General features: G+C 72.0%; 209 protein-coding genes, 4 tRNA genes and 3 pseudogenes (2 of these 216 cut by a window edge). 151 read left to right on the top strand and 65 right to left on the bottom strand.

Annotation, left to right across the window (positions count from 1 at the left end; translation table 11 throughout):
• From F7Q99_RS10795 to htpX, 3 genes are all read left to right on the top strand, one after another.
• Nucleotides 1-858, top strand: partial view of a complex I subunit 4 family protein gene (locus F7Q99_RS10795; RefSeq protein ID WP_153461042.1) — the 3' portion only. Its footprint begins 699 nt before the window's first position; only the last 858 of its 1557 coding nucleotides appear in the window; the start codon falls outside the window, past its left edge; its stop codon occupies nt 856-858.
• 1 nt (nt 859) lies between these two features.
• Nucleotides 860-2485: an NADH-quinone oxidoreductase subunit N gene (locus tag F7Q99_RS10790; RefSeq protein ID WP_153461041.1), complete on the top strand. Its 1626-nt coding sequence runs from the start codon at nt 860-862 to the stop codon at nt 2483-2485.
• Nucleotides 2486-2614: 129 nt separating this feature from the next.
• A complete protein-coding gene (gene htpX / locus F7Q99_RS10785) occupies nt 2615-3478 on the top strand; it encodes a zinc metalloprotease HtpX (RefSeq protein ID WP_326846520.1) in 864 nt (287 codons plus the stop codon).
• Between the two features lie 71 nt (nt 3479-3549).
• Here the strand turns inward: htpX and F7Q99_RS10780 are convergent, their stop codons facing one another.
• A complete protein-coding gene (locus tag F7Q99_RS10780) occupies nt 3550-3978 on the bottom strand; it encodes a DUF7144 family membrane protein (RefSeq protein ID WP_326846519.1) in 429 nt (142 codons plus the stop codon).
• A 299-nt stretch (nt 3979-4277) separates the two neighbouring features.
• Here F7Q99_RS10780 and F7Q99_RS10775 point away from each other — a divergent pair, with 299 nt between their 5' ends.
• Both F7Q99_RS10775 and F7Q99_RS10770 read left to right on the top strand, forming a co-directional pair.
• Nucleotides 4278-4703 (top strand): BlaI/MecI/CopY family transcriptional regulator, encoded by a 426-nt coding sequence (locus F7Q99_RS10775; protein WP_153461039.1) that lies wholly within the window; start codon nt 4278-4280, stop codon nt 4701-4703.
• A 3-nt stretch (nt 4704-4706) separates the two neighbouring features.
• Nucleotides 4707-5663, top strand: coding sequence for a M56 family metallopeptidase (locus F7Q99_RS10770; protein ID WP_326846518.1), 957 nt, complete (start codon nt 4707-4709; stop codon nt 5661-5663).
• Nucleotides 5664-5700: 37 nt separating this feature from the next.
• Here the strand turns inward: F7Q99_RS10770 and F7Q99_RS10765 are convergent, their stop codons facing one another.
• Nucleotides 5701-6717, bottom strand: coding sequence for an NADP-dependent oxidoreductase (locus F7Q99_RS10765; protein WP_153461038.1), 1017 nt, complete (start codon nt 6715-6717; stop codon nt 5701-5703).
• 135 nt (nt 6718-6852) lie between these two features.
• Here F7Q99_RS10765 and F7Q99_RS10760 point away from each other — a divergent pair, with 135 nt between their 5' ends.
• The gene (locus F7Q99_RS10760; RefSeq protein ID WP_153461037.1) at nt 6853-7752 is read left to right on the top strand and encodes a LysR family transcriptional regulator; all 900 of its coding nucleotides are present in this window, start codon (nt 6853-6855) and stop codon (nt 7750-7752) included.
• A 10-nt stretch (nt 7753-7762) separates the two neighbouring features.
• Here F7Q99_RS10760 and mug read toward each other — a convergent pair whose 3' ends face one another.
• The 5 genes from mug to F7Q99_RS10735 all read right to left on the bottom strand — a co-directional run bounded on the left by mug (nt 7763) and on the right by F7Q99_RS10735 (nt 12384).
• Nucleotides 7763-8329 carry a G/U mismatch-specific DNA glycosylase gene (gene mug / locus F7Q99_RS10755; protein ID WP_326846517.1) on the bottom strand — a complete coding sequence of 189 codons (567 nt, stop codon included), beginning with the start codon at nt 8327-8329 and terminating at the stop codon, nt 7763-7765.
• Nucleotides 8323-9303 carry a phosphatase PAP2 family protein gene (locus F7Q99_RS10750; protein WP_153461036.1) on the bottom strand — a complete coding sequence of 327 codons (981 nt, stop codon included), beginning with the start codon at nt 9301-9303 and terminating at the stop codon, nt 8323-8325. The genes mug and F7Q99_RS10750 overlap by 7 nt, the downstream gene beginning before the upstream one ends.
• Nucleotides 9304-9427: 124 nt before the next feature.
• Complete coding sequence (locus tag F7Q99_RS10745; protein WP_153466041.1) at nt 9428-10507, bottom strand: aminopeptidase P family protein; 1080 nt, start codon at nt 10505-10507, stop codon at nt 9428-9430.
• 97 nt (nt 10508-10604) lie between these two features.
• Entirely contained in the window at nt 10605-11993 is a 1389-nt protein-coding gene (locus F7Q99_RS10740; RefSeq protein ID WP_153461035.1) for a dipeptidase, read from the bottom strand.
• A gap of 223 nt (nt 11994-12216) precedes the next feature.
• On the bottom strand, nt 12217-12384 hold the full coding sequence (locus tag F7Q99_RS10735; RefSeq protein ID WP_153461034.1) for a hypothetical protein: 168 nt from the start codon (nt 12382-12384) through the stop codon (nt 12217-12219).
• Between the two features lie 287 nt (nt 12385-12671).
• On the opposite strand from F7Q99_RS10735, the gene F7Q99_RS10730 reads away from it, so the two are divergent.
• Entirely contained in the window at nt 12672-13163 is a 492-nt protein-coding gene (locus F7Q99_RS10730) for a hypothetical protein (RefSeq protein WP_153461033.1), read from the top strand.
• Between the two features lie 119 nt (nt 13164-13282).
• On the opposite strand, the gene F7Q99_RS10725 is transcribed toward F7Q99_RS10730, so the two are convergent.
• Nucleotides 13283-13771 carry a YajQ family cyclic di-GMP-binding protein gene (locus tag F7Q99_RS10725; RefSeq protein ID WP_153461032.1) on the bottom strand — a complete coding sequence of 163 codons (489 nt, stop codon included), beginning with the start codon at nt 13769-13771 and terminating at the stop codon, nt 13283-13285.
• A gap of 214 nt (nt 13772-13985) precedes the next feature.
• Between F7Q99_RS10725 and F7Q99_RS10720 the strand changes: the two genes are divergently transcribed.
• Together F7Q99_RS10720 and F7Q99_RS41020 are read left to right on the top strand one after the other, a co-directional pair.
• Nucleotides 13986-14066, top strand: a tRNA-Tyr gene (locus F7Q99_RS10720).
• Between the two features lie 354 nt (nt 14067-14420).
• The gene (locus F7Q99_RS41020) at nt 14421-14720 is read left to right on the top strand and encodes a winged helix-turn-helix domain-containing protein (protein WP_407697764.1); all 300 of its coding nucleotides are present in this window, start codon (nt 14421-14423) and stop codon (nt 14718-14720) included.
• 261 nt (nt 14721-14981) lie between these two features.
• Here F7Q99_RS41020 and F7Q99_RS10710 read toward each other — a convergent pair whose 3' ends face one another.
• The gene (locus F7Q99_RS10710) at nt 14982-16244 is read right to left on the bottom strand and encodes an amidohydrolase family protein (protein WP_153461030.1); all 1263 of its coding nucleotides are present in this window, start codon (nt 16242-16244) and stop codon (nt 14982-14984) included.
• 249 nt (nt 16245-16493) lie between these two features.
• Between F7Q99_RS10710 and F7Q99_RS10705 the strand changes: the two genes are divergently transcribed.
• From F7Q99_RS10705 to F7Q99_RS10670, 8 genes are all read left to right on the top strand, one after another.
• A tRNA-Thr gene (locus F7Q99_RS10705) sits at nt 16494-16566 on the top strand.
• A gap of 43 nt (nt 16567-16609) precedes the next feature.
• Nucleotides 16610-16682, top strand: a tRNA-Met gene (locus tag F7Q99_RS10700).
• Nucleotides 16683-16765: 83 nt separating this feature from the next.
• Nucleotides 16766-16930, top strand: a complete 165-nt coding sequence (rpmG, locus tag F7Q99_RS10695; RefSeq protein WP_006604855.1) for a 50S ribosomal protein L33 — start codon at nt 16766-16768, stop codon at nt 16928-16930.
• Between the two features lie 113 nt (nt 16931-17043).
• On the top strand, nt 17044-17502 hold the full coding sequence (locus F7Q99_RS10690) for a MaoC family dehydratase N-terminal domain-containing protein (RefSeq protein WP_153461029.1): 459 nt from the start codon (nt 17044-17046) through the stop codon (nt 17500-17502).
• Between the two features lie 5 nt (nt 17503-17507).
• On the top strand, nt 17508-17930 hold the full coding sequence (locus tag F7Q99_RS10685; protein WP_153461028.1) for a MaoC family dehydratase: 423 nt from the start codon (nt 17508-17510) through the stop codon (nt 17928-17930).
• 93 nt (nt 17931-18023) lie between these two features.
• On the top strand, nt 18024-18587 hold the full coding sequence (locus F7Q99_RS10680; RefSeq protein ID WP_230210185.1) for a TetR/AcrR family transcriptional regulator: 564 nt from the start codon (nt 18024-18026) through the stop codon (nt 18585-18587).
• An 86-nt stretch (nt 18588-18673) separates the two neighbouring features.
• Complete coding sequence (locus F7Q99_RS10675) at nt 18674-20149, top strand: MFS transporter (protein WP_153461027.1); 1476 nt, start codon at nt 18674-18676, stop codon at nt 20147-20149.
• A 31-nt stretch (nt 20150-20180) separates the two neighbouring features.
• Nucleotides 20181-21251 (top strand): UDP-N-acetylmuramate dehydrogenase, encoded by a 1071-nt coding sequence (locus F7Q99_RS10670; RefSeq protein WP_407697849.1) that lies wholly within the window; start codon nt 20181-20183, stop codon nt 21249-21251.
• A 7-nt stretch (nt 21252-21258) separates the two neighbouring features.
• On the opposite strand, the gene F7Q99_RS10665 is transcribed toward F7Q99_RS10670, so the two are convergent.
• The gene (locus F7Q99_RS10665; protein WP_153461025.1) at nt 21259-22338 is read right to left on the bottom strand and encodes an adenosine deaminase; all 1080 of its coding nucleotides are present in this window, start codon (nt 22336-22338) and stop codon (nt 21259-21261) included.
• A gap of 115 nt (nt 22339-22453) precedes the next feature.
• Complete coding sequence (locus F7Q99_RS10660) at nt 22454-23701, bottom strand: pyridoxal phosphate-dependent aminotransferase (RefSeq protein WP_153461024.1); 1248 nt, start codon at nt 23699-23701, stop codon at nt 22454-22456.
• A gap of 286 nt (nt 23702-23987) precedes the next feature.
• Here F7Q99_RS10660 and F7Q99_RS10655 point away from each other — a divergent pair.
• The 16 genes from F7Q99_RS10655 (at nt 23988) to F7Q99_RS10580 (ending at nt 43202) form a co-directional block, all read left to right on the top strand.
• Nucleotides 23988-24060, top strand: a tRNA-Trp gene (locus tag F7Q99_RS10655).
• Between the two features lie 149 nt (nt 24061-24209).
• A complete protein-coding gene (secE, locus tag F7Q99_RS43105; RefSeq protein WP_326846515.1) occupies nt 24210-24557 on the top strand; it encodes a preprotein translocase subunit SecE in 348 nt (115 codons plus the stop codon).
• 208 nt (nt 24558-24765) lie between these two features.
• A complete protein-coding gene (nusG, locus tag F7Q99_RS10645) occupies nt 24766-25641 on the top strand; it encodes a transcription termination/antitermination protein NusG (RefSeq protein ID WP_326846514.1) in 876 nt (291 codons plus the stop codon).
• Nucleotides 25642-25807: 166 nt separating this feature from the next.
• Nucleotides 25808-26242: a 50S ribosomal protein L11 gene (rplK, locus tag F7Q99_RS10640; RefSeq protein ID WP_153461023.1), complete on the top strand. Its 435-nt coding sequence runs from the start codon at nt 25808-25810 to the stop codon at nt 26240-26242.
• A 102-nt stretch (nt 26243-26344) separates the two neighbouring features.
• Nucleotides 26345-27067: a 50S ribosomal protein L1 gene (rplA, locus tag F7Q99_RS10635; RefSeq protein WP_326846513.1), complete on the top strand. Its 723-nt coding sequence runs from the start codon at nt 26345-26347 to the stop codon at nt 27065-27067.
• Between the two features lie 296 nt (nt 27068-27363).
• The gene (locus F7Q99_RS10630; protein ID WP_153461021.1) at nt 27364-28146 is read left to right on the top strand and encodes a hypothetical protein; all 783 of its coding nucleotides are present in this window, start codon (nt 27364-27366) and stop codon (nt 28144-28146) included.
• Between the two features lie 115 nt (nt 28147-28261).
• Nucleotides 28262-29137 carry a hypothetical protein gene (locus F7Q99_RS10625; RefSeq protein WP_153461020.1) on the top strand — a complete coding sequence of 292 codons (876 nt, stop codon included), beginning with the start codon at nt 28262-28264 and terminating at the stop codon, nt 29135-29137.
• A 71-nt stretch (nt 29138-29208) separates the two neighbouring features.
• Entirely contained in the window at nt 29209-30072 is an 864-nt protein-coding gene (locus F7Q99_RS10620; protein WP_153461019.1) for a hypothetical protein, read from the top strand.
• Nucleotides 30073-30423: 351 nt separating this feature from the next.
• Complete coding sequence (gene rplJ, locus F7Q99_RS10615; protein ID WP_153461018.1) at nt 30424-30987, top strand: 50S ribosomal protein L10; 564 nt, start codon at nt 30424-30426, stop codon at nt 30985-30987.
• Nucleotides 30988-31075: 88 nt separating this feature from the next.
• Entirely contained in the window at nt 31076-31459 is a 384-nt protein-coding gene (rplL, locus tag F7Q99_RS10610) for a 50S ribosomal protein L7/L12 (protein ID WP_153461017.1), read from the top strand.
• 709 nt (nt 31460-32168) lie between these two features.
• Entirely contained in the window at nt 32169-35645 is a 3477-nt protein-coding gene (gene rpoB / locus F7Q99_RS10605) for a DNA-directed RNA polymerase subunit beta (protein WP_153461016.1), read from the top strand.
• Nucleotides 35646-35746: 101 nt separating this feature from the next.
• The gene (locus F7Q99_RS10600; RefSeq protein WP_326846512.1) at nt 35747-39640 is read left to right on the top strand and encodes a DNA-directed RNA polymerase subunit beta'; all 3894 of its coding nucleotides are present in this window, start codon (nt 35747-35749) and stop codon (nt 39638-39640) included.
• A 211-nt stretch (nt 39641-39851) separates the two neighbouring features.
• On the top strand, nt 39852-40526 hold the full coding sequence (locus F7Q99_RS10595) for a DUF4097 family beta strand repeat-containing protein (protein ID WP_153461015.1): 675 nt from the start codon (nt 39852-39854) through the stop codon (nt 40524-40526).
• 82 nt (nt 40527-40608) lie between these two features.
• On the top strand, nt 40609-41796 hold the full coding sequence (locus F7Q99_RS41015; RefSeq protein WP_195911032.1) for a sensor histidine kinase: 1188 nt from the start codon (nt 40609-40611) through the stop codon (nt 41794-41796).
• Entirely contained in the window at nt 41793-42470 is a 678-nt protein-coding gene (locus tag F7Q99_RS10585; protein ID WP_153461014.1) for a response regulator, read from the top strand. Before F7Q99_RS41015 ends, F7Q99_RS10585 begins: the two co-directional genes overlap by 4 nt.
• A gap of 120 nt (nt 42471-42590) precedes the next feature.
• The gene (locus F7Q99_RS10580; protein WP_153461013.1) at nt 42591-43202 is read left to right on the top strand and encodes a hypothetical protein; all 612 of its coding nucleotides are present in this window, start codon (nt 42591-42593) and stop codon (nt 43200-43202) included.
• 6 nt (nt 43203-43208) lie between these two features.
• On the opposite strand, the gene F7Q99_RS10575 is transcribed toward F7Q99_RS10580, so the two are convergent.
• Both F7Q99_RS10575 and F7Q99_RS10570 read right to left on the bottom strand, forming a co-directional pair.
• Nucleotides 43209-45005 (bottom strand): vWA domain-containing protein, encoded by a 1797-nt coding sequence (locus F7Q99_RS10575; protein WP_326846511.1) that lies wholly within the window; start codon nt 45003-45005, stop codon nt 43209-43211.
• The gene (locus tag F7Q99_RS10570) at nt 45002-46066 is read right to left on the bottom strand and encodes an ATP-binding protein (RefSeq protein ID WP_326846510.1); all 1065 of its coding nucleotides are present in this window, start codon (nt 46064-46066) and stop codon (nt 45002-45004) included. Before F7Q99_RS10570 ends, F7Q99_RS10575 begins: the two co-directional genes overlap by 4 nt.
• 114 nt (nt 46067-46180) lie before the next feature.
• On the opposite strand from F7Q99_RS10570, the gene F7Q99_RS10565 reads away from it, so the two are divergent.
• The 4 genes from F7Q99_RS10565 to F7Q99_RS10550 all read left to right on the top strand — a co-directional run bounded on the left by F7Q99_RS10565 (nt 46181) and on the right by F7Q99_RS10550 (nt 50593).
• Nucleotides 46181-46921 (top strand): SIR2 family NAD-dependent protein deacylase, encoded by a 741-nt coding sequence (locus F7Q99_RS10565; protein WP_153461012.1) that lies wholly within the window; start codon nt 46181-46183, stop codon nt 46919-46921.
• A 68-nt stretch (nt 46922-46989) separates the two neighbouring features.
• Complete coding sequence (locus F7Q99_RS10560; RefSeq protein WP_153461011.1) at nt 46990-48204, top strand: cytochrome P450; 1215 nt, start codon at nt 46990-46992, stop codon at nt 48202-48204.
• 22 nt (nt 48205-48226) lie between these two features.
• Nucleotides 48227-49225 carry an ADP-ribosylglycohydrolase family protein gene (locus F7Q99_RS10555; protein ID WP_326846509.1) on the top strand — a complete coding sequence of 333 codons (999 nt, stop codon included), beginning with the start codon at nt 48227-48229 and terminating at the stop codon, nt 49223-49225.
• Between the two features lie 45 nt (nt 49226-49270).
• Complete coding sequence (locus F7Q99_RS10550) at nt 49271-50593, top strand: serpin family protein (RefSeq protein WP_153461010.1); 1323 nt, start codon at nt 49271-49273, stop codon at nt 50591-50593.
• Here F7Q99_RS10550 and F7Q99_RS10545 read toward each other — a convergent pair whose 3' ends face one another.
• From F7Q99_RS10545 to F7Q99_RS10530, 4 genes are all read right to left on the bottom strand, one after another.
• Nucleotides 50594-51703: an ADP-ribosylglycohydrolase family protein gene (locus F7Q99_RS10545; RefSeq protein ID WP_326846508.1), complete on the bottom strand. Its 1110-nt coding sequence runs from the start codon at nt 51701-51703 to the stop codon at nt 50594-50596.
• A 78-nt stretch (nt 51704-51781) separates the two neighbouring features.
• Nucleotides 51782-53023 (bottom strand): DUF2786 domain-containing protein, encoded by a 1242-nt coding sequence (locus F7Q99_RS10540; protein WP_153466031.1) that lies wholly within the window; start codon nt 53021-53023, stop codon nt 51782-51784.
• A 109-nt stretch (nt 53024-53132) separates the two neighbouring features.
• Nucleotides 53133-54743: a GumC domain-containing protein gene (locus F7Q99_RS10535; protein WP_326846506.1), complete on the bottom strand. Its 1611-nt coding sequence runs from the start codon at nt 54741-54743 to the stop codon at nt 53133-53135.
• On the bottom strand, nt 54740-55561 hold the full coding sequence (locus F7Q99_RS10530) for an ABC transporter ATP-binding protein (protein WP_153461009.1): 822 nt from the start codon (nt 55559-55561) through the stop codon (nt 54740-54742). Before F7Q99_RS10530 ends, F7Q99_RS10535 begins: the two co-directional genes overlap by 4 nt.
• Before the next feature lie 230 nt (nt 55562-55791).
• On the opposite strand from F7Q99_RS10530, the gene F7Q99_RS10525 reads away from it, so the two are divergent.
• From F7Q99_RS10525 to F7Q99_RS10490, 8 genes are all read left to right on the top strand, one after another.
• On the top strand, nt 55792-56304 hold the full coding sequence (locus tag F7Q99_RS10525; RefSeq protein ID WP_230210184.1) for a DUF1707 and DUF4190 domain-containing protein: 513 nt from the start codon (nt 55792-55794) through the stop codon (nt 56302-56304).
• A gap of 422 nt (nt 56305-56726) precedes the next feature.
• Complete coding sequence (rpsL, locus tag F7Q99_RS10520) at nt 56727-57098, top strand: 30S ribosomal protein S12 (protein ID WP_014144289.1); 372 nt, start codon at nt 56727-56729, stop codon at nt 57096-57098.
• 2 nt (nt 57099-57100) lie between these two features.
• Nucleotides 57101-57571, top strand: coding sequence for a 30S ribosomal protein S7 (gene rpsG, locus F7Q99_RS10515; RefSeq protein WP_030055803.1), 471 nt, complete (start codon nt 57101-57103; stop codon nt 57569-57571).
• A 39-nt stretch (nt 57572-57610) separates the two neighbouring features.
• Nucleotides 57611-59716 carry an elongation factor G gene (fusA, locus tag F7Q99_RS10510; RefSeq protein ID WP_153461008.1) on the top strand — a complete coding sequence of 702 codons (2106 nt, stop codon included), beginning with the start codon at nt 57611-57613 and terminating at the stop codon, nt 59714-59716.
• Between the two features lie 194 nt (nt 59717-59910).
• Nucleotides 59911-61104, top strand: a complete 1194-nt coding sequence (gene tuf / locus F7Q99_RS10505) for an elongation factor Tu (protein WP_326846505.1) — start codon at nt 59911-59913, stop codon at nt 61102-61104.
• Between the two features lie 245 nt (nt 61105-61349).
• Nucleotides 61350-62363 (top strand): glycosyltransferase family 2 protein, encoded by a 1014-nt coding sequence (locus F7Q99_RS10500; RefSeq protein ID WP_153461007.1) that lies wholly within the window; start codon nt 61350-61352, stop codon nt 62361-62363.
• Between the two features lie 57 nt (nt 62364-62420).
• Complete coding sequence (locus F7Q99_RS10495) at nt 62421-64859, top strand: hypothetical protein (protein WP_153461006.1); 2439 nt, start codon at nt 62421-62423, stop codon at nt 64857-64859.
• Entirely contained in the window at nt 64849-65316 is a 468-nt protein-coding gene (locus F7Q99_RS10490) for a GtrA family protein (RefSeq protein WP_153461005.1), read from the top strand. The genes F7Q99_RS10495 and F7Q99_RS10490 overlap by 11 nt, the downstream gene beginning before the upstream one ends.
• On the opposite strand, the gene F7Q99_RS10485 is transcribed toward F7Q99_RS10490, so the two are convergent.
• The 5 genes and pseudogenes from F7Q99_RS10485 to rfbA form a co-directional block, all read right to left on the bottom strand.
• Nucleotides 65306-66577: an acyltransferase family protein gene (locus F7Q99_RS10485; protein WP_153461004.1), complete on the bottom strand. Its 1272-nt coding sequence runs from the start codon at nt 66575-66577 to the stop codon at nt 65306-65308. The two genes, F7Q99_RS10490 and F7Q99_RS10485, sit on opposite strands and share 11 nt — an antisense overlap.
• Before the next feature lie 100 nt (nt 66578-66677).
• Nucleotides 66678-67634, bottom strand: a complete 957-nt coding sequence (locus tag F7Q99_RS10480; RefSeq protein WP_153461003.1) for an NAD-dependent epimerase/dehydratase family protein — start codon at nt 67632-67634, stop codon at nt 66678-66680.
• A 26-nt stretch (nt 67635-67660) separates the two neighbouring features.
• Nucleotides 67661-68563 (bottom strand): glycosyltransferase family 2 protein, encoded by a 903-nt coding sequence (locus F7Q99_RS10475; protein ID WP_153461002.1) that lies wholly within the window; start codon nt 68561-68563, stop codon nt 67661-67663.
• 149 nt (nt 68564-68712) lie between these two features.
• Nucleotides 68713-69312: a dTDP-4-dehydrorhamnose 3,5-epimerase family protein gene (locus tag F7Q99_RS10470; protein ID WP_326846504.1), complete on the bottom strand. Its 600-nt coding sequence runs from the start codon at nt 69310-69312 to the stop codon at nt 68713-68715.
• Nucleotides 69309-70183: pseudogene (gene rfbA, locus F7Q99_RS10465) on the bottom strand (glucose-1-phosphate thymidylyltransferase RfbA). The gene F7Q99_RS10470 and the pseudogene rfbA overlap by 4 nt, the downstream one beginning before the upstream one ends.
• A gap of 82 nt (nt 70184-70265) precedes the next feature.
• On the opposite strand from rfbA, the gene rfbB reads away from it, so the two are divergent.
• From rfbB to F7Q99_RS10445, 4 genes are all read left to right on the top strand, one after another.
• Entirely contained in the window at nt 70266-71240 is a 975-nt protein-coding gene (gene rfbB / locus F7Q99_RS10460; protein ID WP_153461000.1) for a dTDP-glucose 4,6-dehydratase, read from the top strand.
• A complete protein-coding gene (locus F7Q99_RS10455) occupies nt 71237-72553 on the top strand; it encodes an MATE family efflux transporter (RefSeq protein ID WP_153460999.1) in 1317 nt (438 codons plus the stop codon). The genes rfbB and F7Q99_RS10455 overlap by 4 nt, the downstream gene beginning before the upstream one ends.
• A gap of 114 nt (nt 72554-72667) precedes the next feature.
• Entirely contained in the window at nt 72668-73069 is a 402-nt protein-coding gene (locus F7Q99_RS10450; RefSeq protein WP_326846503.1) for a DUF2304 domain-containing protein, read from the top strand.
• Nucleotides 73066-73842 (top strand): glycosyltransferase family 2 protein, encoded by a 777-nt coding sequence (locus tag F7Q99_RS10445; protein ID WP_153460997.1) that lies wholly within the window; start codon nt 73066-73068, stop codon nt 73840-73842. The genes F7Q99_RS10450 and F7Q99_RS10445 overlap by 4 nt, the downstream gene beginning before the upstream one ends.
• A 69-nt stretch (nt 73843-73911) precedes the next feature.
• Here the strand turns inward: F7Q99_RS10445 and F7Q99_RS10440 are convergent, their stop codons facing one another.
• A complete protein-coding gene (locus tag F7Q99_RS10440; RefSeq protein ID WP_195911031.1) occupies nt 73912-75150 on the bottom strand; it encodes an acyltransferase family protein in 1239 nt (412 codons plus the stop codon).
• Between the two features lie 500 nt (nt 75151-75650).
• On the opposite strand from F7Q99_RS10440, the gene F7Q99_RS10435 reads away from it, so the two are divergent.
• From F7Q99_RS10435 to glmM, 37 genes and pseudogenes are all read left to right on the top strand, one after another.
• Complete coding sequence (locus F7Q99_RS10435; RefSeq protein WP_153460995.1) at nt 75651-77369, top strand: hypothetical protein; 1719 nt, start codon at nt 75651-75653, stop codon at nt 77367-77369.
• 402 nt (nt 77370-77771) lie between these two features.
• Nucleotides 77772-78080 carry a 30S ribosomal protein S10 gene (gene rpsJ, locus F7Q99_RS10430; protein WP_012785157.1) on the top strand — a complete coding sequence of 103 codons (309 nt, stop codon included), beginning with the start codon at nt 77772-77774 and terminating at the stop codon, nt 78078-78080.
• Between the two features lie 14 nt (nt 78081-78094).
• Nucleotides 78095-78742, top strand: a complete 648-nt coding sequence (gene rplC / locus F7Q99_RS10425) for a 50S ribosomal protein L3 (protein ID WP_153460994.1) — start codon at nt 78095-78097, stop codon at nt 78740-78742.
• Nucleotides 78743-78746: 4 nt separating this feature from the next.
• The gene (gene rplD / locus F7Q99_RS10420) at nt 78747-79424 is read left to right on the top strand and encodes a 50S ribosomal protein L4 (protein ID WP_153460993.1); all 678 of its coding nucleotides are present in this window, start codon (nt 78747-78749) and stop codon (nt 79422-79424) included.
• Nucleotides 79424-79741 (top strand): 50S ribosomal protein L23, encoded by a 318-nt coding sequence (gene rplW / locus F7Q99_RS10415; protein WP_030280768.1) that lies wholly within the window; start codon nt 79424-79426, stop codon nt 79739-79741. The genes rplD and rplW overlap by 1 nt, the downstream gene beginning before the upstream one ends.
• 46 nt (nt 79742-79787) lie before the next feature.
• Entirely contained in the window at nt 79788-80624 is an 837-nt protein-coding gene (gene rplB / locus F7Q99_RS10410; RefSeq protein ID WP_153460992.1) for a 50S ribosomal protein L2, read from the top strand.
• Between the two features lie 11 nt (nt 80625-80635).
• On the top strand, nt 80636-80917 hold the full coding sequence (gene rpsS, locus F7Q99_RS10405) for a 30S ribosomal protein S19 (protein ID WP_030280772.1): 282 nt from the start codon (nt 80636-80638) through the stop codon (nt 80915-80917).
• Nucleotides 80918-80974: 57 nt separating this feature from the next.
• Complete coding sequence (rplV, locus tag F7Q99_RS10400; protein WP_030280773.1) at nt 80975-81322, top strand: 50S ribosomal protein L22; 348 nt, start codon at nt 80975-80977, stop codon at nt 81320-81322.
• On the top strand, nt 81322-82146 hold the full coding sequence (gene rpsC, locus F7Q99_RS10395) for a 30S ribosomal protein S3 (RefSeq protein WP_097237487.1): 825 nt from the start codon (nt 81322-81324) through the stop codon (nt 82144-82146). The genes rplV and rpsC overlap by 1 nt, the downstream gene beginning before the upstream one ends.
• Nucleotides 82147-82151: 5 nt before the next feature.
• Nucleotides 82152-82571 (top strand): 50S ribosomal protein L16, encoded by a 420-nt coding sequence (rplP, locus tag F7Q99_RS10390; RefSeq protein ID WP_030300385.1) that lies wholly within the window; start codon nt 82152-82154, stop codon nt 82569-82571.
• The gene (gene rpmC, locus F7Q99_RS10385) at nt 82571-82795 is read left to right on the top strand and encodes a 50S ribosomal protein L29 (RefSeq protein ID WP_030232478.1); all 225 of its coding nucleotides are present in this window, start codon (nt 82571-82573) and stop codon (nt 82793-82795) included. The genes rplP and rpmC overlap by 1 nt, the downstream gene beginning before the upstream one ends.
• Entirely contained in the window at nt 82795-83067 is a 273-nt protein-coding gene (gene rpsQ, locus F7Q99_RS10380) for a 30S ribosomal protein S17 (RefSeq protein ID WP_153460991.1), read from the top strand. Before rpmC ends, rpsQ begins: the two co-directional genes overlap by 1 nt.
• Before the next feature lie 102 nt (nt 83068-83169).
• On the top strand, nt 83170-83541 hold the full coding sequence (gene rplN / locus F7Q99_RS10375) for a 50S ribosomal protein L14 (RefSeq protein ID WP_030232481.1): 372 nt from the start codon (nt 83170-83172) through the stop codon (nt 83539-83541).
• A gap of 15 nt (nt 83542-83556) precedes the next feature.
• Nucleotides 83557-83868, top strand: coding sequence for a 50S ribosomal protein L24 (gene rplX / locus F7Q99_RS10370; protein WP_100892787.1), 312 nt, complete (start codon nt 83557-83559; stop codon nt 83866-83868).
• A complete protein-coding gene (gene rplE / locus F7Q99_RS10365) occupies nt 83868-84437 on the top strand; it encodes a 50S ribosomal protein L5 (RefSeq protein ID WP_153460990.1) in 570 nt (189 codons plus the stop codon). The genes rplX and rplE overlap by 1 nt, the downstream gene beginning before the upstream one ends.
• Nucleotides 84438-84441: 4 nt before the next feature.
• A complete protein-coding gene (locus F7Q99_RS10360) occupies nt 84442-84627 on the top strand; it encodes a type Z 30S ribosomal protein S14 (RefSeq protein ID WP_030393303.1) in 186 nt (61 codons plus the stop codon).
• A 267-nt stretch (nt 84628-84894) separates the two neighbouring features.
• Entirely contained in the window at nt 84895-85302 is a 408-nt protein-coding gene (rpsH, locus tag F7Q99_RS10355; protein ID WP_153460989.1) for a 30S ribosomal protein S8, read from the top strand.
• Between the two features lie 22 nt (nt 85303-85324).
• Entirely contained in the window at nt 85325-85864 is a 540-nt protein-coding gene (gene rplF / locus F7Q99_RS10350; RefSeq protein WP_153460988.1) for a 50S ribosomal protein L6, read from the top strand.
• Nucleotides 85865-85867: 3 nt separating this feature from the next.
• Nucleotides 85868-86252 (top strand): annotated as a pseudogene (gene rplR / locus F7Q99_RS10345) (50S ribosomal protein L18).
• A 48-nt stretch (nt 86253-86300) separates the two neighbouring features.
• A complete protein-coding gene (gene rpsE, locus F7Q99_RS10340; protein ID WP_153460986.1) occupies nt 86301-86921 on the top strand; it encodes a 30S ribosomal protein S5 in 621 nt (206 codons plus the stop codon).
• Nucleotides 86921-87103, top strand: coding sequence for a 50S ribosomal protein L30 (gene rpmD, locus F7Q99_RS10335; RefSeq protein WP_030055835.1), 183 nt, complete (start codon nt 86921-86923; stop codon nt 87101-87103). Before rpsE ends, rpmD begins: the two co-directional genes overlap by 1 nt.
• Nucleotides 87104-87105: 2 nt before the next feature.
• A complete protein-coding gene (gene rplO / locus F7Q99_RS10330; RefSeq protein WP_153460985.1) occupies nt 87106-87558 on the top strand; it encodes a 50S ribosomal protein L15 in 453 nt (150 codons plus the stop codon).
• A gap of 325 nt (nt 87559-87883) precedes the next feature.
• A complete protein-coding gene (gene secY, locus F7Q99_RS10325) occupies nt 87884-89194 on the top strand; it encodes a preprotein translocase subunit SecY (RefSeq protein ID WP_326846502.1) in 1311 nt (436 codons plus the stop codon).
• The gene (locus F7Q99_RS10320; protein WP_153460983.1) at nt 89194-89847 is read left to right on the top strand and encodes an adenylate kinase; all 654 of its coding nucleotides are present in this window, start codon (nt 89194-89196) and stop codon (nt 89845-89847) included. The genes secY and F7Q99_RS10320 overlap by 1 nt, the downstream gene beginning before the upstream one ends.
• Nucleotides 89848-89955: 108 nt before the next feature.
• On the top strand, nt 89956-90795 hold the full coding sequence (gene map / locus F7Q99_RS10315; RefSeq protein ID WP_153460982.1) for a type I methionyl aminopeptidase: 840 nt from the start codon (nt 89956-89958) through the stop codon (nt 90793-90795).
• Nucleotides 90796-90939: 144 nt separating this feature from the next.
• On the top strand, nt 90940-91365 hold the full coding sequence (gene mscL, locus F7Q99_RS10310; RefSeq protein WP_326846501.1) for a large conductance mechanosensitive channel protein MscL: 426 nt from the start codon (nt 90940-90942) through the stop codon (nt 91363-91365).
• 179 nt (nt 91366-91544) lie between these two features.
• On the top strand, nt 91545-91766 hold the full coding sequence (infA, locus tag F7Q99_RS10305; RefSeq protein ID WP_003956442.1) for a translation initiation factor IF-1: 222 nt from the start codon (nt 91545-91547) through the stop codon (nt 91764-91766).
• 36 nt (nt 91767-91802) lie between these two features.
• The gene (gene rpmJ, locus F7Q99_RS10300; protein WP_003956441.1) at nt 91803-91916 is read left to right on the top strand and encodes a 50S ribosomal protein L36; all 114 of its coding nucleotides are present in this window, start codon (nt 91803-91805) and stop codon (nt 91914-91916) included.
• A gap of 192 nt (nt 91917-92108) precedes the next feature.
• Entirely contained in the window at nt 92109-92489 is a 381-nt protein-coding gene (gene rpsM, locus F7Q99_RS10295; RefSeq protein WP_097237495.1) for a 30S ribosomal protein S13, read from the top strand.
• A 72-nt stretch (nt 92490-92561) separates the two neighbouring features.
• The gene (gene rpsK, locus F7Q99_RS10290; protein ID WP_030232513.1) at nt 92562-92969 is read left to right on the top strand and encodes a 30S ribosomal protein S11; all 408 of its coding nucleotides are present in this window, start codon (nt 92562-92564) and stop codon (nt 92967-92969) included.
• A gap of 146 nt (nt 92970-93115) precedes the next feature.
• Entirely contained in the window at nt 93116-94138 is a 1023-nt protein-coding gene (locus F7Q99_RS10285) for a DNA-directed RNA polymerase subunit alpha (protein ID WP_030055844.1), read from the top strand.
• Nucleotides 94139-94265: 127 nt separating this feature from the next.
• The gene (gene rplQ, locus F7Q99_RS10280; RefSeq protein ID WP_153460981.1) at nt 94266-94763 is read left to right on the top strand and encodes a 50S ribosomal protein L17; all 498 of its coding nucleotides are present in this window, start codon (nt 94266-94268) and stop codon (nt 94761-94763) included.
• Between the two features lie 90 nt (nt 94764-94853).
• On the top strand, nt 94854-95765 hold the full coding sequence (truA, locus tag F7Q99_RS10275) for a tRNA pseudouridine(38-40) synthase TruA (protein WP_326846500.1): 912 nt from the start codon (nt 94854-94856) through the stop codon (nt 95763-95765).
• Between the two features lie 60 nt (nt 95766-95825).
• Nucleotides 95826-97484, top strand: coding sequence for an ABC-F family ATP-binding cassette domain-containing protein (locus F7Q99_RS10270; RefSeq protein WP_153460979.1), 1659 nt, complete (start codon nt 95826-95828; stop codon nt 97482-97484).
• Between the two features lie 241 nt (nt 97485-97725).
• Nucleotides 97726-98169 (top strand): 50S ribosomal protein L13, encoded by a 444-nt coding sequence (rplM, locus tag F7Q99_RS10265; protein WP_030055846.1) that lies wholly within the window; start codon nt 97726-97728, stop codon nt 98167-98169.
• A 45-nt stretch (nt 98170-98214) separates the two neighbouring features.
• Nucleotides 98215-98715, top strand: coding sequence for a 30S ribosomal protein S9 (rpsI, locus tag F7Q99_RS10260; protein ID WP_326846499.1), 501 nt, complete (start codon nt 98215-98217; stop codon nt 98713-98715).
• A 163-nt stretch (nt 98716-98878) separates the two neighbouring features.
• Nucleotides 98879-100243, top strand: a complete 1365-nt coding sequence (gene glmM, locus F7Q99_RS10255; protein ID WP_326846498.1) for a phosphoglucosamine mutase — start codon at nt 98879-98881, stop codon at nt 100241-100243.
• Between the two features lie 66 nt (nt 100244-100309).
• Here glmM and F7Q99_RS10250 read toward each other — a convergent pair whose 3' ends face one another.
• Both F7Q99_RS10250 and coaA read right to left on the bottom strand, forming a co-directional pair.
• Nucleotides 100310-101452 (bottom strand): IS30 family transposase, encoded by a 1143-nt coding sequence (locus tag F7Q99_RS10250; RefSeq protein ID WP_407697848.1) that lies wholly within the window; start codon nt 101450-101452, stop codon nt 100310-100312.
• A 186-nt stretch (nt 101453-101638) separates the two neighbouring features.
• Nucleotides 101639-102634 (bottom strand): type I pantothenate kinase, encoded by a 996-nt coding sequence (gene coaA, locus F7Q99_RS10245; protein ID WP_153460975.1) that lies wholly within the window; start codon nt 102632-102634, stop codon nt 101639-101641.
• 99 nt (nt 102635-102733) lie between these two features.
• On the opposite strand from coaA, the gene glmS reads away from it, so the two are divergent.
• Complete coding sequence (gene glmS, locus F7Q99_RS10240; protein WP_153460974.1) at nt 102734-104590, top strand: glutamine--fructose-6-phosphate transaminase (isomerizing); 1857 nt, start codon at nt 102734-102736, stop codon at nt 104588-104590.
• Nucleotides 104591-104632: 42 nt separating this feature from the next.
• Here the strand turns inward: glmS and F7Q99_RS10235 are convergent, their stop codons facing one another.
• A complete protein-coding gene (locus F7Q99_RS10235; RefSeq protein WP_230210183.1) occupies nt 104633-105190 on the bottom strand; it encodes a Uma2 family endonuclease in 558 nt (185 codons plus the stop codon).
• A 169-nt stretch (nt 105191-105359) separates the two neighbouring features.
• Between F7Q99_RS10235 and F7Q99_RS10230 the strand changes: the two genes are divergently transcribed.
• The 3 genes from F7Q99_RS10230 to F7Q99_RS10220 all read left to right on the top strand — a co-directional run bounded on the left by F7Q99_RS10230 (nt 105360) and on the right by F7Q99_RS10220 (nt 109371).
• Nucleotides 105360-106835 (top strand): NAD(P)H-hydrate dehydratase, encoded by a 1476-nt coding sequence (locus F7Q99_RS10230; RefSeq protein ID WP_153460973.1) that lies wholly within the window; start codon nt 105360-105362, stop codon nt 106833-106835.
• Between the two features lie 146 nt (nt 106836-106981).
• A complete protein-coding gene (alr, locus tag F7Q99_RS10225; protein ID WP_153460972.1) occupies nt 106982-108190 on the top strand; it encodes an alanine racemase in 1209 nt (402 codons plus the stop codon).
• A complete protein-coding gene (locus F7Q99_RS10220; RefSeq protein ID WP_153460971.1) occupies nt 108187-109371 on the top strand; it encodes an alpha/beta fold hydrolase in 1185 nt (394 codons plus the stop codon). Before alr ends, F7Q99_RS10220 begins: the two co-directional genes overlap by 4 nt.
• Nucleotides 109372-109442: 71 nt before the next feature.
• On the opposite strand, the gene F7Q99_RS10215 is transcribed toward F7Q99_RS10220, so the two are convergent.
• Complete coding sequence (locus tag F7Q99_RS10215; protein ID WP_153460970.1) at nt 109443-110549, bottom strand: LPXTG cell wall anchor domain-containing protein; 1107 nt, start codon at nt 110547-110549, stop codon at nt 109443-109445.
• Between the two features lie 296 nt (nt 110550-110845).
• Between F7Q99_RS10215 and tsaE the strand changes: the two genes are divergently transcribed.
• On the top strand, nt 110846-111340 hold the full coding sequence (gene tsaE, locus F7Q99_RS10210; RefSeq protein WP_153460969.1) for a tRNA (adenosine(37)-N6)-threonylcarbamoyltransferase complex ATPase subunit type 1 TsaE: 495 nt from the start codon (nt 110846-110848) through the stop codon (nt 111338-111340).
• A 109-nt stretch (nt 111341-111449) separates the two neighbouring features.
• Nucleotides 111450-111644: a hypothetical protein gene (locus F7Q99_RS10205; protein WP_153460968.1), complete on the top strand. Its 195-nt coding sequence runs from the start codon at nt 111450-111452 to the stop codon at nt 111642-111644.
• Between the two features lie 23 nt (nt 111645-111667).
• Here F7Q99_RS10205 and F7Q99_RS10200 read toward each other — a convergent pair whose 3' ends face one another.
• Complete coding sequence (locus F7Q99_RS10200) at nt 111668-112207, bottom strand: hypothetical protein (RefSeq protein WP_326846497.1); 540 nt, start codon at nt 112205-112207, stop codon at nt 111668-111670.
• 183 nt (nt 112208-112390) lie between these two features.
• On the opposite strand from F7Q99_RS10200, the gene tsaB reads away from it, so the two are divergent.
• The 5 genes from tsaB (at nt 112391) to F7Q99_RS10175 (ending at nt 115914) form a co-directional block, all read left to right on the top strand.
• The gene (tsaB, locus tag F7Q99_RS10195; RefSeq protein WP_326846496.1) at nt 112391-113065 is read left to right on the top strand and encodes a tRNA (adenosine(37)-N6)-threonylcarbamoyltransferase complex dimerization subunit type 1 TsaB; all 675 of its coding nucleotides are present in this window, start codon (nt 112391-112393) and stop codon (nt 113063-113065) included.
• A 23-nt stretch (nt 113066-113088) separates the two neighbouring features.
• Nucleotides 113089-113568, top strand: coding sequence for a ribosomal protein S18-alanine N-acetyltransferase (rimI, locus tag F7Q99_RS10190; protein ID WP_153466022.1), 480 nt, complete (start codon nt 113089-113091; stop codon nt 113566-113568).
• A complete protein-coding gene (gene tsaD / locus F7Q99_RS10185; RefSeq protein WP_153460967.1) occupies nt 113561-114667 on the top strand; it encodes a tRNA (adenosine(37)-N6)-threonylcarbamoyltransferase complex transferase subunit TsaD in 1107 nt (368 codons plus the stop codon). Before rimI ends, tsaD begins: the two co-directional genes overlap by 8 nt.
• Nucleotides 114664-114924, top strand: coding sequence for a hypothetical protein (locus F7Q99_RS10180; protein ID WP_326846495.1), 261 nt, complete (start codon nt 114664-114666; stop codon nt 114922-114924). Before tsaD ends, F7Q99_RS10180 begins: the two co-directional genes overlap by 4 nt.
• A 96-nt stretch (nt 114925-115020) precedes the next feature.
• Entirely contained in the window at nt 115021-115914 is an 894-nt protein-coding gene (locus tag F7Q99_RS10175) for a polysaccharide deacetylase family protein (RefSeq protein ID WP_407697847.1), read from the top strand.
• 4 nt (nt 115915-115918) lie between these two features.
• Here F7Q99_RS10175 and F7Q99_RS10170 read toward each other — a convergent pair whose 3' ends face one another.
• Entirely contained in the window at nt 115919-117085 is a 1167-nt protein-coding gene (locus F7Q99_RS10170) for a class I SAM-dependent methyltransferase (protein WP_326846493.1), read from the bottom strand.
• Nucleotides 117086-117381: 296 nt separating this feature from the next.
• On the opposite strand from F7Q99_RS10170, the gene groES reads away from it, so the two are divergent.
• From groES to F7Q99_RS10155, 3 genes are all read left to right on the top strand, one after another.
• Nucleotides 117382-117687 carry a co-chaperone GroES gene (gene groES / locus F7Q99_RS10165; protein WP_014136232.1) on the top strand — a complete coding sequence of 102 codons (306 nt, stop codon included), beginning with the start codon at nt 117382-117384 and terminating at the stop codon, nt 117685-117687.
• Nucleotides 117688-117803: 116 nt separating this feature from the next.
• A complete protein-coding gene (groL, locus tag F7Q99_RS10160; protein ID WP_153460965.1) occupies nt 117804-119435 on the top strand; it encodes a chaperonin GroEL in 1632 nt (543 codons plus the stop codon).
• Nucleotides 119436-119576: 141 nt separating this feature from the next.
• Nucleotides 119577-120575, top strand: a complete 999-nt coding sequence (locus tag F7Q99_RS10155) for a LysR family transcriptional regulator (RefSeq protein ID WP_153460964.1) — start codon at nt 119577-119579, stop codon at nt 120573-120575.
• Between the two features lie 120 nt (nt 120576-120695).
• Here the strand turns inward: F7Q99_RS10155 and F7Q99_RS10150 are convergent, their stop codons facing one another.
• Entirely contained in the window at nt 120696-121022 is a 327-nt protein-coding gene (locus tag F7Q99_RS10150) for a WhiB family transcriptional regulator (protein ID WP_153460963.1), read from the bottom strand.
• A gap of 558 nt (nt 121023-121580) precedes the next feature.
• Here F7Q99_RS10150 and F7Q99_RS10145 point away from each other — a divergent pair.
• The 4 genes from F7Q99_RS10145 (at nt 121581) to F7Q99_RS10130 (ending at nt 126284) form a co-directional block, all read left to right on the top strand.
• Complete coding sequence (locus F7Q99_RS10145) at nt 121581-122192, top strand: response regulator transcription factor (protein WP_014136228.1); 612 nt, start codon at nt 121581-121583, stop codon at nt 122190-122192.
• Between the two features lie 338 nt (nt 122193-122530).
• On the top strand, nt 122531-123244 hold the full coding sequence (gene shbA, locus F7Q99_RS10140) for an RNA polymerase sigma factor ShbA (RefSeq protein WP_195911030.1): 714 nt from the start codon (nt 122531-122533) through the stop codon (nt 123242-123244).
• Between the two features lie 248 nt (nt 123245-123492).
• Nucleotides 123493-124995 carry an IMP dehydrogenase gene (guaB, locus tag F7Q99_RS10135; protein ID WP_153460962.1) on the top strand — a complete coding sequence of 501 codons (1503 nt, stop codon included), beginning with the start codon at nt 123493-123495 and terminating at the stop codon, nt 124993-124995.
• Nucleotides 124996-125156: 161 nt separating this feature from the next.
• Nucleotides 125157-126284, top strand: a complete 1128-nt coding sequence (locus tag F7Q99_RS10130) for a GuaB3 family IMP dehydrogenase-related protein (protein WP_326846492.1) — start codon at nt 125157-125159, stop codon at nt 126282-126284.
• Nucleotides 126285-126336: 52 nt separating this feature from the next.
• Here the strand turns inward: F7Q99_RS10130 and F7Q99_RS10125 are convergent, their stop codons facing one another.
• Nucleotides 126337-126903, bottom strand: coding sequence for a hypothetical protein (locus F7Q99_RS10125; protein ID WP_153460960.1), 567 nt, complete (start codon nt 126901-126903; stop codon nt 126337-126339).
• Nucleotides 126904-127156: 253 nt separating this feature from the next.
• Here F7Q99_RS10125 and F7Q99_RS10120 point away from each other — a divergent pair, with 253 nt between their 5' ends.
• Nucleotides 127157-129085 carry a serine/threonine-protein kinase gene (locus tag F7Q99_RS10120; RefSeq protein WP_153460959.1) on the top strand — a complete coding sequence of 643 codons (1929 nt, stop codon included), beginning with the start codon at nt 127157-127159 and terminating at the stop codon, nt 129083-129085.
• Nucleotides 129086-129095: 10 nt separating this feature from the next.
• Here F7Q99_RS10120 and F7Q99_RS10115 read toward each other — a convergent pair whose 3' ends face one another.
• Nucleotides 129096-129659, bottom strand: a complete 564-nt coding sequence (locus F7Q99_RS10115) for an SHOCT domain-containing protein (protein WP_153460958.1) — start codon at nt 129657-129659, stop codon at nt 129096-129098.
• Nucleotides 129660-129714: 55 nt separating this feature from the next.
• Between F7Q99_RS10115 and F7Q99_RS10110 the strand changes: the two genes are divergently transcribed.
• The 8 genes and pseudogenes from F7Q99_RS10110 (at nt 129715) to F7Q99_RS41005 (ending at nt 141949) form a co-directional block, all read left to right on the top strand.
• Nucleotides 129715-130800, top strand: coding sequence for a protein kinase domain-containing protein (locus F7Q99_RS10110; RefSeq protein WP_153460957.1), 1086 nt, complete (start codon nt 129715-129717; stop codon nt 130798-130800).
• A gap of 162 nt (nt 130801-130962) precedes the next feature.
• On the top strand, nt 130963-132714 hold the full coding sequence (locus F7Q99_RS10105) for a serine/threonine-protein kinase (RefSeq protein ID WP_230210182.1): 1752 nt from the start codon (nt 130963-130965) through the stop codon (nt 132712-132714).
• A 66-nt stretch (nt 132715-132780) separates the two neighbouring features.
• Nucleotides 132781-134418, top strand: coding sequence for a succinic semialdehyde dehydrogenase (locus F7Q99_RS10100; protein ID WP_153460956.1), 1638 nt, complete (start codon nt 132781-132783; stop codon nt 134416-134418).
• A gap of 67 nt (nt 134419-134485) precedes the next feature.
• The gene (locus tag F7Q99_RS10095) at nt 134486-136276 is read left to right on the top strand and encodes a GMC oxidoreductase (protein ID WP_153460955.1); all 1791 of its coding nucleotides are present in this window, start codon (nt 134486-134488) and stop codon (nt 136274-136276) included.
• Nucleotides 136277-136397: 121 nt separating this feature from the next.
• Nucleotides 136398-138137 (top strand): hypothetical protein, encoded by a 1740-nt coding sequence (locus F7Q99_RS10090; protein ID WP_153460954.1) that lies wholly within the window; start codon nt 136398-136400, stop codon nt 138135-138137.
• Nucleotides 138138-139126: 989 nt separating this feature from the next.
• Nucleotides 139127-140722, top strand: coding sequence for a glutamine-hydrolyzing GMP synthase (gene guaA, locus F7Q99_RS10085; RefSeq protein ID WP_326846491.1), 1596 nt, complete (start codon nt 139127-139129; stop codon nt 140720-140722).
• A gap of 192 nt (nt 140723-140914) precedes the next feature.
• Nucleotides 140915-141445: pseudogene (locus F7Q99_RS41010) on the top strand (DoxX family protein); the annotation flags it as partial.
• Nucleotides 141446-141487: 42 nt separating this feature from the next.
• The gene (locus F7Q99_RS41005; protein ID WP_407697846.1) at nt 141488-141949 is read left to right on the top strand and encodes a QcrA and Rieske domain-containing protein; all 462 of its coding nucleotides are present in this window, start codon (nt 141488-141490) and stop codon (nt 141947-141949) included.
• Nucleotides 141950-141994: 45 nt separating this feature from the next.
• Here the strand turns inward: F7Q99_RS41005 and F7Q99_RS10075 are convergent, their stop codons facing one another.
• Together F7Q99_RS10075 and F7Q99_RS10070 are read right to left on the bottom strand one after the other, a co-directional pair.
• Nucleotides 141995-142204, bottom strand: coding sequence for a hypothetical protein (locus F7Q99_RS10075; protein ID WP_153460952.1), 210 nt, complete (start codon nt 142202-142204; stop codon nt 141995-141997).
• Nucleotides 142201-143655 (bottom strand): PspC domain-containing protein, encoded by a 1455-nt coding sequence (locus F7Q99_RS10070; protein WP_195911029.1) that lies wholly within the window; start codon nt 143653-143655, stop codon nt 142201-142203. Before F7Q99_RS10070 ends, F7Q99_RS10075 begins: the two co-directional genes overlap by 4 nt.
• A 205-nt stretch (nt 143656-143860) precedes the next feature.
• On the opposite strand from F7Q99_RS10070, the gene F7Q99_RS10065 reads away from it, so the two are divergent.
• The 3 genes from F7Q99_RS10065 to pcrA all read left to right on the top strand — a co-directional run bounded on the left by F7Q99_RS10065 (nt 143861) and on the right by pcrA (nt 148668).
• Nucleotides 143861-145258 (top strand): ATP-binding protein, encoded by a 1398-nt coding sequence (locus F7Q99_RS10065; RefSeq protein WP_326847189.1) that lies wholly within the window; start codon nt 143861-143863, stop codon nt 145256-145258.
• On the top strand, nt 145251-145958 hold the full coding sequence (locus tag F7Q99_RS10060; protein WP_153460950.1) for a LuxR C-terminal-related transcriptional regulator: 708 nt from the start codon (nt 145251-145253) through the stop codon (nt 145956-145958). The genes F7Q99_RS10065 and F7Q99_RS10060 overlap by 8 nt, the downstream gene beginning before the upstream one ends.
• Before the next feature lie 97 nt (nt 145959-146055).
• Entirely contained in the window at nt 146056-148668 is a 2613-nt protein-coding gene (pcrA, locus tag F7Q99_RS10055) for a DNA helicase PcrA (protein WP_153460949.1), read from the top strand.
• Here pcrA and F7Q99_RS10050 read toward each other — a convergent pair.
• Nucleotides 148665-149438 carry a M23 family metallopeptidase gene (locus F7Q99_RS10050; protein WP_153460948.1) on the bottom strand — a complete coding sequence of 258 codons (774 nt, stop codon included), beginning with the start codon at nt 149436-149438 and terminating at the stop codon, nt 148665-148667. The genes pcrA and F7Q99_RS10050 overlap by 4 nt on opposite strands.
• A gap of 319 nt (nt 149439-149757) precedes the next feature.
• Between F7Q99_RS10050 and F7Q99_RS10045 the strand changes: the two genes are divergently transcribed.
• The gene (locus F7Q99_RS10045; protein WP_153460947.1) at nt 149758-150165 is read left to right on the top strand and encodes a cobalamin B12-binding domain-containing protein; all 408 of its coding nucleotides are present in this window, start codon (nt 149758-149760) and stop codon (nt 150163-150165) included.
• 26 nt (nt 150166-150191) lie between these two features.
• On the opposite strand, the gene F7Q99_RS10040 is transcribed toward F7Q99_RS10045, so the two are convergent.
• Nucleotides 150192-151778, bottom strand: coding sequence for a DUF5691 domain-containing protein (locus tag F7Q99_RS10040; RefSeq protein WP_153460946.1), 1587 nt, complete (start codon nt 151776-151778; stop codon nt 150192-150194).
• 16 nt (nt 151779-151794) lie between these two features.
• The gene (locus F7Q99_RS10035) at nt 151795-153102 is read right to left on the bottom strand and encodes an SWIM zinc finger family protein (RefSeq protein ID WP_153460945.1); all 1308 of its coding nucleotides are present in this window, start codon (nt 153100-153102) and stop codon (nt 151795-151797) included.
• A gap of 189 nt (nt 153103-153291) precedes the next feature.
• Between F7Q99_RS10035 and F7Q99_RS10030 the strand changes: the two genes are divergently transcribed.
• The 5 genes from F7Q99_RS10030 (at nt 153292) to sucD (ending at nt 160275) form a co-directional block, all read left to right on the top strand.
• Complete coding sequence (locus tag F7Q99_RS10030; RefSeq protein WP_153460944.1) at nt 153292-154374, top strand: ATP-binding protein; 1083 nt, start codon at nt 153292-153294, stop codon at nt 154372-154374.
• Nucleotides 154371-156647 carry a DUF5682 family protein gene (locus F7Q99_RS10025; protein WP_326846490.1) on the top strand — a complete coding sequence of 759 codons (2277 nt, stop codon included), beginning with the start codon at nt 154371-154373 and terminating at the stop codon, nt 156645-156647. The genes F7Q99_RS10030 and F7Q99_RS10025 overlap by 4 nt, the downstream gene beginning before the upstream one ends.
• 57 nt (nt 156648-156704) lie before the next feature.
• Nucleotides 156705-157883: a VWA domain-containing protein gene (locus F7Q99_RS10020; RefSeq protein ID WP_153460943.1), complete on the top strand. Its 1179-nt coding sequence runs from the start codon at nt 156705-156707 to the stop codon at nt 157881-157883.
• A gap of 315 nt (nt 157884-158198) precedes the next feature.
• The gene (gene sucC, locus F7Q99_RS10015; protein ID WP_326846489.1) at nt 158199-159371 is read left to right on the top strand and encodes an ADP-forming succinate--CoA ligase subunit beta; all 1173 of its coding nucleotides are present in this window, start codon (nt 158199-158201) and stop codon (nt 159369-159371) included.
• A 19-nt stretch (nt 159372-159390) separates the two neighbouring features.
• Nucleotides 159391-160275: a succinate--CoA ligase subunit alpha gene (gene sucD / locus F7Q99_RS10010; RefSeq protein ID WP_153460942.1), complete on the top strand. Its 885-nt coding sequence runs from the start codon at nt 159391-159393 to the stop codon at nt 160273-160275.
• 130 nt (nt 160276-160405) lie between these two features.
• Here the strand turns inward: sucD and F7Q99_RS42510 are convergent, their stop codons facing one another.
• On the bottom strand, nt 160406-162073 hold the full coding sequence (locus F7Q99_RS42510; RefSeq protein ID WP_153460941.1) for a sigma factor-like helix-turn-helix DNA-binding protein: 1668 nt from the start codon (nt 162071-162073) through the stop codon (nt 160406-160408).
• A 132-nt stretch (nt 162074-162205) separates the two neighbouring features.
• On the opposite strand from F7Q99_RS42510, the gene F7Q99_RS10000 reads away from it, so the two are divergent.
• Nucleotides 162206-163591, top strand: a complete 1386-nt coding sequence (locus F7Q99_RS10000; protein WP_153460940.1) for a cell division protein PerM — start codon at nt 162206-162208, stop codon at nt 163589-163591.
• A 9-nt stretch (nt 163592-163600) separates the two neighbouring features.
• On the opposite strand, the gene F7Q99_RS09995 is transcribed toward F7Q99_RS10000, so the two are convergent.
• On the bottom strand, nt 163601-164224 hold the full coding sequence (locus F7Q99_RS09995; protein WP_153460939.1) for a hypothetical protein: 624 nt from the start codon (nt 164222-164224) through the stop codon (nt 163601-163603).
• A 324-nt stretch (nt 164225-164548) separates the two neighbouring features.
• Between F7Q99_RS09995 and purN the strand changes: the two genes are divergently transcribed.
• Both purN and purH read left to right on the top strand, forming a co-directional pair.
• On the top strand, nt 164549-165208 hold the full coding sequence (gene purN, locus F7Q99_RS09990) for a phosphoribosylglycinamide formyltransferase (RefSeq protein ID WP_326846488.1): 660 nt from the start codon (nt 164549-164551) through the stop codon (nt 165206-165208).
• Entirely contained in the window at nt 165205-166782 is a 1578-nt protein-coding gene (purH, locus tag F7Q99_RS09985; RefSeq protein WP_153460938.1) for a bifunctional phosphoribosylaminoimidazolecarboxamide formyltransferase/IMP cyclohydrolase, read from the top strand. Before purN ends, purH begins: the two co-directional genes overlap by 4 nt.
• Before the next feature lie 97 nt (nt 166783-166879).
• Here the strand turns inward: purH and F7Q99_RS09980 are convergent, their stop codons facing one another.
• Nucleotides 166880-167485: a hypothetical protein gene (locus F7Q99_RS09980; RefSeq protein ID WP_153460937.1), complete on the bottom strand. Its 606-nt coding sequence runs from the start codon at nt 167483-167485 to the stop codon at nt 166880-166882.
• 505 nt (nt 167486-167990) lie between these two features.
• Here F7Q99_RS09980 and F7Q99_RS09975 point away from each other — a divergent pair.
• The 6 genes from F7Q99_RS09975 (at nt 167991) to F7Q99_RS09950 (ending at nt 173523) form a co-directional block, all read left to right on the top strand.
• Complete coding sequence (locus tag F7Q99_RS09975; protein WP_153460936.1) at nt 167991-168845, top strand: bifunctional methylenetetrahydrofolate dehydrogenase/methenyltetrahydrofolate cyclohydrolase; 855 nt, start codon at nt 167991-167993, stop codon at nt 168843-168845.
• A gap of 22 nt (nt 168846-168867) precedes the next feature.
• Entirely contained in the window at nt 168868-169293 is a 426-nt protein-coding gene (locus F7Q99_RS09970) for a DUF3017 domain-containing protein (protein WP_153460935.1), read from the top strand.
• A gap of 203 nt (nt 169294-169496) precedes the next feature.
• Nucleotides 169497-170489 (top strand): malate dehydrogenase, encoded by a 993-nt coding sequence (locus F7Q99_RS09965; RefSeq protein WP_153460934.1) that lies wholly within the window; start codon nt 169497-169499, stop codon nt 170487-170489.
• An 86-nt stretch (nt 170490-170575) separates the two neighbouring features.
• Nucleotides 170576-171901 (top strand): hemolysin family protein, encoded by a 1326-nt coding sequence (locus F7Q99_RS43100; RefSeq protein WP_326846487.1) that lies wholly within the window; start codon nt 170576-170578, stop codon nt 171899-171901.
• A 30-nt stretch (nt 171902-171931) separates the two neighbouring features.
• Entirely contained in the window at nt 171932-172972 is a 1041-nt protein-coding gene (gene trpS / locus F7Q99_RS09955) for a tryptophan--tRNA ligase (protein ID WP_153460933.1), read from the top strand.
• 62 nt (nt 172973-173034) lie between these two features.
• Nucleotides 173035-173523: a 2'-5' RNA ligase family protein gene (locus F7Q99_RS09950; RefSeq protein ID WP_326846486.1), complete on the top strand. Its 489-nt coding sequence runs from the start codon at nt 173035-173037 to the stop codon at nt 173521-173523.
• 1 nt (nt 173524) lies between these two features.
• On the opposite strand, the gene F7Q99_RS09945 is transcribed toward F7Q99_RS09950, so the two are convergent.
• Entirely contained in the window at nt 173525-176035 is a 2511-nt protein-coding gene (locus tag F7Q99_RS09945; RefSeq protein WP_153460932.1) for a CDP-glycerol glycerophosphotransferase family protein, read from the bottom strand.
• Nucleotides 176036-176320: 285 nt separating this feature from the next.
• Complete coding sequence (locus F7Q99_RS09940) at nt 176321-179893, bottom strand: bifunctional glycosyltransferase/CDP-glycerol:glycerophosphate glycerophosphotransferase (RefSeq protein WP_153460931.1); 3573 nt, start codon at nt 179891-179893, stop codon at nt 176321-176323.
• 138 nt (nt 179894-180031) lie between these two features.
• Between F7Q99_RS09940 and F7Q99_RS09935 the strand changes: the two genes are divergently transcribed.
• Both F7Q99_RS09935 and F7Q99_RS09930 read left to right on the top strand, forming a co-directional pair.
• Nucleotides 180032-181030 carry a glycosyltransferase family 2 protein gene (locus F7Q99_RS09935; protein WP_326846485.1) on the top strand — a complete coding sequence of 333 codons (999 nt, stop codon included), beginning with the start codon at nt 180032-180034 and terminating at the stop codon, nt 181028-181030.
• A 57-nt stretch (nt 181031-181087) separates the two neighbouring features.
• The gene (locus tag F7Q99_RS09930) at nt 181088-182035 is read left to right on the top strand and encodes a YihY/virulence factor BrkB family protein (protein WP_326846484.1); all 948 of its coding nucleotides are present in this window, start codon (nt 181088-181090) and stop codon (nt 182033-182035) included.
• Nucleotides 182036-182063: 28 nt separating this feature from the next.
• On the opposite strand, the gene F7Q99_RS09925 is transcribed toward F7Q99_RS09930, so the two are convergent.
• On the bottom strand, nt 182064-183272 hold the full coding sequence (locus tag F7Q99_RS09925; protein ID WP_326846483.1) for a D-alanyl-D-alanine carboxypeptidase family protein: 1209 nt from the start codon (nt 183270-183272) through the stop codon (nt 182064-182066).
• Nucleotides 183273-183412: 140 nt separating this feature from the next.
• On the opposite strand from F7Q99_RS09925, the gene F7Q99_RS09920 reads away from it, so the two are divergent.
• Nucleotides 183413-183670 (top strand): SCO4848 family membrane protein, encoded by a 258-nt coding sequence (locus tag F7Q99_RS09920; RefSeq protein ID WP_153460929.1) that lies wholly within the window; start codon nt 183413-183415, stop codon nt 183668-183670.
• Nucleotides 183671-183754: 84 nt separating this feature from the next.
• Nucleotides 183755-185416, top strand: a complete 1662-nt coding sequence (locus F7Q99_RS09915) for a hypothetical protein (protein ID WP_153460928.1) — start codon at nt 183755-183757, stop codon at nt 185414-185416.
• Between the two features lie 61 nt (nt 185417-185477).
• Here F7Q99_RS09915 and F7Q99_RS09910 read toward each other — a convergent pair whose 3' ends face one another.
• The 7 genes from F7Q99_RS09910 to F7Q99_RS09880 all read right to left on the bottom strand — a co-directional run bounded on the left by F7Q99_RS09910 (nt 185478) and on the right by F7Q99_RS09880 (nt 192471).
• Nucleotides 185478-186248, bottom strand: a complete 771-nt coding sequence (locus F7Q99_RS09910; protein WP_153460927.1) for a succinate dehydrogenase iron-sulfur subunit — start codon at nt 186246-186248, stop codon at nt 185478-185480.
• Nucleotides 186248-187990, bottom strand: a complete 1743-nt coding sequence (sdhA, locus tag F7Q99_RS09905; RefSeq protein WP_153460926.1) for a succinate dehydrogenase flavoprotein subunit — start codon at nt 187988-187990, stop codon at nt 186248-186250. Before sdhA ends, F7Q99_RS09910 begins: the two co-directional genes overlap by 1 nt.
• Nucleotides 187991-188040: 50 nt before the next feature.
• On the bottom strand, nt 188041-188532 hold the full coding sequence (gene sdhD / locus F7Q99_RS09900; protein ID WP_153460925.1) for a succinate dehydrogenase, hydrophobic membrane anchor protein: 492 nt from the start codon (nt 188530-188532) through the stop codon (nt 188041-188043).
• A gap of 8 nt (nt 188533-188540) precedes the next feature.
• Nucleotides 188541-188921 carry a succinate dehydrogenase, cytochrome b556 subunit gene (gene sdhC, locus F7Q99_RS09895; RefSeq protein WP_326846482.1) on the bottom strand — a complete coding sequence of 127 codons (381 nt, stop codon included), beginning with the start codon at nt 188919-188921 and terminating at the stop codon, nt 188541-188543.
• Nucleotides 188922-189215: 294 nt separating this feature from the next.
• Nucleotides 189216-189884: a 2-oxo-4-hydroxy-4-carboxy-5-ureidoimidazoline decarboxylase gene (locus F7Q99_RS09890; protein ID WP_407697763.1), complete on the bottom strand. Its 669-nt coding sequence runs from the start codon at nt 189882-189884 to the stop codon at nt 189216-189218.
• Between the two features lie 133 nt (nt 189885-190017).
• Complete coding sequence (locus F7Q99_RS09885; RefSeq protein ID WP_153460924.1) at nt 190018-191664, bottom strand: alpha/beta hydrolase; 1647 nt, start codon at nt 191662-191664, stop codon at nt 190018-190020.
• 66 nt (nt 191665-191730) lie between these two features.
• On the bottom strand, nt 191731-192471 hold the full coding sequence (locus F7Q99_RS09880; RefSeq protein ID WP_153460923.1) for an SDR family oxidoreductase: 741 nt from the start codon (nt 192469-192471) through the stop codon (nt 191731-191733).
• Nucleotides 192472-192615: 144 nt separating this feature from the next.
• Here F7Q99_RS09880 and F7Q99_RS09875 point away from each other — a divergent pair, with 144 nt between their 5' ends.
• The 8 genes from F7Q99_RS09875 to F7Q99_RS09840 all read left to right on the top strand — a co-directional run bounded on the left by F7Q99_RS09875 (nt 192616) and on the right by F7Q99_RS09840 (nt 203020).
• Nucleotides 192616-194205: an acyl-CoA mutase large subunit family protein gene (locus tag F7Q99_RS09875; RefSeq protein ID WP_153460922.1), complete on the top strand. Its 1590-nt coding sequence runs from the start codon at nt 192616-192618 to the stop codon at nt 194203-194205.
• 184 nt (nt 194206-194389) lie between these two features.
• On the top strand, nt 194390-195634 hold the full coding sequence (locus F7Q99_RS09870) for an amidohydrolase (protein ID WP_153460921.1): 1245 nt from the start codon (nt 194390-194392) through the stop codon (nt 195632-195634).
• A gap of 263 nt (nt 195635-195897) precedes the next feature.
• Nucleotides 195898-196959 carry a BMP family lipoprotein gene (locus F7Q99_RS09865; protein ID WP_153460920.1) on the top strand — a complete coding sequence of 354 codons (1062 nt, stop codon included), beginning with the start codon at nt 195898-195900 and terminating at the stop codon, nt 196957-196959.
• 294 nt (nt 196960-197253) lie between these two features.
• A complete protein-coding gene (locus F7Q99_RS09860) occupies nt 197254-198828 on the top strand; it encodes an ABC transporter ATP-binding protein (protein WP_407697762.1) in 1575 nt (524 codons plus the stop codon).
• A gap of 4 nt (nt 198829-198832) precedes the next feature.
• On the top strand, nt 198833-199996 hold the full coding sequence (locus tag F7Q99_RS09855) for an ABC transporter permease (protein WP_153460919.1): 1164 nt from the start codon (nt 198833-198835) through the stop codon (nt 199994-199996).
• The gene (locus F7Q99_RS40995) at nt 199993-201258 is read left to right on the top strand and encodes an ABC transporter permease (protein WP_153460918.1); all 1266 of its coding nucleotides are present in this window, start codon (nt 199993-199995) and stop codon (nt 201256-201258) included. Before F7Q99_RS09855 ends, F7Q99_RS40995 begins: the two co-directional genes overlap by 4 nt.
• Nucleotides 201255-201647 (top strand): cytidine deaminase, encoded by a 393-nt coding sequence (locus F7Q99_RS40990; RefSeq protein ID WP_326846481.1) that lies wholly within the window; start codon nt 201255-201257, stop codon nt 201645-201647. Before F7Q99_RS40995 ends, F7Q99_RS40990 begins: the two co-directional genes overlap by 4 nt.
• Nucleotides 201648-201742: 95 nt before the next feature.
• Nucleotides 201743-203020: a thymidine phosphorylase gene (locus F7Q99_RS09840; RefSeq protein WP_153460916.1), complete on the top strand. Its 1278-nt coding sequence runs from the start codon at nt 201743-201745 to the stop codon at nt 203018-203020.
• Nucleotides 203021-203111: 91 nt separating this feature from the next.
• Here F7Q99_RS09840 and F7Q99_RS09835 read toward each other — a convergent pair whose 3' ends face one another.
• A complete protein-coding gene (locus F7Q99_RS09835) occupies nt 203112-204395 on the bottom strand; it encodes an MFS transporter (RefSeq protein WP_153460915.1) in 1284 nt (427 codons plus the stop codon).
• 91 nt (nt 204396-204486) lie between these two features.
• On the opposite strand from F7Q99_RS09835, the gene F7Q99_RS09830 reads away from it, so the two are divergent.
• The 3 genes from F7Q99_RS09830 (at nt 204487) to F7Q99_RS40355 (ending at nt 207322) form a co-directional block, all read left to right on the top strand.
• A complete protein-coding gene (locus tag F7Q99_RS09830) occupies nt 204487-205458 on the top strand; it encodes a LysR family transcriptional regulator (protein WP_153460914.1) in 972 nt (323 codons plus the stop codon).
• Nucleotides 205459-205583: 125 nt separating this feature from the next.
• A complete protein-coding gene (locus F7Q99_RS09825; RefSeq protein WP_153460913.1) occupies nt 205584-206741 on the top strand; it encodes an adenosine deaminase in 1158 nt (385 codons plus the stop codon).
• A 218-nt stretch (nt 206742-206959) separates the two neighbouring features.
• Nucleotides 206960-207322 (top strand): ATP-binding protein, encoded by a 363-nt coding sequence (locus tag F7Q99_RS40355; RefSeq protein ID WP_195911028.1) that lies wholly within the window; start codon nt 206960-206962, stop codon nt 207320-207322.
• Nucleotides 207323-207388: 66 nt separating this feature from the next.
• On the opposite strand, the gene F7Q99_RS09815 is transcribed toward F7Q99_RS40355, so the two are convergent.
• Complete coding sequence (locus tag F7Q99_RS09815) at nt 207389-207574, bottom strand: PspC domain-containing protein (RefSeq protein WP_153460912.1); 186 nt, start codon at nt 207572-207574, stop codon at nt 207389-207391.
• A 276-nt stretch (nt 207575-207850) separates the two neighbouring features.
• Here F7Q99_RS09815 and F7Q99_RS09810 point away from each other — a divergent pair, with 276 nt between their 5' ends.
• Nucleotides 207851-208525 carry a PhzF family phenazine biosynthesis protein gene (locus tag F7Q99_RS09810; protein ID WP_153460911.1) on the top strand — a complete coding sequence of 225 codons (675 nt, stop codon included), beginning with the start codon at nt 207851-207853 and terminating at the stop codon, nt 208523-208525.
• On the opposite strand, the gene F7Q99_RS09805 is transcribed toward F7Q99_RS09810, so the two are convergent.
• The 4 genes from F7Q99_RS09805 to F7Q99_RS09790 form a co-directional block, all read right to left on the bottom strand.
• On the bottom strand, nt 208495-209082 hold the full coding sequence (locus F7Q99_RS09805; RefSeq protein WP_153460910.1) for a VanZ family protein: 588 nt from the start codon (nt 209080-209082) through the stop codon (nt 208495-208497). The genes F7Q99_RS09810 and F7Q99_RS09805 overlap by 31 nt on opposite strands.
• Nucleotides 209083-209178: 96 nt before the next feature.
• Entirely contained in the window at nt 209179-209508 is a 330-nt protein-coding gene (locus tag F7Q99_RS09800; protein WP_153460909.1) for a hypothetical protein, read from the bottom strand.
• The gene (locus tag F7Q99_RS09795) at nt 209505-211049 is read right to left on the bottom strand and encodes a sensor histidine kinase (RefSeq protein ID WP_326846480.1); all 1545 of its coding nucleotides are present in this window, start codon (nt 211047-211049) and stop codon (nt 209505-209507) included. Before F7Q99_RS09795 ends, F7Q99_RS09800 begins: the two co-directional genes overlap by 4 nt.
• A gap of 58 nt (nt 211050-211107) precedes the next feature.
• A complete protein-coding gene (locus F7Q99_RS09790; protein ID WP_326846479.1) occupies nt 211108-211785 on the bottom strand; it encodes a response regulator transcription factor in 678 nt (225 codons plus the stop codon).
• Nucleotides 211786-212261: 476 nt separating this feature from the next.
• Between F7Q99_RS09790 and F7Q99_RS09785 the strand changes: the two genes are divergently transcribed.
• Entirely contained in the window at nt 212262-213044 is a 783-nt protein-coding gene (locus F7Q99_RS09785; protein WP_153466005.1) for a SigE family RNA polymerase sigma factor, read from the top strand.
• A gap of 175 nt (nt 213045-213219) precedes the next feature.
• Here the strand turns inward: F7Q99_RS09785 and F7Q99_RS09780 are convergent, their stop codons facing one another.
• From F7Q99_RS09780 to deoC, 4 genes are all read right to left on the bottom strand, one after another.
• Complete coding sequence (locus F7Q99_RS09780) at nt 213220-213858, bottom strand: ATP-binding protein (protein WP_326846478.1); 639 nt, start codon at nt 213856-213858, stop codon at nt 213220-213222.
• Between the two features lie 185 nt (nt 213859-214043).
• Complete coding sequence (locus F7Q99_RS09775; protein ID WP_153460908.1) at nt 214044-214973, bottom strand: aldehyde dehydrogenase family protein; 930 nt, start codon at nt 214971-214973, stop codon at nt 214044-214046.
• Entirely contained in the window at nt 214966-216441 is a 1476-nt protein-coding gene (locus F7Q99_RS09770; RefSeq protein ID WP_153460907.1) for an aldehyde dehydrogenase family protein, read from the bottom strand. Before F7Q99_RS09770 ends, F7Q99_RS09775 begins: the two co-directional genes overlap by 8 nt.
• Before the next feature lie 5 nt (nt 216442-216446).
• Nucleotides 216447-217433: a deoxyribose-phosphate aldolase gene (gene deoC / locus F7Q99_RS09765; RefSeq protein WP_153466003.1), complete on the bottom strand. Its 987-nt coding sequence runs from the start codon at nt 217431-217433 to the stop codon at nt 216447-216449.
• 231 nt (nt 217434-217664) lie between these two features.
• Between deoC and F7Q99_RS09760 the strand changes: the two genes are divergently transcribed.
• Nucleotides 217665-218348, top strand: coding sequence for a PH domain-containing protein (locus F7Q99_RS09760; RefSeq protein ID WP_153460906.1), 684 nt, complete (start codon nt 217665-217667; stop codon nt 218346-218348).
• Between the two features lie 75 nt (nt 218349-218423).
• Here F7Q99_RS09760 and F7Q99_RS09755 read toward each other — a convergent pair whose 3' ends face one another.
• From F7Q99_RS09755 to F7Q99_RS09745, 3 genes are all read right to left on the bottom strand, one after another.
• Nucleotides 218424-220142, bottom strand: a complete 1719-nt coding sequence (locus tag F7Q99_RS09755) for a phospho-sugar mutase (protein WP_153460905.1) — start codon at nt 220140-220142, stop codon at nt 218424-218426.
• Nucleotides 220143-220292: 150 nt separating this feature from the next.
• The gene (locus F7Q99_RS09750; RefSeq protein WP_326846477.1) at nt 220293-221114 is read right to left on the bottom strand and encodes a purine-nucleoside phosphorylase; all 822 of its coding nucleotides are present in this window, start codon (nt 221112-221114) and stop codon (nt 220293-220295) included.
• 212 nt (nt 221115-221326) lie between these two features.
• Complete coding sequence (locus F7Q99_RS09745) at nt 221327-221764, bottom strand: gamma-glutamylcyclotransferase (RefSeq protein ID WP_153460904.1); 438 nt, start codon at nt 221762-221764, stop codon at nt 221327-221329.
• Between the two features lie 78 nt (nt 221765-221842).
• Between F7Q99_RS09745 and F7Q99_RS09740 the strand changes: the two genes are divergently transcribed.
• Nucleotides 221843-223297 (top strand): NAD(P)H-quinone dehydrogenase, encoded by a 1455-nt coding sequence (locus F7Q99_RS09740; protein ID WP_153460903.1) that lies wholly within the window; start codon nt 221843-221845, stop codon nt 223295-223297.
• 236 nt (nt 223298-223533) lie between these two features.
• Nucleotides 223534-224481, top strand: a complete 948-nt coding sequence (locus tag F7Q99_RS09735) for a DeoR/GlpR family DNA-binding transcription regulator (RefSeq protein ID WP_153466001.1) — start codon at nt 223534-223536, stop codon at nt 224479-224481.
• 92 nt (nt 224482-224573) lie between these two features.
• On the opposite strand, the gene F7Q99_RS09730 is transcribed toward F7Q99_RS09735, so the two are convergent.
• Entirely contained in the window at nt 224574-226349 is a 1776-nt protein-coding gene (locus tag F7Q99_RS09730; protein WP_326846475.1) for an acetyl/propionyl/methylcrotonyl-CoA carboxylase subunit alpha, read from the bottom strand.
• 221 nt (nt 226350-226570) lie between these two features.
• Nucleotides 226571-226841: the final stretch of a hypothetical protein gene (locus tag F7Q99_RS09725; protein ID WP_153460902.1), read on the bottom strand. It continues 476 nt past the right edge of the window; 271 of the gene's 747 nt are visible here — the last part of the coding sequence; its start codon lies off the right edge, out of view; the stop codon is at nt 226571-226573.

Genomic DNA, 226841 nt, shown 5'->3' with positions numbered 1-226841 from the left:
GCCCCGGCCTGGCCGCTGCACAGCTGGCTCCCCGACGCGCACACCGCCGCCCCGACGGTCGGCTCGGTGCTGCTCGCCGGCGTGCTGCTGAAGATGGGTACGTACGGTCTGGTGCGCGTCCTCCTCCCGGTCGTGCCCGACGGCACCACGACGCTCGCCCCCTACCTGGGCGCGTTCGCCGCCGTCGGCATCGTCTACGGCTCGCTGGCCTGCCTCGCGCTCGCCCGCTCCGGGGCCAAGGGCGACCTCAAGCGTCTGATCGCGTACTCGTCCGTGGGCCACATGGGCTTCGTCCTGCTGGGCATCGCCTCCCTCACCCCGGCAGGCGTCAACGGCGCGCTGTTCGCCAACATCGCGCACGGTCTGATCACCGGCCTGCTGTTCTTCCTCGTCGGCGCGATCAAGGACCGCTACGGCACCGCGGACCTCGACACCCTGTCCGGCAGCATCGGCGCCGCCCTCTACGGCCGGACACCCCGGATCGGCGCGCTGCTCGCCTTCGCCGCCGTCGCCAGCCTCGGCCTGCCCGGGCTGGCCGGCTTCTGGGGCGAGCTGCTCGCGATGTTCGGCGCGTTCGACCCGGCCGCCGGCCTGTCGCGCCCCGCGTTCGTCACCTACATGGTCCTGGCCGGTCTGGGCACCCTCCTCACCGCCGCGTACCTCCTGATCGTGGTCAAGCGCGTCTGCATGGGCGACCCCAGGCAGCCCGCACCGGTGGCCGAACTCGCCGACCTGCGCCCTTACGAGGCCGTCAGCTGGACGCCGCTGGCCGCCCTCACCCTGCTCGCCGGCCTCTGGCCCGCGCTCCTGCTCGGCCTCTCCGATCCCGCCGTCAAGCACCTCCTCGGAGGTGGCTGACATGCTCGGAGCCCAGCTCGCCGCACTCGGACCTCACTCCACGGGGCAGCACACTGTGACCTCCCTCGCCGTAGCCAACCCGGGCAGCCTGATCCAGTCCGTGGACTGGGTGGCGATCGCGCCCCCGCTGATCGCCGCCGTGGCCGCCCTCGTGGTGCTGGTCACCGACCTCTTCCTGCCCGAGCACCACAAGAAGTGGCTCGGCCGGCTCACCGCGGCCGGACTCGCCCTCGCGCTCATCTCGCTCCTCCCCCTCACCGGGGGCTCACCCCGGGCGACGTTCTGTGCGCAGAACGTAGCAGGCGTCACTGACACTCCAGGCATCAGCGGCTCCGCCGCGGGGGGCTGCTCCTACGTCGCCGACCACTTCGCCCTGGTGTTCCAGCTGCTCGCGCTCGGCGGCGCGCTGATCGCCGCGCTGCTGTCCGCGCACACCGTCGAGGACGAGAAGCTGCCCGGCGGGGAGTACTGGTTCCTGCTGCTCTCCAGCGCCTCCGGCGCCGCCCTGCTGCCCGCCTCCCGCGACCTCGCCACCATGGTGATCGCCCTGGAGGTGGCCTCGCTGCCCGCCTTCGCGCTGGTCGCGCTGCGCCGGGACGGCCGGGGCGCCGAGGCCGCGCTGAAGTTCTTCGTCTCCTCCGTCACCGCGACCGCGGTGATGCTGCTCGGCGTCGGCTTCGTCTACGCGGCCAGCGGCAGCCTGCACCTCGGTGCCGTCGCCCAGGGCCTGGAGCACGCCCCCGGGCAGCTCAGGCCGCTGGCCGAGGCGGGCGCCGTCCTCACCCTGGTCGGCTTCGCCTTCAAGGTGGCCGCCGTCCCGTTCCACTTCTGGGTGCCCGACACCTACACCGGCGCGCCGCTCCCGGTGGCCGGCTACCTCTCGGTGGTCGGCAAGGCGGCCGGCCTCTCCGGCCTGGCGCTCGCCACCACTATCGCCTTCCGCCCGTACGCGCACACCTGGGGCCTGGTCCTCGCGGTGCTGGCCGCCGTCACCATGACGGCCGGCAACGTCGGCGCGCTGCGCCAGCGCTTCGACACCCGCTACAGCGCGGTGCGGCTGCTCGCCTGGTCGTCGGTCGGCCAGGCCGGATACCTGCTGGTGCCGCTCGCCGCCGCCGGCTACGCGCCCACCGGCACCGACCCGCTCGGCGCCACCGCCGCGTACGCGCTGATCTACGGCGTGGTGAACCTCGGCGCGTTCGGTGTGGTCGCCGCCGTCGGCCGCCGGGCCGGGACCAGCGTGGATGACTTCCGCGGCCTGTTCGCCCGCCGCCGCTGGACGGCGCTGGCGCTCGCCTTCTTCCTGCTCTGCCTGGCCGGGCTGCCGCCGGGCGTGATCGGGCTGTTCGGCAAGGTCGTGGTGTTCCGCGCGGCCGTCGATGCCGGGCTCGGGTGGCTGGCCGTGGTGATGGCCGTCAACGTGGTCGTCGCGCTGTACTACTACCTCCTCTGGACGGCCCGGCTGTTCGCCCCGGTGGCGGAGGGCGAGCCGGTCGGCGAGGCTGTCGTCGAGCGCCGGCTGCCGGTCAGCCTGACCGCCACGCTGAGCCTCACCGCCTCGGCCGCCGTGGTCCTCTCGGTCGCCCCGCAGCTCGTCCTCCAGGTGGCCGGCGGCAGTCTCTTCTGAGCAGCCGCCGGGCCGCCGGTGCGGTGTCGCGTCGGTCACAAGGGAACAAGCTCCCCGGCCCCGCCCGTTGACCGGGCAAGAGGGACGAGGCAGAAAGGGCTTCCCCACCGCACCACTGGAGGGCCTGACGTGCACCGTCGGCACAACGGACTGAGGACCGCCGTCCTGCTCGGCGGCCTCTCGGCACTCATCCTGGTGATCGGGAGCTTCTTCGGCCGCACCGGCCTCGTGATCGCCCTGCTGGTCGCGGTCGGGACCAACGCCTACGCCTACTGGAACAGCGACAAGCTCGCGCTGCGGGCCATGCGGGCCCGGCCGGTCAGCGAGATCGAGGCGCCGCGGCTCTACCGGATCGTCCGCGAGCTCTCCACCTCGGCCCGCCAGCCGATGCCCCGCCTCTACATCTCACCGACCCCCGCCCCCAACGCCTTCGCCACCGGCCGCAACCCGCGCAACGCGGCCGTCTGCTGCACCGACGGCATCCTGCAGCTGCTCGACGAGCGCGAGCTGCGGGGCGTGCTCGGGCACGAGCTCAGCCACGTCTACAACCGGGACATCCTGATCTCCTCGGTCGCCGGGGCGCTCGCCTCGGTGGTGATGTTCCTGGTGAACTTCGCCTGGCTGATCCCGTTCGGGCGCAGCGAGGACGACGACGGGCCGGGCCTGTTCGGGTTCCTCGCGATCATGATCCTCGGCCCGCTGGCCGCCGGGCTGATCCAGCTCGCGGTCAGCCGCTCGCGCGAGTACCAGGCCGACGCCGACGGCGCGCGGATCACCGGCGACCCGCTCGCCCTGGCCAGCGCCCTGCGCAAGCTGGAGGCGGGGACGCGCCGGTTGCCGCTGCCGCCGGAGCCGCAGCTCCAGACCGCCAGCCACATGATGATCGCCAGCCCGTTCCGCCCGGGCGAGGCCGGCGCGAGGCTGTTCTCGACCCACCCGCCGATGGCCGAGCGCATCGCCCGCCTGGAGCACATGGCCGGGTACCGGCGCTGAGGGCCCGACGGCCGCGGGCCCGACGCCGAGGAGGCGCGCCCGCACCGCGACGGGTACGGGCGCGCGGACGGTCACTCCGTCTCGGGCCGGTAGACGCAGAGCGCCCAGATCACGAACACGTCCAGGGTGATCACGATCAGGGCCCAGAGCGGGTAGTACGGCAGCGACAGGAAGCACTCCGCGGCGCTCACCGAGGCGAGCCCGATGCCGACGTACCGCGCCCAGGCGGAGCCCGTCACCACGAAGTAGCCGGTGGCGGCGAGCAGCAGGCCGATGATCAGGTGGATCCAGCCCCAGCCGGTGAGGTTGAAACGGAAGACGTAGTTCGGGGTGCTGACGAAGACGTCGTCCTTGGCGATGGCCATGATGCCGCGGAAGACGTCGAGCAGGCCGTTGAGCATCATCAGCACGCCCGCGAACACCACGCCGCCGGTCACCCATCCGGAGTTCACCGGCCTGAGCGGGCTGGTCGGCCTGGTCGGGCTACTCGAACTGCTCACGGGGTTCCTCCTCTGCCGAACGGACACGCTCTGCCGAACGGACATGCCGAACGGGCGTGCGGATTCGACCGTCCGTCGGGCCGCCGCGGCGGGCAACCGGGTCGCGCCCGTCCGGGTGACGGGGCCGCGCGCGCCGAGCGCTGGGCCGTGGCCACCCCGCCGGTACGGCCGACCCCCTGAGGGGCAGGACGCCTGCGAACCACCGGTGTCGACCGGTTCGTCGGGCGGGCGCCGCTCGTTAGGATGAACAGCGTGTCCCGGCAGCTCCGGGGCGCGGCATCCGGAGGGAGTGGGCCGTCATGGCAGACGAGAGGCACGCCCCGGCGGCCGGGGACGCCCCCGCCCGGCGACGCGGCCAGGGCGAGCTGGAGGCCCAGGTGCTGGCCGTGCTCCAGCGCGCGCCCGGCCCGGCCACCGCGGGGTGGGTGCAGGAACGTCTGGACGGCGACCTGGCGTACACCACCGTCATGACCATCCTGTCCCGGCTGCACGCCAAGAACGCCGTCTCCCGGACCCGCTCGGGCCGCTCCTACCTGTGGCAGGCGTCCTCCGACGCGGCCGGGCTGGCGGCGCTGCGGATGCGCCGGATGCTCGACGGCGAGGCCGACCGGGACGCCGTCCTGGCGAGCTTCGTGAGCGCCCTGCTCCCGCACGACGAGGGGCTGCTGCGCGCGCTGCTCGACTCCGCGTCCGCCGATCCGGCAGCGGCCGACCGTGAGAGCTGACCCGTGGGCTTCTTCGTCTTCCTCCCGCTGATCCTGCCGCTGACCGCGGTGCCGATCGCGCGTCTCACCGAGCAGCACCTGCATCCGCGCGGGGCGGCCCGGCTGATGACCGTGATCAGCGCGGTGATGGCGGTGTGCAGCGTGCTCTGCCTCGGGCTGATCGGCGTGGTGGGCACCGCGCAGATCCCCGGCAACCCGTTGCCGGACAGCTGGTCCGACCCGGAGGTGCGGGCCGCGCTGCCGTACCACGAGACGGTCGGGACGGCCGCGATGTGGCTGCTGGTCCTGGTCTCGGGGGCCTGCCTGCGGACGGCGCTGCGGCACCTGCGGGTCCGGGCCCGGGCCCGGCGGGCGCTCGACGGCCTGCCCGAGGCCGGCGGACCGGGCAGCGACCTCGCCGTCCTGCCGGACCGCAGCCCGTACGCGTACGCGCTGCCCGGCTCGCCGGGCCGGGTGGTGGTGTCCACCGGGATGCTGGACGGCCTCGCCGAGGACGAGCGCGAGGCGCTGCTCGCGCACGAGCGGGCGCACCTGGTGCACAGGCACCACCGGTACCTGCTGACCACCCAGCTCGCCGCGAACGTCAACCCGTTCCTGCGCCCGCTCCAGCAGGCGGTGGCCTTCAGCGCCGAGCGGTGGGCGGACGAGGAGTCGGCACAGGCGGTGGGCGACCGGCGGATCACCGCGCGGGCGGTGGCCCGGGCGGCACTGGTCTCGCGGGCCGTGCCGGCTCCCGGCTTCGCGGCCTTCGCCGCCCCGACTCCGGCCCCGGGCCCGGTCCCGCGGCGGGTCGCCGCGCTGCTCGGGCCGGTGCCGTCCTCCCGCAACTGGCCGCCGGCGAAGACCCCGGCCGGCCTGGCCGCGATGGTCGCCGCGGTCGGGACGGCGGCGTCGGCGCTGTGCGCGCTCAACGCGGCGGTGGCGCTGCTGGTGGTGTTGAAGGCCGTCACGCCCCTGTAGCCCGGACCTCCGGAGTTCAAGGCTCGGAACAGAAGGCTCAGACGTCTCGGACGTCCGCGAGCTGGACGATCATCTTGCCGGTGTTGGCGCCCCGGAGCATGCCGAGGAACGCGTCCACCACGTGGTCGAAGCCCTCGACGACGGTCTCGTCGGGGACGACGGCGCCGGAGCGCAGGTGCGGGACGAGGAAGTCGTACAGCTCGGGGCGGGCGTCGAGGTGGTCGCGGACCAGGAAGCCCTCCAGACGGAGGCTCTTGCCGACCACGTCGTAGAGGTTGCGCGGTGCGGCGGGCGGGCTCTGGAGGTGGTTGTACTGGGCGACTGCCCCGCACCAGGCGATCCGGCCGCGGTCGCGCAGCGCGCCGATGGCCGCCTCCAGGTGGTCGCCGCCGACGTTGTCCAGGTAGACGTGCAGGCCGTCGGGGGCGGCCTCGCGCAGGCGCTCGACGATGGGGCCGTCGTGGTAGTCGAAGGCGGCGTCGAAGCCGAGGCGGTCGGTGAGGTGCGCGGCCTTGGCGGCCGAGCCGGTGCTGCCGATGATCCTGCCGGCGCCGAGGAGGCGGGCGAGCTGACCGGCCGCCGTGCCGACGCCGCCGGCCGCCGCCGAGACGAAGAGCGTCTCGCCGGGCTGGAGCCGGGCGATCCGGGTCAGGCCGACCCAGGCGGACAGGCCGGTGCCGCCGAGCACGCTCAGGTGGGCTCTGAGCGGGACGCCCGCGAAGTCGGGTAGCGGGGTGGCCTCCTCGGCGGTGACCACCGAGTGGGTGCGCCAGGCCTTGCGGTGGTGGACCAGCGTGCCGGTCGGCAGCGCGCCGCTGCGGGACTCGACGACCCGGCCGAGGGTGCGGCCCTCCAGCGGGGCGTGCAGGTCCCAGCCGCCCTCGTCCATCTCCTCGCGCATGTACGGGTCGACGGACTGGTAGACGTTCTCGACCAGGGCCTGGCCGTCGGCGAGCGCGGGGGCGGTCTCGTCGACGAAGGCGAAGTCGTCGGCGGTCGGGGCGCCGTCGGGGCGGGAGACGAGGTGGACGGCGCGGACGGTGGGGCGGGACATCGGTGGCTCCGGGGTGGGTCGCGGTGGACGGACGTGATCACCGTAGGAAGCGGGGGAGCGGCCGGGCAGGGGCCCGCGTCGATCGAACAGCCGCTTCCATGAACAGATTCGATGGATCCCGGTAGATTCGGCGGCATGACCGATCTCGCCCCGCACGAGCTGCGGATCCTGGTCGCCGTCGAGGAGGAGCGGAGCTTCACCGCGGCGGCCGCACGCCTGGGGACCACCCAGTCCGCCGTATCGCACGCCGTGCGCGCCTGCGAACGGAAGCTCGGCGCGGTGCTCTTCGACCGTGGGCGCCACGGTGCACGCCTCACCGACGCCGGCGCACGGGCGGTGGCGTACGCCCGCCGGATCCTGCGGCTGATGGCGGCGATGGGCCCCGAGGTGCGCGGCGCGGGCGCGGCGGCCGAGGAGGTGACCGGCACGCTGCGGATCGTCGCGTTCCGCAGCGTCGCCGCGCATCTGCTGCCGCCCGTGCTCGCCCGGCTCACCGCCCGCCACCCCGGGCTGACGCCGCGGGTCCGGATCGTCCGGGAACTCGGCCGCGGCACTGCCGGGGAGGTCGCCGACGGCCGCGCCGACCTCGGGCTGGCCACCCTGGACGCCGCCGGCCCACCGCCCGCACCGGGCCTGGTCTCGGCGCGCCTGTTCGAGGAGACGTACGCGCTCGCCCACCCGCAGGGCCACCCGGCGCCGCGCGGGCTGCCGCTGGTCGACTGGGACGAGAACTGCGGCTCCTACACCCGGGACTGGTGGCAGCGGCAGGACTGGATCCCGCCCGCGACCATCGACGTGGAGGACGACACGGTGGCCGTCTCGCTGGTCTCGCAGGGCCTCGGGATGGCGATCATGCCCCGGACCACCCTGCTCGGCGCCCCGCCCGGTCTCGCAGTCACCGACCTCGGACCGCGCCCGCCCAGCCGGTTCGTCGGCTACGTGACCACGCCCGAGCTGGCCGGGACGGCCGCCGTGCGGGCCCTGATCCGCGAACTGCGGGCGGCTCCGCTGCCGGACGGACTACGCGCCGCCTAGGGCCGGGCCGCTACTCGCCCACCGCCTCGCGCAGCCTGCGGAACTCGGCGGCCAGCGCGTCCAGCGTGTAGTGCGCGTTGAGCCCGCTCGGGTTCGGCAGCACCCACACCTCGGTGTCGCCGATGCCCTCCGGCTGCCGCCCGATCACGGCCTTGCGCGCCCCGAAGGCCGTCCGGTAGGCGCCGATGCCGAGGACGGCCAGGGCCCGCGGACGCAGTCGCAGCACGCGCTCGCGGAGCGCGGCGCCGCCCTCGCGCAACTCCTCGGCGGTCAGTTCGTCGGCCTTGGCGGTGGTGCGCGGGGCGACGTTGGTGATGCCGAGGCCCAGGCGGAGCAACTCGCGCTGCTCGTCCGGGCGGTACTGGCGGTCGGTGAAGCCGGAGCGGTGAAGGGCGGGCCAGAAGCGGTTGCCGGGGCGGGCGAAGTGGTGGCCGGTGGCGCCGGACCAGAGGCCCGGGTTGATGCCACAGAAGAGGACCCGCAGCCCGGGCCCGGTGACGTCCGGGATGGTGGAGTCCTTGGCGGCCAGCAGCTGTTCGGCGGTGGGCTTCGTCGGCGGGCGGGGCGGTGTCAGCACGCGGCCAAGTCTGCCCGCCCGTACGCCTGTCGAGTCCGCCGGGCCCACAGCCACCGCAGGCCGAAGACCACCACGGCCGCGTACGTCCAGCCCGCCAGGATGTCGACGATGAAGTGCTCGGCGCCATACACCAGCGTGAACGCCATGGTGAGCGGATAGGCGACGAGCAGGGCGCGCAGCCAGGGGCGGGCGGTCGGCCAGAAGAAGAACAGCAGCATCGCCGGGTAGGCGGAGTGCAGCGAGGGCATCGCCGCGACGTCGTTGGCGAACTGGCTGCCGTTCTCGAAGACGGACTGGGCCTGCGGCAGCCCGCTCTGGGTGAGCACCGAGGACACCACCCGGGGGAGCGCCGGCAGGTGCCCCTCCTGGGCGACCAGCCAGGGCGGGTCTGCCGGGTAGAGCAGGTACGTCGCGAAGCCGGCGAAGGTCAGGGCCAGGTAGCACGCGAGCAGCCGGCGGTAGCGCGCGTGGTGGCGGCGCCAGAGCACCGCGAGGATCACGAAGACCAGGAAGAAGTGCGAGAGGTAGACGGTGACCGCCGCGTAGTCGTACCAGTGCGGTGAGCCGGGCGTGTACAGCGCGTGCTGGAGCCGGACGGTCCACGTCGCGCCGAACCCGAGCACCCGGTCGGCGCTCAGCTGCGGCAGCCAGTGCGGCGCCCACGGGGTGTGCGCGCCGTAGCCGCGCAGCAGCGAGTACGTCCAGACCGCGGCCATCACCGGCACCCAGTCGCGCAGCACCAGGAGGAAGCCGCGGGGGCCGTGCCCGCTGTGCACGGCGGCGGTCAGCAGGGCGCCGATCAGCCAGCAGAACACCACGTCGTTGGCGGACGGCAGTCCGTTGGCGTGCAGGTACCAGCCGAAGGCCGCCAAGTAGAGCGGCCAGGCCAGCAGCCGCAGCCTCGCCAGGCCCGCCGGACGTGGTCGCCCGGCCCGCACGAGTGGTGGTGGGGCCGGGCGGAGCAGGTTGGTCATGCCCGCTGAAACTAGCAAAGCAAGCTGGGAGGACTCTTCACGAACGATGACCGGATCTTGAGAAATCCCTCGTTAGGTGGGGGTTCACGGCGGGTCCAGGACTGGGGGGCAGGCCGGTGGGAGGTCAGGACACGATGCCCAGCTCGTGCGGGGTGTTGTTGAACCGCCGTCCGCCGTTCGCCGTGACGGTGACGATGTCCTCGATCCGCACCCCGAACCGGCCGGGCAGGTAGATCCCGGGCTCGATCGAGAAGCACATGCCGGGCACCAGCGGCTGCTCCTCGCCCTCGACCAGGTACGGCGGTTCGTGCGTGGTGATGCCGATGCCGTGGCCCGTGCGGTGGATGAAGTACTCGCCGTAGCCGGCCTCGGTGATCACCCGGCGGGCGATCCGGTCGATCTCCTGGCAGCCGACCCCGGGGCGGACGGCCTCGAACGCGGTCTGCTGGGCGAGCCGGACGACGTCGTGCACCGTCCGTACCTCGGCCGGTACGTCCGGGCCGACGTGCACGGTCCGGGTGGTGTCCGAGCCGTAGCCGTCCTTGAGGCCGCCGAAGTCCAGCACCACGGTGTCGCCCGGCTCGATGACGCGGTCGCCGGCCTCGTGGTGCGGGTCGGCGCCGTTCGGGCCGGAGCCGACCACGGTGAAGTCGACCTGGCTGTGCCCGTACTGGATGAGCAGCGCGCCGAGGTCGGCGGCGACGTCGGTCTCCCGGCGCCCGGCGAAGGGCACCTCCAGGATGCCCCGGTAGGCGGCGTCCGCGGCGCCGCCGGCGGCGGCGAGGCGGTCCAGCTCGTCGGTGTCCTTGACCGCGCGCAGCATCGGCAGGCCCGCGGTGAGCGCGGTGAAGCCGGCGCCGGGCAGCGCGCCCTGGAGGCCGAGCAGGTGCATCGCCCAGGTGTTGTCGGAGATGCCGTACCGCCCGGCCGGGTCGAGCAGCGGGACGGCGGTGGCGTACGGGTCCTCGCCGTCGGACCAGTCGAGCAGCCGGACGGCCGGCGCGCCGGGCGCCTTCTCGGCGTCCGGGCGCTCCAGCCTGGGGACGATCAGCGCGGGTTCGCGCCCGGCGCCGAGGACGAGGGCGGTGAGCCGCTCGGTGATCGCGGTGGGCCGGTAGCCGCAGAGGTAGGCCAGGTCGGGGCCGGGGGCGACGATTAGGCCGGCCAGTCCGGCGGCGGCCGCGTCGGCGGCGGCGCGGGCCATCCTGGCGCGGTAGTCCTCGGTGGTGAAGGGTCGGAGCACTGGTGTTCCTCCTCGGGGTTCCGGACGGGCTGCTGGGACTCCAGCATGTGGAACTCCGTCACGCCCGTGCGGAGTCGGCGAAGTGCCGCAGGAACAGCGCCTCGACGTGGGCCATGTGCTCGATCTCGCCCGGGTCGACGCTCTCGTTCGGCGCGTGGATCCGGCAGCGCGGCTCCTCGACGCCCATCAGGATGAGTTCCGCGTCGGGGTAGGTGGTGGCGAGGACGTTGCAGAGCGGGATCGAGCCGCCCTGGCCGAGGAAGGACGTCGGCCTGCCGTAGACCTCCCGCATCGCCCTGTCGAGCGCGGCGTACGCGGGGCCGCCGGTGGCAGCGCGGAACGGCGAGCCGGCGCTCTCCCGTTCGACGTCCACCGCGACGCCCCAGGGCGCGGCGGCCTCCAGGTGCGCGATCAGCGCGTCCTGGGCGGCGCGCGCCTCGGTGCCGGGCGGCACCCGCAGGCTCACCCGGGCCCGGGCGGCGGCCGGGACGGCGGCGGCCGAGCCGACCACGGGCGGGCAGTCGATGCCGAGCACGGTGACGGCGGGGCGGGCCCAGAGCCGGTCGGCGACCGTCCCGGAGCCGGTCAGACGGACGCCGTCCAGCACGCCGGCGTCGGCGCGGAACCGCGTCTCGTCGTAGTCGGCGCCGCTCCAGGTGCCGGTGTGGTCCAGGCCGTCGATCCGGGTGCCGCCGTCGGCGTCGCGCAGCGAGTCGAGCATCCGGATCAGCGCGGCGAGCGCGTCCGGGGCGGGGCCGCCGAACATGCCGGAGTGCAGGTCGCCGCGCAGCGCCCGGACGGTGACCACCACGTTGGCGACCCCGCGCAGCGAGGTGGTGGCGGTGGGCACGCCGACGGCGGCGTTGCCGGTGTCGCAGATCAGCAGCGCGTCCGCGTGCAACTCCCCGGCGTGCGGGGGCAGGTACGCCTCCAGGCCGCCGGTGCCCTGCTCCTCGGAGCCCTCGACGACGAGCTTGAGGCCGACCGGGATGTCGTCGCCGAGCGCCCGCAGGGCGGTGAGGTGCATGACGATGTTGCCCTTGCAGTCGGCGGCGCCGCGCCCGTACCAGCGTCCGTCGCGCTCGGTGAGCTCGAACGGCCCAGAGGTCCACGCGGCGTCGTCGAGCGGGGGCTGGACGTCGTAGTGGGAGTAGAGGAGGACGGTCGGGGCGCCGCGCGGCGGCGGGCGGTGGCCGATCACGGCGTGGCTGCCGTCCGGGGTCTCCTCCAGGTGGACGTCGCGCAGGCCGACCTCGGTGAAGGCGGCGGCGACCCACTCGGCGGCCTCCCGGCACTTCTGCGGCGGGTACTGACGGGGGTCGGCGACGGACGGGATGGCCACCAGCTCGGCCAGGTCGGTTTTGGCGCGGGGCATCAACTCGGCTATCCGGCGGGCGAGTTCGTCAGGCGCCTTGCCGGTCGTTCCGTCGGTTGTTCCGTCGGTCATGGGCACTCCCGTGGGCTGTTCGCTGACGGTGTCGCGGAGGTCGAGGTCGTCCGGTCCTGGATGCCGGCGAGCCCGGACGGCAGGGGCCGTCCGTGGAAGTCAGCGCGGGAGCCGGGTGCGCGCGCCCGCCCGAAGGCAGGGGCGCCGGGGCGGCCGTACCCGGCCAGTTCACCCGGTTGGCCCGGATGCCGCATGTGGCGTGCACCCGCACGGGTGATCGCCGTCAGGGCCGGTCGGCCGAGGTCTGCGCGCCCGGCCAGGCGGCGCGGCGCAGCGTCCGGCCCGCGGGGGCGGGCGGCAGGGCCGCGGCGAGCAGGGCGGCGATCACGGTGAGTGCGGCGGTGGGGGAGAGGTGGTCCAGCAGGCCGCTGCCGAGCGTCCCGGCGGGCATGCCGGCGGTGATCAGTCATGCCCACCCCTGGCGTTCTCGGCACCGCAATCGTCCACGTTTGCGTGAATGGTGTCTCAGGCGTGACCACTCACCGCCGAACAGTTCTCCGCCTGATCCGGCTGCGGGCCCAACTCGCCGAGATCTTCGACGAACCGAACGCCGAGGAGCCCAGTCGGGCCGAGGATTCGATGGACGTGACGGTGTCCACGCTGTTGTGCGGACGTCGGTCGAGCACGGAATCATAAATTCCGCGCCGCCTGTCGGTGCGGTGGGCGACGATGTCGGGCATGGCATACGAACTCCAGGCGCTGATCGGCTCGTTGGCGCTGCTCACGGTGGCGGCGGCCGAGGTGCCGGTCGCCCGGGTGGTGCCGCTCGCGCAGGGGCTGGCCCTGATCCCGGCCACTCCCGCCCTGCTGGCCGCCTTCCAAGTCGACGGCGGCGAACGGAAATCCGCGGGCGAAGGCGGCTTCGCCTGGCACTCGGAGGGCTTAGAGCGGCGGCTCGCGGCCTGGTCCAAGGCCGGCCCCATCGCCTGCGTCGAGGCCGCCTACTGGGGCGGCCGCGGCACCCAGCGCGCCGCCGTCTGGGCCGACGGGCGAGTCGACCTCGGCCCGCTCGTCAGCGGCGAGGAGGAGTCCTTCCCGCCGGAGGGCAGCCCGATATCCCAGGCCCTGCGCCGGATCGGTGCCCGTACGGAGGAGGGCCAGGTCGACGAGTTCGCAACGGTCGGCCTCGACGCCCACCGGAGTACCCGGGACTGGGAGGCGGCCGGCTGAGCCACGCCGGGGGCCGGGCCTCCGGTGACCGCCCCCCGCCCCGCCCAAGCCCACCGACCCGAAAGGCCCCGGTCCGTCAGCTTCAGGACCGGGGCCTCGCCGCATTCCGCGTCAGACGGTCAGCGGTAGTTCACGAACTGGATCGCGAAGTCCAGGTCCTTGCCCTTGAGCAGGGCCTGGATGGCCTGGAGGTCGTCGCGGCTCTTCGAGCTGACGCGCAGCTCGTCGCCCTGGACCTGGGCCTTGACGCCCTTGGGGCCCTCGTCGCGGATGATCTTCGCGACCTTCTTGGCATCGTCCGTGGAGATGCCCTCCTTCACGTCCGCGAAGATCTTGTACTCCTTGCCGGACAGCTGCGGGTCGCCGGCGTCCAGGGCCTTCAGCGACAGTCCACGCTTGATGAACTTGCTCTGCAGCACGTCCAGGATGGCCTTCACGCGCTCCTCGCCGTTGGCCTTCATCTCGATCTTCTCGCCGGAGCGGCTGATCTCGGCGCCGACGTTCTTGAAGTCGAAGCGGGTGGCGATCTCACGGGAGGTCTGGTTGATCGCGTTGTCGACCTCCTGCCACTCGACCTTCGAGACGATGTCGAAACTGGAGTCGGCCATGGGTGTTGGTCTCCTTGATGCTCTGGCTTCACTGGCACGGCCCGCCCCACCGGACGCCCGCCGCCCCAGCCTATCCAGCGCCACCCCGCCGCTGCCCCCGACAGCCACGCCGAGCGCCTTGATCATCGCGTGACCAATCGAGTGGCGAAGCACCCCCCGACATCAGGTATCGTTTACGAAGTCGAACGGGGCAGCGCCCCGGGGACGAGATCCTGGCTGGTTGCCCGAGCGGCCAAAGGGAGCAGACTGTAAATCTGTCGCGCAAGCTACGCAGGTTCGAACCCTGCACCAGCCACAGGATAGAGAAGTGCCCGTGACCTGCGGAAACGCAGGTCACGGGCACTTTTTCGTTCAGTTCACTCGCGGACGGCGTTAGGCCCCCATTTGGGTGGCTTGTCGCTTTGTGCCGCCCGAATCCCAGCGCTGACCAGCGCATACGGACCAGCTGCGGACCAGGATCCGGGGCCGGCGCCGCCGGGCGGTTCCGGTTGAGCCGCTTCGAGATCAGCTCGTTCGCGTACTCGACGGTGCCGTGCAGGCACTTCGCGTAGACCCGCAGGTTGGCGGCCAGGTAGCCCTCCTCCACGGCGTAGCCGAAGAGGTGGCCGAGGATGCGGCGCTTGCGCAGGATGACCGAGGGGCGGCCTTCTTGCCGTCGAGCTTCGGCGACCACACCGTGGACCTCGCCGCCACCACCGTCACCGGCCCGGCCGGCCCGGTGCGGCTCACCCCGACGGAGTGGCGCATCCTCGCCCTGCTGCTCGCCAACCCGGGCCGGCTGGTGCCGGGCCGGCAGATCCTGCGCGAGGTCTGGGGGCCGGCCCAGGAAGGGCGCGGCAACCACCTGCGGGTCTACCTGGCGGGGCTGCGCCGCAAGCTGGAGCGCGACCCGGCCCGGCCGCGCCACCTGATCACCGAGCCGGGCATCGGGTACCGGTACGAGCCCTGACCGGTTCACCCGTCAACGGCCCGTCAAGAGCCGCCCGTTCCCCGACAGGAGAGCGTCAAGGCCGGTCGGGGACGGTCCTTCGCGGGCGTAGCGTCAGTGCTGTCCGAGCGGGACCGGCCCCGATGTGGGGGAGGCCGGGGACCGCTCCAGCCGCCGCAGGGCGGCCAGCAGGTGGGGGAGGGGCGCGCGGTTCAGCATCGCGCGCCCCTACGCCTTCCGCCCGCTCACGGTCTCCGCGCCGCCAACGCTGCCTGGCCGGGTTCAGTGCCCGTCGGAGCTCCCCGACTGTCGCGGCAGCGCCAGCGCCACGGTGTCCGCGAACTCCCGTACCGCGCTGGTCCGGCTGACCACCCGGCCGCCGTGCACCACCAGCCGGCTGTGCCCGCCAGCGAGCGCCCCCGCCAGGCTGTCCCCGCGCACCGCCAGCAGCTCCGCCGGGAACCCGGCGTCCACCCGCACCGGTGGCAGCCCGAGCGCCGCGCGCGCCTGGTTCGCCACCGCGTCGTACGCCGATTCCGGGTCCAGCACCCCGCTCGCCGCCAGCAGGAACGCGGCCTCCAGCGGGTCCGCCCGGCCGACCGGATTGGCCTGGTCCCGCAGCGCGCCGCTGGCCGCCGACATCGGCACCCGTGCCTCCGTCAACTCCCTCAGCAGGCCCGGCCGCAGGCCCGTCGACCGGCCCTCCAGCCCGGAGCAGCCGCCGTTCTGCGGCAGGCAGACCACCCGCACCCCGCCGGTGGCCAGCACCGTCGCCCCGCCCCGGGCCAGCGCCCCGCACGGGCCGAGCGTCACCCGCGGCCGCAACGGTGCCAACGCGCCGACCAGCCTGGCGAGTTGGGCCGGATCGCCGGCGGTGGTGTGCAGGTCCACCGGGCAGTCCGCCTCCCGGGCGGCCTCCAGCAGCACCTGGGCGTACCCGGCAGGGTCCGGGTCCAGCTCCGGGCAGCCGCCGGCCGCGGTGGCGCCCAGCTTGAGCGCGTCCCGCAGCTGCGCCCGGCCGTCCGCGCCGGCCCGGCCGGTGAGCAGCCGGGGCATGGCCACCGCCTGGAGCTCGGCCAGCCCGCGCAGCGCCTGCCGGGCGGTGAGCACCGCCTCCAGCCGGCGCAGCCCGTGCACGTCGCCGATCCGGACGTGGGTGCGCTGCGCGGTGGCGCCGTAGCCGAGCGAGGTGAGCGCGGCCTCGGTGACCCGGCGGGTGAGGTCGGCGGGCGTCTCCGGCGGCGGGGTGGGCAGCGCGGCGGAGAACGCGACGTCGTAGTGGGCGTGTGCCTCGGCCGGGGCCGGCAGCAGCAGATAGCCCCTGAGGTCGATCCGGGTGCCGCTGGTGACGGTGGGCGCGCCGGGCGGCGGGCCGAGACTGCCGGCGGTGCCGACGGCCTGGATTCGGCTGCCGCTGATCCGGACGTCCACCGTCCGCCCGTCCGCGAGCCGTGCGCCGGTGAGCAGGAGGACCGGGCCGTGCCCGAGCGGGCCGGCCGCCGGGCCGGGCCCCGGGTGCGGCCCGTCGGCCGCTGCGCTGTCCATGGCCGGCTCCTTCTCGCGCAGGCCCGTCGGGTGCCAGGCCGTCCCGATCGATGGGCGTCGAGCCTATGGCGCGCGGGGACGGGCCGCCGGGAGGCGGGCATTAGTCGTACGGGTCGGGCCGCACGCCTCGCGGGCCGATCGAACGCGAGGCCTTGGATCGCTCGCCCGTACCCGTCGCCGACCTGCGGTCTTCGCGCCGCGATACGGATTTCACCTCTGGGCGCGGAACGTGTAATCTCTTCCTCGTTCGCCCCTATAGCTCAGTCGGTAGAGCGTCTCCATGGTAAGGAGAAGGTCTGCGGTTCGATTCCGCATGGGGGCTCTGGTGAAACGCGGTCAGCTCCGACTGTGTCGCGGATCACTGTGGCGGTGTAGCTCAGTTGGTAGAGCAAGCGGCTCATAATCGCTGTGTCACCGGTTCAAGTCCGGTCACCGCTACCCCGCGTAGTCGGTCGGGAGATCGCACTCCCGGTCGGCTACTCTTGTTGTGTTCTTATTCGTTGTCCAAGGAAGGCACTCCCGTGGCTGCCACCGACGTCCGCCCGAAGATCACGCTGGCCTGCGTGGAGTGCAAGGAGCGGAACTACATCACCAAGAAGAACCGGCGCAACGACCCGGACCGTCTTGAGATGAAGAAGCACTGCCCCCGCTGCAACTCGCACACCGCGCACCGCGAGACCCGCTGACCCTGTCGCAGGGCGCCGGGCCTGTGTGAATTCAGGTCTTCGACTCCGGGCCGCATCCCCTACGGGTGCGGTCCGGAGTTTTTTCGTATCCCCCGCGTCTTCGAGGAGCTGCCATGGCGCTCGATCCCTCCTTCATCGGGCGGACCTATCCGCCGACCGAGCCGTACGAGGTCGGCCGGGAGAAGATCCGCGAGTTCGCCGTCGCCGTCGGTGACCAGAACCCCGCCTACAACGACCCGGAGGCGGCCAAGGCGCTCGGCCACCCGGACGTGATCGCCCCGCCGACCTTCCCGTTCGTGATCACCTACCGGGCGGCGGCCCAGGTGGTCGAGGACCCGGAGCTGGGCCTGGACTTCAGCCGGGTCGTGCACGGCGACCAGAAGTTCGCCTACACCCGCCCGGTGCGGGCCGGCGACCGGCTGTCGGTCACGGTGACCATCGACAACATCAAGTCGCTGGCCGGCAACGACGTGCTGACCGTCCGCGGTGAGGTGACGGACGCGACCGGCGAGCACGTGGTGACGTCGGTCATGACCCTGGTGGCCCGGGCCGCCGACGAGGCGGGGGAGTGAGCGCGATGGCGATCAGCTACGACGAGGTCGAGGTCGGCACCGAGCTGCCGGCGCAGTCCTTCCCGGTGACCCGCGACACCCTGGTGCGGTACGCGGGCGCCTCCGGGGACTTCAACCCGATCCACTGGAACGAGAAGTTCGCCCTGGAGGTCGGGCTGCCGGACGTCATCGCGCACGGCATGTTCACCATGGCCGAGGCGATCCGGGTGGTCACCGACTGGGTCGGCGACCCGGCCGCGGTGGTCGAGTACGGCGTCCGCTTCACCCGTCCGGTCCCGGTGCCCAACGACGGTGTGGGCGCGGTGATCGAGGTCAGCGGCAAGGTCGCCAAGCTGCTGGACGACCGCAAGGTGCAGGTCGACCTGCTGGCCACCACCGGCGGTCAGAAGGTGCTCGGCATGTCTAAGGCCGTCGTCCGGCTCGCCTAGGTCCCGCACGGGTTCCACCCGGCCGCGGTGGGGTTTCCCGCCGCGGTCGGCTCGGGTCTTGCGAAAGTAGTGATTGGCCACTAACTTTGAGGCATGGCGAGGACGAGCATGCGGATGAGTGCGGAGGAGCGGCGCGAGAGCGTCATCCGCGCCGCCATGATCGAGTTCGCCCGGGGCGGGTACCGGGGCACCTCGACCGAGGCGATCGCCCGCAGGGTGGGCGTCTCGCAGCCGTACCTGTTCCGGCTCTTCCCGAGCAAGCAGGCCATCTTCGAGGCCGCGGCCGACCGCTGCATCGAGGAGACCTGGCGGGTCTTCGACGAGGCCTCGGCCGGGCTGACCGGCGAGGCGGCCGCGGAGGCGATGTCCGGGGCCTACATGGGCCTGGTCGAGGACCGTGAGCAGCTCATGATGCAGATGCAGATCTACGTCTCGGTGTTCGCCGCCGGCATGGCCGGCGAGGACGGCATCGGGCAGACCGCCCGGAAGCGGTGGGAGGACCTGTTCGACCGGGTGCGGATCCGGCTCGGTGGCGACGTGAAGGATGCCACGCAGTTCTTCGCCTACGGGATGCTGACCAACACGCTGGTGGCACTGGGCTATCCCCGGGACCACCGGATCTGGGAAGGCCTCGGCGAGCACGAAGGGGGCGAGTAGCGGGCCGCACGGTGGCATCCGTGCGGCCTTTTTTCGGCCCAGCAAAGTTATTGATCGATAACTATCTAGAGGAGACCGGGGGAGTCATGTCCGAGAAACAGCCCCTTGGCAGAGCAGCCATCTGGACCCTGGTGATCGTCAGTGCGGCCGGCTTCATGGCCGCCCTCGACAACCTGGTCGTCACCACCGCACTGCCGTCGATCCGCAAGGAGCTCGGCGGCGGGCTGTCCGACCTCGAATGGACGGTCAGCGCCTACACCCTGAGCTTCGCCGTCCTGCTGATGTTCGGCGCCGCCCTCGGCGACCGTTTCGGCCGCCGCCGCGTCTTCCTGGTCGGCCTGGCGATCTTCACCGCCGGCTCCGCCGCGGCGGCCCTGTCCCCGGGCATCGGCGAACTGATCGCCGCCCGCGCCGTCCAGGGCGTCGGGGCCGCCGTGATGATGCCGCTCACCCTCACCCTGCTCACCGCCGTCGTGCCCGCGGCCAAGCGGGGGATGGCGTTCGGCATCTGGTCCGGCGTCAACGGCCTCGCCATCGCCTCCGGACCGCTGATCGGCGGCTCCCTGGCGGAGCACTTCTCCTGGCAGTGGATCTTCTGGGTGAACGTCCCGGTCGGCCTCGTCCTGCTGCCGCTCGCCTTCCGCCGGCTCGGCGAGAGCCGGGGCGCCGAGCGAGCCCTCGACGGCCCCGGCACGGCGCTGGTCAGCCTGGGGATGTTCGGGGTCGTCCTCGGCCTGATCCGCGGCAACCCGGACGGCTGGACCAGCCCGCTGGTCCTCACCGCCCTGATCGCCGGCGGCGTGCTGCTGGCCGCCTTCGTCGGGTACGAGCGGCGGTACGCCGCCCACCCGATGCTGCCGATGCGGCTGTTCCGCAGCCGGGCCTTCTCGGCCGTCAACGCGGCGAGCCTGCTGATGTACCTCGGGATGTTCGGCTCGATCTTCCTGATCAGCCAGCACCTCCAGGGCGTCGGCGGCTACAGCCCGCAGGAGGCCGGCCTGCGGATGCTCCCGTGGACCGCGATGCCGCTGATCGTCGCCCCGATCGCGGGCATCGTCGCCGACCGGATCGGCGGCCGGCCGATCGTGATCACCGGGCTGACGCTCCAGGCCGTCGGGCTGGCGCTGTACGCGGCGATCACCGACGGCAGCACCGGGTACGACTACCCGGCGGAGATACCCGCCATCGTGATCTGCGGGATCGGCATGTCGCTGTACTTCGCGCCGACCGCCCAGCTGGTGATGGCGAGCGTCCGGCCGCACGAGCAGGGGATCGCCTCCGGCGCCAACAACGCGGTGCGCGAGGTCGGCGGCGCGCTCGGGATCGCCGTCCTCTCGGCGGTGTTCTCGGCGCAGGGGAGCTACCGGTCGGCGCAGGCCTTCACGGACGGGCTGGTGCCCGCGCTCTACGTCGGCGCGGCGGTCGTCGCGGTCGGGGCGGTGTGCGCGGCGTTGATCCCGCGGCGGCGGAAGGAGGCCCCGACGGGCGAGCCCGGCGGGGAGGCGGCCGGCGAGCCCGGCGGGGAGACGGCCGGGAAGACGGCCGTGCCCGCGCGGGTCTGAGAGCAGCGGGTGGCAGGGGTGCCGGAGCGGCATCCCTGCCACCCGTACGCTGGTGGGCGTGCTGGTAGAAAACGACGCCCCCCTCGCCCCGCTGACCACCCTCCGGCTCGGCGGCCCGGCCCGCCGCCTGGTGACCGCGCACACCGACGACGAGGTGATCGCCGCCGTCCGCGAGGCCGACGCCGCGGGCGAGCCGCTGCTGGTCCTCGGCGGCGGCTCGAACCTGGTGATCGGCGACGCCGGCTTCCCCGGCACGGTGCTGCGGATCGCCACCACCGGCTTCGCCCTGGACGGCACCGTCCTGGAGCTGGCGGCCGGCGAGGTGTGGTCGACGGCGGTGACCCGGGCGGTCCGCGAGCACCGGCTGGCCGGCATCGAGTTCCTGGCCGGCATCCCCGGCTCGGCCGGCGCCACCCCGGTGCAGAACGTCGGCGCGTACGGCCAGGAGGTCGCGCAGACGATCACCGAGGTGGTCGCCTACGACCGCACGGCCGACGAGGTCGTCACGCTGACCAGCGCCGAGTGCGCGTTCTCCTACCGGCACAGCCGCTTCAAGGCCGAGCCGGACCGCTACGTCGTGCTGCGGGTGCGGTTCGCCCTGGCGGACCACGACGGGCTCTCCAGCCCGGTCAAGTACGCCGAGGTCGCCAAGCACTTCGGCGTCGAGCAGGGCGAGCGGGTGCCGCTGGAGCGGGCCCACGACGCGGTGGTCGGTCTGCGCTCCGGCAAGGGCATGGTCCTGGACCCGGCGGACCACGACACCTGGTCGGCCGGCTCCTTCTTCACCAACCCGGTGCTCACGGCCGCGCAGTACGAGTCCTTCCGCACCCGCCCGGGCACCGAGAACGCCCCCGCCTACCCGGCGCCGGACGGCTGCACCAAGACCTCGGCCGCCTGGCTGATCGACAAGGCCGGCTTCGGCAAGGGCTACGGCAGCGGCCCGGCGACGCTCTCCACCAAGCACACCCTGGCGCTCACCAACCGCGGCTCCGCCACCGCCGAGGACCTGCTCGCCCTGGCCCGGGAGATCCGGGACGGGGTGCGGGAGGTCTTCGGGGTGGAGCTGGTGAACGAACCGGTGATGGTCGGGGTGAAGCTGTAGGAGGGCGCTACGGCCCGGCGGTGATGGCGGGGGGCGAGCTCTGACCCGCGCTGCCGTGGCCGTCCGCCAGCCAGGCGTCGATGTCCGCCAGCAGTTCCTTGCGGACGGTCTCCGGCGCGCGCGAGCCGCGGACCGACTGCCGTGCCAGCTCGGCGAGTTCGGCGTCGCTGAAGCCCAGCACGTCCCGCGCGAGCTCGTACTGGGCGGCCAGCCGGCTGCCGAACAGCAGCGGGTCGTCCGCGCCGAGTGCCAGCGGCACGCCCGCGTCGAACAGCTTCCGCAGCGGGACGTCCTCGGGGTGCTCGTAGACGCCCAGTGAGACGTTGGAGGACGGGCAGACCTCGCAGGTGACCTGGCGGTCCGCCAGCCGCTCCATCAGCCGCGGGTCCTCGGCCGCCCGCACGCCGTGGCCGATCCGGCCGGCACCCAGGTCGTCCAGGCAGTCCCGGACGGACTCCGGCCCGGCCAGCTCGCCGCCGTGCGGGGCGGCCAGCAGCCCGCCCTTGCGGGCGATCTCGAAGGCCCGGTCGAAGTCCCGGGCAAGGCCGCGGCGCTCGTCGTTGGAGAGGCCGAAGCCGACCACGCCGCGGTCGGTGTAGCGGACGGCGAGCCGGGCCAGCGTGCGGGCGTCCATCGGGGACTTCATCCGGTTGGCCGCGACCAGCACCCGGATGCCCACCCCGGTGGCCCCGGCGGCGTGTTCGACGGCGTCCAGGATCAGTTCCAGCGCGGGGATCAGCCCGCCCAGCCGGGGCGCGTACGAGGTCGGGTCGACCTGGATCTCCAGCCAGCGGGAGCCGTCCCGCCGCTCGTCCTGCGCGGTCTCCAGGACCAGCCGGCGGATGTCGTCCTCGTCCCGGAGCACCGAGCGGGCGGTGTCGTAGAGGCGCTGGAAGCGGAACCAGCCGCGTTCGTCCGTCGCCCGCAGCTTGGGCGGCTCGCCGGAACTGAGCGCCTCCGGCAGCCGGACGCCGTGCTTGTCGGCCAGCTCCAGCAGGGTGGCGGGCCGCATCGAGCCGGTGAAGTGCAGGTGCAGGTGGGCCTTCGGGAGGCCCCTGACGTCTCGCGGATTCAACAGGCGTTCCATTCGCCGATCCTGCCGCATCGGGCCCCGAAACGGGAACCGCCCCCTTCTCCTCCCCCGATGGGGTGAAAAGAGGGCGGTGCGCCGGTGGGACCGGCACGGCGGATCGTGCCGGACGTCAGTCGCGGGCCTCGCCGAGCAGCTTCTGGATCCGGCCGATGCCCTCGACCAGGTCGGCGTCGCCGAGCGCGTAGGAGAACCGCAGGTAGCCGGGGGTGCCGAAGGCCTCACCGGGGACTGCGGCGACCTCGACCTCGTCCAGGATCAGGCTCGCCAGCTCGCTGGAGGTCTGCGGACGCTTGCCGCGGATCTCCTTGCCGAGCAGGCCCTTGACCGACGGGTAGGCGTAGAACGCGCCCTCGGGCTCGGGGCAGACGACGCCCTCGATCTCGTTGAGCATCTTCACGATCGTCCGGCGGCGGCGGTCGAAGGCGGTGCGCATCTCGTGCACGGCCGAGAGGTCGCCGGCGACGGCGGCGATCGCGGCGCGCTGGGCGACGTTGGAGACGTTCGAGGTGGCGTGCGACTGGAGGTTGGTCGCGGCCTTGATGACGTCCTTGGGGCCGATCACCCAGCCCACCCGCCAGCCGGTCATCGCGTAGGTCTTGGCGACACCGTTGACCACGATGCACTTGTCCCGCAGCTCGGGCAGCAGGGCCGGCAGCGAGGTGAAGCTCGCGTCGCCGTAGACGAGGTGCTCGTAGATCTCGTCGGTGAGCACCCAGAGGCCGTGCTCCAGCGCCCAGCGGCCGATCGCCTCGGCCTCGGCCTGGGTGTACACCGCGCCGGTCGGGTTGGACGGCGAGACGAAGAGCACCACCTTGGTGTTCTCGGTGCGGGCGGCCTCCAGCTGCTCGACCGAGACCTTGTAGCCGGTGGTCTCGTCGGCCACGACCTCGACCGGGACACCGCCGGCCAGCTGGATCGACTCCGGGTAGGTGGTCCAGTACGGGGCCGGGACGATGACCTCGTCGCCCGGGTCCAGGATCGCCGCGAAGGCCTCGTAGATCGCCTGCTTGCCGCCGTTGGTCACCAGCACCTCGGAGGCGTCCACCTCGTAGCCGGAGTCGCGCAGCGTCTTGGCGGCGATCGCGGCCTTCAGCTCGGGCAGGCCGCCGGCCGGGGTGTAGCGGTGGTTCTTCGGGTCGCGGCAGGCCTCGACGGCCGCCTCGACGATGTAGTCCGGGGTGGGGAAGTCGGGCTCGCCGGCGCCGAAGCCGATCACCGGACGGCCGGCCGCCTTGAGGGCCTTGGCCTTGGCGTCCACGGCGAGGGTCGCGGACTCGGCGATGGCGCCGATCCGGGCGGAGACCCGGCGGTCGGCGGGGCGGATGGTGGGGTCGGGCTGCGGGGTGGAAGCGCTCATGTCTGCATCGTCGCAGAACCGGGACGGACCGGGCATGGCGGTTCCGTCATCCGTACGGGGCTGTCCGAATCGCGGCGTCCGACGATCCGTCGGTGATCATGCGGGCATGCCGGACATATGCCGGACAACCGGTGGCCGGAGAGAAAAGAGGTTCGACCAAACACCCTCGAACCACGTACACTCACTGCTCGACGGCCCACCGAAAAAGACCGGAGCTTTCACCGCTTGTGCAGACAGCGGCGGGAGATGCGGTAGGTTGGTCGCTACCGGAGCCGCGAGGCACCGTAGGGCAATAGCTCAATTGGTAGAGCACCGGTCTCCAAAACCGGCGGTTGGGGGTTCAAGTCCCTCTTGCCCTGCTGCTTGATCCGTCCTCAGCCCGTTCGCTCCACGGAGCGAGCGGGCTTGATGCGGAGAGGGCACCGAACAGCACCGCTTTAGCCGGCCGCTCGTGCCCCATCGGGCACGCAGGTGATGATCGGCAGAACCCGGATTCAGGTGAGGACGAGTGACGGAGACCACGGGCTCCACCGCAACGCCTGAGAGCGGCAACCACGCCGACGGCGCTGCCGAGACCACGCCTGCCGAGGGCGAGGCGCTCTCGCGCCGCGACCGCAAGCGGGCCAACCGCTCCGGCGACAAGAAGTCCGGCAAGCGGGCCAAGAAGGGCCTGTTCGCCCGGATCGGCCTCTTCTACCGCCAGATCATCGCCGAGCTGCGCAAGGTCGTCTGGCCCACCCGCGGAGAGCTCACCAACTACACGGCGGTCGTGGTCACCTTCGTCGTGGTCATGATGGCCATCGTGGCCGGTCTGGACTACGGCTTCTCCAAGCTCAGCCTCTGGATCTTCGGCTGACCGAGCCGTCCGCCTTCGAAACGCTTCCCGACCCGGGCCGATCCTCGGCCCGGGTCGAGCTGTCTGCGCCGCACGTACACGGCCGCTACCGTTGACTCGGTACTGTTGAAGTCTCCGAGACGTCTCCTGGCGCCCGCGAGAGCGGGGCGCGCCGGGACTCGTCCCGGAGCGCGCCACCTTCACCATCTCCAGGAAAGAAGCAGCCACCGTGTCTGAGTCCCCCCTGTACGACGCCGACGAGACCGTCCGCGAGGCGGATGTCGCCGCCGAGCTGGACGCGGCCGAGCTGGCTGACGACGCCGAGTCCGCCGAGCCGATCGCGGACGCCGCGGACAGCGACGAGGACGAGGCCGAGGCGTACGACGAGGCCGAGGCCGGCGAGCCGGCCGAGGCGGCCGAGCTGCACGTGGAGGCCGTCGAGGACCTCGCCGCCGAGGCGCCCGTCGTCGAGGAGACCGTGGTCGAGGAGGCCGTCGAGGTCGACCCGGTCGCCAAGTTCCGCGAGGACCTGCGCTTCATGCCGGGCGAGTGGTACGTCATCCACACCTACGCCGGCTACGAGAACCGGGTGAAGCAGAACCTCGAGCAGCGTGCCGTCTCGCTGAACGTCGAGGAGTACATCTTCCAGGCCGAGGTGCCGCAGGAGGAGGTCGTCCAGATCAAGAACGGCGACCGCAAGACCATCCGGCAGAACAAGCTCCCCGGCTACGTCCTCGTGCGCATGGACCTCACCCCCGAGTCGTGGGGCGTCGTGCGCAACACCCCCGGCGTCACCGGCTTCGTCGGCAACGCCTACGACCCGTACCCGCTGACCCTGGACGAGGTCGTCAAGATGCTCGCCCCGGACGTCGAGCGCCAGGCGGCCAAGGAGGCCGGCAAGGCCTCGCCGGTCCGCCCGGTCGAGGTCCAGGTGCTGGACTTCGAGGTCGGCGACTCGGTCACCGTCACGGACGGCCCGTTCGCGACCCTGCAGGCGACCATCAACGAGATCAACCCCGACTCGAAGAAGGTCAAGGGCCTGGTCGAGATCTTCGGCCGGGAGACCCCGGTCGAGCTCTCCTTCGACCAGATCCAGAAGAACTAGTTCGTACGGTCTTCGGATTCGGGGCGGGGCCGAGGGCCCTGCCCCGAATCCGTTTTGGTCCAGCGGCGCTGAGACGTTAGCCTGGTCCGATGTGTGTGCTGGCGGCCGGGTGTCGCCCCGGTTCCGCACACACCAGCAATCACCTCTCGGAAGGACCCGGAGAGACATGCCTCCCAAGAAGAAGAAGGTCACGGGGCTTATCAAGCTCCAGATCAACGCCGGCGCGGCCAACCCGGCGCCGCCGGTCGGCCCCGCGCTGGGTCAGCACGGCGTCAACATCATGGAGTTCTGCAAGGCCTACAACGCCGCGACCGAGTCGCAGCGCGGCATGATCGTGCCGGTGGAGATCACGGTCTACGAGGACCGTTCCTTCACCTTCATCACGAAGACGCCGCCGGCCGCGCGCCTCATCCTGAAGGCCGCCGGTGTCGAGAAGGGCTCCAGCGAGCCGCACAAGACCAAGGTCGCCAAGCTCACCAGCGCCCAGGTCCGCGAGATCGCCACCACCAAGATGCCCGACCTGAACGCCAACGACCTGGACGCCGCGGAGAAGATCATCGCCGGCACCGCCCGGTCGATGGGCATCACCGTCGAGGGCTGATCCCCGTCCCGCCAGGGACTGGTGTCACAGTCTCGTCCCCCCGTGGTAGGGCCTGCGCAGGCCCGTAGCTACCACAACTCCAATCACCATTCAGGAGCAGCAGTGAAGCGCAGCAAGGCTCTGAAGGCCGCGGACGCTCAGGTCGACCGCGAGCGCCTTTACGCCCCCCTCGAGGCCATCCGCCTCGCCAAGGCGACCAGCACCACCAAGTTCGACGGCACCGTCGAGGTCGCCATGCGTCTGGGTGTCGACCCGCGCAAGGCCGACCAGATGGTCCGCAGCACCGTGATCCTCCCGCACGGCACCGGTAAGACCGCTCGGGTCCTGGTCTTCGCGACCGGCGAGCGTGCCGAGGCCGCGCGTGCTGCGGGCGCCGACATCGTCGGCTCCGACGAGCTCATCGACGAGGTCGCCAAGGGCCGCCTCGACTTCGACGCCGTCGTCGCCACCCCGGACCTCATGGGCAAGGTCGGCCGCCTCGGCCGCGTGCTCGGCCCCCGTGGTCTGATGCCGAACCCGAAGACCGGCACCGTGACCCCGGACGTCGCCAAGGCTGTCAACGACATCAAGGGCGGCAAGATCGAGTTCCGCGTCGACAAGCACTCGAACCTGCACTTCATCATCGGTAAGGCCTCCTTCACCGACGAGCAGCTGGTCGAGAACTACGCCGCCGCGCTGGACGAGGTGCTCCGCGCCAAGCCGTCCGCCGCGAAGGGTCGCTACATCAAGAAGACGGCGATCACCACCACCATGGGCCCCGGCGTCCCGGTGGACCCGAACCGCACCCGCAACCTCCTCGTCGAGGAGGACCCGGCCGCGGTCTGACGCTGAGCGAGCGCAAGCGAGCGAAGTGAACGATCCCGGCCCGTGATCGCAGCCGCGGTCTGACGCTGAGCGAGCGCAAGCGAGCGAAGCGACGGATTCCGGCCCATGATCGCAGTCGCGGTCTGAGCCTTCCGGCTCTAGAGCAGTCCGTTACGGCGGGCCCGCACTCCCCTCACCGGGAGTGCGGGCCCGCCGTCGTTTCCGGATCGGGACAGGGGGCGGCTGGGACAGCCGGGCCGGAACGTCGTACGCTCGGCCGGTCCGACCATGCGACCGAACCCGCCGGAGTGTGTGCCGTGCCGCCCGCCCTTCGCCCCGCCGCCTCGGCGGCGGTCCTGTTACTGCTCGGCGCCGCCACCGGGTGCAGCCTGCTCGCCGCCCCGGGAGGAGGCACCCCCGGGAGCGCCGCGCCGGTGCCGCCCAGGCAGGTGGTGCTCCAGGCCGGACAGGCGCTGGACGACGCCGGGGGCGCCCGGATCGACGTGGTCGAGGAGGGCCCGGCCGGCCGCCGCACCGCGAGCGGCACGCTGGCCTGGGGCTCCCGGGACGAGGCCGACCTGAGCGTCACCGACGAGCTCGGCACCGGTCGGCTGACCGTCCGGGACGGCGCGCTCGACCTCGCCTACCAGGGCGGCGCCGCCAAGCACACGGACCGGGCGAGCGCCGAGTCGCTGGACCCGCGGGCGGGCGCCGAACCGGGCGGCTACGCGGGTGGCTGGATGACCGGGCTGGTCACCAGCCCCGGCAGCACCGCGTACGCCATGGCCCGGGCCGGGACGCTCGGTTCGCTCGGCGGCGAGCAGCTGGCCGGGACGACGGTCGCGCACTACCGGGGATCGGCTCCGGTGGCCGACTACTTCGGCGCCGACCGGGAGTTGACGCCTGAGCGCCTCGCCGTGGTGCTCGCCTACTACCGCCGGCACGGGGTCACCACGATCGGCGTCGACGTCTGGGTCGGGCCCGGTGGCAAACTGCTGCGGCTGCGCGAGACGGCCTCGGGCAGCGACGGAACCGTGCTTACCACGACGAACGTCTCCGCCCCCGTAGACGGGGACGGAACGCCCGCCCCGACGGGCTGATGGCGGCGGGGACATCCCGTGGGTGCCTGTCGTGGTGATCCGTTAGAGTCCGCGTGACGAAGAAGCCGAAAATCGGCTTTTCCATGGATCGTTCGGATCTCACGAAGGGGCTCCCATGCGCGCTGTGCGCCTCGCTTCGGCCGCTGTCACGGCCGCCGTCCTGCTCGCCGGCCTGACCGCCTGCGGCTCCAGCGCCAAGAGCGGGAACGACGCCGCCAAGAGCGGCGACGCCAAGGCCGGCGACACCAAGACCGGCGACGCCAAGCCCGGCGACGTGGCGGCGGGTGCTCTGGCGGGAGACCCGAAGGCCGCGCTGGCCGCCGCCGTGCTGGTGATGCAGAAGGCCGGCAACGGCAAGGTCGCCATGATCGCCCCGAACGGCACCAAGCGCCCCGAGGGCAAGGGCGACGCCGACTGGAAGAGCCCGACCGCGCCTGCCATCGACCTGGCCAGCGAGGAGGAGGGCAAGAAGTTCCGCGTCCGCGTGCTCGGGACCGACACCTACCTCGGCGGCGGTGACGCCCAGGCGGCGGTGATGGGCGGCAAGCACTGGGTCAAGGTGACCCCCACCAACCAGATGGGCGCCGGCTTCCTGGTGATGGGCCAGATGCTCAACCCGGTGATCCAGCTGACCCTCGCATCGCAGGGGAAGCCGACCAAGGTCGGCGAGGAGACCGTCGACGGCGTGCAGACCACCCACTTCCGGGCGGTCGAGGACGCCTCCGTCATGGTGGCGGGGATGCCGAACCTCTCGCCGGAGCAGCGTCAGGCCGCCCAGAAGGTCCTGGAGGAGGACGGCAAGAACCTCACCGTCGACCTCTGGCTCAACGGCAAGATGGAGCTCGTCCAGTACAAGGAGTTCGGCGACAAGGCCGGCGAGCAGAAGGCCGTCACCGTCAAGTACTCCGGGCTCGGCACCGCCGCGAAGATCGAGGCGCCCGCCGCGACCGACCTCGGCAGCGAGGCCGACATCCTCAAGCTGCTCGGCTGAGCCTGCTGGCTGGCAAGGTGGCCGGACGGTCAAGGCCGTCGACGCGGCGACCGGGTTGAAAGGGGAAGACGATGGCGGGACGGCAGCGGCTGGCGGCCCTGGTGGCCGTCGTGCTGCTGGCGACCGGGCTGACCGGGTGCAGCGCGGACGACGCGTCGTCGTCCGCGCCGTCCGGCAGCCCGACCCCGACCAGCGCCACCCCGACCGGACCGGCCAAGCCGACCGACCGGTCGCCGCACGGCGTCCTGCTCTCCGCCCAGCTGGCCGTGCAGACCGCCCGCCGGGCCAAGGTCAGCTACCGGCTGGGGAACGACGCCGGCGCCGGGCCGCTGTTCTGGCAGCCCAAGACGGCACTCCAGATCAAGCGGTCCAGCCCGGCCGACGCCGAGCAGCTGATCGTCGTGGACACCGTCGGCTACCAGGGCGGCGACGCGGCCACCGCGGCCCGGCAGGGCGGCCGGCACTGGGAGCGGTTCGCCGTCCCGGCCGACCCGGACGGCCGCCGGGAGGTGCCGTACGCGGGGCTGATCGACCTGCTGAACCCGGTCGAGGCGCTGGCCGCGGCGACCGCCGACGGCGTGGACGCCCGGTTCGTCGGCGAGGAGAAGTTCGAGGACTCGACGGTCGAGCACTACCAGGTCACCACCACCGCCGAGAAGTACGCGGCGGCCCAGACCCCGCTGCCCCAGGCCCGGCGGGACGGGCTGCGCGCCGCGCTCGCCCCCGGCGGTTCGACCGCGCTGACCCTGGACCTCTGGCTGAGCGACAAGGACCAGCTGGTCAAGCTCCAGCGCACCGGCAGCGGGGACACCGGCCGGGCGGACGACTCGGTGGTCTACACCGATCTCGGCGGCGCGCTGCTCTCGGTGCAGGCCCCCGCCGAGACGGACACCGTGGACACGGGCACCCGGACGGTCTCCCCGCTGGCCCGCTGAGGCCCGGCGGTTTCCGTCGGCTCGGGGCCGATTTGCCCGGGACGGCGGAGTCCGGCTACTGTGGCCGAAGCCAAAGACCGCTGGTTGTCACCGTGCACTCGCGAGGGAGCCGGGGACCGAAGGATCTGCGATTCGTCGCAGGCAGCCCGCGCAGGTTTGTCTGGAGCTTCGACTTCCGGGTTTCGCGTCCGCGTGACAGCCCGTTGAGGTCGTGTCGAGCCCCGTGCGCCTGCGCACCGGGGCTCATCTGCTTTTCCGCAGGAGCTTTCCTTCCGTCCGGTCGGTCCGCGGCCGAATGGTCGACTTTCGCGGTCGGCCCGACTTCGACATCACGGAAGGAGGCGTACGCCTATGGCTAGGCCCGACAAGGCTGCCGCCGTCGCCGAGATCACGGACATGTTCCGTGGCTCGAACGCGGCCGTGCTGACCGAGTACCGCGGTCTGACGGTGAAGCAGGTCAAGACCCTGCGTCGCTCGCTGGGTGAGAACGCCCAGTACGCCGTGGTGAAGAACACGCTGACCAAGATCGCGGCCAACGAGGCCGGGATCACGTCGCTCGACGACCTGTTCAACGGTCCGACGGCTGTCGCCTTCGTCACCGGTGACCCGGTGGAGTCGGCGAAGGCTCTGCGTGACTTCGCCAAGGAGAACCCCGCTCTCGTCATCAAGGGCGGTGTCCTTGATGGCAAGGCGCTGTCCGCCGACGAGATCAAGAAGCTCGCGGACCTCGAGTCCCGCGAGGTGCTGCTCGCCAAGCTGGCGGGTGCCCTGAAGGCCAAGCAGTCCCAGGCTGCCGCCGTCTTCCAGGCCCTGCCCTCGAAGCTCGTCCGCACGGTCGAGGCCCTTCGGGAGAAGGCCGAGCAGGGCGGTGCCGGTACTCCGGCTCCCGCCGCCGAGGACGCTGCCGCCGAGTAATCGGCAGGCTCACGCCTCGCTGCGGGCCCGTACGCCCGCCAACCCGTACATCCGGCACCACCTGCCGATTTAGTGGAAGGACGCCATCATGGCGAAGCTGACCCAGGACGAGCTGCTCGCGCAGTTCGAGGAGATGACCCTCATCGAGCTCGCCGAGTTCGTGAAGGCCTTCGAGGACAAGTTCGACGTCACCGCCGCCGCCCCGGTTGCCGTGGCCGGCGTTGCCGCCCAGGGCGCCCCGGTCGAGGCCGCTGAGGAGCAGGACGAGTTCGACGTCATCCTCGAGGCCGCTGGCGACAAGAAGATCCAGGTCATCAAGGAGGTCCGCACCCTGACCTCCCTCGGCCTGAAGGAGGCCAAGGACCTGGTGGACACCGCCGGTGCCAAGGTTCTCGAGAAGGTCGCCAAGGACGTTGCCGAGAAGGCCAAGGCTGCCCTCGAGGGCGCCGGCGCCAAGGTCACCGTCAAGTGATCCTGCGCCCCCTCTGAGGGGGCGTGCGGCCGGGCCGATCACCCTTGTGGGTGGTCGGCCCGGCCTTTTTCGGTTTCCGGGCGGCACGGGCCGGACCCGGCCCGGACACACCGGTGTGGCGGACGGCGCACTCGGCACTGTCGGCGCGGACGGGTATGGTGATCACCGTCATCGCAGGCGGCCTCCGCCACGGCTTCTGTAACGCCGGGGGGTTTCCGGCCGATGAAGGAGTCGAGGTCCGCACCGCAGACGGGCCCTTGACGAACCAGGCGAGGCGCGCGATTCTCAAGGCGCGAGTCCGCCCGGTTGGTTTGCGGCTGGATGCATAACCAGCGGCTCCGGCGGGAAATGACTCCTCGTGAGTTGTGAGGCCCGGGTAGCGCCCGGGCCGGTGCAGTACCCAGAGCAGTACCGGTGGGCGTCCGCGTCCGTCGGCTACCGGGAGGAGTCTCCGATTCGGTTTCCGAATCAGAGCTGGACAGCAGTGTGCCCTTTGGCTACACTGTCCCTTTGCGCTGCCTGTTAGCTTCTCCGTGACTCGTCGCCCGGAGTTTGCGTTGCCCTGAAGGGGTCTGGCATCGCCTCCGCAAAGCGGCTCTGACCTGGGGTTTCGGTCCCGGCAGAGGTGGTCACGGAGGCGGGACCAAGCCCAAGCAGGCCCGGCTGGTACGCGCGTAGTGAGCTCCGAGCCCTCGGAAGGACCCCCCTCTTGGCCGCGCCGCGCAACGCCTCGAACAATTCCGCCGCATCCACCGCCCCGCTCCGCGTCTCGTTCGCGAAGATCAAGGAGCCCCTTGAGGTCCCGAACCTCCTGGCCCTGCAGACCGAGAGCTTTGACTGGCTGCTCGGCAACGCGGCCTGGAAGTCCCGGGTCGAGCAGGCGCTGGAGAGTGGTCAGGACGTCCCCACCAAGTCCGGTCTGGAGGAGATCTTCGAGGAGATCTCCCCGATCGAGGACTTCAGCGGGTCGATGTCCCTGACCTTCCGCGACCACCGTTTCGAGCCGCCGAAGAACTCCATTGACGAGTGCAAGGACCGCGACTTCACGTACGCGGCTCCGCTCTTCGTCACGGCCGAGTTCACCAACAACGAGACCGGTGAGATCAAGTCTCAGACGGTCTTCATGGGCGACTTCCCGCTCATGACCCACAAGGGCACGTTCGTGATCAACGGCACCGAGCGTGTCGTCGTGTCGCAGCTGGTCCGCTCCCCGGGTGTGTACTTCGACTCCACCCTGGACAAGGTGTCCGACAAGGACATCTACTCCTGCAAGGTCATCCCCTCGCGTGGTGCCTGGCTGGAGATGGAGATCGACAAGCGCGACATGGTCGGCGTTCGCATCGACCGCAAGCGCAAGCAGTCCGTCACCGTGCTGCTCAAGGCGCTCGGCTGGACCAACGAGATGATTCTCGAGGAGTTCGGCGAGTACGAGTCCATGCGCAACACCCTGGAGAAGGACCACACCCAGGGCCAGGACGACGCGCTGCTGGACATCTACCGCAAGCTGCGCCCGGGCGAGCCGCCGACGCGCGAGGCCGCGCAGACGCTGTTGGAGAACCTGTACTTCAACCCGAAGCGCTACGACCTCGCCAAGGTGGGCCGCTACAAGGTCAACCGCAAGCTGGGCAACGCCGAGTCGCTGGACTCCGGCGTGCTCACCGAGCCCGACATCATCGGTGCGATCAAGTACCTGGTGAAGCTGCACGCCGGTGAGACCGAGTGGAACGACGAGACCGGCCGCGACATCGTGGTCGAGGTCGACGACATCGACCACTTCGGCAACCGCCGCCTGCGCAACGTCGGCGAGCTCATCCAGAACCAGGTCCGTACGGGTCTCGCCCGCATGGAGCGCGTCGTGCGCGAGCGCATGACCACCCAGGACGTCGAGGCGATCACGCCGCAGACCCTGATCAACATCCGGCCGGTCGTCGCCTCCATCAAGGAGTTCTTCGGCACCAGCCAGCTGTCGCAGTTCATGGACCAGACGAACCCGCTGTCGGGCCTGACCCACAAGCGCCGTCTGTCCGCCCTCGGTCCCGGTGGTCTCTCCCGTGAGCGCGCCGGCTTCGAGGTCCGTGACGTGCACCCCTCGCACTACGGCCGCATGTGTCCGATCGAGACCCCGGAAGGCCCGAACATCGGTCTGATCGGGTCGCTGGCCTCGTACGGCCGGGTCAACGCCTTCGGCTTCATCGAGACCCCGTACCGCAAGGTCGTCGACGGTGTCGTCACCGAGCAGGTGGACTACCTCACCGCCGACGAGGAGGACCGCTACGTCATCGCCCAGGCGAACGCGCCGCTGACCGCGGACCTGCGCTTCGCCGAGCCGCGTGTCCTGGTCCGCCGCCGTGGTGGCGAGATCGACTACATCCCCGGCACCGAGATCGACTACATGGACGTCTCGCCGCGCCAGATGGTGTCGGTCGCGACCGCCATGATCCCGTTCCTCGAGCACGACGACGCCAACCGCGCGCTCATGGGCTCGAACATGATGCGCCAGGCGGTGCCGCTGCTGAAGAGCGAGGCTCCGCTGGTCGGTACCGGCATGGAGTACCGCTGCGCCGTCGACGCCGCCGACGTCATCACCGCCGAGAAGGCCGGTGTCGTCCAGGAGGTCTCGGCCGACTACGTCACCGTGGCCAACGACGACGGCACCTACACCACGTACCGCGCCGCCAAGTTCACCCGCTCGAACCAGGGCACCGCCTTCAACCAGAAGGTGCTCGTGGACGAGGGCGCCCGGGTCGAGACCGGCCAGGTCCTGGCCGACGGCCCGTGCACCGACGAGGGCGAGATGGCCCTCGGCAAGAACCTGCTCGTGGCGTTCATGTCGTGGGAGGGTCACAACTACGAGGACGCGATCATCCTGTCGCAGCGCCTCGTGCAGGACGACGTCCTCTCCTCGATCCACATCGAGGAGCACGAGGTCGACGCCCGTGACACCAAGCTCGGCCCCGAGGAGATCACCCGGGACATCCCGAACGTCTCCGAGGAGGTCCTCGCCGACCTCGACGAGCGCGGCATCATCCGCATCGGTGCCGACGTCGTCACCGGCGACATCCTGGTCGGCAAGGTCACCCCGAAGGGTGAGACCGAGCTGACCCCGGAGGAGCGCCTGCTCCGCGCGATCTTCGGTGAGAAGGCCCGTGAGGTCCGCGACACCTCGCTGAAGGTCCCGCACGGTGAGTCCGGCAAGGTCATCGGCGTCCGCGTCTTCGACCGCGAAGAGGGCGACGAGCTCCCGCCGGGCGTCAACCAGCTGGTCCGCGTCTACGTGGCCCAGAAGCGCAAGATCACCAACGGTGACAAGCTCGCCGGCCGTCACGGCAACAAGGGCGTCATCTCCAAGATCCTGCCGGTCGAGGACATGCCGTTCCTGGAGGACGGCACCCCGGTCGACATCATCCTCAACCCGCTGGGCGTCCCGTCCCGAATGAACCCCGGGCAGGTCCTGGAGATCCACCTCGGGTGGCTCGCCAAGCAGGGCTGGGACGTCTCCGGCCTCGCCGACGAGTGGGCCCAGCGCCTGCAGGCGATCGGCGCCGACACGGTCCAGGGCGGCACCAACCTCGCCACCCCGGTCTTCGACGGCGCCCGCGAGGACGAGATCACCGGCCTGCTGGACAACACCACCCTCACCCGTGACGGCGAGCGCCTGGTGAACTCCACCGGCAAGGCCCGGCTGTTCGACGGCCGTTCCGGCGAGCCGTTCCCGATGCCGGTCTCGGTCGGCTACATGTACATCCTCAAGCTGCACCACCTGGTCGACGACAAGCTGCACGCCCGCTCGACCGGCCCGTACTCGATGATCACCCAGCAGCCGCTCGGTGGTAAGGCGCAGTTCGGTGGTCAGCGCTTCGGTGAGATGGAGGTGTGGGCCCTTGAGGCGTACGGCGCGGCCTACGCGCTGCAGGAGCTGCTCACCATCAAGTCCGACGACGTCCTCGGCCGCGTGAAGGTCTACGAGGCCATCGTCAAGGGCGAGAACATCCCCGAGCCCGGCATTCCCGAGTCCTTCAAGGTGCTCATCAAGGAAATGCAGTCGCTCTGCCTCAACGTGGAGGTGCTGTCCTCGGACGGCCAGTCCATCGAGATGCGGGACTCCGACGAGGACGTGTTCCGCGCTGCCGAGGAGCTCGGCATCGACCTGTCCCGGCGCGAGCCGAGCAGCGTCGAAGAGGTCTGACGGAGGTCGGGCCGGCCCCTTGATCCCGGGCCGGCCCGCCCCCAGGCCCCCCTCAGACCACATGAACGACTCTCGACTTACGAAAGAGGGCTTGACGACCAGTGCTTGACGTCAACTTCTTCGACGAGCTCCGCATCGGCCTGGCCACCGCCGACGACATCCGCCAGTGGTCGCACGGCGAGGTCAAGAAGCCGGAGACCATCAACTACCGCACCCTGAAGCCCGAAAAGGACGGCCTCTTCTGCGAGAAGATCTTCGGCCCCACCCGGGACTGGGAGTGCTACTGCGGTAAGTACAAGCGCGTCCGCTTCAAGGGCATCATCTGCGAGCGCTGCGGCGTCGAGGTGACCCGCGCCAAGGTGCGCCGTGAGCGGATGGGCCACATCGAGCTGGCCGCCCCGGTCACCCACATCTGGTACTTCAAGGGTGTGCCGTCCCGCCTCGGCTACCTGCTCGACCTGGCGCCGAAGGACCTCGAGAAGGTCATCTACTTCGCCGCCTACATGATCACCTGGGTCGACGACGAGCGCCGCCAGCGCGACCTGCCGTCCCTGGAGGCGCACGTCTCGGTCGAGCGCCAGCAGATCGAGAACCGTCGCGACGCCGACCTCGAGGCCCGCGCCAAGAAGGCCGAGACCGACCTGGCCGAGCTGGAGGCCGAGGGCGCCAAGGCCGACGTGCGCCGCAAGGTGCGCGAGAGCGCCGAGCGCGAGATGAAGCAGCTGCGCGACCGCGCGCAGCGCGAGCTCGACCGCCTCGACGAGGTGTGGGCCCGCTTCAAGAACCTCAAGGTCCAGGACCTCGAGGGCGACGAGCTGCTCTACCGCGAGCTGCGCGACCGCTTCGGCACCTACTTCTCCGGCTCGATGGGCGCGGCGGCCCTCAAGGACCGCCTCGAGACCTTCGACCTGGCGGAGGAGTCCGAGCGCCTGCGCGAGATCATCCGCACCGGCAAGGGCCAGAAGAAGACCCGTGCGCTCAAGCGCCTCAAGGTCGTCTCCGCGTTCCTGCAGACCACCAACAAGCCCAACGGCATGGTGCTGGACTGCGTCCCGGTCATCCCGCCGGACCTGCGTCCGATGGTGCAGCTGGACGGTGGCCGCTTCGCGACCTCCGACCTGAACGACCTGTACCGCCGCGTCATCAACCGCAACAACCGCCTGAAGCGCCTGCTCGACCTCGGTGCCCCCGAGATCATCGTGAACAACGAGAAGCGCATGCTCCAGGAGGCCGTCGACGCGCTGTTCGACAACGGCCGCCGCGGCCGTCCGGTCACCGGCCCGGGCAACCGCCCGCTGAAGTCCCTCAGCGACATGCTGAAGGGCAAGCAGGGTCGTTTCCGTCAGAACCTGCTCGGCAAGCGAGTCGACTACTCGGCCCGTTCGGTCATCGTCGTCGGCCCGCAGCTCAAGCTGCACCAGTGCGGTCTGCCGAAGGCCATGGCGCTGGAGCTCTTCAAGCCGTTCGTGATGAAGCGCCTGGTCGACCTGAACCACGCGCAGAACATCAAGTCGGCCAAGCGCATGGTCGAGCGTGCCCGCCCGGTCGTGTGGGACGTGCTCGAAGAGGTCATCGCCGAGCACCCGGTCCTGCTGAACCGTGCGCCCACCCTGCACCGCCTCGGCATCCAGGCCTTCGAGCCGCAGCTGGTCGAGGGCAAGGCCATCCAGATCCACCCGCTCGTCTGCACCGCGTTCAACGCGGACTTCGACGGTGACCAGATGGCCGTCCACCTGCCGCTCTCCGCGGAGGCGCAGGCCGAGGCCCGCATCCTGATGCTGTCCTCGAACAACATCCTGAAGCCGGCCGACGGCCGCCCCGTCACCATGCCGACCCAGGACATGGTGCTCGGTCTGTTCTTCCTGACCTCGGACCGCGAGGACGTGAAGGGCGCCGGCCGCACCTTCTCGTCGACCGCCGAAGCGATCATGGCCTTCGACGCCCGCGAGCTGGACGTCCAGGCCCCGATCCAGCTGCGTCTCGGCGCCGGCACCGTCCCGCCGCGCGGCTGGACCGCCCCGCTGGACGAGGACGGCCAGCCGACCTGGTTCGACGGCGAGCCGTTCCGCCTGAACACCACCCTGGGCCGCGCGCTCTTCAACGAGCTGCTGCCCGAGGACTACCCGTTCGTCGACTACGAGGTGGGCAAGAAGCAGCTCTCCGCGATCGTCAACGACCTGGCGGAGCGCTACCCGAAGGTCGTCGTCGCGGCGACCCTGGACAACCTGAAGGCGGCCGGCTTCCACTGGTCGACCCGTTCGGGTGTCACCGTCTCGATCTCGGACGTCATCGTCCCGCCGAGCAAGCCCCAGATCCTTGAGGGCTTCGAGGCGAAGGCGGAGAAGGTCCAGAAGCAGTACGAGCGCGGTCTGATCACCAACGACGAGCGCAAGCAGGAGCTCGTCGGCATCTGGACCCAGGCGACCAACGAGGTCGCGGACGCCATGGCCGCGAACTTCCCGAAGACGAACCCCATCTTCATGATGGTCGACTCGGGTGCTCGTGGAAACATGATGCAGATGCGCCAGATCGCCGGTATGCGTGGTCTGGTGTCGAACGCCAAGAACGAGACCATCCCGCGGCCCATCAAGGCGTCGTTCCGTGAGGGTCTCACCGTGCTGGAGTACTTCATCTCCACCCACGGTGCCCGTAAGGGTCTGGCCGACACCGCCCTCCGTACCGCCGACTCCGGCTACCTCACCCGTCGTCTGGTCGACGTCTCCCAGGACGTCATCATTCGCGAGGAGGACTGCGGCACCGAGCGCGGCCTGAAGCTGGCCATCGGTTCCGTGGGCGCCGACGGCGTGCTGCGCAAGGCCGACGACGTCGAGACCAGCGTGTACGCCCGCATGCTCGCCGAGGACATCACGGTGGACGGCAAGCTCCTTGCCACCGCCAACACCGACCTCGGTGACGTGCTGATCGACGAGCTGATCCGCCACGGCGTGTCCGAGGTCAAGACCCGCTCGATCCTGACCTGTGAGTCGGCCGTCGGCACCTGCGCCATGTGCTACGGGCGCTCGCTGGCCACCGGCAAGCTGGTCGACATCGGTGAGGCGGTCGGCATCATCGCCGCCCAGTCCATCGGTGAGCCCGGTACCCAGCTGACGATGCGTACCTTCCACACCGGTGGTGTGGCCGGTGACGACATCACCCAGGGTCTGCCGCGTGTCGTCGAGCTCTTCGAGGCCCGTACCCCCAAGGGTGTGGCCCCGATCTCGGAGGCCACCGGCCGGGCGCGGATCGAGGACACCGAGAAGACCCGCAAGATCGTCATCACCCCGGACGACGGCAGCGACGAGATCGCCTACCCCGTCTCCAAGCGTGTGAAGCTGCTCGTCAGCGAGGGCGAGGCGGTCGAGGTCGGCCAGAAGCTGACCATGGGTGCCACCAACCCGCACGACGTGCTGCGGATCATGGGCCAGCGTGCCGTCCAGGTCCACCTGGTCGCCGAGGTCCAGAAGGTCTACAACTCGCAGGGTGTGTCGATCCACGACAAGCACATCGAGATCATCATCCGGCAGATGCTCCGCCGCGTGACGATCATCGAGTCGGGCGACGCCGAGCTGCTCCCGGGCGAGCTCGTCGAGCGCGGCCGCTTCGAGCAGGAGAACCGTCGTGTGGTCTCCGAGGGCGGTCACCCCGCCTCCGGCCGTCCGCAGCTGATGGGTATCACCAAGGCCTCGCTGGCCACCGAGTCCTGGCTGTCGGCCGCCTCCTTCCAGGAGACGACCCGGGTGCTCACCGACGCGGCGATCCACGCCAAGTCGGACCCGCTGCTGGGCCTCAAGGAGAACGTCATCCTCGGTAAGCTCATCCCGGCCGGTACGGGTCTGCCCCGCTACCGCAACATCCGGGTCGAGCCGACCGAGGAGGCCAAGGCCGCCATGTACTCGGCCGTCGGCTACGACGACTACGACCTGTCGCCCTTCGGCGCCGGCTCCGGCCAGGCGGTTCCGCTGGACGACTACGACTACGGCCCGTACACAGGCTGAGTCACCCCGTTGCCCGGCGACGGGCACGGATCGCAGGGCGGTCACCCCTCTTGGGGTGGCCGCCCTGCGGCGTTTCCCCGGGGCTCTCCCCCGGGGTTCTCCCCCGCGTGGGGGAGTCCCGGGAACCGGTCGGGAGAGGGAGGTGGGGGAGGGGGCCGGTGCGGGAGGCTTCTCGGCGTCGGGATGACGGGGCTTTCGAAGGGGGCCGGAAATGAAGCGGGTGCTGGGCGCGATGGCGATCACGGGGGCTGTGTTGTTCGGGATGTCGGCCTGCCTTCCCGGGGGCGGGGAGGACGAGCACCGGACAGTCAGCTACGGGGTGACGGACACCGTCCGGGAACTGGTGATCGAGGGGCACACGGGCGGGATCGTCGTCACGGGCGGCGGGAGCGCGGTGCAGGTGACCGAGCGGCAGAACTACAAGGGGGACGCGCCGCGCACCACGCACGAGGTGAAGGACGGCGTGCTGAAGCTGACGTACGACTGCGGATCCTGCGGGGTCGGGTACGACGTGCAGGTGCCGGCCGGGACCAAGGTGCGGGTGAAGGAGGAGACCGGAGGGGTGCGGCTGGTCGGGCTGGCCGCCGACGTGGACGCGGCGGTCGAGACCGGTGGCGTCGAGGCGAGCGGGCTGACCTCGCAGCAGGTGAAGCTGAGCGCCCGCAACGGCGGCGTGCACGCCGACTTCGCGGCGGCCCCGACCAAGGTGGAGGCGAACGCCTCGACCGGCGGGGTGCGGCTGAAGGTGCCGACCGGGGAGGCGTACGCGGTGGACGCGCACGCGGAGGTCGGCGGCGTGGAGGTCGGCATCCCGTCGCAGGCGGGTGCGGCCCGCACCATCACCGCGCGGGCCGAGACCGGCGGTGTGACGGTCACCGGTGCGTGACCGGGCCGTCCCGGACGTTCTGCCGGTAGGGCATGATCTTCTCCGCGGGGGCGGCGCCCCCGGCTACGGGGGAGGGGCGACGGTGGAACGTGCGGCGCGCTGGCGGAGCCGGACGGCGGGGCTGAGCCCGTACGTGCTGGACACCTTTCTGGCGGTCTGTTCGGCGGCGGTGTCGGTCTGGGCGGTCTACAACGACGACACGGACTGGCCCTGGTGGGTCTACCTGCTGGCGGTGTCCACCGCGCTGTTCCTGCCCTGGCGGCGCCGGGCCTCGCTGCTCCTCCTGATCGTGGGCAGCCTGCCCTCGCTGGTGCTGTCGGTGGTTGCGCACTCGGCGAACCCGCAGGTGCCGCTGTACGCCGTGATCGGGATGTACACGGTGGCGGAGCGCTTCTCCGACCGGCAGCGCTGGGCGGTGCTGGCAGTGGTGGTGGTCGCCAATGTGATCGGCACCCACTCGCCGAACGGCGCGCTGTTCAGTGTGCTCACCTCGGTCGGCGGCTTCGTCTGCGGCTCGCTGGTGCGCACTCAACGGCAGTTGGCCCTGGTGCAGGCGGAGCGGGCGCGGGAGGCCGGCGAGCGGACGGCCAGCGAGGCGGCGAGGGCGGTCGCCGAGGAGCGGGCCCGGATCGCGCGGGAGATGCACGACATCCTGGCGCACGCCGTGTCGTTGATGGTCATTCAGGCCGAGGCCGGGCCGCTGGTGGTGCGCAGCAACCCGGACCGGGCGGTCCGCGCGTTCGACACGATCGCCGACGCGGGCCGCGACGCGATGGTCCAACTGCGTCGCGTCCTCGGGGTGTTGAAGGATCCCGAGGCGGGCCGGGAACTGGCGCCGCAGCCCGGGCTGGCCGAACTCGCCGACGTGGCCGAGCGGGTGCGCCGGGCCGGCCTGCGGGTGGAGCTCGAACTCGCCGACGGGCTGGGCGCGGTGCCCGCCGACGTGGAGGCGGCGGCGTACCGGATCGTGCAGGAGGCGCTGACCAACACCGTCAAGCACTCCGGTGCCGACCGGGTCGCGATCCGGGTGCGGCGGGCCGGGGAGGTACTGGAGGTCGTGGTCTCCGACAACGGGCGCGGGGTGCCGCTGGCCGCCGACCGTACGGTGAGCGGCTGGTCCGGCGGGCGTGGGCTGGTCGGCATCCGGGAGCGGGCCGCCGCCTGCGGCGGGCGGGCCGAGGCCGGGCCCGGGCCTGCGGGCGAGGGCTTTCTGGTGAGTGCCCGGCTGCCGTTGGGGGCGGCGGGCGTGGTGGAGAGGGTGGGCGGATGACGATTCGAGTGGTCGTCGCGGACGACCAGGAGCTGGTGCGGGCCGGGTTCGGGATGATCCTGGACGCGCAGCCGGACATCGAGGTGGTGGCCGAGGCGTGCGACGGCGCCGAGGCGGTCGAGGCGGTGCGCGTTCATGGCCCCGACGTGCTGCTGCTGGACGTCCGGATGCCGGTGATGGACGGTCTGGAGGCGGCTCGCCGGGTGTGTGCCGAGTTCCCGGCCACGAAGGTGATCATGCTGACCACCTTCGACATCGACGACTACGTCTTCGACGCGCTGTACGCGGGCGCGAGCGGCTTCCTGCTGAAGGACGTCCGGCGGGACGACCTAACGCACGGGGTGCGGATGGTCGCCTCGGGGGAGGCGCTGCTCGCGCCGTCGGTGACGAAGCGTCTGATCGGCGAGTTCGCCGCGCGCCGGCCGGGTGCGCCGGAGCGGGCGGTGCGTCCGCCGTCCAGGCTGCTGGAGCAGCTGACGGTGCGCGAGCAGGAGACGCTGCGGCTGCTGGCGCGCGGGCTGTCGAACGCGGAGATCGCGGCGGAGCTGGTGGTCAGCGAGCACACCGTGAAGACGCACGTCAGCAATGTGCTGAGCAAGCTCGGGCTGCGCGACCGGGTGCACGCGGTGGTGTTCGCGTACGAGGCCGGAGCGGTGGTGGCGGGGGAGGTCTGAGCGGGGTCCGTCGTACGGGGGAGGCGGGGAGTTCGCCGGTGCGGGCGATCCGTGACGAGGGCCCCGGCGGACAGGATCCGTGGTGTCGGAACGGATCACGGACACCGCAGGAGACCGCAGATGAACGCCACTCGGAACGCCCGCCTCACCTCGTACGCCGTCGTCGGCGCCCCCGCGCTGATGGCGCTGTACGGCGGCATCCGGCTGGTGCCGGGCTCCCGCGAGCCGGGCCCCGGCTGGACGGCCGGCCATGCCGCGATGTTCGCCGGGCTGCTGCTGTTCGCCCCGGTGTTCCTCGCCCTGCGCCGGCTGATCGCCCCGCGCGGCACGGCCGCCGGGCGGCTGGCGGCGGGCGCCGCGCTGGGGACGGCTTTCGCGGGCCTGGCGGCCTCGTTGGTGCAGATCGGGATCGACCTGTACGTGGGCTTGGCGGCCGCGACCAAGGACGAGCAGTCGCGGATGTTCGAGCGCGTCCAGGCCGTCCCGGGTGTGCTCGCGGCGGTCTACAAGGTCGGCCCGCTGCTGTTCTACGTCGGCCTGCTGGCGCTGCTGGTCGCCGCCTCGGTCGGTGCGGCGCGGACGCTGCGCTGGTGGAGCCCGGTGCTGATGGTGGTCGGGACCGTCGCCTCGGCGGCCGATCTGGCGCTGATCCCGCTGGCCGCCGGGTGCTACCTGGTGGCGCTGGCCCCGCTCGCCCGGCCGGCCGTGGCACTCCGCCCGGCGCTCGCGTGACGTGCCTCAGCTCATCCGGAACACCGGTCCGCGCGGGGTGAACGGCAGCCCGGCACCCTTCGGGACGAGGTAGGCGTGCTCGCGGCGCACCCGCAGCACGTCGCACTCGCCGTCGGTGATGACCAGCACGGGCGCCCCGGGCGGGAAGTCCTCGGCTCGCTCCAGCAGGTCGATGCCCGGCTGGAGGACGGTGCCGCCGCGCCCGCGGATCCGGACCCGGCCGGCGATCTCGGTGACCGCGACGTACCCGGCGTCGTGCGGGGCGGCGTCGCAGTGCACCACCCGGGCGGCCGGGACGTCCCGCGCGGTGGCGTACGAGGCGATCGCGCCGAGCGCCTTGCCGAGCAGGACCGGGCTCATCGAGCCGGAGGTGTCCAGCACGACCCCGAAGGTGCAGCGCGGGACGTCCTGCTCCGGGTGGTAGCGCCCGGCCCGGGGGATGTCCGGGGTGGCGGACTGCCGGCGGGCGGGTCGGGAGTAGCTGCGGACCGGTTCCGGGCTCGGCACGAACTCGTCGAACCAGCGGGCCAGTCGGGCGTCCCAGGGCAGCGGCGGGTGGGCGAGGGCGCGGATCTCCTCGACCAGCCCGGCCGGGATCAGGCCGCGTCCGCGCCGGTGCAGCTCGAAGCCCTGCTGGAGGCCGCGCCGGTAGAGGTCGTCGAGGTCCACGTAGTCGCGCGGGCCGCGGTCGAGGGGCTCGCCGAGGATGTCCGGGCGGTTCTTGCCGGCCAGGGTGGCGAGCCGGCGGATGCGGCGCTGGTCGCGGACGATCCGGTCGTACACCTCCTCGGCGGACAGGCCCTTCAACTGCGGGTCGTGCAGCAGTCCCTGGGGCATGTCGCCGACGCCCATCTCCAGCAGCCAGGCGTTGATGACGTAGTCGGCGGCGACGTTGAACAGGAACGGGTCGCGTCCGCCGCGGCGCTCGCCGTGCCGCAGGGCGGCGTGCAGCATCTCGTGGCCGAGGATGAACCGCCACTCCTCGTCGGTGTGGTGGCGCAGCGGGTTGACGTAGATCTCCCCGGCGTCGGCGTTGACGGCGGCGACGTCGATGCCGTGGGCGCGGGCGAGTTCGGCGTCGGCGACCACGGTGAGGCCGGCCGCGATGCCGCCGAGCAGCGGGAAGGAGGAGACGAACCAACCGAGTGCCCTGGTCCACGGGCGCTCGGGCAGGCGCTCACCGGTCTGCTCGTCGATCCGGCCGCCGGCCCGGTCCATCGCGGCGGACATGGTGCGGGTGAGCGCGGCGGCGAAGGCGGCCGACCAGTCCTGTGGGGGACGGCCGCTGCTGGTCCATTCGACCAGCAGCTGGTCGGCGGCGGCGCCCGCGGTGCCGACCGCCGCGGCGGTGCCGGCCGGCGGCAGGCCGTCGCGGCGCCAGCGCTCGGCCAGCTCCTCCTCGTCCCCGCCGGGGTACTCCTGCGGGAGGGCGACCGGGGCGCGGCCGACCGGGAAGGTGGCGAGGAAGCGGTTGACCACCGCGCAGCGGGCGGCCGTCTGGTACGCGTCGGGCTGGACGCGGCTGCCCCGGGCGGCTGGAACGTGGCCGAAGCCGAGGTGCAGCAGGCAGTGCGCCAGCACCCAGGCCCACTCCTCGGGCTCGGCGCGGCGGCGCGGGTTGACGTGGACGGTGCCGCCGGAGTCGACCACCGCCCAGCCTCCGGCGGGCGCGTGCCCGCAGTCGTCGCTGCGGCAGAAGCCGGCCGGCAGGGCGGCGAGGGCCGGATTGCGGCGCAGCAGCTGGACGCCCTCGGCGAAGATCTCCGCGCCCGGGTCGGGCTTCTTCTGCGCGGACGGCCTCACCGGCGGGCCTCGACCAGCCGGGGCATGTCCCGGGCGGCCTCGATCAGGAACCAGGACGGCAGCACCGGGTTTCCGTCCGATCCGTCGGCGATCACCGTCTGGGCGACCTCGACCGAGATCTCGGCGAGCTGCACCAGCAGCGACTTGGCCCGGAAGGCGGTCTGCCGCTGCGCCCCGGAGGCGTGCTCCTTGCTGGCGGGCAGGTCCTTGACCAGCCGGCCGCGGAAGGAGTCGGCGAGGTAGTAGAGCAGGTCGCGGTCCTCCACCCGGTGCGGCCAGCGGGCGTCGCCCTTGAGGATCGCCTCCACGCCGTAGGAGTTGCGGACGATCTTCGCGTAGCCGCAGAAGGCCACCGCGTGCTGCGGGGTGAGCAGGCCGTACGCGAGGACCTTGAGGGTGCCTTCGTCGAGGGTGGGCCCGAAGGAGTGCAGCGCGTCGGAGAGCATGTGCCAGGCGCGCGGCGTGGAGAACGGCTCCTCGGACTTGGGCGGAGCGGACCACAGGTGGTCGGGCCGGTCGGTGAGGTAGTCGACGACCCAGGGGTGGATGCCGGCGCCGGCCGCCCAGCGCAGCCAGTCCTCGGCGCTGGCCCGCAGATGGACGTGGACCATGCGGTTGACCAGCGCGGACGCCATCGGTCGGGCGAGCGCGCCGTCGGTGGCGCGGTTCCCGGCGCCGATCACGATCGAGCCGGGCGGCAGCTCGTACGAGCCGATCCGGCGGTCGAGGATGAGCGAGTAGAAGGCCTTCTGGACGTCCGGGCCGGCCGCGTTGAGCTCGTCCAGGAACAGGCAGTACGGCTCGTCGCGGGCGATCTGCTCGGGCGGGCAGAACCGGGAGCGGCCGTCCGGGGTGAGCTGCGGGACGCCGATCAGGTCCTCCGGGGCGAGCTGGGTGCCGACCAGGCTCACGCACTCCAGACCGAGCGACTCGGCGAACTCCCGGACCAGGGACGACTTGCCGATACCGGGAGCGCCCCAGAGGAACACCGGGCGGACGGTGGCCAGTCCGAGCAGCAGCTCGGGGATCTGGGCGGGTGAGACGCTGACTGCTCCCTGCACGGGGCTCCTTCGCGGTACGGCGGGTGACCGGGCCAGTGTGCGGTGGGAGTTGACGCGGCGCACCCGGATTTTTTTCGGTGGCCGCCGGCGGGCCCGCCGCCGTACCGTCCGGGTATGAACGCGAAGCGCCCGCTGATCGCCGTGCTCACCGGCGCCGGCATCTCGACGGACTCCGGCATCCCCGACTACCGCGGCCCGGCTGGGCTCTGGCAGCGCGACCCTTCGGCGCAGCAGCTGGTCACCATCGGCCCGTACCTGGCCGATCCGGAGGTGCGTCGGCGGGCCTGGCTGATGCGCCGGGAGGCCGGGGCGCTGGCCGCCGAGCCGAACGCCGGGCACCGGGCGCTGGTCGACCTGGAGCGCTCCGGTCCGCCCGTACGGGTGCTCACCCAGAACGTGGACGGCCTGCACCAGCGCGCCGGCCTGCCCGCCCGCAAGGTGCTCGAACTGCACGGCACCGCCCGGGAGGTGCAGTGCGCGCGCTGCCGGGTGGTCGGCGACATGGCCGAGGCGCTGGCGCGGGTCGACGCGGGCGAGCCGGACCCGGCCTGCCGGGAGTGCGGGGGGATCCTGCGCCCGCGCACGGTGATGTTCGGGGAGGCCCTGGACCCGGTGGTGCTCCGGCAGGCCGACGCCATCGCCAAGGCCTGCGACCTGTTCGTCGCGGTGGGCACCAGCCTCCAGGTCCACCCGGCCGCTGTGCTGCCGCAGATCGCGCTGGAGGGCGGCGCCCGCCTGATCGTCATGAACGGCGAGCCGACCCCGTTCGACGAGGCCGCGGACGAGGTGATCCGGGAGCCGATCTCCACGGCTCTCCCGGCGCTGGTGCGGAAGTTGCTCACCGAAGGGGCTTAAATTCGGACGAACCGCGTGCGTACGATGATCCTTCCCGGCTCCCCCTCACGGCCTGGAGTGATCGACCGATGACGACGACGGCGAAGTTCGACCCCTGGTCGGCGGCGTTCGTGGCGCACCCGTACGACGCGTACGCCGAGCTGCGCGAGCACGCGCCGGTGACGTACTACGAGCCGACGAAGCAGTGGCTCGTCTCGTGCCACGAGGACGTCAGCGCCCTGCTGCGCGACCGCCGGCTCGGGCGCACCTACACCCACCGCTACAGCCACGAGGAGTTCGGGCGGCCCGCGCCCGACCCGGCGCACGAGCCGTTCCACACCCTGAACGACAACGGGCTGCTCGACCTGGAGGCGCCCGACCACACCCGGATCCGCCGGCTGGTGTCCAAGGCCTTCACCCCGCGCATGGTCGAGGGCCTGCGGCCGACCGTCCGTCGGCTCGCCGGGGAACTCGTGGACGGGCTGCTCGCGGACGGCGGCGGCGACCTGATCGCCGCCGCCGCCGAGCCGCTGCCCGTCGCCGTGATCGCCGAGATGCTGGGCGTCCCGGAGGCCGACCGGCACCTGCTGCGGCCCTGGTCCGCCGACATCACCGGCATGTTCGAGCTCAACCCCACCGAGGAGGCCGCCCGCCGGGCGGTCACCGCGAGCATCGAGTTCTCCGACTACCTGCGCGCCCTGATCCGCGAGCGCCGCGCCGCCCCCGGCACCGACCTCATCAGCGCGCTCATCCACGCCCAGGAGGGCTCGGACGCGCTCAGCGAGCAGGAGATGATCTCCACCTGCGTGCTGCTGCTCAACGCCGGCCACGAGGCCACCGTCAACACCACCGGCAACGGCTGGTGGGCGCTGTTCCGCAACCCCGGCGAACTCGCCCGGCTGCGCGGCGCGGTGGACGACCTGCTGCCCACCGCCGTCGAGGAGCTGATGCGCTGGGACACCCCGCTGCAGATGTTCGAGCGCTGGGTACTGGAGGACGTCGAGGTGCACGGCGTCACCATCCCGCGCGGCTGCGAGATCGCCCTGCTCTTCGGCTCCGCCAACCGCGACCCGCAGCGCTTCGCCGACCCCGACCGGCTCGACCTCGGCCGCACCGACAACCCGCACGTCACCTTCGGCGCCGGAATCCACTTCTGTCTCGGCGCCCCGCTCGCCAGACTGGAACTCACCGAGTCGTACGGCACGTTGCTGCGCCGGGCGCCGGGCCTGCGGCTCGTCCGCGAGCCCGAGTGGCGCCCGGGCTACGTGATCCGGGGGCTCAAGGAACTGCTGGTCGAAGTGTGACGACGAAGAAGGGGGAGCGGCCGTGGGCAAGGCGACGGGAGCACTGCTGGGGCTGGCGATCGGGGACGCGATCGGCCGGGTGACGGAGTTCAAGTCGGTCGACAGGATCGCCGCCGACCACCCGGACTGGCGGCAACTCCCACTGCCCGACAGGGCGTTGGTCACCGACGACACCCAGATGACGCTCGCCCTCGGCCGCGGCCTGCGCACCGCCCTGGGGCGCGGTCCGCTGACGCCCCTTCGGCTGGAGCGTCCGGTCCGCGAGGAGTTCGTCGACTGGTGGCGCTCCCCGGAGAACAACCGCGCCCCCGGCATGACCTGCCTGCGCGCCTGCGAACGGCTGAGCCACCCCGAGTACCGCTGGCAGCAGGCGAGCGACGTCGGCTCCAAGGGCTGCGGCGCCAACATGCGGGTCGCCCCGATCGGGCTGATCCGCGAGCTCGACGCCCGGCAGCTCTCCGGCGCCGCGCAGCTTCAGTCCGCGCTCACCCACGGACACCCCACCGCGCTCGCCGCCAGCGACCTCACCGCGTACGCCGTCCGCAAGCTCGCCGAAGGCGTCCCGCCGGCCGGCCTGCCCGCCGTGCTGCGGGCGTACGCGCTGGCGAGCCGCAACCGGTACGACGAGTTCTGGCTCGGCGATCTCGCCGGCCGCTGGTACGGCCGCTCGCCGCAGGACGTCATCGCCCGCGGCTGGGACGACTGCCTGGGCGTGCTGGACCAGCTGGACGCCGCGCTCGCCGCGCCCGACGTCGAGGCCGACCCGTGCCTGGCCACCGGCGAGGGCTGGATCGCCGAGGAGGCCTTCGCCACCGGCCTGCTCTGCTTCCTGCTCCTGCCGGACGACCCGGTTGCGGCCGTGCGCCGGGCCGCCTACTCCAGCGGGGACTCCGACTCCATCGCGTGCCTGACCGGCGCCTTCGCCGGAGCCCACCACGGAGAGGCGGTCTGGCCTGAGGAGTGGGTCGAGCGGATCGAGTACCGGGACGAGCTGTTCGCGCTCGGGGCACTCTGGGACTGAGACGCCGAGGGGGAACCGGTGGGCGGGCGGCCACGTCGAAGAGCCATGACGAACCGCAGGACCACCGGAACCCGCCGCAGCCTCCGTCGCCCGGCGGCGCTGCTCCTCGCCGCCGCGCTCTCGGCGCCGCTGCTCACTGGCTGCGGCAGCACCGGAGCCGCCGCCCCCGCGGAGCTCCGGGCCTCCGCGCCGGCGAGCCGGCCCGCGGTCGACCCGGCGCAGGTGGCCGCCACCGCGACCGCCACCAACGCCTTCGGCCTGGACCTCCTGCACACGCTCACCGCGACGCCGGACGGCACCGGCCGCAACCTCGTGCTCTCCCCGTCCGGCCTGGCCACCGTGCTCGCCATGCTGCTGCCCGGCGCTCGCGGCGCCACCGCCGACGAACTCGCCAAGGCCCTGCACACCGACCTCACCCCGCAGCAGTACGCCCTGGCCACCGGCGCGCTCGACCGCCCGATCCCGGCCACCGACCGGCTCACCCTGCGCCAGAGCGACGACCTCTGGACGCAGCAGGGCCTGGCCGTCTCACCCGACTACCTGGCCACCCTCGCCGCCGCCTTCGACACCGGCGTGCACCCCACCGACTTCAAAAAGGACCCGGAGGGCGCCCGCAGGACCATCAACGCGGCCGTGGAGAAGGCCACCGAGGGGCGGATCAAGGACCTCTTCGGCGAGCGGCAGATCACCGGAGGCACCCGGCTCGTCCTCACCGACGCGCTCTACCTCAAGGCGAAGTGGGCCTCGGCCTTCAAGCACGAGCACACCACCGACCGCCCGTTCCACAAGCTCGACGGCTCCGCCCCGAACGTCGCCACGATGAGCCAGACCGGCACCTTCAAGTACGCCGACGGCTCCGGCGGGATCGTCGGCCAGCCCTGGCAGGCCGTCGAACTCCCCTACGCGGAAGGCGGGTTGGTGATGGACCTGATCGTCCCCGCGCAGGGCGGCTTCGCCGCGTTCACCAAGGGACTGGACCAGGCCCAGCTCGACCGGATCCTCGGTGAGCTCGGCGACCGGCCCGTCGACCTGGAGCTGCCGCGCTTCCACTTCGAGACGTCCAACGAGCTCACCCCGGCGCTGCGCTCGCTCGGCGTCAAGGCGATGTTCGACGGCGCCGATCTCAGCGGCATCGCCAAGGACTCGCTCACCGTCAGCACGGTGGTGCAGAAGGCCACCGTCGAGGTGGACGAGGACGGCACGGTGGCGGCGGCCGGCAGCGGCGTCGTCGGGGCGGCCGGAGCGGCGGCGCCGGTCGCCGGCCCCGTCCAGCTGCACATCGACCGGCCGTTCCTGTTCCTGATCCGGGACGCCAACGGCGGGCGGCCGCTCTTCCTCGGCCAGGTCACCGACCCGCTGGCGCGGTAGTCACCAGGCCGGGTAGCGCCCGCCCAGTGCCGGGTGCGACGGGTGCCGGCTGCCGAACAGCACCAGCAGGTCGTCCGCCACCCGCAGCAGCTCCGCCCGGCCCTCGACCGACCCGGCCCACTCCGGGGGCAGGGCCGACGCGCCGTACGCGGCACCGACCAGGTTGCCGCAGACGGCGCCGGTGGAGTCGCTGTCGCCGGAGTGGTTCACCGACAGCGGCAGCGCGGTCCGCACCGGGTCGGGTTCGAGGGTCGTGGCCAGCAGGCAGTACACCGCGATGGCCAGGCACTCCTCGGCGGTCCAGCCGAGCCCGACCCGCTCCACCGCCTCCGCCGACGGCTCCGACTCCTGGGCCACCCGGACCGCCCGGGCCAGCGCCTGCACCGTCTCCTTCGAGCCCGGCAGCTCGCGGATCTGGTCGACGGTCTCGCCGACCGCCGCCCACGGCTCGGTGCCGTTCGCCAGCCGCTCGACCAGCGCCGCGAACGCGCCCGCCGCGAGGTAGCCGGTCGGGTGCCCGTGGGTGAGCTGGGCGCACTGGACGGCCAGCCCGAACGAATGCTCGACGCCCAGCCGGGCCAGCCCGAACGGCGCCGAGCGCATCACCGTGCCGCAGCCCTTGGAACCGGGGTTGATCGGCCCGGGCAGCCCGATCGGGGCCGGCGGCTCGAAAGCCGGATGCTCGGACACCCCGCTCAGGCAGGCGTTGCCCGGCGCCCGCCGCGCGTACAGGAACGGCTGCCGCAGCAGCCAGCCGTCGTACGGGCGGGGAAGCGGCTCGCGGTCCGGCGCGGGCTGGTACTGGGTCAGCAGCCAGCGGCGGTAGGCGCCGTGGACGGCCTCCGGCACCGAGCCGCCGCCGCCCGACCAGCCGCGGACGAAGCCGCGGATCAGGCCCTCGGCGGTGAACAGGGTCATCTGGGTGTCGTCCGTGACCTCGGCGGCCCCTCCGAGGGGCAGCCCGGTCACGCCGTCCGGACCGCGCTGGTCGCGGATCTGGTGCAGCTGCAGGAACTCCACCGGCCAGCCCAGTGCGTCGCCGATCGCTCCGCCGAGCAGCGCACCGCGCACGCGGTCCCGGTACCCCGAATCGGCCGCCGACTCCGTCACGTTGAACCCCCTTGTTCGTGGCGGAGTACGTTCTATCAGGTCACCGTTCACGCCCGGTCGCTGACGGGCGGTCCGAGGTCAGCGGCGGAGCTCGCCGGTCCGACCGTGCAGGGCGGCCCGGTCGGCGGCGGCCCGCCCGGCCGCCCAGCCCTCGCCGTCGCTCACCCGCACCCGCTGCGAGACCAGCTTCGGGAACAGCCGGCCGACCTCCTCGTCCACCGCCTCGGAACGGGCGGCCAGCGCGGGCAGCAGCCGCTCGTCCGGGAGCAGCTGCTCCTCGGTGCCGTCCTCGCGCAGGTGCCGCCCGGCCGCGGCCGCGCTGGTGGCCCGCTCGGTGGCGGTGGTCAGCCGCTCGCGGATCCGCGCCGCGTACGCGACCAGGAAGGACTGCCGGAACGCCTTGGTGCGCGAGTCCCGGCCCGAACCGGCCTTGTTGAGCGCGTGGGTGGCCTGCACCAGCAGCGAGGTGTAGAGCAGCTCGACGCCGTCCAGGTCCCCGTCGAAGCCGACCACGGTGCAGAAGCCGAACTCCTTCGCCCACACCACCCGGCACCGGTTCGCCGCCGCGACGGCGTCCAGCAGCATCGTCTTCGGGCCCTCGTACGGGTTGTCCACGCCGATCCGCAGCGCCGCCGGGGCGTCCCGGTCCGCGCCGGCGGCGGCCAGCAGCGCCTCGTCGATGCTGTGCTGGGCCATCAGCTGCTGGGCCTTGGCGGTCAGCGCCTCGGCCTCCTCCGGGTACTCGGTGGACTCGGCCTTCGCCAGCAGCGCCCGGATCCGCGCCAGCATCCGCGGCTCGCCCGGCACCGGCCCGGCGGACCGCTCGGCGCGCGGCGCGGCCTGCCCGGGCGTCGGGCCGACCGGCGCGATCGGCGGCAGCCGGCCCCAGGTCCGTAGCAGCTCCAGGAGGGTGGTGGCGAGCGCGAAGCGGTCCAGCCGGTGCCGGTGCGCGAAGGCGGCCAGGTAGCCGTCGTCGCCCTGCCACCACACCTCGGTCTCCAGCTCGCGCAGCTGCTCCTGCCAGCGCCGGTCCGGCGCGGCCGCCGGGTGGCGCCGGCCCTCGGCGGCGATCAGGTCCACCGCGAGCGCCAGGTGGACGGGCTTCAGCTCGCGCCGCACCACCCGCACCAGGTCCGCCGGCCGCCACCCGGCGGACCAGCACCGCCCAACGGCGGTGTCCGCGTGGCCGAGCACCGCCCGGCTCACCGCCGGCCACTGCCCGGCGGACGCGGCCAGCAGCGACGCGCCCGTGTCCAGCGCGAGGTCCAGCGTCCCGTCCGGCGCCGTCAGCACCGACCGCACCGCCTGCTCCAGCAGCATCCCGGCGTTCCCGCCGCCCTGCTGCGCCCGCTTGCCCACGGTGTGTCCCTGCTCTCGTCGACGGCCCGATTCCTCCCGCCCATGATGCCGGAGCGCCGACGCCGACCGGTCAGCGCTCGACGGCTTTGGCCAGGATCTCCGGGGTGCGCTCCAGCAGCCGCCCGGCGGCCAGCCGGATGCCGGCGTCCGCGGCCAGGGCGCCGTAGAGCGGGCCGAGGAGCAGCACCGGCCAGGTCGGGTTGTCGGTGGTGAGGGCCCAGCCCAGGTAGCCGCCCACCGGCAGGGCGAGCAGTGCGACGCCGAACATCGAGCCGAACTGGTTGATCAGCACCAGCCCGCTCTGGCCCGGGGCGGCGTTGCGCATCGGGTTGCTGTCGGCCGGCATGGTGTACGGCGCGAGCACGCTGAGCGTCGCCCCGGTCGCGATGCCGCAGCCGAGCAGCGCCAGCGCGAGGCCGAGCGCGGCCGGCAGGTGCGCCCAGTCGCCGGTGACGACGGCCAGCACGAGGCCGAGCACCAGCGTCACCGGAACGGCGTACGAGAGCACCGCGTACGCCCGGCCGCGCAGCTCGTCCCGGGCGTCGGACGGGGTGAGCAGGGTGGCGGCGACCATCCAGAACGCCGAGCCGTCCATGCCGAACAGGTTGAGCATCTGCAGCCCGAGGAACATCCCGGCCGCCGCCAGCAGGTAGACGCTCGCCCAACCCTGGACCAGCGACAGCACACAGACCACCAGCGTCATGCCGATGCCGGTGAACACCGCGGCCTTGGCCCGCGGCTCCCGCCACGCGTACCGCAGGTGGCGCTGCATGACGGCGCCGGTCCGGCCGGCGGGCAGGAAGCCCCAGCCTCGCGAGCTCTGCACGCCGCGGGCCACCTCCAGGGTGGAGGAGTCCGGGGTGACCATCAGCTCCTGGAGGCTGCGCCGCCACCAGCGCAGCAGTGCGGCGAGCAGGGCGCCGGCCGCGGCCAGCTGGAGCAGCGCGAGCCCGTACCGGCCCTCGCCGGCGGTCCGGGCCGCGTCCATCGCGCTGACCGGCGGAATCCAGCGCAGCACGGAGGCGATCGGCTTAAGCGGGCTGAGGTCGAGCTGGGAGCCGGGCCGGCCGAAGATGCTCTGCGAGCCGATGTTGGCGACCTGGATCAGGAGCGCGAAGAGCAGCCCGCCGAAGATCGCGAAGTCCTTGCCGCGCCGGCTGGAGAGCATCCGGGCGTTGCCGGCCGCGACCGCGCGGGAGAGCGTGACCAGGCAGATCACGGTGAGCGGCATGCCGAGCACGGCTGCCGCCGCCGAGCCGGCGCCGTCCGCGCCGGACAGCGCCGCGCCGGTGACCAGCACCAGGCTGACCAGCGGCCCGGGCCCGATCAGGCCGGCCAGCAGGGAGCCGCGCAGCAGCGGTCCGGGCCGCAGCGGCAGCATGGTGAGCCGCGTCGGGTCGGCGCTCTCGTCGCTGGAGAACAGGAACAGCGGGATCGCGGTCCAGCCGAGGGCGAGCACGCCGACCAGCATCACGCCGGCGTCCCCGGAGCCGGCGTAGCGCCCGTTGAGCATCGCCATGGCGAGGGCGATCCCGGCGGCGAAGGCCAGGCCGACGACGGCGCCGAGGACGTACACCGTGGCCCGGCCGGGGCTGCGCCTCAGACCGTTGCGCAGCAGGCGCAGCTTGAGTGCCACGAGGGCGCGGACGACCGTCCGCCCGTCGGGTACCGGGGCGTTCACTGCCCGCTCCCGACGTTCCCGCCCCCGAGCCAGCCGAGCGCCTGCCCGTCGTCCTCGCGGACGCCGATCAGGTCGAGGAAGGCCTGGTGCAGGCTGCGCTCGCCGCGGACGGCGTCCAGCGGGCCGTGGGCGATGATCCGGCCGGCGTTGACGACGGCGACCCAGTCGCAGAGCTGCTCGACCAGCTCCATCACGTGGCTGGAGAACACGACCGTGGAGCCGGCCGCCGCGTACCGCTTGAGCACGCCGCGGATGGTCTGGGCGGAGACCGGGTCGACGCCCTCGAAGGGCTCGTCGAGGAAGAGCACGTCGGGGTTGTGCAGCAGCGCGGCGGCCAGGCCGATCTTCTTGCGCATGCCGGTGGAGTAGTCGGCGACCAGCTTGTCGGCGTCGCGGGCGAGGTCGAGGACGGCCAGCAGCTCCTCGGCGCGGCGGTCCACCTCGGCGCCGGGCAGGCCGCGCAGCCGCCCGTTGTACCGCAGCAGTTCGCGCCCGCTGAGCCGTTCGAACATCCGCAGGCCCTCGGGCAGGATGCCGATCCGCGCCTTGACCGCGACCGGGTCGGCCCAGACGTCGCCGCCGTGGACGAGGACGGTGCCCTGGTCGGGCCGGAGCAGGCCGGTGACCATGGACAGCGTGGTGGTCTTGCCGGCGCCGTTCGGGCCGACCAGCCCGATGAACGCGCCGGCCGGCAGTTCCAGGCTCAGCCCGGCGACGGCGGCCTGGGTGCCGAAGTGCTTCCACAGACCCTGGATGCTGACGGCGGAGGGGGTGGCCGGTCCGGGGACGCCGGACGGCGGAGGCGCTGACACCTGCATGGCGACCTTCTCTGGTCTGTGGGGTCACGGGATCGTTCGGGTTCAGCCTGACACTCGTCGGACGGGCTGTCGTCCGACTTGAGGATCCCCTGAGCGTGCCGCCGAACGGGTGAGGACCGCCGACTTTCCACAGACCTTGCGCGCGACTGGCAACTACTCAGGCGCCCCGTTCGTCCGGCACTATGAGGACCATTGGGCGCGCGGGGCGCGCAGGGGTGTGGAGGTGGCGGATGGCCGTGCAGCCGTGGGGTCAGCCCGGGTCGCAGTCCGCGATGCGGGCGGCGCAGGCGGACCGCGACCGCACCGTCGACGTGCTGAAGGCCGCGTTCGCCGAGGGCCGGCTGTCGATGCAGGAGTACGAGCAGCGCCACGAGGCGGCGAGCGTCGCGCAGACGTACGGCCAGTTGGCCGTACTGGTCGCGGACCTGCCGTCCGGCCCGGCGCCGGCGCCCGCCGCGTACGACCCGCGGCCCGTCCCGCCGACGTTCATGCCGTACCAGCCGGCGCCCCACCTGCCGGTGCGGTCCACCAACGCCCTCGCCATCACCTCGATGGTGCTCGGCCTGTCCGGGATCTCGCTGCCCGCGGTGATCACCGGCCACATCGCCCGGTCGCAGATCCGGCGGCAGAACCAGGAGGGCGACTGGGCGGCGGTCGTCGGCCTGGTCGTCGGCTACCTGGGCAGTGCGTTCTGGTCCCTGCTGATCCTGGCGCCCATCCTGCTCGCCGCGGGCCGCCACTGAACCGGACGGGCGCATCCGCGGGCGCTCCGGTGGCGCCGCGGCGCGGGGTGTGGTAGAGCGGCAGAAGGGCGGCGTGACACCGGGCGGCCGTTCGGGGGACATCCCCGCGACACCCGGCCGACGGCCGCGACCTGCGGCGTTGCATTTGTTTTGACCGCGCCCCATGCGCTAGGTACGCTCTGACCTTGTGCCTGGGGTGTCCCCGGGTCCTTGTGCGTGCATGCACACCGGTCGCCGCGCCGAGCCGGAGCGCCCTCCAGCGCCCCGCGCGTAGAGCGCCGTCGCTGTACATCAGCCATGGGATTCCGTGTCGGAATAAGCCCAACACACCCGACCGCGTGGGTCGACCACGGGGCCGCGTGCGAGGGAAGACACCGCAGGTTAGTTCCACCAAGCCTTGGCACACAGAAAACGGAGAAACGGTGCCTACGATCCAGCAGCTGGTCCGAAAGGGCCGGCAGGACAAGGTCGAGAAGAACAAGACTCCCGCGCTGAAGGGCTCCCCGCAGCGTCGTGGTGTCTGCACGCGTGTGTACACGACCACCCCGAAGAAGCCGAACTCGGCTCTTCGTAAGGTCGCCCGTGTGCGCCTCACCAGCGGGATCGAGGTCACCGCTTACATCCCGGGCGAGGGCCACAACCTGCAGGAGCACTCCATCGTGCTGGTCCGCGGTGGCCGTGTGAAGGACCTTCCTGGTGTCCGCTACAAGATCATCCGCGGCTCGCTCGACACCCAGGGTGTCAAGAACCGCAAGCAGGCCCGCAGCCGCTACGGCGCCAAGAAGGAGAAGTAAGAATGCCTCGTAAGGGCCCCGCCCCGAAGCGCCCGGTCATCATCGACCCGGTTTACGGCTCCCCGGTCGTCACCCAGCTGGTCAACAAGATCCTGCTGCACGGCAAGCGCTCCACCGCCGAGCGGATCGTCTACGGCGCCCTCGAGGGCGTTCGCGAGAAGACCGGCTCGGACCCGGTCGTCACGCTGAAGCGCGCGCTGGAGAACGTCAAGCCGGCCCTCGAGGTCAAGTCCCGCCGTGTCGGTGGCGCGACCTACCAGGTTCCGGTCGAGGTCCGCCCGGGCCGTGCCAGCACCCTGGCGCTGCGCTGGATGGTCGGTTACTCCCGCGCCCGTCGCGAGAAGACCATGACCGAGCGCCTCATGAACGAGATCCTCGACGCCAGCAACGGCCTGGGCGCTTCCGTGAAGCGTCGCGAGGACACCCACAAGATGGCCGAGTCCAACAAGGCCTTCGCGCACTACCGCTGGTAGTCCGTACCCCGTCACTAGACAGAGAGAGAACGAGCCACCATGGCTGCAACCTCCCTTGACCTCGCCAGGGTCCGCAACATCGGGATCATGGCGCACATCGACGCGGGCAAGACCACCACCACCGAGCGGATCCTGTTCTACACCGGTGTCTCGTACAAGATCGGTGAGGTCCACGATGGCGCTGCCACCATGGACTGGATGGAGCAGGAGCAGGAGCGCGGCATCACGATCACGTCGGCCGCGACGACCTGTCACTGGACGGTCGACGGCGTCGACAACACCATCAACATCATCGACACCCCGGGTCACGTCGACTTCACCGTCGAGGTGGAGCGTTCGCTGCGCGTCCTCGACGGTGCCGTGACGGTGTTCGACGGTGTCGCCGGTGTCGAGCCCCAGTCCGAGACCGTGTGGCGGCAGGCTGACCGCTACGGCGTTCCGCGCATCTGCTTCATCAACAAGCTGGACCGCACGGGCGCGAACTTCTTCTTCTGCGTGCAGACCATCGTGGACCGCCTCGGCGCGACCCCGCTGGTCATGCAGCTCCCGATCGGTGCCGAGGCGGACTTCAAGGGCGTCATCGACCTTGTCCGCATGAAGGCGCTGGTCTGGTCGGCCGAGGCCGCCAAGGGCGAGATGTACGACGTCGTCGACATCCCGGCCGAGCTGCAGGAGCAGGCGGACGAGTACCGCGAGCAGCTGATCGACACCGTCTCGAACGTCAGCGACGAGATCATGGAGCTCGCCCTCGAGGGCGAGGAGATCCCGGTCGAGCTGCTGCAGGACGCGATCCGCAAGGGCACCCTGAACTCGGACTTCACCCCGATCTTCTGCGGTACCGCCTTCAAGAACAAGGGCGTTCAGCCCCTGCTCGACGCGGTCGTCAAGTACCTGCCGTCCCCGCTGGACATCGAGTCCATCGAGGGCACCAAGCCGAACGACCCGGACACCAAGATCTCCCGCAAGGCCTCGGACGAAGAGCCGCTGTCCGCGCTGGCGTTCAAGATCATGTCCGACCCGCACCTGGGCAAGCTCACCTTCGTCCGGATCTACTCCGGCCGCCTGGAGTCCGGCACCTCGGTGCTGAACGCCGTGAAGGGCAAGAAGGAGCGCATCGGCAAGATCTACCGCATGCACGCCAACAAGCGTGAGGAGATCGAGTCGGTGGGCGCCGGCGACATCGTCGCCGTCATGGGCCTGAAGCAGACCACCACCGGTGAGACGCTGGCCGACGAGAAGAACCCGGTCATCCTGGAGTCCATGGACTTCCCGGCCCCGGTCATCCGCGTCGCCATCGAGCCCAAGTCCAAGGGTGACCAGGAGAAGCTGGGTGTCGCCATCCAGCGTCTCGCCGAGGAGGACCCGTCCTTCCAGGTCAACACGGACGAGGAGACCGGCCAGACCATCATCGCGGGTATGGGCGAGCTGCACCTCGAGGTGCTGGTCGACCGTATGAAGCGTGAGTTCAAGGTCGAGGCCAACGTCGGCAAGCCGCAGGTCGCGTACCGCGAGACGATCCGCCAGGCCGTCGAGCGCATCGACTACACCCACAAGAAGCAGACCGGTGGTTCCGGTCAGTTCGCCAAGGTGCAGATCGCGATCGAGCCGCTCGAGCAGGCCGAGGGCTACGAGTTCGTCAACCTGGTCACCGGTGGCCGCGTGCCGAGGGAGTACATCCCCTCGGTCGACGCCGGTTGCCAGGAGGCCATGGAGTTCGGTGTTCTCGCCGGCTACCCGCTGCAGGGTGTCCGCGTGAAGCTGCTCGACGGTCAGTCGCACGACGTCGACTCGTCCGAGCTCGCGTTCAAGATCGCCGGTTCGATGGCCTTCAAGGAAGGCGCCAGGAAGGCCAAGCCGGTTCTTCTTGAGCCGATGATGGCCGTCGAGGTCACCACGCCCGAGGACTACATGGGCGACGTGATCGGCGACATCAACTCTCGCCGTGGCCAGATCCGGTCCATGGACGAGCGTCACGGTGCCCGCGTCGTCACGGCGCTGGTGCCGCTCTCCGAGATGTTCGGCTACGTCGGTGATCTGCGCAGCAAGACCTCTGGTCGCGCGAGCTACTCGATGCAGTTCGACTCGTACGCCGAGGTTCCGAAGAACGTGGCGGACGACATCATCGCCAAGGCCAAGGGCGAGTGACGTCCCGACATTCGGGATGATTGCGAACCCTTAGGCTATTAGGAGGCAACCCGGGAGGATCCGGCCGGATTCTCCCGGGGGCCTCCGGCCCCCACCCGCGGGACGGTGCGAGGTGCCACGGCACCCGGACCCAAGCCCGATCAAGACCAACTGACGTCAGCACGGCGTACAGAACTGTCCTCAGGAGGACTGCAGTGGCGAAGGCGAAGTTCGAGCGGACGAAGCCCCACGTCAACATCGGCACCATCGGTCACATCGACCACGGTAAGACGACCCTTACCGCGGCCATCACCAAGGTGCTGCACGACGCGTACCCGGAGATCAACCCCTTCACGCCGTTCGACCAGATCGACAAGGCGCCGGAGGAGCGGCAGCGCGGTATCACCATCTCGATCGCGCACGTCGAGTACCAGACCGAGGCGCGTCACTACGCCCACGTTGACTGCCCGGGTCACGCGGACTACATCAAGAACATGATCACCGGTGCGGCCCAGATGGACGGTGCGATCCTCGTCGTCGCCGCCACCGACGGCCCGATGCCGCAGACCAAGGAGCACGTCCTCCTGGCCCGCCAGGTCGGCGTCCCCTACATCGTCGTCGCCCTGAACAAGGCCGACATGGTGGACGACGAGGAGATCCTGGAGCTCGTCGAGCTCGAGGTCCGTGAGCTCCTCTCCGAGTACGAGTTCCCGGGCGACGACCTGCCGGTCGTCCGCGTCTCCGCGCTGAAGGCGCTGGAGGGCGACAAGGAGTGGGGCGAGAAGCTCCTCGGCCTGATGCACGCCGTCGACGAGGCCATCCCGACCCCGGCCCGCGCCGTGGACCAGCCGTTCCTGATGCCGATCGAGGACGTCTTCACGATCACCGGTCGTGGCACCGTCGTCACCGGTCGTATCGAGCGCGGTATCCTCAAGGTCAACGAGACTGTCGACATCATCGGCATCAAGGAGACCAAGACCACCACCACGGTCACCGGCATCGAGATGTTCCGCAAGCTGCTCGACGAGGGCCAGGCCGGTGAGAACGTCGGTCTGCTGCTCCGTGGCATCAAGCGCGAGGACGTCGAGCGCGGCCAGGTCATCATCAAGCCGGGTTCGGTCACGCCGCACACCGACTTCGAGGCCCAGGCCTACATCCTGTCGAAGGACGAGGGTGGCCGCCACACCCCGTTCTTCAACAACTACCGCCCGCAGTTCTACTTCCGTACCACGGACGTGACCGGCGTCGTGACCCTCCCCGAGGGCACCGAGATGGTCATGCCGGGCGACAACACCGGCATGACGGTCGCGCTGATCCAGCCGATCGCCATGGAGGAGGGCCTGAAGTTCGCCATCCGTGAGGGTGGCCGCACCGTCGGCGCCGGCCAGGTCACCAAGATCATCAAGTAATTTGATGCTCTGACCTGCCTGCATCGCACAGGCGAGTCCGAAGGGCCCCGCACACCCCAGGGTGTGCGGGGCCCTTCGGCCATTTGTCGTTCAATTCCCGCATGACGTTCAGATTTTCGGGCCGTCAACCCCGTGAATCGTTCTGAGATTGCGTTCATAGTGCGCTGCTATTCTGGCGGCCAGGCCAACTTGCGTTGTTTCAACCGGTGGCCAGCTTCGGATACTTGGGACAGGCGGGCACCGTAATGCTCAACGCGTCAGTACCCGGCGAGCCGACCGCCCGGACGGTACCCCTGTTGTCGGTGGTCATCCCCATCTACAACGAGCAGGAAGCGCTGCCGCTCACCGTCGAGCGGCTGCGACCGATCCTCGACGGGCTCGAAGTCGAGTACGAGGTCGTCGGTGTCGACGACGGCAGTACCGACGCCACTCCGGTACTGATGCAGAAGATCCGCCAGGACTGGCCGGAGTTCCGCACCGTCCGCTTCGCCCGCAACTCCGGGCACCAGGCCGCGCTCACCGCCGGAATCCACCGGGCCTTCGGTGACTACGTCGTCTCCATCGACGCGGACCTGCAGGACCCGCCGGAGAAGATCCCCGAGATGCTCTCGCTCGCCCGCGAGCAGAGCCTCGACATCGTCTACGGCGTGCGCGGCGACCGCGGCACCGACACCTTCTTCAAACGGCGTACGGCCGGCACGTACTACTGGCTGATGCGCAAGCTCGTCGGCAAGCGGATGCCCAACCAGGCGGGCGACTACCGGCTGCTCAGCCGGGCCGCGGTGGACGCGCTGAAAGCGATGCCGGAGCACCAGCCGGTCTACCGGCTGCTCGTGCCGTGGCTGGGCTTCCCCAGCGGCGAGGTGGTCTATACCCGCGAGGAACGGGTGGCCGGCAGCACCCACTACCCGCTGTCCAAGATGGTCCGGCTGGCCCTCGACAGCGTGACCAACTTCTCGGCGAGCCCGCTGCGGCTCGCCACCTGGCTCGGGCTGCTGAGCTTCTTCGTCTGCATCGCGATGGCCGTGTACACGACGGTCGCGTACGCGCTCGGCTCCACGGTGCCGGGGTGGTCCTCGCTCTTCATAGGGATGCTGTTCATCGGCGCCGTCCAGCTGATCTGTACCGGACTGCTCGGCGAGTACGTCGGCCGGATCTACTCGGCCGTCCAGGCCCGGCCGGCCTACTTCGTCGGATACGACTCGGCCGAGGACGACGGCTCGGCGGAGCCCCGCCGTGCCGCTTCGCACGTGGGCTGACGAGTCCCGTCGCGCATCGCGACCGGCCGGCGGAGCCCGGACGACAGAACGGACACCATGGGCAGCACCGACAGACCGGCGGCCACGCCGGAGGCTCCCGGCGTGCGGCTGCCGGGTGGTCTTGCTCCGTCCACCGCGGTGACGGCCGCGGCCGAGGAACCGGTGTCTCGCGGGCTGCGGCGATTCGCTCCCGCGGCCGCCGCGTACCTGTTCCTGGTCGCGCTGCTGCTGGCCGCGGACACCTCGGCGGTCGACGTCGCCCGCTACACCGGGTACGCGCTCTGGAGCCTGTTGCTCCCCGGCACGCTCGTGTTCCGGGCGCTGCGCCGCCACCCGTACACGCTGGTCGAGGACCTGGCCTTAGGCGTCGTCACCGGCCTCGTGCTGGAACTCGGTGCCTGGGCCCTGCTGATGACGCTCGGCTGTCAGAAGGCGGCCGTCGCCTGGCCGCTCGTGGTGGTCGTGCCGTTCGTCGCGGTGCCGGGGCTGCGCCGGCACTGGCGGCCGCGCGGCTACCGCCGCCAGTCCGAGGGCTGGTCCTGGGCGGTGGCCGGTGTCGTGGCGCTCACCTCGGCGTACTACTACGAGGTCTTCCTGGCCCGGTTCCCGATCCTGCCGACCAGCGAGACCACCCGGCAGTACGGCGACCTGCCCTATCTGCTGTCGCTCGCGGGCAACGCCAAGCACGACTTCCCGCTGACGCTTCCACAGGTGGCCGGGGAACCGCTGCACTACCACTGGTTCACCTTCGTCCACATGGCGATGGGCGACCTGGTCGGGCACATCGACCTGCCGGTGATCGAGATGCGGCTGATGGTCCCGGCGCTCGCCGCGCTCGGCATCCTGGTCATCGCCGTGGTCGCCCAGCGGTTGAGCGGCCGCGCCTGGGCCGGCCCGGTGGCCGCCGTCCTGGTCTTCGCCGTGGGCGAGTTCACCGCGGCCTACCCGAACAACGTCAGCAGCTGGACCTTCGGCGCGCCGGGCGTGCGCCTGATGTCCTTCGTGAGCCTGTCGCTGACGTACAGCCAGCCGCTGCTGATCGCGCTGATCGGCGTGGTCGGCGACGTCCTGCGGCGCGGTCGGGAGGCCGGGGCCCGGGACGTGCCGCCGCTGGGCCGGGGCGCGTACGTCCTCGCCGCGCTCCTCGCGCTCGCCTCCAGTGCGGCGAAGGCGAGTTCGCTGCCGGTCACGCTGGCCGGGCTGGCCTTCGCCGGGCTGATGGTGCTGGTCGGCACCCGGCGGATCCCGTGGCCGATCGTCGCCCTGGGCGCGGTGGTCGGGGCTGCACAGCTCTTCGCGACGGCGGTCGTCTTCGACTTCGAGAGCTACGGTCTGGAGGTCATGCCGTTCGGCAACGTCCAGCAGTACTGGGCGGATCCGCAGCACAGCAGGACGGCTGCGGTGCAGGCCGTCGTGGTCGCCGCGATCCTCGGCGCCTTCCTGCTGAACCACCAGCTGAAGGTGGTCGGCATGCTGCCGCTGATGTGGCGTCGCCGGTTCAACCTGGAACCGGCGCAGTGGTTCCTGCTCGGTGGGGCGCTGGCCGGGCCGGCCGCCTACCTGGCCGTGAACGGCTTCAACTCCAGCTACTTCACCCTGGCCGGCCTTCCGTTCGGCGTGTTGCTGTCGGCCTGGGGGTACGGCGAAGCCTTCGAGCGGGCCGCCCTTCCGCGCCGCGCTAAGGCGGCGCTCGCCGTCGGCACGCTCGTCCTGGCCGCCGTGCCGACGTACCTGCTCTACCGCTACTCGGCGGACTGGGCGCGGTGGGCGATCGGGCTGTTCGGCGACGGCAGGACGTGGCACTCGTACAGCCCGCTGCTGCCTGCCCTGGCCGCCGGGGGCGTGCTGGCCGCCGTCGCGTCGGCGGGCGCGGCGCTGTGGTGGTCGCTGGCCCGGGTCGTGCCGGCGATGCGCCGCCGCGGCGGCATCGTGCTGCTGACCGCGACCCTCGCCGTCGGGCTGCCCGGCCTCGGTCTGGACGTCCTGCAGGCCCGCCACGTGACGTGGGAGGGCTCGTGGGTGCTGCCCAGGAGCCAGGTCGGCGGCGCCCGCTGGGTGCGCGCGCACAGTGACCCGGCGGACGTCCTCGCCACCAACAGCCACTGCTGGCAGTTCGACGACTACGCGTACGGCCCGTCCTGCGACAACTACCGTTCGCACTGGCTCGGCGCCTACTCCGAGCGCTCAGTCCTGATCGAGGGCTGGGCGTACGCGCCGCGGCTGATGGCCACCTCCGGCGGTGCCGCGTCCACCGCGGCCCCGTTCTGGGACGAGGCGCTGCTCAAGCTCAACGAGGACGCCTTCTACCGCCCCACGGCCGACGTTCTGCGTCGCCTGCACGACGATCACCGCGTCCGCTACCTTGTCGTCCAGCGCAAGGCCGGTGCGGAGTCGCCGCTCCTGCGGGACCTCGCCGAGGACGTGTTCGACAACGGTCGGGTGGCCGTGTACAAGCTCGCCGACCCGACCGATCCGACGATGAAGCATGGGAAATGAGATGGTCTCCACCGACAAGCCGGCCACGACGGCCTCAGACGACCCGCCGGCCGAGCCGCCGGCCGGCGCCACGGCCAAGCGCCAGATCCCGGCCTTCCTGGTCATCGGGGTTCTGAGCACGCTGTTCTACCTCGGGCTGTACGTCGTGGCCCGGATGGTGGTCGACCCGCAGGCGGCCAACCTGATCGCCCTGGCGGTGAGCGCTGTCGCCAACACCGCGGCCAACCGCCGGTTCACCTTCGGCATCACCGGGTCGGAGGGGGCGCTGCGGCACCAGCTCCAGGGGGCGGTGGCCTTCCTGATCGGGCTGGGCCTGAGCAGCGGCGTGCTGGCGCTGCTGGACCACGCGGCGCCGCACGCCTCCAGGGCCGTCGAGGTGGGCGGCCTGATCGTGGCCAACGGCCTGGCCACGGTGGTCCGCTTCCTGCTGATGAAGGTCTGGGTCTTCAGGGACTGACCGACGTGGCCGGGTCCGCGTGTTCGGGTGCCGCTGCGACGTTCCCCGGCTCCGGGCCGTCCGCCGCCCCGCCGGAGCCGCCGCCGCGGCGGGCCTTGAGCCGGCTGATCGGTCCCGGGGTCCAGTCCTTGAGCCTCATCGCCGGCGACTCGATCAGGTGCCAGGACAGTGCGGCCAGCGCGACCGTCCCGGCCAGCGCGCAGCCGAGGAAGCCGAGCTTGCCGTACCTGGCGTAGCCGAGCATCGCCAGCGACTGCTCGACGGTGAAACCGTAGATGTAGATGCCGTACGAGTAGTCCCGCTTGCGGCCGATCTTCCGGAACGGGCCCGGCAGCCGGGTCGCCAGCCAGAGGAGCAGGTAGGCGAAGGCCGGGTAGCCGATCACGAAGACCCCGCCCCAGCGCAGCGTGACCAGGAAGGCCAGCGCCGACAGCAGGGCCAGACCGTCGTGGACCGCGATGCGCTCGCGGTAGAGCTGGAACGTGGCGCCCAGCAGGAAGACGAAGCCCAGGTGGACGATGAAGTGGATGCTCAGCGGGCCCAGGAGCGGCACGCTCAGCGTCGAGTCCATGTCCCCGGGGATGCCGCGCCAACCGGGCGCGTCGATCCAGTCGTTGAGGATCAGGCCCCAGAGCGCGACCGTCACCAGCGGCACGAGGCGCCGGGCCCGCAGCAGCACTCCGCCGGCGGCCAGCAGCCCGACGACGAGGTAGCAGAGGAGCTCGTACTTGAGCGACCACAGCGCGCCGTTGACGCTGCCGTCGAAGTTGGTGCCGCGCCGGACACCCTCGGCGATCACGCCCGACACGTCCCAGCCGCCGGTCAGCGAGGTGTTCCAGGTGCCGGTCAGGTAGGTCTCCGGGCCGTTGGGGTGGCTCCAGAACCCGTCCAGGGTGTGGTGCTGCCACTGGTACAGGAACGGCATGATGACCAGCGTCGAGACCACCAGCGAACCCCAGAGCCCGGGCAGGATGCGCATCGCCCGGTGCCAGGCGTAGCGGCCGACGGTGGTACGCCGTCCGCTTCCCGTGATCATGAACCCGGAGAGCACGAAGAAGCCGATCACGGCCATCTTGCCGAGGTCGGTCTGCTCACCGCTGTGCTTCCACAGCGGGTCGAGGTGGCCCCAGGCGAGCGGGTAGACGTGCGAGACCACCACGGAGGTGGCCAGCAGCAGGCGCAGCAGACCGAAGCTGTTGGTGCGGCCGGAGAGGAGCTCGGCCAGCGTGCCCCGGGAGTGGAACAGGCTACGGGGTCTCATGGGTTCCTCGATTCGAGGACTGGTACGGGGCTGGCCTGTCGGAGGCGCCGGGCCGATCGGCTCGGCCCGGCGCGGGGGAGACCGTAGGGTCCCCGGGGGACTACGCGGCCGGGGTGGCCGTCTGGGCGAGCCAGAGTGCGCGGACGGCCTCGCGGAGGGTGCGGCGGGGGGTCCAGCCGAGGCTCTCGCGGGCGACGGTGACGTCGAGCTGCTGCCACTCGGTCTCCGGGCCGGTGCCGTCGGGCGCCGGGACCTCGGTGATCTCGGTCGGCACGCCGCTCTCCTCGATCAGGAGCTCGACCAGGTGCCGGGCGGTGGAGGCGGAGCCGGTGCCGACGTTGACGATCGCCGGGGCGGAGCGGTCGGCGGCGGCGAGCAGGACCGCGTCGAGGGTGTCGGTGAGGTCGACGAAGTCACGCAGGGCGGTGAGCGGCTGGAGCGAGAGCTGAGCGGTCCCGCCGGCGCGGCGGGCGGCGTCGAGCTTGGCCGCCATCACGCCGAGCAGGCTGTGGCCGGGCTGGCCGGCGCCGACGACGTTGCCGAGCCGCAGGACGGTGCCCTCGATCCGGCCCGCCTCGACGGCGCGGACGACGGCCTCGGTGGCGACCAGCTTGAGCTTGCCGTACTCCATGACCGGGGCGGCCGCGTCGCTCTCGCGCTGGCTGGTGCCGACCGGGGCCATGCCGTACTCGTGGACGGTGCCGAGGTGGACCAGACGGGCCGGGGCGGCCATGGCGGCGACGGCTTCGATCAGCCGCTCGGTGAGGACCACGTTGGCCTGGTACATCTGCTCGTCGTCGAGGCCCCACATGCCGCCGGCGGCGTTGACCACGGTGTCGATCCGCTCCCGGTCGAGCAGCGCGGTGAGCTCGGCCGGGTCGCCGCCGGAGAGGTCGAAGGCGACGAACCGGCCGGGAGCCGGGACGGCCGGGGCCTTGCGGGCGAGGCTGACGACCTCGATGCCCTGCGCCAGCAGGCGGGCGCCGAGCACCCGGCCGATGAAGCCGGTGCCACCGAGGACGGCCACCCGGGCCGGTGCCGTGTGCGGTGCGGTCATTGCGGGGGACTCCAGGGGTGAGAGGGTCAGCGGGGTCGGCGGGCCGTGCTCGTGGCGTTGCGCAGCAGCGTCTTCGCACCGTCCCACTGGCCGGCGCGCATCGCGCCCGGGACGAGGGTGAGGGCGTGGATGCGAGCCGACAGGTGGATCCGGGAGGCGCGCGCCGCCCGCGGCCAGCCCTGCGCGTCGAGGCGGTCGGCGCAGTCCAGGAAATAGCGCCGGGCCTCGGTGAAACGGGTGCCGCTGAAGGCGGACGAGGAGGAGATGCTGACCGCGTGCCGGCGGTACTGGAAGGCCCGGACGTCGTCGACGACCATCTGCTCGCCCGCCTGGAGCAGGTCGATGACCAGCGCGAGGTCCTGGATGATCTCCAGGTTGTCGCGGAAGCCGGTGGTCTTCACGGCCTCGGTGCGCCAGCAGATCGACGGGAAGTACAGCCAGTTGCCCTTGAGCAGGCTGACGGCGAGGTCCTCGCCGCCCATCAGGACACGGCCCTGCTGGCGGGGCGCGTAGATGCGGCGCTTGGACTCGTCGGCGAGCGAGGTGCTGGGCCGGCCGTCGCCGTCGATGACCTGCACGCCGGGCTGGATCATCGCGACGCCCGGGTGCTGGGCCAGGATCGAGCGGATCGTGGCGACGTAGTTGGGCAGCATGATGTCGTCGGTGCCCATGAACACCATGTGCTCGTGCTCGGCCATGCCGAGGCACTTGCGGTAGTTGCCGGTGACGCCGAGGTTCTGCTCGTTGCGGAAGTAGCGCACCCGGGAGTCGCCCAGCTCGGCGAACCACTCCGGGACTCCGGGCTCCTTGCCGTCGTCCACCACGGTGAGCCGCCAGTCCGGGTCGGTCTGGGCCAGCACGCTGCGGACGGCGTCCTGCATCAGTGCGACGTCGCCGTAGTACGGCAGCAGGATTTCCAGAGTGGTCATGGTGAGAGGCACATCCGGTGGTCGGAGTAGGGGCCGTCGGGCGGGCACGGCCCCGCGGCTGGCCCATCATACTGAGCCCCGCGTGCGGCCCCGGGGGCGACGATGCCCGGGGCCGCGCCGGTGGGACGCGGGCCCGGGCATCGGCCGGTTCAGCGGGTGCGCAGGCTCTCGGTGTAGGCCACGCACTTCTCGTAGTCCGGCAGCAGACCGCTGCTGATCGCCTCGGCGAGCGAGGGGGCGGCGGCGTCGCGGGCGGACAGCTGGGGGGTGCCGGTGGGCCACTCGATGCCGAGGTCCGGGTCGAGCGGGTGCACCGCGTGCTCGCCGGTCGGGTTGTAGGTCTCGGAGCAGACGTACGACAGCGTGGCGTCGTCGGTCAGCGCGCAGAAACCGTGGCCCAGGCCCTCGGCGATGTAGACGGACTTGCGCTCGACGTCGTCGAGCCGGACGAACTCCCAGCGCCCGAAGGCGGGGGAGCCGACGCGCAGGTCGACGATCACGTCGAGGACGGCGCCGCGCACGCAGCTGACGTACTTGGCCTGGCCGGGCGGGACGTCGGCGAAGTGGATGCCGCGCACCACGTCCTTGGCGGACACCGACAGGTTGCCCTGGGCGAGCCGCAGCGGGTGGCCGACGACCTCCTCCAGGCGGTCGAAGCGGTACCACTCCATGAACAGGCCGCGCGGGTCGCCGTGCTGCTGCGGGGTGACCTCGAAGGCGCCGGGGATGGAGAGTTCACGGAACTTCACTTGGCCGCCTCCTCGTCGAGCAGCGCGATCAGGTAGTCGCCGTAGCCGCTCTTGCACAGCGGCTCGGCCAGCTCGCGCAGCCGCGCGTCGTCGATCAGGCTGGCCCGCCAGGCGGCCTCCTCGATGCAGCCGATCTTGAAGCCCTGGCGCTCCTCGATGACCCGGACGAACTCGGAGGCCTGGACCATCGAGACGAAGGTGCCGGTGTCCAGCCAGGCGGTGCCGCGGTCGAGGACGGTGACGTGCAGCTCGCCGAGCTTGAGGTACTCCTCGTTGACGGCGGTGATCTCCAGCTCGCCGCGGGCGCTCGGGGTCAGCCCGGAGGCGATCTCCACCACGCGGTTGTCGTAGAAGTACAGACCGGGCACCGCGTAGCGGGACTTCGGCTCGGTCGGCTTCTCCTCGATCGAGATGACCTGGCCGTTGTCGTCGAACTCGACCACGCCGTACGCGGTCGGGTCGGCGACCGGGTAGGCGAACACCATGCCGCCCTTGGGGTCGGTGCGCTGGGCGAGCCGGGTGCCGAGGCCGCTGCCGTGGAAGATGTTGTCGCCCAGGATCAGCGCGACCGGCTCGTCGCCGATGAAGTCGGCGCCGAGGACGAAGGCCTGGGCGATGCCCTCGGGCTTCTCCTGGACGGCGTACTCCAGCTTCAGCCCGAACTGGGAGCCGTCGCCGAGCAGACGCTGGAACTGCTCCTGGTCCTGGGGGTCGTAATGATCAGGATCTCGCTGATACCCGCCATGACCAGGGTGGACAGCGGGTAGTAGATCATCGGCTTGTCGAAGACCGGGAGGAGCTGCTTCGAGACAGCCCGGGTCAGCGGCCAGAGTCGGGAGCCGGTGCCGCCGGCCAAGAGGATTCCACGCATGCCCCGCAGCTTATGTGAGGCCCGGAAGCGCCTGCTGGCCCGGGGCGGAGGCTTCGAAGTGCACGGGTAGACTGCCCGCACTATGCGCATCCTCGTCACCGGCGGCGCCGGCTTCATCGGTTCAGAGTTCGTCCGCCAGCTGCTCGGCGCCGACGCAACGGATCAGATCACCGTCTTCGACAAGCTCACCTACTCGGGTGTCGAGGCCAACCTGGACCCGGTCGCCGGGCACACCGGCTACACCTTCGTGCGCGGCGACATCTGCGACGTCGACGCCGTCGACCAGGTGATGCCCGGACACGACGTGGTCGTGCACTTCGCGGCCGAGTCGCACGTCGACCGCTCCATCGAGGGCGCCGGCCCGTTCGTGGTGACCAACGTCCTGGGCACCCAGGTGCTGCTGGACGCGGCCCGCAAGCACGGCGTCGGCCGCTTCGTCCACGTCTCCACCGACGAGGTGTACGGCTCGATCTCCGAGGGCTCGTGGACCGAGGAGTGGCCGCTGGCCCCCAACTCCCCGTACTCCGCCTCGAAGGCCGGCTCCGACCTGCTGGCGCTCGCCTACCACCGCACCCACGGCATGGACGTGGTGGTCACCCGCTGCTCCAACAACTACGGGCACTACCAGTTCCCGGAGAAGGTCATCCCGCTGTTCACCACGAACCTGCTGGACGGCAAGAAGGTGCCGCTGTACGGCACCGGCGGCAACATCCGCGACTGGCTGCACGTCTCCGACCACTGCCGCGGCATCGACCTCGCGATGCGCAAGGGCCGGGCCGGCCAGGTCTACAACATCGGCGGCGGCACCGAGCTCACCAACAAGGAGCTCACCGAGCTGCTGCTGCAGGCCGCCGGCGCCGACTGGTCGATGGTCGAGCCGGTCGCCGACCGCAAGGGCCACGACCTGCGCTACTCGCTGGACATCACCAAGATCGGCGAGGAGCTCGGCTACGCCCCGCAGGTCCGCTTCGAGGACGGCCTCGCGGCCACCATCGCCTGGTACCGCGACAACCGCGCCTGGTGGGAGCCGCTGAAGGCCAAGGCCGCGCTGCGATGACGAACCCGGTGGCCAGGCTGCTGGGGGCGCTGCCCCCCGGCGTGCGGCTCGTCGCGGGGGGCACCGTGGTCCTCGGTGTCTCCTCGTACATCTTCCTGGCGCTCGCCGGGCACAGCCTGGACACCACCCAGGTCGCCGGCGTCTCAATGCTGTGGACCCTGGTCATGTCCGTCGGGTACGGGCTCTTCTCGCCGGTCGAGCTGGAGCTCACCCGGCTGGTGGCCGCCCGCGACGTGGCCGGCCAGGGCCCCGGCCCGGCCATCCGCCGGGTGCTGCTGGCCACCGCCGCGGTGCTGGCCGTCGTCCTGGCCGCCGTCGCGGCGGCGGCCCGCCCGATCGCGGACCGCTTCTTCTCCGGTGACATCGGCCTGGTGGCCGGCCTGGGCGGCGCCCTGGTCGGACTGGCCGTCAGCTCGGTGGCCCGCGGCGCGCTGGCCGGCCTCGGCCGGTTCGGCGCGTACGGCCTCCAGCTCGGCGTCGACGGCGGCCTGCGGATCGGCCTGGCCGCGCTCATCCCGCTGTTCGGCGCGCACTCGGCCCTGGCGTTCAGTCTGATCCTGGTGGCGGCGCCGCTCGCCGCCTCGGCGATCGGGATGCGCTCGGTGCTCGCGGACCGGCGCGGCGGCCCGGCCCCGGCCTGGCGGGACGTCGTCACCGGGCTCGGCCTGCTGACCGGCTCGACGCTGCTGGCCCAGCTCATGGTCAACGCCGCGGTGGTGAGCGTGGGCGTGCTCTCGCCGTCCTCCAAGGCGCTGATCGCCGCGCTGCTCAACGCGGTGGTGCTGGCCCGCGTGCCGCTCTTCGCGTACGCCGCCATCCAGGCCTCGCTGGTCTCCTCGCTGTCCGGCGCCGCGGCGGCGGGCAACCACGGGGAGTTCCGCAAGGTCCTGCTGCGCACCGGCGGCATCGTCGTGCTGATGTGCACCGCCGCCGGACTGCCGACGGTGATCCTCGGTCCGTGGGCGATCCGACTGTTCTTCAAGGCGCAGGACGTGCTCGGCCCGGTGGACTTCCTGTGGCTGTCGCTCGGCACGCTCTGCTACATGCTCGCGACCGTGTTCGGCCAGGCGCTGCTCTCGCTCGGACGGCACCAGCGGCAGCTGCTCTCCTGGCTGGCGGGTACGACGGCGCTGGTGGCCGTCACCGCGGTGCCCGGCGCCATCGCCACCCGGGTCGAACTTGCCTACCTGGCTGGTGCCGCCGTGAGCGCGGCTGCCATGCTATGGGCGCTGGCCCGCTCCCTGGCCGCTCCGACCGGGGCCGTGACGGAGCAGCAGGCGCCTCTGGCGACACCTCAGTCGTCCGAGGTCTGACGCCTTCTCACGCCGGTCGCAGCACAACCGGCGGTGGCGAGCGCGTCACGCCACGCCTTTTACATCGCCATGACTCTTGGCCACGCCACTGCCGCTGAAAGGGCGCTCCCAGTCGTGCATCTCACCGTCATCACTTCGATCACCGGCGTGCTGGTGCTCGTGTACATCCTGGAGCTGCTGCGCCGACAGCAGCTGCGGGAGAAGTACGCGGCGATCTGGCTCGCGATCGGTGTCGTCGTCGCGCCGCTCGGGTTCTTCCCCACGATCCTCGACTCGACCGCCCGCAAGCTCGGCATCGCCTCCGGCGTGAGCCTGGTCCTGTTCGCGGGCTTCGTCCTCCTGCTGCTGGTCTCGCTGCACCTGAGCTGGGAGGCGTCGCGCCTGGAGGCCGAGACCCGCACGCTGGCCGAGGACGTCGCGATGATGCGCGCCTACCTGGCCGAGCACCACGACTACCCGATCGCGCGCAGCAACAGCGACGCCGCCAAGGCGACCGACCCCGGGGTGACGGCATGATCGACGGCAAGCGGGTACTGATCATCCTTCCGGCCTGGAACGAGGCCGAGGGCCTGCCCAAGATCCTCCGGGAGATCCAGCAGAAGCTCCCCGGCGTGGACACCCTGGTCGTCGACGACGGCTCGACGGACTCCACCGCGGCCGTCGCCGCGGCGCACGGCTCCAAGGTCGCCCAGCTGCCCTACAACCTGGGCGTCGGCGGCGCCATGCGGTTCGGCTACCGCTACGCGCACCTGCACGACTACGACGTCGCGCTGCAGTGCGACGCCGACGGCCAGCACGATCCGTCGTACGTACCGACGCTGATCGCCAAGCTCGACGAGGCGGACCTGGTCATCGGCGCCCGCTTCGCCGGCGAGGGCTCGTACAAGGTGCGCGGCCCGCGCTCCTGGGCGATGAAGCTGCTCTCGGTGGTGCTGTCGCGGGTCGCCCGCACCCGGCTCACCGACACCACGTCGGGCTACAAGGCCTGCAACAAGTCGATGATCGAGTTCTTCTCGCACTGGTACCCGGTCGAGTACCTGGGGGACACCATCGAGAGCATGGTCGGTGCCGCCCGCTGCGGCTTCGTGATCCGGCAGGTGCCGGTCGCGATGCGGGAGCGGACCACCGGCACGCCGAGCGCGTCCCCGATCAAGGCGACGATCTACCTCGCCCGCGCGGGTCTGGTCCTGCTGCTCGCGATGATCCGCCGGATGCCCAAGCACGTGAAGGCCATCCAGCCGGGGACCCGTACCACGGCGGCCCGGAGCCCGCAGCTGATCGGCCGCTGATCACCGTCCGTACACCAATCGGGCCCGGCACGCTAGCGCGTGCCGGGCCCGAGGGCGTTCACGAGGTGTCTACCGTGCGGCGGTCACCTCGGCGACGGGTTCCGCCGCGCCGCCTGCGGAAGCAGCCGGAGGACGGTTCTCCCCCGGGCCGGGGCGCGACGGGCGGGGCAGCCCGAGGTCCTTGAGCCTCATGGACGGCTTCTCCACCAGGTGCCAGGAGAGGAATGCCGCGACCGTGGCGAGGACCACCGACAGCGCGCAGTAGACGGTGTAGCCGTGGCGGTTCACCTGCCACAGGGTCAGGCACTGCTGGATCGGGAACGCGTAGATGTAGATGCCGTACGACAGGTCGGCCTTGGTGCCGACCTTCGTCAACGGGTGGGGCATCCGGGCGGCCAGCCAGAGCAGCCCGTAGGCGAAGGCCGGCAGCCCGACGACGGTGAACGCGCCGTACCGGCAACTGGCGAGGAACACCGCGAGCGCCGCGACGCCGGCGATGTCGTTGATCGGCAGCTTCTTGCGGTACAGCTCGGCGAGCGCGCCGAGGCCGAACATGAAGCCCACCGGGATGAGCTGCTCCGGCGCGATCCAGCCCAGGAAGGGCAAGGTCCAGGCGGACATGCCGGTCTTCGCGTAGATCGGCGCCTGCAGGTGGTGGTAGTCCACCGCCAGGGAGAACATGAACGCGTACAGCCCGGCGACCAGCAGCACCATGGTCCAGCGCGCGCGCCGGAAGACGCCGGCCGCGGCGAACAGGGCGACCACCAGGTAGCACAGGACCTCGTAGGCGAGCGACCAGATCGAGCCGTTGAAGGCGCCGGCGTGCGGGTTGTGGTCGAGCAGGCCGGAGATGCCCCACTGGCCGACGCCGATCGCCCAGTTCTCCTCGATGTACCGGAACGGGTTCTGCGGATGGGACCAGAACCCGTCCAGCCGGCCCTGGTGGTAGGCCACCACCGGGGCGATCACGAACGCGGTGAGCAGCATGCAGACCCAGAGCCCGGGCAGGAGGCGGATCGCCCGGTTCCAGAGGAAGCGGGCCGTCGAGAGGCGCATACCACTGCGCGTGATCAGCAGGCCGGACAACACGAAGAAGCCGGCCACCGCTATCGCGCCGACATCGGTCTGGCCCCGCGACGACAGCTCGCCGAGGCTGGGCTTGCTCATGCCGAGTGGCATCGCGTGCGAGAAGATCACCGAAGAGGCGAGGACCAGGCGGAGCAGCCCGAAGCCGTTCTTCCTCCCGAGGGCCTCCGACAGAGGGGGACTGGCCAGGACGGCGGGCCGCCTGCGCGAGGTACTAGACATATCTGGAAGGCTCCGGGCCGAGGGGTGACGGCAGGCGCCTCGACGCGACGAGGGGCCTGGAAGGGCGTGCGGGCGCACGGTTGGCGCTGCACACCCTATCCAGGCCGTCGAGACCGGTGTGGGCGCGATGGCGGAAGGGCGCCCCGCGGGGAAGGTGCGGGGGAGCCCCCGGGGTCTGGCTACCATGTGCGACGCACAGCGGATCACCCGGGCGTCGGGTGGGGGCCGGGTCGGTTGCGCCAGGGGAGAGGTGTGCGGACTCTGTGTGACTTGTTAGCGTGATTCTCCGCAACTGGTCTGTCCGGACGGCACGGCGGACACTGCCGGGCGGAGCAGGAGCACAGGCCGGACGGCCTGCCGGGTCGATGACAGAGCCGGATTACCAGGGGAAGAGTCGGACTTCAGTGCAGACATCAGCAGAGACCGTCGAGGAGCATCGCGGTGCCCGGGGGAGCAGAAAGCCCGGTGGGGGGGAGCGTGCCACGGGGTTGTCGGGCCGAGTGCTGCAGCGGTTCGACGAGCTCCGGGCCCGCCGCTGGTTCTGGCCGACGGCCGTGCTCGTCGGCTACGTGGTGGAGGTGCTCGTCCGCCTGGTGCTCGTCAGGGGCCTGAACTACCCCTCGGTCCACGCGGACGAGGACTCCTACCTGGTGCTCGCCCGCGTCCTGGCCGGGCGCCCGACCACCGAGATGCCGGTCGGCGTGGTCATCCCCGGGGGCTACCCGCTGCTGGTCTCCCCGGCGCTGCGGATCGCCGACGACCCGGTCACGGCCTACCACCTGATCCTCGGCATCAACGCCGTCATCAACGCGCTGGTCTTCCCGCTGGCCTACCTGGCGCTGCGTCGCCTGGGCCTGAGCCGGCTGCTGGCCTACCTGTTCGCCGGCGCCACCGCGCTGCTGCCGCCGGTGGTCTTCTACTCGCAGTTCGTCATGTCGGACACCGTCATGCCGGTGCTGATCCTCGCGTGGCTGCTGTGCATGCACGGCTGGCTGAGCGACGGCCCGCTGAAGCGGCGGTACTGGTACGCGGCCGGGATGGGCGCGGCCGCCGCGTACGCCATGGCCACGCACGACCGCGGCGGCGTCGTGGTCGCGCTGACCGGCGTGGTCCTGGTCGGTGTCCTGGCGCTGCGCTGGGCGCCCTGGCGGACCACCCTGGTGGGCCTGGGCGCGCTCGGAGCCGGCGCGGTCGCGGCGAAGGCGTTCGCCTCGTGGCTGCAGCGGCAGTTCACCGTCCCGCCGAGCCAGGTCGGCACCTTCCTGCTGGAGGGCCTCAAGAACCCGGACATCCTGCAGCGGACGCTGACCCGTACGGTCGGCCAGGTCTGGTACTTCATCGTCTCCACCTGGGGCGTCGCCGGGCTGGCCGTCGTGGTCTGCCTGTTCGCGGTCTTCAGCAGCCGCTTCCAGCGCCCGGACCGGATCGTCGGCGCCGTGATGGTGGCGCTGCTCTTCGGCACCTCGCTGGCCGCCGCCGCGGCCCTGCCGGACGACGGCCGGATCGACGACTGGGTCTACGCGCGGTACGCGTCCTACCTGGTCCCGGTCGCCTTCGTGACGGGCGTCGCCATCCTCTGCCGGTTCTCCCGCAAGCGCCTCGTCGTCACGGCGGCCGGCGCGGTCGGGCTCACCCTGCTGCTCGCCCAGACGGTCATCTGGTCGGCCGGTTCGAAGCTGCGCACCCAGGTCTTCGTGCTCTGGGGCCTGCCGGACGTCTCGTTCCTCTCCGCGGACTGGAACAAGCTCAACATGATGCGGGCGACCGCCGCCGCGTTCGTGATCCTCGCCGGTCTCGTCCTGCTGCTGGTCGCGGGCGGCCGCAGGGTGCTCTGGGCGCTCGGCGTCTCGCTGTCGCTGTTCGCCTGCCTCGCCACCGTCACGATCACCGAGCAGGTCAGCCACCCGTTCTCGAAGGAGCGCAAGGGCACCGCCACCGGGTTCACCCAGGCCGCCGGGCTCAGGCCCAAGGACAACGTGGTGATCGCCTGGGACATCGAGTGGAGCCTGCGGATGGCCCAGGCGTACGAGGTCTACCAGGGCCGGATCTGGTACCTCGACCCGCGCTGGCAGGACGTCCCGGCGACGGCGACGGCGATCGTCACGCCGATGCCGGGCGAGGACAAGGCGCCGGAGGCCTACTGGCCGAACCGGCCCGGCCAGTGGTACGTCGACCGCAGCAGCAAGCAGGGCAACTGGATCCTCTGGCGCAGGCACTGACCGCCGGGACACGGCGGAGGCGACCCGATCGGGGCCGGTGGGGCGCACCCACCGGCCCCGATTGGCATCCGGGCTGCTCCATGTGGCAGTATGTCCAAGTTGCTCGGTTGAGTGCCGATGCTGCGCGCCTCCCGCCGGGAGGACCGGAAGCGAGTCCCACGTACTCGTCGTTCCCGTGATGGCCGTTAAGCGTGAAGTCGACGCCACGGCAGCTGCGGGGCGAAAGTACGGGAATCTTCCGGGAAGCGTATGCGGGGCCTCGACCCGGCGCCCCCCACCCCAAAGTTCGAAACCGACGAAGTTCTTCGCCGGTTTTTTGCAAGCGCGAGTGCGACACGCCCGAGCGCGGGGGTCGGAGGTCGGCCGTGCAGCAAACTGACGACAAAGGACTACTGAGTAGCCATGGCGGGACAGAAGATCCGCATCCGGCTCAAGGCCTACGACCACGAGGTCATCGACTCCTCGGCGAAGAAGATCGTCGAGACGGTGATCCGTACTGGTGCGCAGGTCGCGGGCCCGGTGCCGCTGCCCACTGAGAAGAACGTGTACTGCGTCATCCGCTCGCCGCACAAGTACAAGGACTCGCGCGAGCACTTCGAGATGCGTACTCACAAGCGTCTGATCGACATCCTCGACCCCACGCCGAAGACGGTTGACTCGCTGATGCGTCTCGACCTGCCGGCGGGCGTCGACATCGAGATCAAGCTCTGAGAGGCGCACCGAAGATGGCTAAGCAGATTAAGGGCATCCTGGGCGAGAAGCTCGGCATGACCCAGGTCTGGGACGAGAACAACCGGGTCGTCCCGGTGACCGTCGTCAAGGCCGGGCCGAATGTCGTGACCCAGGTCCACACCGCCGACAGCCCGGCCGGCTACGACGCCGTCCAGATCGGCTTCGGCGAGATCGACCCCCGCAAGGTGAACAAGCCCCTCGCGGGCCACTTCGCCAAGGCCGGTGTCACCCCGCGCCGCCACCTGGTCGAGCTCCGTACCTCGGACGCGTCCGAGTACACCCTGGGCCAGGAGATCACCGCCGAGCTGTTCGAGGCGGGTGTCAAGGTCGACGTGACCGGCACCTCCAAGGGCAAGGGCTTCGCCGGTGTCATGAAGCGCCACAACTTCCGTGGTCTCGGCGCCGGTCACGGCACCCAGCGCAAGCACCGCTCGCCCGGCTCCATCGGTGGCTGCGCCACCCCGGGCCGTGTGTTCAAGGGCCTGCGCATGGCTGGTCGGATGGGCCACGAGCGTGTGACCACCCAGAACCTGACCGTGCACGCGGTCGACGCGGAGAAGGGTCTGCTGCTCATCAAGGGCGCCGTCCCGGGCCCGAACGGCGGCCTCGTCCTCGTCCGCACCGCGGCGAAGGGGCTGTGAGGAAATGAGCACCATTGACATCCTGTCGCCGGCTGGCGACAAGACCGGCAGCATCGAGCTGCCGGCCGAGATCTTCGACGCGAAGGTCAGCGTTCCGCTGATGCACCAGGTCGTCGTGGCGCAGCTCGCTGCGGCCCGTCAGGGCACCCACAAGACCAAGACTCGTGGCGAGGTCCGCGGTGGCGGCAAGAAGCCGTACCGCCAGAAGGGCACCGGCCGCGCCCGTCAGGGCTCGACCCGTGCGCCGCAGTTCGCCGGCGGTGGCGTCGTGCACGGTCCCGTGCCGCGCGACTACTCGCAGCGGACCCCGAAGAAGATGATCGCCGCCGCCCTGCGCGGTGCGCTCACCGACCGGGCCCGCCACAACCGCATTCACGTCGTGACCGGCGTGACCGCGACCGAGGCGCCGTCGACCAAGGCCGCCAAGAGCCTGTTCGGCAAGATCACCGAGCGCAAGAACGTCCTCCTGGTCGTCGAGCGCGCGGACGAGCTGGGCGTCAAGTCCGCTCGCAACCTGCCGAACGTGCACATCCTGGACGCCGGTCAGCTGAACACCTACGACGTGCTCGTCTCCGACGATGTGGTCTTCACCCAGGCCGCCTTCGAGCGTTTCGTGGCCGGTCCGGCCGCGTCCGCCAAGGCCGTTGCCGCTGAGGGCGAGCTCGAAGGGAGCGCCGCCTGATGAGCGACGTTACGAGCAAGACGTTCACGGACCCCCGTGACGTCCTGGTGAAGCCGGTCATCTCCGAGAAGAGCTACAGCCTTCTCGACGAGAACAAGTACACGTTCATCGTGTCGCCGGGCGCCAACAAGACCCAGATCAAGCAGGCCGTCGAGGCGGTCTTCTCGGTCAAGGTCGAGGCTGTCAACACGATCAACCGTCAGGGCAAGCGCAAGCGGTCCAAGACGGGCTTTGGCAAGCGCAAGGACACCAAGCGCGCCATCGTGACGCTGGCCGAGGGCAACCGCATCGACATCTTCGGTGGTCCGGTCTCCTGAACAGGGAGATCGTGATCGTCGATTAGGACGAGGACGAGAGAGCCAAATGGGCATCCGCAAGTACAAGCCGACTACGCCGGGCCGTCGTGGCTCCAGCGTGGCCGACTTCGTAGAAATCACGCGGTCCACGCCGGAGAAGTCGCTGGTTCGCCCCCTGCACAGCAAGGGCGGCCGTAACAACGCCGGTCGTATCACCGCTCGCCACCAGGGTGGCGGTCACAAGCGCGCCTACCGCGTGATCGACTTCCGTCGTCACGACAAGGACGGCGTGCCGGCCAAGGTCGCACACATCGAGTACGACCCGAACCGCACCGCGCGCATCGCGCTCCTGCACTACGCGGACGGCGAGAAGCGCTACATCATCGCGCCGCGCGGCATCACGCAGGGTGACCGGATCGAGAACGGCGCTGGCGCCGACATCAAGCCGGGCAACAACCTGCCGCTGCGCAACATCCCGGTCGGTACCACCATCCACGCGGTGGAGCTGCGTCCCGGTGGCGGTGCCAAGCTGGCCCGCTCCGCCGGTTCCGGCATCCAGCTGCTCGCCCGTGAGGGTCGCATGGCGCACCTGCGCATGCCCTCCGGTGAGATCCGCCTGGTCGACGCGCGCTGCCGCGCCACCGTCGGCGAGGTCGGCAACGCCGAGCAGTCGAACATCAACTGGGGCAAGGCCGGCCGCATGCGCTGGAAGGGCGTCCGCCCGACCGTGCGTGGTGTCGCCATGAACCCGATCGACCACCCGCACGGTGGTGGTGAGGGTAAGACCTCCGGTGGTCGCCACCCGGTCTCGCCGTGGGGTAAGCCCGAGGGCCGTACCCGTCGCCCGAACAAGGCGTCGGACAAGCTCATCGTGCGCCGCCGCAAGACCAACAAGAAGCGCTAGGAGCAGGTCAGATGCCGCGCAGTCTCAAGAAGGGCCCCTTCATCGACGGCCACCTCATCAAGAAGGTGGACGCTCAGAACGAGGCGGGTACCCAGAACGTCATCAAGACCTGGTCCCGTCGTTCCGTGATCTCCCCGAGCATGCTCGGTCACACGATCGCGGTCCACGATGGCCGCAAGCACGTCCCGGTGTTCGTCACCGAGTCGATGGTCGGCCACAAGCTCGGCGAGTTCGCTCCGACCCGTACCTTCCGTGGTCACGTGAAGGAAGACCGGAAGTCGAAGCGTCGCTAAGCGCCTGAGCTTAAGCGCCAGAACGACTCAATGACTTACTCCATTAAGGGGACAACCATGGAAGCCAGGGCACAGGCGCGGTACATCCGCGTGACGCCCATGAAGGCCCGCCGCGTGGTGGACCTCATCCGTGGCATGAATGCCACGGAGGCCCAGGCCGTCCTGCGTTTCGCTCCGCAGGCCGCCACCGTGCCGGTCGGCAAGGTGCTCGACAGCGCCATCGCCAACGCCGCGCACAACTACAACCACTCCAACGTGGACGACCTCTACATCTCCGAGGCGTACGTTGACGAGGGCCCGACCCTGAAGCGGTTCCGTCCGCGTGCCCAGGGCCGTGCCTACCGGATCCGCAAGCGGACCAGCCACATCACCGTGGTCGTCAGCAGCAAGGAAGGGACCCGGTAATGGGCCAGAAGGTTAACCCGCACGGGTTCCGCCTCGGCATCAGCACGGACTTCAAGTCCCGTTGGTACGCCGACAAGCTGTACAAGGACTACGTCAAGGAAGACGTCGCCATTCGTCGCATGATGACGAAGGGCATGGAGCGCGCCGGCATCTCCAAGGTCGAGATCGAGCGCACCCGCGACCGCGTCCGCGTTGACATCCACACCGCCCGTCCCGGCATCGTCATCGGTCGCCGTGGCACCGAGGCCGACCGCATCCGCGGCGACCTCGAGAAGCTGACCGGCAAGCAGGTCCAGCTGAACATCCTCGAGGTCAAGAACCCCGAGCTGGACGCCCAGCTCGTGGCTCAGGGCGTCGCGGAGCAGCTGTCCTCCCGCGTCTCCTTCCGTCGTGCCATGCGCAAGTCGATGCAGGGCACCATGAAGTCCGGCGCCAAGGGCATCAAGGTCCAGTGCTCCGGTCGTCTCGGCGGCGCCGAGATGAGCCGTTCGGAGTTCTACCGCGAGGGCCGTGTGCCGCTGCACACCCTGCGCGCGAACGTCGACTACGGCTTCTTCGAGGCCAAGACGACCTTCGGCCGCATCGGCGTGAAGGTCTGGATCTACAAGGGCGACGTCAAGAACATCGCCGAGGTCCGCGCTGAGAACGCCGCTGCCCGCTCGGGCAACCGCCCGGCCCGTCCCGAGGGTGGTCGTCCCGCCCGCGGTGGCGAGCGCCGTGGTGGCGAGCGCGGTGGCCGTGGCCGTCGTCCCGCCGCTGCCGAGGCCCCCGCGGCCCCGGCCGTCGAGGCTCCGGCTGCTGAGAACACCGGAACGGAGGCCTGACCCAAATGCTGATCCCCCGTCGGGTCAAGCACCGCAAGCAGCACCACCCGAAGCGCCGTGGCGCTTCCAAGGGTGGCACCGAGCTGGCGTTCGGCCAGTTCGGCATCCAGGCCGTGACCCCGGCCTACGTGACGAACCGTCAGATCGAGTCCGCTCGTATCGCGATCACCCGTCACATCCGTCGTGGTGGCAAGGTCTGGATCAACATCTACCCGGACCGCCCGCTCACCAAGAAGCCGGCCGAGACCCGCATGGGTTCCGGTAAGGGTTCGCCGGAGTGGTGGATCGCGAACGTGCACCCGGGTCGGGTCATGTTCGAGCTGTCGTACCCGAACGAGAAGGTTGCTCGCGAGGCGCTCACCCGCGCCGCGCACAAGCTGCCGATGAAGTGCCGGATCGTCCGGCGCGAGGACGGTGAGAGCTGATGTCGGCCGCTACCAAGGCTGCTGAGCTTCGCTCGCTGGACAACGAGGGTCTCGTTGCCAAGCTGCGCGAGGCCAAGGAGGAGCTGTTCAACCTCCGCTTCCAGGCGGCGACCGGGCAGCTCGACAACCACGGACGGCTCAAGCTCGTCCGCAAGGACATCGCGCGGATCTACACCCTGATGCGCGAGCGCGAGCTGGGCATCGAGACGGTGGAGAACGCCTGATGACTGAGAACACCAACGAGACGCGCGGTTTCCGCAAGACCCGTGAGGGTCTCGTCGTCAGCGACAAGATGGACAAGACCGTCGTCGTCGCCGTCGAGGACCGCGTCAAGCACGCTCTGTACGGCAAGGTCATCCGCCGTACGAACAAGCTGAAGGCGCACGACGAGCAGAACGCGTGCGGCGTGGGCGACCGGGTCCTCCTTGCGGAGACCCGCCCGCTGTCCGCGAGCAAGCGCTGGCGCGTCGTCGAGATCCTCGAGAAGGCCAAGTAACGAAGCCGATGAGGTACGGCCGTATGTGCAACGGGTCCCACAGGGACGCCGATGTGAGCAGCGGCCGGCCCGTCGACTCTCGTTGACGATCAGGAGAAAGCTGTGATCCAGCAGGAGTCGCGACTGCGTGTTGCCGACAACACTGGTGCCAAGGAGATCCTTTGCATCCGTGTTCTCGGTGGCTCCGGTCGCCGCTACGCCGGTATCGGGGACGTCATCGTCGCGACCGTCAAGGACGCGATCCCCGGTGGTTCGGTGAAGAAGGGCGACGTCGTCAAGTGCGTCGTCGTCCGCACCGTCAAGGAGCGCCGTCGTCCGGATGGCTCGTACATCCGCTTCGACGAGAACGCCGCTGTCGTGCTGAAGAACACCGAGGGTGACCCCCGTGGCACCCGCATCTTCGGCCCCGTGGGCCGCGAGCTGCGCGACAAGAAGTTCATGAAGATCATCTCGCTGGCGCCGGAGGTGCTCTAACCCATGGCGAACAGCATGAAGATCAAGAAGGGTGACCTGGTTCAGGTCATCACCGGCAAGGACAAGGGCAAGCAGGGCAAGGTCATCCAGGCCCTCCCCGCCGAGAACAAGGTCCTGGTCGAGGGTGTGAACCGGGTCAAGAAGCACACCAAGCCGGGTCCGGGCACTCAGGGTGGCATCGTCACCGTCGAGGCCCCGGTGCACGTCTCCAACGTCCAGCTGGTCGTGGAGAAGGACGGCAAGAAGGTCGTCACCCGCGTTGGCTACCGCTTCGACGACGAGGGCAACAAGATCCGCGTTGCCAAGCGAACCGGTGAGGACATCTGATGTCTGAGACGACTGTTGAGAAGGTGGCCCCCCGCCTCAAGGAGCGTTACAACTCCGAGATCAAGGGCCAGCTGAACGAGCAGTTCAAGTACGAGAACGTCATGCTGATCCCCGGCCTGGTCAAGGTCGTGGTCAACATGGGTGTCGGCGAGGCTGCCCGTGACAGCAAGCTGATCGAGGGCGCGATCCGCGACCTGACCGCCATCACCGGTCAGAAGCCGGCCGTGACCAAGGCTCGTAAGTCCATCGCGCAGTTCAAGCTGCGCGAGGGCCAGCCGATCGGCACCCACGTCACCCTCCGTGGTGACCGCATGTGGGAGTTCCTGGACCGTCTGGTCTCGCTGGCTCTGCCGCGAATCCGTGACTTCCGTGGTCTCTCCCCGAAGCAGTTCGACGGCCGTGGCAACTACACCTTCGGTCTGACCGAGCAGGTTATGTTCCACGAGATCGACCAGGACAAGGTCGACCGTCAGCGCGGTATGGACATCACCGTCGTGACCACCGCTCAGACCGACGACGAGGGCCGGGCGCTCCTGCGCGCTCTGGGCTTCCCGTTCAAGGAGGCGTGAGCCAATGGCGAAGAAGTCCCTCATCGCGAAGGCCGAGCGCAAGCCGAAGTTCGGCGTCCGGGCCTACACCCGGTGCCAGCGCTGCGGCCGTCCGCACTCGGTGTACCGCAAGTTCGGCCTCTGCCGTGTCTGCCTCCGTGAGATGGCGCACCGCGGCGAGCTGCCGGGCGTGACCAAGAGCTCCTGGTAATCCAGGCGCTTTAGGCACACAGCGAAGCAGAGGTGCCCGATCCCACACCGGCCCGTTTGGGCCTGCCGTACGGCTTCCCGTAAGGTAGTGGGGTCGGGCCCCCTGCCACGGCTTCCCCATGGATGCCCGTGGTCCTCTTCTGGGAGGGCTCGCACCCAGTCTTACTACGTCGTAGGTCCCCTGCGCTTGTGCCCCTGCCGAACTCGGAAGAGTGCGGAAGGGGGACCTGGTGCGGAGAAACCACGGCGAGAGAGGCCTGAGGCCATCATGACCATGACCGACCCCATCGCAGACATGCTCACGCGTCTGCGTAACGCGAACTCGGCGTACCACGACTCTGTCGCGATGCCGTCGAGCAAGATCAAGGCGCACGTCGCCGAGATCCTGCAGCAGGAGGGGTACATCTCCTCCTACAAGGTTGAGGACCCCGCCGAGGGCGAGGTCGGCAAGAAGCTGACCATCGAGCTCAAGTTCGGCCCCAACCGTGAGCGCTCCATCGCCGGCATCAAGCGCATCAGCAAGCCGGGTCTGCGTGTTTACGCAAAGTCCACCAACCTGCCGAAGGTGCTCGGCGGCCTGGGCGTGGCGATCATCTCCACGTCCTCCGGCCTCCTGACCGACAAGCAGGCCGCCAAGAAGGGCGTAGGCGGAGAAGTTCTCGCCTACGTCTGGTAATTCGGGAAACGGAGGTACAGCAATGTCGCGCATTGGACGGCTGCCCATCCAGGTCCCCGCTGGCGTGGACGTCACCATCGATGGCCAGGCGGTCTCGGTGAAGGGCCCGAAGGGCTCCCTCACCCACGTCGTCGCCGAGCCCATCGCAATCGGCAAGGGCGAGGACGGCACCGTGCTCGTCACCCGCCCGAACGACGAGCGTCGCTCGAAGGCCCTGCACGGCCTGACCCGCACGCTGGTGGCGAACATGATCACCGGCGTGACCGCGGGCTACCGCAAGTCGCTGGAGATCAGCGGTGTTGGTTACCGCGTCGCGGCGAAGGGCTCCGACATGGAGTTCTCGCTCGGCTACAGCCACCCGATCCTGGTCGCCGCGCCGGAGGGCATCTCCTTCGTCGTCGAGTCGCCCACCAAGTTCCACGTGGACGGCATCGACAAGCAGAAGGTCGGCGAGGTCGCCGCGAACATCCGCAAGCTGCGCAAGCCCGACCCGTACAAGGCCAAGGGCGTCAAGTACGCGGGCGAGGTCATCCGCCGCAAGGTCGGAAAGAGTGGTAAGTAAGCGATGAGCGTCTCTGTCAAGATCGGCAAGGGCAACGCCTACAAGAGCGCCGCTCGCAAGCGCCGCGCGATCCGCGTTCGCAAGCGCGTCGTCGGCACCGAGGTGCGTCCGCGTCTCGTCGTGACGCGCTCGAACCGTCACATGGTCGCCCAGGTCATCGACGACGCCAAGGGTCACACCCTGGCGTCGGCGTCCACCCTCGACGTGTCCATCAAGGGCGCCGAGGGCGACAAGACCGAGCTGGCCAAGAAGGTCGGGAGCCTGGTCGCCGAGCGCGCCAAGGCCGCCGGCATCGAGTCGGTCGTCTTCGACCGCGCGGGCAACCGGTACGCCGGCCGCATCGCCGCCCTGGCGGACGCGGGCCCGCGAGGCCGGGCTCGACTTCTAAGCCGCTCGTCGACTCTGTCGGCGGACGTAATCGAGAGAGGTAATTCCAATGGCTGGACCCCAGCGCCGCGGTAGCGGCGCCGGCGGCGGCACCGGTGGCGAGCGGCGCGACCGTAAGCGCGACGACCGGGGCAACGCCCCCGCCGTCGAGAAGACCGCTTACGTCGAGCGCGTCGTTGCGATCAACCGTGTCGCCAAGGTTGTCAAGGGTGGTCGTCGTTTCAGCTTCACCGCGCTGGTCGTGGTGGGCGATGGCGACGGCACCGTGGGTGTCGGTTACGGGAAGGCGAAGGAGGTTCCGGCCGCCATCGCCAAGGGCGTTGAGGAGGCCAAGAAGAACTTCTTCAAGGTTCCCCGTATCCAGGGCACCGTCCCGCACCCGATCCAGGGTGAGAAGGCCGCCGGCGTCGTGCTGCTGAAGCCCGCCGCCCCCGGTACCGGTGTTATCGCCGGTGGTCCGGTGCGTGCCGTCCTGGAGTGCGCCGGCATCCACGACATCCTGTCGAAGTCGCTCGGCTCCGACAACGCGATCAACATCGTGCACGCCACCGTGGCTGCTCTGAAGGGCCTCGTCCGCCCCGAGGAGATCGCCGCCCGTCGTGGCCTGCCGCTGGAGGACGTGGCCCCCGCCGCTCTGCTGCGGGCGCGTGCTGCTGGGGTGAGCGCCTGATGGCTCGCCTGAAGATCACGCAGACCAAGTCGTACATCGGCAGCAAGCAGAACCACCGTGACACCCTGCGTTCGCTTGGCCTCAAGCGCATGCACGACGTCGTGGTGAAGGAGGACCGTCCCGAGATCCGCGGGATGGCCCACACGGTCCGTCACCTGGTGACGGTTGAGGAGGTGGACTGATCATGGCCGACCAGCCGATCAAGATCCACAACCTGCGTCCCGCCCCGGGTGCCAAGACCGACAAGATCCGTGTGGGTCGTGGTGAGGGCTCCAAGGGTAAGACCGCCGGTCGTGGTACCAAGGGCACCAAGGCCCGCTACCAGGTTCCGCAGCGCTTCGAGGGTGGCCAGATGCCGCTCCACATGCGTCTGCCGAAGCTGAAGGGCTTCAAGAACCCGTTCAAGATCACGTTCCAGGTCGTCAACCTCGACAAGCTGGCCGAGCTCTACCCGCAGGGTGGCGAGGTCACGGTCGAGGACCTGGTCGCCAAGGGCGCGGTTCGCAAGAACTCCCTCGTCAAGGTGCTCGGCACCGGCGAGATCTCGGTCGCGCTGCAGGTGACGGTCGACGCCGTCTCCGGCTCCGCCGCCGAGAAGATCACCGCCGCCGGCGGTACGGTCACCGAGCTCGTCTGAGCCCGCTGACCTGGTTGCTCCGGGCCCCGCATCTCCTTCGGGAGGTGCGGGGCCCGTGCTTTTCCGGCAGTCGCCCGCGGGCCGAAATCAGGCCGCGCCGGCCGTCGTTCTTTTGTGTGGCAAAACCGGGCATCCCGTACCCCGTGAGTGGGGGAGCGGCCGTACGCGCTTCTTCCGAGTGGCCGCGCACTGTTAGAGTCCGTGGAGTTCCCTTGTAGGCTGCGCGTAGGCTCGCCTGTGCCGTCTGTACGGGAGCCCGAACCGCAAACTCCCCAATCAGGACCGACCCTCCCGCCGACGACGCGCGGGAGGCGCAGGAGGCACCGTGCTCAGTGCGTTCGCGCGGGCGTTCCAGACGCCCGACCTGCGCAAGAAGCTGCTGTTCACGCTGGGCATCATGGTGCTGTTCCGGCTGGGCTCGCACATCCCGCTCCCGGGCGTGAGCTTCACGGCGGTGAACGAGTGTGTGAAGGAGACCAAGAACAGTGGTCTCTTCGGGCTCGTCAACCTGTTCAGCGGTGGAGCGCTGCTCCAGCTGACGATCTTCGCCCTCGGCATCATGCCGTACATCACGGCGAGCATCATCCTCCAGCTCCTCACCGTCGTCATCCCGCGACTCGAGGCGCTGAAGAAGGAGGGCCAGGCCGGTACGGCGAAGATCACCCAGTACACCCGGTACCTGACCATCGCGCTCGCCGTGCTCCAGGGCACCGGCATCGTGGCGACGGCCTCCAGCGGCGCGCTGTTCTCCGGCTGCCCGCTGGCCAACCAGATCGTGCCGGACACCCACGTGTTCCGGATCGCCGTCATGGTGCTGACCATGACCGCCGGCACCACCGTGATCATGTGGCTGGGCGAGCTGATCACCGACCGCGGCATCGGCAACGGCATGTCGCTGCTGATCTTCACCTCGATCGCGGCGCAGTTCCCCTCCAACATGTGGGCGATCAAGCAGTCGGGCACCATCGGCGGCGGCTGGGTCGAGTTCCTGTCCGTGGTCGCGGTCGGCGTCATCGTTGTGATGCTGGTCATCTTCGTCGAGCAGGCCCAGCGCCGGATCCCGGTCCAGTACGCGAAGCGGATGATCGGCCGCCGGGCGTTCGGCGGCACCTCGACCTACATCCCGCTCAAGGTGAACCAGGCCGGTGTCATCCCGGTCATCTTCGCCTCGTCGCTGCTGTACATCCCGGCCCTGGTGGTCCAGCTGACCAACAGCCAGGCGGGTTGGGCGACCTGGATCCGGACGAACTTCGTCAAGGGTGACCACCCGATCTACATGGCCACCTACTTCCTGCTGATCGTCTTCTTCGCCTTCTTCTACGTCGCCATCTCCTTCAACCCCGAAGAAGTTGCCGACAATATGAAGAAGTATGGTGGGTTCATCCCGGGCATCCGGGCCGGCCGGCCGACGGCCGAGTACCTGAACTACGTGCTCACCCGAATCACGTGGCCGGGTTCGCTCTACCTGGGCCTGATCGCGTTGATCCCGATGATCGCCCTGGTCGCCTTCGGACAGCAGACCAACTTCCCGTTCGGCGGCACCAGCGTGCTCATCGTCGTCGGCGTCGGACTCGAAACTGTGAAGCAGATCGAGAGCCAGCTCCAGCAGCGCAATTACGAAGGGTTCCTCCGCTGATGCGTATCGTCCTCGTCGGTCCTCCCGGGGCTGGGAAGGGTACTCAGGCGCACCTGCTCGCCAAGACCCTGTCCATTCCCCACATCTCCACCGGCGACCTGTTCCGTGCCAACATCGGTCAGGGCACCCCGCTGGGGCTCGAGGCCAAGAGCTACATGGACGCGGGTCGCCTGGTGCCGGACGAGGTCACCATCGGGATGGCCAAGGACCGGATGCTGCAGCCGGACGCCGCGAAGGGCTTCCTGCTCGACGGCTTCCCGCGCAACCTCGGCCAGGCCAAGGCGCTGGACGAGTTCCTCGCGGAGCAGGGCATCGTGCTCGACGGCGTGCTGGACCTGGAGGTCCCCGAGGACGAGGTGGTCCGCCGGATCGCCGGCCGCCGCCTGTGCCGCAACGACGGCGGCCACGTCTACCACGTGGACTACAACCCGCCGAAGGTCTCGGGCGTCTGCGACGAGTGCGGCGGCGAGCTGTACCAGCGCTCGGACGACACCGAGGAGAAGGTGCGCACGCGCCTGGAGGTCTACCACACGGAGACCGAGCCGATCATCGACTACTACGTCCAGCAGGGCCTGGTGGCGACGATCTCGGCCCTCGGCAAGGTGGACGAGGTCACCCAGCGCGCGATCGAGGCGCTGAAGCAGGACAACTGAGTTTCCCGGCGTCGTCCGTACGGCCGCGCTCCCCGCTCGGGGCAGCGCGGCCGTACGGCGTCGTACGGTGGTAGGCAGTGGCAAACGGAACGTGGAAGGCGTGACCAGATGGTGGAGATCAAGACCCCCGAGCAGATCGCGAAGATGCGAGCGGCCGGGCTGGTCGTCGCCGAGGCGCTGAAGGCCTGCCGGGAGGCGGTGGCTCCGGGTGTGACCACCCAGGAGCTGAACGACATCGCGGACAAGGTGATCACCGACCACGGCGCCACGTCCAACTTCCGCGCCCACCACGGCGGCCTCTGGTTCCCGGGCGTGATCTGCGCCTCGGTGAACAACGAGGTCGTGCACGGCATCCCCGGCGACCGGGTGCTCCAGGAGGGCGACCTCATCTCGATCGACTGCGGCGCGATCCTGGACGGTTGGCACGGCGACGCGGCGATCACCGTCGCGGTCGGCGAGGTCCGCCCGGAGGTCGAGATGCTGAGCCGGGTCACCGAGGGCTCGATGTGGGCCGGCATCGCCCAGATGAAGAAGAGCAACCGCCTGGTCGACGTCTCCAAGGCGATCGAGAGCTTCATCCGCCGCCAGCCGCTGCCGCCGAAGGGCAAGTGGGGCATCACCGAGGGCTACGGCGGCCACGGCATCGGCACCGCGATGCACATGGAGCCGCACGTGCTGAACTACGTCGAGCGCGGCCGCGGCAAGGGCCCGAAGCTGATCCCCGGCACCGTGCTGGCGATCGAGCCGATGGTCTCGCTGGGCACCCCGCACACCACCGTGCTGGACGACGAGTGGACGGTCGTCACCAACGACGGCACCTGGGCCTCGCACTGGGAGCACTCGGTGGCCGTGACCGAGCAGGGCCCGCTGGTCCTGACCGCGTTCGACGGTGGCAAGGCGGAGCTCGCGAAGCTCGGCATCACCGCGGCTCCGGACCCGCTCGGCTAGTCGCTGGAGCGAGCGCGCAGGGCGGCCGACCGCCGCTACTGACAAGGGATCAGGGCCCCGGGGTTTGGAACCCCGGGGCCTTTGTCCTATTTTTATCGGCCAGTAGTGGCTACCAGTGGCCGTCGAGCGAGCAGGAGAGAGCAAGTGCTCAAGGGATTCCGCGACTTCATGATGCGCGGCAACGTCGTCGACATGGCCGTCGGCGTGGTCATCGGTGCCGCGTTCACCGGGGTGGTGAACGGCTTCGTGTCCGCCTTCCTCACCCCGCTGGTCGGCGTGGTGGTCGGCGCGGCCGGCGACTTCAGCTCGTACAAGGCGACGGCCGCCGGGGTCACCTTCCCGTACGGCCAGTTCCTCAACGTCGTGATCGCGTTCCTCATGACCGCCGCGGTGCTCTACTTCTGCGTCGTCCTGCCGGTCGCCAAGGCCACCGAGCGCTACCTGCCGAAGAAGCTGACGACCCCGAAGCGCCCCTGCCCGGAGTGCCTCACCGAGATCCCCGAGACCGCCCGCCGCTGCTCGGCCTGCACCGCCCCCGTCGAGCCGCTGACGGCCTCCGCCGGAGTGTGACGCCTACCGCCTTCCGGGCCCCGGTTTTGGCCCATCGGACGCGCTGGCGTAGGATGGACCGTCGGCTCACTCGTAGCGTGCTTCAGCACGCCCTCTTCCCTTCGGGGCTGGGGTGAACCCAGGTTCGCACGAGCGTTCCGCATACGGTAGCCGGTCCCGGAAGGTGGATCTCGCAGTTCATGGCTAAGAAGCAAGGCGCCATTGAGATCGAGGGCACCGTGATCGAGTCTCTTCCGAACGCGATGTTCAAGGTCGAGCTGCAGAACGGTCACAAGGTCCTCGCGCACATCAGTGGCAAGATGCGCATGCACTACATCCGCATCCTGCCGGACGACCGGGTCGTCGTGGAGCTCAGCCCCTACGACCTCACGCGTGGCCGGATCGTCTACCGCTACAAGTAAGCAACACGCCAGATCTAGACCCGGAGAACCTGAAGCATGAAGGTCAAGCCGAGCGTCAAGAAGATCTGCGACAAGTGCAAGGTGATCCGCCGTCACGGCCGGGTCATGGTGATCTGCGACAACCTGCGCCACAAGCAGCGCCAGGGCTGATCTCTCTCCCGCATTTCTCGTAGTACTTCGCGCGACGCGAAAACGTCATAAGCGGGCTACCCGATCCGTCCCTGTGCAAGGGCGGACTGCCGCCCCCGGTCAGAGGCCGGGGCTCCTCCTCAACGTCCGTAGGACCGAGAGATGCCGGAGTAGGTAGCACGCAAGACCTCTGAAGAACCACAGGAGCCTTGAATGGCACGCCTCGCCGGCGTTGATCTCCCCCGTGAGAAGCGGATCGAGATCGCCCTCACCTACGTGTACGGCATCGGCCGTACCCGCGCCCAGCAGACCCTCGCCGAGACCGGCGTCAACCCGGATGTCCGCGTTCGCGACATCTCCGAGGAAGACCTGGTCAAGCTGAGCCAGTACATCGACGCCAACTACACGGTCGAGGGTGACCTCCGCCGTGAGGTGGCCGCCGACATCCGCCGCAAGGTCGAGATCGGCTGCTACGAGGGTCTGCGTCACCGCCGTGGCCTGCCGGTCCGTGGCCAGCGCACCCACACCAACGCGCGTACCCGCAAGGGCCCGCGTCGCGCGATCGCCGGCAAGAAGAAGCCGGGCAAGAAGTAGTCCGTCCCGTAACCGGACATCCCTCCGGCCCGCGGGTCAGCGGACCGACCACCTCAGTAGGAGAACAGACTTATGCCCCCCAAGGGTCGTCAGGCTGCCGGCGCGAAGAAGATCCGCCGCAAGGAAAAGAAGAACGTCGCTCACGGCCACGCGCACATCAAGAGCACGTTCAACAACACCATCGTTTCGATCACCGACCCCGCGGGCAACGTGATCTCCTGGGCCTCCGCCGGCCACGTCGGCTTCAAGGGCTCGCGCAAGTCCACCCCGTTCGCCGCGCAGATGGCCGCCGAGGCCGCTGCCCGTCGCGCGCAGGAGCACGGCATGCGCAAGGTTGACGTCTTCGTGAAGGGTCCGGGCTCCGGCCGCGAGACCGCGATCCGTTCGCTCCAGGCCACCGGCCTCGAGGTCGGCTCGATCCAGGACGTCACCCCCACCCCGCACAACGGCTGCCGTCCGCCGAAGCGCCGCCGCGTCTGACGCAGCGCCTTCGGGCAGCTAGGTCCTGGCTCAAAACCTCGTACGGGGTCCCGCACAGTGATTCGTCACTGCCGGCGGGACCCCGTACGCTGGTTCTGTTCGGCATCAAATAGTGGGTGCCGAAGACACTGGAGGATTTGAAAACCATGCTGATCGCTCAGCGTCCCTCGCTGACCGAAGAGGTCGTCGACGAGTTCCGCTCGCGGTTCGTGATCGAGCCGCTGGAGCCGGGCTTCGGCTACACCCTCGGCAACTCCCTGCGCCGCACGCTCCTGTCGTCGATCCCGGGTGCCGCTGTCACCAGCATCCGCATCGACGGCGTCCTGCACGAGTTCACCACCGTGCCGGGCGTCAAGGAGGACGTGACCGACCTCATCCTCAACATCAAGCAGCTGGTCGTCTCCTCGGAGCACGACGAGCCGGTCGTGATGTACCTGCGCAAGCAGGGCCCGGGTGTCGTCACCGCCGCCGACATCGCGCCGCCGGCCGGTGTCGAGGTGCACAACCCCGAGCTGGTCCTCGCCACCCTGAACGGCAAGGGCAAGCTGGAGATGGAGCTGACCGTCGAGCGCGGTCGCGGCTACGTCTCCGCCGTCCAGAACAAGGCCTCCGGCCAGGAGATCGGCCGCATCCCGGTCGACTCGATCTACAGCCCGGTGCTGAAGGTCACCTACAAGGTCGAGGCCACCCGTGTCGAGCAGCGGACCGACTTCGACAAGCTGATCGTCGACGTCGAGACCAAGCCCGCCATGCGTCCGCGTGACGCCATGGCCTCGGCCGGCAAGACCCTGGTGGAGCTGTTCGGCCTCGCCCGCGAGCTGAACATCGACGCCGAGGGCATCGACATGGGCCCGTCCCCGACGGACGCCGCCCTCGCCGCCGACCTGGCGCTGCCGATCGAGGAGCTGGAGCTCACCGTCCGCTCCTACAACTGCCTCAAGCGCGAGGGCATCCACACCGTGGGTGAGCTCGTCGCCCGCTCCGAGGCCGACCTGCTCGACATCCGCAACTTCGGCGCGAAGTCGATCGACGAGGTCAAGGCGAAGCTGGCCGGCATGGGCCTGGCCCTCAAGGACAGCCCGCCCGGGTTCGACCCGACCGCCGCCGCCGACGCCTTCGGCGCCGACGACCTGGACGACGCGGGTTACGCCGAGACCGAGCAGTACTGAGAGACTTGACCGCGGGGGCGGTTCTCCGGAACCGCCCCCGTTGTCGTGAAAGTCGTGCGGGCACAGTGCCCGTACGCCCGCTGCGGTACCTGGTACGGCCGCAGTCGGAGATTCGAGGAGTAATTCCATGCCGCGTCCCACCAAGGGTGCCCGCCTCGGCGGTGGCCCGCACCACGAGCCGCTGCTGCTCGCCGGTCTGGCCCGTGAGCTGTTCCAGTACGGCCGCATCACCACCACCGAGGCCAAGGCCCGCCGCCTGCGCCCGCTGGCGGAGAAGCTGATCACCAAGGCGAAGAAGGGCGACCTGCACAACCGTCGCCTGGTGCGCAAGACCATCACCGACGTTGCGGTGCTGCACACCCTCTTCACCGAGATCGCGCCGCGCTACGAGAACCGCCCGGGTGGCTACACCCGCATCACCAAGATCGGTCCCCGTCGTGGCGACAACGCCCCGATGGCCGTGATCGAGCTGGTCGAGGCGCTGACCGTCGCGCAGACCGCCGTCGGCGAGGCCGAGGCCGCCACCCAGCGTGCCGTCAAGGAGGCCGAGGAGGCCAAGGTCGAGGCCCCCAAGGCCGATGAGGCCAGCAAGGCTGACGAGGCTGCCGAGGCCGAGCAGGCCTGACACCTCCAGGTGTTCCGCGGGCCCGTTTTCCCAGCGATGGGGGAGCGGGCCCGTTCCTTTGTCTTCGAGGTCCCCGGGAGAAGAGAAGCAGTGGTCAACGATTGCGCCGAGCAGCCGCCGGTGAAGGACGGCCCGGCCGACGGGCACGTCCGGGTCCGGCTCGACCTCGCCTACCACGGCGCCGAGTTCTCCGGCTGGGCCCGCCAGAAGGGCGGCCGCCGGACGGTCCAGGAGGAGATCGAGACCGCCCTGCAGATCGTCACCCGCAGCTCCGAGCTGTTCCCGCTGACCGTGGCCGGCCGCACCGACGCCGGGGTGCACGCCCGGGGCCAGGTCGCGCACGTCGACCTGCCGGCCGAGCTGTGGGAGGCGCACCGGGAGAAGCTGCTGCGCCGGCTGGCCGGGCGGCTGCCCGGGGACGTCCGGATCTACCGGGTCGGCGAGGCGCCGGCCGGGTTCGACGCGCGCTTCTCGGCGATCTGGCGCCGGTACGCGTACCGGGTCGCCGACCACCCCGGCGGGGTGGACCCGCTGCTGCGCGGGCACGTGCTCTGGCACGACCGGCCGCTCGACCTGGACCGGATGAACGAGGCCGCGAAGCTGCTGCTCGGCGAGCACGACTTCGCCGCGTACTGCAAGAAGCGCGAGGGCGCCACCACCATCCGCACCCTGCTGGAGCTGCACTGGGACCGCGTCCCGGTGGACACCTACGCCGCGCAGGAGGGCTCGCTCGCGGTCGCCACCGTCCGGGCCGACGCGTTCTGTCACAACATGGTCCGCGCCCTGGTCGGCGCGATGCTGCTGGTCGGCGACGGGCACCGGCCGGTGGAGTTCCCGGGCGAGGTGCTGGCCGGCGGGGTCCGCAACTCCGCGGTCAACGTGATCCGGCCGTACGGGCTCACGCTGGAGGAGGTCGGCTACCCGCCGGACGGCCAGCTCGCCGAGCGCAACCGCCAGGCCCGGCGGATGCGCACGCTGCCCGGGCAGCCGGCTGCCCGGTAGCAGTCGCTTCGGGCGGTAATCCGTTTTGGCCCGGCGCGTCCGCTTGCGAGAATCCCTCCCATGGGACACGTCGAGATTTCGCACCTGGAGTACTACCTGCCGGACGGGCGGGTGCTGTTCGACGACGCGTCCTTCCGGGTCGGCGAGGGCTCCGCGGTCGCCCTGGTCGGCGCCAACGGCGCCGGCAAGACCACCCTGCTGCGCATGATCGCGGGCGACCTCCAGCCGCACGGCGGCTCGGTGACGATCAGCGGCGGGCTCGGCGTGATGCGCCAGTTCGTCGGCACCACCGGCCGCGAGGACCAGCAGGCCACCCCGGGCGCGCTCCCGCCGGACGCCTCGGTCCGCGACCTGCTGGTGTCCGTCGCCCCCGAGCGGATCGCCGTCGCCGCCCGCGCGGTGGACGCCGCCGAGCTGGCGATGATCGCCCAGGACGACGAGAAGACCCAGATGGCCTACGCCCAGGCGCTCGCCGACTGGGCCGACGTCGGCGGCTACGACTACGAGACCGACTGGGACGTCTGCACCATGGCGGCCCTCGGCATGCCCTTCGACAAGGCCCAGTGGCGCGGCCTGAACACCCTCTCCGGCGGCGAGCAGAAGCGGCTCGTGCTGGAGGCGCTGCTGCGCGGCCCGGAGGAGGTGCTGCTGCTCGACGAGCCGGACAACTACCTGGACGTCCCGGGCAAGCGCTGGCTGGAGGAGGCCATCAGGGCCACCCCGAAGACCGTCCTGTACATCTCGCACGACCGCGAGCTGCTCTCCCGCACCGCCGACAAGATCATCAGCGTCGAGGCCGGCGCGGCCGGCAGCAGCGTCTGGGTGCACGGCGGCGGCTTCGACACCTTCCACGAGGCCCGCAAGGCCCGATTCGAGCGCTTCGAGGAGCTGCGCCGCCGCTGGGACGAGGAGCACGCCAAGCTCAAGAAGCTGGTCGTCACCCTGCGCCAGGCCGCGGCCGTCAGCCACGACATGGCCTCCCGCTACGCGGCCGCGCAGACCAGGCTGAAGAGGTTCGAGGACGCCGGCCCGCCGGAGGCGCCGCCGCGCGAGCAGAGCATCACCATGCGGCTCAAGGGCGGGCGCACCGGCGTGCGCGCCTTCACCATGGAGCGGCTGGAGCTCACCGGTCTGATGCAGCCCTTCGACCTGGAGGTCTTCTACGGCGAGCGGGTCGCCGTGCTGGGCGCCAACGGCGCCGGCAAGTCGCACCTCCTGCGGCTGCTGGCCGGCGACACGACGGTCGAGCACACGGGCGACTGGAAGCTCGGCGCCCGGGTCGTCCCCGGCCATTTCCGGCAGACCCACGCCCACCCGGAGCTGTTCGGCCGGACGGTGCGCTCGATCGTCGAGGAGGAGCACGCGCTCAGCCGCGGCGCCGCGATGGGCGCGCTGCGCCGGTACGAGCTGGACCGGCAGGAGGAGCAGAAGTTCGAGTCGCTGTCCGGCGGCCAGCAGGCCCGGCTGATGATCCTCAAGCTCGAACTCTCCGGTGTGACGGCGCTGTTGCTCGACGAGCCGACCGACAACCTGGACCTGGAGAGTGCCGAGGCGCTGCAGGCCGGGCTGGAGGCCTTCGACGGCACCGTGCTGTGCGTCACCCACGACCGCTGGTTCGCCAAGACCTTCGACCGCTTCCTGGTGTTCGGGGCGGACGGTCGGGTGTACGAGTCGCCCGAGCCGGTCTGGGACGTCACCCGGGTGGACCGCGAACGCTGAACCGGCGCGGGCCTCCGGCCGGTGGAAGGGGGGCGTTTTTGACCCCTCCCGGCCCGCCCGGTAACCTGGACGCTTGATGTGCGTATTGGCTCGCTCTATCTCACGTGAGAGGTCGGTACGCCGGAGACATCAGGTCGACGACCAGCGGTCCCCCTTGAATTGCGTCCAAGGTTGGCCAGGCTGCTCTTCCGTCCGGGTGCTCCTGTCAGGACTCACTCACTGAAAAGCGAAGGCTACGACCGTGCGTACGTACAGCCCCAAGCCCGGCGACGTCCAGCGTCAGTGGCACGTCATCGACGCGACCGACGTCGTGCTCGGCCGCCTGGCTTCCCAGGCCGCCAACCTCCTCCGGGGCAAGCACAAGGCGATCTACGCGCCGCACGTTGACACTGGTGACTTCGTCATCATCATCAACGCCGACAAGGTGCACCTGTCCGGTAACAAGAAGACCCAGAAGCTGGCCTACCGCCACTCGGGCTTCCCGGGCGGTCTGCGCTCGGTGCGCTACGACGACCTGCTGGCGAACAACCCGGAGAAGGCCGTCGAGAAGGCCATCAAGGGCATGATCCCCAAGAACAGCCTGGGCCGTCAGATGCTCTCGAAGCTGAAGGTCTACTCGGGCGACCAGCACCCGCACGCTGCCCAGCAGCCGGTGCCGTTCGAGATCACCCAGGTCGCGCAGTAATTCGGCCACCAAGCCCCCCAACACTGAAAAGAGCTGAGGAACACCGTGGCCGAGACCACTGAAACCCTTGAGGTCGACTTCGACGAGAACGTCGAGGGCGAGTACACCTCCGAGGAGAGCTACACCTCCGAGTCGCTGGCCGGCCGCTTCGGCGAGGCCATCCCGGGCGCCGGCCTCGGCCGTCGCAAGGAGGCGATCGCCCGCGTGCGCATCGTCCCCGGCACCGGCCAGTGGAAGATCAACGGTCGCACCCTGGAGAACTACTTCCCCAACAAGGTGCACCAGCAGACCGTGAACGAGCCCTTCAAGCTCCTTGAGCTGGACGGCCGTTACGACGTCGTCGCCCGCATCACCGGCGGTGGCGTGTCCGGCCAGGCCTACGCGCTGCGCCTCGGCGTGGCCCGTGCCCTGAACGAGGCCGACGTGGACAACAACCGCGGCGCGCTGAAGAAGGCCGGCTTCCTGACCCGTGACGCCCGCGCCGTCGAGCGCAAGAAGGCCGGTCTGAAGAAGGCCCGCAAGGCGCCGCAGTACAGCAAGCGCTAATCGCGTCCCAGGGGGTTGCGTACCGCCTGGCGGCGCCGCTCCCCTGGTTGCGCAACCGTCGCCCCGGAGTACCACGTGTACTCCGGGGCGACGTGTTCCCCGGCTACTGTGCGGCGGCCGGGGATCGAGTGGACTTCCGGGACGGTTGATGGAGGACGGGACAGTGGGACGACTCTTCGGTACGGACGGCGTGCGCGGGGTGGCCAACGAGGGCCTGACGGCGGAGCTCGCGCTCGGCCTGTCGGTCGCGGCGGCCCACGTGCTCGGTGAGGCCGGCGCCCACGACGGCCACCGGCCGGTCGCGGTGGTCGGCCGGGACCCGCGCGCGTCGGGCGAGTTCCTGGAGGCCGCGGTCATCGCGGGCCTGGCCAGTGCCGGGGTCGACGTGCTCCGCGTCGGGGTGCTGCCCACCCCGGCCGTGGCCTACCTCACCGGGGCGCTCGGCGCCGACTTCGGCGTGATGCTCTCCGCCAGCCACAACGCGATGCCCGACAACGGCATCAAGTTCCTCGCCCGCGGCGGCCACAAGCTGGACGACACGATCGAGGACGCTATCGAGGCCCACTACCGGACCCACACGCTCGGCGGCGAGAACTGGAACCGTCCGACCGGTGCGGCCGTCGGCCGGGTGCGCGAGTACACCGAGGGCTTCGACCGTTACGTCGCCCACCTGATCGGCGTGCTGCCCAACCGTCTGGACGGCATCAAGGTGGTCATCGACGGCGCCCACGGCGCCGCCGCCTACGTCGCCCCCGAGGCCTTCGCCCGGGCCGGCGCCGAGGTCGTCCACACCCTGGGGACGGAGCCCACCGGCCTCAACATCAACGACGGGGTCGGCTCCACCCACCTGGACCGGCTGCGCGCCGCGATGACGGAGCACCAGGCCGACCTCGGCATCGCCCTCGACGGCGACGCCGACCGCTGCCTGGCCGCCGACGCCGACGGCAACGAGGTGGACGGCGACCAGATCATCGCCATCCTCGCCGTCGCCATGAGGGAGGCCGGCACCCTGCGCCGCAACACCGCGGTCGCCACCGTGATGTCCAACCTCGGCTTCAAGCTGGCGATGGAGCGCGAGGGCATCGACCTGGTGGAGACCGCCGTCGGCGACCGCTACGTGCTGGAGGCGATGAAGGAGCAGGGCTTCGCGCTGGGCGGCGAGCAGTCCGGCCACGTCATCCTGCTCGACCACGCCACCACCGGTGACGGCACCCTGACCGGCCTGATGCTGGGCGCCCGGCTAGCTGCCACCAAGCAGCCGCTGGCCGACCTGGCCACCGTGATGACCCGGCTGCCGCAGCTGCTGATCAATGTCAAGGGCGTCGACAAGAGCCGGGTGAAGAGCTGCGCCGAGCTGGCCGCGGCGGTCGCCGAGGCCGAGGCCGAGCTGGGCTCCACCGGCCGGGTGCTGCTGCGCCCGTCGGGCACCGAGCCGCTGGTGCGCGTCATGGTCGAGGCCGCGGACCAGGTCCAGGCGAAGGCCGTCGCCGAGCGGCTGGCCGAGGCCGTCCGGACGTACCTGGGCTGAGCACAACGGACGAAGGGCCCCGCCTTGGGCGGTTTCTAGTGGTCGTTGCAACACGTGGTCGGTTGTCTAGGCCGCGAGGAGTTTAGCCAGACGCTCGGCTGGGGTTTCCCAGCCGAGCGTTTTGCGTGGGCGGCGGTTGAGCTGGTCGGCGACGGCGGCCAGGTGCTCGGGCGTGTGGACCGACAGGTCGGTGCCCTTGGGGAAGTACTGCCGCAGCAGGCCGTTCGTGTTCTCGTTGGAGCCGCGCTGCCAGGGACTGGCCGGGTCGCAGAAGTAGACCGGGATGTCGGTGGCCAGGCTGAACTCCGCGTGCCTGGCCATCTCGCTGCCCTGGTCCCAGGTCAGGGACCGCTTCAGCTGGACCGGGAGTGTCCGGGCGGTGGCCACTAGGGCGTCGCGGACGGTCTCGGCGGTGTGGTCGCCGGGCAGGTGCAGCAGCATCACGTAGCGGGTCGAACGCTCGACCAGGGTGCCGATCGCGGACTTGTGCTCCTTGCCGAGGATCAGATCGCCCTCCCAGTGGCCGGGGACGGCCCAGTCCTCGGCCTCGGCGGGGCGCTCGCTGATCATGACCATCGGGTCGGTGAAGCGGGAACGCCGGCAGTTGGCCTGCCGCTGGGGCCTGCGGCGGGCCCGGCCTGAGCGCAGGGCACCGGCGAGCTCGCGCCGCAGCTCGCCGCGGCCCTGGACGTAGAGCGCCTGGTAGACGGTCTCGTGGACCACGTGCATCTCCGGCCGGTCGGGGAACTGTCGACGTAGAGCGTGGCAGATCTGCTCCGGGCTCCACTGCTCGTCCAGCATCGCCTGGACGGCGGCGTGCAGCTCGGGGTTCTCGGTGATCTTGCGGGCCTTGGGGCGGGGCCGGCGAGCGTCCGCCCTGGCCTGGGCGGCGTGCGGACGGTAGTGCCACTGCCCGCGAGTGCCCTCGGTGCGGTTGCGGCGGATCTCCCGGCTGATGGTGGACGGACTGCGGCCCAGCTCCGCGGCGATGGCCCGCACGGTGGCCTTCTCCCGCAGCCGGTCGGCGATGTGGATCCGCTCGTCCTCGCTCAGATACCGGGAGACACCGGAAGGCGGCACCACCATGCGAATCGGTGGTGCCGCCTTCTGCCGCTGCTCGGCTCCGCGGCCGTGACGCCACTTCTGGCCGGTCCGGCGGGCGATGCCGACGATCCGGCACGCCTCGGTGTTCGTGTAGCCCTGCTGCATGAGCCGGGAGTATGCCTCCCGTTCCCGGCGCAGCTTCACAGGCCCCTGGGCCGTCCGGTCCTTGCGGATCTCGAAGTCCAATGCATCCCCTGAACTGGGGTGTTGCAACGACTCCTAGAACCCAAGTTGCCGGCGTGGGCCCTTCGGCGTGCTCGGAGTCCTGTCGAGGGCTCCGTTCAGGCCTGTTCAGAGCTTGCGGAGCAGTGCCCGGCGCACCTTGTGGTCCTGGCCCTTCTGCAGGATCAGCGTGGCCCGGCCACGGGTCGGCAGGACGTTCTCCAGCAGGTTCGGCTTGTTGATGGTGCGCCAGACCTGACGGCCGTACTCCATCGCCTCCTCCTCCGGCACCTCGGTGAAGCGGCGGAAGTAGGAGTTCGGGTCCTGGAAGGCGGTCTGACGCAGCTTGCGGAAGCGGTCCAGGTACCAGTGCTCGATGTCGTCGGTGCGCGCGTCGACGTAGATCGAGAAGTCGAAGTAGTCGGCCACCGCGAGGCGGGTCCGGCCGTCGGTGCCGGGCAGGGCCGGCTGGAGCACGTTCAGGCCCTCGACGATCAGGATGTCCGGGCGCTCCACGGTGAGCCGCTCGTCGGGCACGATGTCGTACACCAGGTGCGAGTACACCGGGGCGCTGACGCTCTCCCGGCCCGCCTTCACGTCGGCGACGAAGCGCATCAGCGCCCGGCGGTCGTACGACTCGGGGAAGCCCTTGCGCGCCATCAGGCCGCGACGGCGCAGCTCGGCGTTGGGCAGCAGGAAGCCGTCCGTGGTGACCAGCTCCACCCGCGGGTGCTCGGGCCAGCGGGCCAGCAGGGCCTGGAGCAGACGGGCGGTGGTGGACTTGCCGACCGCGACCGAACCGGCCACGCCGATGATGAACGGGGTGCGGGTGCGCTCGGTGTCCGGCGTGTCCAGGAAGGTGCCCAGGGCGCCGCGCAGCTCGTGCGTGGCGTGGATGTACAGGTTGAGCAGCCGGGACAGCGGCAGGTAGACGTCGCGGACCTCGTCCAGGTCGAGGGCGGTGCCGAGGCCCCGCAGCCGTTCCACCTCCTCCGCGGTCAGCGGCAGCGGCGTACGCTCGCGCAGCGCGCTCCACTCGGCCCGGCTCAGGTCCACGTAGGGGGACGGCGACGGACCGGGCGTGGCGGCGCCCCGCGTACAGAGTTCGGTCAGCACATGGTCCATTGTGAGCCGTGGCGGCGTTCACGGTGGTTGTGGTGTCGGTCACGCGCTGTTGGCGAAAGGGGGGAAGACGGCCTCAGACCCGCCCTTATGCTGGCACGCATGTGCGGAATTGTTGGATACGTGGGCGCGCAGTCCGCCCTCGACGTAGTAATCGCAGGCCTGCAGCGGCTGGAGTACCGGGGTTACGACTCGGCCGGTGTCGCGGTGCAGGTCCAGGACTCCGACGGGCAGTGGAGCCTGTCCACCGACAAGCGGGCCGGCAAGCTCGCCAACCTGCAGAAGTCCCTCGCCGAGACCCCGCTGCCCGACAGCACCACCGGCATCGGCCACACCCGCTGGGCCACCCACGGCGGTCCGACGGACGCCAACGCCCACCCCCACCTGGACGACGACCGCCGGGTGGCCGTCGTGCACAACGGGATCATCGAGAACTTCGCCCAGCTGCGCGCCGAGATCGCCGAGCGCGGCCACACGCTGCGCTCCGAGACCGACACCGAGGTCGTCGCGCACCTGCTCGGCGAGGCGTACGACGGCGACCTCGCGGAGGCCATGCGGGCGGTCTGCCGCCGGCTGGACGGCGCCTTCACCCTCGTCGCCGTGCACGCCGACGCGCCGGACGTCGTCGTCGGCGCCCGCCGCAACTCGCCGCTGGTCGTCGGGCGCGGCGAGGGCGAGAACTTCCTCGCCTCCGACGTCGCCGCGTTCATCGCGCACACGCGCGAGGCCATCGAGCTCGGCCAGGACCAGGTCGTCGAGCTGCGCCGGGACGGCGTCACCGTCACCAACTTCGACGGCACCCCGGCCGAGGTGCGCGAGTACCACGTCGACTGGGACGCCTCCGCCGCCGAGAAGGGCGGCTACGACTACTTCATGCTCAAGGAGATCGCCGAGCAGCCGAAGGCCGTCGCCGACACCCTGCTCGGCCGGATCGGCACCGACGGCCGGCTGACCCTGGACGAGCTGCGCATCTCCGACGCCGACCTGCGTTCCGTCGACAAGGTCGTCATCGTCGCCTGCGGCACCGCGTTCCACGCCGGCATGATCGCCAAGTACGCGATCGAGCACTGGACCCGCATCCCCTGCGAGGTCGAGGTCGCCTCCGAGTTCCGCTACCGCGACCCGATCATGGGCCCGGGCACGCTGGTCATCGCCATCTCGCAGTCCGGCGAGACCATGGACACCCTGATGGCCCTGCGGCACGCCCGCGAGCAGGGCGCCAAGGTGCTCGCGATCTGCAACACCAACGGCTCCACCATCCCGCGCGAGTCGGACGCGGTGCTGTACACCCACGCCGGGCCGGAGGTCGCCGTCGCGTCCACCAAGGCGTTCCTCACCCAGCTGGTCGCGTGCTACCTGGTCGCCCTCTACCTGGGCCAGGTCCGCGGCACCAAGTGGGGCGACGAGATCTTCACCATCATCCGTGAGCTCGGCGACGCGCCCAAGCAGGTCGAGCAGGTGCTGGAGACCATGGAGCCGGTCCGCGAGCTGGCCCGCTCCCTCGCCGACGCCCGCTCGGTGCTGTTCCTCGGCCGGCACGTCGGCTTCCCGGTGGCCCTGGAGGGCGCGCTCAAGCTCAAGGAACTCGCCTACATGCACGCCGAGGGCTTCGCGGCCGGCGAGCTGAAGCACGGCCCGATCGCGCTCATCGAGGAGGGGCTGCCGGTCGTCGTGGTCGTGCCCTCGCCGCGCGGGCGGTCGATCCTGCACGACAAGATCGTGTCGAACATCCAGGAGATCCGGGCCCGCGGCGCCCGCACGATCGTGATCGCGGAGGAGGGCGACGAGGCCGTCGTCCCGTACGCGGACCACCTGATCCGCATCCCGGTGACCCCGACCCTGCTCCAGCCGCTGGTCTCCACCGTCCCGCTGCAGGTCTTCGCCTGCGAGCTGGCCACGGCGAAGGGCCACGAGGTCGACCAGCCGCGCAACCTGGCGAAGTCGGTCACCGTCGAGTAAGTCCGCGCTCGTCGGCGACGGCGCCCCTGCGGTGGCTGCGTCCTACCGCAGGGGCGCCGTGTCGAGCGTGAAGGAGAACGGGGCGGGGAGGTCGATCGGCTTGCCGAATGGGACCGGCTCCTTCTCCGTGTAATCGTCGCCCTCGGGCTTGGTGAACAGGGTGACCTTGCCGTCGCTGCGGTCGACCAACAGGTAGCAGGGGATGCCGGCGGCGGCGTACCCACGGCGCTTCTGCTCACGGTCGCGGCGTGGACTGCTGGACGTGACTTCGAAGACCAGCAACACGCCGGCGGCGTCCGCCCACGAACCGGCATTCAGGAAGTGGTTGACCGGGCTGACGGTGCCATCAGGGATGAACCGCCCAGTCGGTACGATCAACCCCTTGTTGCCGGAGAGGTCGAGGTCGATCGCGGCTTTGCGGAAGAACTGCTTTGCGAGCAGCGAGAACGCGGTCTCGTGTTCTCCGTCCGGCGGTGGTGCCACGACGATCTCCCCTTCGACGAGCTCTGCCTTGTAGCCAGGCGGTGTGTCCAGCTCCAGGAACGCCTGGAGGAGGTTGTCCTGGCCCCGCGGGCCCTCGACAGCTGGCATGGCGACCATGGCCCTTCTCCCTCCTGCTGGTCCGTGCCGAGCCACAAGGTAGGCGTACAGACCGGAGCCGGTGGGGGATCGAAGTGGTTGTCACTCGAAAGTGTGCCGCAGACCGGCCTGCCGTGGGGCGGTGGCGCGGGCTAGCGTCGGGGTAGCCGACTGCTGGAGGAGTCCCCGCATGCGCCACGCCCATCGCGTCGAAATCGTCCGGGCCTCGGAGGCCGAGCTGATGGCACGGCTGCCGGAGGGCACGCTGATGCAGCGGGCGGCCGCCGGGCTGGCGGCGACGTGTGCGCGGCTGCTGACGGGGCGTCGGGGCCGGGTGTACGGCAGCCGGGTGGTGGTGCTGGCGGGCAGTGGGGACAACGGGGGTGACGCCCTGTACGCCGGCGCGGCGCTCGCGCGGCGCGGGGCGCGGGTGACGGCGGTGCTGCTCGCGCCCGAGCGGGTGCACGCGGGCGGGCTGGCCGCGGTGCGGTCGGCGCGCGGGCGCGTGGTGGTGGAGCGGGAGACCGGTCTGGCCGAATTCTCGCGCGCGGACCTGGTGCTGGACGGGATCGTCGGCATCGGCGGCCGGGGCGGGCTGCGGGCCGGGGCCCGGTCGTACGCGGAGGCCGCGCGGCGCGGCGTCGTGGTGGCCGTGGACCTGCCCAGCGGGGTGGACGCCGACACCGGCGAGGTACCGGGGGCGGCGCTGCGCGCGGACGTCACGGTCTGCTTCGGCACGTACAAGCCGGGCCTGCTGGTCGACCCCGGGGCCTCGTACGCGGGCGCCGTCCAGCTCGTCGGCATCGGGCTGGAGCTGCCGCCCCCGGACGTGACGGCCCTGCAGCACGCGGACGTGGCGGCGCTGCTGCCGGTGCCGGACGTGGAGAGCGACAAGTACCGGCGGGGCGTCGTCGGGGTGGCGGCCGGCTCGGCGACGTACCCGGGTGCGGCGGTGCTGGCCGTCGCCGGGGCGCTGCGGGGCGGCGCGGGGGCCGTCCGGTACGTCGGTACGGCGGCCGAGGAGGTGGTGCGGCGCTTCCCCGAGACGCTGGTCACCGAGGGCGGGCCGCACGGCGCCGGGCGGGTGCAGGCCTGGGTGGTCGGCCCCGGCGGCGGCGAGGGCGCGCGGCAGACGCTGGCCGAGGCGCTGGCGAGCGACGTCCCGGTGCTGGTGGACGCGGACGGGCTGACCGAGCTGGGCCGGCTCGGCCCGGGTGCCCTGGCGGGCCGGACGGCGCCCACCCTGCTCACCCCGCACACCGGCGAGGCCGCCCGGCTGCTCGCCGGCGCGGACGGCACCGCGCCGCCGGCGGCCGCCGACCTGGCCGCGGCCCGGCTGGCCACGGCGCGCCGGCTGGCGGCGGCGTACCGGGCGACGGTCCTGCTCAAGGGCTCCACCACGGTGATCGCCGACCCGGGTGGCGCGGTCCGGGTCAACCCGACCGGCACCTCCTGGCTGGCCACCGCCGGCAGCGGCGACGTCCTGGCAGGTCTGGCCGGCTCCCTGCTGGCCGCCGGTCTGCCGGCGCTGGACGCCGCGTCGGTCGCCGCCTACTTGCACGGGCTGGCGGGCCGCCACGCGGCGGGCGAGCCGGGAGCGCCGGTGACGGCGTCGTGGGTGGCCGAGGCACTGCCCGTGGTGTGGCGGGGCGTACGGGAGGGGTAACCGGAACCGGGAGCGCCGAATCGGGCGTCAACACCAGGGGAAGGCGGTCCGGCGAAGGTCGCGGCAGCGCGCGGGCGGCGGCCGCGGGACGCCGCGCCGACGGGCCGTTCGGCGAGGACTCCGAGGCGTCTGGGAGACTGACCCTGATGACAACTGCGAAGACGGCCGGCTCGGCCACCCTCACCGACGGCGTACGGGCCGAGGCGACCATCGATCTGGGCGCCCTGCGCGGCAACCTCGCCGCGCTGCGCGAACGCGTCGGCAGCGCGGCGGTGATGCTCGCGGTCAAGGCGGACGCCTACGGCCACGGCGCGATCGCGTGTGCCCGCGAGGCGGTCGCGAACGGGGTCGGCTGGCTGGGCTGCGCGACGCCCGAGGAGGCGCTGGCCCTGCGCGCCGGGGGCATCCGCCCGGACCAGGCCCGCATCCTGTGCTGGCTGTGGACGCCCGGCGGCCCGTGGCGCGAGGCGCTGCTCTCGGACCTGGACATCTCGGTCAGCGGCCGGTGGGCGCTGGACGAGCTGCTGCCGGCCGTCCGCGAGACCGGCATCCCGGCCCGGGTGCACCTGAAGGCGGACACAGGACTCGGCCGCAACGGCTGCCAGCCGCACGACTGGCCGGAGCTCGTCGCCGCCGCCCGCCGCGCCGAGGCGGAGGGGCTGCTCCGGGTGGTCGGCGTCTGGTCGCACTTCGCCGCCGCGGACGAGCCCGGGCACCCGTCGATCCAGGCCCAGCTGGACTCCTACCGGCGCGCGCTGGCGGACGCCGAGGCGGCCGGGCTGCGCCCGGAGGTCCGTCACCTGGCGAACTCGCCGGCCACGCTGCTGCTGCCGGACTCGCACTTCGACATGGTCCGCACCGGCCTGGCCGCGTACGGGCTGTCGCCGGTGCCCGAGGTGGGCTCGCCGGCCGACTTCGGGCTGCGCCCGGTGATGGCGCTGGCGGCGCGGCTGGCGCTGGTGAAGCAGGTGCCGGGCGGGCACGGCGTCAGCTACGGCCACCACTACGTCACTCCCGGGCCGACCACGCTGGGGCTGGTCCCGGTCGGTTACGGCGACGGCGTTCCGCGGCACGCGAGCGGCACCGGCCCGGTGCAGATCGGCGGCAAGTGGCGCACGGTGGCCGGCCGGGTGGCGATGGACCAGTTCGTCGTGGACCTGGGCGGGGACATCCCGGAGATCGGTGACGAGGTGCTGCTGTTCGGCAACGGCGAGCGCGGCGAGCCGACCGCCGAGGACTGGGGCCGGGCCTGCGGCACCATCGCGTACGAGATCGTGACGCGGATCGGCGCCCGGGTGCCGCGCCGCTACGTCGGCGGTACCGCCATCGGCACCGGCGCGGGTGCGATCGCATGAGTGAGGCGGCCGACGGCCCGGTCGAGGTGGTCGCGAAGGCGGCGTCCGGTGTGAGCCGGGCGGGCGTCATCGGGATCTCGGTCGGTGTGCTGGCGGCCGGGGCGGCGGCAGGTGTGGCGATAGAGCGGCTGACGGTCGGCCGGGCGACCCGCCGCCGGGCCCGGGCCGAGCTGGACGCCGGCGCTCCGTACGGTTCGCTGCGCGGGCGCCCGCTGACGGTGGCCGCGCCGGACGGCAGCGAGCTGTACGTCGAGCTGGACGGCACCGGCTGGGCCGAGCCGGACGGTGACGGCTCCGGGGCCGAGCCGCTGACCGTGGTGTTCTGCCACGGGTACTGCCTGAACCAGGACAGCTGGCACTTCCAGCGGACGGCGCTGCGAGAGGGCATGCGGCTGGTCTTCTGGGACCAGCGCAGCCACGGCCGTTCCGAGCGCTCACGGTCGTACGTGGCGGGCGAGCCGGCCAGCATCGACCAGCTGGGCGGGGACCTCAAGGCGGTGATCGACGCCGTGGCGCCGACCGGGCCGTTGGTGCTGGTCGGCCATTCGATGGGCGGCATGACGCTGATGGCGCTGGCCGACCAGCACCCGGAGCTGTTCCGGGAGCGGGTCGCCGGGGTGGCGCTGGTCGGCACGCTCGCGGGGAACTGGGACCAGGTCAGCCTGGGCCTGCCGTCGGCGGGCGCCAAGCTGTTCCGGAAGGCCGCGCCCGGGGTGATGAGGCTGCTGGGCCGTCAGGTCGAGCTCGTGGAGGCGACCCGGCGGTTCGGCTCGGACGTCACGTCCGTCTTCTACCGGAGGTTCTCCTTCGGCGGAAGGGACGTCGACCCGGGCGTGGTGCGGTTCGCCGAGCAGCTTCTGGACGCCACCCCGATCGACGTGGTCGCCGAGTTCTACCCGGTGTTCGGCGCGCACGAGAAGACCGCCGCGCTGGCTGCCCTGCGCGGCCTGCCCGTGCTGGTGCTGGCCGGCACCAAGGACCTGCTGACCCCGCCCGTGCACAGCGAGGCGATGGCCGAGCAGCTGCCGGGGGCGGAGCTGGTCCTGGTCGAGGGCGCCGGCCACCTGGTGATGCTGGAGCGTCCGGAGCTGGTGGACCGCCGCCTGGTCGACCTGCTGCGCCGGGCCGCCGCCTTCCGCGGCGCCGCGCCGCTGCCGTCGGCGGTGCTCGACCGGATCTGACGTCCGACCCGGACGCCGGTGGCCCGGCACCCCTTGCTCAGGGGTGCCGGGCCACCGTCCGTCCGTGCGGATCAGGCGCTCGCGTCGCCCTTGCGGCGGCGCAGCACGACCAGCGTGCCGACACCGGCGACCAGCACGGCGCCGCCAGCCGCGGCGAGGGCGGCGGTGTGGTCACCGCCACCCGTGGTCGCCAGGTTGGAGCCGCCGGACGGGCGGGCGGCGGCCTTGTCCTTCGCCTTGGCGACGGTGCCGGCGGACGGCTTCGGCGCGTTGACCGTGGCCGGGGTGAGGTGCGAGGCCGGCACCACGGCGGCGCCCGGCGCGGAGGTGGCCGGAGTCGGCGCCGCGGTCGGCGCGCCCGGCGCGGAGGCGGCCGGCGCGGGCTTGGCCGAGGTGGTGGTCGCGCCGGCGGTCGGCGTGGCGGCGTGCGAGGCGGTGGCCGAGGCCGACGCGGTGGCGCTCGCGGTGGCGGTGGCGCTCGCGGAGGCGGACGCGGTGGCGGTCGCGGTGGGCTTGGCCGTGGGGGTGGCCGGGGCCGAAGCGGTCGGGCTCGCCGTGCCGCCACCGGGCGCGACGATGGCGAACTGGGCCACCCCGCTGACACTTGCGACCTCCTGCGACTCGGCCTGGTCCGGGTCGAACGAGGTGATCATGAACTGCATGGCCGCATTGTCGGCGACGGCCTCCTTGGTCAGCGACAGGCGGACCTGGATGGTCAGGCTCTCGCCGCGCGCCAGGAACAGGTAGGCGTCGTCGGACTCGACACCGTTCTCCATCGAACCCAGCAGGGCGACCGGGTAGGCCTCCTTGGGGTCGGTAACGAAGGAGGCGTCGCGCCACTCCTTGGAGTCGACGTCCTGGTACTGGATCTTCTCGCGGCCGGCGTACAGCGGGGAGTGCTCCGCGCCGGTGGCCAGGAAGGGCAGGAAGACGATGTCGTGGCCGACGGTGTTGTCGATCTGGACGGTGAAGGTTGCCGCAGGGCCGCCGGCGACGATCCGGTCCGGAACGTTCTTGATCGAGACCTGCGGACGGACGTCCTTGGCGTCCGCCTGCGCGAGGGTGACGGCCGAGGTGGCGGCGAGCGCGGGGGCGGCGAGCGCGACCGGGGCAGCGGCGAGGACGGAGGCCGAGGCCAGGGTGGCGGCGGATATCGCGAGACCGCGACGGAGCTTCATGTGCGGGGACCTCAGAGGTTGGTCGGGCCCGTGGTGAGACGGCCCCGGGGGGTGGGGAGACGGGCCGGGCGTGGCCTGTGGGTTCCCGCCCGTCCCGGTGATCAGGCGCGAACGGTATCCGCAGGGTGAGAACCACCTGAGAGGGGGGTCCAGTCCGGCGTGGGTGCCGTGGGGCAAAAGGTGATCAAACCGGGGCAGACCGACGCCCGGCGCACGGCCGGGCGGGGATGTGGCACGGTAGCGGGGGCGGCCGGCGGTCGGCGCGCCCGGTACGGACCGAAGGGCAAGACACGCGCATGGGCTCGCACGCCACTCTCACCGTCCCCACCCCGGAGCGGATGGGCCGGCTCGGCCGGGAGCTGGCCGCGCTGCTGCGGCCGGGGGATCTGGTGCTTCTCTCCGGCGAGCTGGGAGCGGGGAAGACGACCCTGACCCGGGGCCTCGGGGAGGGGCTGCAGGTCCGCGGCGCGGTGACCTCGCCGACCTTCGTGATCGCCCGGGTGCACCCGTCGCTGGTGGGCGGCCCGGCGCTGGTGCACGTGGACGCCTACCGGCTGGGCGGGAACCTGGACGAGATGGAGGACCTCGATCTGGACGTCTCGCTGCCAGAGTCGGTGATCGTGGTCGAGTGGGGCGAGGGCAAGGTGGAGCAGCTCTCCGAGGACCGGCTGGAGGTGCGGATCGAGCGGGCCCTCGGCGACACCGCGGGGGAGGACCACGACCCGCGCCGGGTGGTGCTCACCGGCATCGGCCCGCGGTGGACGGGCGTCGAGCTGGAGAAGCTCGCGTAGGAGCCCTCCGTGCGGCTTGCCGACACTCTGTCGGGAAGGTGTTGCGGGCGGGGTGCCGGGCGTGATGGGATGGGTGCTGCGGTTAGGTCTGCCTAACTAGGGAGGCGCCATGTCGAGCACCACCCCCGCCCCGGAGCGCACCGTGCGCGGCACCGGGGCCGGAGAGTCCGCCCGCTGCGCTCCGGGGGAGCCGATGCGGGCCCTGCTGGCCGCGTGTGCCGCCGCCGAGGCGGTGTCCACCCCTCCCGAACCGGAGCCCCGGCAGGCCGACGACGCCGAGACCGGCGCGCCCCGCGCGGCCTAGCGAGCGGCCCTTGGCCGGGTGTCTCAGGCGACCACGATCACCTTGGTGCCGGTCGGCGCGAAGTCCCAGAGCAGCTGGCCGTCCTGGCGGGTGCTGCGGATGCCGCCGGTCTTGGCCTTCGGGTCGGCGGTCGGGCTCGCGCCGTCCACCGGCGCGCTGAAGCCGAACACCACGCCGTTCTGCTGGGCGAAGCGCACCACGTGCTCGATCTGGCGGCCGTCCGTCCCGGTGGTGCTCGCCGTGCGGCTGTACACCGGGTAGCTGCCCGGGGTGGGCTCCACCGAGCCCGGCGTGACCGCGAAAGCGGCCACCACCTGCGGGTTCTTCTTCGGGTCGACCAGCCAGACGTAGTGGCTGCCGACCGAGTAGACCACCCGCGTGCCGGCGCCCGAGGTGGTCGGCAGCGCCGGCACCGTCGGGGTCGGGGACGCGCTCGGCGTCACGGAGGCGGCCGGCCCGCTCGTCGTCGCGGCCACGGTCGGGCGGGGCCCGCCCGCGCGGTCCTGCGCGCCGCTCGCCTGGAAGGCCAGCAGGCTCACCACCGCCAGGGCCCCCAGGGTCAACCCCGTGACCACAACTCCAGGACCCATCTTTGCCACGTGCCGCTCCCGCCGCCGTCCTCTGTACGTACCGCCCATATCGTGCCAGGTCCCTCCGGCCGGTCCGCAGCGGCTCGGACGTGTGTTCCGGACCGGGACGTCCGGGCGATCGGCCGGTCGGCCCAACGTCGGTCTAACCTTGACCCCGTGCTGCTGCTCGCGTTCGACACCGCTACCCCCGCCGTCACCGCCGCCGTCCACGACGGCAAGGCCGTCCTCGCCGAGACCGACCAGGTCGACGCCCGGCGCCACGGCGAACTGCTCCTGCCCGCCATCGACCGGGTGCTGCGGGCGGCCGGGGTCGACAAGCACCAGCTCACCGGCATCGCGGTCGGCGTCGGCCCGGGCCCGTACACCGGCCTGCGGGTCGGCCTGGTGACCGCCGCCGCGCTCGGCCACGCGCTCGGTCTGCCGGTGCACGGCGTCTGCACCCTGGACGCGATCGCCTTCCAGGCCCGCGCCGAGGGCCTGGCCGGGCAGCCGTTCACGGTCGCCACCGACGCGCGCCGCAAGGAGGTCTACTGGGCCTCCTACGACGCCGACGGCCGTCGCACCGAGGGCCCCGGCGTGGACCGCCCCGCCGAGCTGGCGCCGCAGCCGCGCTCGGTCGGCGCCGGCGCGCTGCTCTACCCCGACGCGTTCCCGGGCGCGCACGGCCCCGAGCACGTCTCGGCCGGCGCCCTGGCCGGCTTCGCCGCCGCCGAACTGGCCGCCGGCCGCGAGCTGCTGCCCAACGTGCCGCTCTACCTGCGCCGCCCGGACGCCCAGGTCCCCGCTGGCTACAAGACCGTTCTAGGGGGCAAGGCGGTGCTCCCGGCGTGAACCACGGCACCACCCTGCGCCCGATGCGCTGGTGGGACATCGCGCCGGTGATGGAACTGGAGCTGCGGCTCTTTCCCGAGGACGCCTGGTCGACCGGGATGTACTGGTCCGAGCTGGCCGAGACCCACCCCGGCGGCACCCGCCACTACACCGTCGCCACCGTGCCGGACGGCACGATCGTCGGCTACGCCGGACTGATGGCGATCGCCGGCGAGGGCGACGTCCAGACCATCGCCGTCGACGAGCGCCACCAGGGCGCCGGCCTCGGCGCGGCTCTGCTCACCGACCTGATCCGGGAGGCCGCCCGGCGCGGCTGCGCCGAACTGCTGCTGGAGGTGCGGGTGGACAACCCGCGCGCCCAACGGCTGTACGAGCGCTTCGGCTTCCAGCCGGTGGGCATCCGGCGCGGCTACTACCAGCCCGCCAACGTCGACGCGCTGGTGATGCGCCTCGACCACCCGAGCACTGACCCGAAGGACCTTAAGGACACCCGCCATGGCTGACGAACCGCTCGTCCTCGGCATCGAGACCTCCTGCGACGAGACCGGCGTCGGCATCGTGCGCGGCACCACGCTGCTGGCCGACGCGGTCGCCTCCAGCGTCAACGACCACGCCCGGTTCGGCGGCGTCGTCCCGGAGATCGCCAGCCGCGCCCACCTGGAGGCGATGGTCCCGACCATCCAGCGCGCCCTGGACACCGCCGGGGTCAAGGCGAGCGACCTGGACGGCATCGCGGTCACCGCCGGCCCTGGCCTGGCCGGCGCGCTGCTGGTCGGCGTCAGCGCGGCCAAGGCGTACGCCTGGGCGCTCGACAAGCCGCTCTACGGGGTCAACCACCTCGCCTCGCACATCTGCGTCGACCAGCTGGAGCACGGCCGGCTGCCCTCGCCCACGATGGCGCTGCTGGTCTCCGGCGGGCACTCCTCGCTGCTGCTCAGCGAGGACATCACCAGCGACGTCCGCCCGCTCGGCGCGACCATCGACGACGCGGCCGGCGAGGCCTTCGACAAGGTCGCCCGGGTGCTCGGCCTGGGCTTCCCGGGCGGCCCGGTGGTCGACCGGACGGCCCGCGAGGGCGACCGCAAGGCGATCGCCTTCCCGCGCGGCCTGACCGGGAAGAACGACCCGGAGTACGACTTCTCCTTCTCCGGCCTGAAGACCGCCGTCGCCCGCTGGGTGGAGGCCAGGCGCCGGGCCGGCGAGGAGGTGCCGATCGCCGACGTGGCGGCGTCCTTCCAGGAGGCGGTCACCGACGTGCTCACCCGCAAGGCCGTCAAGGCGTGCAAGGACAACGGCGTCGACCACCTGATGATCGGCGGCGGGGTCGCGGCCAACTCGCGGCTGCGCGAGATGGCCCAGCAGCGCTGCGACCGGGCCGGCATCCGGCTGCGGGTGCCCCGGCCGGGCCTGTGCACCGACAACGGCGCGATGGTGGCCGCACTGGGCGCCGAGATGGTGTGGCGCGACCGCACACCGTCCGCGTTCGACCTGTCCGCCGACTCCTCACTGCCCGTCACGGACGTGCACGTCCCGGCTGCGGAGATCGGGCACGGGGACTTCCACGGCCGGGCGTACGACGCGCTCGGCGGCGGTGGCGAGTGACCGTCGCCGCGATGTGGGAGGCCCGCGCCGCCGACGGCCGCGGGGTCGAACTCGCCGCCTGGGTGCGGGAAGTGGCGCTGCCCGCGCTGCGCGGCTCGGCCGGGCTCGTCCGCACCGAACTGTTCGGCGCCCCCGGTGACCGCGTGCTGCTGATCACCTGGTGGACCGGCGAGCCGCTGCCCGTCGCCGAACCGCCGGCCGACCTGCTCGGCCGCCCGGCGCACCGCTGGTCCTTCATCAGCGAACACGTCGAATAGCGGACACGTCGAGCAGGGCCGGTGGGGGAACCGCGCACCCGGTCGCTACCGTGCATAGCTGTGAACAGGCTTGGACGGGACCGGGAGCGCGGTGCGGTGAAGCAGGACGGGCGGAACAGGACCAGGACGTACGCGGCGGGGGCGCTGGCCCTGCTGGCCTTCGCCACCGGGTGCGGCGACGACGGTGGCGGCGCCGTCGCCGCCCGACCCGCGGCCACGACCCCGGCCGCACCCCAGCCGTCCGGCGACGGCGCCGCGCCGGCCGCCGCCGCGGCCCCCGCGGCCGCGGACGCCGCCTGGGCGAAGTGGAACCTCAAGCCGCTGGCCCCGGCCCCCGCGCCGCCCGCCGACAAGCCCGTCAAGCTCGAACGGACCGGCACCGTACCGGTGTTCAGCGAGGTGAAGACGAACGACAAGGTCGTCTTCATCACCATCGACGACGGCGCCGAGAAGGACCCGAAGTTCGTCGAGATGCTGACCGAACTCAAGGTGCCGGTCTCGATGTTCCTGACCCGGGACATCGTCAAGGACAACTACGGCTACTTCAAGCCGCTCCAGGCGCTCGGCAACCACATCCAGAACCACACCGTGGACCACCCGGTGATGAGCAAGATCCCGGCGGAGAAGCAGAAGTCCGAGATCTGCGACGCGCAGTCCGCGCTCACCCAGCAATACGGCACCGCGCCGCTGCTGTTCCGCCCGCCGTTCGGGGACGGCGCCAACACCCCGACCCTCAACAACTCGGTGCAGCAGTGCGGGCCGCGCGCGATCGTGCTCTGGCGCGAGTCGATGCAGATCCACGACATGCAGTACCAGGCGTCGGACAAGAAGCTGAAGCCCGGCGACATCATCCTCGCCCACTTCCGCGGCCCGAAGGAGCTCAAGGGCGCGACGATGACCGAGATGTTCGGCGAACTGCTGGCCCGGATCCAGGAGCAGGGCTTCTCGGTGGCCCGGCTGGAGGACTACATCCAGGCGCCCGCGTCGTAGCCGGTCAGACCGGCTGACCGAGCATCATGAGCGGGCCGTTGTCGGTGCGGCTGAGGATCACCGTGACGGTGTTCGGGCCGGAGGGCTTGAGCTGACGGCGCAGTTCCTCCGGGGTGATCGCCATCCCGCGCTTCTTGATCACCACCGTGCCGACGCCGCGCTCGCGCAGCAGCGCCTTGAGCTTCTTGATGTTGAACGGCAGGACGTCCGTCAGCTCGAAGGCGTGCGCGTACGGGGTGGGGACGAGCTCGTCCGACGTCAGGTAGGCGATCTTCGGGTCGATCAGCCGGCCGCCGACCTGCTCGGCCACCTCGGCCACCATGTGGGCGCGGATCACGGCGCCGTCCGGCTCGTACAGGTAGCGGCCGACCGGCCCGGCCGCCGGGTCCGGCAGGTCGCCGCCGGTGAGGCTGGCGCCGTGCGGCAGTAGGGTCGCGCGGTGCGGGTGGGCGGCCTTCGTGCCGAACCAGAGCACCGCCTCCTTGACGTCCCCGTGGTCGGAGACCCACTCGGCCTCGGCGTCCGCCGGGACGGCCTCGTGCGGGATGCCCGGCGCCACCTTCAGCGCGCCGATCGGGGTACGGCGGCCGGCCTCGATCGCCCAGGAGAGCGGCGGGGCGTACGCCTCGGGGTCGAACACCCGGCCGCGCGACGTGCGGCGGGCCGGGTCGGTGAACACCGCGTCGTAGCCGGTGGCGTCCACCTCGGCGACGTCCGCGCAGCGCACCTCGACCAGGTCGGAGAGGCCCAGCGCGGCGGCGTTGGCGGCGGTCGCCGCGCAGGCCGCCGGGTCCTTGTCGACGGCCAGCACCTGGATCCCGGCCCGGGCCAGCGCCAGCACGTCCCCGCCGATCCCGCAGCACAGGTCCGCCAGTCGCCGTACCCCCAGCTCGGCGAACCGCTGCGCCCGCCACTCGGCCACGCTGCGCCGGGTGGACTGCTCGACGCCGTTGGGCGTGAAGTACATCAGGTCGGCGTCCGCCCCGAACTTCGCCCGCGCCCGCTGCCGCAGCCGCGCCTGCCCGAACGCCGCCGACACCAGCTCGGCCGGATGCTCCCGCCGCAGCCGGGTGGCCAGTGCCAGCTCCTCCTCGGGTGCGAACTCACGCAACTCGGCGAGCAGGGCCTGGCCCTCGGGGGTCAGCAGCGGCTGGAGGTTCTCGGTGTCCACGGGGCCATTCTCGCGGCTCACCTGCTGCGGCTCAGGACGAACCAGATCGGGAGGACGAACGCCGCGGCCCCGTGGTCGCACATGAGTACGACTACCCATCCGTAGCGCGAGACCCTCGGGCGTGCCGTTGGCACTCTGGTTGACGGAGTGCTAACACAGGCCTATGGTCGTCCTTGGCACTCTCCACCAGGGGAGTGCTAACGCGATGACGCGTGTCTGACCCCCGCGACGGCAGGCCCGCAGGTTCGCCACCTACCCGTTAGAAAACCCCGTAATCTCCGAAGGGGAGCTCGGACGTGACCACCAGCAGCAAGGTTGCCATCAAGCCGCTCGAGGACCGCATCGTGGTCCAGCCGCTCGACGCCGAGACCACCACGGCCTCCGGCCTGGTTATCCCGGACACCGCCAAGGAGAAGCCCCAGGAGGGCGTCGTCCTGGCCGTCGGCCCGGGCCGCTTCGAGGACGGCCAGCGTCTGCCGCTCGACGTCGCCGTCGGTGACATCGTCCTGTACTCGAAGTACGGCGGCACCGAGGTGAAGTACCAGGGCGAGGAGTACCTGGTTCTCTCCGCGCGCGACGTTCTCGCGATCATCGAGAAGTAAGTCGTCCCGACCCGCCCCGGATCCGTGTCCCCCGTGACAGTGGCCCGGGGCGTGGTCGTTGGTTCACGTAGTTCGGCGGCCGGTGGGCCGGCCGCAGCCCCGAGGGAATAGGGAACATGGCGAAGATCCTGCAGTTCGACGAGGACGCCCGCCGCTCGCTCGAGCGCGGTGTCAACAAGCTGGCCGACACCGTCAAGGTGACCATCGGCCCCAAGGGCCGCAACGTCGTCATCGACAAGAAGTTCGGCGCCCCGACCATCACCAACGACGGTGTCACCATCGCCCGTGAGGTCGAGCTGGACGACCCGTACGAGAACCTTGGCGCGCAACTCGTCAAGGAGGTCGCCACCAAGACCAACGACGTCGCGGGTGACGGCACCACCACCGCCACCGTGCTGGCCCAGGCCCTGGTCAACGAGGGTCTGCGCAACGTCGCCGCCGGCGCCGGCCCGGCCGCCCTGAAGAAGGGCATCGACAAGGCCGTCGCCGCCGTCTCCGAGCACCTGCTGTCGGTGGCCCGCGAGATCGAGGGCAAGGACGACGTCGCCGCCGTCGCGTCCCTCTCCGCGCAGGACACCCAGGTCGGCGAGCTGATCGCCGAGGCGATCGACAAGGTCGGCAAGGACGGTGTCATCACCGTCGAGGAGTCGAACACCTTCGGCGTGGAGCTGGACTTCACCGAGGGCATGCAGTTCGACAAGGGCTACCTGTCGCCGTACTTCGTCACCGATGCGGAGCGGCAGGAGGCGGTCCTGGAGGACCCGTACATCCTGATCCACCAGAGCAAGATCTCCTCGATCCAGGAGCTCCTGCCGCTGCTGGAGAAGATCCTGCAGAGCGGTGGCTCCAAGCCGCTGCTGATCATCGCCGAGGACGTCGACGGCGAGGCGCTGTCGACCCTCGTGCTGAACAAGATCCGCGGCATCTTCAACGCCGTCGCCGTCAAGGCCCCGGGCTTCGGTGACCGCCGCAAGGCGATCCTCGGCGACCTGGCTACCCTGACCGGCGCCACGGTGATCTCCGAGGAGGTCGGCCTCAAGCTCGACCAGGCCGGTCTGGACGTGCTGGGCACCGCTCGCCGCGTGACCATCACCAAGGACGAGACCACCATCGTCGAGGGTGCCGGCGACGCCGAGGCCGTGGCCGGCCGCGTCGCCCAGATCAAGGGCGAGATCGCGGGCACCGACTCCGACTGGGACCGCGAGAAGCTGCAGGAGCGCCTGGCCAAGCTGGCCGGCGGCGTCTGCGTCATCAAGGTCGGCGCCGCCACCGAGGTGGAGCTGAAGGAGCGCAAGCACCGCCTGGAGGACGCCATCTCGGCGACCCGTGCCGCGGTCGAGGAGGGCATCGTCGCCGGTGGTGGCGCCTCCCTCGTGCACGCCGCCAAGGTGCTGAACGACGGCCTGGGCCTGTCGGGCGACGAGGCCACCGGTGTCGCCGTGGTCCGCAAGGCGCTGCACGAGCCGCTGCGCTGGATCGCCCAGAACGCCGGCCTGGAGGGCTACGTCATCACCTCCAAGGTCTCCGACCTGGAGATCGGCCAGGGCTTCAACGCGGCCACCGGCGAGTACGGCGACCTGGTGAAGGCCGGCGTCATCGACCCGGTCAAGGTCACCCGCTCCGCCCTGGAGAACGCCGCCTCGATCGCCTCCCTGCTGCTCACCACCGAGACCCTCGTGGTGGAGAAGAAGGAGGAGGCCGCCGAGAACGGCCACGGCCACTCGCACGGCCACGGCCACTCGCACTGACGCCTGACCGTCGACCGCAGGTCCGGTCCGCTCCTTCGGGATGCGGGCCGGGCCTGCGGCATGTGGGGTCCGTGACTCCGTTTGAGCGTTCAACTATCAGCACAATTTTGCGCATGGTAAAGATTGCCTTATAACTGAGGCATGATCGAGGCCCGCCATCTGCGCGTCCTGCGTGCCGTCGCCCGCACCGGCTCCTTCTCCGCCGCCGCCCGCGAGCTGGGCTGCACGCAGCCCGCCATCAGCCAGCAGATGAAGGCCCTGGAGAAGTCCGTGGACACCCCGCTGGTGGTCCGTTCGGGCCGGGGCATGCAGCTGAGCGAGGCCGGGCGGGTGCTGCTCAAGCATGCCACCGGGATCCTGGCCGGGCTCTCCGCGGCCGAGGAGGAGGTCGCGGCGATCGCCGGGCTGCGGGCCGGGCGGGTGCGGCTGGTGTCCTTCCCGACCGCGAGTTCCACCCTGGTGCCGCCCGCCGTCGCCCGGCTGCGGGACAGCCATCCGGGGGTGCGCGTGTCGCTGGTCGAGGCGGAGCCGCCGGAGTCGCTGGCGATGCTGCGCGGTGGCGAGTGCGAGATCGCCCTGGCCTTCCGCTACCCGCAGTCCGACGGCGCCGCCGTGCCGCCGGCGCCCGCGCACGGCACGCCGCGCGAGGCGCGGGCCGAGGCCAATCTGGAGGCGCAGCAGCTGAGCGCCGGCACCGACTGGTCCGATCTGGTGGTCACGCCGCTGCTGGACGACCCGCTGGTCGGCGTGCTGCCCGCGGCGCATCCGCTGGCGCGGCGCGGCGGGCCGGTGGAGCTGGCCCGGCTGGCGGGGGAGCAGTGGATCGCGGGATGCCCGCAGTGTCGCGGGCATCTGGTGGAGCTGTGCGCGGGGGCCGGGTTCGAGCCCCGGATCGACTTCGCGACGGACGACTACCCGGCGGTGGTCGGCCTGGTGGCGGCCGGGCTGGGGGTGGCGGTGCTGCCCAGGCTGGCGCTGGAGTCGGTGCGTCCTGACGGTGTGTCGACGGTGCCGGTGGGGACGGCCTCGGGGGTGCCCGCGGTGCGCCAGGTGGTCGCGCTGACCCTGCCGGATCTGGCCGAGGTGCCGGCCGTGGCGCTGATGCTGGAGCGGCTGGCGGGGGCTGCCGCCGCTCGCTGACGCAGGGTTACGTCGGGTGGGCGCGGGCCTCGGACGCGGGCTCGACTGAGGCGGATGGGTGGCTTTGGGCGCCAGACGCCACGCAGAAACGTTTCTTCGCGATGTGCCGCGGGCGTGGGCCTAACGCTGCGCGACCGAGGGCGCGACCAGCGGAACCTCCACCACGCGGTGCCGTGAGCGCCCGAGCATCTCCTCGCGCTCGTCCTCCGTCATCCCGCCCCAGACGCCGTACGGTTCGCGGACCGCCAGCGCGTGCGCCGCGCACTCGGCGATCACCGGGCAGCGCATGCAGACCTCCTTGGCGCTGGCCTCGCGCGAACTGCGCGCCGCCCCGCGCTCGCCCTCGGGGTGGAAGAAGAGCGAGCTGTCCACGCCACGGCACGCCGCGGAGAGCTGCCAGTCCCAGAGATCCGCGTTGGGACCGGGGAGGCGGGAGAAATCTGCCATGGCTCATTCCCTTCAGAAGCTCGTCGGCCGCGGGCCGACCTCCAGCGAGCTGTCGCTGCGGGCGCGGCGGCGCGTCGATGCACTGGTGTGGACACCTGGAAATATGACTTAAGGCAACTCCATGGACAAGTCACCCACAGAGTGGCACAACAGTCAATGACCATGAGAAAGCTATAAAAACGGGCAAAGTGGGCATGGGTTCCGAACGGGCGCGAGCGTGGCAATCGGGTGGCCGACGGGCGCGCGACGCTCGACACCGGTGTGCGGGTCGCGCGCCGACCGCGCGCGAGCTGCACAAAAGTGCGGCGTGTGCACCGCGATGCGGCTGATCGGTAATGGGTTGGCCACGTACAGTGGTGGAGATGGCCCTGAAGGCCGTAACTCATTCGAGTGACGGTCGTTGGAAGTGCGAAGGCGGTTAGCGGGCGCCGGACGTCGGGAACGATCGCGGAGTTGAGGCGATCAGCACGGACTCTGTCGCCGATCGGCCGTGTCGGAGAGGTTCGTACCAGCCAGGAGGCTCAACGTGACGCGGATCAGCTGCGGAGGACGACGGTCATGACTTCCGTTCTCGTTTGCGACGATTCCCCGCTCGCCCGCGAGGCGCTTCGCCGCGCCGTCGCGACCGTACCCGGGGTCGACCGGGTCACCACCGCGACGAACGGGGAGGAGGTCCTCCGCCGCTGGGTGGCCGACCGCTCCGATCTCGTACTGATGGACGTCCGGATGCCCGGCCTCGGCGGGGTCGAGACGGTCCGGCGGCTGCTGTCCGCCGATCCGGGCGCGCGGATCATCATGCTCACCGTCGCCGAGGACCTCGACGGCGTCGCGCTCGCGGTCGCCGCGGGTGCCCGCGGGTACCTGCACAAGGACGCCTCGCGCGCCGAACTGCGGGCCACCGTCACGCAGGCGCTCGCCGACCCGACCTGGCGGCTCGCCCCGCGCCGGCTGCGCAGCCCCGACATGGGCGCGGCGCCGACCCTGACGGCCCGTGAGATCCAGGTGCTGGAGGGCATGAGCCACGGCCGCAGCAACGCCGAGATCGGCCGCGAGCTGTTCCTCTCCGAGGACACCGTCAAGACCCACGCCCGGCGCCTGTTCAAGAAGCTCGGCGCCTCGGACCGCGCGCACGCGGTCGCGCTGGGTTTCCGCTGGGGCCTGGTCCGCTGACCACCGGCGCCGCCGCCGGCTGTGCCGCGCCGCCGGCAGGTCCGGGCGCGGGTGCCGCACGGGCGTGTGACGTTACGGTCCCGAGGTTGCACCATGGAGTAGTGGAGCACCTCGGGGACCAGCGGACAGGCACTGCGGCGAACCGCGCAGCCGCAGGACACTCGGCGGACGGCGCGACGGACGGAACCACCGACGGCGGCGGGGCGGGAGGCGGCACGGTGCAGGAGGGGTCGGTGGTGCGCGGCGGTACACCGTTCGGGGCCGCAGCGCATAACGTTCCGGTGCACAACTCCGGATGCGGTGCCGCGTTTTCCCGCGCGACCAGGCACCATGGACCGATGCGTGACGACGTCGCCGGTGCGGCCGGCCAGGCGGACCCGGTGGAGGCCGAGCCCTCCGGCCCGGGTCACGATCCGTCGTACGCCGATCCGGGCCCTGGCGGCGAGGCTGGCCCCGATCGTCCCCCGGTGCTGGGTGCCGGCGGTTCGCCGCTGGTGGGCGAACTGGTCGCGGCCGCCGTCCGCGGCGAGGGCCCGGCCATCGACGCGCTGCTCGCGTACGTCCACCCGCTGGCGCTGCGGTACTGCCGCGGCCGGCTGGTCCGGCTGCCCGGCGGCGCCCGGCACCACGTGGACGACATCGCGCAGGAGGTGTGCGTCGCGGTGCTGTGCGCGCTGCCCCGGTACAAGGACCAGGGCCGGCCGTTCGAGGCCTTCGTCTACGGCATCGCCGCGCACAAGATCGCCGATCTGCAGCGGGCCGCGATGCGCGGGCCCGGCTCCACGGTGATCCCGCAGGACGACCTGCCGGAGGTGCCGGACGAGGCGCTCGGCCCGGAGGAGCAGGCGCTGCTCAGCAGTGACGCGGCCTGGGCCAAGGAACTGCTCTCCAACCTGCCGGCCCGTCAGCGCGAGCTGGTGCTGCTGCGGGTGGCCGCCGGCCTGTCGGCGGAGGAGACCGGCGAGGTGCTGGGGATGTCGCCCGGCGCCGTCCGGGTGGCCCAGCACCGGGCGCTGAGCCGGCTGCGGGCGCTCGCCGAGGAGTCGTCCTGACCTCTGCCGTGGAATGACCCACGGGGGATCGGGTGTTGTCAAGGGCACACGAGGACACATTCGCGGTGCCAGTACCATGGGGTATCGGCGCCTGGGCGGGTTGCCAAAGTTTCGCGGGTGCGAACGGGATTCCCCTGGAGGATCCTCCAAGAGCACCCGGCTTTCGGTGGTCTGCGCGAGTGAGCGATGAACGCGCCCTCACCCTCGGGCGTGAGCGGATTAGGCCGGCCACGGAAGGTACCCCCGAAATGTCTTACAACGCCGCAGGCGTACCCGAGAAGTTCGCCATGCTCGGGCTCACGTACGACGACGTCCTGCTGCTGCCCGGGGCCTCCGAGGTGCTGCCGAACCAGGTCGACACCTCGTCGCGGGTCTCCCGGAACGTGCGCGTCAACATCCCGCTGCTCTCCGCGGCGATGGACAAGGTCACCGAGGCGCGGATGGCGATCGCGATGGCCCGCCAGGGCGGCGTCGGCGTCCTGCACCGCAACCTGTCGGTCGAGGACCAGGTCAACCAGGTCGACCTGGTGAAGCGCTCCGAGTCCGGCATGGTCACCGACCCGATCACGGTCGGCCCGGAGACCACCCTGGCCGAGGCCGACGCGATGTGCGCCAAGTTCCGCATCTCCGGCGTGCCGGTCGCCGACCCCGCGGGCAAGCTGCTCGGCATCGTCACCAACCGCGACATGGCCTTCGAGTCGGACCGCAGCCGCCAGGTCCGCGAGATCATGACCCCGATGCCGCTGATCACCGGCAAGGTCGGCATCTCCGGCGAGGACGCGATGGCGCTGCTGCGCCGTCACAAGATCGAGAAGCTGCCGCTGGTCGACGACGAGGGCCGGATCAAGGGCCTGATCACCGTCAAGGACTTCGTCAAGGCCGAGAAGTACCCGAACGCCGCCAAGGACGCCGAGGGCCGGCTGCTGGTCGGTGCCGCGGTCGGCGCCAGCGCCGAGGCGTTCGACCGGGCCCAGGCCCTGGTCGGGGCCGGGGTGGACTTCCTGGTCGTGGACACCTCGCACGGCCACAGCCACAACGCGCTGGCCTGGATCGAGAAGATCAAGTCGGCCGTCAAGGTCGACGTGGTCGGCGGCAACGTCGCCACCCGCGACGGCGCCCAGGCGCTGATCGACGCCGGCGTGGACGGCGTCAAGGTCGGCGTCGGCCCGGGCTCCATCTGCACCACCCGCGTGGTCGCCGGCATCGGCGTCCCGCAGATCACCGCCATCTACGAGGCCGCCCAGGCCTGCCGGGCGGCCGGCGTGCCGGTCATCGGCGACGGCGGCCTCCAGTACTCGGGCGACATCGGCAAGGCGCTGGCCGCCGGTGCCGACACCGTGATGCTCGGCTCGCTGCTGGCCGGCTGCGAGGAGTCCCCGGGCGAGCTGCTGTTCATCAACGGCAAGCAGTACAAGTCCTACCGCGGCATGGGCTCGCTGGGCGCCATGCAGTCCCGCGGCCAGGGCCGCTCCTACTCCAAGGACCGCTACTTCCAGGCCGAGGTGGCCTCGGACGAGAAGCTGATCGCCGAGGGCATCGAGGGCCAGGTCCCCTACCGCGGCCCGCTGTCCGCGGTGCTGTTCCAGCTGGTCGGCGGCCTGCGCCAGACCATGGGCTACGTCGGCGCCGCCACCATCGCTGAGATGGAGAGCAAGGGCCGCTTCGTCCGGATCACCTCGGCGGGCCTCAAGGAGAGCCACCCGCACGACATCCAGATGACCGTCGAGGCGCCGAACTACTCCACCCGCTGATCACCCGAACCCCCGAGGGGCCCGTCGCTGCACCGCAGCGGCGGGCCTTTCGCGTCCGTCCGGGGGCCGGGCCGTCGGGGCGTGGGCGGCAACGGTGCGGGATACTGGGGGGCGGCCGGGGTGACCCGGCGGGCATGAGCAACAAACCAGAAGGGCTCGAAGTGACTGAGATCGAGATCGGGCGAGGCAAGCGCGGCCGCCGGGCGTACGCCTTCGACGACATCGCCGTCGTCCCCAGCCGCCGTACCCGGGACCCGAAGGAGGTCTCGATCGCCTGGCAGATCGACGCCTACCGCTTCGAGCTGCCTTTCCTGGCCGCCCCGATGGACAGCGTGGTCTCGCCCCAGCAGGCGATCGCCATCGGCCGCCTCGGCGGCCTCGGCGTGCTGAACCTGGAAGGCCTCTGGACCCGCTACGAGGACCCGCAGCCGCTGCTCGACGAGATCGCCTCGATCACCGACGAGGCCGCCGCCACCCGCCGCCTGCAGGAGATCTACGCGGCGCCGATCCGCGCCGAGCTGATCAAGCAGCGGATCCAGGAGGTCCGCGACTCGGGTGTGGTCACCGCCGCCGCGCTCTCCCCGCAGCGCACCGCCGAGTTCTCCAAGGCCGTCGTCGACGCCGGCGTCGACGTCTTCGTGATCCGCGGCACCACCGTCTCGGCCGAGCACGTCTCCAGCGCCGCCGAGCCGCTCAACCTGAAGCAGTTCATCTACGAGCTGGACGTCCCGGTCATCGTCGGCGGTTGCGCCACCTACACCGCCGCGCTGCACCTGATGCGCACCGGCGCGGCCGGCGTGCTGGTCGGCTTCGGCGGCGGCGCCGCCCACACCACCCGTAACGTCCTCGGCATCCAGGTGCCGATGGCCACCGCCGTCGCGGACGTGGCCGCCGCCCGCCGCGACTACATGGACGAGTCCGGCGGCCGCTACGTGCACGTGATCGCGGACGGCGGCGTCGGCTACAGCGGCGACATCCCGAAGGCCGTCGCCTGCGGTGCCGACGCGGTGATGATCGGCGCCGCGCTGGCCCGCGCCACCGACGCGCCCGGCAAGGGCTTCCACTGGGGCATGGAGGCCGTCCACGAGGAGCTGCCGCGCGGCAAGCGGGTGGACCTCGGCACGGTCGGCACCACCGAGGAGATCCTCACCGGCCCGTCGCACACCCCCGACGGCACCATGAACCTGTTCGGCGCGCTGCGCCGCGCGATGGCCACCACCGGCTACACGGAGCTCAAGGAGTTCCAGCGGGTCGAGGTGACCGTCAACCCGGCGATCAGTCACCGCTGAGGCATTCTGCGGACGACGGCCCCGCCGGTACTCCGGCGGGGCCGTCGTCCGTTCAGCTCCGGGTGGCGGTGCGGCGGGTCAGGATGAAGCCGCCGACGAGGGCGATGCCGTAGAAGACGAGGTCCAGCGGGCGGAGGTCGGCCCGCCACTGCGTCAGGGCGTCGTGCAGCACGGCGCGCAGCGGGGTGCCGGCCGCCGGGTGCAGCTCGCGCGACCGGATCAGTAACTGACCGAGGAACAGCGCGCCGGCCGCGAGCAGCGCGCCCAGCAGCGGCAGCACCCGGCTTCGGCCGCCGAGCCGGCCGAGCGGCCAGGCGACGGCGGCGGCCGGGGCGATGGCCAGCCAGCCGATGCTGTCCTCGGCCCGAAGCGGCGCGAGGCCGTAGGCGACGGCGCCGAGCAGCATCGCGCCGACCGCCGTCGCGGTGGCGAGGCCGGTGCGGCGGCTCGGGCCCGGACGCTCGGCGGTGGCGGAAGGTTCGTATCCGGCCACCGGGGCACCGGGCATGCCGGGCGCGACGTAGCCCTCAGGGGCGCCCACGACGGGGGCCAGCGTGTAGTGCTGGGCGGTCTGCGGTCGGCCCGACTGTTCGTCAGTGCCCCGGACGGGTGCGGTCATGGGTCTCGAAGTCCCCCCGGAAAGACGGTGAGCTGCCGAACCGTAACAGTGTTCGGGGCGAATCCTGGCGAGTTTTCGATCACAGATCGGGCACGGAGAGCCGCCGCCGTTTCGGTCCGAGGGGGCGCGTGCCGGGGGTCGGGTGGTCGAAGGCCCTCTGGACAGGGGATGATGGAGGCTTGGCGTTCGGGCCCGACGCCGGGCCGATGCGCCGTCACCTCGACCGCCAGTACCACATGGGGGAACGTTCCGAATGACCCAGGCGCAGGGTTCCACCGGCCGACTCCTGGCCGGACGCTACCGGCTGGACGCGGTGCTCGGGCGCGGCGGTATGGGCACCGTCTGGCGCGCCGAGGACGAGATGCTGGGGCGGATTGTCGCGGTCAAGGAACTGCGGATGAACGCCAGCGTCGACGAGGAGGAGAAGCACCGGCTGATCGTCCGGACGCTGCGCGAGGCCAAGGCCACCGCGCGGATCCGGCACAGCTCGGCGGTCACCGTCTTCGACGTCGTCGAGGAGGACGACCGGCCGTGGATCGTCATGGAGCTGGTGGAGTCCCGCTCGCTGGCCGACGTCATCAAGGAGGACGGGACGCTGACGCCCGCTCGGGCGGCCGAGATCGCGCTCGACGTGCTCGGCGTGCTGAGCGCCGCGCACGCGCTCGGCATCCTGCACCGGGACGTGAAGCCGTCGAACGTGCTGATCGGCGAGGACGGCCGGGTGGTGCTCACCGACTTCGGCATCGCCAGCGTCGAGGGTGACGCCTCGGTCACCTCCACCGGCATGCTGGTCGGCGCCCCCTCGTACATCTCCCCGGAGCGGGCGCGCGGTCAGAAGCCCGGCCCGCCGGCCGACCTGTGGTCGCTGGGCGGCACGCTGTACGCGATGGTGGAGGGCCGGCCGCCGTACGACCGCGGGGCGGCGCTGGCCACCCTGACGGCCGTGATGACCGAGGACCTGGTCGCGCCGCTGGACGCCGGGCCGCTGCTGCCGATCATCGAGGGGCTCCTGGAGAAGGATCCGGCCAAGCGGCTGGACGCCTCGCAGACCCGGTCGATGCTGAAGCGGGTGGTCGCGGAGGCCACCGCCAAGGCCGAGTCGACGACCGAGCACGCGATGCCGGTGAAGTCCGCCTCGTCGGCTCCGGCCGCCGCGCCGGCCGAGAAGGAGGCTCCGGCGCCCGACGGCACGAGCAAGCCCACCATCGGCGGACTGCTCGGGACCGTCCGGGTCGGCAGCAAGGCGAAGAACGAGGAACCCCGCGCCGCCGCGGAGACCGCCCCCGAGCCCGCACCGGAGCCCGCCGCGCCCGCCCCCGAGCCGATCCGGGCGGTGACCAGCGAGTGGACGATGGGCGCGACGCAGGCGGCCGGTGCGAACCCGCGCACCGGACGGCGGCGACTGGCCGTGGTCACGGTGGTGCTGGTGCTGCTGCTGATCGCCGGAGTCGTCGCGGTGGTGAAGACACTGGGCGGCTCGGACGCCGGCACGGCGCACGGCGCGGGCGCCACCTCGCCGGCGGCGGCCACCACCACGCCGGCCACGCCGAGCGCGGCGCCGTCGACCGCGGCCTCGCCGACCGCGGCGACGGCCGAGCCCGCGCCGGCCACCTCGTCGGCCGCGCCGCCGCCGTCCGCGGCCACCACGCCGGCCGTCCCCGCGGCCACCCCGACCGCCGCACCGACCCCGTCCGCCCCGCCGACGCCGACCGCCACCGCGACGGCCACCAGCGCCGCGGTGCCGCCCGGGTACCACCTGTACAAGGACCCGACCGGCTTCACGGTCGTGCTGCCGGACTGGCTGCAGCAGACCGGCTCGGAGAGCATCCGCCGCACCTTCCAGGGCAACGGCAGCACCCTGAAGATCGAGTGGACGACGGAACCCGGCGCGAGTGCCCTGGCCGACTGGCAGGCGGGCGAGACCTCGCTGCGTCCGACGGTCACCAACTACCAGCGGGTCAACCTGTCGGCCATCGGCTACCGGCAGTGGAGCAACGCGGCCGACTGGGAGTGGACCAACGGCACGCCGAAGATGCACTCCCTCAACCGCGGCTTCGTCACCGGGAACCCGGCCAAGTACGGGTACGCGATCTACTGGATCACCCCCGACGCGGACTGGAGCTCCCCGGCCAACTCCCAGGCACGGGAAGAGGCGTTCGCCAGCTTCCAGCCCGCGCCGTAACCACGGGCGGTCAGCCGATCAGCCGCTCCTTGGCCCGGGTGAACTCCTCGTCGGTGAGCGCCCCTGAGCGGTGCAGGGCGGCCAACCGCTCCAACTGGTCCAGGAGTTGCCCGCCGGCGCTGAGCTCGGCGCCGGCGAGGGCTGGGGCGGTGTCGGACGGCGCCACGACGCCCGGCGCCGGGCGCGGCGCGGTGCGGGCGGCCCGGGCCGCCGCCCGGATCTGCTCGGCGAACACGTCCGCCTTGACCACGTCCTCGAACCGGTGAGAGCCGGTCAGCGCGACGACCGTCAGCACGTCGCCGTTGAGCTTGGTCCTGGCCACGGTCGCGCCCGTGACGGCGGAAAGCGGAACCGGCACCGGCGGCTTGCCGTCCTTGAGGAAGAGCAGTCGGTGGGTGGTGAGTACGAGCACGCCCTTGCGGAAGTGGTCCGGGTGCCGCCCGGCGGTGGAGGCGACCGGCTGCTCCCCGTCGATGACGGTGCCCTCGATGCTGTGCACGGCCTCGGTACGGTTCGTCTGGCTGCTGTTGTCCGCCATCCTGAAGGCGGTGTCGATCAGATCGGTCCAGTCCATGGGGTCGAGCGTAAAGGAGCCTCAGTAGGCTGCTCGGTGAGCGAGAGGAACTGGCATGCGAGCGGGCCCGGGGCAGGTGCTGGCGGGGCGTTACCGGCTGACGGACCGTCCCGGGCCGTTGCGCGCGGTCGCGGTGGACGAGCGGACCGGTGAGCCGGTGCTGCTGCGCGCCCTGGAACTGCCCGCGCTGCTGACGAACGGTCATGAGTTCGAGGACGAGATCCCGGCGCAGGCCGACCGGTTGGTCCGCCGGGTCGCGGCGGTCGGCTCGGCCGCGCCGACCTGGCACCCGCGACTGCTGCGCGGGTTCGGGGCGTTCGTCGAGGGCGAGCTGCTGTGGACGGTCGAGGAGCGGCCGGCCGGCGTGCCGTTGGCCGAGCTGGCCGCGGCCGGGCCGGTGCCGCCGTACCGGGCGGCCGAGTTGGCGGCGGACCTGGCGGGCGCGCTGCGGGCGCTGCACGAGGCCGGGCTGAGCCACGGCAACCTGACCGCCGAGTCGGTGCTGGTCTGCGAGGACGGCGCGGCGATGCTCGGCGGGCTGCTGTCCGGGGCCGCGGAGGAGGCGCTGGCCGAGGACCTCGGCGGCCCGGGCGGGCGCCGCCGGTACGACGTGCGGGCCACCCTGGTCGGCCCGGTGGCGGAGCGCTGGCCGCTGGACGGCGGCCCGGCGGGCGACTGCTGGGCGCTCGGGGTGCTGCTGCAGCGGCTCCTCACCGGGCGCTCGCCGTTCCCGGAAGGAGACGTGCCGGAGCTGGTGACCGCGGTCCGGGACGCGCGGCACGAGCCCTCGGCGGTCTGCGGCCCGCTGGCTCCCCTGGTGGAGCGGCTGGTCCAGCCCGATCCGGTGCTGCGGCCGACCGCGGAGGCCGTCCGCCGGGAGCTCGCCGCGCTGCTGGTGGGTGCGCCGGAGCCGGCTGACGAGGAGCGGGCCGGGCGGGAGCTGGTGGTGCGTCCGGACGGGCCGCTGGTGCCGCTCGTGCCCCGGCGGCGTGGCCGGGGCGAACGGGTCGAGCGCGCCGCGCGGCCGGGCGCGGAGCGGCCGCCCCGGGTGCCTCCGGCCCTGCTCGGGCCGTTGCTGGTCGGAGGCGTCTTCCTGCTCCTGGTGCTGGGGGTGACCGCCGTGGTCCTGTTCGCAGGCTGACGGCCCGGGCCCGACGCCGTCCGCCGTGCCGGCGGGCGGGCGAGATTACCGGGGCCGCCGTGGTGCGCCTAATGTGTGCCTGGAATTTGTTCGAACAGTGGTCTGCACCAGGCCCTCCGTCGCACTGACGGCAGGCGGAAGCGAGGGGGGAGGCGGTCGCCGATGGGCGCGCAGGACCGGCCGGAGACGGCCGATAACGAGCGGCTGCTGGCCGGGCGGTACGAGTTGGGCGAGCGGCTCGGCCGGGGCGGGATGGGCACCGTCTGGCGGGCCTGGGACCGGATGCTGGACCGTGAGGTCGCGGTCAAGGAGCTGACCGTCAACCACCTCCCCGAGGACGAGCTGCAGATCCTGCACGCCCGGATGAAGCGCGAGGCCAGCGCGGCGGCCCGGATCAAGCACCCCGGCGTGATCACCGTGCACGACGTGCTGGAGCAGGAGGGCCGGCCGTGGATCGTCATGGAGCTGGTGGACGGCCGCTCGCTGGCCGACGTCATCAAGCAGGACGGCACCCTGCAGCCGCGCATCGCCGCTGACGTCGGCAGCCAGGTGCTGGCCGCGCTGCACCGCGGACACCAGCTGGGCGTGCTGCACCGGGACGTGAAGCCGGCCAACGTGCTGCTGGAGCGCGGCACCGGCCGGGTCGTGCTGCTGGACTTCGGTATCGCGACGTTCGAGGGCTCGTCCACGCTGACCCGGCCCGGCGACCTGGTCGGCTCGCCGGACTACCTGGCGCCCGAGCGCGCCCAGGGGGAGCGGCCCGGTCCGGCCTCCGACCTGTGGGGCCTCGGCGCGACGCTGTACGCGGCCGTCGAGGGCCAGTCGCCGTTCCGCCGGGACTCGCCGATCACCACGCTGGCCGCCGTCGTCGACGAGCCGCTGCCGGAGCCGGCCCGGGCCGGCCCGCTGGGGCCGGTGCTGGCCGCGCTGATGGCCAAGGACCCGGCCGACCGGCCGACCGCGGACGAGGCGGCCCGGATGCTGGCCGAGGTGCGGGCCGGGCACACCATCGGCCTGAAGCCGGTCACGCCGGTCCGGACGCCGACCCTGTCGGTGCCGGTGGTGGACCGCAGCGGGGCCGGTGAGACCGGCTCCACGGCCTTCGGCGCTTCGACCGCGCCGCGTGCCGCCGAGGCGGCCACCGAGGTGCGTACGGCCGTTGCGCCCGCCCCGGGCGGCTCCGCCGGGGGCGGGCACGTCACGACAGCGGTGTCCACGACGCCGATCGCGCCGGTCGCGCACCCCGTCGAGCCCGCGCGCGGACCGGCCCGACGCCGCAACATGCTGAAGATCGCCGCGATCGCGCTGGGGGTCGGCCTGGTCGCGGCCGCGGCCACCTTCTTCGCCACCCGGCACGTCGTCGCGACCCGGGCGGACGACCCGGTGACGCCCGCCCCGACCACCTCGACCGCCTCGGCCGACCCGGAGCCGAGTTCGTCGGCCAGCGTCGAGCCGGCGCCCGCCGGCTACCACTGGGTGGACGACCCGGCCGGCTTCCGGTTCCCGCTGCCGAGCGCGACCCCGGTCTGGCAGCGCAGCACCACGCCCGACAACCAGATCTACTACACCGCCGACGGCAAGGTGCACTACCTGCAGTTCTCGGTCACCGTCGGCCAGTCGGTCAAGCCGCTGGAGCACATGCGCCAGATGGAGACCAACATCTCCAAGTCGCTGAAGGACTACCGCCAGCACCGCATGGCCGGCGTCTCGGTGAACGGCCACGAGGGGGCCGTCTGGGAGTTCAGCTATGCGGCCAAGGAAGGCGGCCGGCGGCGGGCGATCGAGGCCGAGTTCATCGACGACGACGGCACCGGCTACGCGATCTACTCGTCCAGCCCGGAGCGGAACAACGAGTGGAACGAGGCCGAGCAGCGCTTCACCACGGTGCTCAACCACTTCACGCCGACCCGCTGACGGCTCCGTCAGATTAGTGTTACCGACGGGTACCGAACCGGCCGTGGAGCGCCTAGGCTGCGCCGTATGTCGGACCTCACAGCAGACGCAGTGGCCACCGGACACCTCGGCAACCCGGCCGGCAACCCGGCCGCCCCCGGCGGCGGCCGGACCGTCGCCTCGGCCGTCCCGCCGGCCCTGGTCGCCCGGCTGGCCGCCGGCATCACCGTCACCGGCGAGCCCGGCGTCGTGGAGACGGTCGCCCCGCTGACCGGCGAACGGCTGGCGAGCCTGGCGCAGTCCACCCCGGCCGACGTCGAGGCCGCCTTCCTGCTCGCCCGCCGCGCCCAGCCGGCCTGGGCCGCCCTGCCGGTCCGCCGCCGCGCCGCCGTCCTGCTGCGCTTCCACGACCTGCTGATCAAGCGGCAGGACGAGGTCCTGGACCTCGTCCAGGCCGAGACCGGCAAGGCCCGGCTGCATGCCTTCGAAGAGGTGATGGCCGTCGCCATGGCCGCCCGGCACTACGGGCGGGCCGCCCACGGCTACCTGCGCGACAAGCGGCACGGCGGTGCGCTGCCGGTGCTCACCCACGCGATCGAGGCCCGCCGGCCGAAAGGCGTGATCGGCCACATCTCGCCGTGGAACTACCCGCTGGAGCTGTCCGTCGGCGACGCGCTGCCCGCCTTCGTGGCCGGGAACGCGGTGGTCAACAAGCCCGACACGCAGACCGCGCTGACCGCGCTGTGGGCCCGCGAACTGCTGGTCGAGGCCGGGCTGCCGGCCGACCTGTGGCAGATCGTGGTCGGCGACGGGCCGGTGATCGGCCCGGCCGTGGTCGAGCACGCCGACTACGTCTCGTTCACTGGCTCCACCCGCACCGGCCGCGACGTCGCCCAGCGCGCCGCCGCCCGGCTGGTCGGCGCCTCGCTCGAACTCGGCGGCAAGAACGCCATGCTGGTCCTCGCCGACGCCGACCTCGACCGGGCCGCCGCGGGCGCCGTCCGGGCCTGCTTCTCCTCGGCCGGGCAGCTCTGCATCTCCGTCGAGCGCCTGATGGTGCACCGCTCGGTCGCCGACGCCTTCCTGGAGAAGTTCGCCGAGCGCACCCGCAACCTGCGCCTGGGCGGCGGCCTCGCGTACGGCGCGGACATGGGCTCGCTGGTCTCGGCCCGCCAGCTGGACGCCACCACCCGGCACGTCGACGAGGCGGTCAAGGCTGGCGCCACCGTGCTGGCCGGCGGCCGGGCCCGGCCGGACCTCGGCCCGTTCTTCTACGAGCCGACCATCCTCGACGGCGTCACCCCGGAGATGGCGGTCTGCGCCGAGGAGACCTTCGGCCCGGTCGTCTCGGTCTACCGCTTCGACACCGAGGACCAGGCGGTGGCCGCCGCCAACGCCACCCCGTACGGCCTCAACTCCAGCGTCTGGACCAGGGACCCGCGGCGCGGCCGGGCGGTCGCGGCCCGGCTGCGCACCGGCACGGTCAACGTCAACGAGGCCTACGGCGCCGCGTACGGCTCGGTCGCCTCGCCGATGGGCGGGATGGGCGACTCCGGGCTCGGCCGGCGGCACGGCGCCGAGGGCATCCTGCGGTTCACCGAGGCGCAGACCATCGCGACCCAGCGGCTGATCCCGATCGCGCCCTCGTTCGGCCTGGACGACCGCCAGTTCGCCTCGGTGATGACCGGCGGCCTGCGGGTGCTGAAGGCGCTGAGGATCAAGTAACGGCCACGCCGGGGGCGGGGCTCGCCGGTACCAGGGTCAGGTTCGTCGTACGAAGGAGCAGTGGCAGATGGTGGGGTCCCCGGAACAGGACGGCTTCGACTACGACGTGGTCGTCGTCGGCTCCGGCTTCGGCGGGTCGGTGGCCGCGCTGCGGCTGACCGAGAAGGGCTACCGGGTCGCCGTGCTGGAGGCCGGACGGCGCTTCGACCGCGACGAACTGCCCAGGAACTCCTGGGACCTGCCGAACTATCTGTGGGCGCCGGGGCTCGGGCTGTACGGCATCCAGCGGATCCACCTGCTGGCCAACGTGCTGATCCTGGCCGGCGCCGGGGTCGGCGGCGGCTCGCTGAACTACGCCAACACCCTGTACGTGCCGCCGAAGGCGTTCTTCGAGGACCGCCAGTGGCGCCACATCACCGACTGGCAGCAGGAGCTGGCGCCGTTCTACGACCAGGCGCAGCGGATGCTCGGGGTCCGGCTGAACCCGACCGTCACCCCCTCCGACGTCCACCTCAAGGCCGCGGCCGAGCGGATGGGCGTCGCGGACACCTTCCACATGGCGCCGGTCGGGGTCTTCTTCGGGGACGGCGAGGACGCCGGGGGCAGGGCCAAGGCGGCCCCCGGGGACGAGGTCGCCGACCCGTACTTCGGGGGTGCGGGCCCGGCCCGCAAGGCCTGCGTGGAGTGCGGCGAGTGCATGACCGGCTGCCGGCACGGCGCCAAGAACATGCTCACCGAGAACTACCTGTACCTGGCCGAGAAGGGCGGCGCGGAGATCCACCCGCTCACCACGGTGGCCCGCATCCGGGAGCTCGGCGAGGGCTACGCGGTGGACGTGCGCCGCACCGACTCCCGCTCGCGGACGGACCGGGTGAAGGCGGGCGCGCGGACCATCACCGCCGCCCGGGTGGTGGTCGCGGCCGGCACCTACGGCACCCAGTCGCTGCTGCACCGGATGCGCGCGGACGGCCACCTGCCGCGCCTCTCGGCCCGGCTCGGCGAGCTGACCCGGACCAACTCCGAGGCACTGGTGGGCGCGCAGACCACCGACCGGCTGTACGGCACCCGGGCGGACTTCACCAAGGGCGTCGCGATAACGTCCTCGATCCACCCGGACGCGAACACCCACATCGAGCCGGTCCGCTACGGCAAGGGCTCGAACGCGATGGGCGCGCTGTCGATCGCCCAGGTCAAGGGCGGCGGACGGACCCCGCGCTGGCTGCGCTACCTGGGCCACTCGGTGCGCCACCCGCTGACCTTCGCGCGCTCGATGAACCAGCACCGCTGGTCGGAGCGGACGATCATCGGCCTGGTGATGCAGTCGCTGGACAACTCGATCACCGTCTCGCTGAAGAAGGACCTGCTCGGCAAGAGCCGGCTGACCTCCACCCAGGGCCACGGCGCGCCCAACCCGACCTGGATCCCGGCCGCCGAAGAGGGCGCCCAGGCGCTGGCCGCGGAGATCAACGGCTTCGCCGGCAGCACGGTCGGCGAGATCTTCGACATCCCGATGACCGCCCACTTCCTGGGCGGCTGCCCGATCGGCGACGCCCCCGAGACCGGCGTCGTCGACCCGTACCACCGGCTGTACGGGCACCCGGGGATCAGCGTCGTGGACGGCGCGGCCGTCTCCGCCAACCTCGGGGTCAACCCCTCGCTGACCATCACCGCGCAGGCCGAGCGCGCCATGTCGATGTGGCCCAACAAGGGCGAGGCCGACCCGCGGCCGGAGCCGGGTGAGGCCTACCGCCGCGTCGCGGCGGTGGCGCCGGTGCGGCCGGCCGTGCCGGAGGACGCGTTCGGGGCGCTGCGGCTGCCGCTGCTGCCCGTCCCGGAGGTGCCGAAGAAGCAGGGCTGAACCGCGGTCGCGAGGTCAACGTGCCGTTCGGTGAAGCCGTTTGACAGCCGTTCGGATCCGATGGGATAAACGGGCTCCCTGGGGGGACCAGGGAAATCGTCGAACGGGGAGAACGCGGTTCATGGCCATCTGCGCATCGTGCGGCGCGGCTTCGGTGGAAGGGGCGCTCGCCTGCGCCTCGTGTGGACGGCCGCTGGCGCCGCCGCCACCACCGGCCGCTCCGCCCACCGCCCCGCCCAATGTTCCGCCGACCGCACCGCCCGTACCGCCGTCGTACGGGCCGCCCACGGGGCCCGGGTACGCGCCCGCGCCCGGCCACCCCGCGCCGTACCCCGCGAGCAACTGGGGCGCCGGCCGGCCGTACGACCCGGCCACCGGGCAGTCGCCCGCGATGCGCTGGCTGACCGGGGCCGAATGGCGCCCCGCGCTCACCGTGCTGCTCGCGCCGACCGCCGTGCTGCTGGTCGCCGCGCTGATCGCGGCGATCCCGAGCGACTACGGCGACGGCTCGCCGCTCAACGTCCCCGAGTTCGGCGATCGCTTCGGCGCCGCCCTCGCGATGGCGCTCGGTGCGCTCGGTGCCCCGTTCCGGCTGGCCGTTTCGACTCACGTGCGGCACTCCGGCACCGGCATCGATGCGACGGCGCGGCTGATCCCGCTGACCGTCACCGTGTTCTGGCTGCTGGCGCTCTGGCTGGGCCTGCGGGTCTCCTCCCGCCGCCGGCAGGCGCGGACGGCCCAGCAGCTGACCGGCGCCCAGGCGGCCGGCGAGGCGCTGCGCACCGCCGTGGTCGCGGCCGCCGTGTCGCTGGTGGTCGGCCTGCTCGCGGGCACGACCTGGAACCCGTACACCGGCGACCGGTACGAGCGGGACGTGGTGACGTACACCGCCGACGCCGGCTGGGCCCAGGCGGTCGGCTGGAGCGCGCTGCTCGCCGGGCTGGTCGCCTTCGCCGTGTACGGCACTGACGCGCTGCGCTGGGCGGCCTGGCGCAGCCGGTCGATCCGCGGCTGGGCGGTGGCCTCGCTGGCGGCCGGACAGGTGCTGACGCTGGTGGTCGGGGTCGCCGCGGTGGTGGGGTTCATCCTGGTCGCCGCGAACGGCGAGGGCTGGCAGACCGGCGTCTCGCTGGCCTTCCTGCCCAACCTCGGGCTGATGCTGATCGGCGTGGGCTCGGGGGCGACGTTCCGGGCCGAGGCCACGGCCGACGGCCGGTCAGGTTCCTCGGACTGGGGCTCCGACGACCCGGACTGGGGCCCCGACGGCACCGGATCCCACGAGTTCTCCTTCTTCGACCTGCGCGACCAGAGCGCCGACTGGCGCTGGACCGGGCTGCTGGTGCTCGCCGCGGTGGCCCTGCTGGCCTGGACCGCCCACCGGCGCCGGCTCGACGCGGCCGACCGGATCCGGCTCGCGGTGGTGTACGCGGCCGGGCTGACGCTGCTGATGGCGCTGGCCGGCGGCGCGGCCACGGTGACCACCACCGGGCTCCGCGGGCGGATGCTCGGCCACGACTACGCGGTGAGCCTGGTCTTCGTGTCGCTCCTCGCGGCGAACGTGATCTGGGCGGTGCTCGGCGCGGTGCTGCTGCCACCGGTGCTGGCCTCCCTCGCGGGCGGCCGGGGCGCGGCCGCCGTCCCGCCCGGCGCGGTGCCGCCGCAGGGCGGGCCGTACGCGTTCGGGCCCGCGGGCGAGCCGGTGGCGTACCCGGCGGCGCCCGCGGTGAGCGACGTGGCCGGCCCGCCCGCAGGCCCGCCCGCCGGCCCGCCTGCGCCGGCGTCCGGGCCGGTGGATCCGTCCAAGGGCCCGGAGGGTGGCGCGGAGCCGGTCGACCCGAGCGTCTGGCGCAAGCAGCAGTAGGAGGACAGGGCAAAGGGCCCCGCGGGGGAACGGGGCCCTTTGTCGCTCAGCACTCGGCGTCAGGGCTGCGCCGGTGCTGGATGACGGCGCCGGGGGAGGAGCGCCGTCGTGTCGGTTGGCCTGGGCTCGCGCCGGGTGCGGCTCCGGCGTGGGTGGCCGGTGGCGCGGGGCGCGCACGCTCGCGGTGCGGCGGGTCGGCGCGCATGCCTGCGCCGGGCCTTCGCTCACGGAGCGTGAGGTGAAAACCGTTTGCCGCTTCGGGTCGCGGCGGCAGCGGTCCCGGCCTCCGCGGTGAGCCGTTGCCCGCCGGGAGAACCGCTTCCACGAAGCATCGTGCTGGACGAAGGGCCCGCTATGCAACCGATTCGGCACACTTCGGCACAGTCCATTTTGGGGCGGTGAACCTCGGTTCGCCCGGTCGATGATCACGGTGTGTAGTGGTCTTGCCGGCAGCGGCGCACGGGGACGCGCGTAGCGGCGCGGGACGGTGAAGGGTGTGCGCCCGGTTCGCGTTCCGGGGCGTACGGGGTCGCGAGAGGGGACCGGGGGTGCGGCGGCCGGTCCGGGCGTCCCCGGGGCCGACCGCCCCACCTCACCGTCCAGTCGCGGCCGGGGTCGCTGTCCCCTGCTGGCCGGCCGCGGCACCCGCGCACGGTCCCACGGCGCGCCGCGCCCGGCGGGGCCGGAACGGCGGCGGCGCCACGTGCGCCGGTGGACTGGGTAAAGCTCCACGCGTGGTCCTGCAGTGCCGTGCGGCGGCGCCCCGCGCCCGGGGCGGAGGCGGCGCGCCTGGCAGGCGCGGCGCGGTCGCACGTCGTGTGAAGCAACGAAGAGCGGGCCCGCTCGGTCACGGCCGCTTGGACGGGCAGACGAGTGAAACCGGGCAGCCCGGTAGAATCGGTGCCTAGACACCCCCACCCGTCGCCGCCGCGGCCCGATCAGGACGTGGTCCGTGCGACACCCTCGATACCGCTGCCGGAAGGCCGTCTGTGTCCGCTGCAATTCCCGTCCAGTCCGTACCTGAGACCGACACCGTCCTGGTGGTCGACTTCGGTGCCCAGTACGCCCAGCTCATCGCCCGCCGGGTGCGTGAGGCCCGGGTCTACAGCGAGATCGTGCCGAGCTCCATGCCGGTCGCCGAGATGCTCGCCAAGAACCCGAAGGCGATCATCCTGTCCGGCGGCCCGTCGTCGGTCTACGAAGAGGGCGCGCCGCAGCTCGACCGCGCGATCTTCGAGGCCGGTGTCCCGGTCTTCGGCATGTGCTACGGCTTCCAGCTGATGGCGAAGGTGCTCGGCGGCACCGTCGACAACACCGGTGCGCGCGAGTACGGCCGCACCCCGCTGACCGTCACCCGCACCGGCTCCACCCTGTTCGAGGGCGTCCCGGCGCAGCACTCGGTGTGGATGTCGCACGGCGACGCCTGCTCCGCCGCCCCGGCGGGCTTCACCGTCACCGCGTCCACCGACGTGGTGCCGGTCGCGGCCTTCGAGAACGACGAGGCCCGGCTGTACGGCGTCCAGTACCACCCCGAGGTGCTGCACTCCGACCACGGCCAGCAGATCCTGGAGCACTTCCTCTACCGCGGCGCCGGCATCGCCCCGACCTGGACGACCGGCAACGTCGTCGACGAGCAGGTCGCGCTGATCCGCGCCCAGGTCGGCACCAAGCGCGCGATCTGCGGCCTCTCCGGCGGCGTGGACTCCGCGGTCGCGGCGGCCCTGGTCAACAAGGCCGTCGGCGAGCAGCTCACCTGCGTCTACGTCGACCACGGCCTGATGCGCAAGGGCGAGACCGAGCAGGTCGAGAAGGACTTCGTCGCGGCCACCGGCGTGCAGCTCAAGGTCGTCGACGCGGCCGAGCGCTTCCTGAACGCGCTGAAGGGGGTCACCGACCCCGAGGAGAAGCGCAAGATCATCGGCCGGGAGTTCATCCGGGTCTTCGAGCAGGCCCAGGCCGAGATCATCGCCGAGGCCGGCGAGCACGGCGAGTCGGTCGACTTCCTGGTCCAGGGCACCCTGTACCCGGACGTGGTGGAGTCCGGCGGCGGCACCGGCACCGCCAACATCAAGTCCCACCACAACGTCGGCGGCCTGCCCGAGGACCTGCAGTTCCAGCTGGTCGAGCCGCTGCGCAAGCTCTTCAAGGACGAGGTCCGGATGGTCGGCCAGGAGCTCGGCCTGCCGGAGGAGATCGTCCAGCGCCAGCCGTTCCCCGGCCCGGGCCTGGGCATCCGGATCGTCGGCGAGGTCACCGAGGAGCGGCTGGACCTGCTCCGCGAGGCCGACGCGATCGTCCGCGAGGAGCTGACCGCGGCCGGCCTGGACCGCGAGATCTGGCAGTGCCCGGTCGTGCTGCTCGCCGACGTGCGCAGCGTGGGTGTGCAGGGCGACGGCCGCACCTACGGTCACCCGATCGTGCTGCGCCCGGTCTCGTCCGAGGACGCCATGACCGCCGACTGGTCGCGCCTGCCGTACGACGTGCTGGCCCGGATCTCCACCCGGATCACCAACGAGGTCCGCGACGTGAACCGCGTCGTCGTGGACGTCACCAGCAAGCCGCCGGGCACCATCGAGTGGGAGTGAGCACTCCCGCCGGCCGCCGGGCCGGAGCCTGAACGGCCGCGCCGTCGTTCCCGTAGTGAAGGGAGCGGCGGCGCGGCCGTTCGCGGTGCGGAGGGGTCGGCGGGTGGGATGTCCCACCGAAAGCGTTCAGGAGCGGGCAGAATGCGGTCCGGACCTGTCGGATAGTGACAGGCGAAAGGGAAGGTGTGAGGCATGTCGGAGGCCAGCAACGCCGTGACGGTCGGCGGGGGAGCGGCCGGCCGGGCGGTCCGGGCGGCCCAGCGGCGGGCGTTCGCGACCCGGTACGCGATGCTACCGCTGCGGCTCTTCCTCGGCGTCACCTTCGTCTACGCGGCCCTGGACAAGCTGTCCGACACGCACTACCTGGCCGGCGCGGGCGATCCGGCGTCATTCGTCTCGCAGACCCAGGCGGTCAAGGGCAGCAGCCCGATCTCCTTCCTGCTCGGCCCCGCCCTCCACGCGCCGACCCTGTCCGCGCTCGCCATCGCCTTCGGCGAACTGGCCGTCGGCCTCGGCACCCTGGTCGGCCTCTGGGGCCGGGTCGCGGCGCTCGGCGGCGCGCTGATCAACCTGAGCTTCTGGCTGACCGTCAGCTGGAACGTGTCGCCGTACTACCTCGGCAACGACCTCGTCTACCTGATGGCCTGGACGCCGCTGCTGCTGGCCGGCACCCCGGTGCTGTCGGTGGACGGCTACCTCGCCCGGCGCGGCGGGCGGGACCGCGAGCGCGGGCTGACCGAGGAGCACGTCAAGCGCCGGGCCCTGGTGGACGGCGGGATCGCCGCCGTCGCGATCGGCGGCGCCGGGCTGCTCACCGGATCGCTGACCCGCACCTTCGGCCGGGGCAAGCAGGCCGCCCCGAAGCAGTCCGCGGCTCCGGTGAGCACGGCCCCGGCGCCCACCGCTCCCGCCGGGCCGGCCCCCTCGGTGCCCGCCGCGAGCGTGCCGGTCGGCGGCTCGGCCCAGGTCAAGGACCCGGCCACCGGCGACGCCGTCTACATCGTCCAGCCCAAGACCGGCCAGTACTGCGGCCTCTCGGCGGTCTGCACGCACTCCGGCTGCGTGGTGGACGCCCCGAAGAACGGCCAGCTGTACTGCCCGTGCCACGGCTCCCGGTTCGACGCGGCCACCGGCGCCGTCGTCAACGGACCGGCGACCAAGCCGCTGCCGAAGTACCGCGTCACCAAGGACGGCGACAAGCTGAACCTCGGCCCGCTGCAGAGCTGAGCTGCCGCGGGCCGGGGTTCGGGGGCCGGGGTTCGGGGGCCGGGTTCACTCCTCCCGGTCGGTGCGCCCGCGGCGGGCCACCGCCGCGACCGCCCCGGCCAGGCCGCCGGCGCCCAGCACCAGGAAGGTGACGGGGATGACGATCCGTCCGTTCACCGACCGGTCGTTGAGCGCCGCGACCAGGTAGACCACCGCGATCACGGTGAACAGTCCGCCCGCGATCAGCGAGAACAGGTCGAGCCGGTGCTTCCTCACTGCTGGACCACCTTGATGTTGCCGAGCCCGACCGAGAGTTGGAGGTCGAGCGTGCCCTTGGACGTCCGGTCGCCGCCGGGGTGGATCTGGTAGGTGTGGCGGCCGGTGCCGTCGCCGTCGTCGGAGCCGGGGACGGTGACGTCGCCGAGGCCCATCCGGGTGATCACGGTCACCGTCACGTCGGCGGGCACCAGCACCGTCAGGTCCCCGGCGCCGAGCTCCACCCGGCTGGCGAGGGTCCCCCCGGCGGGGTCGAGCCCGCTCAGGTCGAGCCGGATCTGGCCGGCGCCGAGGGCGTACTTCGGCTCCAGTTGCGCCGCCGAGGTGACGGTCCAGTCGCGGTCGCCGACCGCGTTCTTCAGCGAGTCCGGCGAGCGGCCGACGAAGACCAGCGCCATGGTGATCAGCAGGCCGACCGCCGCGAGCTTGCGCGCCCGGCCGAACTTCGCGCCGACCAGCAGGGTCAGACCGATCACCAGCAGCGCGGTCGCCAGCGCGGTCGCGCCCAGCACGGTGGCGCCGGTGTGGCCGGCCGAGGCGGACCAGACCGCGGCGCCCGCGCCGATCGCCAGCAGGAAGCCGAAGAAGCCTAGCGCCGACCGATCCTTCGGATGCCGGACCACGGCCCGCTTCGGCGGGGCCGCCGGGCGCTCCTTGCGCAGCGGGTCGCCCTCCGGCAGGTCGGTGCGCTGCCACCACGGCTGCGCCGGGCTGCCCGGCGGCGGCACCGGGGTGCCGAACGGCGCAGTGGTGGTGGAGCCGGCGCCGTACGGGTTGCGCTCCGGGTGGCGTGGGTCCCACAGGTAGCCGGTCGGGCCGGGGGCCGGGGTGTCGGCGGGCACCGTGCCGGCGGCCTGCTCGGCGGCGTGCCGGGCACGGGCCGCCTCGGCGTCCGCCGCTTCCTGCCGGGGCCAGACGTACGCGGTGCCGGCCGTCTCGGCGCCGGGGTACGCGCGGTCGTACGGGCCGCCGCGGCGGCGCCCGCGGACCCGGCCGCGCCGGCGCTCGGGGTCGTAGCGCACCGCCAGGAAAACCAGACCGGCGAGCAGCAGCAACGGGAGGAGCTGGTCGCCGTCGCCCATCGAGGAGAAGAACACCCCGGTGCCGATCACGGTCATCAGCACCGCGCCGACCGACTGGCCGTCCACCCGGCCGGTGAGCACCCGCTGGAGCTCGGTGCGGCCGTGCCGGCTGCCGCCCCTGCCGTCCGGCACCGTCTCGGTCGGCACGATCAGCCAGGCCAGGCCGTACAGGAACAGGCCGAGCCCGCCGGAGAGGCAGAGCACCACCGTGACGACCCGGAAGACCACCGGGTCGATGTCCAGATGCCGCCCGAGGCCGCCGCAGACGCCGGCCACCACGCGGTGGTGCTCGGCCCGGGTCAGCGGGGGGCGGTCCGGTTCCGGCGGGGCCGCGGGCCCGGCCTCCTGGATGCGGTGGTCGTCGGTCATGGCCCCCATCCTTCCGGGCCGCGCGGCCCCGCCCAACCGGTGCCGGCCCTGCTCGCACCCTGACTTGTCCCTGATAAGGGGTAGGGAAACACCCTGATGCGCCCGCAGGTGCCCGCGTGGAACCATCGGTGGCGTGGCAGCACCCGGTACCGATCCCCGTCCCCTCGCCCCCGACTCGGCCCCGCCGGCGGGCGCCGATCCGAACGTGCCCGACGGCGGCCGTCCGCCCTACCGCCGGCTCTACCGGAGCCCGCAGGGGCGGATGCTCGGCGGCGTCGCGCACGGCCTCGCGGTGCACCTCGGGCTGCCGGTGCGGTGGGTCCGGCTCGCGTTCGTGCTGCTGTTCTTCGCGCAGGGCATCGGCGGGCTGCTGTACGCGGCGTTCTGGTTCGTCGTGCCGATCGGCATCGGCGAGCCCGCGCTGCGCGGCGGCGCGCACTGGGTCTACGTCAACGGCACCTTCGTCCCGGCCTCCCAGTGGCAGGCGCCGAGCCCGCCGCTGACCAAGGGGAGCCGCGGCTGGGTCGGCCGGCTGCGCGAACTGCTCCAGCACGCGCTCCAGGGCGAGCCCGTCGCCGTGACCGCCGCCGCCGAGAGCGAGGCCGCCGCCCGGCCCGCCACCAAGAACGCGCAGGGCGGCCTCGGCCAGCTCGCCGCCCTGGTGATGGTCGTGATCGGCCTGATCGCCCTGCTCAACGTCCTCGGCTGGCAGACCGCCAAGCCGTACACCTGGCCGCTGCTGGCGATCGGCGTGGGTGTCGCGCTGGTCTGGCGGCAGGCCGACGACTCGCGCTGGCAGCGCTGGTTCGGCCTGGAGGAGGGCGAGAAGCGGCGCGGCGCCTACACCCGGGTCGGCGCCGGCGTGCTGCTCGTGGTGGCCGGCACCATCGCCCTGCTCGCGATGCAGGGCAGCGGCTCGACGCTCGGCTCGGTGATCGAGGCCTCGATCGCGGTGCTGGCCGGCGTGCTGGTGCTGCTCGGCCCGTACGGGCTGCGGCTGTGGCAGGACCTCGGGGCCGAGCGCACCGCCCGCATCCGCGCCCAGGAGCGCGCCGAGATCGCCGCGCACGTCCACGACTCGGTGCTGCACACCCTGACCCTGATCCAGCGCCGGGCCGAGGACCCGAAGGAGGTGCTGCGGCTGGCGCGCGCCCAGGAGCGCGAGCTGCGGCTCTGGCTGTACCGCCCGGAGGCCGCCGCCGAGGCCGCGCCGGACACGATGGCGGAGAGCCTGCGCGCCGTCGTCGCCGAGGTCGAGGACCGGCACGGCGTCCCGGTCGAGCTGGTGATCGTCGGCGACTGCCCGATGGACGAGAAGATCGCGGCGCAGATGCAGGCCGCGAGGGAGGCGACCGTCAACGCCGCCAAGTACGGTGGCGGGGGACCGGTCCAGGTCTACGCCGAGGTGGAGGGGAGGACGGTGTCGGTGTTCGTCCGCGACCACGGCCCCGGCTTCGACCCCGACACGGTGCCCGAGGACCGGATGGGCGTACGGGAGTCGATCATCGGCCGGATGAAGCGCAACGGCGGCACCGCTCGGGTGCGGCCCGCGCCGGACGGCGGCACCGAGGTCGAGCTGGAGATGGAGAGAACGAATGACTGACGCAGCGCCGATGGGGGCCTCACCTGCCGAGGGCGGGGGGCGTGTCGCGCGGGTCGTGCTGGTGGACGACCACCGGATGTTCCGGACGGGGGTCCGGGCCGAGATCGGGCGTACCGAGGCCACCGGCATCGACGTGGTGGGCGAGGCCGACGACGTGGAGTCGGCGGTCCGGGTGGTCGCCGAGACCAGGCCGGACGTGGTGCTGCTCGACGTCCACCTGCCGGGCGGCGGTGGCGTCGAGGTGCTGCGCCGCTCGGCCGGGGTGATGAGCGGCGAGCAGGGCGGGGTGAAGTTCCTCGCACTGTCGGTCTCGGACGCGGCCGAGGACGTCATCGGCGTCATCCGCGGCGGCGCGCGCGGCTACGTCACCAAGACCATCACCGGCACCGACCTGGTCAACGCGATCTTCCGGATCGCCGACGGCGACGCGGTGTTCTCCCCCCGGCTGGCCGGCTTCGTGCTGGACGCCTTCGCCGCCACCGACACCCCGCCGGTCGACGAGGACCTCGACCGCCTCACCCAGCGCGAGCGCGAGGTGCTGCGGCTGATCGCGCGCGGGTACGCGTACAAGGAGATCGCCAAGCAGCTGTTCATCTCGGTGAAGACGGTCGAGAGCCACGTCTCCGCCGTCCTGCGCAAGCTCCAGCTGAGCAACCGCCACGAGCTCACCCGCTGGGCCACCGCCCGCCGCCTGGTCTGAGCCGCCGCCTCCGAGGGGGCTGTCAAGTCCGCCCGCCCGGCCGGATCCGTACCGGCCGGGCGGGCTTGTCGGTGCGGGGCCATAGACTCGGAGTGCCATGAGTAGCCTCTTTGACGACCTCCCGCTCCCCGGTTTCGAGGCCCTCGCGGCCGGGTCGAAGCAGCCCGCCGTGCCTCTCGACGAGGAGCCTCCCCCGTACGAGGACGACGTTCCGTACGACGCCTACGAGGAGGCCATCCCGGCGGGGCTGTTCCAGACCGACCATGCCGCGGAGGCCGAGCGGGACGCCTGGTACCGCAACGGCGCCGCCCGGACGGTGGTCGACCCGGCGCAGCTGCTGGAGGGCATGAACGACCCGCAGCGCGAGGCAGTCCTGCACGCCGGCTCGCCGCTGCTGATCGTGGCCGGCGCCGGTTCCGGCAAGACCCGGGTGCTGACCCACCGGATCGCCTACCTGCTGGGTGCCCGCGGGGTGCAGCCGGGCGAGATCCTGGCGATCACCTTCACCAACAAGGCGGCCGGCGAGATGCGCGAGCGCGTCGAGCAGCTGGTGGGCCCGCGTGCCCGGGCGATGTGGGTGTCCACCTTCCACAGCGCCTGCGTGCGGATCCTGCGCCGCGAGTCCAAGGTGCTGGGCTTCACCTCCAGCTTCTCGATCTACGACGCGGCCGACTCGCAGCGGCTGATGTCGCTGGTCTGCCGCGACCTCGACCTGGACCCGAAGCAGTTCCCGCCGAAGTCGTTCACGGCGAAGGTCAGCAACCTCAAGAACGAGCTGATCGACGAGGAGACCTTCGCCGACCAGGCCGCCAACCCGACGGAGAAGAAGCTCGCCGAGGCCTACGCGCTGTACCAGCGGCGGCTGCGCGAGGCCAACGCGCTCGACTTCGACGACATCATCATGACGACGGTGAACCTGCTCCAGGCCTTCCCCGACGTCGCCGAGCACTACCGCCGGCGGTTCCGGCACATCCTGGTCGACGAGTACCAGGACACCAACCACGCCCAGTACACGCTGGTCCGGGAGCTGACCGGCGGCTCGGTGGCCGACGCCCCCAGGCGGACGGTCGACGGCGACCTGGTGAACCCGAACGCCGGGCGCCTCGCCGACGTGCCGCCGGCCGAGCTGTGCGTCGTCGGTGACGCGGACCAGTCGATCTACGCCTTCCGCGGCGCGACCATCCGCAACATCCTCCAGTTCGAGGAGGACTACCCGAACGCCACCACGATCCTGCTGGAGCAGAACTACCGCTCCACGCAGACGATCCTGAGCGCCGCCAACGCCGTCATCGAGCGCAACGCCAACCGGCGCGACAAGAAGCTCTGGACGGCCGGCGACCACGGCGAGAAGGTCGTCGGCTACGTCGCGGACGACGAGCACGGCGAGGCCCAGTTCATCGCCGACGAGATCGACCGGCTCACCGACGCGGACGACGCCAAGCCCGGCGACGTCGCGATCTTCTACCGCACCAACGCCCAGTCCCGTGTCTTCGAGGAGGTGTTCATCCGGGTCGGCCTGCCGTACAAGGTGGTCGGCGGGGTGCGCTTCTACGAGCGCAAGGAGGTCCGGGACGCCCTGGCGTACCTGCGGGTGCTCTCCAACCCCGAGGACACCGTGCCGCTGCGCCGGATCCTCAACGTGCCCAAGCGCGGGATCGGCGAGCGGGCCGAGGCGATGATCGACGCGCTGGCCGCGCGGGAGCGGATCTCCTTCGCCCAGGCGCTGCTGCGGGTCGACGAGGCGTACGGGATGGCCGCGCGCTCGGCCAACGCCGTCAGGAAGTTCAACACGCTGATGGCCGGGCTGCGGCAGGTCGTCGAGTCGGGCGCGGGCCCGGCGGCGGTGCTGGAGGCCGTCCTGGAGGAGACCGGCTACCTGGCCGAGCTCCAGGCCTCCACCGACCCGCAGGACGAGACCCGGGTGGAGAACCTCCAGGAGCTCGCCTCGGTGGCCCTGGAGTACGAGCAGGACCCGGGCGAGCGGCCGGACGCCGGCGAGGAGGGTGCGCCGCCGGTCGGCTCGCTGGCCGACTTCCTGGAGCGGGTCGCGCTGGTCGCCGACTCGGATCAGATCCCGGACGAGGACACCGAGGGCCAGGGCGTCATCACGATGATGACCCTGCACACCGCCAAGGGCCTGGAGTTCCCGGTGGTGTTCCTGACCGGCATGGAGGACGGGATCTTCCCGCACATGCGGGCGCTCAACCAGGTCAAGGAGCTGGAGGAGGAGCGCCGGCTCGCCTACGTCGGGCTGACCCGGGCGCGCGAGCGGCTCTACCTGACCCGCTCGGTGCTGCGCAGCGCGTGGGGGCAGCCCGCCTACAACCCGCCCTCGCGGTTCCTGGAGGAGATTCCGGCGAACCTGGTGGAGTGGAAGCGGACGGGCGCGGCGCAGGTGCCGGCCGCGCGCGGCTTCTCGTCGGGGTCGTCCTGGGGCAAGTCCTCGGCCGGGGGCGGGAGTTCGCGCACGTCCTCGTCGGCGGCCGCGCCGAAGGCCGGCTGGGGGCAGTCGGCGCGGCGCGGCGGCAAGGTCGTGGAGCGCGAGGTCGTCTCGCTCGCGGTCGGCGATCGGGTCACCCACGACACCTTCGGGCTGGGCACGGTGGTGGGCGTCACCGGCGTCGGCGACCGGGCGCAGGCCACCGTGGACTTCGGCTCGGACGGCCGCAAGCAGCTGCTGCTGCGGTACGCGCCGGTGGAGAAGCTCTAGCGCGGGTCCAGGCCGTTGGAGAGGAACCACGGCAGCGGGTCGACCGGCCCGCTGCCGGCCGGCCGGATCTCGAAGTGCAGGTGCGGCCCGGTGCTGTTGCCGCTGCTGCCGACGAAGGCGATGACGTCGCCCTGCTTCACCGGGCCCTTGCGGACCTTGTAGCCGCGCAGGTGGCAGAACCAGGCCTCGGTGCCGTCGGGCATCTTGAGTATCGACATGTAGCCGTAGAACGGGTTCCACTGCGTCCGGATCGTGCCGTCGGTGACGGCGTAGACCTCGGAGCCGCCGTCCACGGGGAAGTCGATGCCGGTGTGGCGGTTGGCCCAGTGGGTGCCGGCCGCGCCGAACAGCTCGCCGAGGCCGTGCTTGGCGACCGGCATGACCACCTTCGGCTGCGCGGGCTGCTGGGTCGGCTGGGCGGTCGGGGCGTCCGTGGGCTGGGTGGCGGCCAGCGGCTGGCGGGCGTCGCCGCGCGAGGCCTGCGCCGGGTTGTCGGCCGCGGCGGCCTGCTGGGCGGTGGTCCTGGCGGCGGTGTCGTCCGGGGCGTCGGCCGCCGAGGCCTGCGCGGGCACCCGGCCGGTGTCGCTCTGCACCACCGTGATCGCCGCGGCGGCGGCAACCCCGAGTGCGGCCATCGAGGGGACCGCGACCCGGAACAGCGCGGCCCGGGTGGCCGCCTTGGCGGCACCGCGGCGCTGCGCACGGGACTGCTCGCGGGCGGCCAGGCGCAGCTCCGCGCGGGTAAGACGGGCAGCGGCGTCGGGAGCCATCGGGGGCTGCCTCCTCGGTGGGCCTCGGTCACGTCATCGGGCGAGGGAAAACAGCCGAGACTGTAGCCGCAGGTTTGACGCGTCCGAAAACCGCCGGGTTGTCAAGAGGTCGGCCGAGGGGTCTGTGCCGCAGGCCGGTGGGGGGTATACCCACTGGTAGCAAGGGGTGGGGCTGTGATTTTGCCCTCCTCTTGAGGGGTGGCACGGTCAACCGGGCCGGGTGGCGCTAACCTCCCCTCAGGTTGGTTATCGACCGTTAACCGTGCCCAGGGCCCACGAGGCCGGGTGGTTGGTGGACGACGAGGTCCAGGAGGCAGTGATGGGTGTGTCAGGGCCGATCCGTGTGGTGGTCGCCAAGCCGGGGCTGGACGGTCACGACCGCGGCGCCAAGGTCATCGCGCGTGCCCTGCGCGACGCCGGCATGGAGGTCATCTACACCGGGCTGCACCAGACGCCCGAGCAGGTCGTGGACACCGCGATCCAGGAGGACGCGGACGGCATCGGGCTGTCGATCCTGTCCGGCGCCCACATGACGCTGTGCGCGCGGGTGCTGGAGCTGCTCAAGGAGCGCGACGCGGCGGACATCAAGGTCTTCTGCGGCGGGATCATCCCGGACGAGGACATCGCCGAGCTCAAGGCGATGGGCGTCGCTGACATCTTCACCCCGGGCACGCCCACCCGGGACGTCGTCGCCTGGGTCGAGGCCAACCTGCGGGCCGCGGGCTGAGGTTCGGCGGGCCGGCCCGCCGAACCTCAGCACTCCAGTTCGGCGAGCATCGCCTCCCGGAAGCGGAGCGTCCCGGCGAGGCGGGCGAAGGTCTCGGACCAGGCGGAGTCGGGCGCGGCCTCGGCGGCCAGCGCCTCGACGGCGCCGGCCGTCTCCGGCGCCAGCGCGCGTTCCGTCATGCCGAGCACCCCGCTGTGGCTCCACGGGTACGCGCCGGAGGCGGCGGCCCGGGCCAGCGCGGCGACCACCGCGGTGGACAGCGGCGGGGTCCACGGCGTGCCGCAGGCGCCGAGCAGCTGGAAGGCCTCGCCCAGGCCGTGCACCTCGATGAACGCGGCCGTCCAGGCGGCCCGTTCGGCGGGCGGCAGGACGGACAGCAGCTTGGCGGGGGCGCCGGTTACGCGGGGCGCCCGGGTCCGGCCGGCGCCCCGGACGGGCGCAACGGGTGCCGGGCCGAGCAGCGCCCTGGCCCAGTCGGCGTCCTGCTGGCGGACGGCGGCGCGGGCCCAGGCCTCCCGGAGGTCGTCGGCCCAGCTGCTGCTGGTCTCGTCGATGCTGTCGCCGACCCGCAGCGCCAGCAGGTCCTCGGGCGTCAGCCCGGTGGTCTCCGGCCAGAGGGACAGCGGTGCGGCGGCGATCACCTCGCCGAACCACCAGGCCCGTTCGCCGCGCCCGGTGGGGGACTTGAGGGGTATGCCGTCGCGTTGCATGGCCGCGTCGCACTCGGCGGGCGGGGTGACCAGCAGGTGCGTCCCGGGCTGGGCGAGCCGGACGGCGGCGGTCGCGCGGGCGGCCATCCGGCGGGCGAGGGCCGAGCCGGGCAGGGTGGACAGCAGCTCGGCGGCGGTGGCCCGGACGTTCTTGCCGCGGTCGCCGAGCGCGGCCTCCAGGAACGGTTCGTCGGCGGGGGAGAGGCCGTCCTGGAGGGCGTCCAGGAAGAGCAGGCGGTCCTCGGCGCGCTCGGTCGGCCAGGTGCTCCGCAGCAGGGCGAGGCCGGCGGCCGGGTCACGGCGGCGCAGCAGGGTGAGATGGGTGACGCGCTCGGCGAACAGGCCCTCGTGCCACAGGTGGTCGTCCGTGGGCTGCTCCGGCGCCCCGGGTGCGGACGTGCGCAGGACGTAGCGCCAGTCCGGGTTCTGGCCGGCCAGCCAGCGGCCGAGCGGGCCGGCCAGGGCGACGCCGTCGGGCCGCAGTTCGCTGCGCGCGCGGGCCGCGTCGAGCAGGGCGGGCACCAGCGCGGGCGGTGGGCGGAAGCCCCGGGCGCGGGCGGTGGCGAGCCACTGGGGCAGCAGCTCGGTGAGGTTGGCGAGGTTGCCGCCGCCGTTCGACCGCCCGGCGAGCAGCACGGCGAGCCGGCGGGCCGCCGTCGCAGGCAGCTCGGGGCGGGCGTCCTCGGGGGCGGGCGGACCGGGCGGCTCGGCGGCGGTAACGGGCAGGGCGCCCGCGCGGCGGCGGACGGTGGCGAGGGCGGCGAGCTCCAGCAGGGCCGTCGCCGGGTCGGACCGGTCGACGGACTCGGCGAGCGGCAGTGCGGCGGCGGGGAGCGGGCGGCGGTCGGTGCCGAGCAGGGCGGTGGCCTGCAGGGTCTCCCATGGATCCTGGGTGGTCGTCATTCTCGGGCTCCTCGGGTCAGACGGTGGTCAGGCCGATCGGGCGGTGATCGCCGGCCCACGCCGTGACCGGGGCGAAGCCCTGGTGGCCGTACTCGCCGAAGACCGTCAGCGGGCGGCCGGTGGACACCGCGGCCAGCCGCCAGAGGGCCGCCTCCGGGACGGCCGAGGAGCGGACCGGGACGGTGTGGTGGCCGTCCGTCAGCTGCCAGCCGTCCGGAGTGCGGACCGGGACGACCCCGGCGAGGACGGTGGGCCAGGCGTCCAGCCACGGATCGTCGGCGACGGCGGTGCCGTAGCCGGCCGCCGCCTCGGCGACGGTGAGGCCTTCGGGCGCGGCGGCCGGGCCGGGCTCGGGGGCGCCGTACCGGGTGCCGAGGGCGGCCCGCAGCGGCCGGGCGCCGGGATGGAAGGCGAGCTCGGCCTCCAGCAGGTGGCCGGTCGGGACGGCGAGGTCGGGGGCCCGGCCGGGGCGGCCGAAGGCGAGCAGCAGGGCCGGTCGGCCGGTCTTGGCGCCGCGCAGCCAGACCCGGCGGGTGGTCAGGCGGTCGTCCGCGGTGTCCCTGCTGCCCAGGACCTGCCAGCGGTCCCGGACGGTGGGCCCGGCGAGGACTTCGGCGGCGTCGGTGGTGTACCCGACCCGGGTGCGCACGGTCGCGGCCAGCGCGGCCGGCAGCTCATCGATCCGGGTGGCGGCGGTGGCCAGCAGGTGGAGCATCGCGTACTCCTCCAGGAGCCGGTCCTGCGGGAGGCCGTCGAGCTCGCGGACCCGGGCGGCGAGGCCCGGCGCCTGGGCGTCGACCATGCGGGCGGCCACCTCCTCCCACGGCCCGGCGGCGGACCGGTCGGCCAGGCCGTGCCGGATCCGGTCGGCGAGGCGCAGCCGCAGCTCGGCCGCGCCGGCGGCGACCCGGGCGCCGCGCTGCTCGGCCCGGCGGCGGGCGGCGGCCGGATCGGCTTGAACAGGGGACTCGGCGGCGGCTTCCGGGGCGCGCTCCCGCCGGGCCGAGAGCCAGTCGGCCGCCCAGTCGGCGGGCTCGGCGGCGGGGACGGCCTCCGGGGTGCCGCTCCACAGCAGGAGGAGTCCGAGCGCGTGCTTGCACGGGAACTTCCGGCTCGGGCAGGTGCACTGGTAGGCGGGCGTGGCGAGTTCGACCACCGTGCGGTACGGCGTGCTGCCGCTGCCCCGGCACTCGCCCCAGACCGCGACGCCGTCGGTGCCCGCCGCCGACCAGGGAGCGGGCGTGGAGAACGTGCCGGCGGCCTTCTGCGACGCGGCGTCAGGTGCGAGGGACAGGACGTGTTCGGTGCTCCAGCGTTCCTCCATGGCATCGACGGTAGGCCGCGGCACTGACATCGCCCTGACTGCCCGTCCGCCCCTGACCGTCCGCCCGGCGAGTGTCAGTGGCCCGGTGCAGGGTGGTTGTCGCAGTCCCACCCGTCGCCCCTCCTGTTTGCTCCCCCGATCCACCTCGCCGGCCCGCCACCCGGCGGCACGACCAGAAGGAGCCGTCCCATGACCGACGTTCTGCGGCAGCACGCCGAGGACGCCTTCGCCGGCGAACTGGCCGCCCTGGCCGCGCAGGACGACCGGCCGCGTCCCGAGCGCTGGAAGCTGTCCCCGTGGGCCGTGGCCACGTACCTGCTCGGCGGCGAACTCGCCGACGGCACCCGGATCACACCGAAGTACATCGGCCCGCGCCGGGTGGTCGAGGTCGCCGTCACGACCCTGGCGACGGACCGTGCGCTGCTGCTGCTCGGCGTTCCCGGCACCGCCAAGACCTGGGTGTCGGAGCACCTGGCCGCCGCCATCAGCGGCGACTCCACGCTGCTGGTGCAGGGCACCGCCGGCACCCCCGAGGAGGCCGTCCGGTACGGCTGGAACTACGCCCAACTGCTCACCCGCGGCCCCAGCCGGGACGCCCTGGTGCCCTCGCCGCTGATGCGGGCGATGGCGGACGGCAAGCTCGCCCGGATCGAGGAGCTGACCCGGATCCCGGCCGACGTGCAGGACAGCCTGATCACCGTCCTGTCCGAGAAGACGCTGCCGGTACCGGAGTTGGGCACCGAGACGCAGGCCGTCCGGGGCTTCAACGTGATCGCCACCGCGAACGACCGGGACCGCGGCGTCAACGAGCTGTCCAGCGCGCTGCGCCGCCGGTTCAACACCGTGGTGCTGCCGCTGCCGGCCTCGCTGGAGGAGGAGGTCGACATCGTCACCCGCCGGGTCGACCAGCTCGGCCGGTCCCTGGAGCTGCCCGAACTGCCCGGCGGCGCCGAGGAGATCAGGCGGGTCGTCACGGTCTTCCGCGAGCTGCGGGCCGGCATCACGGTGGACGGCAGGACGAAGGTCAAGACGCCGAGCGGCACGCTCTCCACCGCGGAGGCGATCTCGGTGGTGACCAACGGACTTGCCCTGGCCGCCCACTTCGGCGACGGCGTGCTGCGCGCCGGGGACGTGACGGCGGGCATCCTCGGTGCCGTCGTCCGCGACCCGGTGGCGGACGGGGCGGTGTGGCGCGAGTACGTCGAAGGAGTGGTGCGCGAGCGCGACGGCTGGAAGGACTTCTACCGGGCCGCCCGCGAGGAGGTGCGGTGAACGACCCCGAGGTGGCGCTGCTCGGCATCCGCCACCACGGCCCCGGCTCGGCCCGGTCGGTGGCCGCCGCGCTCGCGCAGCTGCGGCCGGACGCGGTGCTGATCGAGGGCCCGCCCGAGGCCGACGGCATCGTCGGGCTGGCCGCCGAGAAGGACCTGGTGCCGCCGGTCGCGCTGCTGGCGCACGCGGTGGACGACCCGGCGCGCGCCGCGTTCTGGCCGTACGCCGAGTTCTCCCCGGAGTGGGTGGCGATCCGGTACGCCGTCGACCGGGATCTGCCGGTCCGCTTCATCGACCTCCCGGCCGCGTACGGCTTCGGCGCCGCGGATACCGACGTACCGGCCGCCGACGAACCGGCCGCCGACCCGATCGCCCTGCTCGCCGAGGCGGCCGGGCACGACGACCCCGAGCGCTGGTGGGAGGACGTGGTCGAGCACCGGGCGCCCGGCGCGGACGCCCTGGCGCCCTTCGCGGCGGTCGCCGAGGCGATGGCGGCACTGCGCGAGGAGGGCCTCGGCGAGTCCCGCCGGGACCTGCTGCGCGAGGCCCACATGCGGCAGCGGATCCGCGCCGCCCGGCGGGCCGGGCACCGGCGGATCGCCGTCGTCTGCGGGGCGTTCCACGTGCCCGCGCTCGCCGCCATGCCGACCATCGCCCACGACCGGGCGCTGCTCGCGGAGCTGCCGAAGAAGACCAGGGCGGACATCACCTGGGTGCCCTGGACGCACCGCCGGCTCTCCCAGGCCGCCGGCTACGGCGCGGGCGTGGAATCGCCCGGCTGGTACCACCACCTCCACGCCGCTGAGGGCGACCCGGTGCCGCGCTGGCTCGCCCGGGCCGCCGAACTGCTGCGCGCCGAGGACCATCCGGTCTCCTCGGCGCACGTGATCGAGGCGGTCCGGCTGGCCGAGACCCTGGCGGCGCTGCGCGGACGGCCGCTGGCCGGGCTCACCGAGACCCTGGACGCCGTCCGCGCGGTGATGTGCGACGGCTCCGACGTCGCACTGGAACTCGTCCGCGACCGCCTGGTGATCGGCGACGCCCTCGGCGAAGTGCCCGACGCCGCACCGGCCGTGCCGCTCCAGCGGGACCTCACCCGGCTCCAGCGCACCTTGCGGCTCAAGCCCGTGGCCACGCCCCGGGACCTCGACCTCGACCTGCGCAGGGACACCGATGCCGCCCGCTCGCGCCTGCTGCACCGGCTGCGGCTGCTCGGCGTGGACTGGGGTGTGCCCGCCCGGTCCGCGGTCGCCTCCACCGGAACGTTCCGGGAGAGCTGGCGGCTGTGCTGGCAGCCCGAGTTCGCGGTCCGGATCGCCGAAGCCGCCCAGTGGGGCACCACCGTCGAGGAGGCGGCCGTCGCCAAGGCCGTCGGCGAGGCCCGCGCCGCCGCGGAACTCGCCGAGCTCACCGGCCTGGTGGAGACCTGCCTGCTGGCCGGCCTGCCCGGCGCCCTGCCCGCGGTGATGCGGGTGCTCGCCGACCGCGCCGCCCTGGACACCGACGTCGCCCACCTGGCCGGCGCCCTGCCCGCCCTCGTCCGCGCGCTGCGCTACGGCGACGTGCGCGGCACCGACCACGGCGCGCTCGGCGCGGCCGCCACCGGCCTGGCCGACCGCATCTGCGTCGGGCTGCCGCCCGCCTGCGTCGGCCTGGACGCCGAGCACGCGGCGACCATGCGCGCCCGGCTCGACGAGGTGCACGGCGCGATCGCCCTGCTCGCCGCCGACGCTGACGGCCTGGCCGACCGCTGGGCCGCCGCCCTGCGCTCGCTGGCCCGCCGCGAACCGGCCGGCGGACCGGCCACCGGCGCCCCCGGCCTCCTCCGCGGCCGCGCCGTTCGGCTGCTGCTGGACGACGGACGGCTCGACTCCGACGAGGCCGGCCGGCGCCTGAGCCTGGTCCTCTCCACCGCCAACGCCCCGGCGGATGCGGCCGGTTGGATCGAGGGCTTCCTCACGGGCGGCGGCGCCCTGCTGCTGCACGACCCCCGGCTGCTCGCGCTGCTCGACGAGTGGCTGACCGGCGTGCCCGGCGAGGCCTTCACCGACGTGCTGCCGCTGCTGCGCCGGACGTTCGCCGGCCTGGAGACGGGCGTCCGCCGCACCGTCGGCGCCCGGGTCGCGGCCGGCCCGCTCGACGCCGAACACCTCGGCGAGCCCGCCGCCGGCGAGCTCGACCGCGGCCGGGCCGACGCCGCCGTGCCGGTGATGGCCATGCTGCTCGGCGTCCGGCCGTTCATCCCCCGGCAGGCCGCCGGCCGCAACACCTGACCCGCGTTGCGACCCGCGCTGCCACCCGTGACGTTGCCACCCGTGAAGGAGGACCCCATGACGACCACGACCGACGAACGCCTCCGCCGGTGGCGCCTGGTGCTCGGCGGCGAGGCCGACGGTACCGGCCGCACCCTGCGCGGCCGCGACGCCGCGATGGACGGCGCCCTCGCCGCGCTCTACCGCGGAGCCCCCGAGGAGACCGGCCGGTCCGCCCGAGGCGGCCGGCGCGGCGCCGGCCTCGGCGGCTCGGCCCCGCAGGTGGCGCGCTGGCTCGGTGACATCCGCAGCTACTTCCCGTCCACCGTCGTGCAGGTCATGCAGCAGGACGCGATCACCCGGCTCGGCCTGGACCGCCTGCTGCTGGAACCCGAGATGCTCGCCGCCGTCGAACCGGACGTCCACCTCGTCGGCACCCTGCTCTCGCTCAGGCACGCGCTGCCCGAGACCACCCGGGAGACCGCCCGTGCCGTCGTCGGCCGCGTCGTCGCCGACCTGGAGCGCCGGCTCGCCGACCGGACCAGGGCCACCCTGGGCGGCGCCCTCGACCGCAGCGCCAGGGTGAACCGCCCGCGCCACCGCGACATCGACTGGGACCGCACCCTGCGGGCCAACCTCCGGAACTACCTGCCAGAGCACGGCTCCGTCGTCCCCGAACGGCTGGTCGGCCACGCCCGCGCCCGGCGCGCGGTCAGGAAGGACGTCATCCTCTGCGTCGACCAGTCCGGCTCGATGGCGCCGTCCGTGGTCCACTCGGCGGTCTTCGGCGCGGTGCTCGCCTCGATGCGGACGCTGGACACCAGGCTCGTCGTCTTCGACACCTCGGTGGTCGACCTCACCGAGCAGCTCACCGACCCGGTCGACGTCCTCTTCGCCACCCGGCTCGGCGGCGGCACCGACATCAACCGCGCCCTCGCCTACTGCCAGTCCAGGATCACCCGCCCCGCCGAGACCGTCGTGGTGCTGATCAGCGACCTCTACGAGGGCGGTATCCGGGACGAGATGCTCCGGCGGGTCGCCGCGATGAAGGCGGCCGGCGTCCAGTTCGTCGCCCTGCTCGCCCTCTCCGACGAGGGCGCGCCCGCCTACGACCACGCCCACGCCGCCGCCCTGGCCGCCCTCGGCGCGCCGGCCTTCGCCTGCACCCCGGACGCCTTCCCCGAGATCATGGCGGCGGCGATCGAGAAGCGGCCGATCCCCCGGCACCTGATCAAGGGGGCCGACCAGGGGGCCTGACCAGGGACGCGACGGATTCACCCGGACGTGCGAAACCCACCGACCGGTGGTCCGGGTGTGCGCCACGCGGTTCTAGGCTGTTCTGTGACGGTTCTCACCAAAGACGGGCCGGTCCCGGGCGAAAGAGTCCCGTCCCACGGGGATAACCTGCCAGACGGACGTGACGCGCGTGTTGATTGACGTGTGCGCCCGTGGCTGTGTGGGCCGCAAGGCCGTACCTCTGCGTACCCGCACCGCCCCGACGACCCGCAGCGAAGATCCTGCCGTGGCACGCTCGTAGAGACACAATCCGCGACCACGAACAAGGACAAACACGTGGACCTGTTCGAGTACCAGGCGAGGGACCTCTTCGCCAAGCACGGCGTGCCCGTGCTTGACGGGGCTGTCATCGAGACCGCCGCAGACGCTGCCGCCATCGCGGAGCGCTTCGGTGGCCGCGCCGTCATCAAGGCTCAGGTGAAGGTCGGTGGCCGAGGCAAGGCCGGTGGCGTCAAGCTCGCCACCGACCCGGCGGACGCCGTCGCCAAGGCCGAGCAGATCCTCGGCATGGACATCAAGGGCCACACCGTCCACAAGGTGATGCTGGCCCAGACCGCGGACATCAAGGAGGAGTACTACGTCTCCTACCTGCTGGACCGCGCCAACCGCACCTTCCTGGCCATGGCCAGCGTCGAGGGCGGCATGGACATCGAGGAGGTCGCGGCCACCAAGCCCGAGGCCCTCGCGAAGATCCCGGTCGACGCCAACGAGGGCGTGACCGACGAGAAGGCCCGCGAGATCGTCGCCGCCGCGAAGTTCCCGGCCGAGATCGCCGACCAGGCCGTCGAGGTCCTGAAGACCCTGTGGACCGTCTTCATCAAGGAGGACGCCCTCCTGGTCGAGGTCAACCCGCTGGTCAAGTCCGGTGACGGCAAGCTCATCGCGATCGACGGCAAGGTCTCGCTGGACGCGAACGCCGACTTCCGCCAGGCCGAGCACGAGGCGCTGGAGGACAAGGCCGCGGCCAACCCGCTGGAGGCCGCCGCCAAGGCCAAGGGCCTGAACTACGTCAAGCTCGAGGGCCAGGTCGGCATCATCGGCAACGGCGCGGGCCTCGTCATGAGCACCCTCGACGTGGTCGCCTACGCCGGTGAGAACCACGGCGGCGTCAAGCCCGCCAACTTCCTCGACATCGGTGGCGGCGCCTCCGCCGAGGTCATGGCGAACGGCCTGGAGATCATCCTGGGCGACCCCGACGTCAAGTCGGTCTTCGTCAACGTCTTCGGTGGCATCACCGCCTGTGACGCGGTCGCCAACGGCATCGTGCAGGCCCTGGCCCTCCTCGAGGAGAAGGGCGAGGAGGTCACCAAGCCTCTGGTCGTCCGTCTGGACGGCAACAACGCCGAGCTGGGTCGCAAGATCCTGACCGACGCCAACCACCCGCTGGTCCAGCAGGTGGACACCATGGACGGCGCCGCAGACCGCGCCGCCGAGCTGGCCAACAAGTAAGGAAGGGGACTTTCACACCATGGCTATCTTCCTTACCAAGGACAGCAAGGTCATCGTCCAGGGCATGACCGGCTCCGAGGGCATGAAGCACACCCGCCGCATGCTCGCCTCCGGCACCCAGATCGTCGGCGGTGTCAACCCGCGCAAGGCCGGTACCACGGTCGACGTCGACGGCACCGAGATCCCGGTCTTCGGCTCCGTCGCCGAGGCGATGGAGAAGACCGGTGCGGACGTCACCGTCGTCTTCGTCCCGCCGGCGTTCACCAAGGCCGCCGTCGTCGAGGCCATCGACGCCGAGATCGGCCTGGCCGTCGTCATCACCGAGGGCGTCCCGGTGCACGACACCGCCGCCTTCTGGGCGTACGCGGGCTCGAAGGGCAACAAGACCCGGATCATCGGCCCGAACTGCCCCGGCCTGATCAGCCCCGGACAGTCGAACGCCGGCATCATCCCGGCCGACATCACCAGCTCCGGCAAGATCGGTCTGGTCTCGAAGTCCGGCACCCTGACCTACCAGCTCATGTACGAGCTGCGCGACATCGGCTTCTCCTCGGCCGTGGGCATCGGCGGTGACCCGGTCATCGGCACCACCCACATCGACGCCCTCAAGGCCTTCCAGGAGGACCCGGAGACCGAGATCATCGTCATGATCGGTGAGATCGGTGGCGACGCCGAGGAGCGTGCCGCGGCGTACATCAAGGAGAACGTGACCAAGCCGGTCGTCGGCTACGTCGCGGGCTTCACCGCCCCGGAGGGCAAGACCATGGGCCACGCCGGCGCCATCGTCTCCGGCTCCTCGGGCACCGCCCAGGCCAAGAAGGAGGCCCTCGAGGCCGCCGGTGTCAAGGTCGGCAAGACGCCGTCCGAGACCGCCCGCCTGGCGCGCGAGATCATCGCCGGCTGACGTCAGCCAGCCGCAACGCCGAGTGCCCCTGTCCGGTCCGCCGGGCGGGGGCACTCGCGGTTTCCCACCGCTCGCGGCTTCTCAGCACTGCGGCTTCTCAGCACTTCGGTCTCTCACCGCGCGCGGTTCCTCACCGGACGGGATCGCAGGGCGGCAGCTCCCAGCGGGCACACGCCGGAGGCCCCTCCGGTGGCGGGGCCTCCGCCCCTCGCCGGGCCACCGGCAGCTCCCACAGCCCGACCGCCCGCGGCGGCGGATCCACCACCACCGCCTCCACCCCCGGCGTCGGACTGCACCACAGACTGCTGACCCCGCTCGGCGGCCCACCCGGCACCACGGGCACCCGCGGCCCGTCCGCATCCGCCAACGGGACACAGACCGACGGCGTCGGCGGATCCGCCGGCCGGAACAGCGCCGCCGGCCGCCCACCCGCCAGCGTCACCGCCGCCGCCCCGCCCACCGCCACCGTCAACAGCGCCGCCGCTCCCGTCCGCGCCGCACTCAGCAATCCGTGCCGGGCCCGCAACAACGGCACCGCCGGCCGACGCGGCTGCGGACATCCCCGTACGGCCGCTTGGTGCAGCAGCACGGTCAACCGGTCGGCGAACCCCGGCTCCGCCGGATCCGGCCCCACCAGCTCCGGCACCCACTGCGCCAACGCCGCCCGCGCCGCCCACACCCGGCCCTCCGCGGCGGCCAGCGTCGACTCCACCTCCACCGCCACGGCGGCGGCCGGCAGCCCCAGCCCGTCATGCAGCACCAGCGTCCGGCGCTGCGGCCGGGACAACCGCCTGAGCGCCTTGAGCAGCGCCCGGTCCCGATCCGTCAGCCGGTCGTGATCCGGCAGCACCGCCTGCGACTCGTCCGCCGGCCGCACCCTGATCCGCCGGTGCGGCAGCCGCCACAGATGCGCCCGGCGCGGCCCACCCCGATGCCACGGCGACAACGCCAGCTCACAGGCCCGCACCCGCACCCACCCCTCCGGGTCCCCCGCCCCGACCGCCTTGCCCCATGCCCGCCGCGCCTCCCCGAACGCCCGCCGCACGCAGTGCAGCGCCCGATGGCGGCACGCCGTCAGCAGGAACACCTGCTGCACCAACCGCGCATGCGCCCCCTCGTACACCTCCTCGAAGCTCCACCCACCCGCACCCCGTTCCCCGGCACGGCCGGCTGCCCGACGCCCATCGGCGGGCCCGCCACGCCGCTCGGCCGCCTCGCCCTGGCTTCCGGTCGGCGGCTGCGCTGTCCGCTGGTCGCTTCGTCGGGCGGCGGGGGTCGTGGCGGGCTTGACCGTCGGGCGCTCGCCGTCGGTGCGGGGTGAATCGGCGGGTGTGCTTCCGCCGGGCTCCTCGGCAGGGCCGTTCGAAGTCGCAGGGCCGTTCGGAGTCGCCGCGTCGGATGGGCCGGGCGGGGTAGACGGGAGCTCGCCGTCGGCGGGGCCGGTGTCGGCGGGCGTGGTCCTGCCGCCTCGTCCGGTGCGGGTTCCGCCGGGTGCAGCGGTTCGACGGGCGCGCGCCCGGTCCTGGCCGCTGCGCTCGGTGCGCTCGCCGGTGTCCGCCGACGGGAGGCGGAGATGCGCGGCGAGGGCCACGGCGTCGGCCGGCGTTGCGGCGCCGAGTTTGCGCATGGCGCGGTGGAGGTGGTTGCGGGCGGTGGCCGGGGTGATGCCGAGGGCGGTGGCCGTCCGGGGGAGGTCGTGGCCGGCGACGAGGTGGGCGAGGGCCTGGGCCTCACGGGGCGTCAGTTTCCGGAGGAGGTCGGCCGCGTCCTGGCCGGTGCGGGCGGGCGGCGTGGTCATCAGACGCTCCGGGCCGGGGCACCGGCGGCTTGGGGGCAAAGTCTGAAAATGCGCATAAGCCCATAATCTGGGACACGGCGGCGGTTTGCCGCTTCACGGAGCATGGCGAGTCGCCTTGGCACGATGAGGCGCATGACGCAGCTGATGGGCCGTCCGATCCTGGAGGTGTCCGGCGAACTGGGCGGTCGCCCCGTTCTGTCCGACCTGCTGACCGGGGTGCGGACGGCGCTGGTCGGCCTGGCGGTGGTCGCGGTGCCGGTGCTCGGGCTGTGGGTGGTGACACCGTACGCGGACGACAGTGCGGCCCCCGCCACCCGGCTGGCGGGGGCATTGTGGCTGGTGGGACACGGTGCGCCGGTGCTGCGTGGGGACGCGGAGGCACCGCTGACGATGACTCCGCTGCTGCTGGGGGTGCTGGCGGTGGTGCAGCTGTTCCGGGTGGGTGCCCGGGTGACGGCGCGGCGCGGCCTGCGGTCGCGGTGGGGCGGCCCGCTGGCGGTGTGGGCGGGCTACTGCGGGGTGGCGGTCGCAGTGGCGGTGCACTGCGCGGGTGCGGGGTTGTTCCGGACGCGAGTGCTGCCGGACGTCCTCGTGGTGGCGCTGCTCGCCGGCTTCGCGACGGGCGCGGGCGCGCGTTCGGCGGACGAGCCCCGGGCTGGGGCCGCGTGGCCGGTGTGGGAGCGACTGCCGGGGTGGGCCCGTCCGACGGGCTGTGCGGGGGCGGTCCGCCGGTCGGCGCTGGCGTCGGGGGCGGGGCTGGTGGCGGGGGGCGGGGTGCTGGTGGCGGTCGCGGCGGTGTCGGACGCGGTGGCCGGGGGCGGCCGGGGGATGGCGGTGCTGGGGCGGGGGCCGACGGCGGTCGTGGGACTGGTGCTGCTGGCGGTGGTGCTGGTGCCGAACGCCGTGGTGTGGGGTGCGGCGTACGCGCTGGGGCCGGGGTTCGCGGTGGGGACGGGGACGGTGGTGGCGCCGGGTGGCACGGTGCTCGGCCCGGTGCCCGAGTTCCCGCTGTTCGCGCTGCTGCCGGAGTCGGGCCCGGGCGGCTGGCGTCTGGCGGCGATGCTGCTGCCCGTCCTGGCGGGTGTGGTCCCGGCGGTCCTGTTGGGCCGTGCGGCGGCGAAGGACACGGCGAAGGACGCGGGGGAGGACGCGGGGGAGGACCCGTGGCATCCGGCGGCGACGGCGCTGGCGGTCGTGGCGGCGGCGTTGCTGGCGGGTGCGGGGGCGGCCTTGCTGGCGTGGCTGTCCGGTGGCGCGCTGGCGGGTGGCCGGATGGCCCGGCTGGGGCCGGTGCCGTGGTGGACGGGCCTGGCCGCGGCGGGCTGGTTCGTCGCGGTGGTGGTGCCGGGTGCGCTGCTGGTGCGGTACCGGGTGCTCAGTCCGGGTCGTCCGGGTGCGGCGGCCTTCGGCGCACTGTCCGGCGCCGTGCGCCGGCTCGGGTGGCTGCTGCGCGCCCGCGTGCACGCGCTGGTGGCGCGCCTGGGCGGGCGCGCCCAGGCGCACGAACCGGCCGACTAGTTGTCGTTCCTAGTCGTCGTTCCCGACCAGGTCGACGTACCACGGGGGCGCCAGCCGGCTGCAGTTGTCGGCGCCGACCGAGGTCAGGGAGTCCCGGACGCAGGTGACGTAGTCCTGGTAGTAGAGCCCGAAGCCGATCACCGAGGACGCGAGCATGACGGTCATCGCGCCGGTGAGCACCCCGGAGAGCGCGGCCGGGGTGATCGGGCTCGACGCGGCGGGGACGAAGCCCACCGGGCCGCTGGCGGACGGCTTGGGTGCGCGCATCGCGGTGATGCCCCACAGGATGCCGAGCGCGCCGACGAACAGTGCGACGAGGGGGAAGCCGGCGAGCATGCTGACCAGCGCGAACAGCCCCGCGAACGCGGCGTTGCGGGCCTTGCGCTGGACCGGGTCGGTGGGGTCGAGCCGGGGCGGCTGCGGGGCCGGCGGGTGGGGCTGCCGGCCGTCGTGGCCGGGGCCCCACGGGTGCGGCTGCCCCTGGGGGTGCTCGCCGGCGCCGTCGCCGTCGGGGTGGTCCGCGCCTTCGCCGGGGTGGGGGGCGGGGGTGCGGGGCTGCCACGGCTGTTCCGGGGCATCCGCCGGCGGCGGCGCGAAGGGGTTGCGCTCGCCGGTGTTGTCACCGCTGCTCATGGTTCAGCCATTCCTTCTCGGTCGGTGGGGCGGTCGCCCGCGCCCCCTATGATCCCGCAGCCGTCCTCGCGCGCCCCCGGCGGCCCGCGAGGACGGCCCGAGGAGATCCCCGTCTCAACTACGCGCGTAGCGCCGCCTGGAGGGTTCGGAGGCCGTCCGACCAGCCGTTATCGTGGTGACGGTCAGCAGCTCACATCGGTTCCCGGGTGCCCGCGTCGCGGCGGGTTCTCCTGGTGTTCCGCCTCGCTCGACCTGCCGTTCGTAGTGGCCCCACCGCCGGTGGACGTACCAGCGGGCGGCGCCCGACCTACGGAGAATCGCGCAGTGGCCGCCGCCCCCGCTCAGCTCTTCCCGCCCCGTACGCCCGGACCGGCCCGCCTGGTGGTGCTGGTCTCCGGCTCGGGTACCAATCTGCAGGCGCTGATCGACGCCGTCGCCGACCCGGCCTACGGGGCCGAGATCATCGCCGTGGGCGCGGACCGGGAGGGCATCGCCGGTCTGGAGCGGGCCGAGAAGGCGGGACTGCCGACCTTCGTCCACCGGGTGAAGGACTACCCGGACCGGGCCGACTGGGACCGCGCCCTGACCGCGTCCGTCGCCGGCCACGAGCCGGACCTGGTGGTCACGGCAGGCTTCATGAAGATCCTCGGCCCCGAGTTCATCGCGGCCTTCGGGGGACGGATCGTCAACACCCATCCCGCACTGCTGCCGTCCTTCCCCGGCGCCCACGGCGTCACCGACGCGCTCGCGTACGGGGTGAAGGTCACCGGCTGCACCGTCCACCTGGTCGACGCCGGGGTGGACACCGGGCCGATCATCGCGCAGGGCGTCGTCGAGGTCGCCGACGCCGATCACGCCGATGGCGGCGAAGCGCTGCACGAGCGCATCAAGACAGTCGAGCGCAAGCTGCTCGTCGACGTCGTGGGCCGACTGGCCCGCGAGGGTCACCGCATCGAGGACCGAAAGGTATGGATTCCGGCATGAGTGCCAGCTCCACCACGCCCCCCGTTTCGGAGAACGTCCGTCCGATCCGTCGCGCACTGATCAGCGTGTACGACAAGACCGGTCTGGAGGAGCTGGCCCAGGGCCTGCACGCCGCCGGGGTCGCCATCGTCTCCACCGGCTCCACCGCCGGCCGGATCGCCGCCGCGGGTGTCCCGGTGACCGAGGTCTCCGAGCTGACCGGCTTCCCGGAGTGCCTGGACGGGCGCGTGAAGACGCTGCACCCCCGCGTGCACGCCGGTGTGCTCGCCGACCTGCGGCTGGAGTCGCACCGCGCGCAGCTGGCCGAGCTGGGCGTCGAGCCCTTCGACCTGGTCGTGGTGAACCTCTACCCGTTCAAGGCCACCGTCGCCTCCGGCGCCACCCCGGACGAGTGCGTCGAGCAGATCGACATCGGCGGCCCGAGCATGGTCCGCGCGGCCGCCAAGAACCACCCGTCGGTGGCCGTCGTGGTCGACCCGGCCCGCTACGGGGACGTGCTGAAGGCCGTCCAGGAGGGCGGCTTCGACCTGGCCACCCGCAAGCGCCTGGCCGGTGCCGCGTTCGCCCACACCGCCGCCTACGACGTGGCGGTCGCCTCCTGGTTCGAGGCCGGCTACGCGCCGAGCGACGATCGGTTCCCGGAGTTCCTGGGCGCCACCTGGGAGCGGCAGAACGTGCTGCGCTACGGGGAGAACCCGCACCAGGGCGCCGCGCTGTACAGCGACGGCAGCGGCGGCCTGGCCGGTGCGCAGCAGCTGCACGGCAAGGAGATGTCGTACAACAACTACGTCGACACCGACGCCGCCCGCCGCGCCGCGTACGACCACGCCGAGCCGGCCGTAGCGATCATCAAGCACGCCAACCCGTGCGGCATCGCGATCGGCGCCGACGTCGCCGAGGCGCACCGCAAGGCGCACGAGTGCGACCCGGTCTCCGCGTACGGCGGCGTGATCGCGGTCAACCGCCCGGTCACCGTCGAGCTGGCCGAGCAGATCGCCCCGATCTTCACCGAGGTCGTCGTGGCCCCCGGCTACGAGGACGGCGCGGTCGAGGTGCTGGCCCGCAAGAAGAACCTGCGGGTGCTGCTCGCCCCCGAGGCGCCGGCCAACCGCCAGGAGGTGCGCCCGATCTCCGGCGGCGTGCTGCTCCAGGACACCGACCGGGTGCACGCCGACGGCGACGACCCTTCGACCTGGACGCTCGCGACCGGTGAGGCGCTTTCCGAGGCGGAGCTGGCCGAGCTGGCGTTCGCCTGGCGGGCCTGCCGGGCCGTCAAGTCCAACGCGATCCTGCTGGCCAAGGACGGTGCCTCGGTCGGCGTCGGCATGGGCCAGGTCAACCGGGTCGACTCCTGCAAGCTCGCGGTCGAGCGGGCCGGCGAGAGGGCCAAGGGCTCCTACGCGGCCTCGGACGCCTTCTTCCCGTTCCCGGACGGCCCGGGGATCCTGATCGCCGCGGGCGTCAGGGCGATCGTCCAGCCGGGCGGTTCGATCCGGGACGAGGAGGTCATCGCGGCCGCCGCCGAGGCCGGCGTGACGATGTACTTCACCGGCGCCCGGCACTTCTTCCACTGATCGCCGATCGCGGGACGCACTGATCGGGTGACGGCATGACAGAGCGGCCCGGCCCCCTCCGGGAAGGGGGCCGGGCCGCTCTGCCGTACCAGGTCTCTCAGTAGCGCGGCCGGGCGAACCAGGCGACGCCGTCCCTGGTGGACATCCCGACGATCATGACGATCGAGACCGCCAGCCACATCAGCGCGAAGACGAGGCCGGGCGCCGGGTTCACGTTGTTGGCGAACGAGCCGAGGAACATCAACAGGCCCCACAGCGCGCCCAGCGAGCCGTACACCAGGGCGGTGATGCGAACGGCAGGACCGCCCTGGCCGAACTTCACGCCGAGCGTGATGGAGAACACCGCGAAGAGCAGGGCCACGATGCCGACGACCACCAGCACGCTGGTCGCCGCGTTGCCGAACCCGCCGAACGGGTCGCTCTCGTAGCTGTCGTGGGCCTGCTTGGTGACCGTCTTCGTCACCGCGGACGCGATCAGGATCACGCCCGCGCCGATGATCTGCACCGCGCCGATGATGAACAGCAGCACCCGGGTGGTGACCACCAGGCCCGGCATGGTCTGCGGCACGGCCGGCGCGTACCCGTACACCGGGGCCGCCTGCGGGTAGCCGTATCCGGCGGCCGGCGGGGCCTGCTGCGGGTAGCCGTACCCGGGCTGCGGCGGCTGGCCGTACGGGTTGTTCGGGTCGGGCGGGTAACTCATCGATGCCTCCGGGCAGATACGGGGACGTGGGGACGGGACGGCGGCGGAGGCCCCGGATCCGGCCGGCGGGTCGGGACACCGGACGGACGGGACGCTGCCGAGCGCGCTGACATGCGGCCGCAGGGCCGCGGGGCCGCGACGCTCGGGGTCGGCGGCTCAGGAACGGTGCGGAGCGAGCGGAGTCGTCGACACGACCGGAATCATCGACGGCTGCGCAACGGGCGCCGCGCCGCGGATGCGGTCGGGCGGCGCGGTCTCATCTGGTCGGCTCACTGGCTCTTCCCCCGGGTACGCCCCGCCGTGGTGTCCGTCGGCCCGTCACCGGGCCGGTCGCGGCAGGGTATGCCCGCTCATCGTCGACCGGACGACAGCGCCGTGTCCAGCCGCCTCGGCGCCGGGGCCGAGACTGTGGCGCAACCGCAACGCGGCACGGACCTTCCGTGCCCGTCCGGCCGTTCGGCAGGCCCCGGTACGGCTGCTTGCCGCGATCCGGGAGAATGGGGTCATGACTGCCCAGATTCTCGATGGCAAGGCCACCGCCGCCGCGATCAAGTCCGAACTCGCCGCCCGCGTGGCGGCCCTCAAGGCCAGGGGCGTCACGCCCGGCCTCGGCACCGTCCTGGTCGGCGACGACCCGGGCAGCCGGTGGTACGTCAACGGGAAGCACAAGGACTGCGCCGAGGTCGGCATCGCCTCGATCCAGCGCGAACTGCCGGCGACCGCCAGCCAGGAGGACGTCGAGAACGTCGTCCGCGAGCTGAACGCCGACCCGGCCTGCACCGGCTACATCGTCCAGCTGCCGCTGCCCAAGGGCCTGGACCAGAACCCGGTCCTGGAGCTGATGGACCCGGACAAGGACGCGGACGGCCTGCACCCGACCTCGCTCGGCCGGCTCGCCCTGGGCATCGAGGGCCCGCTGCCCTGCACCCCGCTCGGCATCGTCGAGCTGCTGCGCCGGCACGACGTCGAGATCGACGGCGCCGAGGTGGTCGTGATCGGCCGCGGCATCACCGTCGGCCGCTCGATCGGCCTGCTGCTGACCCGCCGCAGCGAGAACGCCACCGTGACCCTGTGCCACACCGGCACCCGGGACCTGGCGTACCACCTGCGCAAGGCCGACATCGTCGTGGCCGCCGCGGGCGTGCCGCACCTGGTCAAGCCGGAGGACGTCAAGCCGGGTGCGGCGGTACTGGACGTGGGCGTCAGCCGCAGCGAGGGCAAGATCGTCGGCGACGTGCACCCGGGCGTGGCCGAGGTCGCCGGCTGGATCTCCCCGAACCCGGGCGGCGTGGGCCCGATGACCCGCGCGATGCTGCTCAACAACATCGTCGAGGCGGCCGAGCGCCGCGCCGGCGTCTGACACCACACGAGGGACGGCGAGCATGACTGAACCGCGACCGGAGCAGTCCCGGCGCAGGCCGGTCGGGACCACCGGCACGCTGCCGCCCGAGGGCTCGGCCGCGGCCCTGGGGCGCGACCACGCCCTGCCGGTCCGGCAGTGGCCGATAACGCTGGTCCTGCTGGTGGTCGGCGCCGGGCTGGCGGTCACCTGGTTCGCCGACTTCAAGGACGGCTTCAAGTACGGGCTGCTGATCCTCGGCGCCGGCGTGCTGCTCGGCGCGGTGCTGCGGCTGCTGCTGCCCGAGGTGGGGATGCTGGCGGTGCGCAGCCGCTTCACCGACGTGATCGTGCTGGCCTTCCTCGGCTCGTCGATCGTGCTGCTGACCCTGGTGGCGCAGCCGAATCCGTGGCTGGAGTTCCCGCTGCTCGACAACATCGGCCAGCTGATCGGCCGTCCCAAGCACTGACCGGCGCCGACTACCCTGCGGCCCCCGCCCGGAAACCCGGGTGGGGGCCGCGGTGCGTTGTGACGTATCAGCCAGCCCGCACACGCGGCGTAGGCTTCCCTTTGCGATAACCTGACGCAGGTCTCTCGACGTCGAGAGACCATCCTCGGCTCCAGTGCGCCGGTGTGCCTGGGGCACCTGGCGATTTGCTGGAGAAGGTAGAAATGACTCGCACCCCCGTCAACGTCACCATCACCGGAGCGGCCGGCCAGATCGGCTACGCGCTGCTCTTCCGCATCGCCTCGGGCCACCTGCTCGGTGCCGACGTGCCGGTGAACCTGCGCCTCCTGGAGATCCCGCAGGGCCTCAAGGCCGCCGAGGGCACCGCCATGGAGCTCGTCGACTGCGCCTTCCCGCTGCTGCGCGACATCAAGATCACCGACAACCCGAACGAGGCCTTCGACGGCACCAACGTCGCCCTGCTGGTCGGCGCCCGTCCGCGCACCGCGGGCATGGAGCGCGGCGACCTGCTGCAGGCCAACGGCGGCATCTTCGGCCCGCAGGGCAAGGCCATCAACGACCACGCCGCGGACGACATCAAGGTCCTGGTGGTCGGCAACCCGGCCAACACCAACGCCCTGATCGCCCAGCGCAACGCCCCGGACGTCCCGGCCGAGCGCTTCACCGCGATGACCCGTCTGGACCACAACCGCGCGGTCGGCCAGCTGGCCTCGAAGACCGGCGCCCTGGTCTCCGACATCAAGCGCGTCACCATCTGGGGCAACCACTCCGCCACCCAGTACCCGGACGTCTTCCACGCCGAGATCGCCGGCAAGCCGGCCTTCGAGGCCGTCGGCAGCGACCAGGCCTGGCTGGAGAACGACTTCATCCCGACCGTCGCCAAGCGCGGCGCCGCCATCATCGAGGCCCGCGGCGCCTCCTCGGCCGCCTCGGCCGCCAACGCCGCCATCGACCACGTGTACACCTGGGTCAACGGCACCGCCGAGGGCGACTGGACCTCCATGGGTGTCGTCTCCGACGGCTCCTACGGCGTCCCGGCCGGCCTGATCTCCTCCTTCCCGGTCACCACCAAGGACGGCAAGTTCGAGATCGTCCAGGGCCTGGAGATCTCCGACTTCTCGCGCGCCCGCATCGACGCCTCGGTCAAGGAGCTGACCGAGGAGCGCGACGCGGTCCAGGAGCTCGGCCTCATCTGAGCCACTTGAGCGCCTCGACGGCACGCCGACGGCCCGCCGCCTCCCTCCCGGGGAAGCGGCGGGCCGTCGCCCTACACTGACCCGCTGTGAACGAAACCCTCGGGGACGCCGCGCTCGTCCTCGTCTTCATCCTGCTGGGCGGGCTGTTCAACGTCGCCGAGATCTCGCTGATCTCGCTGCGCGAGGGCCAGATCCGGACGCTGGAGGCGCGCGGCACCCGGCGGTCGGCCCGGGCCGCGCACCTGGCCGCCGACCCCAACCGCTTCCTCGCCGCCGTCCAGGTCGGCGTGACCTGCATGGGCTTCCTGTCCGCCGCGTTCGGCGCGGACACCCTGGCCGGCAAGGTCGCCCCGCTGTTCGTGAAGGCCGGGCTCGCCGAGGGCGTCGCCGACGCGATCGCCCTGGTCGGCCTCACCCTGGTGATCAGCTACGTCTCGCTGGTGCTCGGCGAGCTCACCCCCAAGCGGATCGGCCTCCAGCGCGCCGAGTCCATCGCGGTGACGGCCGCGCCGGTGGTGGACGTGATGTCGGTGGTGCTGCGCCCGGTGATCTGGCTGCTCGGGCACTCCACCAACCTGATGGTCCGGCTGCTCGGCGGCGATCCGGCGGCCGGCCGCGGCTCGATGAGCTCCGAGGAGCTCCGCGGCCTGGTCGCCGCCAACACCGAACTCGGCAGCGACGAACGGGCGTTGATCGCCGACGTGTTCTCCGCCGGGGAGCGGCAGCTGCGCGAGGTGATGGTCCCGCGCACCGAGGTGACCTTCCTGGACGCCGAACGCCCGCTGGCCGCCGTCCGCCACCAGGCCGACACCTCGCCGCACTCGCGCTACCCCGTGGTCGAGGGCAGCGCCGACGCGGTGGTCGGCTTCGTCCACGTCCGCGACCTGTACGGCGCGCGCGGCGAGCAGGCCGTCAAGGTCCGCGACCTGGCCCGCCCGGTCAAGCTGCTGCCCGGCACCAAGCTGGTGCTGGAGGCGATGGGCGAGATGCGGCGCGAGGGCCACCATCTGGCCATCGTGGTGGACGAGTACGGCGGCACCGCCGGCATCGTCACCCTGGAGGACCTGGTCGAGGAGGTCATCGGCGAGATCCGGGACGAGTACGACCACCCGGAGACCGCCACCACCCGCCGGCTGGCCGGCGGCGGAATGGAGCTGGACGGCCTGCTCAACCTCCGCGACTTCACGCAGGAGACCGGCGTCACCCTGCCCGAGGGCCCGTACGAGACGGTGGCCGGCTGCCTGGTCGCCTCGCTCGGCCGGCTGCCCAGGGACGGCGACCAGGTGCGCGTCCCGGTCGATGGCGGCGCCGGGGTGCTGCTGGCGGTGGCCAAGCTGGAGGGCCGGCGGATCGCCCGCGTCAGGGTGAGTGCCGTCACACTGTCGGAACCTCCGGGGGCGGAGGTTTCCTGACCGACCGGTGGAACTGGAACAATGGCCCGCATGGTCAACGCAGCGGTCACCGGTCCGGTCAAGGATCGTCCCCGGGTGCTCTCCGGGATCCAGCCCACCTCCGGCTCGTTCCACCTCGGCAACTACCTGGGCGCGGTGCGCCAGTGGGTCGACCTGCAGAAGGACAACGACGCCTTCTACATGGTGGTCGACCTGCACGCGATCACCGTGCCGCAGGACCCGAAGGAGCTGCGCGAGAACACCCGCATCTCCGCTGCCCAGCTGCTCGGCGCCGGCCTGGACCCGGACCACTGCACGCTCTTCGTCCAGTCGCACGTGCCCGAACACGCGCAGCTCGCCTGGGTGATGAACTGCCTCACCGGCTTCGGCGAGGCCTCCCGGATGACCCAGTTCAAGGACAAGTCCGGCCGCTACGGCGCCGAGAGCACCACGGTCGGCCTGTTCACCTACCCGATCCTCCAGATCGCGGACATCCTGCTCTACCAGGCGGACGCCGTCCCGGTCGGCGAGGACCAGCGCCAGCACGTGGAGATCACCCGCGACATCGCGGAGCGCTTCAACACCCGCTACCGCCCGACCTTCACCGTGCCGAAGCCGTACATCCTCAAGGAGACGGCGAAGATCCAGGACCTCCAGGACCCGGCCGTCAAGATGAGCAAGTCGGCGTCCTCGGCCAAGGGCCTGGTGAACCTGCTGGACGACCCGAAGGCCAGCGCCAAGAAGTTCAAGAGCGCCGTCACCGACACCGGCACCGTCGTCTCCTACGACGAGGAGGAGAAGGCCGGCGTCTCCAACCTGCTGCGCATCCACTCCGCGCTCAGCGGCCAGTCGATCGACCAGCTGGTCGCCCACTTCGAGGGCAGGATGTACGGCGCCCTGAAGACCGAGCTGGCCGAGCTGTTCACCGAGTGGGTCACCCCCTTCCAGGAGCGCACCCGCACCTACCTGGACGACCCGGCCGAGCTGGACCGGGTGCTGGCGATCGGTGCCGAGAAGGCCCGCGAGGTGGCGTCGCAGACGCTGGAGACGGTGTACGACCGGATCGGCTTCCTCCCGGCCGCCAAGCGGTGACTCCGTTCACCAACCTGCCCGATGGTGGCGAGCTCCCGGAGCTCGTCACCATCGGTGTGTCCGTGAGCGTTCCGGATCCGTACGGCGCGGCGATCCAGAACGCCCGCGCCGGGCACGGCGATCCGCAGGCCCGGTCGATACCGACGCACGTCACGCTGCTGCCGCCCACCGAGGTGCCGGCCGAGGCGCTGCCGAAGATCGAGGAGCACCTGGCGGAGGTGGCGGCCGCGCACCGGCCGTTCCGGATGCTGCTGTGCGGCAGCGGCACCTTCCGGCCGGTCTCCCCGGTGGTCTTCGTCCGGGTCGAGGAGGGTGCCCAGGAGTGCCGGCTGCTGGAGGCGGACATCCGCTCCGGCCCGCTGGCCCGTGAGCTGGCCTTCCCGTACCACCCGCACGTGACGGTGGCGCACGGCCTGCCGGACGACGTGCTGGACCAGGCGTACGAGCAGGCGCGCGACTTCCGGGCGTCGTTCGAGGTGCCGGGCTTCGGTCTCTCCCGGTTCGACGCCGATGAGGTGTGGCGGCCCTGGCGGAGCTACCGGTTCTCCTGAACTAGCCGTTCAGGCGCCCGAGTTCGAGCATCCGGTCGACCACCCGGCGGGACGCTCCGCCGTCGTCCAGCCCGCAGTGGGCGGCCTGGAAGCGGCGGTAGCGCTCCGCGTACCCGGCGGGCAGCGCGGCGCCGTCGTCGGCGAGTTCGCGCAGGGCGCCGAGCAGCCCGGCCGAGGAAGGGACGAGCGGCCCGGGGGCCTCCGGCTCGAAGTCGAAGTAGAAGCCGCGCAGGGTGTCGCGGTAGTGCTCCAGGTCGTAGGTGAAGAAGTACACCGGGCGGCCGGTGATCGCGAAGTCGAACATGATCGACGAGTAGTCGGTCACCAGCACGTCCGCGACCAGCAGCAGCTCCTGCACGTCGGGGTAGTCCGCGCAGTCGTACAGGAAGCCGTCCCCGGCGCCCGCGAGCGGCTCGCGGACGTGCGCGTGCGGGCGGATCAGCAGCACGTGGTCCCGGCCGAGGGTGCGGCGGGCGTGGTCGAGGTCGATGCGCAGGTCGAGCCGGAAGCCGTCGCCGTCGCCGCGCTGCTGGTCCTCCCGCCAGGTCGGCGCGTACAGCACGATCCGCTTGCCGTCGGGTATGCCGAGCCGGCGGCGGACGGCCGCGGCGGTGCGCTCGTCGGGCCGGGCCAGCAGGTCGTTGCGCGGGTAGCCGGTCTCCAGGATCTCGCCGGCGTAGCGGAACGCCCGGCGCAGGATCGGGGTGGCGAACGGGCTGGGGGAGACCAGCAGGCTCCAGTTCGGGGTCTCCCGGTCGAGCGCCTCCAGGTAGCCGTGGTCGGCCAGCCAGGGGTTGTCGACGTCGTGGGCGATCCGCTTCAGCAGCGAGCCGTGCCAGGTCTGCACGACCACCTGGCCGGGGCGGCGCTCCAGGAAGTCCGGGAAGTGGGTGTTGCCCACCAGGTAGCGGCAGGTGGCCAGCGCCCGGTACCACTCGGGGCTCCAGATCCGTACCGCGGTGACCCCGGGCGGTAGTTCGGCCTGGGCGTCGTCGACCACCCAGAGGTGCTCCAGCGGCAGGCCGCGGCGGACGAGTTCGGCGTGCACCGCGCGCGGGGAGTCGGCGTAGCCGCGGCCGCCGAACACGTCGTACAGCACGGCCTCGCGCAGCGGCTCGTGGCGGGTGGCCGGGTAGGCGTCGGTGCGCTGGCGGGCCTGGGTCCAGGCGCTGCGCTCGGTGGCGGAGAGCACCGGCGTGGAGTCGACCAGCAGGGTGTCGTGCCAGCGGCGCTGGAGCAGGATCCGCTTGCCGCCGGCCTCGGTGGCGGCCGGCAGTGCGGGCAGCACGGCGGGGGCGGCGAGCAGTGGCCGGGCCGGGCCGGAACGGTCGGCCGGTTGCAGCGCGGCCTCCCAGATGCCCTTGCGCAGCGGCAGCGCGGTGCCGTCCGAGCCGGTGCGGGTGGCGGGCACCCGCACCCGGAACCGGCCGTCGGCGTCGGCCTCGACCGGGCGGCGGACCTCGCCGGCCGTGCCGGTGTGCCGCAGCACCAGCTCCAGCCGGTCGGCGGCCGGGTCCGGGCAGTGCCCGGCGAGCTCGAAGCCGCCGGGCCGGACGGCGATCCGGTCGACCAGGCCGGCCGCGGGCTGGACGCAGAGCTGGAGCCGGCCGTCGGCGAGGTGCTTGAGGTAGAGCACCCGGTCCGCGGTGCCGGGCAGCCGGTGCTGCGCTGCCACCGGGCCGCCGCGCTCGTCCAGGACGAGCTGTTCGGTGCCGCCGTCGGGGCGCAGCAGTTCGGCGTCCCAGTGCTCCAGCGGGTCGGTGCCGCGCCCCTCGGCGGTGAACGGCCGGTACGGCAGGTGGACGGCGAAGGTGTTGCCGGTGCGGGCGACGGGCCGCTCGACGACGGCGTCGCTCTGCCGGTGGCGCAGCCGCAGCACGGTGCCGGCGGGGCAGCCGTCGGCGGTGCCGCGCAGGTCGAGGCCGTCGGCGGCGGGGGCGGCGTGGGTGAGCCGGACGCCGGGGCGCTCCAGCAGCAGGCGCAGCCGGCCGTCGGCGAAGTGCGGCTGGAGACGGACGTCGCGGTCGACCCAGCGGGCCGGCGGGTACTCGCCGGAGCCGCACCAGAACGGGGCGAGCGTGCCGTACTGGCGGCGCAGCCTGGTGGGGCGGGGGCGGGTGAAGAGGGTGGTCTCGATCAGCCAGTCGCCGAGCAGCCACTCGGTGCCGCGGCGCAGCCGGCCGGGCTCGATCAGGGCGGTGAAGCCGGACCAGTCGTGGTTGAACTCGGGCTGGGCGCTGTCGTCGGTGACCTCGGGCAGGCGCCGGGGTCTGGAGCGCAGGTGGACGGGCGGCTGCGTCTCGTCGGGGTGGCGCAGGGTCAGCCAGGTCCAGGCGGAGCCGGGGCGGCCGGTGTCGAGGCCGTGCGGGCGGGCGAAGCCGGTGAGTTCGAGGCCGCGGCCGGTCCAGCGGGCGCGCAGCAGGCCGAAGGCGGCGTCCTCGCTCGCGGTGGGCAGCTGGGTGGTCACACGGGGGTCGGCGTGCGGCAGGACGATCCGTGTGAGCACTGGCATGGGGGTGGAGCCCTTCGGGGACGGGATCCCGGCCGTGGCGGCGAGCCGGGGAGGCCGCCGACGGGTCGGCAGACCGAATTGACATCCCATACCGGGAGGCCACCCGCGGTCAACTGTACGATTCGGAGAATTTCCTAAGAAATTCGATGACGAAACATGAGTTCGAGTGCAATATGGGCGTAAAGGGCAGGAAGATCGCGGAAAACTTCCTCCGAGGGGACTCCCAGGAATGACCGAGGCGCCCGACGCGGATTCGTGTCGGGCGCCTCGGTCCGTTCGCGGCCGCTATTCCTTGCGGAGCATGGCGTCCACGACGCGGGCGGCGGCCTTGCCGTCGTCCAGGTCGCAGTACGCCTCACGGAACGCGGCGGCCTTGTCGGCGTACTCGGCCGCGATCTCGTCCACCCGGCCCAGCGCGGAAACCAGCTCGGCGGAGGTGGCCAGCAGCGGGCCGGGCACCTCGGACTCGAAGTTCAGGCTGAAACCGCGCAGGTTGTCCCGGTAGTGCTCCAGGTCGTAGGTGAAGAACAGGATCGGCTTGCCGGTCGCGGCGAAGTCGAAGACCGTCGCCGAGTAGTCGGTGACCAGCACGTCGGCGACCAGCAGCAGCTCCGCCATGTCGGGGTAGCTGCCGACGTCCCAGATGTAGCCGTTGCCGGCGCCCGGGATCTGACCGCACATCATGCTGTGCCGGCGCACCAGCAGCACCTGGTCGTCGCCGAGCGCGGCCTGGGCCGCCTCCAGGTCGAGCCGCAGGTCGATCTGGTAGCCGCCGTTGGGGCGGCGCCGGTCCTCGCGCCAGGTGGGTGCGTAGAGCACGACCTTCTTGCCCTCGGGCAGGCCGAGCCGTTCGCGGACCTGCTCGGCGGTCTTCTCCCGGTCGGTGGCGAACAGCAGGTCGTTGCGGGGCGAACCGCTCTCCAGGATCTCGCCCTTGTAGTCGAAGGCGCGCTTCAGCACCGGGGCCGACCAGCTGTTGCCGGCGACCAGCAGGTTCCAGTTCGGGACCTCCTTGGCGAGGCCCTTCAGGTAGTTGGAGTCGGTGAACCAGACCTTCTCGAAGTCGAGGCCGACCTGCTTCAGCGGGGTGCCGAGCCAGGTCTGGAGGACCACCTGGCCGGGGCGGCGGACGAAGAAGTCGGGCAGGTGGGTGCTGGTGACGATGTACTTGGCGGTCGCCAGCGCGTCGAACCACTCCGGGCTCCACAGCCGGACCGCCTGCGCGGTCTGCGGCAGGTCGGCCTGCAGGTCGTCGCTGCCCCACAGGTGCTCCAGCGGCAGGCCGCGGCGGACCAGCTCCTCGTGGATCGCCCGCGGCGAGTCCGCGTACAGGCCGCCGAGGCCGACGTTGTACAGCACGGTGTCGCGCACCGGGTTCCGGCGGGCGGCCGGGTAGTCGACGGTCCGCAGCTGGCGCTGGCGGTAGCCGCTGCGCTCCTCGGGCAGCAGGGCCGAGTGCGACTCCAGCGACAGGCCGTCGTGGTGGCGGCGCTCCAGCGCTATCCGCTTCCCGCGGGCCTCCACCTCCAGCGGCAGCGCGCCGAAGCAGTCCGGCGAGATCAGCGCGTACGAGGTCGTGACCGCGTCGGCCGGGGTGCCGACCGGGCGGAAGAAGACGTTCCAGGTGCCCTGGGCGAGCGGCACCCGCCCGGCGAAGGAGGCCGTGGGCACGGCCGGCAGCGCGGTCCGGAAACGGCCGTCGGCGATCTCCACCGGGTAGACGTGCTCCTCCTCGCGCCAGTGGTGCCGGACGACGAGCTCCCAGCGGTGGGCGCCGGCCAGCGGGAAGGAGCCGCTGAGCAGGAAGCCGTCGGTGCCGCGGGAGGCGACCTCGTCCACCACCGGCTGGAGCAGCTGGTCGGAGAACTGCAGGTAGCCGCCGGGGGAGGGCTTGGAGTAGAGCGCGCGGCGGCGGTCGGCCGGGGCGTCCCCGTCCAGCGCGACGTGCAGCTGCTCGGGGGCGTTGCGGTCGTCCCAGACCACCGGCACGGTGCTGCCGTCGGCGAGCACCAGCGCGGTGTCCCAGCGGTCGCGGGCGCGCTCGGCGGCGACCGGGTCGAGCTCGGCCCAGGCCTCGCGGACGGCGGTCAGCTCCGCGGCCGGGAAGGAGACGCTGAACGGCTGCAGCGTGCCGACCGGCGCGCCCAGCTCCACCGGGTAGAGCAGCTCGCGGTCGGACTCGACGTGGGTCAGCCGCAGGCGGGCCCTGGCGAAGCTCGCGCCGGAGCGGGCCGCGCCCGAGACCTCCACCCGGCCGCCGTGCGCGGCCAGACCGGTCACCCGGGCCCGGACCGTCTCCACCCGCAGGTAGACGAAGTTGTCCCGGACCCAGGGGACGATCCGCACGTCCGGCTCGACCCAGTGCGCCGGGATGTACTGCGCGGTGTCGCTCCAGCCGGCCGAGACCCGGCCCTTGTACACGCCGCCCTTGCCCGCGCCGGCCACCAGGACGCGCCAGTTGCCGTCCTTCCACTGGCCGCGCTGCTTGAGCTTCGCGGGGTCGACGGCGACGGTGAAGCCGGACCAGTCGCAGCTGTACAGGTCGTGGTTGCAGCTGGCGGTGGCCTCGGGGCTGTACATGGTCTTCATGGGCACGGCGATGACCCGGCGGCCCTTGGTCTCGCGCAGCACCAGCGTGCGGACCATGTCGTGCTTGCCCGCCGCACCCAGCTGCTCCGGGTACGCGTGTCCGGTCAGCTGGAGCTTGCCGCCCACCCAGGCCGTCTCGTACAGGCGGCTGCGCATGACCAGCGAGTTGTCCAGCTTGAGCACTCCGGACGGGACGCTCTTGCGCCCGCCGCGCAGGAACGGGTAGTCGGCGTACGGGCGCAGCAGGCCTCGGGCCTGGACGCCGCCGTTGCTCTCGCCCTCGTACTTGATCTGCTCGACGAACTCGTCGATGCGGCCCTGGAGGGTCAGGTGGTACTTCAGCCGCAGCGGCGCGCGCAGCTTGCGGACCTGCTCGGGGCCGATCGCCCGCAGCAGCCGGCTGACGTGCTGGAGGTAGGCGTCCCGGTACTCCTTGTCGCCGTCCACGACGGACCAGAAGAACATCGGGATCTCCTCGACGAGGGTGTTCTCGTCGTAGGAGCGCAGGTACTGGGCGAAGCGCGGCTCGGTCTGCTTCTTCAGCCAGCCGCGGACCAGCTCGACCGAGGCGACGCGGTCGATCAGGCCCTTCGGGTTGGTGCGCATCTGCGTGATCGACATCTCGCCGACCTCGCGCTCGCGCCAGTGGTAGATCGGCTCGGAGAGCACGTCCACGCTCTTGGCGAGGTAGTGGTGCGGCACGCTGACCGGCGCGTCCTCGTACAGGATGCCCTCGGGGTAGAGGATGCCGGCCGCGTCGAAGAAGGAGCGGCGGTAGACCTTGTTCCAGGCCGTGCGGTCGGTGACCAGCGCGGGGATCTCGGTGATGTGGGTCTTGAGCCTGGTCTCCTTGAACGGCTTCACGTGCCCGCCGGACTGGTAGTAGCCCACCGCGCGGAAGCGCAGCACGTTGCCGGTGCAGAAGTCCGAGCCGGTCTCGTCGAGCGTGTTGATCATCAGCTCGTACGCGCTCGGCGGCATCGAGTCGTCACTGTCGACGAAGCACAGGAACTCGGAGTCCGGGTCGATGTGCCGGATGCCGGTGTTGCGGGCGGCGCCCAGGCCCTTGTTGACCTGGCGGACCAGACGGAACCGGGCGTCCTGGGCGGCGTACGCCTCGGCGAGCGCCGCGCTGCCGTCCTTCGAACCGTCGTCGACCATGACGCACTCGAAGTCCGTGAAGGTCTGGGCGGCGATCGAGTCGAGGCACTCGACGAGGTAGCGCTCGACGTTGTAGATCGGAACGACGATGGAGAGGCGGGGAGCCATCGGCTACGCAGGCCTTTCTCGGGAATCAGCGTGGCAGCCCGGGGTCGGGGTCTGGCCGCACTTTGGATCGGTGCGTACGTGCGCCCCGATCCTACCGCCCGGCCTTCGGGCTCCTCCGGGCCCACTAGGCTGGGCCCCGTGCCCCGCTTCAGCGTGATCGTCCCCGTGTACCAGGTCCAGGACTACCTCGCCGAGTGCCTCGACTCGGTCCTCGGCCAGGACGGCCCGGACTTCGAGCTGATCGCGGTGGACGACCGCTCCCCGGACCGCTGCGGCGCCATGCTCGACGAGGCCGCCGAGGCGGACCCCCGCGTCCGGGTGCTGCACCTGCCGGAGAACGTCGGCCTCGGCCGCGCCCGCAACGCCGGCCTGGAGGTCGCCACCGGCGACTACGTGATCTTCCTCGACAGCGACGACACGCTCACCCCGGACCTGCTCAAGCTCGTCGACGACCGGCTCACCGCCACCGGCGACCCGGACATCCTGGTCTACGACTACGCCCGCACCTACGTCGACGGCCGGATCACCCGGGCCGCCTCCGCCCACGTCTTCGGCGCCGACTCCCCGGACGTCTTCGACCTCGCCGCCCGCCCCGACCTGCTCGACCTGCTCCAGGTCGTCTGGAACAAGGCCTACCGCCGCGGCTTCGTCACCGAGCAGCGGCTGGTCTTCCCGGCTGGCTACTACGAGGACACCCCCTGGACGTACCCGGCGCTGCTCGCCGCCGCGAACATCACCCTGCTCGACCGGGTCGGTGTCCACTACCGCCAGCGCCAGGAGGGCGGCAACATCCTGGCCACCGCCAGCCGCAAGCACTTCGACGTCTTCGCCCAGTACGACCTGGTCTTCGCCTTCCTCGACCGCCGCCCCGACCTCGACCGCTGGCGCCCGGTGGTCTACGGCCGGATGCTGCACCACCTCAACACCGTGGTTTCCAAGCCCGGCCGGGTCCCGCCCCGCGACCGCCGCGAGTACTTCCGCCGCGCCGCCGCGCACTGTGCCCGGCTGCGCCCGGCCGGCTACCGCCCGCCCTCCGGCGTGGACGGGGTGCGCACCGAGCTGCTCAGCCACGGCCGGTACGGCGCCTACCAGGCCGTCCGCGCCCTCGCCCGGGCCCGGCGGCTGGTTCGTCGGTAGACCCGACCGCGTGGAGCCTTGCAGCCGTTCGGGGGACGGGCCGGTATAACCGGTCGGGTGGACTTCCTGACCCGCCTTCCGGTCGTCGGCCCGCTCGTCTCCCGGGTGCTGCGCAGCCGCCCGTACCGGGTGTACGAGCACTTCTCCGCCGCCCGCGGCAACCGGCTGGCCGGCGCGGTCACCTTCTTCGGCTTCCTCGCGCTCTTCCCGCTGCTCACCGTGGCCCTGGCGATCGCCGTCGCCACCTTCAGCGACAGCCGGGTCGCCGACCTGCAGAAGCGCATCGCCGACCAGCTTCCGGGCATCTCCGACGCGCTCGACCTGCCCTCCCTGGTGGCCAACGCGGGCGCGGTCGGGCTGGTCGGCGGGGCCCTGCTGCTGGTCTCCGGCCTCGGCTGGGTGGACACCATGCGCACCTCGATCAGGGACGTCTGGCAGCTGCCGGACGGCGAGGGCAACGTGGTCCTGCGCAAGGCCCGGGACTGCGTGGTGCTCGCCGGCCTCGGCCTGGTGTCGCTGGTCTCGCTGGGCGCCTCCGCCACCGGGACGACCCTGGCCGGCCGGATCGCCGACGCGATCGGCCTCACCAGCGGCTACCTGCTCACCGGGGTCGGCCTGCTCATAGCGGTCGCCTGCGACACCCTGCTCTTCGCCTACCTGCTGGCACCGTTCCCCGGAATCGGCGGCCAGCGCCGGCGCGACGTGCTCCAGGGCGCGCTGATCGGCGCGGTCGGCTTCGAGCTGCTGAAGATCCTGCTCGCCTCCTACCTCGGCTCGGTCGCCGGGAGGAGCCTGTACGGCGCGTTCGGGGTGCCGGTGGCGCTGCTGCTGTGGATCAACTTCGTCTGCCGACTGCTGATGTACTGCGTCGCCTGGACGGCCCTGGCCGACCCGGCCGCCGCCCGGGAGCGCACCCGCGAGCGCGCGCGGGCGCTGCTGGCGGCGGCGGACAAGGCCGAGGCGGAGGCCGAGGCTGACGGCGAGGCGGCCCGGCCGCACAACTGAGGTCGGGCAGAAGCGAGTTGGTCGATCGTCAGCCGTCGGTCGGACGGGCCGTCCGACGCCGCAGCAGCAGCACCAGGGCGCCCGCCGCCGCGGCAGCCACGGCCGCCACCGCGAGCCAGCCACCGACACCGAGCCCGCCGTCCCCGCCGGACGGCGTGGCCGTGGCCGCGGGGGCGGACGGCGAAGGGTGCGGCGGCGGCGCGGGCACCCCGGAGGTGCCGCCCGCCTGGCCGGTCGGCTCGCCGCCGCCCGCCGGCAGCTCGTCCACCAGGCGACCCACCGGCTGGACCTTGCCGGCCGCCGCGAAGCCCCAGTCCAGCAGCGCGGCCGTCTCGTCGTACACCTTCTGGTACGAGGCCGGGTGCATCACCGTCACCAGCAGTGTGCGGCCGTCGCGCTCGGCGGCGCCCACGAAGGTCGAGCCGGCCTTGGTGGTGAAACCGTTCTTCACGCCGATCAGGCCCGGGTACTTGCCCAGCAGCCGGTCCGTGTTGGCGATCCCGAAACTGCCCCGCTGGCCGGTGTTCCGGTCCACCGCGCCCGGGAACGCCGCGTCCCGGGTGGCGCAGTACATCCGGAAGTCCGGGTTGCGCAGCCCGGCACGGGCGAACAGGGACAGGTCGTAGGCCGAGGACACCTGGCCGTCCATGTCGTAGCCGTCCGGGGAGATCACCTTGGTGTCCCGGGCCTGCAGGGCGTCCGCGCGCGCCTGCATCTCGGCGACGGTCTGCGGGACGCCGCCGTTCATGTGCGCCAGGACGTGCACGGCGTCGTTGCCCGAGCTGAGGAACACCCCCCGCCACAGGTCCTCGACCCGGTACTCCAGGTTCTCCTTGATCCCCACCAGGCTGCTGCCGGCGCCGATCCCGGCGATCTCCTCGTCCGTGACCTTGTGCACCGCGTTGCGGTCGAACTTGGGCAGCACGGTGTCCGCGAAGAGGATCTTCAGCGTGCTGGCCGGGGCCAGCCGCAGATGCGGGTTGCTGGCCGCCAGCACCTCCCCTGACGTCGCGTCGGAGACTATCCAGGACTGGCCAGTCAGATTCGCGGGCAGCGCCGGTGCACCGGCCAGCGGCGAGATCTGGACCCCGGGCTGGCCGAGCCGGTCGCCGCCGATCGCCGGCGGCGGGGCCGGCGCGTACGGGGCCGCGACCGCCGCCGGGGCGGCGAGCAGCGCCGGGAGGACCCCGGCGGCGGCGACGAACAGGTGCGCGAGCTTTCGACGGCGTGCAGTCACCAGCAGACCGTACCCATTCCGCGCCCCCGCCGTCCGCCACACCGGGCCGCTCCTCCGCAGGAGGGGCCCGCCCTACGCCGATCGGCGGCCACCGCATACTGGGGGAGCACACCGCCTCCACACCGCCGCCGAGGACCCCAATGAAGCTCAGCCGCCGTACGTCCTGGTTCCTGACCGCCTTCGGCGTCTGGTCGATCATCATCTGGACCACGTTCGTAAAGAATCTGTGGAAGGACTCCGGCGGCCAGGCCTTCACCAACGGCGACCACTCCCAGCCGACCGCCTTCTTCTGGATCCACCTCCTCCTCGCCGTCACCTCCTTCCTCCTCGGCATCGCCGTCGGTACCATCGGCCTCCGCGGCCTCCGAGCCACCCGCCGCACCCCGGTGACCGACTGAAATCCCCATTGCCCGCTGTCGGTCCCCGCTGGCAGGATCCTCGCCGTTCGGTCACATATCGATTCCAGGGGTGGGGTTTCCTTCATGAGACACGCGTACGTCCGCCGGCTCGGCGGTGCCGCCGCGATCGCCGTGGCGGCAGGCCTTCTCGCCGCACCGCCTGCCTCGGCCGACGGCGGCCTGCGGGTCACCGGCACGACGGCGTCCCCGCAGCCGCGGGTGTCCGTCGGGGTCCGTACCGACGCCTGCGACGAGGACGCCACGCCCGGCTGGATCGGCCAGACCGGCGACGGCCCGGTGCTCAACGCGACGGTCGCCTCGGACACGAGCGGCGCGCTGTCGGCCCGTTTCGCTGTCTGGGACCGCACGACCGGCTCGGACACCGCCGTGTTCAGCGGCGTCACCACGGCGGACTTCGCCGGGCGGGCGAGGATCACCGTCCCCGGCCTGGTGGACGGCCACAGCTACACCTGGCAGGTCCGAGCGCTTCAGGGCCACCACGTCTCCGCCCCCGCACCCGACTGCCACTTCCGGCTGGACACCACCCGGCCGAGCGTCACGGTGAGCTCGCCCGAGTTCCCGGCGAGCGGCAAGGCGACCAAGTACGCCGGCCAGGTCGGCTCCTTCACCTTCACCGGTGCCGACGCGGCTCCCGCCGGAGGCGAGGCCTCCAAGGTCGCCTGCTACGTCTACAGCTTCCAGATGCTGGGCGTGTCCGACGGCAGCTGCACCGGGTGGAACACCGTCCCCGCCGGCCCCGACGGCACGGCGACCGTACAGCTGAAGGCGCTGAACTGGGGCACCAACATCCTCAACGTCCAGGCCATCGACACTGCGGGCAACGCCAGTTGGTCGACCTCGTACACCTTCTACGCTCCCTCCGACCCCAACCCGCCGAGCACGCTCGGCGACGTGGACGGCGACGGGACGGCCGACATCCTGCTGCCGGACGCCCAGGGCAACCTGCAGTACATCAGCGTCAACGCGCCCGGCACCACGCCGAACTGGACCGTCCCCGCCCGCTACGCGCCGAACCAGGAGCGAAGTTGGACACCACTGCAGATCGCCCACCGCGGCTGGCAGCAGGGTGACCACGCGCCGTCGTCTGACGACCTGTTCATCCACGAGCCCGGCGGCGGCGCGCTGAACCTGTACCGGAACTTCGACTACGGGGGCCTGCAGGGCTCCATGACGACCGCCCGTCGCTCGACCTCGTGCCAGGACTCGACCGGCGCCCCGGCCACCTGCCCGGCGGACTACGCGAGCGACTGGTCGAAGGTGGACCAGCTCGTCGCGTTCGGCCCGGTGAGCGGTGGTTCGAACCCGTCGCTGATCACCCTGGAGGGCGGCAACCTCTGGCTGCACTCGGGCGGGAACTTCTCCTACGGCTGGCAGAAGGTCCGCAAGCTCACCACCGCCGGCGACTGGAACGGCTACGACCTGGTCGCCCCCGGCCCGGACGCGGCCGGCAACCTCGCCCTCTGGGCGCGTGAGCGGGCCACCGGTGACCTTCACGCGTACCCGGTCCCGAAGAAGGCCGACGGCACCTACGACTTCACCGCCCTCGCCGACCCGAAGGCGAACGTCGTCGCGAGCGGCTTCACCGTGGACGCCTACCCGACCCTCGGGAGCTCGGGTGACGCGGACGGCGACGGCAAACCGGACCTGTGGGCCGTCACGGCCGACCGGCACCTCGTGACGTACAGCGGCTGGAGCGACCGGAACGACCTCGGCGCCCTCCGGTGACATGAACCGAGGCCCCGCCCGATCGGTCGATCGGACGGGGCCTCGGTGCGTCAGGCGGGGATCAGAAGCGGCGGGTGACCAGCGCCCGCTTCACTTCCTGGATCGCCTTGGTGACCTCGATGCCACGCGGGCAGGCCTCGGAGCAGTTGAAGGTGGTGCGGCAACGCCACACGCCCTCACGGTCGTTGAGGATCTCCAGGCGCTGCTCGCCGCCCTCGTCGCGCGAGTCGAAGATGAAGCGGTGCGCGTTGACGATCGCGGCCGGGCCGAAGTACTGGCCGTCGTTCCAGAAGACCGGGCAGGACGACGTGCACGCGGCGCACAGGATGCACTTGGTGGTGTCGTCGAAGCGCTCGCGGTCCTCGGCGGACTGCAGGCGCTCGCGGGTCGGCTCGTTCCCCTTGGTGATGAGGAACGGCATGACGTCCTTGTACGCCTGGAAGAACGGGTCCATGTCCACGACCAGGTCCTTGAGGACCGTGAGGCCCTTTATGGCCTCGATCGTGATCGGCTTCTCCGGGTTGACGTCCTTGATCAGGGTCTTGCACGCCAGCCGGTTGCGGCCGTTGATCCGCATGGCGTCGGAGCCGCAGATGCCGTGGGCGCAGGAACGGCGGTAGGTGAGGGTGCCGTCCTGCTCCCACTTGATCTTGTTGAGCGCGTCGAGGACGCGCTCCTTCGGGTCCAACGTCAGCTCGTAGTCCACCCACACCGGGTCCGGGTGCTCCTCCGGGTTGAACCGGCGGATCCGGAAGGTGACGGTGATCAGCTGGGTGGCACCGCTCTCGGCCGCGTCCAGAGCGGCCGAGTGCTCCACGGTCGGAGTGCTCATCAGTACTTACGCTCCATCGGCTGGTAGCGGGTCGTGACGACCGGCTTGTAGTCGAGGCGGATGGAGGTGGTGCCGTCGTCGGCAACCTCCTGGTACGCCATGGTGTGCTGCATGAACTTCACGTCGTCACGGGTCGGGAAGTCCTCGCGGTAGTGACCGCCGCGCGACTCCTCGCGGGCGAGCGCGGAGACGGCCAGCACCTCGGCCAGGTCGAGCAGGTTGCCCAGCTCGACGGCCTCCAGCAGGTCCGTGTTGTACCGGAAGCCCTTGTCCTGGATGGAGACGTTCTTGTAGCGCTCCTTCAGCGCGGCGATGTCCTCGACCGCCTGCTTCAGGGTGGCGCCGGTGCGGTACACCATGGCGTTGGTGTCCATGGTCTCCTGCAGCTCCTTGCGGATCTGCGCCACGGACTCGGTGCCGGTGGACTCGCGCAGGCCGTCGACCAGCGCCTGCACCTTCTCCTCCGGGTTCTCGGGGAGCTCGACGAAGTCGTTCGCGTTGGCGTAGTCGGCGGCGGCGATGCCCGCGCGACGGCCGAACACGTTGATGTCCAGCAGCGAGTTGGTGCCCAGGCGGTTGGCGCCGTGCACGGACACGCACGCGACCTCGCCGGCCGCGTACAGGCCCGGGACGATGTCGGTGTTGTTGCGCAGCACCTCACCCTCGACGTTGGTCGGGATGCCGCCCATGGCGTAGTGCGCGGTGGGCTGGATCGGGATCGGGTCCGTGTAGGGCTCGATGCCGAGGTAGGTGCGGGCGAACTCGGTGATGTCCGGGAGCTTGGCGTCCAGCTGCTCCGGCGGCAGGTGGGTGAGGTCCAGGTAGACGTGGTCGCCGTCCGGACCGCAGCCGCGGCCTTCGCGGATCTCGGTGTAGATCGCGCGGGAGCAGACGTCACGGGACGCGAGGTCCTTCATGACGGGGGCGTAGCGCTCCATGAAGCGCTCGCCGTCCTTGTTGCGCAGGATGCCGCCCTCGCCGCGGGCGCCCTCGGTGAGCAGGATGCCCATGCGCCAGATGCCGGTCGGGTGGAACTGGAAGAACTCCATGTCCTCCAGCGGCAGGCCGCGGCGGTAGACCAGGGCCTGGCCGTCACCGGTGAGGGTGTGGGCGTTGGAGGAGACCTTGAAGAACTTGCCGGTGCCGCCGGAGGCGAACACGACGGCCTTGGCCTTGAAGACGTGGATCTCGCCGGTGGCCAGCTCGTAGGCGACGACGCCGGCCGTCTTGCCCTCGTTGATCAGCAGGTCGAGGACGTAGAACTCGTTGAAGAACTCGACGCCGTGCTTGACGCAGTTCTGGAACAGCGTCTGGAGGATCATGTGGCCGGTGCGGTCGGCCGCGTAGCAGGACCGGCGGACCGGGGCCTCGCCGTGGTTGCGGGAGTGGCCGCCGAAGCGACGCTGGTCGATCCGGCCCTGCTCGGTGCGGGAGAAGGGCAGACCCATCTTCTCCAGGTCGAGGACGGCGTCGATGGCCTCCTTGCACATGATCTCGGCGGCGTCCTGGTCGACCAGGTAGTCACCGCCCTTGACCGTGTCGAAGGTGTGCCACTCCCAGTTGTCCTCCTCGACGTTGGCGAGGGCGGCGCACATGCCGCCCTGGGCCGCGCCGGTGTGGGACCGGGTGGGGTAGAGCTTGGTCAGGACGGCGGTGCGGCTGCGCTGCGTCGACTCGATGGCCGCACGCATGCCGGCGCCGCCGGCGCCGACGATGACGGTGTCGTACTGGTGAATCTGCATGGGGGGTAACTCGCCTCTGGCCTCTGCCGATGGTCGATGGTGCTCGCGGCTCAGATGTTGGGGTCGAAGGTGAAGATCACCAGGGTCCCGAGCAGCACGGTGAAGACCGTGGCGGTGCCCATGAGCCCCTTGAGCCAGAGCCGGGTCGAGTCCTTCTCGGCGTAGTCGTTGATGACCTGCCGCATGCCGTTGGCGCCGTGCAGCATGGCGAGCCAGAGCATCAGGAGGTCCCACACCTGCCAGAACGGCGAGGCCCAGCGGCCGGCCACGAAGGCGAAGCCGATCTTGGAGACGCCGCCGTCGAGCATCAGCATGATGATCAGGTGGCCGAGGATCAGCACGACCAGGACGACACCGGACAGGCGCATGAAGAGCCAGGCCAGCATCTCGAAGTTGGTGCGGGTGCGGCGCGGGGTCTTCGCGGTCCGCTTGCGCGGCGGCTCGATGACGAACTCGTCGGCCGGGTTGCCGGTGCCGAGGCCCTTGCCGGTGTGCGCCTGGGCGGAGGGGACCACCAGGGCGTCGGAGATTTCCGTGGACATCAGTCAGCTCACTTCCCGAACCACTCGATGAGCGTGTGCTGCAGGATCCCGTAGAAGGAGCCGGCCATCAGGACGACCCAGACTCCGACCACGCTCCAGAGCATCTGCTTCTGGTACTTCGGGCCCTTGGACCAGAAGTCCACGGCGACGACCCGCAGGCCGTTGAGGGCGTGGAACAGGATGGCGGCCACCAGGCCGTACTCCATCAGGTTCACGAGGGGAGTCTTGTACGTCTGGATGACGGTGTCGTAGGACTCCGGCGACACTCGCACCAGTGCGGTGTCCAGGACGTGGGCGAACAGGAAGAAGAAGATGAGGACGCCGGTGACTCGATGAGCCACCCAGCTCCACATGCCTTCCCGGCCGCGGTACAGCGTTCCAGCCGGCACGGAAAAACCCTCCGGAAGCGATTGGGGGCTCGGCCGGCTTCGGTGTCGGTCAGCCCGGCCGGGTACGGTCCACCGGCCGCGAGCATCCTATCGACGCCTTCTCGGGAACCGCCTCCGGGGGCCTCAGGTGTGATCAATCAGGCACGACTGGCCTAGCCGGACGGGAACCAAACCCGCAGTGCTCACGCGGAGTGACGTTTCTGCTGCGCTGTGGTGGTGTCCTTCGTCCGGATCCGACACCCGGCCGGGGCGTCCGTGCCACCCGGGGCCGGGCCACCCGTACGGATGAGGGGTTCAGTGCGCCCCGGCCTCCGAATGGGTGGCGACCAGGTGCTCCAGGCGCGTGAGTGCGATCCGCCGCAGCTCGTCGGCCGCGATCAGCCGCTCCTCGTCCGGGTCGTTGGCCAGCCGGGTGCGGATCGAGGAGAGCACGGTGTCGAGCATCTCCTCGGGCGCCACGCCCTCCAGGCAGACCACGAAGACGTGGCCGAACCTGGCCTCGTACGCGGCATGGGCCGCCCGCAGCGCGGTGTGCGCCGCCTGGCTGCCCGGGGCCCGCATGCCGAGCAGCGGCTGCGGCATCCAGCTCTCGTCCGCCAGCGCCTCGGCGAGGTCGGCCGGGCGGAGGTCGTAGGAGGCCTCGCTGGCGGCGGCCAGCAGGGACTCTATGTCGGGGTACGGCCGGTGGGCGGTGAGCCGCAGGGCCCATCGGTGGCTGCCGCAGCAGGCCAGTAAGGCCTCCTCGGCGGCGCCGGCGTCGGCCTCGTTGAAGCGGTGCAGCCCGAGGAGGGTCGGCTCGGAGCTGGGTACGAGCCGCTGTGGCGGGATGTCGCTGGCCAGCGGGTCCTCCTCGGGAGGGCGGGAAGGTGCCGGTGAAGTGGTGGTGGAGCAGGTGAAGTATGGGGCTGTGGGGCAGCGTCCAGCGCCGGCCGGGCAGCGGCTCAACGGTAGTTGAGCCGTCATCAGTTGGGGAGGGCGCACGCGGATTTCATCCGAACGAGCTATCAAGTTGTGACGTTGACACCTTCGTGTCAGCGCCCTCCCCGGCTTCATCTGCTGATAACACCTCGTGCAGCGCTCCGGCCGTGGCGCCGGCTCAGCTGCAGCGGGTGCCCGGGGCCGGCAGCTTGCCCTCGGTCAGGTACTCCTCGTAGGCCTTGTCGATGCAGGTGTTGCCCTTGCCGAACGCGCCGTGGCCCTCGCCCACCCGGGTGAGCAGGGTGGCGTTGGCGAAGCCCTTGGCGAGCGACTCGGCGGCGGCGTACGGGGTGGCCGGGTCGCCGGTGGAGCCGACCACCAGGATCGGGTCGGCGCCCTCGGCCCGGATGGTGTGCGGCTTCTCCGGGGTCTTGAACGGCCAGTAGGCGCAGCCGGGCTCGGTGTAGTCGTCCACCGACACGCCCTTGGACATCAACGGGGCCTCGGCCTGCAGCTTGGCCACCACCTGCTGGGCCTTCTCCGGCGTCGGGGCCGGACGCGACATGTCGGCGCAGCGGATCGCACCCATGGCCTCCTGCGAGGCGTTGTAGTGGCCGTCCTTGTCACGGCCGTTGTAGTCGTCGGCGAAGGCCAGGAGCATGTCGCCCTTGTCGCGCTTCATCGCCCAGCCGAGCGCGTTGCGCAGGTACCCCCAGTCGGTCTTCTCGTCGCCGTAGAGCATCCGGATGGTGCCGGTCCAGGCAAGGTCGCTGCCGAGCTTGCGGCCGTCCTTGACGGTCAGCGGGTGGTCGCGCAGGCCGTCCAGGAAGTCGGCGGCCTTCTTGGCGGCCTTGTCCGGGTCGCTGCCGAGCGGGCACTCCTCGGCGTGGTTGCTCACGCAGTCGGCGGCGAAGCGGTCGAAGGACTTCTCGAAGCCGATCCGCTGGTTGGTGCCCTCGTCGAGGCTGTCGGCGGCCGGGTCGACCGCGCCGTCCAGGATGAGCCGCCCGGCCTTCTTCGGGAACTCCTCGGCGTAGAGCGCGCCGAGGTAGGTGCCGTAGGAGATGCCGAGGTAGTTGAGCTTCTTGTCGCCGGTGGCGGCGCGCAGCACGTCCATGTCCCGGGCGGTGTTGCGGGTGCCGACGAAGGGCAGCAGCTTGCCGGCCTTGGCCTGGCAGGCGGCGGCGTGGTCGGTGGCGTTCTTGACGTGCTCCGTCTTGCGGGCGGCGGGGTCGAGCGGTTCGTCGATCTGGTCGAGGGCGTCCCGCTGCTTGTCGTCGTAGCAGACGATCGGCGAGCTGGCGCCGGTGCCGCGGGGGTCGAAACCGATGACGTCGAAGCGGTCGTGCAGGGGGCCGGCGAACTCCTTCGCGCCGAACTCGACCATCTCGATGCCGGACTCGCCCGGGCCGCCCGGGTTGACCATCAGCGAGCCGATCTTCTGGTCCGGCTTGGCGGCCGGAAGCTTGATCAGCGCTATGTCGAGCGCGTCGGTGGCGGGGTTGGCGTAGTCCAGCGGAACGTGCAGCTTGCCGCACTGCATGCCGGATATGTCGATCTTGGCCTGCTCGGCCTTCGGGTCGGCCGGGCAGCCGGCCCAGGCGATCTGCTGGCCGTAGAACGGCTTGAGCGCCGGGTCGGCCTCACCGGTCGGCTTCGGGGTGGCGGCCGGGGTGGTGGCCGGGGCGGCGGACGCCGAGGAGGTACCGGTGGCCTTGTCCTGGGCCGGTGCGGCGTTGTCGTTGCAGGCGGAGGTGAGCAGGAGGGTGCCTGCCGCCAGGGCGGTCAGCAGGACCCGTGGGCGGGCGGCCCGGTTGATGTTCATCGCACGTATGTATCACTGCCGGGTGACACGTCCGATCAGGGGGGCGGCCGCCCGCCGACGCTCTGATCAGGCGCGATGGACCTTGTGGTTGGCGGCCTGGGCGCGCGGGCGGACCACCAGCAGGTCGATGTTCACGTGGGACGGCCGGGTGACCGTCCAGGCGACGGTGTCGGCGATGTCCTCCGAGGTCAGCGGCTCGGCCACGCCCGTGTACACGGCCGCCGCCTTCTCCTCGTCGCCGCGGAAGCGGGTGAGTGCGAACCCCTCGGACTTCACCATGCCGGGGGCGATCTCGATCACCCGGATCGGCTCCCCGCACAGCTCCAGCCGCAGCGTCGCCGCGATGGTGTGCGCGGCGTGCTTGGCCGCGACGTACCCGCCGCCGCCCTCGTAGGCGGCCAGCGCGGCGGTCGAGGAGAGCACCAGCACGGTGCCGTCGCCGGTGGCGCGCAGGGCGGGCAGCAGTGCCTGCGTCATGTGCAGCACGCCGAGCACGTTCACCTCGTACATGGCCAGCCAGTCGGCCGGGTCGCCGTGCTCCACGGAGTCGGCGCCGATCGCCCCGCCGGCGTTGTTGACGAGGACGTCCACCCGGCCAACCTCGGCGGCGAAGGCGTCCACGGCCGCCCGGTCGGTGACGTCCAGGGTGTACGCCCGGCCGCCGATCTCCTTGGCCAGCACCTCGATCCGCTCGGTCCGCCGGGCGGTCAGCACCACGTCGAAGCCCTCGGCGGCCAGCCGGCGGGCGGTCGCCGCGCCGATCCCGCTGCTGGCACCGGTGACCACGGCCACCTTCTGCTCGCTCATTGCCACTCCCAGGGGCTTGTCGATCGGTATCCACTTCGGTCGTTCGTCCGATCATCTCAACCGCGTCGGCTCCGCCGTGTTCCGCCCGGGCGCCACTACTGTGCGAGCAGGAGCACCAGCCCGCCGACCCCCGTGGAGAAACCCATGGCAGCCGAGCCGCGCCGCGCCGAGTCAGGCTTCCCGATCGAGCCGCTGTACGGCCCCGAGGCGCTGGCCGGCTGGGATCCGGCCGCCCGGCTGGGCCGGCCGGGGGAGTACCCGTACACCCGGGGCGTCTACCCGTCGATGTACACCGGCCGGCCGTGGACGATGCGCCAGTACGCGGGCTTCGGCACCGCCGCCGAGTCCAACGCCCGCTACCGGCAGCTGATCGCCGGCGGCGGCACCGGCCTCTCGGTGGCCTTCGACCTGCCCACCCAGATGGGCTACGACTCGGACGCGCCGCTCGCGGCCGGGGAGGTCGGCAAGGTCGGGGTGGCCGTCGACAGCGTCGAGGACATGGCGGTGCTGTTCGACGGCATCCCGCTGGGCGCGGTGTCCACCTCGATGACCATCAACGCACCGGCCGGCCTGCTGCTGCTCCTCTACCAACTGGTCGGCGAAGCCCAGGGGGTGGCGCCGGCCGAGCTCACCGGCACGATCCAGAATGACGTGCTGAAGGAGTACATCGCCCGCGGCACCTACATCTTCCCGCCGGCGCCCTCGTTGCGGCTGGTCGCGGACGTGTTCCGGTACTGCCGGGCGGAGATCCCTCGCTGGAACACCATCTCCATCTCCGGCTACCACATGGCCGAGGCCGGAGCGGATCCGGCGCAGGAGATCGCCTTCACGCTGGCCAACGGCATCGCCTACGTGCGCACCGCGCTCGCCGCCGGGATGGCCGTGGACGAGTTCGCCCCCCGGCTCTCCTTCTTCTTCGTGGCCCGCACCACGCTGCTCGAAGAAGTCGCCAAGTTCCGTGCCGCGCGCCGCATCTGGGCCCGGCTGATGCGCGAGGAGTTCGGCGCGAAGGACCCGCGCTCGCAGATGCTGCGCTTCCACACCCAGACCGCCGGGGTGCAGCTGACCGCCCAGCAGCCCGAGGTCAACCTGGTGCGGGTCTCGGTGCAGGCGCTCGCCGCGGTGCTCGGCGGCACCCAGTCGCTCCACACCAACAGTTTCGACGAGGCGATCGCGCTGCCTACCGAGAAAGCCGCCCGGCTCGCCCTGCGCACCCAGCAGGTGCTCGCGTACGAGACCGACGTGACCGCCACCGTCGACCCGTTCGCCGGCTCGTACGTGGTCGAGGCGCTGACCGACGAGGTGGAGGCCGCCGCGCTCGCCCTGATGGCCCGGGTGGAGGAGCAGGGCGGCGCGGTGGCCGCGATCGAACGCGGCTACCAGAAAACGGCGATCGAGCGCACCGCCTACCGCATCCAGCAGGAGACCGACGCCGGCGAGCGCACGGTGGTCGGCGTCAACCGCTTCCAGCTGGACACCGAGGAGCCGTACCAGCCCCTGCGGGTGGACCCGGCGATCGAGCGGCAGCAGGCCGAGCGGCTGTCCCGGCTGCGCGCGGAGCGCGACGCCTCGGCGGTGGACCGGGCGCTGAACGGGCTGCGCCGGGCCGCCGAGGGCGAGGCGAACGTGCTGTATCCGATGAAGGAGGCGCTGGCCGCCCGCGCCACCGTCGGCGAGGTGTGCGATGCGCTGCGCGAGGTGTGGGGAACGTACGAGCCGGTGGAACGGTTCTGAGGGCGCGTCAAGGAGTCGACGGCCGTGACCGCTGGACCGGGTGATCGTTGCACAGGGCAAGCAACCCGGGGAAGGCGGCTGAAACGAGATGTCATACCCACCTGTCCGGCCGGTATGCGCCCAATCGGGGACTACTTTTCCGGAAGTCGGGCCAAATCCCCCCAACAGGCCTACTCTTGGGGAGATGAACCGTCCTGAGCCCGCTCAGCCGGGCACCACTCTCGCCGCTGCCCGCCCCGCCGCCGAACTGCGCGGCCGGGTGGGCGGGCTGGAGTCCGAGCTGATCGCCTTCCGCCGTGATCTGCACCGGCACCCGGAGCTGGGCCGCCAGGAGTTCCGCACCACCGGCCTGCTCCGCGACCGGCTGGTGGCGGCCGGGCTGGAGCCGCGGGTGCTGCCCGGCGGCACCGGCCTGATCGTCGACATCGTCCCGGACGGGACGGCTCCCGGCGCCGAGTTCCTGGCCTTCCGCGCCGACATCGACGCGCTGCCGATCGACGACGCCAAGACCGACGTGCCGTACCGCTCGAGCGTCCCCGGCCGGGCCCACGCCTGCGGCCACGACGTGCACACCTCGGTCGTGCTCGGCACCGGCCTGGTGCTCGCCGACGCCGCCCGCACCGGAGAGCTGCGCCGCCCCGTGCGGCTGGTCTTCCAGCCGGCCGAGGAGGTCATGCCCGGCGGCGCCCTGGACGTCATCAAGGCCGGCGGCATGGACGGCGTCGGCCGGATCTTCGCGGTGCACTGCGACCCGAAGGTCGAGGTGGGCCGGATCGCGCTGCGCACCGGGGCGATCACCTCCGCCTGCGACCGCCTGGTGCTCCACCTGGACGGCCCCGGCGGGCACACCGCCCGCCCGCACCTGACCACCGACCTGGTCACCGCGATCGCCCGGATGGCCGCCGACCTGCCGGGCGCGCTGGCCCGCCGGATGGATCCGCGCTGGGGCGTCAGCCTGGTCTGGGGCCGGATCGCCTCCGGCTCGGCTCCCAACGTCATCCCGCAGCACGCCGAGCTGGAGGGCACCGTCCGCTGCCTGGAGCTGGACGGCTGGCGCGAGGCGCCGGACCTGCTGCACGAGCTGATCGCCAAGCTCGCCGAGACCTACCGAGCCAAGTGGTCGCTCGACTACCACCGCGGTGTGCCGCCAGTGGTGAACGAGGCGGTATCGGTCGACTTGCTGGACGCGGCGATGACCGCCCGGTTCGGCCGCGCCGGCAAGCAGGTGGTGGAGGGCACCGAGCAGAGCCTGGGCGGCGAGGACTTCTCCTGGTACCTGGAGCACGCCCCGGGCGCGCTGGCCCGGCTCGGCGTCCGCGCCCCCGGCGACACCGCGGTCCGTGACCTGCACCAGGGCGGTTTCGACGTGGACGAGCGGGCGATCGGGATCGGTGTGGAGCTGTTCGCGGCGCTGGCCCTGGAGGCGTAGGGGAGCTGACCCGGGCCCGGGACGTGCAGCCGACGCGTGGCCGGTTTGTCGATATCCGAGCTTTATGCGCGGTTCCGTAAACTGGGGGTCGCCAGTTCCGGATCTCCGTCCGCGCACGGGAGGAAAGAGCGTCGGGACGACGTCAGACCACGGTTTGATAACAACCCGAATGCTCCCGCAGCCCGTAACACAACCGTGTTCTACGCGCGTTACGGTGGCGTCCGACCACGCTAAACGGGTGCGTGTGAGAAGGAGATACTCCCTTGCGCCGTTCAATGAAGCTCGCCGCGGTTGTGCTCTCGGGTTCCCTGGGCATGGCCTCGCTCGCCGCTTGCGGCGCAAAGAGCACTGACAACACTTCCTCCGGTTCCTCCTCCGAGGGCTCGCTCAAGGTCGGTATGGCCTACGACATCGGCGGCCGTGGCGACCAGTCGTTCAACGACTCCGCCGCCCGCGGTCTCGACAAGGCCAAGTCCGACCTCGGTGTGTCGGTCACCGAGGCCGAGGCCAAGGCCGGCGAGGCCGAGGCCGACAAGGAGACCCGCCTCAAGAACCTGATCGACGGCGGCTACAAGACCGTCATCGCGGTCGGCTTCGTGTACCAGCAGGCGGTCGACAAGGTCGCCAAGGACAACCCGGACGTCAAGTTCGCGATCATCGACTCTCACGACGACGCCCAGCCGGCCAACGTCACCTCGCTGGTCTTCGCCGAGCAGGAGGGTTCCTACCTCGCCGGCGTCGCCGCCGCCCTGAAGTCGCACAACAAGCACGTCGGCTTCATCGGTGGTGTGCAGACCGAGCTGATCAAGAAGTTCGAGGCCGGTTACAAGGCCGGCGTGAAGTCCATCGACCCGAACATCACGGTCGAGACCACCTACCTCACCACGCCTCCGGACTTCTCCGGCTTCGCCTCGCCCGACAAGGGCAAGGAGGCCGCCCAGGGTCAGCTCGACAAGGGCGCGGACGTCATCTACTCCGCCGCCGGTTCCTCCGGCAACGGCGCCATCGAGGCCGTCGCCAACAAGCAGGGCGCCCTGGCCATCGGTGTCGACTCCGACCAGGCCTCGCAGCCGGCTCTGTCGAAGTACAAGAACAGCATCCTGACCTCGATGGTGAAGAACGTCGACAACGCCGTCTTCTCCTACATCGACTCGGTCAAGAAGAACCAGCCGCTCACCGGCGTCAAGCTGTTCGACCTGAAGGCCGAGGGTGTCCAGCTCGCCACCACCGGTGGCAAGATCGACGACATCAAGTCCCAGCTGGACGCTGCCGCCAACGCGATCAAGACCGGCGCCACCACGGTTCCGACCGCGCCGGCCCAGTAAGGCGCGCGCGTCCCGGACGTTGCTGCGACTGCCGCCTGCCCGGCAGCGCGATGATTGACACAGCATCACGGGAGGGGCCCGGCAGGGTGCGCAGGAAACCGCGTACCCCCGGGCCCCTTCCGTCCCCCCGTTTCCCCTTGGCCCTCCCAGCGCAATGCCGCGCCTCCAGACCACCAGGAGATCGCCATCACCGCATCCGATCCCGTCCCCCTGCGCAAGGACGGTAACCCCACCGCGGGGACAGCGACATCGGCCGTCGAACTGCGCGGCATCACCAAGCGCTTCCCCGGCGTCGTGGCCAACCACGACATCAACCTCACCGTCCGCAGCGGCACCGTGCACGCCCTCATGGGCGAGAACGGCGCCGGCAAGTCGACGCTGATGAAGATCCTCTACGGCATGCAGAAGCCGGACGAGGGCACCATCGCCATCAACGGCGAGCAGTGCGAGTTCCACACCCCGGGCGACGCCATCGCCCGCGGCATCGGCATGGTGCACCAGCACTTCATGCTCGCCGACAACCTCACGGTGTGGGAGAACGTCGTCCTCGGCGGCGAGCACCTGTACGGCATCGGCGCCAAGGCGAAGGCGAAGATCAAGGAGATCTCCGACCAGTACGGCCTGGGCGTGCGCCCGGACGTCCTGGTCGAGGACCTCGGTGTCGCCGACCGCCAGCGCGTCGAGATCCTCAAGGTGCTGTACCGCGGCGCCAAGATCCTGATCCTCGACGAGCCGACGGCCGTGCTCGTCCCGCAGGAGGTCGACGCACTGTTCGACAACCTGCGCGACCTCAAGTCCGAGGGCGTCACCGTCATCTTCATCTCGCACAAGCTGCACGAGGTGCTGGCGGTCGCCGACGCGATCAGCGTGATCCGGCGCGGCACCACGGTCGGCGACGCCGACCCGAAGACCGTCACCGCCCGCCAGCTCGCCGAGATGATGGTCGGCGCCGAGCTGCCCTCCCCGGAGAGCCGCGAGTCGACCGTCACCAGCACCGAGATGCTCGACGTCCAGGGCCTGCGGATCGCCAAGACCGACGCCGAGGGCATCGAGCGCGTCGTGCTCGACGACATCTCGCTCACCATCCGCAAGGGCGAGATCCTTGGCATCGCCGGCGTCGAGGGCAACGGCCAGGCCGAACTGGTCGAGGCCATCATGGGCATGCTCCCGCTGGACGCCGGCACCGTCACCCTCGATGGCAAGGACCTCTCCGGCAGCCTCACCCGGGCCCGCCGCGAGGCCGGCATCGGCTACATCCCCGAGGACCGCCACCGGCACGGCCTGCTGCTGGAGGCCCCGCTCTGGGAGAACCGGATCCTCGGCCACGTCACCGAGAAGCCGAACTCCAACGGCCCGCTGCTCGACCCGACCTCCGCCCGCGAGGACACCTGGCGGATCGTCCGGGAGTTCGACGTCCGTACCCCGGGCATCGAGGTCACCGCGGCCTCCCTCTCCGGCGGCAACCAGCAGAAGCTGATCATCGGCCGCGAGATGGCCCACGATCCCAAGCTCCTGATCGCCGCCCACCCCACCCGCGGTGTGGACGTCGGCGCGCAGGCGCAGATCTGGGAGCACATCCGGGTCGCCCAGCGCAACGGCCTGGCCGTGCTGCTGATCTCCGCGGACCTGGACGAGCTCATCGGCCTCTCCGACACCATCCGGGTCATCTACCGCGGCCGCCTGGTCGCCGACGCCGACCCGGCCACCGTCACCGCCGAGGACCTGGGCACCGCGATGACCGGTGCGGCCCGCGGCCACATCGAGTCCGAGCCGGAGGCCGTCGCCGAGGCCCAGACCGTGGCCGCCGAGGGCACCGAGGCCGAGCAACCGCACACCGACACCGCCGACGACGCCCAGGCGGGGGAGTAACCACATGACCAGTCCCAACCCCCCCGCCGCCAAGCGCGGCCTGGCGCAGCGGATCAACGGTGAGCGGATCGTGCTCGCACTGGCGGCGCCGGTGCTCGCGGTCGTGCTCTCGGTGACGATCTGCTCGATCCTGCTGGCGAGCTCCGGCAAGAACCCGTTCGACGCGTGGAACGTGATGATCACGTACGCCACCAAGTCGGACGGCCAGGTGGCGATCCTCAACCGGGCCACCACCTACTACCTGGCCGCCGCGGCCGCCGCGTTCGGGTTCCGGATGAACCTGTTCAACATCGGCGTCGAGGGCCAGTACCGGGTCGCGGCGCTGTTCACGGCGTACATCGGCAGCCAGATCGACCTGCCGGCCGTCATCCAGATCCCGCTGCTGCTGATCACCGCCATGCTGGCCGGTGGCCTGTACGCCGCCATCGCCGGTGCGCTGAAGGTCTACCGCGGCGTCAGCGAGGTCATCTCGACCATCATGCTGAACGCCATCTCGATCGCGATCGTCGGTCTGCTGCTGGTCCCGGGCATCTTCGCCCCGAAGGTGGGCGCCACCAGCAACTCGATCCAGACCAACCCGGTCTCTCAGTCCAGCCACTTCTTCTCGATCAGCACGGCCGGTGGCACCCTCTGGGGCTTCCTGTTCATCGCCATCCTGGTCGGCGTGGCCTTCCAGTTCGTGCTGACCCGCACCCGCTTCGGCTTCGATCTGCGCGCCACCGGCCGCTCGGAGAGCGCCGCCACCGCGTCGGGTGTGAACGTCCGGAAGATGGTCATGATCTCGATGGCCGTCTCCGGCGGTCTGGCCGGTCTGATCGGTCTGCCCGAGCTGCTGCAGAACTCGTACTACTTCGGCCAGAGCTTCCAGAGCGGCCTCGGCTTCCTCGGCATCTCGGTCGCCCTGCTCGGCCGGAACAGCCCGATCGGCATGGCCTTCGCGGCGCTGCTGTTCGCGTTCCTGGACTCCACCGGCTCCCAGCTGCCGCTGCCGAAGAACGGCGGTTTCCCGTTCGAGATCGTCGCCGTCATGCAGGGCACCATCGTCATCTGCGTCGTCGTCGCGTACGAACTGGTGCGCCGCTACGGCCTGAAGCGCCAGCAGCAGAAGGTCGGCGCGCAGCTCGCCGCCCAGCTCGCGGCCACTGAGAAGAAGGAGGTGTCCGCATGAGCACGGCTACCGCTGCTCGTCCGAAGGCGCCCGGCGCGCCTGCCAAGAAGCACAAGCTGTCCTGGCCGGTGGTGCTCCTGCTGATCGCGGGCGCCCTCGCCCTGTTCTCCGCCGTGGGCATGGCCACCGGCAACCACTCGCTGACCTCCTCCGGTCAGATCACCGCCGCGCTCAGCGCCGCCGTGCCGATCGGCATGGCCGGTCTGGGTGGTCTCTGGTCCGAGCGGGCCGGCGTGGTCAACATCGGCCTCGAAGGCATGATGGTCGCCGGCACCTTCTGCGGTGCCTGGGCCGGGTACCTGGTCAACCCGTGGGTCGGTCTGGTGGCCGGCATGGTCGGCGGTGCCGCGGGCGGTCTGCTGCACGCGATCATCACCGTCACCTTCGGCGTCGACCACATCGTGTCCGGTGTCGGTATCAACCTGCTGATCCCCGGCATCTGCGCGTACGTCAACCGGATCTACTACAAGGACTACATCTCCGCCGGTGCCGGCGCGAACCAGTCCCCGCCGGCCGATCCGCTGCCGTACATGACCATCCCGGGGCTGTCGTCCTGGCTGGCCGACATCGAGAAGCACCACTGGTTCTTCATCTCGGACGTGGCCGGCGTGCTCGGCGGCATGGTCACCAACATCTCGGTGGTCGTGCTGCTCGCCGCCGCCCTGATCGTGGTCAGCTACTTCGTGCTGTGGCGCACGGTCTTCGGCCTGCGGCTGCGCTCCTGCGGTGAGAACCCGACCGCGGCCGAGTCGCTGGGCGTCAACGTCTACAAGTACAAGTACCTCGCGGTCATCGCCTCCGGCGCCTTCGCGGGCCTCGGCGGTGCGTACCTCTCGCTGGTCGCGGCGCACTTCTACAAGGACGGCCAGACCCTCGGCCGAGGCTTCATCGGCCTCGCGGCGATGATCTTCGGTAACTGGATGCCGGGCGGGCTCGCCATGGGCGCCGGTCTCTTCGGCTTCACCGACAGCCTCCAGCTGCGTGACCCGGAGTCGGTGCACGTGCTGATCCTCACCGTCTCCATCGCGATGGCACTGCTTGCGGTCTGGCAGCTGTACCGCCGCAAGTTCACCGCCACGGTGATCTCGCTGGTGGTCTCCGGCGGTCTGGGCGCCTGGTACGCCCTGACCGACCAGGTGCAGCGCCCGCTGATCGTGGCCACGCCGTACCTGATCACCCTGGTGGTGCTCTCGCTGGCCTCGCAGCGCCTGCGGATGCCGAAGGCGGACGGCCAGATCTACCGCAAGGGCCAGGGCAAGTGACGGCCCCCGTGGTCGACTGGGAGCGGCTGCGCGCGGCGGCGCGCGAGGCGATGAGCCACGCGTACGCCCCGTACAGCAAGTTCCCGGTCGGCGCGGCGGCCCTGGTGGACGACGGGCGGCTGGTCACCGGCTGCAACGTCGAGAACGCCTCGTACGGGCTCGGGCTGTGCGCGGAGTGCGGGCTGGTGTCCGCGCTGCACGCCGGCGGGGGCGGCCGACTGGTCGCCTTCACCTGCGTGGACGGCGCCGGCGAGCTGCTGATGCCGTGCGGGCGCTGCCGCCAGCTGCTGTACGAGCACGGCGGTCCGGAGCTGCTGATCGAGCTGCCCTCGGGCGTACGCCCGATGAGTGAGGTCCTGCCCGACGCGTTCGGGCCGGAGCGGCTCTAGCATCTGCAATTGTTACGCGCGTAGAGTGTCGTGAGTGGGCCGAAACCCGGTCATCTCGCGACACTCTTCGCTTTTGAACCCCACTTGGAGCACGAATGGACGCCATCTCCGTCATAAGGACCAAGCGTGACCGCGGAGAGCTGAGCGACGCTCAGATCGACTGGGTCATCGACGCCTACACCCGCGGCGAGGTCGCCGACGAGCAGATGTCCGCCCTGGCCATGGCGATCCTGCTGAACGGCATGAACCTGCGCGAGATCAGCCGCTGGACCGACGCCATGATCCGCTCCGGCGTCCGGATGGACTTCTCCTCGCTGCCGCTGCCCACCAGCGACAAGCACTCCACCGGCGGCGTCGGCGACAAGATCACCCTCCCGCTCGCCCCGCTCGTCGCCGCCTGCGGCGCCGCCGTCCCGCAGCTCTCCGGCCGCGGCCTCGGCCACACCGGCGGCACCCTCGACAAGCTGGAGTCCATCCCCGGCTGGCGCGCGCTGCTCTCCAACGAGGAGATGCTGGACGTGCTCCGCAACACCGGCGCGGTGATCTGCGCCGCCGGCGACGGCCTCGCCCCCGCCGACAAGAAGCTCTACGCGCTGCGCGACGTCACCGGCACCGTCGAGGCCATCCCGCTGATCGCCTCCTCGATCATGTCCAAGAAGATCGCCGAGGGCACCGGTTCGCTCGTGCTGGACGTCAAGGTCGGCTCCGGCGCGTTCATGAAGAACCTCGACGACGCCCGTGAACTCGCCCGCACCATGGTCGGCCTGGGCACCACCGCCGGGGTCAACACCGTCGCCCTGCTCACCGACATGTCCACCCCGCTCGGCCTCACCGCCGGCAACGCGCTGGAGGTCCGCGAGTCCCTGGAGGTGCTGGCCGGCGGCGGCCCCGCCGACGTCGTCGAGCTCACCGTCGCCCTCGCCCGCGAGATGCTCGCCGCGGCCGGCGTGCACGGCAAGGACCCGGCCGAGGCGCTGCGCGACGGCTCCGCGATGGACCACTGGCGCCGCATGATCGCCGCCCAGGGCGGCGACGTCGACGCTCCGCTCCCGGTGGCCCGCGAGCAGCACGTCATCCCCGCTCCCGCCTCCGGCGTGCTCACCGCGCTCGACGCCTACGCCGTCGGCGTCTGCGCCTGGCGCCTCGGCGCCGGCCGCGCCCGCAAGGAGGACCCGGTGCAGGCCGGCGCCGGCGTCGAGATGCACGCCAAGCCCGGCGACACCGTCGTGGCCGGCCAGCCTCTGCTGACCCTGCACACCGACACCCCCGAGCGCTACGACTACGCCATCGAGGCCCTGGCCGGCGGTGTCGAGGTCGCCCCCGCGGGCACCGAGTTCACCCCGACCCCGATCATCCTCGACCGCATCGCGTAGTCGAGGCTGTCGTCCGCTTCCGCCCACCGGCTGCCTGAATGTCGATGAGGGGCTCGTACCTGAGGACCAGGTGCGAGCCCCTTTCGCGCACTCAGGCCCGGACGGCAGGTGTTGACTGCCGGGCCGAGTGGGCCTGGTGGGTGGCGTAGAGGGTGACGGCGGCGGCGAGGGTCATGGCGGTGAGGCCGACGGCGGCGGCGCCGGGCCAGCCGGTGGCGTGGTAGGCGTCGGCGCCGAGCGTCCCGCCGAGGCTGTTGCCCAGGTAGTAGGCGATCAGGTAGAGGGCGGAGGCCTGGGCGCGGCCCTCGGTGGCGGTGCGGCCGACGGCGGAGGACGCGGTGGCGTGGCCCGCGAAGAAGCCGGCGGTGATCAGGACCAGGCCGGGCAGGGCGCAGGCCAGGGAGTCGGTGAGGGAGAGCAGGAGCCCGGCGGCCGTCACGCCGATGGAGACGTAGAGGGTGCCGCGGCGGCCGAGGCGGGCGCAGAGGCTCCCGGCCGCGGCGGAGGTGCCGGTGCCGACCAGGTAGACCACGAAGATCGAGGCGGCGACCGACTCCGGAAGGTGGAAGGGCGCGGCGATCAGCCGGTAGCCGACGGTGTTGTAGACCGCGCCGAACACCGCCATGAACAGCAGCCCGAGCGCGTACAGCCGCACCAGCAGCGGGTTGCGCAGGTGCCGTCCGACCGTGCGGGCGAGGGCGCGGGCGTCCACCGGGGCCGGGGTGAAGTGCCGGGCGGCGGGGATCAGCAGCCGGAAGGCGAGCGCGGCCAGCAGGGCGAGTGCGGCGGACGCGGCGAGGCCCCAGCGCCAGCCGAGGGCGGCGGCGGTCCAGCCGGAGAGCAGCCGGCCGCCCATGCCGCCGATGCTGTTGCCGGCCACGTACAGGCCCATCGCCGAGGCCAGGGCGCTCGGGTGGACCTCCTCGGCGAGGTAGGCCATCGCGGTGGCGGGCAGCCCCGCGAGGGCGGCGCCCTGGAGGACGCGCAGCACGACGAGGGTGGTGAGGTCGGGCGCGAACGGCAGGGCCAGGCCGAGCGCGGCGGCGGCGAGGGTGGAGGCCGTCATCACGGCGGTGCGGCCGTACCGGTCGGACAGGGCGCTGGCCGGGAGCAGGGCGAGGGCGAGTCCGAGGGTGGCGGCGGAGGCGGTCCAACTGGCCTGGCCCGGGGTGAGGTCGAGGTCGGCGGAGAGGACCGGCAGCAGGCCCTGGGTGGAGTAGAGCAGGACGAACGTGGCGACACCGGCGGCGAACAGGGCGAGGTTGGCGCGGCGGAACGCGCGCTGGCCGGGGCGGTGGCGGTCGTCGCGGTGGGTGGGGACGGCGGCGGGGGCATCCGGGGTCAGCACGGATGCCCTGGTATCCGAGGGCTGCATGTCCTCGACGGTAGGCGTGTCGCGTTGATGCGTCCAATGCATGAAGCGTGGATGATTGATGCACTGGCGTATGAGTCGAGGTGGTGGCGGGATGACCGTGGACGAAGCGGCGGACGGCACGGAGCAGTCGAGGTACCGGCCGGCCGAGTTGGGGCCGGATCTGCCGGCTGTTCAACTGGCACCCCGGCTGGCCCAGTTCGCCGCCGTGGCCCGGCTGGAGCACGTGACGCAGGCGGCGGCGCTGCTCGGCATGCCGCAGCCGACGCTGTCGCGCGCGGTGGCCCGGCTGGAGGAGGAGCTGGGGGTGGATCTGCTGGCCCGTCAGGGCCGGACGGTTCGGCTGACCAGGGCCGGCCGGCTGCTGCTGGCCTCGGTGGAGCGGGCGCTGGCCGAGGTCGAGCGCGGCGCGGAGGCGGCCCGGGCGGAGGCGGATCCGGCGGTCGGGCGAGTGGCGTTCGGTTTCCTGCACACGATGGGGACGGACACGGTGCCGGCGCTGCTGCGCGGGTTCCGGGCGGCGCATCCGCAGGTCCGCTTCCAGCTGGTGCAGGACTACGTCGCCGCGATGCTGGAGCGGCTGCAGGACGGCGAGCTGGACCTCTGCCTGGTGTCGCCGCTGCCGGACGATCCGGCCTTCGTCGCCCGCTCGCTGGACGAGCAGCGGCTGCACCTGGTCGTCCCGGCGGACCACCGGCTGGCCGGGCGGCGGCGGATCCGGCTGCGGGAGGTGGCGGAGGAGCCGTTCGTCGGGCTGGAGCGCGGGTACGGACTGCGGGCGATCACGGACGGGTTCTGCGCGGAGGCCGGGTTCGTGCCGCGGCTGGCGTTCGAGGGGGAGGAGGCGGAGACGCTGCGCGGGCTGGTCGCGGCCGGTCTGGGCGTGGCGCTGCTGCCGCCGGCCCTGGTGCCGCGGCCGGGGGTGGTGGAGCTGGAGGTGACGGCGCCGCGCACCCGGCGGGCGATCGGGCTGGCCTGGGCGGCGGGACGGCCGCTCACCCCACCGGTGCGGGCGTTCCGGGACTTCGTGCTGTCGCGGCGGGGGCGGCTGCTCCAGCACGACTGATCGGGACGGCCGGCGGGCGTGCGGGTGACGCGGCTGGCCCGGTCGGTGGAATTCACGGTGGACTTTCGACGAACCGGCCGTGTTGGCAGTGGTGGGTCTACGCGCGTAGGGGCTATATTTTCGCAATGGAGAAGCAGATCCCTGTCACCGCCGCGGGCACCGGCCCGCGCATCCCGACCCCCGAGCAGATCCGCCGCGCGCCGAAGGTGCTCCTGCACGACCACCTCGACGGCGGTCTGCGCCCGGAGACCGTCGTCGAGCTGGCCGCCGCGGTCGGCTACGAAGGCCTCCCGACCACCGACGTCAAGGAACTCGGCGAGTGGTTCCGCGAGGCCGCCGACTCCGGCTCGCTGGTCCGCTACCTGGAGACCTTCGCGCACACCTGCGCCGTCATGCAGACCCGCGAGGGCCTGATCAAGGTCGCCGCCGACTGCGCCGAGGACCTGGCCGCCGACGGCGTCGTCTACGCCGAGGTCCGGTACGCCCCCGAGCAGCACCTGGAGGCCGGCCTGACCCTGGACGAGGTCGTCGAGGCCGTCCAGGAGGGCTTCCGCCTCGGCGAGGCCAACGCCCGCAAGGCCGGCCACCGCATCCGCATCGGCACCCTGATCACCGCGATGCGGCACGCCGCCCGCTCGCAGGAGATCGCGGAGCTGGCCAACCGCCACCGCGACCAGGGTGTCGTCGGCTTCGACATCGCCGGCGCCGAGGCCGGCTACCCCCCCACCCGCCACCAGGCCGCCTTCGACTACCTCAAGGGCGAGAACAACCACTTCACCATCCACGCGGGCGAGGCCTTCGGTCTGCCGTCGATCTGGGAGGCCCTGCAGTGCTGCGGCGCCGACCGGCTCGGCCACGGCGTGCGGATCGTCGACGACATCACCGTGAACGAGGACGGCAGCGTGGAGCTCGGCCGCCTGGCCGCGTACGTGCGCGACAAGCGCATCCCGCTGGAGATGTGCCCGACCTCCAACCTCCAGACGGCGGCGGCGACCTCGTACGCCGAGCACCCGATCGGGCTGCTCAGCCGGCTGAAGTTCCGGGTCACCGTGAACACCGACAACCGCCTGATGAGCGGCACCAGCATGAGCCAGGAGTTCGCGCACCTGGTGGAGGCCTTCGGCTACACGCTCGGGGACATGGAGTGGTTCACGGTCAACGCGATGAAGTCGGCGTTCCTGCCGTTCGACGAGCGGCTGGCGATGATCAATGACGTGATCAAGCCGGGCTACGCCGAGCTCAAGGCGGAGTGGCTGTTCAGCGCGGGCACCGGCGGTAACTGAGCACCGCCGGCCTCGTACGGGTGATCGGATGAACGCCGGTTTCCGGCAAGGGAGTTGGCGTTCATCCGACTACTCACTCCGCCGAGTGAACGCCCTTTGATCCTCGCGCGACCCGCTCACTACGGTGTGGCAGTCATCGCCGACGGGCCGTGGCGACGGTCGGCCGTCCGTCCCGCGTGCCGCGTCGGCCACCGACGAGGACTCAAGGGGACGAACTCATGAAGCAGGCTCTCAAGGCCGCCGGCACCGCGGCGCTCGGCATCGCCATCGCGGCGGTTGGCGCCGGTACCGCGTCCGCCGACGCCCAGGCGCCCGTCGGCGTCGCGCTGCCCGGCGGCACACTGACGAACCCCGCGGTCACCGGCACGGTCGCCGACACCACCGCCAAGCTGCCCAGCAGCGACAAGGTCACGGGCACGCTCGGCACCCTCGCCCCGACCGCCGGCCAGGCCGCGCCCGGCGCCGAGACGCGGATCGCCGGTGTCACCGACCGCACCGACCTGCCGAACGTCCCCGGCGTCGACAAGGCCTCCGTCGGCGGGCTGACCACGGCGCTGCCGCTGCCGGGCCTCACCGTCTGAGCAAGCCGCCGGCACGGCGACGGGCCGCCCACCCCGGAGACCCCGGGGCGGGCGGCCCGTCGCCGTTCACGGCTCCTGGGGGAGCAGCAGCCAGAGGGCGAGGTAGATCAGGAACTGCGGGCCGGGCAGCAGGCAGGAGGCGAGGAAGATCAGCCGGACCGTCCAGGCCGACAGGCCGAAGCGCTGGGCGATGCCGGCGCAGACGCCGGCGATGACGCGGTTGTGACGGGGGCGGGCAAGGCGCGGGCTCATGGCGGTCTCCGTGTCGTGGCGCCCGGTCCGGCCTCTCCGGCGGGCGTGATTCCATGCTCCGCCGCCGCCCCGTCGAAATCCTCCGCCCACGAGCCGATCCGCCCGCCGGCTACCTCACCGGCGAGGCGTACCCGCACGTCGGGGTCCGCCTCAGGGTCCACCCGGAGGCCTGCGGCGCCTCGCCCCGGAGCCCGCCGGCATCCGTCGCGGCCTTTCAGCACAGACTCGTTGCGCTCCGCCGGGCACGCCCAGAAAGGGTTCTGAAAGGGTGGGGAGATGACTGATCACGAGGTGCTGCGGGTCTTCTGCGGGCCCGGCGGCGAGTACGGGAACGAACTCGGGGTGGTCCGGGACGGCGCGGCCGTGCCGGGGCGGGCGGAGCGCCAGGCGCTCGCCCGGGAGCTCGGCTTCAGCGAGACGGTGTTCGTCGACGACCCGGTGCGCGGGGAGATCGACATCTACACCCCGACGCTCCGGCTGCCCTTCGCCGGCCACCCCTGCGTGGGTGCCGGGTGGCTGCTCGGGGTGGACCGGCTGGTCACGCCCGCAGGCGTGGTGGGCGTGCGGCGGGAGGGCGGGCTGACGCTGATCGAGGCGCGCGCCGGGTGGGCACCGCCGCGCACGCTGCGGCAGTACGGGGCGGCAGCCGAGGTGGACGCCCTGGAGGTGCCGCCGCCGGGCGAGTGGATCTACGCGTGGGCGTGGCAGGACGAGGCGGCCGGAACGGTCCGGGCACGGGCCTTCCCGGGCCGCGACGACGGGATCGACGAGGACGAGGCGACGGGCGCGGCGGCGCTGCTGCTGACCGCGAGGCTCGGGCGGGCGCTGACCGTCACCCAGGGGCGCGGCTCGCGGATCCTGACCGGGCCGCGCCCGGGCGGGCTGATCGAGGTCGGCGGCCGGGTGGTCCGGGAGGCCGCTCAGGGGGTGGGCGACGTCGGCTCGGCGTAGACGCGGGCGGAGGCGACGGCGGCGACCGGAGGGGTCACGCGGGTGGTCACCTTGGGCGCCCGGACCCGGGGCCGCCGGTCCCGCAGCAGCGCCCGCATGGCGGGGACGAAGGCGATGTGGGCGACGGCGACGCCGATCACGGCGAACAGGATGTGGTCGACGTTGAGGACGTGCCCGGGCGTCCACGAGGAGAGGAACTCCAGGCCCGTTGCCAGCAGGGCGGAGGCACCGGTGGTGCGGAGGAAGGACGGCAGCCAGCGGGCCCGAAGCCGTCCGCCGGCCAGCGGGAGCAAGACGCCGAGCGGCGCCAGCAGGAGCAGCTCGCCGACGACCTGCCAGACGGTCGAGGAGCGGAGGGAGGCGAGCGGCGTCAGGTTGGCGTCGTAGACCCAGGCCACCGGCAGGGGTCTGAGCACCAGCCAGAGCACCAGCGTCAGGTGGACGGCGAGGCCCGCCACGCCGACCTGCCGGAGGGAACGGTGGACCGCCGCCGCGGGCCGGGTGTCGGTCCGTACGCCGGAACGCTCGTCGCCTGTCCTGGTGCCATCTCGCTGCACGGGGGGAAGGACGTGAGCCGTGGCGCGGTGGTTCCACGCCGGGCGTGAACATTCCGCCGCGCGCCCTCCCCCCCGGTGGAGGGCAGGGCCGCGGTCCTACTTGCAGGCGTTGGCGGCGGCCGTGGGCACGGCGCTGAACGCGTTGCCCGGCAACGGCGTCGCCGAGGTGGTCGGCGCCGGGGACGGGCTCGGGCCGGACTTGGCGGCGTGGGACGAGGGCAGGGTCCCGGCCGGTGTCGGCGTGGCCGGGGCGGTCGGTACGTGCGGGGCGGTCGGGCAGGCCGTCCGGCTGGCCGGGGCGCCCCCGTCCACCGGGACGGCGGTCGGGCGGATCCCGCAGCCGGAGGCCAGCGCGAGCAGGAGCAGCACCCCGGAGCCGCGGCGCAGGGCGGTGGAGCGGGGCGTGGTGGTGCAGGGGGCGGTCACTGGGAGTCCTTGTGCTCGGCGGCGTCGCCGGCGAGGCCGTCGCCGGTCCCGCCCGCGGACGGCGGAGGCGGCGGGGTCAGCGGCAGCGTGAGGGTGAACACCGCGCCGACCTCCCCGTTCGCCGCCGTGATCGTCCCCCCGTGGATCTGGGCGTTGGCCATCGCGATGGAGAGCCCGAGGCCGCTGCCCTCCGAGCGCGCCCGCCCCCGGTCGGCCTTGTAGAAGCGGTCGAAGACGTGCGGCAGCACGTTCTCCGGAATGCCCGGGCCGCTGTCGGAGACCTCGACCACGACCGAGCCGTCGGTCTCCCGGACCTTGACGCGCACCGGCGAGCCGCCGTGCTTGAGCGCGTTGCCTATCAGGTTGGCGAAGACGACGTCGAGGCGGCGCGGATCGACCACGGCCAGGATGCCGCGCGGGGCGTCCAGTTCGACGGCGTCGTACCAGGCCCGGCCGTCGATGCAGGACATGATCAGGTCGGCTATGTCCACCTCGTCGGCGACCAGCTTGGCGGTGCCGGCGTCGAAGCGGGTCACCTCCATCAGGTTCTCGACGAGGTCGGACAGCCGCCTGGTCTCGCTGACGACGAGCCGGACGGCCGGCTCGATCATCGGGTCCAGCGACTCGGCCTCGTCCTCCAGGATGTCGGTGACGGCGGTCATCGCGGTCAGCGGCGTGCGCAGCTCGTGCGACATGTCGGCGACGAACCGCCGGCTCTGCGCCTCGCGGGCGCTCAACTCCTCGACCTGCTCGTGCAGTTGCTCCGCGGCCCGGTTGAACGTCCGCGCCAGGTCGGCGAGTTCGTCGGAGCCGTCGACTTCGAGCCTGGTGTCCAGGTGCCCCTCGCCGAGCCGCCGGGCGGCGTCGCCGAGCCGCTTGACCGGCCGCAGCACGGTCGCCGACGCGGCCTGGGCGAGCAGCGCCGAGCCGATCAGCGCGAGCAGGGTGGCGATGGCCAGCGACCAGCCCAGCGTGTTGAGGTCGGCCCGCTCGTTCTCCAGCGACTTGAACATGTACGCCGTCGGGCCGCTCGGCACCACCTTGGTGCCGCCGATCACGAACGGCCGGCCCTCCATGTTCTGCCGCAGCCAGTACAGGTGGTACGGGTACGGGTTGCTCTCGGTGACGTTGCGGGGCCGGGCGACGGTGGACTGCAGCGTGCCCGGCACGTCGGCGAGCGTGAAGTGCGTCGGGTCGGAGGAGGCCGCGCACTCGGGGTGAGCCGGGTCGACCACCACGACGTCGTAGTTCAGCCCGGAGCTGGCGACGTTCGAGGCGAGCGCGGCCAGCTCCGGGCAGGTCGCGTTCAGCGGCAGCTCGGAGACGTTGCGGCTGAGCGAGACCCGGAAGTCGTTGAGCGCGGTGTCCTGGGCGCGCTTGAGCACGGCGTCGCGGTTCAGCCAGTAGGCGATGCCGGAGGCCGAGACGGCGGCGAGCAGCGCGACCGCGGCGAACACCGCGATCAGTCGCACCCGCAGCGAGCGCAGCTTCCGCCACCGGCCCGTGGCGAAGCACCGGGTCGTCGTCTGATGGTCAGTCACAGGAGCCTGTCGTCGTACGAGAGTTCAGCGGGACAAGGGCACGAGAACGGAGGAGCGGTCAGGCCGGCGGGTCCAGCCGGTAGCCGACGCCGCGCACCGTGCGGATCAGGGTCGGCGCGGACGGCACGTCCTCGACCTTCGCCCGCAGCCGCTGCACGCAGGCGTCCACCAGGCGGGAGTCGCCCAGGTAGTCGTGCTCCCAGACCAGCCGCAGCAGTTGCTGCCGGGAGAGCGCCTGCCCGGGGCGGCGGCTGAGCTCCAGCAGCAGCCGCAGTTCGGTCGGGGTGAGCTGGAGGTCCATCCCGTCCTTGGTGACGGTCATCGCCGCCCGGTCGATCACCACGCTGCCGTACGCGGAGGAGTCGGAGCTCTCCCGCTCGCCGCGCCGCAGCACGGCCCGGATCCGGGCGTCCAGGACGCGGGGCTGCACCGGCTTGACCACGTAGTCGTCCGCGCCGGACTCCAGGCCGACCACCACGTCGATGTCGTCCGAGCGGGCGGTGAGCAGGATGATCGGCAGCTGGTCGGTGCGGCGGATCCGGCGGCACACCTCGAAGCCGTCGATGCCGGGCAGCATCACGTCCAGGACGATCAGATCGGGCCGCTGCTCCTTGAAGAGCCTCAGACCGTCCTCGCCGGACGCGGCGGTGGCCACGCGGTGGCCCTGGCGGGTGAGGGCGAGTTCGAGGCCGGTCCGGATGGCGTCGTCGTCCTCGATCAATAGGAGGAAAGGCACGGCCCCATTTTGGCCCACCGGAAGCGCCGAATCACCCCCCGGTGCCGGTTACTCCCCGTACGGGAACCGGAATGAGCGCCAACGGCGTCCGGAACGACAGGAGGCGGACCGGGTCGAACACGTCGCCCCTGTGACATCCCTGTGACAGTCGGCGGACAGCGCCATCACAACCGCCGGGCAGGATTTTCCATGTCGCCGCAGGACAGCGGGCCAACCGGCCGGCTGGAGGGCGGCACCGGAACCGCTCGAACCGACCAAGGGGGCGCACGATGAACGCCATGCTTCAGACCCGGACCAACCCGGCTGTCCGCACCGCGCGTTCGTCAGCCACCCACCGGACCCGGTACGAGATCAGGACCGACGAGAACTCCGGTGCCGTGACCGTACGGGGGTGCGCGCACAGCACCGGAGGAAACCCTGTCGCCCGCCGGGTGAGCGGCGGCGGCAGGACGGGGGAGCTGTTCGGGATCGGCCGGATGGGGAGTGCGGCCGACTCCGCCAACACCCTCACGCTGCGGGGGATCCTCCCCGTCCGCGTGGAGGGCGAGGACGCCCCGGGGGGGAACCGGGGCCAGCGGGGGATCGGGGGGACCGGTCTGCGGACGGTCGGTTCGGGGGAATCGGCCGGCCGCGAGGCCGCCGGTGCGACGCTGCTGCGGCTGAACCCCGCCGCGGCCCGCACCACCGAGGCGGGACGGGGAGGCGCGCAGGGGGAGCACTCGGCCGGCGCGGAGGACCACATCACGGAGTTCACCGCGTACGTGCGCGAGCGCCGCGCCTCCCTGTACGCCACGGCGTACCACCTCACCGGTGACCGCTACGAGGCCGAGGACCTGCTGCAGAGCGCGCTCTTCAGCACCTACCGCGCCTGGGGCCGGATCACCGACAAGGCCGCGGTGGGGGGCTACCTCCGCCGCACCATGACCAACCTGCACATCTCCGCCTGGCGGCGCCGCAAGGTCAACGAGTACCCGACCGAGGAGCTGCCGGAGACGGCCGGCGACACCGACGCGATGGGCGGCACCGAGCTGCGCACCGTGCTCTGGCAGGCGCTGGCGAAGCTGCCGGAGAACCAGCGGACCATGCTGGTGCTGCGGTACTACGAGGGCAAGACCGACCCGGAGATCGCCGACGTGCTGGGGATCAGCGTCGGCACGGTCAAGAGCAGCATCTGGCGCGCGCTGCGCCGGCTGCGCGACGACGAGCACCTGAACAAGTCGGGCGACACCGTCCGGGCGTTCGGCGAGCTGGTCGCCTGAGAAGGAATGGGACTCCCGTCGGGGGACGGGTAGCGGACGGTCACGGACTGCGGACGCCGGCTCGGGGGAGCGGTGTTCACGGGGGAGCCCGAGGACCGTCCGGAAAGCGGCGGGCCCGGTGCGGGGGAGACGCACCGGGCCCGCCGTTCTCGTGCGGTGGATCGGACCGTGGGGATCAGACCGACGAGAGCTGCCGCCGCCCGGCCGCCGCGGTGATCCGGCGGGCGGCCTCCGGCCCGGCGCAGGGACGGGCGCCGAGGGCGACCTGGCGGTCGACGATGGACCGCTCGGCACGCATCAGCCGCCAGCCGCGGCGCAGCAGCACCGGCAACGACTTGCGGCCCTCGCGGACGTCCCGGCGCAGCCGGCGCCAGGCCGTGGTCAGCGCGCCGTTGCGCAGGCACAGGGCGTCGCCGAGCAGGCCCTCCGCCGCGCACTCGGCGGTGATCTCGGCGGCGAAGATGCCCTCGGCGATGAACGCGGGGGCGCCGGCCAGGTCCAGCTCCCGGGTGGCGACCCGGCCGTTGTCCGGGATCGAGTACACCGGGACGTCGGCGCGGCCGGTCCCGTACAGGGCGCGGATGGCGGCGACGGCCTGGTCGCGGTGCCAGGCGAGCGGGGAGTCCCAGTCGACCGCGCCGTCGGGCAGCCGCGGGAGGGTGGGGTCGTCCCCGTCCTTGTAGAAGTCGTCGAGCTGGAGCACCGGCAGGCCGCTGCGCTCGGCGAGCGAGGACTTCCCGGATCCGGAGGGGCCGGACAGCAGGACCACCCGGGCATGGGTCGTCGTCACAGGGTTCAGCGGGGCGTCACTCACGGGACACCAGTCTGACGCATCCGGGCCCGATGCCGAAACCGGCCGGATCGGACCTTCGAAAGTCGACGGACCCGCGCCAGGGGGGAGAGGCGCGGGTCCGTCCAATGACCGTCCGGGCCCTGGGGGGGAGAGGGCACTGGGGACGGCCAGTCTGTGGAGTTGTACTACTCGGTGGCGACGGGAGGTCAGATCCCCATCGGGTGCCAGACCGTCTTCGTCTCCAGGAACGAGAGTAGCCGGTCCGTACCGGGCGCGTCGGTCCAGTCCCGGGCGAACGGGTCCAGCTCCGGACGAACCACCCGCTTCAGGGTATCCGCGGCGGCGGCCTCCAGGGCGGGCGCCGCGCCGGGACCGTCGGCCGCGATGGCACCGGTGAGGTCCAGCGCGTTGACGTCCTGGTGCGAGGCCAGGGTGGGCGCGATGTCCGCGGTCCGGCCCGAGATGATGTTCACCACACCGCCCGGGACGTCCGAGGTGGCCAGCACCTCGCCCAGCGACAGGGCGGGCAGCGGGGCGTCCGCGGCGGCGGCGACCACGACGGTGTTGCCGGTGGCGATCGCCGGGGCGATCACCGACACCAGGCCGAGCAGCGAGTGCCCGTACCCGGCCTGCGGGGCGACGATCCCGACCACGCCGGTCGGCTCCGGGGTGGAGAGGTTGAAGAACGGCCCGGCGACCGGGTTGGCGCCGCCCGCGATCTGGGCGACCTTGTCCGTCCAGCCCGCGTACCAGACCCAGCGGTCGATCGCGGCGTCCACCAGCGCGGCGGCCTTCTTCGGGCCGATGCCCTCGGAGACGGCCACCTCGGCGGCGAACTGCTCGCGCCGGCCCTGCAGCATCTCGGCGACCCGGTACAGCACCTGGCCGCGGTTGTACGCGGTGGTGCCGGCCCAGCCCTTGACCGCCGCACGGGCGGCCAGCACGGCGTCGCGGGCGTCCTTGCGGGTGCCCAGCGGGGCGTTCGCGAGCCACTCGCGCTTGCCCGCCGCGTCAGCGGCTGATGTCGCCTTGGTCACCTCGTACACCCGCCCGCTCTCGGACCGCGGGAACTTCCCGCCGACGTACAGCTTGTAGGTCTTGAGGACGTCAAGACGCGCGAAGGTCGTGTCAGACATCGAGGTAGGCCTCCAGACCGTGGCGGCCACCCTCGCGGCCGTAGCCCGACTCCTTGTAGCCGCCGAACGGCGAGGTCGGGTCGAACTTGTTGAAGGTGTTGGCCCAGACCACGCCGGCCTTGAGCCTGTTGGCCATCCAGAGGATGCGCGAGCCCTTCTCCGTCCAGATGCCGGCGGAGAGGCCGTACGGGGTGTTGTTGGCCTTCTCGACCGCCTCCGCGGGGGTGCGGAAGGTCAGCACCGACAGCACCGGGCCGAAGATCTCCTCCTGGGCGATCCGGTGGGCCTGGCTGACGCCGGTGAACAGGGTCGGCCTGAACCAGAAGCCGGTGCCCGGCAGTTCGCAGGTCGGCGACCAGCGCTCGGCGCCCTCGGCCTCGCCGGCGTCGGTCAGCGCGGTGATCCGGGCCAGCTGCTCGGCGGAGTTGATCGCGCCGATGTCGGTGTTCTTGTCCAGCGGGTCGCCGACCCGCAGGGTGGCCATCCGGCGCTTCAGGGCGTCCAGCAGCTCGTCCTGGACCGACTCCTGGACCAGCAGGCGCGAGCCCGCGCAGCAGACGTGGCCCTGGTTGAAGAAGATGCCGTTGACGATGCCCTCGACCGCCTGGTCGATCGGCGCGTCGTCGAAGACGATGTTCGCGGCCTTGCCGCCGAGCTCCAGCGACAGCTTCTTGCGGGTGCCCGCCAGCTGCTTGGCGATCGCCCGGCCGACCGGGGTGGAGCCGGTGAAGGCCACCTTGTTGACGTCCGGGTGCGCGGTGAGCGCGGCGCCGGTGCGGCCGTCGCCGGTGACGATGTTGACGACGCCCTTCGGCAGACCGGCCTGGCGGCAGATCTCGGCGAAGCGCAGAGCCGTCAGCGGGGTGGTCTCGGCCGGCTTGAGGACGACCGTGTTGCCGGTCGCCAGCGCGGGCGCGATCTTCCACGCCAGCATCAGCAGCGGGAAGTTCCACGGGATGACCTGACCGGCCACGCCGAGCGGCTTCGGGCTCGGGCCGAAGCCGGCGTAGTCCAGCTTGTCCGCCCAGCCCGCGTAGTAGAAGAAGTGCGCGGCGACCAGCGGCAGGTCGACGTCGCGGGTCTCGCGGATCGGCTTGCCGTTGTCGATCGACTCCAGCACGGCCAGCTCGCGGCTGCGCTCCTGGACGATCCGGGCGATCCGGAACAGGTACTTGGCGCGCTCGCTGCCCGGCAGTGCCGACCAGTCGGCGAAGGCCTTGCGCGCGGCCGCGACCGCGCGGTCCACGTCCTCGTCGGTGCCCTGGGCGAACTCGGCGAGCACCTGCTCGGTGGCCGGGTTGACCGTCTTCAGGGCCTCGCTGCCGGAGGAGTCGACGAACTCGCCGCCGATGAAGTGGCCGTAGGAGGTGGCGATGTCGCCCGCGGCGGCGGGGGACTCGGGGGCCGGGGCGTAGGTGAAGAGGCCGGAGGCCTTCACCGGCTCCTCGATGTTCTTCTTCTTGGCCATGGTGATCAGTCCACCGTCACGTAGTCGGGGCCGGAGTAGCGTCCGGTGGTGAGCTTCTGGCGCTGCATCAGCAGGTCGTTGAGCAGGCTGGAGGCGCCGAAGCGGAACCAGTGCGGGGTCAGCCAGTCGTCGCCGAGGGTCTCGTTGACCATCACCAGGTACTTCATGGCGTCCTTGGTGGTCTTGATTCCGCCGGCGGGCTTCACGCCGACCTGGACGCCGGTCTGTGCGCGGAAGTCGCGGACCGCCTCCAGCATCAGCAGGGTGACCGGCGGGGTCGCGTTGACGGCGACCTTGCCGGTGGAGGTCTTGATGAAGTCGGCACCGGCCAGCATCGCCAGCCAGGAGACGCGGCGCACGTTGTCGTACGTCTGCAGCTCGCCGGTCTCGAAGATCACCTTGAGGTGGGCGTAGCTGCCGTCCGGGCGCTTGCACGCCTCCTTGACGGCGACGATCTCGTTGAAGACGTCGAGGTAACGGCCGGAGAGGAAGGCACCGCGGTCGATCACCATGTCGATCTCGTCGGCGCCCGCGGCGACCGCGTCGGCGGTGTCGGCGAGCTTCACCGGGAGGGCGGCGCGGCCGGCGGGGAAGGCGGTGGCGACGGAGGCGACCTGGATGTCGGTGCCCCGCAGGGCGGCCTTCGCGGTGGCGACCATGTCCGGATAGACACAGATGGCGGCGACGCGGGGGGTGGTCGGGTCGGTCGGGTCGGGGGTCCTGCCCTTGGTGCACAGGGCGCGCACCTTGCCGACCGTGTCCGCGCCCTCCAGCGTGGTCAGGTCGATCATCGAGATCGCCAGGTCGATGGCGTAGGCCTTCGCCGCGGTCTTGATCGAGCGGGTTCCGAGGGTGGCGGCACGCGCCTCCAGGCCGACCTGGTCGACGCCGGGCAGGCCGTGCAAGAAGCGGCGGAGCGAGGCCTCGGACGCCGCAACGTCCGCAAGGCCGCTGCCCGCAACGCCGGGGGCATTGGCTGCAACAGTGGACATAGTCACCAGACCAGCATATCTACGCGCGTAGCCGACCGCTAGAGGGCCCACCTTTCGTGGCCGGAACGAGATCTGGGGTGGGGTGGAGGGGCGGGGTTGGGGCGCGCGTGGATCGGGGAGCGGGGGCAGGGAGGAGGGGGTCGGACGAGGCCTGGCGAGGCCGGTTCGGAGGCGGTATTTCGATGCTGCATCGAGACCTCATCCGCGCAGGCATGGGGCAGAATCGTCGACATGAGCGATTCCGACGGCAAGCCCCAAAAGGGCTCCGCCGCCCCCGACGGGGAGCCGGTGTACGCGGACCGCGTGTACCGCTCCGTTCCCGGAGTGATCTCCGGCGTGTTGCTGCTGGCCGTGGCCGCCTGGCTGATCGGCGACGCGGCGCTGAACGGGACGGGGAAGACGCCGTACGTCTCCCTCGCGGCGGTGCCCGTGTTCGCCTTCCCGGTGATCGCCTACACGCTGCGCCCGGCGGTGCTGGCCAACGACCGGCGGCTGGTGGTGCGCAACCCGTGGCGGACGATCACCGCGCCGTGGGCGGCGGTGGACGCGCTGCGCGCCGGGTACTCGGTCGAACTGCTCGCCGACGGCAGGAAGTTCCAGGTGTGGGCCGTCCCGGTGTCACTGCGCCAGCGCAAGCGGGCCAACCGGGCCGCACTGCGCGGCGGGGCGGAGCACAGCTCCCGGCTGGGGACGGTCTTCGGGCGCGGCACCATGCCCGCCGTCCCGGAGGTGCTGGGCTCCTCGGACCCGACGCGGGCCTGGTCCGACCAGGTGACCGGGGTGCTCCAGGAGATGGCCGAGCGCAACGCGGGCCGTCCGGACGCCGCCGGGTCGGTCGTGGTCCGCTGGTGCTGGTGGGTGATCGTGCCGACGCTGGTCGGCCTGGCCGCGCTGATCACGGTGATCACGGTCTGAGGACACGGACGAACGAAGGGGCCCGCCGGTACGCGAGTACGCGATCGGCGGGCCCCTTCCGTGTCGGGGCGGCGATCAGATGCCCGCGGCCACCGCCAGGTCGCGCTTGATCGCGTCGAGCAGTTCGGCGGCCCGCTCGCGGGTGCCGACGAGCTCGGCCGCGGAGGCGACCGGCAGGACGACCTCCAGGTAGCACTTGAGCTTGGGCTCGGTGCCGGACGGCCGGACGACGATCCGCGCCGAGCGGACGGCCTCGCCGGCCAGGTAGTAGCGCAGGCCGTCGGTGGGCGGCAGGTCGGCGGAGCCGGCGGTCAGGTCGTCGGCCCGGGTGACGGTCAGGCCGGCCAGGACGGTCGGCGGCTGCTCGCGCAGGCGGCGCATCGCGGCGCCGATCAGCGAGAGGTCCTGGACCCGGACGGACAGCTGGTCGGTGGCGTGCAGGCCGTGCTCCAGCGCCAGGTCGTCCAGCAGGTCGGTCAGGGTGCGGCCGGACTTCTTGAGGGTGGCGGCCAGTTCGGCGACCAGCAGGGCGGCGGTGACGCCGTCCTTGTCCCGGACGCCCTGCGGGTCGACGCAGTAGCCGAGCGCCTCCTCGTAGCCGTAGCGCAGGCCGTCGGCGCGGGAGATCCACTTGAAGCCGGTCAGCGTCTCGGCGTAGCCGAGGCCGGCGGCCTCGGCGATCCGGCCGAGCAGGGTGGCGGAGACGATGGTGGTGGCGAAGGTGCCCTCGACCTTCTTGGCGACCAGGGCCGAGCCGAGCAGCGCGCCGACCTCGTCGCCGCGGAGCATCCGCCAGCCGGAGGTGCCGTTGCCGCTGCCGGCCGCGTTGCTGTTGGCGGGGACGGCCACCGCGCAGCGGTCGGCGTCCGGGTCGTTGGCGATGACGATGTCCGGGCCGACCGACGCGGCGGTGCGGAAGGCGAGGTCCATCGCCCCCGGCTCCTCCGGGTTGGGGAAGGCCACGGTCGGGAAGTCCGGGTCGGGCTCGGCCTGCTCGGCGACCACGGTGGGCGCCGGGAAGCCGGCCCGCTTGAACGCGGCGACCAGGACGTCCCGGCCGACGCCGTGCATCGGGGTGTAGACGACGTCGAGGTCGCGCGGGCTGTGCTCGTCGACGATCGAGACGGCCCGGGTCAGGTAGGCGTCGACGACGTCCTCGCCGAGCACCTCCCAGCCCTCCTCGGCCAGCGGGACCTCGGCGAGCGAGCCGATCGCGTCGATCTCGGCGGCGATCCCGGCGTCGGCCGGCGGGACGATCTGCGAGCCGTCGCCCAGGTAGACCTTGTAGCCGTTGTCCTGCGGCGGGTTGTGGCTGGCGGTGACGGTGACGCCGGCGGCCGCGCCCAGGTGGCGGACGGCGAAGGCGAGGACCGGGGTGGGCAGCGGGCGGGGCAGCAGCGCGGCGCGCAGGCCGGCGCCGACCACCACGGCGGCGGTGTCCCGGGCGAAGTCGTACGACTTGTGGCGGGCGTCGTAGCCGATGACGACGAGGTCGCCGAGGCCCTGCTTCTTCACGTACGCGACCAGGCCGGCGGCGGCCCGGATCACCACGGCGCGGTTCATCCGCATCGGGCCCGCGCCGAGTTCGCCGCGCAGGCCGGCGGTGCCGAACTGGAGCCGGTCGGAGAAGCGCTCGGTGAGCTCCGCCCAGGCGAGGTTGCTGTCCTCCGCGCCCTCCGGGCTCTCGGCCCGGGCCAGCAGCGCGGTCAGCTCCTCGCGGGTCTGCGGGTCGGGGTCCTCGGCCAGCCAGGCCCGGGCCCGGGCGAGGAGGTCGGTGGTGGGTGCCTGCGTCATGCTGCCTGCTCCATCGGAAGTGCGTCGGTTGGTCGGCCGGAAGTTCCGCAAAACGGGGTGCACATGCGGACGGGGCCCGCGGGCGGGTGTGATCAGCCGATCACGGCCGCCCGTGGGCCCCGTCGCTCATGATTGTGCGCCGGATCGGGGTCAGATCCGCTCAAGGACCTTCGCCAGAAGCTCACCCATGCGCTCGGCGGAGGCCTTGCCGGCCTCCAGGACCTCTTCGTGGTTGAGCGGCTCGCCGGTCATGCCGGCGGCCAGGTTGGTGACCAGGGAGATGCCGAGCACCTCGGCGCCGGCCTCGCGGGCGGCGATGGCCTCCAGGGTGGTGGACATGCCGACCAGCTCGCCGCCGATCACCCGGGCCATGTTGACCTCGGCCGGGGTCTCGTAGTGCGGGCCGCGGAACTGCACGTAGACGGCCTCGTCGAGGGTCGGGTCGACCTCGCGGCACAGCGTGCGCAGGCGCTTGGAGTAGAGGTCGGTGAGGTCGACGAAGTTGGCGCCGACGATCGGGGAGTCCGCGGTCAGGTTGATGTGGTCACTGATCAGGACCGGCTGGCCGGGGACCCAGCCCTGGCGCAGACCGCCGCAGCCGTTGGTGAGCACGACGATGCCACAGCCGGCCGCGGCGGCGGTGCGCACGCCGTGGACGACGGTGGCCACGCCGTGGCCCTCGTAGTAGTGGTTGCGGCCGAGGAAGATCAGGGCGCGCTTGTCGCCGATCTTCACCGAGCGGATCTTGCCGGCGTGGCCGGCGACGGCGGGGGCGGGGAAGCCCGGGATCTCGGTGACCGGGAACTCGGCCACGGTCTCGCCCAGGGCGTCGGCGGCCGGCACCCAGCCGGAGCCCATCACCAGGGCGACGTCGTGGCGCTCGGCACCGGTCAGCTCGCGCAGGCGCTCGGCGGCGGCCTGGGCGGCGGCGTAGGGGTCGGCGGAGACGACCGACTGAGGAGTTGCGTTCACACGTCCGAGGATAGACGGGAATCGGCTACGCGCGTAGAAAATCCTGTTCGGCGTGCCGGATCGTTACCCGGTTGACCCGAAAGCACAGCTCGGTGGCGCTTTTCGGGCGGCGGGTTTCGTCGGTATCCACAGTTCCGGCCGGCGGCTCGGGGCCGTCCGGCGCGGTGTGTCGAGCCGGCGTGGCGGGTCGGTGGTGGCCGGTGTGACGGTCCCTAGCAGGGGCGGCGGCGCAGGTCCATCACGTAGTCGTGGGGGGCGCCGGCGCTCTCGGCGGCGTCGGCGATCAGGCCCAGGTAGCGGGCCGCGGGCAGGCCGCCCTCGTAGTCGTTGAGCACGTACGTCCAGACCGGGATGTCGCCGTCCAGAGTCTGCGCGCGCAGCCTGGTCTTGCGGTAGATGCCGAGCTGGACGCCCTGCCAGCGGTCCAGGCCCTCCTCGTCCATCGGCGCGACGTCGTAGAGCGAGACGAACACCTGGTCCTTCTCGTCCTCGACGACGGTGGCCAACGAGCCCTCCCAGCCCAGCTGTTCGCCGCCGAAGGTGAGCCGCCAGCCGTCCAGCCACCCGGTTCCGCGCAGCGGCGAGTGCGGGGCGCGGCGGGTCATCTGCCGGGCATCGAGGTTGGTGGCATACGCGGCGTAGAGGGGCATGCGGGCCAGACTACGGCGACTGGGCGATCGCACAGAAGCCCGTACCCCGGCGTGGCAGCGCTCCGGGCGTGCGGGACAATGGTGCACGTGACTCGGATCGTGATCATCGGTGGCGGACCCGGCGGCTACGAGGCGGCTCTGGTGGCCGCACAGCTCGGCGCGGAGGTGACCGTCGTCGACCGCGACGGTCTGGGCGGATCGGCGGTGCTCACGGACTGCGTGCCGTCGAAGACGCTGATCGCGACCGCGGAGGTGATGACCACCTTCGACAGCTCGTACGAGGAACTGGGCATCATCGTCGCGGACGACACGCCCCCGAACGAGCAGGCCGCCCGGGTCATCGGCGTGGACCTCGGCAAGGTCAACCGCCGTGTGAAGCGCCTGGCGATCGCGCAGTCCCACGACATCACCCAGTCCGTCACCCGGGCCGGCGTCACCGTGCTGCGCGGCCGGGGCCGGCTCGGCGCCGGCGGGCAGGCCGTGGACGGCTCCCGCGAGGTGCTGGTGGACGCGCCCGACGGCACCGTGCAGTCGCTGCGCGCCGACGCCGTGCTGATCGCGACCGGTGCCCACCCGCGCGAGCTGCCGGACGCCCAGCCGGATGGCGAGCGGATCCTCACCTGGACCCAGGTGTACGACCTGGAGGAGCTGCCCCGCGAGCTGATCGTGGTCGGCTCCGGCGTCACCGGCGCCGAGTTCGCCGGCGCCTACCAGGCACTCGGCTCGAAGGTCACCCTGGTCTCCTCGCGCGACCGGGTGCTGCCCGGCGAGGACCCGGACGCCGCCGAGGTGCTGGAGGACGTCTTCCGCCGCCGCGGGATGAACGTGATGAGCCGCTCGCGCGCCGAGAGCGCCAAGCGCATCGGCGACAAGGTCGAGGTCACCCTCTCCGACGGCACGGTGATCGAGGGCACGCACTGCCTGATGGCGGTCGGCTCGATCCCCAACACCGCGGACATGGGCCTGGAGGAGGCCGGGGTCAAGCTCAACGACTGGGGCCAGATCCAGGTCGACCGGGTCTCCCGCACCGGCGCCCCGGGCGTGTACGCGGCCGGCGACTGCACCGGCGTCTTCATGCTCGCCTCGGTGGCCGCCATGCAGGGCCGGATCGCGATGTACCACGCGCTCGGCGACGCGGTGCAGCCGCTGAACCTGAAGACCGTCGCCTCCAACGTCTTCACCGATCCGGAGATCGCCACCGTCGGCTACACCGCGGCCGACGTGCAGGCCGGCAAGATGGACGCGGTCGAGGTCAAGCTGCCGCTGCGCGGCAACCCGCGGGCCAAGATGCAGGGCATCCGGGACGGCTTCGTGAAGCTGTTCTGCCGCCCGGGCACCGGCATCGTCGTCGGCGGCGTCGTGGTCGCCCCGCGCGCCAGCGAGCTGATCCACTCGATCTCGCTCGCGGTGGACGCCAATCTGACGGTCGAACAGGTGGCCAGCGCCTTCACCGTCTACCCGTCCGTCTCCGGCTCGACCGCCGAGGCTGCCCGGCAGCTGCACATCCGCAAGCGGTCCGAGGGCGAATCCTGAGCATTCGGGGCACAGTTGAGGGCGGTCACCGATCGGTGGCCGCCCTTCGCGCATGACCGGTCGTCACCCGGACGGCGGGCGCAGTTCCGGATTGCTGACGGCGCGTATTGTACGGTCATGCGCCGCTCGTGCGCGAGCATTTCCGGCTACCAGCTGCAAACGCCTGAAAGCAGACGGTCACGCAGGTTACCGTCGGTTCTGTGTTTGCAGCAGAACGTCGCCAGTTGATCCTCGAAATGGTGCGCGCCAACGGAGCCGTGTCGCTCCGCGAGTTGGCCCGCGTCGTCCAGACCTCCGAAGTGACCGTGCGCCGGGACGTACGGGCCCTGGAGGCAGAAGGGCTCCTCGACCGCCGGCACGGCGGCGCGGTGCTCCCCGGCGGCTTCAGCCGCGAACCCGGTTATCCGCAGAAGACCCACCTCTCCGCGGCCGAGAAGAGCGCCATCGCGGACCTCGCCGCCGGCCTGGTGGAGGAGGGCGACCAGGTGGTCGTCGGCGCCGGCACCACCACCCAGGAGCTGGCCCGCCGGCTCGCCCGGGTGCCCGGCCTCACCGTGGTCACCAACTCGCTGCTCGTCGCCCAGGCGCTGGCGCACGCCAACCGGGTGGAGGTGGTGATGACCGGCGGCACCCTGCGGGGCTCCAACTACGCGCTGGTCGGCAGCGGTGCCGAGCAGTCCCTGCACGGGCTGCGGGTCTCCAAGGCCTTCATCTCCGGCAGCGGCCTCACCGCCGAGCGCGGGCTCTCGACCGCGAACATGCTGTCCGCGAGCGTGGACCGGGCGTTGGTGCAGTCGGCCGCCGAGGTCATCGTCCTCGCCGACCACACCAAGCTCGGCGCGGACAGCATGTTCCAGACGGTCGCCTCCGAGGCCATCACGCGGCTGGTCACCGACGAGCACGCGACCGCCGACGACTCCACCGCCCGCGAACTGGACGCCCTCGCCGACCGCGGGGTGCAGATCGACCTCGCGCCGCTCGGCGCCGCCCCGGCCGGGGACGCCCCGGTGCACGGCACCGGCAGCGGCCCCGTCCACCAGACCCAGCCCGGCCCGCTGGCGCGCCGGGCGGCCCTGCCCCCCGGCGGCACCCCGCTGCCCGGCCAGCGCCGCCCCGGCGCGCACGGCGGCCCGGCCGGCATGTCGGTGCGGCTGGCCGAACTGGGCGTCCCGCGCGGGCGGTGAGCCCGGCGCCCGAAGCCGGAAACGCGGCCGGTCCGCACACCCGAAGGTGCACGGACCGGCCGGTGACGTCCGTCAGTCCCCGGAGGGACGCGTCAGTCCTTGATCTCGCAGAGCGCCGCGCCGCTGCTGACGCTCGCGCCCACCTCGGCCTTCAGGCCGACCACGGTGCCCGCCTTGTGCGCGTTCAGCGGCTGCTCCATCTTCATCGCCTCCAGGACCACGATCAGCTCGCCCTCGGCGACGACCTGGCCCTCCTCGACGGCGACCTTGACGATGGTGCCCTGCATCGGCGAGGCCAGCGTGTCGCCGCTGACGGCTGAACCGGCCTTCTTGGCACCCACCCGGCGCTTGGCCTTCGCGGCACCCGCCGCGCCCGCCGCCGGGGCCGCCGAGACGCCCAGGGAGGACGGCAGCGAGACCTCGATCCGCTTGCCGCCGACCTCGACCACGACGGTCTCGCGGCCCTCGGCCTCCTCGCCCTCACCGGGGGCGCCGGCGAACGCGGGGATGGTGTTGTCGAACTCGGTCTCGATCCACCGGGTGTAGACCTTGAACGGCTCGTCGCTGCCGTGGACCTCGGGCGCGAACGCCGGGTCGACGACGACGGCCTGGTGGAACGGGATGGCCGTGGCCATGCCCTCGACCTTGAACTCGGAAAGGGCGCGCTTGGCGCGCTCCAGGGCCTGCTTGCGGTCGCGGCCGGTGACGATCAGCTTGGCCAGCAGCGAGTCCCAGGCGGGGCCGATGACCGAGCCGGTCTCGACGCCGGAGTCCAGACGGACACCCGGGCCGGACGGCGCGGCGAACAGCGTGACGGTGCCGGGCGCGGGCAGGAAGCCCCGGCCCGGGTCCTCGCCGTTGATGCGGAACTCGAAGGAGTGGCCGCGGACCTCAGGGTCGCCGTAGCCCAGCTCCTCGCCGTCGGCGACGCGGAACATCTCGCGGACCAGGTCGATGCCGGTGACCTCCTCGGTCACCGGGTGCTCGACCTGGAGACGGGTGTTGACCTCCAGGAAGGAGATCGTGCCGTCCAGGGCGACGAGGAACTCGCAGGTGCCGGCACCGACGTAGCCGGCCTCCTTCAGGATGGCCTTGGAGGCGCGGTACAGCTCGGCGTTCTGCTCGTCGGTCAGGAACGGCGCGGGCGCCTCCTCGACCAGCTTCTGGTGCCGGCGCTGCAGCGAGCAGTCACGGGTCGAGACGACCACGACGTTGCCGTGCTTGTCGGCGAGGCACTGGGTCTCGACGTGGCGCGGGTTGTCCAGGTAGCGCTCGACGAAGCACTCGCCGCGACCGAAGGCGGCGACCGCCTCGCGCACCGCGGACTCGTACAGCTCCGGGATCTCCTCCAGCGTGCGGGCGACCTTCAGGCCGCGACCGCCGCCGCCGAACGCCGCCTTGATGGCGACCGGAAGGCCGTGCTCCCGCGCGAACGTGACCACCTCGTCGGCGCCCGAGACAGGGTCCGGGGTGCCGGCCACCAGCGGGGCACCGGCGCGCTGCGCCACGTGCCGGGCGGTGACCTTGTCACCGAGGTCACGGATCGCCTGCGGCGGCGGGCCGATCCAGGTCAGGCCCGCGTCGATGACGGCCTGGGCGAAGTCGGCGTTCTCCGACAGAAAGCCGTAGCCGGGGTGGACGGCGTCGGCCCCCGAGTCCGCGGCGGCCTTCAGGACCTTGGCGATGTCCAGGTAACTGGTGCCGGGGGTGTCACCGCCCAGCGCGTAAGCCTCGTCGGCCGCGCGGACGTGCAGCGCATCCCGGTCCGGCTCGGCGTAGACGGCGACGCTGGCGATACCGGCGTCCGAGCAGGCCCGGGCGACGCGGACGGCGATTTCCCCGCGGTTGGCGATGAGCACCTTGCGCACTGTGGCTCCCTTCTTGAACCTGGTCGAGTCTATGGATTCCTGGGCGGTACCGGCGAGTAGCCCCAGGTTGTGAACTATCCCACACGGACCGTGATGTATCCGGCGGCCCTCTGGAGGGCTCGGCGGACGACGTCGCAGGTAGGGGTCCGTGCGGCCGGATCGGGCCGCGGGACGGGGCCTGCCGACGCGGCGGCGTGGCGCGGCGGTGGCCTTAGCCACACTCAAGCGGCACTGGACACCGGGGTGCGGCGCAGGGCGTCGGCCGTCACGTCGGCGGCGAGCTCGACGACGTCGGGGCCGTAAGCCTTGGGATTGACGACCTTGAGGACGAGCACGAAGGTCCCGGCCTGGGCGTGCCGGCGGGCGAGCCTGCGGTGGTTGGCGACCAGGTAGCGGACGGCGGCGTGGTTGGCGACGGCGGTCTGGCCCGCGATGAGGAAGGCCGGCCGGCTGCCAGGCGTCGGATGCAGCCGGGCGAGCAGCACGAAGGAG

The sequence above is a fragment of the Streptomyces kaniharaensis genome (genome assembly GCF_009569385.1).
Taxonomy (GTDB): Bacteria; Actinomycetota; Actinomycetes; order Streptomycetales; family Streptomycetaceae; genus Kitasatospora; species Kitasatospora kaniharaensis.
This window is presented reverse-complemented; position numbering and strand designations above follow the sequence as displayed.

Excerpts from the sequence above, each read along its gene's own strand:
- rpmJ (WP_003956441.1), top strand. The coding sequence starts at position 91,803 with ATGAAGGTCAAGCCGAGCGTCAAGAAGATCTGCGACAAGTGCAAGGTG.
- F7Q99_RS09980 (WP_153460937.1), bottom strand. The coding sequence starts at position 167,485 with ATGAGTTACCCGCCCGACCCGAACAACCCGTACGGCCAGCCGCCGCAG.
- F7Q99_RS10585 (WP_153461014.1), top strand. The coding sequence starts at position 41,793 with ATGACGATTCGAGTGGTCGTCGCGGACGACCAGGAGCTGGTGCGGGCC.
- F7Q99_RS09755 (WP_153460905.1), bottom strand. The coding sequence starts at position 220,142 with ATGACGCAGGCACCCACCACCGACCTCCTCGCCCGGGCCCGGGCCTGG.
- rpsK (WP_030232513.1), top strand. The coding sequence starts at position 92,562 with ATGCCCCCCAAGGGTCGTCAGGCTGCCGGCGCGAAGAAGATCCGCCGC.
- F7Q99_RS10675 (WP_153461027.1), top strand. The coding sequence starts at position 18,674 with ATGTCCGAGAAACAGCCCCTTGGCAGAGCAGCCATCTGGACCCTGGTG.
- F7Q99_RS10455 (WP_153460999.1), top strand. The coding sequence starts at position 71,237 with ATGACGAACCCGGTGGCCAGGCTGCTGGGGGCGCTGCCCCCCGGCGTG.
- F7Q99_RS10765 (WP_153461038.1), bottom strand. The coding sequence starts at position 6,717 with ATGTCCCGCCCCACCGTCCGCGCCGTCCACCTCGTCTCCCGCCCCGAC.
- sdhD (WP_153460925.1), bottom strand. The coding sequence starts at position 188,532 with ATGTCCACGGAAATCTCCGACGCCCTGGTGGTCCCCTCCGCCCAGGCG.
- F7Q99_RS40355 (WP_195911028.1), top strand. The coding sequence starts at position 206,960 with ATGAAGCAGGCTCTCAAGGCCGCCGGCACCGCGGCGCTCGGCATCGCC.
- F7Q99_RS10040 (WP_153460946.1), bottom strand. The coding sequence starts at position 151,778 with ATGACGACCACCCAGGATCCATGGGAGACCCTGCAGGCCACCGCCCTG.
- F7Q99_RS10550 (WP_153461010.1), top strand. The coding sequence starts at position 49,271 with ATGACGAACCGCAGGACCACCGGAACCCGCCGCAGCCTCCGTCGCCCG.
- rpsH (WP_153460989.1), top strand. The coding sequence starts at position 84,895 with ATGACCATGACCGACCCCATCGCAGACATGCTCACGCGTCTGCGTAAC.
- F7Q99_RS09735 (WP_153466001.1), top strand. The coding sequence starts at position 223,534 with ATGGTGCGCGCCAACGGAGCCGTGTCGCTCCGCGAGTTGGCCCGCGTC.
- F7Q99_RS10730 (WP_153461033.1), top strand. The coding sequence starts at position 12,672 with ATGGCATACGAACTCCAGGCGCTGATCGGCTCGTTGGCGCTGCTCACG.
- groL (WP_153460965.1), top strand. The coding sequence starts at position 117,804 with ATGGCGAAGATCCTGCAGTTCGACGAGGACGCCCGCCGCTCGCTCGAG.
- F7Q99_RS09855 (WP_153460919.1), top strand. The coding sequence starts at position 198,833 with ATGACCAGTCCCAACCCCCCCGCCGCCAAGCGCGGCCTGGCGCAGCGG.
- rplK (WP_153461023.1), top strand. The coding sequence starts at position 25,808 with ATGCCTCCCAAGAAGAAGAAGGTCACGGGGCTTATCAAGCTCCAGATC.
- F7Q99_RS40995 (WP_153460918.1), top strand. The coding sequence starts at position 199,993 with ATGAGCACGGCTACCGCTGCTCGTCCGAAGGCGCCCGGCGCGCCTGCC.
- F7Q99_RS42510 (WP_153460941.1), bottom strand. The coding sequence starts at position 162,073 with ATGACCACGCCGCCCGCCCGCACCGGCCAGGACGCGGCCGACCTCCTC.
- F7Q99_RS10500 (WP_153461007.1), top strand. The coding sequence starts at position 61,350 with ATGCTCAACGCGTCAGTACCCGGCGAGCCGACCGCCCGGACGGTACCC.
- purH (WP_153460938.1), top strand. The coding sequence starts at position 165,205 with ATGAGTGCCAGCTCCACCACGCCCCCCGTTTCGGAGAACGTCCGTCCG.
- trpS (WP_153460933.1), top strand. The coding sequence starts at position 171,932 with ATGGTCAACGCAGCGGTCACCGGTCCGGTCAAGGATCGTCCCCGGGTG.
- F7Q99_RS10125 (WP_153460960.1), bottom strand. The coding sequence starts at position 126,903 with ATGACCGCACCCGTCCGGGGCACTGACGAACAGTCGGGCCGACCGCAG.
- rpsJ (WP_012785157.1), top strand. The coding sequence starts at position 77,772 with ATGGCGGGACAGAAGATCCGCATCCGGCTCAAGGCCTACGACCACGAG.
- rpsC (WP_097237487.1), top strand. The coding sequence starts at position 81,322 with ATGGGCCAGAAGGTTAACCCGCACGGGTTCCGCCTCGGCATCAGCACG.
- F7Q99_RS10095 (WP_153460955.1), top strand. The coding sequence starts at position 134,486 with ATGGTGGGGTCCCCGGAACAGGACGGCTTCGACTACGACGTGGTCGTC.
- F7Q99_RS10565 (WP_153461012.1), top strand. The coding sequence starts at position 46,181 with ATGAACGCGAAGCGCCCGCTGATCGCCGTGCTCACCGGCGCCGGCATC.
- F7Q99_RS09870 (WP_153460921.1), top strand. The coding sequence starts at position 194,390 with ATGAACCGTCCTGAGCCCGCTCAGCCGGGCACCACTCTCGCCGCTGCC.
- rplE (WP_153460990.1), top strand. The coding sequence starts at position 83,868 with ATGTCTGAGACGACTGTTGAGAAGGTGGCCCCCCGCCTCAAGGAGCGT.
- F7Q99_RS10625 (WP_153461020.1), top strand. The coding sequence starts at position 28,262 with ATGCGCGCTGTGCGCCTCGCTTCGGCCGCTGTCACGGCCGCCGTCCTG.
- F7Q99_RS10440 (WP_195911031.1), bottom strand. The coding sequence starts at position 75,150 with ATGTCTAGTACCTCGCGCAGGCGGCCCGCCGTCCTGGCCAGTCCCCCT.
- rplL (WP_153461017.1), top strand. The coding sequence starts at position 31,076 with ATGGCGAAGCTGACCCAGGACGAGCTGCTCGCGCAGTTCGAGGAGATG.
- F7Q99_RS10045 (WP_153460947.1), top strand. The coding sequence starts at position 149,758 with ATGGGTGTGTCAGGGCCGATCCGTGTGGTGGTCGCCAAGCCGGGGCTG.
- F7Q99_RS10685 (WP_153461028.1), top strand. The coding sequence starts at position 17,508 with ATGGCGATCAGCTACGACGAGGTCGAGGTCGGCACCGAGCTGCCGGCG.
- F7Q99_RS09885 (WP_153460924.1), bottom strand. The coding sequence starts at position 191,664 with ATGAACATCAACCGGGCCGCCCGCCCACGGGTCCTGCTGACCGCCCTG.
- F7Q99_RS09815 (WP_153460912.1), bottom strand. The coding sequence starts at position 207,574 with ATGAGCCCGCGCCTTGCCCGCCCCCGTCACAACCGCGTCATCGCCGGC.
- F7Q99_RS10740 (WP_153461035.1), bottom strand. The coding sequence starts at position 11,993 with ATGACCGACGGAACAACCGACGGAACGACCGGCAAGGCGCCTGACGAA.
- F7Q99_RS10205 (WP_153460968.1), top strand. The coding sequence starts at position 111,450 with ATGTCGAGCACCACCCCCGCCCCGGAGCGCACCGTGCGCGGCACCGGG.
- F7Q99_RS10020 (WP_153460943.1), top strand. The coding sequence starts at position 156,705 with ATGACGACCACGACCGACGAACGCCTCCGCCGGTGGCGCCTGGTGCTC.
- rpsS (WP_030280772.1), top strand. The coding sequence starts at position 80,636 with ATGCCGCGCAGTCTCAAGAAGGGCCCCTTCATCGACGGCCACCTCATC.
- F7Q99_RS09745 (WP_153460904.1), bottom strand. The coding sequence starts at position 221,764 with ATGCCCCTCTACGCCGCGTATGCCACCAACCTCGATGCCCGGCAGATG.
- F7Q99_RS09740 (WP_153460903.1), top strand. The coding sequence starts at position 221,843 with ATGGTGCACGTGACTCGGATCGTGATCATCGGTGGCGGACCCGGCGGC.
- F7Q99_RS10560 (WP_153461011.1), top strand. The coding sequence starts at position 46,990 with ATGACGACGACGGCGAAGTTCGACCCCTGGTCGGCGGCGTTCGTGGCG.
- F7Q99_RS10620 (WP_153461019.1), top strand. The coding sequence starts at position 29,209 with ATGGCGGGACGGCAGCGGCTGGCGGCCCTGGTGGCCGTCGTGCTGCTG.
- sucD (WP_153460942.1), top strand. The coding sequence starts at position 159,391 with ATGGCTATCTTCCTTACCAAGGACAGCAAGGTCATCGTCCAGGGCATG.
- F7Q99_RS10070 (WP_195911029.1), bottom strand. The coding sequence starts at position 143,655 with ATGACCGACGACCACCGCATCCAGGAGGCCGGGCCCGCGGCCCCGCCG.
- F7Q99_RS10105 (WP_230210182.1), top strand. The coding sequence starts at position 130,963 with ATGGGCGCGCAGGACCGGCCGGAGACGGCCGATAACGAGCGGCTGCTG.
- rimI (WP_153466022.1), top strand. The coding sequence starts at position 113,089 with ATGCGCTGGTGGGACATCGCGCCGGTGATGGAACTGGAGCTGCGGCTC.
- F7Q99_RS10540 (WP_153466031.1), bottom strand. The coding sequence starts at position 53,023 with ATGCTGCTGGAGCAGGCGGTGCGGTCGGTGCTGACGGCGCCGGACGGG.
- F7Q99_RS10115 (WP_153460958.1), bottom strand. The coding sequence starts at position 129,659 with ATGGACTGGACCGATCTGATCGACACCGCCTTCAGGATGGCGGACAAC.
- F7Q99_RS09920 (WP_153460929.1), top strand. The coding sequence starts at position 183,413 with ATGAAGCTCAGCCGCCGTACGTCCTGGTTCCTGACCGCCTTCGGCGTC.
- rplD (WP_153460993.1), top strand. The coding sequence starts at position 78,747 with ATGAGCACCATTGACATCCTGTCGCCGGCTGGCGACAAGACCGGCAGC.
- F7Q99_RS10745 (WP_153466041.1), bottom strand. The coding sequence starts at position 10,507 with ATGGCCCGCGCCGCCGCCGACGCGGCCGCCGCCGGACTGGCCGGCCTA.
- F7Q99_RS10530 (WP_153461009.1), bottom strand. The coding sequence starts at position 55,561 with ATGCAGGTGTCAGCGCCTCCGCCGTCCGGCGTCCCCGGACCGGCCACC.
- F7Q99_RS10150 (WP_153460963.1), bottom strand. The coding sequence starts at position 121,022 with ATGGCAGATTTCTCCCGCCTCCCCGGTCCCAACGCGGATCTCTGGGAC.
- rplX (WP_100892787.1), top strand. The coding sequence starts at position 83,557 with ATGAAGATCAAGAAGGGTGACCTGGTTCAGGTCATCACCGGCAAGGAC.
- rpmC (WP_030232478.1), top strand. The coding sequence starts at position 82,571 with ATGTCGGCCGCTACCAAGGCTGCTGAGCTTCGCTCGCTGGACAACGAG.
- rpsE (WP_153460986.1), top strand. The coding sequence starts at position 86,301 with ATGGCTGGACCCCAGCGCCGCGGTAGCGGCGCCGGCGGCGGCACCGGT.
- F7Q99_RS10480 (WP_153461003.1), bottom strand. The coding sequence starts at position 67,634 with ATGACCGCACCGCACACGGCACCGGCCCGGGTGGCCGTCCTCGGTGGC.
- F7Q99_RS10285 (WP_030055844.1), top strand. The coding sequence starts at position 93,116 with ATGCTGATCGCTCAGCGTCCCTCGCTGACCGAAGAGGTCGTCGACGAG.
- rplC (WP_153460994.1), top strand. The coding sequence starts at position 78,095 with ATGGCTAAGCAGATTAAGGGCATCCTGGGCGAGAAGCTCGGCATGACC.
- deoC (WP_153466003.1), bottom strand. The coding sequence starts at position 217,433 with ATGTCCACTGTTGCAGCCAATGCCCCCGGCGTTGCGGGCAGCGGCCTT.
- F7Q99_RS10110 (WP_153460957.1), top strand. The coding sequence starts at position 129,715 with ATGCGAGCGGGCCCGGGGCAGGTGCTGGCGGGGCGTTACCGGCTGACG.
- F7Q99_RS10030 (WP_153460944.1), top strand. The coding sequence starts at position 153,292 with ATGACCGACGTTCTGCGGCAGCACGCCGAGGACGCCTTCGCCGGCGAA.
- F7Q99_RS10490 (WP_153461005.1), top strand. The coding sequence starts at position 64,849 with ATGGGAAATGAGATGGTCTCCACCGACAAGCCGGCCACGACGGCCTCA.
- F7Q99_RS10090 (WP_153460954.1), top strand. The coding sequence starts at position 136,398 with ATGGCCATCTGCGCATCGTGCGGCGCGGCTTCGGTGGAAGGGGCGCTC.
- F7Q99_RS10660 (WP_153461024.1), bottom strand. The coding sequence starts at position 23,701 with ATGAGCGCTTCCACCCCGCAGCCCGACCCCACCATCCGCCCCGCCGAC.
- F7Q99_RS09975 (WP_153460936.1), top strand. The coding sequence starts at position 167,991 with ATGACTGCCCAGATTCTCGATGGCAAGGCCACCGCCGCCGCGATCAAG.
- tsaE (WP_153460969.1), top strand. The coding sequence starts at position 110,846 with ATGGGCTCGCACGCCACTCTCACCGTCCCCACCCCGGAGCGGATGGGC.
- F7Q99_RS10580 (WP_153461013.1), top strand. The coding sequence starts at position 42,591 with ATGAACGCCACTCGGAACGCCCGCCTCACCTCGTACGCCGTCGTCGGC.
- F7Q99_RS10145 (WP_014136228.1), top strand. The coding sequence starts at position 121,581 with ATGACTTCCGTTCTCGTTTGCGACGATTCCCCGCTCGCCCGCGAGGCG.
- F7Q99_RS10445 (WP_153460997.1), top strand. The coding sequence starts at position 73,066 with ATGATCGACGGCAAGCGGGTACTGATCATCCTTCCGGCCTGGAACGAG.
- F7Q99_RS09770 (WP_153460907.1), bottom strand. The coding sequence starts at position 216,441 with ATGGCCAAGAAGAAGAACATCGAGGAGCCGGTGAAGGCCTCCGGCCTC.
- rplO (WP_153460985.1), top strand. The coding sequence starts at position 87,106 with ATGGCCGACCAGCCGATCAAGATCCACAACCTGCGTCCCGCCCCGGGT.
- rpsG (WP_030055803.1), top strand. The coding sequence starts at position 57,101 with ATGCCTCGTAAGGGCCCCGCCCCGAAGCGCCCGGTCATCATCGACCCG.
- rfbB (WP_153461000.1), top strand. The coding sequence starts at position 70,266 with ATGCGCATCCTCGTCACCGGCGGCGCCGGCTTCATCGGTTCAGAGTTC.
- rpsM (WP_097237495.1), top strand. The coding sequence starts at position 92,109 with ATGGCACGCCTCGCCGGCGTTGATCTCCCCCGTGAGAAGCGGATCGAG.
- rpsQ (WP_153460991.1), top strand. The coding sequence starts at position 82,795 with ATGACTGAGAACACCAACGAGACGCGCGGTTTCCGCAAGACCCGTGAG.
- tsaD (WP_153460967.1), top strand. The coding sequence starts at position 113,561 with ATGGCTGACGAACCGCTCGTCCTCGGCATCGAGACCTCCTGCGACGAG.
- F7Q99_RS10250 (WP_407697848.1), bottom strand. The coding sequence starts at position 101,452 with ATGCAGCAGGGCTACACGAACACCGAGGCGTGCCGGATCGTCGGCATC.
- F7Q99_RS09995 (WP_153460939.1), bottom strand. The coding sequence starts at position 164,224 with ATGAGCAGCGGTGACAACACCGGCGAGCGCAACCCCTTCGCGCCGCCG.
- F7Q99_RS10750 (WP_153461036.1), bottom strand. The coding sequence starts at position 9,303 with ATGACCAACCTGCTCCGCCCGGCCCCACCACCACTCGTGCGGGCCGGG.
- F7Q99_RS09825 (WP_153460913.1), top strand. The coding sequence starts at position 205,584 with ATGGAGAAGCAGATCCCTGTCACCGCCGCGGGCACCGGCCCGCGCATC.
- F7Q99_RS10775 (WP_153461039.1), top strand. The coding sequence starts at position 4,278 with ATGGCAGACGAGAGGCACGCCCCGGCGGCCGGGGACGCCCCCGCCCGG.
- F7Q99_RS09880 (WP_153460923.1), bottom strand. The coding sequence starts at position 192,471 with ATGAGCGAGCAGAAGGTGGCCGTGGTCACCGGTGCCAGCAGCGGGATC.
- F7Q99_RS09875 (WP_153460922.1), top strand. The coding sequence starts at position 192,616 with ATGGCAGCCGAGCCGCGCCGCGCCGAGTCAGGCTTCCCGATCGAGCCG.
- rplQ (WP_153460981.1), top strand. The coding sequence starts at position 94,266 with ATGCCGCGTCCCACCAAGGGTGCCCGCCTCGGCGGTGGCCCGCACCAC.
- pcrA (WP_153460949.1), top strand. The coding sequence starts at position 146,056 with ATGAGTAGCCTCTTTGACGACCTCCCGCTCCCCGGTTTCGAGGCCCTC.
- F7Q99_RS10120 (WP_153460959.1), top strand. The coding sequence starts at position 127,157 with ATGACCCAGGCGCAGGGTTCCACCGGCCGACTCCTGGCCGGACGCTAC.
- F7Q99_RS09970 (WP_153460935.1), top strand. The coding sequence starts at position 168,868 with ATGACTGAACCGCGACCGGAGCAGTCCCGGCGCAGGCCGGTCGGGACC.
- F7Q99_RS10680 (WP_230210185.1), top strand. The coding sequence starts at position 18,024 with ATGGCGAGGACGAGCATGCGGATGAGTGCGGAGGAGCGGCGCGAGAGC.
- glmS (WP_153460974.1), top strand. The coding sequence starts at position 102,734 with ATGTGCGGAATTGTTGGATACGTGGGCGCGCAGTCCGCCCTCGACGTA.
- F7Q99_RS10050 (WP_153460948.1), bottom strand. The coding sequence starts at position 149,438 with ATGGCTCCCGACGCCGCTGCCCGTCTTACCCGCGCGGAGCTGCGCCTG.
- F7Q99_RS09830 (WP_153460914.1), top strand. The coding sequence starts at position 204,487 with ATGACCGTGGACGAAGCGGCGGACGGCACGGAGCAGTCGAGGTACCGG.
- F7Q99_RS10270 (WP_153460979.1), top strand. The coding sequence starts at position 95,826 with ATGGGACACGTCGAGATTTCGCACCTGGAGTACTACCTGCCGGACGGG.
- F7Q99_RS10230 (WP_153460973.1), top strand. The coding sequence starts at position 105,360 with ATGCGCCACGCCCATCGCGTCGAAATCGTCCGGGCCTCGGAGGCCGAG.
- F7Q99_RS10220 (WP_153460971.1), top strand. The coding sequence starts at position 108,187 with ATGAGTGAGGCGGCCGACGGCCCGGTCGAGGTGGTCGCGAAGGCGGCG.
- alr (WP_153460972.1), top strand. The coding sequence starts at position 106,982 with ATGACAACTGCGAAGACGGCCGGCTCGGCCACCCTCACCGACGGCGTA.
- F7Q99_RS09965 (WP_153460934.1), top strand. The coding sequence starts at position 169,497 with ATGACTCGCACCCCCGTCAACGTCACCATCACCGGAGCGGCCGGCCAG.
- F7Q99_RS09840 (WP_153460916.1), top strand. The coding sequence starts at position 201,743 with ATGGACGCCATCTCCGTCATAAGGACCAAGCGTGACCGCGGAGAGCTG.
- F7Q99_RS09890 (WP_407697763.1), bottom strand. The coding sequence starts at position 189,884 with ATGACGGCTCAACTACCGTTGAGCCGCTGCCCGGCCGGCGCTGGACGC.
- F7Q99_RS09915 (WP_153460928.1), top strand. The coding sequence starts at position 183,755 with ATGAGACACGCGTACGTCCGCCGGCTCGGCGGTGCCGCCGCGATCGCC.
- F7Q99_RS09945 (WP_153460932.1), bottom strand. The coding sequence starts at position 176,035 with ATGCCAGTGCTCACACGGATCGTCCTGCCGCACGCCGACCCCCGTGTG.
- fusA (WP_153461008.1), top strand. The coding sequence starts at position 57,611 with ATGGCTGCAACCTCCCTTGACCTCGCCAGGGTCCGCAACATCGGGATC.
- rpmD (WP_030055835.1), top strand. The coding sequence starts at position 86,921 with ATGGCTCGCCTGAAGATCACGCAGACCAAGTCGTACATCGGCAGCAAG.
- F7Q99_RS09760 (WP_153460906.1), top strand. The coding sequence starts at position 217,665 with ATGAGCGATTCCGACGGCAAGCCCCAAAAGGGCTCCGCCGCCCCCGAC.
- rplJ (WP_153461018.1), top strand. The coding sequence starts at position 30,424 with ATGGCTAGGCCCGACAAGGCTGCCGCCGTCGCCGAGATCACGGACATG.
- F7Q99_RS10475 (WP_153461002.1), bottom strand. The coding sequence starts at position 68,563 with ATGACCACTCTGGAAATCCTGCTGCCGTACTACGGCGACGTCGCACTG.
- F7Q99_RS10725 (WP_153461032.1), bottom strand. The coding sequence starts at position 13,771 with ATGGCCGACTCCAGTTTCGACATCGTCTCGAAGGTCGAGTGGCAGGAG.
- map (WP_153460982.1), top strand. The coding sequence starts at position 89,956 with ATGGTGGAGATCAAGACCCCCGAGCAGATCGCGAAGATGCGAGCGGCC.
- F7Q99_RS10100 (WP_153460956.1), top strand. The coding sequence starts at position 132,781 with ATGTCGGACCTCACAGCAGACGCAGTGGCCACCGGACACCTCGGCAAC.
- F7Q99_RS10710 (WP_153461030.1), bottom strand. The coding sequence starts at position 16,244 with ATGGACAGCGCAGCGGCCGACGGGCCGCACCCGGGGCCCGGCCCGGCG.
- F7Q99_RS10360 (WP_030393303.1), top strand. The coding sequence starts at position 84,442 with ATGGCGAAGAAGTCCCTCATCGCGAAGGCCGAGCGCAAGCCGAAGTTC.
- infA (WP_003956442.1), top strand. The coding sequence starts at position 91,545 with ATGGCTAAGAAGCAAGGCGCCATTGAGATCGAGGGCACCGTGATCGAG.
- sdhA (WP_153460926.1), bottom strand. The coding sequence starts at position 187,990 with ATGCAGATTCACCAGTACGACACCGTCATCGTCGGCGCCGGCGGCGCC.
- F7Q99_RS10595 (WP_153461015.1), top strand. The coding sequence starts at position 39,852 with ATGAAGCGGGTGCTGGGCGCGATGGCGATCACGGGGGCTGTGTTGTTC.
- rplV (WP_030280773.1), top strand. The coding sequence starts at position 80,975 with ATGGAAGCCAGGGCACAGGCGCGGTACATCCGCGTGACGCCCATGAAG.
- F7Q99_RS10000 (WP_153460940.1), top strand. The coding sequence starts at position 162,206 with ATGACGCAGCTGATGGGCCGTCCGATCCTGGAGGTGTCCGGCGAACTG.
- F7Q99_RS09810 (WP_153460911.1), top strand. The coding sequence starts at position 207,851 with ATGACTGATCACGAGGTGCTGCGGGTCTTCTGCGGGCCCGGCGGCGAG.
- F7Q99_RS10485 (WP_153461004.1), bottom strand. The coding sequence starts at position 66,577 with ATGAGACCCCGTAGCCTGTTCCACTCCCGGGGCACGCTGGCCGAGCTC.
- F7Q99_RS10155 (WP_153460964.1), top strand. The coding sequence starts at position 119,577 with ATGATCGAGGCCCGCCATCTGCGCGTCCTGCGTGCCGTCGCCCGCACC.
- F7Q99_RS09940 (WP_153460931.1), bottom strand. The coding sequence starts at position 179,893 with ATGGCTCCCCGCCTCTCCATCGTCGTTCCGATCTACAACGTCGAGCGC.
- F7Q99_RS09910 (WP_153460927.1), bottom strand. The coding sequence starts at position 186,248 with ATGAGCACTCCGACCGTGGAGCACTCGGCCGCTCTGGACGCGGCCGAG.
- F7Q99_RS10525 (WP_230210184.1), top strand. The coding sequence starts at position 55,792 with ATGGCCGTGCAGCCGTGGGGTCAGCCCGGGTCGCAGTCCGCGATGCGG.
- F7Q99_RS09785 (WP_153466005.1), top strand. The coding sequence starts at position 212,262 with ATGGGGAGTGCGGCCGACTCCGCCAACACCCTCACGCTGCGGGGGATC.
- F7Q99_RS10320 (WP_153460983.1), top strand. The coding sequence starts at position 89,194 with ATGCGTATCGTCCTCGTCGGTCCTCCCGGGGCTGGGAAGGGTACTCAG.
- F7Q99_RS10760 (WP_153461037.1), top strand. The coding sequence starts at position 6,853 with ATGACCGATCTCGCCCCGCACGAGCTGCGGATCCTGGTCGCCGTCGAG.
- guaB (WP_153460962.1), top strand. The coding sequence starts at position 123,493 with ATGTCTTACAACGCCGCAGGCGTACCCGAGAAGTTCGCCATGCTCGGG.
- F7Q99_RS10690 (WP_153461029.1), top strand. The coding sequence starts at position 17,044 with ATGGCGCTCGATCCCTCCTTCATCGGGCGGACCTATCCGCCGACCGAG.
- F7Q99_RS10790 (WP_153461041.1), top strand. The coding sequence starts at position 860 with ATGCTCGGAGCCCAGCTCGCCGCACTCGGACCTCACTCCACGGGGCAG.
- F7Q99_RS10060 (WP_153460950.1), top strand. The coding sequence starts at position 145,251 with ATGACTGACGCAGCGCCGATGGGGGCCTCACCTGCCGAGGGCGGGGGG.
- F7Q99_RS10665 (WP_153461025.1), bottom strand. The coding sequence starts at position 22,338 with ATGGAACGCCTGTTGAATCCGCGAGACGTCAGGGGCCTCCCGAAGGCC.
- shbA (WP_195911030.1), top strand. The coding sequence starts at position 122,531 with ATGCGTGACGACGTCGCCGGTGCGGCCGGCCAGGCGGACCCGGTGGAG.
- F7Q99_RS10215 (WP_153460970.1), bottom strand. The coding sequence starts at position 110,549 with ATGAAGCTCCGTCGCGGTCTCGCGATATCCGCCGCCACCCTGGCCTCG.
- rplW (WP_030280768.1), top strand. The coding sequence starts at position 79,424 with ATGAGCGACGTTACGAGCAAGACGTTCACGGACCCCCGTGACGTCCTG.
- F7Q99_RS09835 (WP_153460915.1), bottom strand. The coding sequence starts at position 204,395 with ATGCAGCCCTCGGATACCAGGGCATCCGTGCTGACCCCGGATGCCCCC.
- F7Q99_RS09775 (WP_153460908.1), bottom strand. The coding sequence starts at position 214,973 with ATGTCTGACACGACCTTCGCGCGTCTTGACGTCCTCAAGACCTACAAG.
- rplF (WP_153460988.1), top strand. The coding sequence starts at position 85,325 with ATGTCGCGCATTGGACGGCTGCCCATCCAGGTCCCCGCTGGCGTGGAC.
- F7Q99_RS10495 (WP_153461006.1), top strand. The coding sequence starts at position 62,421 with ATGGGCAGCACCGACAGACCGGCGGCCACGCCGGAGGCTCCCGGCGTG.
- coaA (WP_153460975.1), bottom strand. The coding sequence starts at position 102,634 with ATGGACCATGTGCTGACCGAACTCTGTACGCGGGGCGCCGCCACGCCC.
- F7Q99_RS10235 (WP_230210183.1), bottom strand. The coding sequence starts at position 105,190 with ATGGTCGCCATGCCAGCTGTCGAGGGCCCGCGGGGCCAGGACAACCTC.
- rplP (WP_030300385.1), top strand. The coding sequence starts at position 82,152 with ATGCTGATCCCCCGTCGGGTCAAGCACCGCAAGCAGCACCACCCGAAG.
- F7Q99_RS10735 (WP_153461034.1), bottom strand. The coding sequence starts at position 12,384 with ATGCCCGCCGGGACGCTCGGCAGCGGCCTGCTGGACCACCTCTCCCCC.
- F7Q99_RS10035 (WP_153460945.1), bottom strand. The coding sequence starts at position 153,102 with ATGGAGGAACGCTGGAGCACCGAACACGTCCTGTCCCTCGCACCTGAC.
- rplB (WP_153460992.1), top strand. The coding sequence starts at position 79,788 with ATGGGCATCCGCAAGTACAAGCCGACTACGCCGGGCCGTCGTGGCTCC.